The sequence below is a fragment of the Kocuria palustris genome (genome assembly GCF_016907795.1).
Lineage (GTDB): Bacteria > Actinomycetota > Actinomycetes > Actinomycetales > Micrococcaceae > Kocuria > Kocuria palustris.
Genome location: NZ_JAFBCR010000001.1, coordinates 2,512,412 through 2,741,428, shown reverse-complemented (window position 1 = coordinate 2,741,428; position 229,017 = coordinate 2,512,412). Strand labels below are relative to the sequence as shown.

Genomic DNA, 229,017 nt, shown 5'->3' with positions numbered 1-229,017 from the left:
CACTCGGGGAGACCCGCAGGAAAGTGCCACAGAGAGCAGACCGCCCACGGCACGCCGTGCGGTGAGGGTGAAAGGGTGGTGTAAGAGACCACCAGCGCACCGGGCGACCGGTGCGGCTAGGCAAACCCCGTTCGGAGCAAGGTCAGACAGGGTGCAACAGGGCTGCTCGTCCTGCATCCGGGTAGGCCGCTCGAGCCCATCGGCAACGATGGGCCTAGATGGATGATCACCGCCGTGCCCCGGGCGACCGGGCACGTGCACAGAACCCGGCTCACAGGCCGTCCTGTCCCTCGACATCCCCGCTCCGGCACCTCCGCAAGCGCTCTCAGGGCACCAGGATCGCGCCGCAGTCGGCGCAGGCGGCCACCGTCTGCGGATCGGCTTCCAGGGCCGAGACCTCCGCGGGGCTCATGGGGCTGCCGCAGGCTCCGCAGGCCGAGGCCTGACGACGCGCCGCCGCGATCTTCTCCCGTCCCGTGCCGCCGCCGCGGATCCGCTCGTAGCGCGCCACCAGCTGATCGTTGCCCACGGCGAGCACTGCGTCCTGCCGGCCCTGATCCAGCCCGGCCAGCTCCTCCCGCAGCTGCTTGCCGGACTCCTGAGCCGCACCCACGCGCGCGCGGGCATCGGCATCTGCGGCCTTGAGCCGCGGCATCAGCTCGTCGCGCTGGGATTGGAAGGCGGCCAGCTCCTGATCGGCGCGCTCGGCCCCGGCACGGGCCTTCTCGACCTGCCCGGTCAGCGATTCGATCTGCCGGGTCTGGGCCGAGACCTGCTTGGCGGATCCGCCGGCATCGCGCCGGGCACGCTCCGTCTCGAGCCGGGCGAGGAGGCCATCGACCTTCTGATGGGCGGCGTCCCGGGCGCCCACCAGCTCAGCGCCCCGGGCCTGCAGCTCCTTGGCCCTGGCGACGGCGGCGCGCTGGCGCTTGAGGGACTCCACGAGCTCGGGCTCCTTCTGAAGCACCGTGAGCTGCTCGCGCAGGGTCGCAGCGCGAGAATCGCGGGACTGCAGCGCCAGCAGCGCCTCGAACTGCTCGGGGGCGGCGGTGGTCATGATGCGACTCCTGTCGATCGGCTCGGCTCCCACACGTCCTGCGGGGGCTCGTGCGGGCTGGGCACCCGGAAGTCCCAGGGGTCGCTGCGACGCCCCGAGACCCGGACCTCGGCCCGGAACCCGCGCGCGGAGAGCTCCTCCTGCAGCGCGGCCGCGCCCACGGGCAGCCACAACCACTCGCTGGCCGCGTGCGAGAGGTCGATCAGCGCCGGTGAGCCGTCGCCGGTCAGTGCGGTCTCACGCGCCTCCGAAGCCGGGTGATGGCGCAGATCGGCGGTGACGTAGACATCCGCCTCGGCACGCCGCACGGTCTCGAACAGAGAGTCCCCCGAGCCGCCGCACACCGCCACGCGGCGGATCATCCGGTCGGGATCCCCTGCCACGCGCACGCCCTGGGCGGTCGGCGGGATCACGGCGGCCAGCCGCTGGGAGAGCTCGACGAGGCGCACGGGCTCGTCCAGGTCGCCCACACGGCCGATCCCGATCTCCGGATCCTCCGACGACGGCTCGAGGGGCTGCATCCGCTCCACGCCACAGGCGCGCAGCAGGACATCGGAGACGCCGTCGCGCGCGGCGTCGGCATTGGTGTGGCAGGCCAGCAGCCCGATCCGGCGCTCGATCAGCTCGTGGAGCACCCGTCCCTTGTAGGTGTCAGCGGCCACCGTGGACACCCCGCGCATCAGCAGCGGATGGTGCGTCAGCAGCAGATCTGCCTCCGTCTCCACGGCCTCCTGGACGGTGGGCGTCACCGCGTCCACGGCCATCAGGATCCGGCGCACGGGGGCCTCCGGTCGCCCCGCGATCAGCCCCGAGGCATCCCAGGACTGCTGCGTGCGCAGCGGCCACAGCCGATCCGCGGCGTCGACGACCTCTGCCAGCGTGGGGATCTCGCTCATGGCACCGAGTCTAGGAGGAGACGACGACAGCGCGCCCGGCCGGTCGGGACCTCACCGCTGGGACCCTCCCGAGGCCGGATCGGCAGGAGGTCGAGCGCAGGAATACCGAGGCCGCGAGGAAGGTTCCACCGACCATGACCACCACGACCTACGTCCTGGGCGCCGGCTGCTTCTGGTGCCTCGACGCCATCTACCGCAAGACCCGCGGCGTGAGCGACGTCGTCTCCGTCTACACCGGCGGCCATGTGAGCCACCCGACCTACGAGCAGGTCTGCTCCGGTCAGACCGGCCATGCCGAGGCGGTGGCGGTGAGCTTCGACCAGGAGGTCGTCTCCCCCGAGATCATCCTGGATCTGTTCTTCACCTCGCACGATCCCACGAGCCTGAACCGCCAGGGAGCGGATGAGGGTCCGCAGTACCGCTCGTCGATGTTCTACGCCGACGAGCAGCAGCAGCAGCTCTTCCAGGAGGCCATCGAGCGGATGGCCCCGAACTTCGAGCGCCCGATCGTGACCACGCTCGAGCCGTTGGGCACCGTATGGGAGGCCGAGCCGGTCCACCAGGACTTCTACGCCCGCCAGCCCTACAACGGGTACTGCCAGTTCGTCATCAATCCCAAGCTGGCCAAGGTCCGGCAAGGTTACGCAGAGTTTCTGACCACCTCGTGACTCGCAGGCGCCGCGGCCTCGGCCGTTAGGCTCGAGCAGAGTCCGATCGCCCCGCACACGGATGCCGTCTCACCGCGGCTGCCAGGGCACCGCAGATCCCCTTCGGAAGGAATCATCATGGGCAAGATCCACGACAACGTCACCCAGCTCATCGGCGGCACCCCGCTGGTGCGCCTCAACGAGCTCGACAAGGACCTCCCCGGCAACGTCGCCGTGAAGCTCGAGTTCTACTCCCCCGCACACTCCGTCAAGGACCGCATCGGCCGCGCGATCGTCGACGCCGCCGAGGCCTCCGGCGAGCTGCGCCCCGGCGGCACCATCGTGGAGGGCACTTCCGGCAACACCGGCATCGCCCTGGCCATGGTCGGGGCGGCCCGCGGCTACAAGGTCATCCTGACCATGCCGGAGACCATGTCCACCGAGCGCCGCGCCATGCTGCGCGCCTACGGTGCCGAGATCGTCCTGACCCCGGGTGCCGACGGCATGCGCGGGGCGGTCGAGAAGGCCCGCGAGCTCGTCGAGTCCTCGGACAACGCCATCCTGGCCCGCCAGTTCGAGAACGAGGCCAACCCCAAGGTCCACCGCGAGACCACCGGCCCGGAGATCTGGGAGGACACCGACGGCCAGGTCGCCGTCTTCGTCGCCGGCATCGGCACCGGCGGCACCATCACGGGCGCCGGCTCCTACCTCAAGTCGCAGAACTCGGATGTGCGCGTGGTCGCCGTCGAGCCAGCCGACTCCCCGATCCTCACGCAGGGCAAGGCCGGCCCGCACAAGATCCAGGGCCTGGGCGCCAACTTCGTCCCGGACGTCCTGGACCGCGAGGTCTACGACGACGTCTACGACGTCGAGGTCGACGACGCCGTCCGCGTGGCTCGTGAGCTCGGCACCAAGGAGGGCATCCTCGGCGGCATCTCCACCGGCGCGAACGTCTTCGCGGCGCTGGAGGAGGCCAAGAAGGAGGAGAACCGCGACAAGCTGATCGTCACGGTGGTCTGCGACTTCGGCGAGCGCTACATCTCCACCGTCCTGTACGAGGACATCCGGGGCTGATCCCCGCAGCGACCTCGGACCGCGCCGAGCACCGGCGCGGTACGGTCCCGACGGACCCGCGTGCTCCCCTCCCTGCCTTCGACGGGGTCGACGAGCGGCGGGTCCGTCGCCTTCCCCGACCTCCTGCGATCTCCCCTCGGTCCCTGCCGGCCGGGACGGATGCCGCTGGACCCACCGCCCCGCCGGGCTCCGCCCGCCCGGTGACGCTTCGATGAGGAGATCCGTGAGCTTTCTCAGCAGACTGCGCGAGGACATCGACACCGCGCGCGCCTTCGACCCCGCCGCCCGCTCGGACGTCGAGATCGTCGTGAACTACTCGGGGCTGCATGCCATCTGGCTGCATCGCCTCTCGCATCGGCTCTGGGAGCGGGAGCAGACCAAGGGCGCGGCCCGCACGGTCTCCCAGATCGGGCGCTTCCTGACCGGCGTGGAGATCCACCCGGGCGCCACCATCGGGCACCGGTTCTTCATCGACCACGGCATGGGGATCGTGATCGGCGAGACCGCAGAGATCGGCGATGACGTCATGCTGTATCAGGGCGTGACCCTGGGCGGCACGTCGCTGGCCAAGGTCAAGCGCCACCCCACGATCGGCGACGGCGTGACCGTGGGCGCCGGCGCCAAGGTCCTGGGCGACATCGAGATCGGCAGCGGCTCGGCCGTGGGCGCCAACTCGGTGGTCGTCAAGGACGTCCCGAAGGACTCGGTGGTCACCGGCATTCCCGGCAAGGCCCGCGCCCGCACCCCGGACAAGCAGGAGCCGCTGGTGGATCCAGCCGCCTACATCGATCCGGCCATGTGGATCTGAAGTCTTCCGGTTCACGACGACGGCCCCGGGCTCTCGCTCACGAGAGTCCGGGGCCGTCGTCGATCCGACTGCCGGAGCCCGAGGGCCCCGGCGGCTCGGGTCAGCTGTCGATCTCGGAGCGGTCGCCGCTCCACAGCGTGTGGAAGGCACCTTCGGAGTCGGTGCGCAGGTAGGTGTGCGCACCGAAGTAGTCTCGCAGTCCCTGGGTCAGGGCGGCGTTGGAGCGGGGGCGGCGCAGGCCGTCGTAGTACGACAGCGACGAGGCGAAGACCGGGGCCGGGATGCCGCGGTTGGTGGCCTCCACGACCACGCGGCGCCACGACGGCAGGTACTCGGCGATGACGTCGCGGAAGGCCGGTGCGAACAGGAGGTTGCGCGGGGCGGTCTCCTTGTCCTTGTAGGCGGCCATGATGTCCTCGAGCAGCTCGGCGCGGATGATGCAGCCAGCGCGCCACAGCGAGGCGATGACGTCGAGCTGCAGGTCCCAGTCGTGCTCGGCCGAGGCCGCATCCAGCATCTCCAGGCCCTGGGCGTAGGCCACGAGCTTGGAGCAGTACAGAGCGCGGCGGACGTCCTCGATGAAGGCTGCGTCATCCACGGTGCCGGGCTCGGGAACGCCTGCGGCCAGGACCTTCTGGGCCTCCAGGCGGGTCTCGCGAGCGGTGGAGGACAGGGCGCGGGCGAAGACGGACTCGGCGATGCCGGTGACCGGCGAGCCCAGCTCGAGGGCGGCCTGTACGGTCCAGGTGCCGGTGCCCTTCATGGCTGCGGCATCCACGATGACGTCGACCAGGGGCTCGCCGGTGCGGGAGTCCACCTGCTTGAGGACCTCGGCGGTGATCTCGATCAGGTAGGAGGACAGCTCGGTGCTGTTCCACTGCGTGAAGATCTCGGCCTGCTGAGCCGGCTCGATGCCGCCGACCTGGCGCAGCAGCTCATAGGCCTCGCCAATGACCTGCATGTCGGCGTACTCGATGCCGTTGTGGACCATCTTCACGAAGTGCCCGGCGCCGTCGGTGCCGATCCAGGCGCAGCAGGGCTTGCCGTCCCCGGGGGCGTCCGCGGCGATGGACTCGAGCATGGGGCCCAGGGAGTCGTAGGACTTTCGCGAGCCGCCCGGCATGATCGACGGGCCGTTGAGCGCGCCCTCCTCGCCGCCGGAGACACCGACGCCCACGAAGTGCAGGCCCTTCTCCGCAAGCGCCTGCTCGCGGCGGATGGTGTCCGGGTAGTGCGAGTTGCCGCCGTCGATGATGATGTCGTCTTCGTCCAGCAGCGGGACGAGCTGCTCGATCACGGAGTCCACAGGGGCGCCGGCCTTGACCATGATGAGGATGCGGCGCGGCTTCTCGAGCGAGTCCACGAGCTCCTGCATGGTCTCGGTGCGGATGAACTCGCCCTCGTCGCCGTGCTCGGCGATCAGGGCATCGGTCTTGCCGACCGAGCGGTTGTGCAGGGCCACCGTGTAGCCGTGGTGCGCGAAGTTGCGGGCGAGGTTGGCGCCCATCACCGCGAGTCCAGTGACGCCGATCTGAGCTTTCTTCTCTGAAGTCATGGGCCTCAGCCTAGTCCGGGGGCCGGACAGCCCTCCATGGGTACTGCATGTTGCCCTGGCAGTGCTCGAGCAGGCCATGGTCGGGCCGGTGGCATGGGAGAATATGCTCGTGGAGCAGACCATCGTGATGACGGGCGCGAGCCGCGGAATCGGCTGGATCGCGGCGCAGCGGTTGCTGGCCGAACGGCCCGGAGCGCATCTGGTGATCTTCAGCCGCGGCCCTTCCCGTGAGCTCGTCGACCAACCAGCGGTGCTCGATGGAAGGCTGTCGAGCATCGGCTGCGACCTGTCCTCGCTGCCCAACACGCGCGATGCCGCGGACGCCGTGCTCCAGAAGCTGAGCGCGGGCGGCCTCCCGCCGCTGGGAGCCCTGGTCTGCAACGCCGGCGTCCAGCACACGAACGCGTGCACGCAGACCGACGACGGCTTCGAATCGACCTTCGCGGTCAACGTGCTGGCGCACCACGTCCTCATCCGGCGGCTGCAGAGCGCCCTTTCCCCGCAGGGCAGGATCGTGGTGACCGTCAGCGACACCCACTTCGGCGATCTGCGGCACAACCTCGGCATGGTGCCGGGCCCGCGCTGGCAGCCGGTCGAGGCTCTGGCCCGCCCGGGGGCCTTCGACAGGCCGAGCAGCACGACTGCTGGTCGCAGGGCCTACTCGACCAGCAAGCTCGCGTCGATCCACCTCATCCATGAGTTCGCGCGTCGCTTCCCCTCCGGGCCGACCATCGTGGGGTTCAACCCTGGCTTCGTCCCCGGCACCGACCTTGCCCGCGAGGCCGATGTCGCATCTCGCCTCGTCATGCGACGAATCATGCCGCTGCTGGCTGTCACCCCGCTGGCGAGCACTCCGGAGCAGGCCGGCAGCTGGCTCGCCTCCGTCGTCACCGGAGACCTGGAGGCGCCCACGGGCGCCTACATCGACCGCGACACCGTGCAGAGGTCCTCGGCGCAGTCGTACGACGCCCGGCGCGAGCTCGAGGCCTGGGACGCCGTGGAACGGCTGACTCAGAGCCGACTCTGATCCCTTCTCGTCGCAGCATGTTCGCCGCGCATGGGCGGATGGATGAGACGCAGGCCCTGCGAGTGCTGGAAGGCGCTTGCGTTCGATGCCTGAGCATGGAGCTTGTCAGAGAGCTGTCCGAGGAGCCGAGACCGCAGACTTGGGAGCTGGCCTCCGAGCATGACCTGCATCGCGGGGACAAGCTCGCGGCAGCCCCTGTCGACCGGACCGGTCTCCTTGCCTGGGACCAGCGGACGCGGGCGGCGGAAACCCGCAAGCGACGTCGCCGGCACCGGCCGTGGAAGCCCTGGTCCTCCGGCACCTGGTGGTCCAGCTCGGAGGAGTATCGGCGATGGACCACGGGTCGCGTACCGGAGGGCTTCGACCTCGGCGAGGACAGCGTTGGTCCAGAGGTCCAGTTCGCCGCTGCGGTCGCCGTACCCGTAGACGTCCTGGAGATCCGCAGGGCGCTGAACTGGGCGCGGCTGTGCCACGAGCATCCCCTGTAGGTCTGGTCCTCCGAGCGCGGCGACTTGTCCGCGTGCACCGCGCGACGGCGCGTGGGTCATCCCGGGCGGGAGCGCTGAGGGGCGCGGGGGCGGCTGCATGCAGCTGCCGGTGCTCACCTACCTGGAACCGGCCGGCCGTGCGCTGGCCGTGGACAGCACCACATCCACGGAGATCGCCGGCTGGCGCCCCGACACCACGTACAGGCTGCGCGAGGTCCCAGTGCCCGCAGCCCCCGCCCCGCGCAGTGTCCAGCATCCGCAGGACGACCACTGGAGTCGGGCTGAGGCGAACCGCGGGGCACACGAAGTGCTCGGCGACTCAGCAGCCGTCGTCCACGCACCGAGGTCGGCCAGGATCTGCCGCGGATGACGGCCTGGGGCTGCTCGCGCGCTGGAATCGCCGGACGCACAGGCGCAGGCTCCGGCGGTTCTCAGATCCGGCCCGGAGCGGTGAGACGGGCCAGCACGGCAGCGGCCAGGTACCGCATGCGTCCGGTGACGGTGCGCGGGTCGTAGCCCAGCAGATCGCACAGCGCCTCGTGGCGGGTCTGCACCGTCGAGTGGTGCATGCCCAGGGTGCTCGCCGCCGCGCGGATGCTCTCGGAGCTGACGAGCGCCTGCAGCACCTCGAGCTGCCGGTCGTCGAGCCGGAGGAGGGTCGTGATGTCGCGCGAAGGGTCCTGCGGGTCACAGCTCTGCGCCAGCAGCAGCATCGACCCCAGATCGGCCGCATCCACGACCGGCTGCACGTCGGGCTCGGTGAGGCGCATGGCGATCACCGCAGGGCTCCAGGACGACGGCGCCTCGGCGGGATCCGTTCAGATGCCGATCCCGCCGCGCGGCGGGAGCTCGGTCGTCGTGCCGCTGAGAGACGCAGCAGTCAGCGTCGCGCGCAGGATCCCGAACTGGGAGGGCATGATCGCCGAAGGCCCCGGCGGCGAGGGATCCTGTCGAGACCGTGGCATCGCGGTCATCGATCATGGGGCAGTCCAGGAGCTGGCCGGTCAGCTGGGGGCCTCGGCGGTCGCGCGCGATCAGGGTGGTCCCGGCCGCCAGGCCGCCGCCGGCGTTGGCACCGGCGATCATCAGCCGCTGCGGATCGATGCCGAGCTGGGCCGCGTTGGCCGCGGTCCACACCAGCCCGGCATGGCAGTCCTCGACGGGGCAGGGATCGGGGAATTCCGGGGCCAGGCGATATTCGACGCTCACGGCCACGGCGTCGTGCTCGGCGAGCAGCTCCTCGGAGAAGGACACCGGCAGCGGCACCCCGCGCAGCGAAGCGATCATCCCCGGGGTGATCACCGGCAGCTGCTCGGCGATCGCGTTCATCGAGGCCTCGGTCTCGGCGTCGAAGGGCGGACGGTGCGTGATGCTGGGCATCAGGGTTCCTCATTCCTCGCCGCGGCGTCGGAATCACGCTCCCACCAGCCGGGGATGGTGCGGAGCCGCCGGATGCGGCAGGTTGAGGGCAATCGCTCCGCCATGCGCGCACCATGGGGCGCATGATCTGCGCCAGCACCCAGGTTGTCGCTGATAGTTTCTCGGATGTGATCGATCCGATCTGGACCCTGCGCCACCCGACGCCGTCCGATGCCCACGAGCTCGCCCGGGTGCACACCCAGTGCTGGCGCGAGACCTATGGGATGTGCCTTCCCACCGACCCCACTGAGGCCTCGGCGCTGGAGCGACGGCAGGAGCTGTGGTCCGGCCTGCTGAGAGACGAACCAGATGGTCAGCGGCTCGTGCTGGCCGAGGCGGGCGACGAGGTCATCGGCTTCGCCATGGCAGTCCCGACGGATCACGACAACCCACCGAGCACGCAGCTGCGCATGCTCTATGTGCTGCGCAGACACCACGGTTCGGGAGCGGGACAGGCGCTCCTGGACGCCGTCGTCGGCTCCGAGCCCTGTCAGCTGTGGGTCGCCCGGGAGAATCCGCGCGCCCACCGCTTCTATCGGCGCAACGGCTTCGTGCCCGATGGGACCGAGAAGCAGGACGAGCGTGCTGGCGGCCTGTGGGTGATGCACTGGGTCCGACAGCAGATGCCCGCTGTGGTGGGCCCTGCCGGGATCGAACCGACGACACCTGCGGTGTAAACGCAGTGCTCTGCCAGCTGAGCTAAAGGCCCTGGATGTGGCGGCATCGGGTGGACGACTTCCGCAGCCGTCAGCACCCGATGCTGACGCAGATGTTACCCCCGAGTCGGCTCTTATGTGACGCTCCGACAACGATTCCTGATGCGGAAGCTGGTGTCTTCCATCACGTCGGCTGTGAAGACGTCCTCCTGGCCCTGGGCCCCTCAGGGTCGACGGCCGCGTGCGCCCTCGCTCAGCGGGGCTTCGGCTGCGGCCAGGAACTCCGCGACCTGCGCGTCGATCTTGACCGAGGCATCGGCATCCGAGCGGGTCTGGCCGTGGTTGACGATCACCACGGGGATGCCCGCTCGCACAGCCCGGCGCACGAATCGCCGCGCCGAGTGCACGGTCAGCGAGGTCCCCAGCACCAGCAGGGCCTGAGCGAGCTCGGTCTGATGCCAGGCGGCGGCGACGTCGTCGGGATCAGCGCTCTCGCCGAAGAACACCACGTCCGGCTTGACCACGCCCCCGCAGACCGGGCAGTCCGGCACGCGGTAGGCGTCGCCGGCATAGGCGACCTCGGCATCGGCGTCCGGGGCGAAGTCGATCTCGGCGGGATCCGCCGAGGCCGCTGCGGCCTCGGGGTTCAGCGCGTCGAGCCGATCCGACCAGACAGTCCGTGGGATGAGCGTTGCGCAGTCCATGCAGCGCACGCGGTCGTAGCGCCCGTGCAGGTCGATCACGCAGCGCGAGCCGGCGCGCTCGTGCAGCCGGTCGATGTTCTGGGTGATGACCGCCCGCACTGCTCCGGCGGCTTCGAGCCGGGCAAGGCTCCGGTGCGCGGCGTTCGGCTCGGCGCGCTGCAGGTTCCGCCACCCGATCTGGTTGCGCGACCAGTAGTGCGCTCGGCGCTCGGGCGAGCCCGTGAACTCCTGGAAGCTCATGGGCTGGCGCGGCTGGGCGTCAGGTCCGCGGTAGTCCGGGATCCCGGAGGCCGTGGACATGCCCGCGCCCGAGATGACGAGGGCCTCCCGCCCGGCCAGCTGCTCGAGGGCGGCCGGAAGCCCGGCTTCAAGGCTCAGAGCCTGCGGATCGGGGAACAGGTCCGGCTCATCGCGGGGGCCGTATCCGGCCCGCAGGATGCGGACAGGAGGGCTCACGCGGTGGGTGCCGGCAGCTTGGCCAGCGCCTCGCGATAGCGCTCGACGGGCCTCTGCGAGGTGATCTCCGAGGTGAAGCGGTCGAGCACGATGCCGTCGGCATCGATCAGGAAAGTCGTGCGGCTGGCCATGCCGGTGGTCTCGTCGAACACGCCGAAGGCGCGTGCGGTCTCGCCGTGGGGCCAGAAGTCGGAGAGGAGGTCGAACTCCAGGGACTCCTCGCGACTGAAGGCCTTGAGGACGTACTGGGAGTCCGTGGAGACCGCCAGCAGGAGGGCATCGGCCTCCTGAACCTCATCCATCATGTCCTGCAGCTGGCACATCTCCCCCGTGCACACTGAGGAGAAGGCGAACGGATAGAAGACCAGCGCCACGGGCCGGCCGAGGTGCTCAGCGAGCGTCACGGCCTCCCCGTACTGGTTGTTCAGCGTGAAGTCGGGCGCGAACTGTCCGATCTCGATCATGGGTCTCACCTCGCCGCATCCGGGATCGGCCGAGACGGCCGACTCCGGTGCAGATCATCGTGGGTCTGGGGGTCCGTGCAGCGGCGCGGAGGCCGCCTGCTCGTCAGTGATTGCGCTTGGGCGCCAAGCGCAGCGCGGTCCAGTCCTCGCTCACGCCTGCACGCGAGGTGGTGTGCAGTCCGGCCGTGGAGCTCGAGGACTCGACGTCCGCGGGGCTGACATGGCCGTCGCGACCGGGCTTGGGCGTGAGGAGCCAGACGGCTCCACCGGTGTCGAGCTGCGTCTGAGCGTCGACCAGCGCGTCGATGAGGTCGCCGTCTCCGTCGCGCCACCACAGCAGCACGGCATCCACGACATCCTGATCGTCCTCGTCGAGCATCTGCGACCCGATCAGGTCCTCGATGCGATCCCGCAGATCGAAGTCGACGTCGTCGTCGTAGCCGAACTCCTGCACGATGGCGTCCACAGGCAGCTTGAGCTCGCTCATCGCGTCGTCTGCGGCGGCCTTGGCCTCGCCCACGTCACTCTCCTTCACCGGGCCCTCCCGCCGGGAGGTGCACCGAAAGACATGCCGCTCAGTCGCGGCCAGTTGTGCTGCCGGATCGCAGGACGCGGTCCGGCCCTCGACGCAACACAACACCTGTTGGCCGCTGCGTGCAAGGCGACTGGCAACCAGAGCCCGTCATTGGCGCTGCCAGCGAACCCGTGACGACGGCTGCGAGCCCACCCGGCCCGACTGTGACCAGAGACGCATGGCAAGTCCCATGACAGGAGGTCAAGGCGTGGACGCACGAGACGGCAGAATGTTGGATGATGGTCTGAGGACTTCCGGCGGGGCGCGCCCCACCATCCGGCGCAGCTGCCGCCAGGACCGCCGCCGCACTCGACGAAGAGAGGTTGATCGTGGCATCCGAGAGCAACAATCACATCCTGAGCGGGCTCACCAGCCAGCTGACCGACTCCAACACGGAGGAGACGGAGGAGTGGGTCGAGTCCCTGAGGGACCTCGTGAAGACCCAGGGCACCGAGCGCGCGCAGTACATCATGCGCGCCCTCCTGCAGGATGCGGGCGCCCAGGGCGTCGGCGTCCCCATGGTCACCACCACCGACTACATCAACACGGTGCCCGTCGACCAGGAGCCGGACTACCCCGGCGACGAGGAGATCGAGCGCCGCTACCGCGCCTACATGCGCTGGAACGCCGCGATGATGGTCCAGCGCGCCCAGAAGCCGGAGATCGGCGTGGGCGGGCACATCTCGTCCTTCGCCGGCGTGGCCACGCTCTACGAGGTCGGCCAGAACCACTTCTTCCGCGGCCCGGATCATCCCGGCGGCGGCGACCAGATCTTCTGGCAGGGCCACTCCTCCCCCGGCAACTACGCCCGCTCCTACCTCGAGGGCCGTCTCAGCGAGGAGGACCTGGACGGCTTCCGCCAGGAGAAGACCAAGGAGGGCCATGCGCTGTCCTCCTACCCGCACCCGCGCATGATGCCGGACTACTGGCAGTTCCCGACCGTCTCCATGGGCAACGGCCCCATGGACGCGATCTACCAGGCCCAGTTCAACCGGTACCTCGAGAACCGCGGCATCAAGGACACCTCCGAACAGCACGTCTGGGCCTTCCTGGGCGACGGCGAGATGGACGAGCCCGAGTCGCGCGGCGTGCTGCAGGCCGCCGCCAACGACAAGCTCGACAACCTGACCTTCGTGGTGAACTGCAACCTGCAGCGCCTGGACGGCCCGGTGCGCGGCAATGGCAAGATCATCCAGGAGCTCGAGGCGTTCTTCCGCGGTGCCGGCTGGAACGTCATCAAGGTCATCTGGGGCCGCGAGTGGGATGAGCTGCTGAAGAAGGACAAGACCGGCAAGCTCGTCCAGATCATGAACCAGACCCTGGACGGCGACTACCAGACCTACAAGGGCGAGTCGGGCGCGTTCATCCGCGACCACTTCTTCGGCCAGACCCCGGAGACCAAGGAGCTCGTCGCGGACCTGTCCGACGACGACCTCTGGAACCTCAAGCGCGGCGCGCACGACTACTTCAAGATCCATGCCGCCTACAAGGCCGCCATGGAGTTCAAGGGCCAGCCGACCGTCATCCTGGCGCAGGGCGTCAAGGGCTACGGCCTGGGCCCGCACTTCGAGGCCCGCAACGCCACGCACCAGATGAAGAAGCTGACCGTGGAGGACCTCAAGGCCTTCCGCGATCACCTGCGCATCCCCATCGAGGACGAGCAGCTCGAGGACCCGTACGACGCCCCGTACTACCACCCGGGCATGGACTCCCCCGAGATCCAGTACATGCTGGAGCGCCGCAAGGAGCTCGGCGGGTTCCTGCCCGAGCGCCGCCACGAGCAGAAGGAGATCACCCTTCCCTCGGACAAGGCCTACGCCTCGGCCAAGAAGGGCTCCGGCAAGCAGCTGGCCGCCACCACCATGGCGCTGGTCCGCACGCTTAAGGACCTCATGCGCGAGAAGGACTTCGGGCACCGCATCGTGCCGATCGTCCCGGATGAGGCCCGTACGTTCGGCATGGACTCGTTCTTCCCCACGGCCAAGATCTACAACCCCAACGGGCAGAACTACATGCCGGTGGACCGCGAGCTGATGCTGTCCTACAAGGAGTCCGCACAGGGCGTGATCCTGCACCCGGGCATCAACGAGGACGGCGCCACGTCGCAGTTCCTGAACGCGGGCACCTCCTACGCCACTCACGGCGAGGCGATGATCCCGTTCTACCTCTTCTACTCGATGTTCGGCTTCCAGCGCTCCGGCGACGTCTTCTGGGCGGCCGCCGACCAGCGGGCGCGCGGATTCATCATCGGCGCGACCGCCGGGCGCACCACGCTGACCGGCGAGGGCACCCAGCACGCGGACGGCCACTCCCCGATCCTGGCGAACACCAACCCGGCCGTGATCACCTACGACCCGGCCTACGGCTACGAGATCGCCCACATCGTCAAGCGCGGCATCGAGCAGATGTACGGCACCGCCGATGAGGATCACGACGTCATGTACTACCTCACGGTGTACAACGAGCCGATCCAGCAGCCGGCCGAGCCGGAGGACGTCGATGTCGAGGGCATCCTCAAGGGCATCTACCACCTGAAGGCCTCCGAGCAGGAGGGCCCCCGCGCCCAGCTGCTGGCCTCCGGCGTGGCCGTGCCCTGGGCGCTCGAGGCCCAGAAGCTGCTGGCCGAAGACTGGGGCGTGTCCGCCGACGTCTGGTCGGTGACCTCCTGGACCGAGCTGCGCCGCGATGCCATGGCCGCGGAGAAGGACGCGTTCCTGAACCCGTCGGAGGGCGTGCGCACGCCGTACGTCACCCAGGCGCTGGCCGGTGCCGAGGGCCCGATCATCGCCTCGACGGACTACGCCTCCGAGGTCCCGGACATGATCCGCCAGTACGTCCCGAACGATTTCGCCACGCTGGGCGCGGACGACTTCGGCTTCGCGGACACGCGTGCCGGTGCCCGTCGCTGGTTCCACATCGACTCGCACTCGATGGTGGTGCGCGCTCTGCAGATGCTGGCCAAGCAGGGCGAGGTCGACTCGGACGCCCCGCAGAAGGCGATCGAGAAGTACGACCTGCTCAACCCGAACGCCGGAACCTCCGGCAACGCGGGCGGCGACGCCTGATCAGCTCAGGCGACGGCAGTCGGCAGGAGGCCCGGGGCGCTCGCCCCGGGCCTCCTGTCGTATCCTGGCCGTCATGGCGAAGGACACCTCGACGGACTCCGATTCCCGCTCCGGCGGCGCGCTGCTCGGCGGGAGCCGGTGGATCCGCGGCGCCAAGTCGACCGGCGGCAGGTCTGCGCGCTCGTCCCGACGCAGCGCGTGGCGCGCTGAGCCCATGCCGGGACGCAAGACCCTCGACCGGGTCCGCGCCAACGTGGCGCCGCTGTCGGATGTGGCGATCGACCGGCTGGGCGAGGACCTGCCCTGGTTCGCCGAGCTGCAGCCCAAGGACCGCTCCGAGCTCGGGCTGATGGCCCAGCGCGGCATCGCCGGCTTCGTGACCTGGTGCGAGGATCCGGAGGACGAGAAGTTCCTCCTCACGATGTTCCGCGAAGCGCCCACGGATCTCACCACCGCGATCTCCCTGCACCAGGCCCTGCAGGTGCTGCGCGTAGTGGTCGACGTCGTCGAGGACCGGGTCCCCGAGCTGGCCACGGGAAGCGACGCCGCCGTCCTGCGCGACGGCGTCCTGCGCTTCTCCCGCGACATCGCCTTCGCCGCCGCCGACATCTACGCCCGTGCCGCCGAGAACCGCGGCTCCTGGGATGCCCGCATGGAGTCCGTCGTCGTCGACGGCCTGCTCAGCGGCGAGCGCAGCGAGACCCTGCGCTCCCGCGTGGCCGCCCTGGGCTGGGACTCCAAGGGCCCGGTCACGGCTGTGGTCGGCAGCAGCCCAGAGCAGACCAGCCCGGCCGTGGTGGCCCGCATCCGACGCGTGGCCACCCGGCACGCCTCGGATGCGCTCGTGTCCATCCAGGGCGATCGCCTCCTGCTGATGCTCGCGGACATGCAGCGCACCGACCGCGCCCTGGCCCGGCTCGCCGCCCTGTTCGGCCCCGGCCCGGTCGTCTACGGGCCGGAGGCCGACTCGCTGTTCTCGGTGGTCGCCTCCTCCGAGCCGGCTTCCGCCGGGCTCGAGGCAGCCCATGCCTGGCCCGCCGCCCCGCGCCCGGTGCACTCCGAGGAGCTGTGGCCAGAGCGCCTGATGACCGGGGACCTGCTGGCCCGCGCGGCGATCGTGGAGCAGATCCACGCGCCGCTGGCGGCCTCGACCACCGGGCTCGAGGAGACCCTGTCGACCTACATCTCCGTGGGCCACTCCCTCGAGGCCACCTCGCGCGAGCTCTACGTCCACGCCAACACCGTGCGCTACCGCCTGCGGCGGATCACTGACCTCACCGGCTGGGATCCGCTCGTGCCCCGCGACGCGTTCGTGCTGCACTGCGCGCTGGTGGCCGGCCGGCTCGCCTCCAGCTCCGCCGCGCGCAGCGGCCCCGGCGCAGCTGGAGGCCCCGCACAACCGTCCCGACCGGCGCGCCGGAGCCCGGGCGAGGCGCCGTCGCAGGCCTTGTAGGGAGTCGACAAAGCTCCGACGGGGCCTTCGTGCGAGCCGCAGGTCGCTGCGCGTTCCCCGATCTGGTGGAATTCACGGGTGATTGCGATCCTCTGCCCAGGACAGGGCGCCCAGAAGCCAGGAATGCTCGCCGAGTGGCTGCCGTTGCCCGGCGTGCGGGAGCACCTCGAGCGGCTCTCCCGCGGTGCCGACCTCGACCTCATCCACTACGGGACCGAGGCCGATGCCGAGACCATCAAGGACACTGCGGTCGCCCAGCCGCTGATCGTGGCGGCCGGGCTGGTGGCCGCGCGCCTGCTGCGCAGCGAGCTCGACGGCCGCGACGACCTCCTGTTCGCCGGCCACTCTGTCGGCGAGATCACCGCCTCCGCCCTGGCCGGCGCGTTGAGCGAGGACGACGCCATGAGCTTCGTGCGCACCCGAGCCACCGCCATGGCCCAGGCCGCCGCCGCCACGCCCACCGGCATGTCCGCGGTCCTCTCCCCGCAGGAGGACGTCATCCGCGGGGCCATCGAGGCCGCCGGACTGACCCCGGCCAATGCCAACGGCTCCGGGCAGATCGTCGCCGCCGGCTCGCTCGAGGCCCTCGAGGCCTTCGCCGCGAACCCGCCGGAGCGCTCGCGCGTGGTCCCGCTGAAGGTCGCCGGCGCCTTCCACACCGACTACATGGCTCCTGCCCTGGAGCCGCTGCGCGAGCTCGCCGGGTCGCTGTCTCCGCAGGACCCCGCCTCGGACCTGCTCTCCAACCGCGACGGCCGGGCCGTCGCCTCCGGGCAGGCGAACCTGGAGTCCCTCATCGAGCAGGTCTGCCGCCCCGTGCGCTGGGACCTGTGCATGGAGGAGATGAAGCGCCGCGAGGTCACCCAGCTCATCGAGCTGCCGCCCGCGGGTACGCTCGTCGGACTGGCCAAGCGCGCCATGCGCGGCGTGCCGGCCGTGGCCGTGACCTCGGCCGAGGCCCTCGAGGACGCGCGCAGTGCGCTGTCCTGAGCCTGCGGCCGCGCATCGGTCCACCCACTACTTCCAGGAGACGCCCGCATGGTGACGCTGAACCAGTACACCCCGACCGCCCATTCCCGCATCCTGGGCCTGGGCGCCTCCCGACCGGATGTCACCGTCACGAACGACGACATCTGCCAGTGGATCGAGTCCTCGGACGAGTGGATCCGACAGCGCACCGGCATCGTCACCCGCCACCGCGCCGATGAGTCCACCAGCGCGCTGGACATGGCCCTGGAGGCCTCGCGCGAGGCGCTCGAGGCGGCCGGGATCCAGGGCTCGCACCTCTCCGCGGTGATCGTCGCCTCGATCTCGCATCCGTACCAGACCCCGTCCATGGCCGCCGTGCTCGCCGATCAGCTGGGCGCCACGCCCGCTGCGGCGTTCGACGTCTCGGCGGCCTGCGCCGGATACTGCTACGGCATCGCCCAGGCCGACGCCCTGATCCGCTCGGGCATGTCCGAGCACGTGCTGGTCGTGGGCGTGGAGAAGCTCTCCGACGTCATCGACAACGGCGAGCGCTCGATCAGCTTCCTGCTCGGCGACGGCGCCGGCGCGGCCGTCGTGGGCCCCTCGCAGACGCCCGGGATCGCCCCCACCGTGTGGGGCTCGGACGGCTCCAAGGCCGAGGCCATCCGCATGACGCACCCGCTGACGGATCTGCGCCTGATCGATCAGGGGCAGCCGCGGCCCTTCCGCGCCGATCTGGCGGACAAGGAGACCGGCGAGATGCCGGCCGACGCCCCGCTGTCGCCGACCCTGCGCCAGGACGGGCAGACCGTGTTCCGCTGGGCCTCCTTCGAGGTCGCCAAGCGGGTCACCCAGGCGCTCGAAGCTGCCGGGATCGGACCCGAGGATCTGGGCGCCTTCATCCCGCACCAGGCCAACATGCGGATCATCGACCAGATGGCCAAGGTGCTGAAGCTGCCCGAGTCGGTCGTCATCGCCCGCGACATCGCCGATGCCGGCAACACGTCGGCGGCCTCCGTGCCGCTGGCCGCCCACCGCCTGCTCAAGGAGCACCCGGAGCTGTCCGGCAAGCCCGCCCTGCAGGTCGGATTCGGCGCCGGACTCGTGTTCGCCGCCCAGGTGGTGATCCTGCCCTGAGCCCTCCGCTGCAGGCCTCGTGCCTGCAGCCAGCGGCTCCCCCGCCTTCCGATCCGCAAGCGGCCGACGACCTCCTCCCGATGAGGCAGTTCGTTCGAGGATCGGGCTCCACGCTCAGCGGCCAGCCCGCCCGTAGAGTTGAGACCGCAGTGACAACGTAGATCGCCGGGTTCGCACCGCGAGCCGGAGATCACCGGTCGGCGACCGCCGACCGACGCGATTGGGAACGGCCCTCTCGAGGGCCAGACGAAAGGAAGACAGCATGGCGAGCAAGGAAGAGATCCTGGCAGGTCTGGCCGAGATCGTGAACGAGGAGACCGGCCTGGAGACCGAGGCCGTCCAGCTCGACAAGAACTTCACCGAGGACCTGGACATCGACTCCATCTCGATGATGACCATCGTCGTGAACTGCGAGGAGAAGTTCGAGGTGACCATCCCGGACGAGGAGGTCAAGAACCTCAAGACCGTTCAGGACGCCGTCGACTTCATCGACAACGCCCAGGGCTGATCGGCCCACCGGAACCGCAGGCCGAGCGCGCCGCCGCCCCGTCGTGCCACGGCACGGCGCAGGCGGCGCGCCGGCCGCGGACTCCCGGCCCCTCCACCCCTGAGATCAGGAAGCAGCAGCGCACATGACCCGTAAAGCAGTAGTCACCGGACTCGGAGCCACCACGCCCATCGGCGGCACCGTCCCCGAGCTGTGGCGCAACGCCCTGGCCGGAGTCTCCGGTGTCTCCGCGATCGACGCCGAGTGGCTCGAGCTCTACCCCACGAGCTCGCGCATCGCCGCCTCCGTCTCGACCCCCGCCTCCGAGGTGCTCTCCCGCGTGGAGGCCAAGCGCCTGGATCCGTCGGGGCAGCTGTCCCTGATCTCCGCCCGCGAGGCCTGGGCCGACGCCGGCTTCTCCGGCGCCGACGCCGAGCTCTCCGATGAGGTCGATCCCGAGCGCCTGGCCGTCGTGTTCGGCACGGGCATCGGCGGCGCCTGGACCCTGCTCGATGCCTGGGACACCATGCGCGAGCGCGGTGTCCGACGCGTCATGCCCATGACCGTCCCCATGCTCATGCCCAACGGCAACTCCGCCACGATCGGCATGGCTCTGAAGGCCCGCGCCGCCGCCATCACCAGCGTCTCCGCCTGCGCCTCCGGCACCGAGTCCTTCTACCAGGGGCTCATGCTCATCCAGACCGGCAAGGCCGACGTCGTCGTGGTCGGCGGCGCCGAGTCTGCCAACCACCCCGTGAACTTCGCGGCTTTCGGCGCCATGCAGGCTCTGTCCACCCGAAACGACGAGCCCGAGCGGGCCTCCCGTCCGTACGACATCGACCGCGACGGCTTCGTCATGGCCGAGGGCGCCGGTGCGGTGGTCATCGAGTCCGAGGAGTTCGCCAAGGCCCGCGGCGCCCGCATCTACTGCGAGCTCGCAGGCGCTGGCCTCAGCGCCGATGCCCACCACATCACGGCCCCCGATGACACCGGAGCCGGTGCGGCCCGCGCTGTGCGAGAGGCGCTGCGCGAGGGGGATATCGCCCCCGAGGACGTCATCCACGTCAACGCGCACGCGACCTCCACCCCCAAGGGCGACCTCCCGGAGGCCACCGCCATGCGGGCGGCGCTGGGCGATGCGATCGACGGCATCCCCGTCTCGGCGACCAAGTCCATGACCGGGCACATGCTCGGCGGCTCCGGCGCCGTGGAGGCGATCCTCACGATCAAGGCGCTCACCGAGCGCACCGCGCCGCGGACCATCAACCTGGACAACCAGGATCCCGCGATCGATCTCGACGTCGTGACCGAGCCGCGTGAGCTGCGCTCCGGCGACGCGGCGGCCCTGTCCAACTCGTTCGGCTTCGGCGGTCACAACGCCGTGGTGGCCTTCCGCTCCGTCTGAGTCGGCTTCTGCTGCCGGGACGATGCCCGGAAAGCATCGACGGCCCCGCACCTCGAGGTGCGGGGCCGCAGTCGTCGAGTGGCCTTGCAGCGTGATTCAGCGGTGCTCACTCATTCAAGTGGTGCGGCAGTGTGCGTCCGACGCCCCGAACGCACATTCCGACGCCACTCGATTCGGCTGCTCACGCGCAGGAGCCACTCGATAGTGGGGAGGCGGAGGGGCTGTTCGTTCCGGGTGAGGGATCAGCGGCCAGGCGTCAGGTCCCGCAGAACAGGCCCGCGAGGCCCGGGAGTCTCAGGAGACCCGGTGGAGCCAGCGGACGGGGGCGCCCTCGGCGGCGAGGCGGAACGGCTCGAGCTCCTCGTCCCAGGCCTCGCCCAGAGCCAGCGAGAGCTCGTTGACCACCAGGGCGGGGTTGCCGTGGGAGTTCTCGAAGGCGTAGCGGATGCGGTCCTCGCAGACCACCACGTTGCCGGCGGCGTCGGTGGTGGCGTGGAAGACGCCCAGGTCAGGGGTGAAGGACCAGCGGGATCCGTCGGCTCCGGGCGAGGGCTCCTCGGTGATTTCGAAGCGGATCTTCCCCAGCGTGCGCAGGGCAGAGGCCATCAGCGCGCCGGTCCCGGCCGGTCCGGCCCAGGTGAGTTCGGCGCGCAGAGTACCGGGCTCCGCCTCCTGGGCGGTCCAGTCCAGTGCGGTGCGTCCCCGCGCGAGCGCCTCGAGCGCCCACTGGATATGAGGGCACAGCGCCTGCGGGGCGGAGTGGATGTGAAGCACTCCCCGCGTGATCGTGGTCGACATGACGTGTCCCTCCGACGTGTAGGTGCGTCTTCCCCAACGACCTTCACGAGTTCCAGAAGCGACAAGGACCCTTCAGCCCGCGTCTGCCGATGCGGTCCGATCGGGGAGGATTCGAGGCCTCCGGGATCGTCCCGCGATGAAATTCTCTGTCCTGCGGCGCCCCACCGTGCTGATGGATTCGAGGTCATCAGACATAGGAGCAGTCTCATCCTTCTCGATCGATGACTCTGCCGTCAACTCGGCGGCGAAGTGTACGACGGACTCCGACGTCATAAGGACGTCGATGACACCGCGCTTCGGCTCCGCGAGGGGCTCAGGCCCGGGGATGAGCCTGCTGGAAGGCGGCCCCCAGCCGGTCGACCGAGACGTGCGTGTAGATCTGGGTGGTCGACACGGACTCGTGGCCGAGCAGCTCCTGGACGCTGCGCAGGTCGGCGCCGCCGTCGAGCAGGTGGGTGGCCGCTGAGTGCCGCAGCGCGTGGGGGCCCCGGGCGGCAACGTCCGGGCGGGCCGCGAGCTCCCGATCGACGATCTCGCGGATCTGCCGGGTGCCCAGACGACCTCCTCGGGAGCCGAGCAGCAGAGCCGGGCCGCTGGCCGGGGAGCTCAGCTCAGCGCGCCGGCTCAGCCATTGCTCGAGCGCGGCATCGGCCGGCGCGCCGTACGGGACGACGCGCTGCTTGTCGCCCTTGCCGGTCACTCGCAGGGTCCGGCGCTGCCGATCCAGGTCATCGACATCCAGGCCGGACAGTTCCGCGACGCGGACGCCGGTGGCCCACAGCAGCTCGACGATCACCAGGTCGCGGGAGGCCAGCGCCCGGTCCCGCTCCGAGGACTTCGCGTCCTGGGCTCGGGCGGCGAGATCGTCGAGGATCGCCTGCAGGTCGCCGGCGCCCACGACCTCGGGCAGGTGGGAGCCGCGCCGAGGCGCCTTCAGGCGCAGGGTCGGGTCTGAAGGCGTGCGCCCGGTCGCGGTGGTCCACCCGAAGAAGGTGCGCAGGGCGGAGGTGCGACGAGCCAGCGTCGACGCCGAGGCCCCGCGCGCATGCAGCTCGGCCAGCCAGCCGCGCAGCACGCTCAGGTCGATCTGCTCCACCGCAGCTTCCCGACGACGGGCCCACGCCAGCAGGAGCTCGAGATCGGCCGTGTACGCCGTGATGGTGGCCTCGCTGCGCGAGCGCTCGAGGCGCAGGTGCTCGCCGAACTGCGCGAGCAGCCGGGACTCGGCCTCGGTGGAGTCGTCAGCCGCTGAGTCGTGCGGTGCGGCGGGGGGCGGACCGGCGTGGGACATGCCTCCGATCCTATGACGGTGCAGGCCGGCCTATCGGATCCTCGGCCTGCGCCACAGGCCGTCGCGCTCCAGGGCCAGGCCGTCGCGCTCGAGGCGGCGCAGGGCACCGAGCAGGAGGCGCACCGGCAGCCCGGTGGCGGAGACCAGGGCGTCGATGCTCGCACCGCTGCGCACGGGCAGGGCATCGGCGAGCATGCGGTCCTGCTGGCTGAGCCCGTCGAAGATCTGCAGCTGCTCGGCCGGTGCGGACTCGGCGACTGCTCCCAGGGGTTCCAGCAGGGACAGGACCTCCTCGACGTCGCTGACCAGGACCGCCGCGCCCTCTCGGATGAGGCGATGGCACCCGGCCGAGGCGGCCGAGTGGATGCTTCCGGGCACGGCACCGACCGGTTTGGAGAGCTGGTCCGCGTGATGCGCGGTGTTCTGCGCCCCGGAGCGCCATCGCGACTCCGTCAGCACGGTCGCCGCCGACAGCGCCGCGATCAGCCTATTGCGGTCCAGGAACCGGTAGCGCGCCGGCATGGTCCCCGGTGGCGACTCGGAGACCACCGTGCCCTCCGCGCACACCCGCTCGAGCAGCTCCTGGTTCCCGCGCGGGTACAGCCGGTCGACGCCGCCGGCCATCACGGCGACCGTGGGGACGGGACCGACCCCTGTGGCCAGAGCAGCTCGGTGCGCCGCCTCATCCACCCCATAGGCTCCGCCGGAGACGATCGTGCGACCGCGCGCGGCCAGGGCCCCCGCCAGATCGAAGGTGATGCTGCGCCCGTAGCTGGTGACGTCGCGGGAGCCGACGATGGCCACAGCATCGCGCGGCCATCGGCCCAGCGCGGTGCGTCGCCCGCGGCCCCACAGAGCCACCGGCGACTGCAGGCCGAGCTGGTCGAGCTGCGCCGGCCAGTCGTCGTCCTCGGGAACGCACAGCCACCCGCCGACGTCCTCCAGGGCGCGCCGATCGGCATCCGTGTCCACGACCGAGGCCCGTGCCTTCCAGCGCTGCGCTGCCGTGGCCATGCTCCCGCCCACCGCTTCCGGGGCGCGCTGCATCGCCTGAGTCAGGGCGAGGCTCTCCTCGGCGCTCAGGCGGCGTCCGCTGGACATGATCGCCCAGGAGACGACGGGTCCCAGGGCCTTGATCAGCACATGGCCGATCGCATCCCGCGGCTCGATCACGCGGGACAGGCCCGCCCGCGCTCGGCGGATGAGCTGCTGGTCCTCGAGGGTCATGGCGATCTCCTGATCCGGTGCATGGAGGGGCGGTTCACGCCAGAGAGCTGGCGCGGAAGTGCAGGGCGGTGTCGACGTCGTCGGCGGTGGGGCCGTCGCGAGCCTCCAGGTCGGCCAGCGTCCAGGCCACGCGCAGCACCCGGTGCATGCCGCGGGCGGTCAGCGCACCGCGCTCCATCTCCCGCTCGAGACCCGCCATCACGGACGCGGCGCTGCGCAGGGGCCCGCTGAGCAGGGAGGACGTGAGCTCCGCATTGGTGCGCAGCCCGTGAGGTCGCAGCCGCTCGGCCTGGACGGCACGAGCTGCGGCCACTCGGCGCGCCACGTCTGCGCTGGACTCCCCCGTCTGCCCGGCCGTGAGCTCGGCATAGCTGAGCGCCGGAACCTGCAGCCGCAGATCCACCCGGTCCAGCAGCGGACCCGACAGCTTCCCGAAGTACGCCCGGCGCTGGGCCGGCGTGCACCGGCAGTCCTCGCCCTTGCCGCTCGAGCGTCCGCACGGACACGGGTTGGCCGCCAGGACGAGCTGGAAGCGCGCGGGATAGGTGGCGCTGGCGCTCGAGCGGTCGATCCGCACGTCACCGGTCTCCAGGGGCTGGCGCAGGGCGTCGAGCACGCCGCGGTCGAACTCGGGCGCCTCGTCCAGGAACAGCACCCCGCGATGCGCCCGGGACACCGCCCCGGGCCGGGGAATGCCGGAGCCTCCGCCCAGCAGTGCTGCGGCCGAGGTCGAGTGGTGCGGAGCCTCGAACGGCGGGCGGCGGATCAGCCGCCGCCTGGGCCCGACCAGCGTCTCCAGCGACCGCACGGCGGTCACCTCGGTGGCCGCCTCATCGTCCAGCTCCGGCAGGATGCTCGGCAGACGGGAGGCCAGCATGGACTTGCCCGCCCCCGGCGGTCCGGTCAGCAGCAGGTGCAGGGATCCGGCCGCTGCGATCTCCAGTGCCATGCGTGCTTCCGCCTGACCGGCCACATCGCACAGGTCGGGAAGCGGTGCCTCCTCCTCGTCTGCGACGCCGACCGAGGTGGCGGCCTGGCTGGCTGGCCTGCGAAGCGGCCGCGGATCCGCGCCGAACTCGGCGGCGGCATCGGCCAGGCAGTCATAGGCGCGCACCTGGGCCCCGGTCACGAGCGCGGCCTCCTCCGCGTTGGCCGTGGCGACGACGATCCGGTCATAGCCGGCGCGCACCGCTGCCAGCACGGCGGGAAGCACCCCGCGCACGGGTCGCAGCGCTCCGTCCAGGGAGACCTCCGCCAGATACACCACACCGGGCGGGGCTGCGAGCTGTCCGTCGGCCTGCAGCGCGGCCATGGCGATCGCCAGGTCGAAGCCGCTGCCGCGCTTGGGCAGCGTGGCAGGGGAGAGGTTCACGGTGATGCGCCGCGGGCTCAGGGGGATCCCGGCATTCCGGGCGGCCGAGCGCACGCGGTCGCGGGATTCCTGGACCGAGGCATCCGGCAGTCCCAGGATGGTGAACGCCGGGATCTGCGAGCCGATGTCCGCCTCGACCTCCACGACCGTGCCCTCCAGCCCGATCAGCGCCACCGACAGGCTGCGCGCGTAGCCCGGACCGCTCATGCTGACCCCCTCCGATGCCCCGGACCTCCCGGGTGGCCTCAGGATGGGTCACTGACCGGCTCGTCGGATCTCGACCGAGCCGATGCAGGAGGGCTCGTCCCGGAGGCGGCAAAAGCATCAACCTGTGGAGCCGCGACGCCCGCGCGGTTCCACCTCCCGGCATCCGGCCGGGTCTCCGGCCTCCGGTCGCCGGCATCCGGTGCCCGGCCGCGGCGGCGAGGCTCCTCCCCGGCTCGTCGCCGGCAGCTCGGGCTCCGCAGATGCTGGTCGCGCCCGAGTGCCGCGGCTCAGTGCAGCCCCGCGCGGTGCTCCAGCCGGACCCGCTCGTGTTCCGGGCCGCCGAGCAGCAGCACGGCGATCACATCCACTCGCCGAGCGGCCGTCCAGCCCCGCTCGCCCGCCCAAGCCGCAAGCAGCAGGTGCAGCCGCCGCAGCTTGATCTCATCGACCGCCTCGAACGGATGGCCGTAGTAGGTGCCGCGCCGTGTCTTGACCTCCACGCCCACGAGCACGGCCTCACACTGCACGATCAGGTCCAGCTCCCCGCGCACGCCGTGGTGCGTCGGCCGGGCACGCCAATTGCGCTCCAGCACCTGGGCCCCGCGACGCACCAGGAAAGCCTCGGCCAGCCGCTCCCCCTGCTCCCCCAGCTGCAGCCTCGATCCGCTGCCCTCCTTCGGCATGAGCTCCCCCGTCCGTCGTCGTCCGTTGGGGCCCAGGATGACGACACCCGCACGGGCGGACCAGAGCCGCCCTGCGGCTGTGGAAGAGGTTCAGCTCGGAAGACCGAGCTTCCAGCTGCGCCGGTGGTGCTCGGTGACCCCGCGCTCGAGCAGGGCCGCTCGGTGCGCGGCGGCGCCGTAGCCCTTGTTGCGCGCCCATCCGTAGGCCGGGTGCTCGGCATCCAGAGCCTGCATCAGGGCGTCCCGCTCCACCTTGGCCAGCACGGAGGCACCGGCGATCGAGGCGCAGGTCATATCGCCCTTGACCTGTGTGCGCACCGGACCGTCCCATGCAGCGGCCGCATCCGAGTCTGCGGCCAGCGCCAGCAGGTCGCTCGGCGCGCTGAGCCAGTCATGGGAGCCGTCGAGCAGCACGAGGTCCGGCTGCGCCGTCGGGTCCAGGTCCTCCAGCGCCCGTCGTCCGGCCAGGCGAAGAGCCCCGACGATCCCCAGCGCGTCGATCTCCGACGGCGAGGCCATGCCCACCGCCGAGCCGACGGCCCACGAGCGGATCTGCGGCACCAGCTCCTGGCGCACGGCCGGGCGCAGCAGCTTGGAGTCGCGCACGGCGCTCGGCGCCCCGGGCGTCGAAGCGGAGACGACCGCCACGCCGACGGCCACCGGACCGGCCAGCGCCCCGCGACCCACCTCGTCCATGCCCGCGATCAGTGCGCCGGCGGGAAGAGCCTCGAGCAGGGAGCGCTCGAGCTCGAGTGTGGGGGCCGCGCTCACCGCCACGGCGGCTGGGGGCCGAGAGCTGCGGCCCGGGACTCGTCGTAGACCCAGGTGCCGTCCGGCAGCGGCCCCATGCGATCCAGCGGCCAGCCGACGACGAACGCGGTTCCCTCGACCCGGTCGTGGCTCACGAAACCCTGATCGGTGTTGAGCACATCGCGGGAGTCGTGCGAGACGGAGCGGTAGTCGCCCAGCACGAAGTACTGATCATCCGGGACGATAACGTCGAACTCGATGTCGGAGGCGATCTCACCGGGGTGCAGGTAGGCCTCGGCCTCGTCGATCGGGACCTCGTTGACCACGATCCGCCCCTGGGCGTCGCAGCAGGAGACCCGGTCGCCGCCGACCCCGACCACCCGCTTGACGTCGTGGTCCAGCGAGCGATCTGGGGACAGCCCGAAGAAGGACAGGGTCTGCTGCACGGGATTGGCCTCGCGTCGGTCCACGGGGCTCGCCGGGTCGCCGTCGAGGCGCCGGAACACGATGACCTCACCGCGATCAGCACCGGAGACCGTCAGATCCAGCACGTTGGCGAACACCCGGTCCCCTGGCCGCAGCGTCGGCTCCATGGCCTCATCGGTGACCAGATATCCGCTGACCAGCACGTGCTGGGACACGAACGTCATCAGCAGGCCGGCCATCACCACAGTCGCGACATCGCGGGCCGACTGCATGCCGCGGCTGCGCTCGGGCTGCGACGCATCCGCGCCTCGCACGCGGCGACCGGTGCGCCTGCGGTACATGGGCACGCCGTCCGAGCGCACCGCAGGAGCGTCCCTCAGGCCCTCCCACTGGGCGGGCGCCGAGACCTCCGCCCTCTCCTGCTCGGGAGGCGATGAATGCGACGACGGCGAGCCGGTCATCAGGACGGGTCGGGGACGTCGGCGAAGGTGTCGGAGGGGTTCGATAACCAGGTCCACCGATCGATAGGCCACAGGATCGAGAAGGCCGAGCCCACCACGTCGTCGTGGCTGACGAACTCGGTGCCCTGCTCGATGTGGTACCGGGAATCGGCGGAGGCCGAGCGATGATCGCCGAGCACGAAGTAGCTGTCCTCCGGGACGGTGACCTCGAACGGGATCTCCGAGGGCTCGTCGCCCTCGTACAGGTAGGGCTCGTCCAGCTCCTGCCCGTTGACCGTGATCCTGCCATCTGCGGAGCAGCAGGTGACGGTGTCGCCCTCGGTGCCGATGACGCGCTTGATCAGGTACTGCTTGGAACGATCGGGCGCCAGCCCCACGAACTCGAGGCCCTGGCGCACGGGGTTCGAGGAGGTCTCGGCGGCCGGCAGCCAGCCCTGGGTGTCCTCGAAGACGGCGATGTCCCCGCGCTCGAGCGGTCCCGCCCACGGCTCGGCGACGTTCACGCCGATCTTGTCCTGCAGCTGCAGCGTGTTCTCCATGGACCCGGAGGGGATGTAGAAGAGCCGGAACAGGAACGTCTTGAGCAGGAAGGAGATGATCAGGACCACCAGGATCGTGATCAGGACCTCCTTGAGCATGCCACTCGACGAGCCGCTCTTCTGCGTCTTCTCGGGGGTGCTCGACGCTGGCTGATCGCTCACAGGCAGTGCTTCCTTCCGGACAGGGGGCCGCAGCGCGGTTCGCCGCGCGTCGGTCGATGGATCAGGGGAGGTCCCGACCGGGGGGCCAGACGACGGCCACCGGTGTACCGAGCACTCTATCCGCCCGGACCAGGCCTCCGCCCGGTGCGCCGAGCAGTGACCGGGAATCCACGGAGACCGATCGGTGATCGCCCAGCAGCCACAGGCGTCCGTCCGGCACGACGACCTCGAACTCGGTCTCGCTGGGGGCATCGCCCGGGAACAGGTAGGGCTCCTCGAGCGGCTCCCCGTTGACCGTGAGGCGGCCGTCGGCAGCGCAGCAGGCCACGGTGTCGCCAGGCACCCCGATCACGCGCTTGACGAAGATGTCGTCGGTCGGGCGGATCCCCGCCCAGCTGGCCAGTCGCTGACCCGCCTCCACCAGGGGCGGGTCAGCGTCGACGGGGGCGAACGAGCCGCGACCGTCGAAGATCACGAGGTCCCCGCGCTGCAGCTGCGAGGCGTCGATCATCTGATCGGAGAGGATCCGGTCCCCCGGCTCGATCGTGGGCTGCATGGACTGCGAGCCGACGTAGTAGATGTCGAGCACCCATGTGCGCACGCCGATCAGCACGACGAGCGCGGCGATCACGGCCACCAGCACCAGCCGCCAGCCGCGGCTCCAGCGCTCGAGCAGGGACGTCCGCTGCGGATCGGAGGGACCCTGAGACGACGAGGACCCGGCCGGAGCCGGGTCCTCGTGCGTGCTGCGCTCAGCCAATCGATCGGCTCCCCGCGACGGCCCCGCCCCGAGGGGCGCGGCATGCCATGGGGAGGGTGATCAACGCTTCTCGCGGATGCGAGCAGCCTTGCCGTGGCGATCGCGCATGTAGTACAGCTTGGCCCGGCGGACGTCGCCGCGGGTCAGGACCTCGATCTTGTCGATCACCGGCGAGTGCACCGGGAAGGTGCGCTCCACGCCGACGCCGAAGGAGACCTTGCGGACCGTGAAGGTCTCGCGGACGCCCTGGCCCTGACGGCCCACGACGAAGCCCTTGAACACCTGCACACGAGAGCGATTGCCCTCGATGATGTTGACGTGCACGTTCAGGGTGTCGCCCGGCCAGAACTCGGGGATGTCGCTGCGCAGCGACTTGGCATCGAGATCATCAAGGATGTTCATGGTGCTTCTCCTGGCGGACACCGCAGGTCGCCCGCGTGAGGTCTTCGGCACAGCGCTGGCCCTGGCGGATGTCCCGTGGGCTTCGCGTGCCGCGAGTCGTGTGCTTGCCGCCGATCTCCATGGAGGGATCAGGCGGTGCGTGCGCTGTTGAGGTCGCTCTTCCCCCTGCGGCAGGGGCGTGCCCAGCGCACACGCGAGCGACCATTATGCCACAGCGGGCCGCCGAACTCACGCTGCGCGGCCCGGGGATTCACTGCGCGGCTCCCGGCTCCCAGCCCAGCTCCTGGAGCACCGCGCGGTCGTGCTTGTCGAGGGTCTCCGGGTCCAGCTGCTCGAGAAGGTCGGGACGCCGAGCGGCCGTGCGCCGCAGCTGCTCGTCCCGTCGCCAGCGCGAGATCTTGGCGTGATGGCCCGAGAGCAGGACCTCGGGGATGGGCCGATCCCGCCACAGGGCGGGCTTGGTGTAGACGGGGTACTCGAGCAGCCCGTCCGAGTGCGACTCCTCCACGAGGGACTCCGGGTTGCCGATCACCCCGGGCACCAGGCGGGCGATGGCCTCGACCATGGCCAGCACGGCGACCTCTCCCCCGTTCAGGACGTAGTCGCCCAGGGACATCGGCCGGACCTCGAAGCGCTCGTGCGCCCAGTCGAGCACGCGCTCGTCGATCCCCTCGTAGCGTCCGCACGCGAAGACCAGGTGCTCGCGTCCGGCCAGCTCGTAGGCGGTCGGCTGTCGGAAGACCTCCCCCGCCGGAGACGGCACGACCAGCACGGGACGCGGCCGCTCGACCTCGCCCGCGTCCGATGACTCCAGGACGCCCTCGAGCGCGCGCGCCCACGGCTCGGGCTGCATGACCATGCCCGCCCCGCCGCCGTAGGGCGTGTCATCGACGGTGCGGTGCCGGTCGGTGGTGACCTCCCGCAGGTCGGTGACCGTCAGGTCCAGGAGGCCGTCGCGCCGGGCCTTGCCGATCAGCGACAGGTCGAGCGCGGCCAGGTACTCCGGGAAGATGCTGATGACGTCGAGCTTCACGGGCGCTGTTCCTGGGTCTGCCCGGGAAGCTCGACACCGCTGAGATCGGCCGGCTCGCCGGTCTCGGCAGCGCGTTCGGCGACCTCGCCCTCGGTGCCCTGCGATGCCTCCAGATCCAGCAGACCGGGCGGCGGGTCGATGACCACGCGCGCCGCGTCGGGGTCGACCTCGAGCACGATCTGCTCGACGAACGGCACCATGCCCTCCTGCCCGTCCGCCAGCTCGAGCTCGAGCAGGTCCTGGGCCGGCAGAGTCCGCAGCCCGGTGACCCTGCCGACCGCGGCGGGCTCGCGCCCCTCGGCCTCGGCGCGCTCCAGCTCGGCGGCCAGCACGACGTCCAGTCCGAGCAGCTCGTGCTCGTACCAGGCGTCGTCGTCCTGGTCGTCGTCCTCGGACTCGGCCCACAGGCGGGACTCGCGCAGCAGCTCCGCGGCATTGCGGTCCTTCACGGAGGTGAAGCCGAGCACCATGACCGACTTGTTCCACCGGGCCGAGGAGATCTCGAGGGTCCCGGTCGGCGCGAGTCGGGCCGCCTGGTCGGTGGCGGCCTCGAGCTGCAGGACGGCGCCGGGCGCGCAGCGCCCCTGAGGATCGTCGGTGAACAGCTGGACGGTGACTTCGCCGCGGATGCCGTGCGGCTTGCCGATGCGGGCGACCTGGACCTTCACGCAGTGCTCCTTGCGCACGGGATGCCCGTGCCGATGGTTCGTGGCCCCTCGCTGAGGAGGGGGCGGGATGACGACGGCCCCCGCGCCCTTGCGGGACACGGGGGCCGTGTTCGGTGCACGATCGCTCGTGCCGGATCCGTGCGGACCCTCTCGCCTCAGCGTCGGCGGTCGGTGTCGACCACGTCGACCCGCACGCCCTCGGACTCGGACAGGGCGCTGATCACGGTGCGCAGCGAATCCGCCGTGCGGCCGTGGCGCCCGATCACGCGACCGAGGTCATCCGGATGCACGCGCACCTCGAGGGACTCGCCGCGTCGACCGTTCTTGGCGGTGACGTCGACGTCCTCGGGGTTGTCCACGATGCCGCGGACCAGGTGCTCCAACGCGTCGGCGAGCATGATCACTCGGCCTTCTCGGCCTCAGCCTCGGCGGTCTCAGCCGGAGCATCCTCGGACTCGGCGGAGTCCTCGGTCTTCTCGGCCTTGGGGGTGATCGCCTCGGGGATGATCACGGAGCCCTTGTCCTCGGCCACGAAGGCGGCCTTGGACTCCGGCTGCTGCAGGGTGCCCTCGGCGCCCGGCAGGCCCTTGAACTTCTGCCAGTCGCCGGTGACCTTGAGCAGGGCCAGGACGGTCTCCGACGGCTGAGCGCCGACGCCGAGCCAGTACTGCACGCGCTCAGAGGTGATGCGGATGATCGAGGGGTTCTCGGTCGGCTGGTAGATGCCGACCTCCTCGATCACGCGACCATCGCGCTTCTTGCGGGAATCCACGACGACCACGCGGTAGCGGGGATCGCGGATCTTGCCCATGCGCTTCAGACGAATCTTGACTGCCACTTGTGCAATCTCTCCTTGGTATTCAGGTACGGATGCACCGGTCACGCTCCCGTGGGGCGGGCCGATCTTGAGGTGCACCCTGTGGACGCGAATCCGGGCGGAGAGAGGGTCCGCTCGTTTCGGGTACCCGGCTATTGTGCCAGATCTGTCAAGGCTGCAGGCGATGACGCCCCGGTCCCCGGTGCGAGTCCGCTCACGCTTGCCGGAGGCGCCGTCTCAGTCCTCGAGCCGCATCGCCTGGCGCCAGGACAGCGAGCGCCCGCCCTGGAACACCGCGCGCTGGTAGACCCGCTCTCCGATCCGCAGCATGGCCCAGCCGAAGGCGCCGCACACGGCCAGGGCCGCGAAGGGCTCCCACACGGCCGCCTCGCCCTCCAGGAGGCGCACCGGCATGGCGATCGACGAGATGATCGGGACGTAGGAGGCGACCGTCAGCCAGGTGCCGGTGCCCATGAGCCCCGCCAGCATGGCGACGACGAGCACTGTCATGATCGGCGTCATGGACGTGTTCAGGTCCTCGCTGCGCGAGGCCAGTGCGCCGAGGGCCGCCCAGATCGTCGCCTGCGCGGCGAAGCCCACGACGAAGAACGCGATGAACCAGCCGGAGGCCGACAGCGCCCAGCCGAGGTCGTCCGTGAGCCCGAGCAGCGAGGCCGTGAGGAGACCGGCGCCTGCGAACAGGCCCATCTGCGCGAACGCCATCACGCAGTTGCCGAGCACCTTGCCGTAGAGGATCTGGCGCACCGGGATGGCCGTGGCCAGGATCTCGACCACGCGGTTCTGCTTCTCCTCCAGGACGGAGTTGGCGATCGCCGTCCCGAACATGATCGCCGCCATGTAGAACAGCATCGCGAAGACGTAGCGCAGCACGAACGAGGCCGCGGTATCCCTGCTGTCCGACCCCTCGCCGATCTGCTCGACCCGCACCTCGGAGCCCTGCGCGAGCTGATCCATCGAGGTGCCCGCGCTGGCCGCGTTCGCGGCGATGGTCGCGCTGGAGACCGACTGCGTCACGGCCTGCTCGAGGACCGGATCGAGGGAGCCGTCGCCGAGCAGCACCCACGAGCCGTCCTCGTGGACCAGGGCCGCGTCCACGTCGCCGTCGTCGAGCAGCTGCTCGGCCTCCTGACGCGTCGCCTCCCGCGGACTCGCCGAGTCGTCGTCCGACAGGCTGTCATCGACGGCCTCGACCATCTCGACCGAGCCGGCGCCCACCGCCGCGATCTCGTGCTCGCTGCCCGAATCCGTGTCGGAGAGCAGCGAGGAGGCCACGAGGCCTCCGACGATCAGCACGAGCGTGACCGCCGTGGAGATCAGCACGGAGCGGTTGCGGACCTTCACGGCCAGCTCCCGCATCATCACGGTCAGCCACGGGCGCTCGACCGTGCGACCGGGGCCGCCGGCCTCCTCGGAAGCACCGGGTGCGGAGGCATCAGGTCCGTCGGATCGGGTCGCAGAGCTCATCGGGTCACCTCGCGGTAGATCTCGGAGAGGGTGGGCGCCAGGTCGGTGAACTCCTGCAGGCCGCGCTCCAGCGCTCGGCGCAGCAGCTCGGCGCGTGCGGCGTCGTCGTCCAGGCGCACGACGGCCCGGCAGCCGTCGAGGTCCTCGACCTGCACGCCGTGGACATCGCGCACCCATCCGACGTCCTCGCTGCATCGCAGGCGATGTGACAGCGGGCGGGCGGCGCGCAGCTCGTCGGCGGTGCCGTGCTCCAGCACGCGGCCGCCGGAGAGGATCACCATGGAGTCGCACAGCCGGTCCACGAGGTCGAGCTGGTGGGACGAGAAGAGGACGGGGACGCCGCGGGCCATGTGCTCGCGCAGCAGCTCGACCATCGAGTCCACGGCCACCGGGTCCAGCCCGGAGAAGGGCTCGTCGAGGATCAGGGCGGACGGGCTGTGCAGCAGGGAAGCCGCCACCTGGACGCGCTGCTGATTGCCGAGCGAGAGGGTCTCGAGCTTGTCCTTGGGCCGATCGGCCAGATCGAAGCGCTCGAGCAGGCGCTGGGCCTCGCGCAGAGCCTGGGCGCGCTCCATGCCGTGCAGCTGACCGAGGTAGCCGAGCTGGTCCAGGATCCCCTGCTTGGGATACAGCCCGCGCTCCTCCGGCATGTACCCGAACCCCGCGCGGTCGGCGGCGGTGATCGGGCGGCCGTCCCAGAGCACCTGCCCGGAATGGATCCGCAGCACGCCCATCATCATGCGCATGGTCGTGGTCTTCCCGGCGCCGTTGGCCCCGATGAACCCGGTCATGCCCCCGGGCTCCACGGTGAAGGAGACGTCGTCGACGGCGGTCTTCTCGCCGAACGTGCGGGTCAGGCCTCGGACCTCCAGCCGATGGCCCCGGCTGGGCGGCGAGTAGGTGGTGCTGCGGCTCGCGGCGCCGTCGGAGGGCGTCTCCTGCGCTGTCTGCGTGCTGCTCACGTGGGCTCCTGAGCTCTCGGCCTCAGCGCCGGGGCAGCTCCCCCAGCGCAACTGGGACCAGCCTAGGGACGGGCCTCGCCGCGGTCCTCCGCCGTGCGACGGAATCTCCGGGACAGCCCAGCGGCTGGCCACGGACGACGCCTCCGCCGCGAGGCGGAGCGGCCCGAGATCGTGCGCTTCAGGACCCGACGACGCCGGCCCGGTGCGCCAGCACGACGGCCTGGACCCGATCGCGACTGCCGGTCTTGGCCAGCACGTTCGACACATGGGTCTTCACGGTGGCCGAGCCCACGAACAGGCGCTGGGCGATCTCGGCGTTGGACAGCCCCTCGGCCATGAGCCGAAGGATCTCGGACTCCCGCTCGGTCAGGCCCTCCAGCAGACGGCGATGCTCCTCGGACGGACGCCCCGGGCCCGATGCGCCGACTTCGGTGGTTGGGCCGGCGGAGGGATTGGTCGCGGTCGTCCCGGTCGTGCGCTGCGCAGCGGCTGCCGACGTCGGCGCGGCTGCGCCGTGGGGGCCGGAAGCGCCCGGAGCCGCTGCGTCCGCGGCGACCCACCGCTGGATCACCCGCACCGTGGCCTCCGGAGCCAGCAGCGCGTGACCGTCGGCCACCGAGCGCACGGCGTCGACCAGATCGTCCGGGTCGGCGTTCTTGAGCAGGAAGCCCGAAGCCCCGGCGCGCAGCGCCTCGAACAGGTAGTCCTCCCGGTCGAAGGTCGTGAGGATGATGACCTTGGCTCCGCCTGCGGCCACGATGCGCCGGGTGGCCTCGAGCCCGTCCATGTCAGGCATCTGCACGTCCATCAGCACGACGTCGACACCGCCCTCGGCGACCCTCTCCACGGCCTGGCGACCATCGGCGGCCTGGCCCACGACCTCGAGGTCGTCCTCGACGGAGAGCACCATGGCGAAACCTGAGCGCACGAGAGCATGGTCATCGGCCAGCAGCACAGAGGTCATGGCTGTGATCCTCTCATCCCGAGTCGGGCGCCTCGGGACCGAGCCTCTCGAGCGGGAACCTCGCCCGCACGCGCCAGCCGGGCCCGGGATCCCGGCTGCCGATCTCCACTGTCCCGCCGTGGAGCTGGACCCGTTCGCGCAGTCCTCGCAGTCCGAAGCCGGTGCCGGCGCTGCCCGCACGGGGCCTTCCCCCGTCCAGCACCTCGAGCTCGATCGCCTGCGCTGCCCCGGAGCCGTGGTCGTCACGGCGGATGCTGCGGATCACGACCTCGGCGCTGGTGGCGGTGGAATGGCGCACCACGTTCGACAGCGCCTCCTGGACGCAGCGGTACATGGACAGCCCGAGGGCCGGCGGCAGCTCAGCGACCTCTGCCCCGCCGACCCAGGTCACCGTCACCGACAGGCCGCGCTGGGCGTGCTCGCGTGCGAGCTGCTCGATCTCCTCCAGCCGGGGCCCGGGGCTCGTCGCCGGCGCCGTCTCCGCTCGCGGCTGTCCATCGGCGGCCTCCGCGTCCGAGTCCGCTCGCAGGACGCCCAGCAGCTGCCGGGTCTCGCTCACGGCCTGGCGGCTGGATCCCTCGATTGAGCGCAGCGCCTCGGCCGCCAGCTCGGAATCTCGGTGCAGGACCTTCCGGGCGGCCCCGGCCTGGATCCCGATGGCCGAGACGTGGTGGGCGATCACGTCGTGCAGCTCGCGGGCGATCCGCAGGCGCTCTTCGACGACCGCCTGACGGGCCAGGCGCTGCGACTGGCTGCGCAGCTGCTCGGCCTGCGCGCGGTTCTGATGGTCGCGCAGCGCCGAGCGCCACGAGGTCCACCCCAGGAAGATCGTGATGCCGAAGCCCAGGATGTTGAGCAGGAAGGAGTAGGCCGAATAGGCGGACATGGGCTCGAAGGGCCCGGCCTGGGAGTCGAGCTCCTCGACCATCTCCGCGTACGAGCCCGTGATGGCCAGGTCGATGCCCACCCACAGCAGCAGAAGGACCAGGAACAGGGCCACGATGATGCGCACGACCTGCCGCGACGGCCCCCAGGCCACGAGCGTGTAGACCGCGACGTACAGCCCGAGCACCGTCCCCGACTGACCCGCCGCCATGGGTGTCAGGTAGTAGCCGATCACGTAGACCGCCGTGGAGACCACCATGACCGCAGCGGGCCAGCGGCGGCGCCCGGCCAGCGGCAGGATCTGCAGCGCGACCATGAGATAGCCCAGCCAGCGGGGTCGGTTCTCGCTCGTGCCGGCGAAGCTCTCGAGCAGGGCCAGGATGAGGGCGGCCACCCCGAACAGGGCCAGGGCCCCCAGGACATCGCGGCGCAGCCCCGTGGCACCGGGCCCGGGACGGCGCCAGTCCGGATCCGAGGGGTCGGAGAGGACCCCGATCAGGCGCTCGGCGGTCGTGGGCCGGGACTCGGGTCGCGGAGCCGGCCGGGCGGGAGCAGACGGGGCGACATCCTGGCGGGGGTCCTGGCTGAGCTGCGACACCCCAGCACGCTATCGCCTGCCGCGTCCTGGCGGATCCGTCGCGCGACGGATCTGCCGGCAGCGGCCGCTCAGTCGTGCGATCGGCCGGGCCGCCTGCCGTCTCGACGGCGGCGCTGCCTGCGCAGCACGGCGTAGAGCCCCGACAGCGAGGCCGCATCCGTGAACGCGAGTCCGGACAGCGTGCCGAGCACCAGGCTGCCGCGTCCCCCGCGACGACCCAGGGCGGCGAGCCCGATGCCCACGGCGGTCTGCGCCCCGGCGGCGGCCAGCAGGATCTCCGGGCGCTCGGCCAGCCTGGCCTGCAGGCGGGAGAAGGTGCTGTCGTCCGTGGGCTCCATCCCCAGGCCCTGCATGACGGCCTCACGCATGCTGGTGGGCTCGAACCGCTCCAGCCCCTCGATCTCCGACAGCGGCTTCTGCCCCTCGACGATCTTGGCGGCCAGCACCGGCAGCTCGAGCAGCTGCAGCACGGACTCGAGCACCAGCGAGGAGGTCTCCCCGTCGACGTAGTTGCGCAGGCGCACGGTCTGCACCGGGTCCAGGTCGAAGACCGAGGCCACCGACTCGACGTGCATCTGGGTGGTCTCGCCATCGCACAGCTCGAGGACCTCGCGGGTCAGCCGTGCGGCGGGGGTTCCGTCGTCGTCGATCGAGACCGCAGACCAGGCCGGGCCCCAGGACAGCCCGCAGGCGGCTCGGTCGCCGGAGGACTCGGCCGAGATCCGCGTGGGGTCGGGCCGGGCAGTCTCCGGATGGCGGCCCACGCCGTCAGCGCCGTCGAGCAGGACCTCCAGGGAGCGGGCGGCGCCGTCCGAGGCCAGCGCCACGGCCGTGCCGGTGACTCCGGTGCGCAGAGCCCACCACGAGGCGTCGTCGTCGGGCACGAGCACGGACCAGCCGTCGCGGCTGACCGCGCGGAAGGTGGCGCCGGCGCTGCTGGCCAGCAGGGGCAGCTCGGGAGCATCCAGGTGCAGGATCAGCGCCCGCTGCAGGCGGGGGTGCTGCGGCTCGAGGGTCTGACCGGTGATGCGGTGGACGGAGGCGGCGATCTCCTCGACGCCCTGGCCCGGCACGACCGCTCCGTGCTCGCCCACGGTGGCCGTGCGGCCCTGGTCGTCGACGAGGACCGCGATCTGCAGGTAGTCGGAGCCCTCGGCGGCGGCGGCCACGGCGCGGTGGTGGCCCAGGACCTTGCGGATGCCCTGCGCGGTGGGCACGAAGCCCACGATCTCGGCGGCATCTGCGGTGTCCGGGCCGAGCAGGTCGGAGCCTTCGACGTCCGGCACGGAGCTGCGGCTGCTGATCCGCACCGCCAGAGGCAGCACCGACCAGCCGTCCAGGGCGGAGGTCTTGCGATCCACCGGGGATTCCGCGCGTCGGCGGCCGTGCCGGGCGCCGTCTGCTCCGCCTGCGCCGGCCGCGCCGGAGGACGACGGATGCTGGGGTCCGGAAGAGGGGGTGGTCATGCGCGCCATGCTACCCGCGGGCACTGGACGACCCCGGGGTGCGGGCAGCAGATTCCGCTGAGAGCCTGCGCCGGGGCGTCCTTCAGCCTCCGATCACGAACTCGGACACGCCGCCGGTCTCGAGCTGCTCGAGGCCGCTGAGGATCATCCGTCCCATGCGATCGCCCACGTACCCCAGGATCTCGCCGGGCTCCGCCCAGCGGTGGCTGTCCAGCTCCTCCTCCTGCAGGGTGATCTCGGTGTCCTCGGGGATCACGCCGCCGTCGTAGAGGAACGCGACCGAATCGCCCCAGATGCCGGCGGCGAGCCCGTGGGCCACCACGAGAAGCCGTCCCTCCGGCAGCTGCAGCCCGACCTCCTCGAGCACCTCGCGGAAGCATCCGGTGCGGGGATCCTCCCCGGCCTCGACCGTTCCGCCGGGCAGGGTCCAGCCGTCGCGGTAGTTCGGCTCGACGATCAGCACCCGGCCGTGCGGGTCGCGGATCAGCGCCGAGGACGCCAGGCGGCGGGTCGGCAGCGAGGCGATGAATTCCTTGAGCTCGTCCTCGGGGAGGTACGACGACATGGTGGCGCCTTTCGCGCAGCGGCGCGGGGGCCGCTGCGGGGTCACTTGAGGAACTTCTCGAAGCCCTTGGGGAGGTCCTTCAGGTTCTGCTCGGGCTGCTGGGGCTGGCCGAACGACGAGCCCGTGGGTGCCTTGGAGCGGTTCTGCGCGGCGGCGGCCTCCTGCGCGCGCTTGGCCGGATTGCCGGAGCGCGAGCCCTTCTTCTTGGCCTTGGACTTGGAGGACTTGCCGCCGCCCGCGCCGGGCAGCCCCTGCATGCCCTGCATGCCCTGCATGCCGGCCATGGGGTTGCCGCCCTGCGGTCCCATGCCCGGAGCGCCGCCGCCCATGCCCGGGAGGTTCGGCATGCCCTTGCCCTGGGACATCTTGCGCATCATCTTCTGCGCCTGCCCGAAGCGCTCCATGAGCTGGTTGACCTCCTGCACCGTGGCCCCGGAGCCCTTGGCGATGCGCGCTCGGCGCGAGCCGTTCATGATCTTGGGCGCCACCCGCTCGTGCGGGGTCATGGACTGGATGATGGCCTCGATGCGGGTCAGCGCGGACTCGTCGAAGTTCTCGAGCTGCTCGCGCATTCCGGCCATGCCCGGCATCATGCCGAGCAGCTTCTTCATGGAGCCCATCTTCTTGAGCTGCTGCATCTGGACCAGGAAGTCCTCGAAGGTGAAGTCCTCCTGATCGGCGAACTTCTTGGCCATCTTCTGGGCCTCGGCCTGATCCCAGGTCTTCTCGGCCTGCTCGATCAGGGTCATGACATCGCCCATGTCGAGGATGCGCGAGGCCATGCGATCCGGGTGGAACTGCTCGAAGTCCTTCACGCCCTCGCCGGTGGAGGCGAACATGATGGGCTTGCCGGTCACCGAGGCCACCGACAGGGCGGCGCCGCCGCGGGCGTCGCCGTCGAGCTTGGAGAGCACCACGCCGGTGAAGTCCACGCCCTCGTTGAAGGCCTGGGCGGTCTGGACGGCGTCCTGGCCGATCATGGCGTCGATGACGAACAGGACCTCGTCCGGCTGGACGGCGTCGCGGATGTCGCGGGCCTGGCGCATGAGGGGCTGGTCGACGCCCAGGCGGCCGGCGGTGTCCACGATGACGACGTCGTAGAGCTTGGAGCGGGCGTGCTCCACGCCCTCGCGGGCCACCTCGACCGGATCGCCGGTGGGGTCGTCGAACTCGGAGGTGGTGCCCGGGTGCGGAGCCCACACCGGCACGCCCGCGCGCTCTCCCACGACCTTCAGCTGGGTCACGGCGTTGGGGCGCTGGAGGTCGGAGGCCACGAGCAGCGGGCGGTGGCCCTGGCTCTTGAGCCAGTACGAGAGCTTGCCGGCCAGCGTGGTCTTGCCGGCGCCCTGCAGGCCCGCGAGCATGATGATCGTGGGCCCGGTCTTGGCCATGCGGATGCGCCGGGTCTGACCGCCCAGGATCTCCTGGAGCTGGTCGTTGACGATCTTCACGACCTGCTGACCCGGGTTCAGCGCCTCGTTGACCTCGGCCGACAGCGCGCGCTCCTTGACGGCGGCGGTGAACTCGCGGACCACGGGCACGGCGACGTCGGCGTCGAGCAGCGCGCGGCGGATCTCGCGCACGGTGGCATCGACATCCGCCTCGGAGAGCTTGCCCTTCCCACGCAGGTTCTTGAACGTCGCGGTCAAGCGGTCGGAGAGGGAGTTGAACACGTGGTCCTCGCTGTGGATCTTCGATGGTCTGGGGCGGCGGGCCGGCCTGGACGCGCGTCGACGGCGCGACCAGGTGGCCGCGCCGTCGTCGCCCCTGGGGGTGCGCAGTGCGCACCGGATCAGTGCTCCAGGGTAGCAATGCCCGCCGTCAGCACATGCTCGGCTCCTGACGCCGTGCGCTGAAGCGCCTGCGGGACGTGTTCAGACAGCGGACTCGCCGCCCTCCCCCGTGCGCAGCCGCACGACCTCCTCCACGGGGGTGACCCAGACCTTGCCGTCGCCCGCCCGGCCCGTGGTGGCGGCAGCGGCGATCGCGTCGACGACCTCGTGGGCCTGCTGGTCCGTGACAACCAGCTCCAGGCGGGTCTTCTCGATGAGGTCCACCGAGTACTCCGCACCGCGGTAGACCTCGGAGTGCCCTCGCTGGCGGCCGTAGCCGTGGACGTTGGTGACGGTCATGCCCTGGATCCCGAACGCGGCCAGCGCGTCCTTGACGTCGGCGAACTTCTCCTGCCGGATGACGGCGACGACGAGCTTCATGCGCGCTGCTCCTTCTTCTGACGCTCGATGACGTCCTCGAGGCTGCCCGGGACCGGGCGACGGGGGCGGAACGAGCCGGAGGCATCGCCCGCGAGGTTGTAGCCGGACTCCGCGTGCTCGGTGATGTCGATGCCCTCGATCTCCGCATCCGCCGTGATCCGCAGGCCGACGAACGCGCGGATGACCAGGGCGATGACGAGAGTCACGACGGCGCAGTAGATGACCGAGACGACCGTGGCGATGACCTGCGTGCCCAGCAGCGCCAGCCCGCCGCCGTAGAACAGCCCTCCTGCCGACTCCGCGCTCGGGATCGCGATGAAGCCCAGGGCCACGGTCCCCACGATGCCGGAGACCAGGTGCACGCCGATGACATCCAGCGAGTCGTCCATGCCCATGCGGTACTTCAGCGCCACAGCCACCGCCGAGCACATGCCGGCGACGAGTCCCAGGACCATGGCCCAGAACGGGGAGACATCGGCGCAGGCGGGCGTGATGGCGACCAGCCCGGCCACCGCGCCGGAGGCCGCGCCCAGGGAGGTCGGGTGGCCGTCGCGGACCCGCTCGACCAGCAGCCAGCCCAGCATGGCCGTGGCCGGAGCACCCATGGTGTTGATCAGGATCAGCCCTGCCTGCTCGGGGGTGGCCGCAGCACCGACGTTGAAGCCGAACCAGCCGAACCACAGCAGGGCCGCACCGAGCATGACCAGGGGGAGGTTGTGCGGGCGCTGGCCCGAGTCCTTCCCGAATCCCTGTCGCGGGCCGATCAGCAGGATCAGGATCAGCGCCGCCACGCCGGCGTTGATGTGCACCACCAGCCCGCCCGCGAAGTCGATCGCCTCGCCGAATCGGGAGCCGATCGCCCCATCGGCGCCCAGCAGGCCCCCGCCCCAGACCATGAACGCCAGCGGCGCGTAGACCAGGGTGGTCCACACCGGCACGAACAGCAGCCAGGCGCTGAAGCGCATGCGGTCTGCCACGGCTCCGGAGATCAGCGCGACCGAGATGATCGCGAACGTGCAGGAGAACGCGACGCCCAGCAGGTCGCTCGTGCCGATCAGGTCCTCCAGCCCCGGCGCCTGCAGAGGGCTGCCCGCCAGGCCTCCCAGGATGGGCTCGCCGCCGGAGATCGACCACCCCCACAGGATCCACACCGGGATCACCAGACCCAGGGCGGCGAAGGACATCATCATCATGTTCAGCACGCCCTTGGCACGGGTCATGCCCCCGTAGAACAGGGCCAGTCCGGGCGTCATCAGCAGCACCATGGCGCTGGCGACCACGGTCCACACATCGACCGCGCTCAGCGTCGTCTCGTCCATCGTCAGTCTCTCCTCGCATCTCGGGCCCTCTCGGGCGCTGCGCACGAGTCAAGCGAGGTCATGAGTCACCGGCGTCGCACCGTCGTTTCCGGCGTGTGACAACACGCGCTCGTTCGTGTCGGGCATGTGAACGGGGCTGCGGTCATCGAGCAGCGTCCGCGTGTCCTGAGTACGGCGGAGACAAGACGAGTGGCCCCGCAGTGTGGGTCTGAGCTGGACGGACACTGCGAGGCCACTCGATCTGTGGGATCACACCAGGGGGCCTACTCGAGCAGGGCGTCCACGAACTGCTCGGCGTCGAAGGGGGCGAGGTCGTCCGCACCTTCGCCCAGGCCGATGAGCTTGACCGGGGCGCCCAGCTCCCGCTGGATCGCCACGACGATGCCACCCTTGGCCGTGCCGTCGAGCTTGGTGAGCACGATGCCGGTCACGTTCACGGCCTCGGAGAAGACCTTGGCCTGCGTCATGCCGTTCTGCCCGGTCGTGGCGTCGATGACCAGCAGCACCTCGTCGACCTCGGCGGCCTTCTCGACCACGCGCTTGATCTTGCCGAGCTGGTCCATGAGCCCGGCCTTGTTCTGCAGGCGCCCGGCCGTGTCGATCATGACGACGTCGACCTCCGAGTCGATGCCGGTCTTCACGGCATCGAAGGCCACGGAGGCGGGATCTGCGCCCTCCACCTCCGAGCGCACGGTCGGCACGCCCACGCGGTTGCCCCAGGTCTGCAGCTGATCGGCGGCCGCGGCACGGAAGGTGTCGGCCGCGCCGAGCATGACGTCCTTGTCCTCGGCCACGAGCACGCGGGCCAGCTTGCCCACGGTGGTGGTCTTGCCTACGCCGTTGACGCCCACCACGAGCATCACGGCCGGGGTGTCGCCCTTGCGGGTCACGGCCAGGGAGCGGTCCATGGACGGGTCGACGAGCTTGAGCAGCTCCTCGCGCAGCATGGCCTTCACGTGGTTCGGGTCCTGGGTGCCCTCCGCCTTGACGCGCACCTGGAGGTTCTCGACGAGCTCCATGGAGGCGTCGGTGCCGAGGTCCGCCATGAGCAGCGTCTCCTCGATCTCGTCCCAGACGTCCTGGTCGATGTGATCGCGGGACAGCAGCGCCAGCAGGCCGCGGCCGAACACGTTGTTGGACTTGGCCAGGCGGCCGCGCAGCCGGGCCATGCGGGAGCCGGCCGATTCGGGGGTGTCCAGCGACGGCGCCTTGGTCTCGGTCGCGGTTCCTCCCCCGGCCCGGGCATGCTCGTCGGAGCCATCGCCGGAGGCTCCCGGGGCCGGGTCATCGGCGTCGCGGGTCGAGTCGTAGCCGCCGGGAGGCGCCTTGGGCCCGCGCAGCAGCACGAAGCCCAGCAGCGCCAGCACCACCACGGCGATCAGCACGTACACGAAGACAGGGATCTGAGCGAGTATCTGGTCCACGTCCCCCATTGCACCACGATTCGGCGGGGGCCGCCGAGGGGCGGTGCCCGCACGCGCCTGCGGCGTCAGCGCCCTCTCCTAGACTGCGCTGGTGATGGCCTCCTCCTCTTCCTCCCCGGACCCCGCTGCGCGCAGGTCCTCCGACCGGTCGTCGCGATCGAAGTCTCCTGCCCGGACCCCGGTGCCGCGGGAGATCCTGGTGCTGATCGCCGCGGCCTTCGCGATCGCGGTCGGCTACGGCCTGGTGGCCCCGGTGCTGCCCCAGTACGCGTCGAGCTTCGGAGTGGGGGTGGCCGCCGCCTCAGCCGTCGTCTCGGCCTTCGCATTCTGCAGACTGATGTTCGCCCCGGCCGGCGGTCGCATCCTGGATGCCATCGGCGAGCGCCGGACCTATCTCATCGGCCTGGTGATCGTGGCGCTGTCGTCGTTCGCCACGGCGTTCGCCGGCTCCTACTGGCAGCTGCTGCTCTTCCGCGGCCTGGGCGGACTCGGCTCCACCATGTTCACCATCTCCGCCATGGGCCTGATCGTGCGCCTGGCGCCGCCGAATTCGCGCGGGCGGATCTCGGGCATGTACGCCTCGACCTTCCTGATCGGCGGGATCCTGGGGCCGGTGATCGGCGGGCTGCTGGCGGGATTCGGCATGCAGGCGCCGTTCCTCATCTACGGCGCCGCGATCCTGCTGGCCGCGGCCGTCGTCTTCTGGCAGATCCCGCCGCAGTCGCTGCAGGACCGTGCGGCGGCCAAGGCCCAGGTACGGATGAGCTTCCGCGAGGCCTGGCAGTTCGGGGCGTATCGGGCTTCGCTGGTCTCGGGCTTCGCCAACGGATGGACCTCCATGGGGATCCGCGTGGCGCTGATCCCGCTGATCGCCTCCGCCGTCTTCGGAGCCGGACCTGCCCTGTCCGGCGTCGCACTGACGGTGTTCGCCGCCGGCTCCGCCGTGGCGCTGTCGTTCTCCGGCCGCATCTCCGATTCGGTGGGCCGCAAGCCGCTGGTGATCAGCGGTCTGGTGCTGGCCGGCGTGATGACAGCGGTGATCGGGTTCACGGACAGCGTGTGGGTCTTCGCGGTGGCCTCGTTCCTGTCCGGCGTGGGCTCGGGCACCCTCAACCCGGGGCAGCAGGCGGCCGTGGCCGACGTCATCGGCCCGCAGCGCTCGGGCGGCACTGTGCTCTCCCGTTTCCAGATGAGCCAGGACGCCGGACAGATCCTGGGCCCGATCCTGGCCGGGGCCCTCGTGGATGCCGCCGGCTTCGGCCCGGCCTTCCTGGTCTCCGGCGTGCTGATGGGTGTGGCCGCGCTGGCCTGGACCCCCGTGATGGACACCCTCAAGCGCCCCGACGTCGACGCCGTCCCCACCGGCTCCGTCCCCCGTGTGCCCGACGAAGACCGCGATGACTCCTGAGAGCCGCTGCCAGCCGATTCCGGCCCGTCGCGCCATCGAGCGGCCGAATCCGGACTGATCCGTCATCGACAGGCCGAGTCGTCACCGGTTCCTCGCTGGAACGGTGAGGGTTCTGCCAGTCAATTGGGGGTGGCGTGAGGATTCAGCCACTCGATGGGGCGGAAGGCCACCGCCCAGCTTGCTCTGGTCGGCGCAAGTCGCCACCGCTGGTGAGCACCCCGTCAGATCAGATCGCCTAGCGCATCTCCTTGAGGCGCTGACCCAGCACGGTGGTGATGCCGTCGCGCATGGTCACGCCGTAGACGGCGTCGGCGATCTCCATGGTGCGCTTCTGGTGGGTGATCACGATCAGCTGCGAGGTCTCCTGCAGCTGCTGGAAGATCGTCAGCAGCCGGCCCAGGTTGCGGTCATCCAGGGCGGCCTCGACCTCGTCCATGATGTAGAACGGCGAGGGCCGGGCGCGGAAGATCGCCACGAGCATCGCGATCGCCGTCAGCGACCGTTCGCCGCCTGACAGCAGCGACAGCCTCTTGATCTTCTTGCCCGCCGGGCGCGCCTCCACGTCGATGCCCGTGTTGAGCATGTCCGCAGGATCGGTCAGCCGCAGCCGCCCCTCACCGCCGGGGAACAGCGTCCCGAACACGGTGATGAACTCGCGCTCGACGTCGTGCCAGGCCTCGGTGAAGACCTGCTCCACGTGCTCGTCCACGTCGCGGATGATCTGCCGCAGATCGGCCCGGGAGCGGTGCAGGTCCTCGAGCTGCTCGGAGAGGAACGCGTGGCGCTCCTCCAGGGCCGCGAACTCCTCGAGCGCCAGCGGATTGACCTTGCCGAGCTTGGCCAGATCGCGCTCCGCCGACGCCAGCCTCTTCTCCTGCTGCTCGCGCACGAACGGGATGCCCACCGGTTCGTCGTAGAGATCCTCCTCCGGCTCCTCCCCGTCCGAAGTGTCCGGGGTTCCCGACGACGGCACCGACTCCCCCTGCTTCTCCGCCAGCTCCTCGGGGGTGATCCCGTGCTGCTCGGCCTCGAGCTCGCGACGCGCAGCTGCGGCGGCGGCGCGCTCATCGCGGCGCTGCGAGGCCTCCAGGATGGCGTCGGCATCAGGGATGGGCAGGTGCGGGCCGTAGTTGTCGATCAGGGCGTCGGGGGTCAGCCCGAGCTCATCCAGCGAGCGCTGCTCGAGGGTCTCGATGCGGGCGCGCTTCTGGGTGCGGGCGACCTCGTCGCGGTGGACCTCGTCGGTGAGCTGGGCCAGCCGGTAGGCAAGGCCGTCGTTGGCGGTGCGCACCTCCTGCAGCTCGGCGTCCAGGGCCTGGCGGACCTGCTCGGCCTGCTGCCGCTCGGCCTCGGCCCGCTCCACGGAGGCGTCGATGCGCACCAGGATCTGGCGCACCGCGGCCAGCACGGCCTCGGCGCTGCGCGCCTGCTGCCGCCGCCTCTCGGCACGGCGGGCCGCCTCCTCCCGGGCGCGGCGCTCGGCCGCGGCGGCCCGCTCCTGCGAATGCGCGCGGTTGCCCAGTGCTCGGGCCTGCTCCTCGAGCGACCGCAGCGCCAGCCGGGCTTCCGTCTCTGCCTGCCGTGCCTGGGTCGCCTCGCGCTGCGAGGAGTCGCGGCGCGCCACGGCCTCCAGGTGGGCGCGCTCGGACTCGTCGTCGTCGTGGTCCTCCTGGGCGGCCTCCAGGCGCGAAAGCGCCTCGTCCAGAGCGCGCTGATGCGCGGCCACCTGGTCCTGGGTCTCGGCGACCTGGCGCTGGAAGCGATCCGACTCAGCCTGAGCGGAGTCCAGCACGGCCTCGGTCCGCGAGGACGCTCCGGCGGCATCCCGCTCGGTCTTCTCGGCCTCCTGCGCCGCCTTGCGCGCAGCTTCGGCCTGCGGGCGCAGGCGGTCCCGCTCCGCAGCAGCCGACTGGGCGGCCTCCGTCGCCTGATCCAGCGTCTGCCGCAGTTGAGCCAGCTCGGCCTCCGCGGCCTCGGCCTGCGCGCGGATCTCCAGGGAGCCGGCCGCCTCCCGCGCTCCGCCCCAGGCGCTGTGCGGGGCGAAGACGTCGCCGTCGCGGGTCACGGCGCGCACCTGCGGATGATCGCCGGTCAGGCGCACCGCGGTGGCCGCGTCCGAGACCAGCACGGTCCCGGCCAGCACCGCGCGCACGCGCTGCACGACGGCCTCCGCAGCATCCCCCGCTCCCGACGCCGCCTCGACGGCCTCGGCCGCCGGCACGACACCCGCGTAGCCCCGGATCTCGTCCGGCAGCTCTGAGACGGGCGCCGCAGATCCGCCCGCCACGAGCACGTGCACGCGCCCGGCATCCGCCTGGCGCAGAGATTCGAAGATGCCCGCCGCCGCCGCGTGCGAGCGCACCGCGAGCGCCTCGGCCAGCGGACCCAGGGCCGCCGTCAGCGCACGCTCCCAGCCGGCGGAGATCGTCAGGACCTCGGCCACTGCAGCCACCACAGCATCGGCGGACTGCGCCTTGACGGCCTCGGTGCCGTCGGGCTGGCGGACCGAGGCCCGCAGCGTCTCGGCGCGAGCGGCCTGGGCGTCGTGCGCGCGCACCGCCTCGGTGCGAGCGGCCTCGGCCTGGCGGTGCAGCTCCCGGGCGGCGTCGAAGGCCTCGACCGCCTCGTCGCGCTCGGAGGCCGCGCGGCGCGAGGCCTCGGCGGCGTCCTCGGCGGCTGCGCGCAGCGTCTCGACCTGGCTCAGGGCGCCCAAGCGGCGCTGGGCGGCCTGCTGCTCGGTGCCGCGCAGGCGCTCGAGCTCGTTCTCGGCGGCCTCGACCCGCGAGCGCGCAGCCCCCACACCGCCGGAGAGCTTGGCGACGCCCTCGCGGCGATCGGCGGCCGCCTGCAGGATCGCGGTGACCGCCTTGTCGGCCTCGCGCGCCTGCGCCTCGCTGTCCTCGCGGTCCTGGATGGCCCCGGCAAGGGTGTCCACGGCTTCTTCGACCTGCTCCAGCGCCGCCTTCTCCTCCTCGCGGGTGCGGGCAGCCTGCTCGGCCAGCCGGTCAGGATCGCGGTCCGACGACGGCTGCTCCTCGGTCGCCCCCAGCAGGCGCCGCCGCTCCCCCGCCAGCTGCTCGAGCGAGCGGTGCCGCTCGCGCACCGAGGTCAGCTCGTACCAGGTCTCGCGCGCCGCCGTCACCGCCGGTGTGGCCTGCGCGGCGCGAGTCTCCAGCTCGTTCTGGCGGGTGCGACCCGCCCCCAGACGCCGTTCGGCGTCCTCCTTCTCCTCGCGCAGCCGCTGCTCGGTCTCGACGTCGACGGCCAGCGCGGACTGCGCCTGCACCAGGTCATCGGCCAGCAGGCGCGAGCGGGCGTCGCGGACGTCGAACTGGATGCGCTGGGCGCGGCGGGCGACCTTGGCCTGGCGGCCCAGCGGGGTGAGCTGGCGGCGGATCTCGGAGAGCAGGTCATCCAGGCGGTCCAGGTTGGCCTGCATGCCCTCGAGCTTGCGGATCGTGCGCTCCTTGCGCCGCCGGTGCTTGAGGATCCCGGAGGCCTCCTCGATGAAGCCGCGGCGCTCCTCCGGCGTGGCGTGCAGGATCCGGTCGAGCTGGCCCTGCCCGACGACCACGTGCATCTCCCGGCCCAGACCCGAGTCCGAGAGCAGCTCCTGGATGTCCAGCAGGCGGCAGGACTGGCCGTTGATCGCGTACTCGGAGCCGCCGGTGCGGAACAGGGTGCGCGAGATCGTGACCTCGGTGTACTCGATCGGCAGGGCGCCGTCGGTGTTGTCGATCGTCAGGGCCACGTGCGCCCGCCCCAGGGCCGCCCGGCCCGAGGTGCCGGCGAAGATCACGTCCTCCATCTTCCCGCCGCGGAGCGACTTGGCGCCCTGCTCGCCCATGACCCAGGACAGGGCATCGACCACGTTCGACTTGCCCGACCCGTTCGGGCCGACGACGCAGGTCACCCCGGGCTCGAACTCGAAGCTCGTGGCCGAGGCGAACGACTTGAAGCCGCGCACGGAGAGGGTCTTGAGATGCACCCGGCGAGCCTACCGGGAGGGGGCCGACGACGCCGTCAGCCCGCCCCCGGGTGAGGTCGGCAATGAGATCGCCGGTCAGGAGCCGACCGAGCACACCCTCTGAACCTGCCTCACTCGGAGTTCTGCCTCACTCGGCTGGGCGCCCCTCCGGTCGGGTGCTGTCGCCGACGACCGGCGTGGAGCCGGTGGTCGGCGTGCGGCTGGCCTCCGGTCGGCCGATCGGCTCGTCGCCGTCGCTGCGCACCGGCTGCTGGCCCTGCTCCTGCTCACCTGAGCGAGTGCCAGAGGCGGTGTGCGCCTCGGAGTGCCGCTCCCCCGACGGCCCGCCCGGAGCATGGCTGCCGCCCGAGGAGGCCAGCGAGCTGCCGGCGCCGACAGTGACCATCATCCCGGTCTGCGTGGCCATCTCGTCGTTCCAGTGGGGCCCGTCCTCGTCCAGGAAGCCGAGCGGGGCGTGCTCGCCGAAGTGATCGGCGTCGGCCTCGGCCCAGTCCGCGGCCCAGCCGCGCGGGGGCTGCTCGAGCAGCTCGCCCTCCCGCAGCCAGTTGTAGATCGAGGCGTAGGAGCGGGTGTTGAGGTGATCCACCCGACGGCGCAGCATCCGCGCGTTGAGCTGCGACGGGGCCTCCACGCCCATGGAGGCCATGATCTGCACGGCCTCGCGGACGGTGAGCTTCTGGTAGTTGTGCACCCGCTTGGCCTTGTCCTCCACGTCCAGTGCGCGCATGAGGCGGGCGTCCTGGGTGGCCACGCCCACGGGGCAGTGGTTCGTGTGGCACTTCTGCGCCTGGATGCAGCCGGTGGCCATCATCATCCCGCGGGCGGACATGGTGAAGTCCGCGCCCTGGATCATGCGCTTGACGATGTCCGAGCCGGAGACCACCTTGCCTGCGGCGCCGATGCGGATCATGTGCCGCAGCCCGGTGCCCACCAGGGCGTTGTGCACGAGCATGAGCCCCTCGGTCAGCGGGGTGCCCACGTGATCGGAGTACTCGAGCGGGGCGGCGCCGGTTCCGCCCTCGGAGCCGTCCACGATGATGTAGTCGGGCGCGATCCGCTCCTCCCACATGGCCTTGCACATGGCCAGGACGTCGGTGCGCGAGCCCACGCAGAACTTGATGCCGATCGGCTTGCCGCCCGAGAGCTCGCGCAGCTGCCCGATGAACCGGACCATCTCGCGCGGGGTCGTGAACGCCGAGTGCGACGCCGGGGAGATGCAGTCCACGCCCTCGGGGACCTCGCGGGCCTCAGCAATCTCGGCGGTGACCTTGGAGCCCGGCAGCACGCCGCCCAGGCCGGGCTTGGCGCCCTGGGACAGCTTGATCGTGATGCCCTTGACCTCGTCGTAGCGGGCCTTCTCGGCGAAGCGCTCGGGGTTGAAGCGCCCGTCGTCGTACCGGCAGCCGAAGTACCCGGAGCCGATCTCCCAGAACAGGTCGGCGCCGCTGCCGAGGTGGTACTCGGTCAGCCCGCCCTCGCCGGTCTCGTGCACGAACCCGCCCATGGCCGCGCCCTTGTTCATGGCCAGCACGGCGTTCTTGGACAGCGAGCCGAAGGACATCGAGGAGATGCTCATCAGGGGCATCTCGTAGGGCTGAGCGCAGTCCGGCCCGCCCACGCGCACCGTCGGCGGCTCCGCGGCCGGGGCTACCGGGGCGGTGGTGTGCAGCAGGAACTCGTAGCCGATCTCGTCGGTGGCCTTCTCCGTGCCGAAGGCCTTGTGATCGTCCTGGCCCTTGGCGCGGGCGTAGACGATCGAGCGCTGGTCGCGGCTGAACGGCTTGCCCTCGGTGTTCTTCTCGATGAAGTACTGCTGGATCTCGGGGCGGATGGACTCCAGCAGGTAGCGGGCGTGCCCGAGCACGGGGAAGTTGCGCAGGATCGCATGGCGCGGCTGGACCAGGTCCCAGATGCCCAGCCCCAGCAGCAGCAGGGCCACCACGCCCAAGAAGATCCAGGCCCACATGCCCACGAGATAGGCGACGAGGAGGACGAGGGCCAGGGTGACGACGGCCCCGGCCATGAGGAAGCGATTGTTCATGCGCCCATCGTCTCGCATCGGCCCCGGGACGACGAAGCGGCGGACATGGACGCGCTGCCGTCAGGCGATGTCCAGGCACGTCGATAGACTTCTGGACAGACTCCTCACACCTTCGTCGAAAGCAGTGCCTTGTCAGGGAACTCCATCATCCGCCACAGCAGCGCCTCGCTGCTGTCGATCCAGAAGGTCGAAGCCGACGTCGTCGTCTCCTCCGCGCGCGCCGATGAGCAGCTGGGGGCGACGTTCGAGCGGCTCAAGCTGCCCAAGGGCCTGCTGGAGCGCTTGGCCGGCGTCAAGGAGCACCGCGAGTGGTCCCCTGGCCGCCACTACACCGACGGCGCGATCGAGGCTGCGCAGGCCGCCATGGACCAGGCCGGCATCAGCCCGGACCAGGTGGGCCTGCTGGTCAACTGCTCGGTGACCCGCGACGGCTACGAGCCGGCCCTGGCCTCCGGCGAGCACGCCAGGCTGGGCCTTCCGAGCTCCGCGCTGAGCTTCGACATCACCAATGCCTGCCTGGGCTTCATCAACGGGATGACCGTGGCCTCGTCCATGATCGACTCCGGGGCCATCGACTACGCCCTGGTCGTGGCCGGCGAGGATCCCACCCGCTGGCACCGCGAGGCCTTCCGCCGCCTCAGCGAGCCGGACGTCACCCGCGCCGAGGTCATCCGGGAGTTCGCCACGCTCACGCTGGGCTGCGGCGCCGCGGCTGCCGTCGTGGGACGGGCGGACAACCACCCCGACGGCCATCGGATCCGCACCTCCGTGACGCGCTCGGCCACTGAGCACTTCGAGCTGTGCGTGGGCGGCTTCGACGGCATGTTCACGGATGCGGGCGGGCTGCTCAAGCACGGCGTCGGCCTGCTCACGGACACGTGGGAGGAGGCCCGCACCCAGGGCTTCGAGTGGGATGACTTCGACTGGGTGGTCGCCCACCAGGTCTCCACCTCCCACACGGACAAGACGGAGGCGGACATCGGGATCCCCGCGCACAAGCTGCCGCGCACCTTCCCGTTCTGGGGCAACGTGGCCTCAGCCGCCCTGCCGATGACCCTGGCGCTGCAGGCCGAGAACGGCTCGTTCCAGAAGGGCCAGCGCGTGCTGGCCATGGGCGTGGGATCCGGACTGAACGCGACCTTCATGGAGATCGACTGGTGAGCATCCCCGAGACCACCGAGCCTGTCACGCCTCCCAGCAGCTGGGAGGCCTACCCCGGCGTGGACCCCCGCTGGTCCCGCACCGTGGAGGCCACCTCCCACGCGGCCTGCGAGCCGGTCCCCGGCACGACCCGGCGCTGGCACCTGCTCGACAACCAGGCGGTGCTCCAGGAGCAGGGGAAGACCCCGGCCGGCACCATCCTGGCCGTGCACGGCAACCCCACCTGGTCGTACCTGTGGCGCTCGGTCCTGAAGGCCGCGACCGAGGCCGAGACCCCCTGGCGCGTGGTGGCCGTGGATCAGCTCGACATGGGCTTCTCCGAGCGCACCGGCCTGTTCCGCCGCTACGACGACCGCATCCAGGACCTCAGCGACCTCACCGCCGAGATCGGCCTGGACGACGAGCGCGTGGTCACCCTGGCCCACGACTGGGGCGGTCTCGTGTCCATGGGCTGGGCCGAGCTGCACCCGAAGGCGCACGCGGCCACGATCATGACCAACACGGCGATCTACCACGATCCCGAGTCCGGTCCCATCCCGGATCCGCTGCGTCTAGCGCTGGCGCCGAAGGTCCACGGAGCCGTCACCTCCCGGACCACCGCGTTCCTGGACATCTCCCTGTCGCTGGTCTCCCCCTCGCTGGCTCCCGAGATCAAGGCGGCGTTCAAGGCGCCCTACGACACCCCCGAGCATCGAGCCGGCATCGAGCACTTCGTGGCGGACATCCCGGCGTTCGCGGATCATCCGTCGAACCACCGCTACGAGCGCACGGCGTCCTGGATGGCCACCTCGACCGTTCCCGCTCTGTTCCTGTGGGGCCCCAAGGACCCGGTGTTCCTGGAGCGCTACCTCCAGGACCTTCGCAAGCGCATGCCGCAGGCGGACGTCCACCGCTTCGAGGGCGCCAACCACCTGCTGCCCGAGGACCGGGACATCGCCACGCCGGTCATGCAGTGGCTGCAGCAGAACCTGGTCGATCCGCACCCCCGCCGCTTCCAGCACCTCGAGGCCCGTCCGCAGGCCGAGGAGCCGTTCGTGGCCTTCACGGCCGGGCTGTCCCACCGGGCCGGCCTGGGTGAGGCCACGACCGCGGTCGCCACCGTGGACATGGGCAAGGCCGAGAACGACAGCGCTCCGGCCGTCGAGCGCAGCCTCACCTGGGCGCAGCTCGACGAGCGCGTGGAGCGCATCGCCGCCGGGCTGATCGGGCTCGGGGTGAAGCCCGGAGACCGCATCAACCTCATGGTGCCCCCGGGGGCCGACCTCACCACGCTGATCTACGCCTCACTGCGTGTGGGAGCCGTGATCGTCGTGGCGGACACCGGACTGGGCCTGCCGGGGCTGCGCCGCGCGCTCAAGGGCGCCTCCCCGCAGTGGCTCATCGGCATCCCCGCGGCTCTGACCGCCGCCCGCACGCTGGGCTGGCCGGGGCGGCGCATCAGCGTCGAGACCCTGGATCCGGTGCGCCGTCGGCTGCTGGGCATCGAGTCCTCAATGGCCGAGCTCGAGCGCACCGCGCCGGGCCCGCTGCCGCAGATCGACCCGGATGCGGACGCCGCCGTGCTGTTCACCTCGGGCTCCACCGGCCCGGCCAAGGGCGTCGTCTACACCCAGCGGCAGATGGCCGCCATGCGCGATGCCGTGGCCGCCGTGTGCGACCTGCGCCCCGGCACCGGGCTGGTCGCCGCCTTCGCGCCGTTCGCGCTGCTGGCCCCGGCCATGGGCGCCGCCTCGGTGACCCCGGACATGGACGTCACCAAACCGCGCACCCTCACCGCCCGGGCGCTGGCCGATGCTGCGGCGGCGATCGAGGCCACCACCGTGTTCGCCTCGCCCGCTGCGATCGTCAACGTGCTGGCCACCCAGAACGACCTGGCACCGCATCAGCGCCAGGCGCTGGGCCGCGTGCGGCTCATGCTCTCGGCCGGGGCCCCGCTGCCGCCGCCGCTGCTGGAGCAGCTGCAGAAGCTGCTGCCCGCGGCCGAGCTGCACACCCCGTACGGCATGACCGAGGCCCTGCCCATGACGGACGTCCGCCTGGAGACCATCCGCGAGGCGGCCGTCGACTCCCAGCCGCTGCACCCCGAGCAGGGCTTCCGCTCGCAGGCCCGCGTGCGCGGGGCCGGCGAGGGCGTCTGCGTGGGCGCCCCTGTCCCCGGTGCGGCCGTGCGGATCGCGCCGGTCGATCACGACGGCGTCCCGTCCGATCAGCTCGTGGATCTGCCGGACGTGCTGGGCGAGATCGTGCTGCAGGCCCCGCACGTCAAGGACCGCTACGACTCCCTGTGGATCACCGAGAACGAGTCCACGCGGATCCCCGGCTGGCACGCCACCGGAGACGTCGGGCAGCTCGACGACAAGGGCCGCCTGTGGGTCTCCGGACGCCTCCATCACCTGTTGCTGACCAGCGACGGACCGGTCGCTCCCGTGGCCGGCGAGCACGCCGCGCAGACGGTCTCGGGAGTCAGCCGCGCCGCGCTCGTGGGTGTCGGACCCAAGGGTGCTCAGGTGCCCGTCGTCGTGTGCGAGACTGAGCCTCCGGCACGCCGATCCGGCCCCGCGCGAGCGGGTCTGGCCGGGAGCGTGCGCAGTGCAGTCCACGACGCCACCGGCCTGGATGTCGCGGCCGTCCTGGTGGTGCCCCGGCACCCCACGGACATCCGCCACAACTCCAAGGTCGACCGCACGCGCCTCGCCGCCTGGGCCGATGATGCCCTGAGCGGGGGAAGGATCAGGAACCCGTGAGCACCACTCCAGGCATTCCCCGCGCCGCCGGAGCACCCCGGAAAGCGCACCGCGCCACTGCGGACGAGCTGAAAGACGTGCAGGAGCTGCGGGGGAAGGGCCGCACCGTCCTGGTGACTGGCGCCTCCGGGATGCTCGGCGAGTCCGTGGCCCGCAGGCTGATGAGCCAGGGCTGGACCGTGCGCGTGCTGCAGCGCGGCCAGGCCCCCATCGCCCTGGAGCACGGCGTGGAGCAGGTCCTCGGCTCCATCACGGACATGGACACCGTCAAGCGCGCCCTGGACGGCGTCGACGACGTCATCCACCTCGCGGCCAAGGTCTCCTTCGCCGGCGACTGGGAGGACTTCGTCTTCACCAACATCACCGGAACGCGCATCCTGCTGGAATCGGCGCGCAAGGCCGGGGCGAAGAACTTCGTCTTCGTCTCGAGCCCGTCCGTGGCGCACACGGGCGTGTCCATCACGGGCGACTGCGCCGGACCGGCCAATCCGTACAAGGCGCGCGGCAACTACGCCCGCTCCAAGGCGGCCGCCGAGCTGCTCGCCCTGGAGGCCGATTCGGATGCGCTGCGCGTGACCGCCGTGCGTCCGCATATCGTGTGGGGCCCCGGCGACACCCAGCTCGTGGAGCGCATCGTGGATCGTGCGGCGCGCGGTCGCATGCCCCTGCTCGACGATGGCGCCGCCCTGATCGACACCACCTATGTCGACAATGCGTCCGAGGCCATCGTCCGCGCCCTGGAGCGCATCGAGGTCGCCCACGGCGAGGCCTTCGTGGTCACCAACGGGCAGCCTCGTCCGGTCGGCGAGCTGATCGGCATGATGTGCCGCGCCGGCTCGGTGCCCGCCCCCAAGCGCAAGGTCCCCGCCGGTGTGGCCCGCTTCGCCGGTCGCACGATCGAGAAGGTCTGGGCCCGCTTCCCCGGTCAGGACGAGCCGCCCATGACCGAGTTCCTGGCCGAGCAGCTCTCGACCGCGCACTGGTTCTCGCAGAAGCGCACCCACGAGGTCCTGGGCTGGGAGCCGTCCGTCTCCATCGAGGAGGGCATGCGCCGGCTCAAGCAGCACTACGACCACCATCCGCTTCCGGTCGTGGTCGAGCAACGCGAGAAGCGCGAGAAGCGCGTCGAGTCCACGACCTACAAGGCGAAGGACTGAGCCCACTCCCCCGCTGATCGACGGCGGCCCCGCTTCCTGTCTTTGCAGGGAGCGGGGCCGTCGCCTTCTTCGGGGCGCGCGTCAGCTGCGGGTCACGGCAGCTCGATCGTGCGCCCGGTGCCCGCGCCCTCGATGGCCTTCTGGAAGCCGCCAGAGCGACTGACGACGACGCCGGAGGCGTGGTCGGGTCTTCGTACAGGGTGCCATCCCGCAGCATCGCGTAGAGCACGTCAGTGCGGCGGCGCGCCAGGGCGATCAGCGCTTGGTTGTGGCGCTTGCCCTGGGCTCGTTTTCGGTCGTAGTAGGCCCTCGAGGGGCCGTGGTGCAGTGAGGCGAAGGCCGAGAGGAACAGGGCGCGCTTCAGGCGCTTGTTGCCTCCGCGGGGTGCGTGCTCGCCGCGGATCGAGGTCCCTGAGCGGCGGGTGACGGGGGCGATGCCGGCGTAGGAGGCCAGGTGCCCGGCATCGGCGAAGTCCTTGCCCACGACTTCGGTGAGAATCCGTGCTGCGGTCCTGACCCCGATACCGGGCATCGAGATCAGGACCGGATGAAGAGGGTGGGCCTCCACGACAGCCTCCACCTGGGTGGCCAGCCTGGCCCGCTGCTGGAGCAGCCCGGCGAGCTGCTCGGCCAGAATCGGCACGACGGTGGCTGCGGCCTCGGTGCCAGCGACCACGACGGTCTGCTGGGCCAGGGCTTCGAAGATCTCCTCCGTCAGAGTGTTCGCCAGTCGGGGTGCGTGCTTGCGCAGCCGGGCGCGCACGTGCCCGGGCCCGGCGGTCTTGAGCTTGCCCGGGGTCGGGTACCGGCCTAGCAGATCCGCTACTGCCGGGTGCGTGATCCTCGGTCCCAGCACGCGCTCCAGGGCGGGGTGGATCTGGGTCAGCAGCCCGCGCAGCCGGTTGGAGGAAGCGGTGATCTGAGCGGCGAGATCATCATCGGCGCCAGCGAGCATGGCCAGCTCAGCGATCTGCTCATCATCCACACGGATAGCCCGCAGGGTGTGGGGCATGGTGCGTGCTGCTTCGGCGATGATCGCGGCATCACGGGCATCGGTCTTGGCCGAGCCCGGGTGCAGGTCTGCGATCCGGCGCATCGCCAGCCCGGGCAGGTAGGCCACTTCCACGTCTTCGCAGGACTGCGCCACGGCCACGGGCAGGGCACCGATCGTGGCCGGCTGGTCGACCACGAGCAGCACGGGCCCGTGGGCTGCGGCGAGGTCGTCGAGGATGGCCCGCAGCCGGGTTTCGTCGTTGGGCAGTGCCTTGTCGTAGACCCTTTCGCCAGCGGTGGTGAGGGCGACGGCGTGGTGGTCGGATTTGCCGACGTCGAGGCCGATGTACACGGCCGGGGTTGGGGTGGTCATGGCGGTTGCTCCTGGGCTGGTCGGGCCATGGGTGTGCTGGCCAGCCCTGTGGTGATCACGCTCGGCATCCACGTTACAAAGACCCTCGTGAGGGGGACCCCGCCTCTATCAGCGATCCGTGATCACCAGACCGGTCCTCGGTGACAACACCCCCCGGATCATGGACGACTGGGGGCAACGATCATGCCGAGGACCGGCTGGCCGGCACCTGCTCATCCTGGACGATCCAGGCGCCGCCGAAAAGGTAACGGGGGCGATCTCAACGGCAGCCGCGCGCACGAACGCCTTGATCACCCCATTGGCCGCTGCTGCAGCGGTCCCCGAGACCACCGGGTCGTGCAAGGGGATGCCGCTGATCAGGGTGAACGAGCCCGTGGTCGAGACATGCTCGAGCCCCGTGCGCACCAGATTGATCTGCGCCAGCGCCTTCTGCCGCAGAGACGACTCCAAATCCTCGCTGCTCAGCTCGTCCAGCGTCGTGTAGACCACGGCGTCGACCTGCCCGGCCTGCTCCCAGAGCTGGGCGAGCTGCGTGTCATCGGCGATGTCGCAGTGGGTGTCACCGCTGCTCCTGCCGACCGTCACGACCTCGTGCCCGCGGTCTCGCATCAGCGCCTCGACCGCGCGCGACCGAGCTCCCCCGCTGCACGCACGATGAGAATCTTCATGCTCGTCACCATAGTGACGCCTGGGACGCAGAGAAGAGTGAACATTCCACCCCCGCAGCACGCTGAGCGGATGAACGGGCTCTGTGCCGCCGTCACCGAGTGGTCCGCTGCGGCGCCCGCAGGACTCTGACGCCGCACCAGCTCAACCCATCGGTTCTGATTACCTGTAGATGTGCGGCCTCTGCACGACAGAGGTCCCGGACGGCGTTGACGCCGCAGTCGTGCAGCCGATCAGGGCTGATGGACTGCAGAAGTGCGGTCTCAGCGGGCCGGGCGGGGCGGAGCGGGGCGGGGCGGAGGGAGCCCAGTACCGCGCGCGACGGGGGCGGCGCTGGCACACGGAACACCGGTACGACGACCAGTTTATGAACTGCTCGCGCACGATTACACCGTCGCGACCCTTCGCCTGGCAGCGCAGGCACGACTGTCCGACGCGTCCGTAGCCGTTCACAGAGGGGACGAAATTTCCCAACTCCACACAATCCATACGTTCACGTATAACCCGGTGAGCTGTCAGTTAACACGGCACTCAATGCCGAGTCTACCCCAAAGGGATCAGCGCTCAGATTCGAATAGCCCCTCGCAGACTTGACGCTACGCGACCACTGGAGCGAAACCACCAGGTGCACTAAAGTCAGGAGCCCCGACGCGCCCCCCTAGGATTTCGAACTCTCAATTCATTTTTACTCGCCTCTTGAATGCTTTGATTCGTTTCATGCAATCAGGAAACAATTACATGCGACAAATATTCCATCGACAAAAAATATCCGCTCGCCCGAATCGTGACGTTTTCATCAAGCTCGCTAACGGTCCCGCAATGAAATCAGCGAAATTCCTCCAGTCGATTTAGTGACTTGCACCCGGCCACTCCATAGAACAGTCGAACGCCTACCTACGCGAGCACCTTGGGATCCACTTTGACCGCCTCACACATTCTCACGAAATGATCGTTGTCGACGGATCGCAAAAACTCCATGCAACGCCGGATATGACCATGCACAGCTCTGGCGTCAAGCATCCCCACCGTCTCACCGCCCTCTCCGTGAGAGAATCGATTGCAAAAGTCGTACACATCCCGATATCGCTCGTTCGGGTCGACCTGCACGAGCGCTTCCAACTGCTGAAGGAAGTTCGGCCGATGCGGCGCCTTGTAGCTCGCAAAGGTCTCTATCACGCGCCGAGCCGCGTTGGGCAGCAAGAACAGCCGTTCGTGATCGTCCGCGTCTTGCACACCCATCATGACCATGGAGAAGAGGTAAGCGTACTCCGAGGTGCTGCTGCGCAACAGGTCCGGAAGTTGGCCAACCTTCGTTGTGCGCTTTCCGTCGTTCGTAGTACCGAAGATCTCACGAAACGCGACACGCGGAAATCGGATTTCATCCGCGTCACCTTTTTCGATCGCCTTAGCAGACGCATTCCACTTACTCTTATGAGACAAGATGAACAGGCGAAGTAGACTGAAATCGTGAGTCAGGATTATGTATTGTCCGAAATCTTTGAGGGCGCTAACTAGCCACTGGTGGGTAGCGAAGAGGGATTCACGGTCGAGGGAACTTGACGGATCGTCGATGACGACAATGCGTTGACTGGGATCAACGCCACGCTCCTGCTGATCCTCGAGATTCCGCAGAAAGTACAGCAGAGACAGCGTGGTCCGCTCACCCTCGCTGAGATGCGTCCCATCCGCGTCCCCACGACGACATCTGTACGACCTGCCATCATCACTCACGGCGATGTTAAGGTGGTTCTTCCCGTAGACGCGCGCTAGGTCACGGGTGAGAGTTTCAGCCATCTCTATCGTAGTGAACCGTTCCTGGCGCACTCTCTCTAACCCGCGCTCGGCCATCCTGGCAGCCTCCAGGGCGCCATCGTGCGCTTCTTCAGCATCCGCTGATTGTTTCTCCAATTCACGGAAAGTTTGGCTTTGCGATCCGACGATGTGATCCAGCACAATCGCCTTCCTTAATTCCGTAAGCTCTTCGTGCCTACGAGCCTGGTCATTATGGTCCTTGACCACTTCTGAGAGGGCAGCCACCTCGAGCACAGTGTCAAGCGCCGAGAGATCTGGCTCGACAGGGGTCGCACCAGGATCAGCGACTTTCGAGATAAGCGCCTTCTCGATCTGCTTGACGCAGGCCACTCGAGCTTCCACTTCACGTCTAGCCAGGTCTGCTTCCGGGTTGTAAGCGGCCTGTAGATCACTGGAAAGGTCCGAAGGGTCGGGCAGCGAGTCCAGCCATTCGGACAAACTCTTCTTGTACTCCTCTGCTCTATCCAGAACCTGCTGTGCATCGTGGCGGATCTGCAACCAGCTTTCGTCGAAATGTCGAGCAAGTTGCTCTCGTCGCTCAACAGACAAGACGCCGTCGCAGAAAAGGCAGTGTTCCTCCGCCTCGTGGAGCGAGAGACCCTGTTCCACCCACTCCTGAGCACGACGGCTGGCCTCAAGAGTTTCGATCGCGATGCGCGTCGGAGTGCGGGACAGGATAGATCCGAGTTCGTGCAGTCGTTCCAGCCCGGCCGGTGGACCCGCAACTTCCGGGACGGGCGAAGGCACGCCCTCGCCGAGCAGGATGAGTGCGTCGGTGTGCGTGCTGTCGTCAGGGAAGTCGCCTTGCGCCGAACGGAGCATCTCGCTGACCTTGTTCACCGAATAGCGGTTTTTGGTGTAGTGGTTGTAGTCGAAACGCCGGAGCTCTTCGACGATCCGGCTCTGAACGCGACGAGCGAGTTTGTCGACCTCTTGCTGAGCCTCCCGGCGCTGCTCTTCACTCTTTCCAACGAGATCTTGTGCCCGTTCGAACTCAGCTAAGAGGCCCTCTTCCTCCTGCTTCGAGTTGATGGCCCCGCGACCGAGTGTGACAATCGCGTCAGCGTTTTCCCCTGCCAAGAATTCTGACAAATTTTCATTAACCCACGCGCGAGTGAATACGTCGATTGATGTTGGGGCACTCCCACCCGAGGAGACCCTCAGCTCGCGCTGGTCGTCGCATTCCCACACAACGTTGGTTGCTGCCTGTCCCTCGCCGAGGCTGAGAAGTAGTTCAGCCAGCGTTGACTTACCACTGCCGTTGTGGCCGTATACGACTGTCGCGTGCCCCAAGGGAACATTTTCGGGCCAGAATCCCTGGTCAAGGGATCGCCATCGGTCATTCAGATCAAGTCGACGAAGCATGAGCTGATCGTAGCCGTCGGGTCTCAGATTCTCGAACAATCGAGCCACCCGGCAACTGCTCCGTTACTCTGAGAGGGCCTCCATGTATGGTCTGGGCATGGTTCCCGAGGCGCAAACGACCCGGCCCCCGTCGCATCCTCTGGACCAACGACGCGTTCGGCGCGGGAAAGACCACGACCGCGCAGCTGATGCGGACCAGGCACCCCGGGTCCGTCCTGATCGACCCGGAGGAGGTCGGGTCGATGCTGCGGCCCTTCCTCCGCCCCGTCGCACCGGTGTGTGACTTCCAGAAATGGAGCGCATGGCGGGAATCGTCGCCGGGAGGGTTATTGCAGTGGTCCGAGAGCTACCCGGGGACGGTCCGCGCCTGGCGATCGTTCCGCAGACCATCGCGGATGAAGATCACTGGTCCCAGATCACCGCCGCGCTCCACTGCCCAATCGTGGAGACGGCGCAGATTGGCTGAATTCCGCAGCGCCGAGTGGATCCCTGCACGACCTTCACCGGAATAGATACGACTCGGCTCAGCCCGGCGGCCACCACAACAACTGTGCAGACTCTCCTGGATCAGGGGCCTAGCTCGCAGTCCCCCAGCTGACGACACACCAGCACAGTCCATCGAAGCTTATCGCCTGCGTTGGTGGCCTCGAGAATTGGTCGGATCAGCTCACCAGCTGCATTTCCACTTCCGGGTCGTCAAGGTAACTTGGAATCCATGGACGATCCGATCATCGTCCAGTCCCCATTGAAGTATGGACTCACCGAGGATGAGATCCTCTACGCGTATAGCAATCCGTTGCGCGCGTGGGATCTCGAAGACGCCTTCACCACGCTGATCGGTGCGAAATGGACCGCGATCATCCTCAAGATCGGCTGGGTCCAGGGCTCTGCCACCGTCGTGATCGTCCACGCCATGCGAGCCCGCGACAAGTTCCTGAGGTGATGACCATGCCCCCCCACCGTCGACGTGATCCTCGCTCACGCAGATGAACTCGCTGCCCGCTTCGAGGGCTATGAGCCCTAAGCTGACGAAGAACTCGACGTTGCGGCGATGAACGAGCTCCGAGCCGCCGTCGCCGAGCAGTCAGCCGCGGAGCGCCACGTGGTCGATGCCATCCGCTCAGCGCGCCGGGCCGGCATGTCGTGGAAGGCGATCGGTTCATTCGTCGGAACGACAGGCGAGTCTGCTCGCCAGCGTTACGCGAGGTTCGCTGCGTGAGCTGCAGCGCTGCAGATTTCTGAGGCCGCACTAGCGCAGCCCATCGGTGCTGATCACCTGCGGATCTGCGGCCTCAGCGGGAAAGGTGTCCTCGCCAGCGTCGGTGCCGCACTCGTGCGGCCGATCAGGGCTGATGGGCTGCAGAAGTACGGTCTCAGCGCGCCGGGCGGGGCGGGGCGGCGGGAGCTCAGTACCGCGCGCGGCGGGGGCGGCGCTGGCACACCGCGCACCGGTACGACGACCGGTTCATGAACTGCTCGCGCACGATCACGCCATCGCGGCCCTCGGCCTCGCAGCGCGGGCACGCCTCACCGGCGCGGCCGTAGGCATTGAGGGAGCGGGAGAAGTAGCCGGATTCCCCGTTGATGTTCACGTACAGGGAGTCGAAGCTCGTCCCGCCGGCCTCCAGGGCCCGGGCCATGACGTCCTGCACGGCCTCGACCAGGCGCTGCGTCTCCGGACGCGTCATGGTCTCGGTGGGGCGGGCGTAGTGCAGCTGGGCAGACCAGAGGGCCTCGTCGGCGTAGATGTTGCCGATCCCGGAGATCAGGCCCTGATCCAGCAGAGCCCGCTTGATGCCGGTCTTCCGGCGACGCAGGGCGGCGTGGAACGCCGAGGGGTCGAAGTCCGGATCCAGCGGATCTCGCGCGATATGCGCGGCGTGCTCCGGAATGAGCGGCAGTCCCAGGGCGCCCCGTCCGCCGGGATGGCCGTCGGCGGTGGGCTCCAGGGGATCCAGGAACATGCCGCCGAAGATGCGCTGGTCCACGAAGCGCAGCTGCCCGGGCAGCCCGACGGGAGTCTCGGAGAGCCCCAGGCGGACCTTGAGGTGGCGCTCGTCGGGCTGGTCATCTCCCTGGATCAGCGCCTGGCCGGACATCCCCAGGTGCATCATCAGCGCGAGCTCGTCGCCGGAGGCCAGCGCTACGGGCAGCCAGAGGAACTTGCCGCGGCGCACCGCATCCAGGATGGACGCGCCCTGCAGCCGCTGCACGAAGTCGCCCGGACCGCCTATGTGGCGGCGCAGGGAGCGCGGGTCCAGGACCTCGACGGTCTCGACCCGGCGCCCGACCGTCCAGCGCTCGAGGCCGCGGCGCACGACCTCGGCCTCGGGCAGCTCGGGCATCTCAGCGCCCGTCGGCCAGCGGCCGGCCGTGGCCGTCGGTGCGAGTGGTGCCGGTGATCGCCGAGTAGGCGGACTCCGCCGCCCGGCGCTCGGCCTCCTTCTTGGAGGTGCCGGGGCCGGTGCCGTGCACGGTTCCGCCCAGCAGGCAGGAGGCCGTGAAGGAGCGGTTGTGGTCCGGGCCCGTGCCCTCGACCTCGTAGGTCACCGCGCCCATCCCCCGCATGGCCGCGAGTTCCTGGATCTCGGTCTTCCAATCGCGGCCCTCGCGGATCACGAAGTCGTCCTCGAGCAGCGGCACGATCATCCGCAGCACGAAGGCCCGCGCGGCATCCAGGCCCTGCGACAGGTACAGCGCACCGATCACGGCCTCCATGGTGTCGGCCAGGATCGAGGACTTGTCGTGCCCGTCGGTGCGGATCTCGCCGCGGCCCAGGCGGATGAACTCCCCCAGCCCGCGCTCGCGCGCCAGCTGCGCCAGGGTGCGCGTGGAGACCACGGAGGCACGGATCTTGGCGAGGTCGCCCTCGCTGCGCTCGGGGTAGCGCGTGAAGATCTCGTCGGTGACCGTCAGCCCCAGCACGGAGTCGCCCAGGAACTCGAGGCGCTCGTTGTGCTTCTGACCGGCATGCTCGTAGGCGTACGAGCGATGCGTCAGCGCAATGAGCAGCGTCTCGGCGTCGATATCGACGCCGAGACGCTGCAGAAGATCCTGATGATCAGACGCCAACTCAGGCGTCCGCCACCTTGCGGCCCTTGTACTCGTAGTACAGGGCGGTGCCGGCGGAGTCGGTGACCAGCTTGGCCTGGTGCGGCAGGGAGTACACGGTCTTGCCGTTCTCCACGGTGCGGACCAGCTTGGGGGCCTTCGCCTTCCACTGCGAACGACGGGCGTGCGTGTTGGCTCGCGAGAGCTTCCTCTTCGGAACAGCCACTGCTATCTCTCTTCTCTCGGGGACTCGTCCCCCTGCTCGAGCAGGCCTGCGAGGGCGCTCCAGCGGGGGTCGAGCACTTCATGTACATGATCGGGGTCGTCCTCCAGCCGCGCGCCGCACTGGGCGCACAGACCGGGGCAGTCCTCCCGACACACTGGCTGGAACGGCAGCTTGGTGATCGCTGCGTCCCGGAGCATCGGCTCCAGATCGATGTGATCGTCCTGGACGGTGTACATCTCGTCGGCGTCGTCGTCCTCTTCCGGAGTCTCGGAAGGGGCGTCGAACAGGAAGAGCTCCTGCACCTCTACGGTCATGTCCTCTTCGACCGGATCGAGGCACCGACTGCACTCGCCGTGAAGGCGGGCTGTCACCATGCCGGAGACCAGGATACCGTCCACGACGGATTCCAGCCTCAGGTCGGCTGCCATGTCGGAGCCCTCAGGGGCCCCGATGATCGCATTGCCGAAATCCTTCGGCGCAGGCAAGGTCTCCTGGAAGAGACGCATCGTCCCGGGACGGTGTTCCAGGTCCCTGACGTCCAGCGCCAGCGGTGAAACGTTGTCTCGACTGATGATGATCTCCTGTGGGTTCAATGCCAGCACGTCATTCTAGACGGCAGGACGAGGATGCTCAACCGATGGCGTCGCGGGTCCCGTCCAGGGCGGCCAGCACCTCTGGCGTCACGAACGCGGAGACGTCCCCTCCGAAGCCGTGGACCTCCTTCACGAGCGACGACGACACGTGCGCGAGCTCCGGCGCAGCGGCCAGGAACACCGTCTCCATGCGCGTGAGGCTGCGGTTCATCCCGGCCATGGGCAGCTCGTAGTCGAAGTCCTGCCCAGAGCGCAGGCCCTTCACGACCGCCACGGCGCCGCGGCCCGTCACGTACTGCGCCAGCAGCCCGCCTCCCAGCGGCTCGACCGTCACCCGCCCCGACGACGAGCCCAGCGACTGCTCCACCAGCTGCACGCGCTGCCCGATTGGGAAGCGATGGGTCTTGTTCGGGTTGTCCGCCACCGCCACGATCACCTCGTCGAACAGCCGCGCGGCGCGTTCGATGATGCCCACGTGGCCCAGGTGGATCGGGTCGAAGGACCCGACGCAGACGGCTCGGCGCCCACTGCTCGGAGTCTGCTCGGGCGCGGCCGTCGCGGGTGCAGGGTTCTCAGTCATGCCGGACACGCTATCGCGGCGGCCGCCTCCCTAGACTCGAGCCCATGAGCCTTCCGCAGACCGACTCCCCCGACCTCCCCTGGCACGACCTGGCACGCGGTGCGGGTCTCATGCAGGACTCCGGGGCGCTGCGCTCCACGATCTTCGACGAGACCTCCGTCCTGGCCCGCGCCCACGGCGCCGTGAACCTGGGTCAGGGCTTCCCGGACGCCGACGGCCCCACCGCCATGATCGAGGCCGCGGCGGAGGCCCTGCGCTCGGGGCTCAACCAGTACTCGCCCGAGCGCGGGCTGCCCGAACTGCGCGAGGCGATCGCGGCCCAGCAGCTCGCCACGCAGTCCCGCGAGCTCGACCCCCATACCCAGGTGGTCGTCACGGCCGGCGCCGCTGAGGCCCTGGCCGCCTCGCTGCTGTCGATCCTGCGCCCGGGCGACGAGGTGGTGGTGCTCGAGCCGCACTACGACCTGTACGCCGCGATCGTGGCCTTCGCCGGGGGCGTCCTGCGCCCCGTGGCGCTGCGGCCCCCGCACTTCACGGTGGATCCCGACGAGCTGCGCGCGGCCTTCAGCGAGCGCACCGCCGTCGTGCTCGTCAACGACCCCCACAACCCCACCGGCACGGTGCTCAGCCCGCAGACCGCCGCCGAGATCGGACGCCTGGCGCTCGAACACGACGCCGTGATCCTCACCGACGAGGTCTACGAGCACCTGCGCTACGACGGCGATCACGTGAGCCTGGCCGCCGGCGCCCGCTCGTCCCTGCTCGAGGAGCCGCTGGCCCAGCAGGTCCGCGAGCGCACGCTCGTGGTGTCCTCGGCCTCCAAGTCCCTGCAGGTCACGGGCTGGCGGATCGGCTGGGTGAGCGGGCCGGCCGATCTGATGAGCGGGGTCAGCGCCGTGAAGACCTACCTGAGCCACTCCGCGGCCGCTCCCCTGCAGAAGGCCGTGGCGGCAGGCCTGCGCGACCTGCAGACCTGGGGACAGACGCTGGCCGCCGAGCAGGCGCAGCGCAGCGCACTGGTCGGGCAGGCGCTGCGGGATCTGGGGCTGCAGGTCGCCCAGCCGTCCGGTTCCTACTACGTGGTGGCCGACTTCTCGCCGCTGTTCGACCGCTACGGCGCCACGACGTCGGCTGAGATGTCGCGCGCGCTGATCGAGCGGGCCGGGCTCGCCCTGCTGCCACTGTCGGCCTTCGCAGCCCCGGAGAACCAGGAGCTCTACGCGGGTTGGATGCGAGTGGCCGCATGCAAGCGGGAGTCCACGCTCCAGGAGGGCATGGACCGGCTGGCCGCAGCCCTGCGCTGAGGCTCAGCCCTTGCGCCCCAGCGCGCGGTAGGTCCAGTCCGCATCGATCCACTGCTGCGGATCGAGCACGTTGCGCCCGTCGAGGATCTGGCGGCGCCGCACCAGCGGAGCCAGGTCCTGCGGCGTCATCCGCCGGAACTCATCCCACTCGGTGAGCAGCACGACCACCTCGGCACGGGCCACCGCCTGGATCAGCGAGCTCGCGTAGTCCACACGCGGGTAGCGCTTGGCGGCGTTCTCATTGGCCTTGGGGTCGTAGACGTGGACGTCGGCGCCGATCGAGTGCAGGCGCGCGGCGATGTCCAGGGCCGGCGAGTCGCGGACGTCGTCGGACTCGGGCTTGAAGGCGGCGCCGAGCACGGCGATCTCCCGGCCCATGACGGAGCCGTCGAGCATGTCGGTGATGACCCCGACCGTGTGCTCGCGGCGTCGGGTGTTGATGTCGTCGACCTCGGCCAGGAAGCGCACGGACTGATCCAGCCCGAGCTCGGAGGCCCGGGCGCGCAGGGCGCGGATGTCCTTGGGGAGGCATCCGCCGCCGAAGCCCACACCGGCGTTGAGGAACTTGCGCCCGATCCGCTCGTCCATCCCGATCGCATCGGCCAGCGTGCGGATGTCTCCGCCCACGGCCTCGGTGAGCTCGGACAGCGAGTTGATGAAGCTGATCTTGGTGGCCAGGAACGAGTTCGCCGCGACCTTCACGAGCTCCGAGGTCTCGTAGTCGGTGACGATCAGCGGGATGCCCTCCGCCAGCTGCGGGGCGTAGACCTCGCGCATGAGCGACTCCAGGCGCTGGGCCTGCTCGCGCTCCTGCGGATCCGCGCTGCCGTGGCCGGGCAGGCCGATGACCATGCGATCGGGGTGCAGCGTGTCCTCGACCGAGTGGCCCTCGCGCAGGAACTCGGGGTTCCACACCAGGTCCACCTCGATCCCCTCCGGAGCGTTCTCGCGCGCCAGCTCGCGCAGCCTCCGGGCGGTGCCCACCGGGACGGTGGACTTGCCTGCGATCACGGCATCGCGGGTCAGGTGCCGGGAGATCTGCTCCACGGCGGAATCCACGAAGCTCATGTCCGCGGCGAATGCTCCGGGGCGCTGCGGGGTGCCCACCCCGATGAAGTGCACGTCCCCGAAGGCCCCGGCCTCCTCGTAGTCGGAGGTGAAGCGCAGGCGCCCGGACTCGACGTGCTTGCGCAGCAGCTGCGGCAGCTCCGGCTCGTGGAAGGGCAGGACGCCGGCCGACAGCGACTCGAGCTTGGCCGGGTCGATGTCCACCCCCAGCACCTCGTAGCCCATCTCCGCCAGCGACGCCGCGTGCGTGGCGCCCAGGTATCCGGTCCCCAGAACAGTGATGCGCATCCGGTGCGTGCTCCTCGGTCTCGTGTGCGTGCCCAACGCACGCCGTTCCGCAGTGCGGGCCGCACGGACGGCAACCCATACCAGCAGACTAGCTATCCGCTTCCTCCCCGGAGCGGGGGGCCGCGGCGTGCCAGGTGAACTTCAGATGATGCCGGCGTCGACGTCCCCGCCCGCACCCCGGATCCGCTCGGGCGACGAGCGAGTCAGGAGGGGTCGTCGGCCTCGGCGAACCAGAGCATGGTCTCGCCGTGCCTGCTGCTCTCGAGCCGACGCAGGCCCTGGGGCCAGGCGGGCTCCGGGCTGCGCGAGGATCGCTCGATCACCACGACGCCGCCGGGGCCGAGCTTGCCGCTCAGCAGGGACAGCACCTCGCTCAGCTCGGCCTCCCCCAGCGGGTAGGGCGGATCTGCGAGCACGAGATCCCAGGGACCCTCGTGGGCCGAGGCGTATCCGTGCACGGAGCCGCGCTCGCAGCGCACCCGCTGCGAGCCGAGGGCACGATTGACCGTCTCGGCATTGACCCTGCACACCGAGACGGCCCGCGGATGCTTCTCCACGAGCACGACCTCGCGCGCGCCGCGGCTGGCGCACTCGCAGCCCAGGGCCCCGGAGCCGGCGAAGAGGTCCAGGACGCGGGCGTCGTCGAGCATGCCCCAGGCGTCCAGGCGGGAGAACAGCGACTCCTTGACACGATCGGTCGTGGGCCGGGTACCGGTGCCGGGCACGGAGGCCAGTCGGGTGCCGCCGGCCGCTCCGGCGATGATGCGGGTCACGAGCGGATCAGCCCCTCTCCAGGTACTTCTCGGTGTCCTCGTCGAGCGCGGCGCGGATGGCCGCGAGCAGCTGCGGGTGCTGCTCGAGCCCGGGATCGGCCGTCAGCACGGCCTGGGCCTCGCGGCGGGCGCGCTCGATGACGCCGGCGTCATCGACGGCGCGCAGCAGCCGCAGGGTGGAGCGCCCGCCGGACTGGGCATCGCCCAGGATGTCGCCCTCGCGGCGCTGAGCCAGATCGGCCTGGGCGAGCTCGAAGCCGTCGGTCGTGGCCGCCACGGCCGCGATCCGCTCCCGCGAGGGATGCTCGGGATCGCGGCGGGTGACCAGCAGGCAGGTGGAGCGGTGCGCCCCGCGACCGATCCGCCCGCGCAGCTGGTGCAGCTGGGAGATGCCGAAGCGATCGGCGTCCACGATCACCATGAGCGTGGCATTGGGGACGTCGACGCCGACCTCGACCACGGTGGTGCAGATCAGCAGATCGATCTCCCCGGCGGCGAAGGCCTCCATGGTCTCGGTCTTCTGCGCGGCGTCCAGGCGCCCGTGCAGCACCGCGACCCTCGCCTGCTCCAGCTCGGGCGCCCGCTGCACGAGCAGCTCGAGCCAGGTGGTCGAGACCATGGCCTCGGCGGCCTTCTCATCGGCGGCCGAGCCGGCCAGGGAGAACGGCGGGACCTCGTCGTCCGCCCCGATCTTGGGCGCGACCATGTAGACCTGCCGTCCTGCGGCGATCTCCTCTGCGGCCCGGGCCATGATCCGCCGCTCCCAGGCCGGGTGCTCGAGCAGCCCGACCACGTGCGTGTCGATCGGCTGGCGTCCCGCGGGCAGCCCTTCGAGCACCGAGACGTCGAGGTCGCCGAAGACCGTCATGGCCACGGTGCGCGGGATGGGCGTGGCCGTCATGACGAGAAGGTGCGGGACCTCGTCGGCGCCGGTCTCGCGCAGGCGGTCGCGCTGCTGCACGCCGAAACGATGCTGCTCATCGACCACCACCAGGCCCAGGCGCAGGAACTGCACCGTCTCCGAGAGCAGCGCGTGGGTGCCGATCACGATCCCGGCCTCGCCGGTGACGATCTCGAGCAGCGCCTGCTTGCGCGCGGCGGCGGGCATGGAGCCGGTCAGCAGCACCACACGGGTTCCCTGCGGATCGCCCTCCAGCGTCCCGGCCGCACCCAGCGGCCCCAGTGCGCGCACGATCGAGGCGTGGTGCTGGGCGGCCAGGACCTCGGTGGGCGCGAGCAGTGCGGCCTGCGCCCCGGAGTCCACAGCCTGCAGCATGGCCCGCAGCGCCACGACGGTCTTGCCGGAGCCCACATCGCCCTGCAGCAGCCGGTTCATGGGGTGGACCTGCCCCAGATCCGCGGCGATCTGCTGCCCGACCTCCTGCTGCGAGGCGGTCAGCTCGAAGCCCAGCCGTCGTGCGAAGCCCTCCTGCAGCACGCCCTCCGCGCCGGTGAGCTCCGGAGCGCGGCGCTGGGCGACCGCCTGGCGCCGACGCAGCAGCGCAGCCTGGAGCACGAGCGCCTCGGTGTGGCGGAAGCGGGCCTTGGCGCGGTGCCACTCCTGCTCATCCGCCGGACGGTGCATGGCCTGATAGGCGCTGGCCAGATCCGAGTATCGGTGCTCCCGGGCGACCTCGAGCGGCAGCGGATCCGGGACGGTGGACCAGTCCACGGCGGCCAGGCACAGCTGCACGGCCTGAGCGATCCGATCGCTTGTGAGCTTGGCGACGGCCGGGTACACCGGCACGGGGCGACCAGCGCTGTCCAACGCGTCGGCGGCATCGACGTCGTCGTCGGGATCCAGCGGCGCATAGTGCGGGTTGGCCATCGTCAGCTCGCCGCGATACTGCGAGACCTTGCCCGAGAACAGCGCGTGGGTCCCGCTGGTGAGGTCGCGCGAGGCGGTCCAGGCGTTGAAGAAGCTCAGCGTCATGGTGGCCCCGGTGGACTCCGCGAGCAGATCCGGCCCGGAGTCCGAGGAGCGATCGGTGATCACGACCTCGGTGATCGAGCCGCTGCGCGAGCGCATCCGCCGGGTGGACACGCGCAGCACCTCGGCCACGAGCGTGGCGTGCTCATCCAGGCGCAGCTCGCTGAAGGACGTCAGCTCCCCGCGGGGCACCAGCCGGCGCGGGAAGTGCTCGAGCAGCTGCCCGATCGAGACGATGCCCAGGTGCTTCTCGAAGGCCTTCGCCGAGCTGGCCCCGAGGACCTCGGCCAGCGAGCGGTCCAGATCCCCGCGGTCCACGGACGACGCTGGGGCCTCCGGTCCGGATGCCGAGCCCCGGCTCCCCTTCCGGGGGCTCATCAGTCCAGATCCGAGGGGTTGACGCGGCTCTGACGCCCCGAGCCCTCCGGGTCCAGCCCGGTGACGGCCACATTGCGCGGCGTGCCGTGGGCGCACAGGACATCCAGGGCGGCCTGCCGATCATCCACGTGGACGTGGACCCGCCAGCGCCACAGCTCTCCCTCGATCTGGGAGATCGGCGAGGTGATCACGGAGCGGCCGATCTCGGTGAGCTCGAAGCGCACGGAGGCGGCCTCCAGGGCGGTGAGCTCGACCGTGGCCACGACCTCCACACCGGTCTCGGCCGGGCCGGACAGCAGGTCCGTCCCCTCCGCTGCGCAGGCCGCCGCGGCCTCCCGCATGCGATCGAGAAGCTGCTGGACCTGCACCCCGGTCTCCTGACCGGTCGGCTCGGCGCTGTCCTCCGGGGCGCCGGCCCACAGCACGGGCCGCCCGGATCCCTCGCCGGCGGCGGTGCGGCGCAGGGCGTCCAGGATGATGAGCATCCCCAGGGCGCCGGCGTCCACGCGCCCCGAGCCCTGCAGGGCCCCGAGCTCCTCGGTGGAGCCGAGCACGGCCTCCCGGGCCGCGGCGACCACGCGCTCCATGTGGTGCAGCAGCGTGCGCTTGGAGCCGGGCTCCTCGGCCTCCGGGACCTGCACCGCGGCGATGTCCCGGATCACCGAGAGCATGGTGCCCGGCACGGGATCGGTCAGGGCGGACCAGGAGCGCACCTCGCCCGAGGACAGGGCCTGGGCGAAGGCGTCTGCGGTGAGGCCGCGGCCCTCGAGCGAGGCGCCCACGGCGCACAGCCACACGGCGAACAGGGAACCGGAGTTGCCGCGGGCGTCATCCAGCGCGGCCTGGCCGGCGAGCGAGATGAGCTCGCCGACATCCGGGGTCTCGAGCACCTGAACGGCCTGAGCGGCGGTGCCGACGGTGGTCACGAGGTTGGCGCCGGTGTCCGAGTCGGCCACCGGGAAGACGTTGATCGCGTCCAGGATGTCGGCGCTGGCGCGCAGCTCACGGACGGCGAGGTCGAACCACCGCCGAACGGCCTCCGTGCTCGCTGTGCTGCGCTCGTTCAAAGTGGTCCCATCCTCCGCTGCGGCTCCCGCCGATCAGCTGGTTCGCGTCATCGCCCGCCACGCTCACGCCCCAGCCGCCGACGGGCTCCTGGGGCTGCGCGCGTCCGGGAGGACCGGCTGCTGGTCCGCCGGAGGGAGCTCCCGGAAGGCGCACAGAGCCTATCGCACGGACTCCCTCGGGCACCTGGGCATCCGCCGGGAGACAGGCGAGCAGACCGTGGTCCTCCCCGCCTGCGAGCACCCACTCCAGGGGGTCTGCACCCAGCAGCTCGGCCGCCGGCCGCAGGGGCTCGACAAGCTCCTGCAGGGACTGGGGATCCAGCTCCAGGTGCACACCGGAGGCCGAGGCGATCCGTCCGCCGTCGCGCACGAGGCCGTCGGAGACGTCGATCATGGCGGTGGCCCCTGCCTGCGCCAGCCGCGCGCCTGCCGGGACGGGGCTCACGGGCCGCAGCTGCCAGCCGGCGATCTCATCCAGGACGGCATCCTCCCCGGGGCGGTAGTCGCTCGAGAGCAGCAGCGCCAAGCCGGCCGCCGCGCGCCCGACTGTCCCGGCCAGCACAAGACGCTGCCCCGGCGCGGCTCCCGAGCGGCGCACGGGCTCGCGGCCCTGCAGATCCCCGGTCACCGTCACGGTCACGGAGATCTGCTCGCCCCCGCCCAGATCACCTCCAGCCACCGACAGCTGCGGTGCCCCGCAGGCCTGGATCCCGCCGCGCAGCCCGCGGGCGAAGTCCAGGACCCACTGGCACGGAGTCTGCGCCGGGAGGGTCAGGGACACGACCATGGATGACGGCGCCGCCCCCATGGCCGCGGCATCCGCCAGGTTCTGCGCGGCTGCCTTGGCACCGGTGTCCGCACCGCCGGTCCGTGCGCCGCTGGGCCACACCGAGAGGAAGTCCTGGCCCTCGACCTGGGTGTCCGTGGTGATCACGAAGCGCCCGTCCGGGGCGGCGATCACCGCGCAGTCATCACCAGGGCCCAGCTGCAGGTACGGCGAGTCCTCGCCCTGCAGCAGCGGCAGGAAGGCGGAGAGCAGCTCCGATTCGGAGGTCTCCCCCACGCTGCGGCCGGCGAGAGCCTCCGCAGCCGTGGACGGCTCGGCGGAAGCCTCCGACGAGCCGTCCACGGCCGCTGCGCGAGCAGTCCCAGGCCCCTGGCCTCGCAGCGTCGAGCCGCCCGTGCTGTCCTGCCTGGTCATCTGCGCCGCCTCTCGGTTCATCGGGGCTCACGCTAGCCACCTGGGCGGACAGCACAGCCGCTCGCTGCGCCCTGAGGGCGTGCGTGCCGGCGGTCCCGTGCGGCGGTTCTGCGCGATTCGAGGCCCGCTGGAGCCGGGCGATAGGATCCGGGCCATGCGCTCCGGTCCGAATCCCCTGCTCCCCCTCCGCGCTGCGGCTCTGACGGCCGCCGGCCTGGTCCTGCTCACGGGCTGCGGCTCGAGCACCGCGCAGGTCGAGGCTGCCGAGGACGCCGCGAATCCGGAGTGCGCGCCCGCCATGCTCGCCATGCCGGAGCAGATCAGCGGGCAGGACCAGCGCCAGACCTCGAGCCAGGGCACCACGGCCTACGGGGATCCCTCGGCGGCCGTCGTGCGCTGCGGGGTGACTCCCCCGGAGCCCACGACCGATCTGTGCACGCGCGTGAACGGTGTGGACTGGCTGATCCGCGATCTCGAGTCCGACAACCAGTGGCAGGCCACGACCTACGGGCGCGATCCCGCCTTCGAGATCACCTTCGACACCACGGTCGTGCCGTCCTCGACCGCTCTGGTCGATCTGGGCAGCGCGGTCTCGACCGTGCCGCAGGACTCCGAGTGCCTCTCCGTGGACGAGGTCCCGCAGACCTGAGCCGGGCTCAGCGCAGCCCGACCGGCCGCTCGAGGGCCAGGCGCAGCAGCTCGTCGAGCAGGGCGTCGTAGGGCAGGCCGGAGGCCTCCCACAGCCGCGGGTACATGGAGATCGAGGTGAATCCCGGCATGGTGTTGACCTCGTTGATGAGGGCGCGGCCGTCGTCGGCCAGGAAGAAGTCGGCGCGCGAGAGCCCCTCGCCGTCGACGGCCTCGAAGGCCCGGGCGGCGTCCGCGCGGATGCGCTCGGCGGTCGCCTCCGGGACCTCGGCCGGGCAGCTGAGCTGCGCGGAGTCCTGCGCGACGTACTTGGCCTCGAAGTCGTAGAACGAATGCTCGTCCACCACGACGATCTCCCCGAGCAGCGAGACGCGCGGAGCGTCCTGCCCGTGGCCCTGCAGCACGGCGCACTCGATCTCGCGCCCGGAGATCCCGGCCTCCACGACCACCTTGCGGTCGAAGGACCGGGCCTCCTCCACCGCGGCGGTGACAGCCGAACGATCGCTCGGGTCATCCACCCGGGTGATGCCGAACGACGATCCGGCTCGGGCGGGCTTCACGAAGACGGGCGCCGCCAGCTGAGCGATCTCGTCCAGGACCGCCTCCGGCTCGCTGCGCCAGCGCCGGTCCTTGGCCACGATGTACGGCCCGACCTCCAGCCCGGCCGACTCGAAGGCGACCTTCATGAAGTGCTTGTCCATGCCCACGGCCGAGGACGTCACCCCGCAGCCGACGTAGCGCATGTCGGCGAGCTCGAGCATCCCCTGAAGGGTGCCGTCCTCGCCGTAGGGGCCGTGCAGCAGCGGCAGCACGACGTCGATGTGCTCGCGGCGCTCCTGGGCCGGGCCCTCGCCGGAGATGTCGCGGATCAGCAGCTCGGTGTCGCCGGAGCCCATGGGCAGCGAGACCATCTGCTCGCCGACCGGCAGCTCGGTGATGGGGTTCTCGTCGAGCAGCGCCTCGAGCTCGTCCTGCGAGAAGAGGAACCACTCGCCCGTGCGCGCGATCCCCACGGTCACCACGTCCCAGTGCTCGCGGTCGATCGCCCCGAGCACGCCCCGGGCGGTGACCAGCGAGATGCTGTGCTCGGAGGAGCGCCCGCCGAACAGGATCGCCACACGGGGGCGGGACGACGGGGCTGCGGTCTGCGGTTCAGCGGCTGCGGGATCGATGGTGCTCATGCGGTGGTTGCCTCCGCTTTCAGTTCGCGGCCCAGCAGCAGCGGGGCGAGGTGTTCGACGGTGATGCGACCGTCCAGGATAGCCACGACGGCCTCGGTGATCGGCATGTCGACCCCGTGCGCCCGCGCGAGCTGCAGCACAGCAGGCGCGGACTTCAGGCCCTCGGCGGTCTGCGTCATCTCGCGGTCGATCTGCTCGAGCGTGCGGCCCTGTCCCAGCAGGCGCCCGGCCGTCCGGTTGCGCGACAGCGGCGATGAGCAGGTGGCCACCAGATCGCCGATCCCGGCCAGCCCAGCCATGGTCTCGCTGCGAGCCCCGAGCGCCAGGGCCAGCCGGGTGGACTCCGCCAGCCCGCGGGTGATCACGGAGGCCTTGGAGTTGTCGCCGTAGTGGCGGCCGTCGCAGATGCCCACGGACAAAGCGATCACGTTCTTGGTCAGTCCGGCGATCTCCGTGCCCACGGCATCGGTGTTCGTGTACGGGCGGAAGTAGGGCGCGGCCACGGCGCGGGCCACATCGGCGGCCAGCTGCGGATCGGCTGCCGCCACCACCGAGGCGGTGGGCTGCTCGTCGGCGATCTCCATGGCCAGATTCGGGCCCGAGACGATGCACAGCCGCCGGCTCCAGCCCTCGCGGTCGCGCCCGCCCAGCGGGTGGCCCTCCGGGCGCTGCTCGGCCAGGACCTCGGCCGCGACCTCGCTCATGCGCAGCCCCGTGCCCCGCTCGAGGCCCTTGGCCAGCGAGACCAGCACGGCCTCGTGCTCGAGGTGCTGCGCCACGGCAGCCATCTGCGCGCGCAGGGCCTGAGCGGGAACAGCCAGCACGACCAGGTCCGCCCCCTCCAAGGCCTGGGCCAGGTCCGCGGTGACCTGCAGCGGATCGGGCAGGTGCGTGCCGGGGACGTAGCGCTCGTTGACTCGGGTGCGGGCGATGCGGGACATCGCCTCTGCGTCCCGGCCCCACAGCACGACCTCGGGGGCCGGGCCCTCGCCGCTGAGCCCGGCGTCAGTGAGGATCTTGGCGAAGGTCGTTCCCCAGGATCCGGCGCCCAGCACGGCGGCCCGGCGCGGGCTCCACCTCGGCTCGGGAGCGCCCAGATCCTGCGCGGCGTCGCCGTCGCGGGTCAGCTGCTCGGAATGCTGCGTCATCGTCGTCCCCTGAGGCGTCGGTCCCATCGGGTGGGCGGAACGGGTTCGTCGCGCAGGACGGACAGCTCAGCGGCGATCGCGTCCAGGATGGCCTCGGTGGCCTCAGCGGCCGCGGCGCGCGGCACGGCCGCGACCCTCTCGGCATCCGTGCGCCCAGTCTGCCCGGGCGCACGCGTGCTGCGGAAGCGGCTCAGGTCCACGGGCTCGCCCACGCGCACCCGCACCGGCCGCCGGGGACGGAGGCTCACGTGCACCCGCCACCGGCTGCCGCGGCCCAGGATCTGCTGGTCTCCCCAGTGGGCGATCGGGATCACGGGGACGTCGAGGCCCAGAGCCAGCCGCGCCGCACCGGGGTAGGCGTGCATGGGCCAGCGCAGCGGATCCCGGGTCAGCGTGCCCTCCGGATAGATCACGACGACCCCGCCGCGAGCCAGGTGGTCCTGGGCGTCGCTGAGGGCCTGGGCGGTGTCGCGAGTGCCCCGGTGCACGGGCACCTGCCCGATCCGATGCAGCAGGAAGCCGAGCACGGGGATGCGGAACAGCGACTCCTTGGCCAGGAACCGGGGCGTGCGCCCGGCATCGACGACGCTGAGCCCCACCGTGATCGGGTCGATCTCGGTGACGTGGTTGGCCACGATCAGGCACGGGCCGTCGGACGGGATCCGCTCCAGATGCTCGACGCGGCGCCGGGCCAGCAGCCCGTAGGGCAGCCGCACGAGCCGCTGGAGAATCTGCAGCTCGAGATTGAGCTCGCTGCGTCGACCGGAGCGGCGGGTGCGGGCCATGTGCAGCTCCCTGCGGTTCGAGCGGATCAGCTGTTCGCGACGTCGAACGTGGCGCCCAGGGCCTCGAGCTTCGTGGTGAAGTGCTCGTAGCCGCGCTCGATCAGCTCGACGCCGGTCACATGGGAGACGCCCTCGGCGGACAGGGCCGCGATCAGGTGCGAGAAGCCGCCGCGCAGGTCCGGGACGTGGATGTCCTGGGCCCGCAGCTCGGTGCGTCCGGAGATGATCGCGGAGTGCACGTAGTTGGACTGGCCGAAGCGGCAGGGCGTGGAGCCCAGGCAGTCGCGGTGCAGCTGGATGTTGGCTCCCATGCGCTGCAGCGCGTGGGTGAAGCCGAAGCGGTTCTCGTAGACGGTCTCGTGCACGATCGACACGCCCTCGGCCTGCGTCAGCGCCACGACGAGCGGCTGCTGCCAGTCGGTCATGAAGCCGGGGTGGACATCCGTCTCCACGACGATCGGCTTGAGCGCCGCTCCCGGATGGGAGAAGCGGATGCCGTCCTCGCGGATGTCGAGATCGCCGCCGACCTTCCGGAAGGTGTTGAGGAACGTCATCATGTCCGCCTGCGTGGCGCCCTCGACGAAGATGTCTCCGCCGGTGGCCAGTGCGGCCGAGCCCCAGGAGGCCGCCTCGATGCGATCGGACATGGCGCTGTGGTTGTAGCCGGACAGCGATTCGACGCCCTCGATGTGGATCACGCGATCGGTCTGCACCGTGATGATCGCGCCCATCTTCTGCAGGATCGCGATCAGGTCCATGATCTCGGGCTCGGTCGCGGCACCGCGCAGCTCGGTGCGCCCGCGAGCGCGCGTGGCGGAGAGCAGCACCTGCTCGGTGGCCCCCACCGACGGGTACGGCAGCTCGACCTTGGCGCCGTGCAGCCCGTTGGGGGCGGACATGCGGATGCCGGAGTCGAGCTTCTCGACCTTGGCGCCGAAGTGGCGCAGGACATCGAGGTGGTAGTTGATGGGGCGATCGCCGATCTTGCAGCCGCCCAGGTCGGGGATGAAGGCCTCGCCCAGGGTGTGCAGCAGCGGGCCGCACAGCAGGATCGGGATGCGGGAGTCGCCGGCGTGGGCATCGATGTCCGCGTGCTGGGCCCGGACCACGTTCGACGGGTCGAGGTGCAGCTTGCCCTGGCCGTCGTTGTCGACCGCCACTCCGTGCAGGGACAGCAGATCGGTGACGACCTGGACGTCCTTGATGTGCGGGACGTTGCGCAGCGTCGAGGGGGTGGCGCCCAGCAGCGCGGCCACCATGGCTTTGGGTACGAGGTTCTTGGCTCCCCGGACCTTGATCGTGCCCTGGAGCGGAACCCCGCCCGTGATGGTCAGTGCGCTGGACATGGTCTCCCGATCTGCCGTGAGCCCACGGCAATTGCTCGATGCGCGCAGCGATCGCGCTGCTTCGAGGGACCATCTTACGAGAGGACGGCCCCGCGTGTTCGCACTGCCCTCATGGGCGGTTCATCCGCCCAGGTCACGATCCGCCTCCTCGAGGGCCTCAGGTCCGAGCGGGGAGGGTCGTGGGCAGCCAGGCCGGGCGCTGGGCCTCGAATTCGCGGATCCGATCCTCGTGCTGCAGGGTCAGGCCGATGTCGTCGAGCCCCTCGGACAGCCGCCATGCGGTGTAGTCGTCGATCTGGAACGGCACGGTGACGCTGCCCACCGAGACGGTGCGCGCTGTGAGATCCACCGTGGTGGGGACCTCCGGCTCGGCCTCGATCTGCTTCCACAGCAGCTCCACGTCCGACTGCTCGACCTGGGCCGCCAGCAGCCCCTGCTTTCCCGAGTTGCCGCGGAAGATATCGGCGAAGCGCGGCGAGATCACGACCTTGAAGCCGTAGTCGCGCAGCGCCCACACGGCGTGCTCGCGCGAGGAGCCGGTGCCGAAGTCCGGACCGGCCACCAGGATGCTCGCGTCGCGGTAGGCGTCCTGGTTGAGCACGAAGTCGTCCTGGGTGCGCCACTGGGCGAACAGGGCGTCCTCGAAGCCCGTCTTGGTGATCCGCTTGAGGTAGACGGCGGGGATGATCTGGTCGGTGTCGACATTCGACTGGCGCAGCGGCGCTGCGATGCCGGTGTGGGTGCTGAACTTCTCCACGGGGTCCTCCTGGAGTGCTGCCGGGCTCGGCCCGGGCGGGTGCTGGACGTGTGCGAGGCGGGCGCTGGGCCCGATCAGACCGAGACGGGCTCGAGGTCGGACGGGGCCGAGAGCGTGCCGCGCACGGCCGTGGCGGCGGCGACGACGGGCGAGACCAGATGCGTGCGACCGCCCTTGCCCTGTCGACCCTCGAAGTTGCGGTTCGAGGTGGAGGCGCAGCGCTGCCCCGGGGCCAGCTGGTCCGGGTTCATTCCCAGGCACATGGAGCAGCCGGCGAAGCGCCAGTCCGCGCCGAAGTCCTTGAAGATCTGATCGAGGCCCTCCTCCTGGGCCTGCAGCCGGACCTTCTGGGAGCCGGGGACGACCATCATGTCGACGTTCGGGGCCTTGGTGCGGCCCCTGACGACCTCGGCCGCCAGGCGCAGGTCCTCGATGCGCGAGTTCGTGCACGAGCCCAGGAAGACCACATCCACGGGAACCTCCTTGAGCGGGGTGCCGGGAGTGAGGTCCATGTAGGTCAGGGCGCGCTGCGCCGCGGCCTTGGCGCTGTCGTCGGTGAAGTCCTCGGGATCCGGGACCTCCCCCGACAGCGAGACGCCCTGGCCCGGGTTGGTCCCCCAGGTCACGAACGGCTCGAGGGTGTCGGCATCGATCACGACCTCGACGTCGAAGACGGCGTCGTCATCCGTGCGCAGGCTGCGCCAGTGCTCGACCGCCTGGTCCCACAGCTCGCCCTCGGGGGCGTGCGGGCGGCCCTTGACGTAGTCGAACGTGGTCTCGTCCGGGGCGATCATCCCGGCGCGCGCGCCCGCCTCGATCGACATGTTGCAGATCGTCATGCGGGCCTCCATCGACAGCTCCTCGATGGCGGTGCCGCGGTACTCCAGGACATAGCCCTGTCCGCCGCCGGTGCCGATCTCGGCGATGACCGCCAGGATGATGTCCTTGGAGGAGACCCCCGGGCGCAGGTGGCCGTCGATCCGGATGGACATCGTCTTGAACGGTGCCAGCGGCAGGGTCTGCGTGGCCATGACGTGCTCGACCTCGGAGGTGCCGATGCCCATGGCCAGCGAGCCGAAGGCCCCGTGGGTGGAGGTGTGGGAGTCGCCGCACACGACGGTCATGCCCGGCATGGTCAGCCCCAGCTGGGGGCCCACCACATGGACGATGCCCTGCTCGTCATCGCCCAGAGGGTGCAGTCGGACGCCGAACTCCTCGGTGTTCGAGCGCAGGGCCTCGATCTGCTTGCGGGAGGTCTGATCGGCGATCGTCGAGAAGATGTCCTCGGTGGGCGTGTTGTGGTCCTCGGTGCCGATGGTGAGGTCCACGCGCCGCAGCGGCCGATCCGCCAGGCGCAGGCCCTCGAAGGCCTGCGGCGAGGTGACCTCGTGGATCAGGTGGAGGTCGATGTAGAGCAGGTCCGGCTGCCCGTCCTCGCCGCGGCGCACGAGGTGCTGCTGCCAGACCTTCTCGGCCAGGGTGAGAGGCGCTGACTGGGTCTCAGTCGACATGGTGGTCCTTCCGCTGAAGAGCTCCGCGCCCGCCCGATCGGGGCGAGGCGGAAGAGGGCGGCCATGCGGCCGCCGGAGTCATGCACACAGGATCAGCCCGCCGCGCGGATTCCGCCACATGATGGGAAGACATCTCGCATCCTGAGACGTAGTATCGCAACATGGACACTCCGCGGGCCTCCGACCCCCTCCGCAGCACCTCCGCCGAGGCGGAGACCTCCTTCTCCCCCAGCGGAGTCGGGGTGATCGACAAGGCCTCCGGGATCCTCGATGCCCTCGAGGCCGGCCCCGCCTCACTGGCCCAGCTGGTCTCGGCCACCGGCTACTCGCGGCCCACCGTCCACCGGCTGGCCTCCGCCCTGGCGCATCACCGGCTGCTCGGCAAGGACATCCAGGGCAGGTTCGTGCTGGGCCCGCGCCTGGTCGAGCTCTCCTCGGCCGCCGGCGAGGACCGCCTGATCGCCGCGGCAGGCCCCACGCTCGTGCAGCTGCGCGATGCCACCGGCGAGTCCGCGCAGATCTTCAGGCGCCAGGGAGAATGGCGCGTCTGCGTGGCCTCCTCGGAGCGCCCGATCGGCCTGCGCGACACCATCCCGGTCGGCACCCAGCTGTCCATGAAGGCGGGCTCGGCGGCCCAGGTGCTCACCGCCTGGGAGGATCACAGCCGCCTGCTCGAGGGCCTGCAGGGCGCCCGCTTCACGGCCACCATGCTCTCCGGAGTCCGACGCCGCGGCTGGTCCCAGTCCATCGGCGAGCGCGAGGCGGGCATCGCCTCGGTCTCCGCTCCGGTGCGCGGACCGTCCGGGCGCGTCATCGCCGCCGCGTCGATCTCGGGACCGATCGAGCGCCTGACCCGCCAGCCCGGACGGCTGCACGCCGAGACGGTCGTGGCGGCGGCGCGTCAGCTCACCCAGGCCATCCGCCCGGGACTCTGAGCCGACGGTCCGCGGGCTGCCGGCGCTGGGCCCTCAGCCCCTGGTGCGCACCAGGGCCTCGGTGAGGCGCTCCTGCCGGGACAGCTCCGCCTCGACCGGATCGATCACATGGGTCTGGGCCGCGTCGGCGATCTGCTCGCGCAGCCTGCGCCGTACGCGCGCCCGTCGTCGGGAGGCCGACAGCCGCGCCAGGGCGGCCGAGAGCACCCCGAAGACCAGCCCGGCCACCAGGCCGGTGACCACCAGCAGCGTGGGCACCGGGATGCCGGTGTCCCGGACCTCGGGTGCGCCCGGCACCGGGATCTGCAGGTAGTCCAGGGCGAACAGCCCGGTGAGCCAGAGCAGACCCGCCACGGCCATGAGCAGCAGCAGCCACTGCACGATGCCCATGGGAACCCACCACCAGGACCGCGCGCCGCGGCGCAGGTCCGTGCGGGCGAGAGCCTGGTCCAGGGCGTCGGGCAGCTGCTCGTCGTGCGATCGGGCCGCCTCGCGGATCGAGCGCTCCCAGGCAGGTGACGCGCCATGGGCGGCCTCCTGCGCGAAGCGGCGCACCGCGGTGTCCCCTGCGGCGCGCTGGGCGGCGCCCAGGGGAGGCAGAGAGCTGCGGTGCAGCGACGGATCGGTCCCCTCTGCGGAACCCTGCTCAGCCCCCTGCAGGTGCAGGCGCTTGAGCGGATCCTTGCGGAAGGCTCCGAGCCACCGCACCGGCATCCATCCGGTGCGCCGTGAGGCGTGCAGGACATAGCTGCGGGAGGCCGCAGCGGCGATCCCGTCGGCCTGCGCCGCGGTCGCCAGGCCGTCCACGAGGGACTCGCGGGCGAACGGAGTGACGCCGTCGGGCCGTCCCGCGCCGTGGGAGGCCTCGAGCGCCTCGGCGGCGGATTCGACATCCCCGGACAGGCGCTCCGAGGAGGCGGCCTTGGCCTCGACGACCTCGGCGATCGCCTCCCGCAGCTGCCCGATGCCCGTGCCCCGGGCCGCCGAGGCTGCGATCGGCGCGGCGCGGCCGTCCATGCGCAGCCCGTCCTGGGCCAGGACCTCGCGCAGCGACTCCAGCACGCGCGGCACCTCTCCGGTCGGGAGGCGGTCGGCCTGGTTGAGCACCACCAGGGTGGACGAGGCGTGGCGCGACAGCGGAGCGATGAAGTGGTCGTGCAGCACCGCATCCGCGTACTTCTGGGGGTCCACGACCCACACGACGACGTCGACCATTCCCGCAAGACGCGAGGCGATCTCCCGGTGCTCGCGGGCCACGGAGTCCACGTCCGGCAGATCGAGCAGGATCAGCCCCTCGGGCACGGGCGTCCACAGCCCCGCCGGTCCCTGGGACCACGGCTCGGCCGCCAGCTCCTCGAGGACGCGCCGGTCGCGGACCTCCAGCCAGTCCAGCAGCGGATCGGCTCCCGACAGCCCGCCCAGCACGGCCATCGGCTCGGAGGTCGTGGGCCGCTGGACCGCGGCTCGAGCCACCTGACGGCCCAGCAGGGTGTTCAGCAGCGACGACTTCCCCGAGCCCGTGGCTCCGAAGAAGCCCACCACGGTGTGCTCGGCAGACAGAGCGCGCCGTCCTGCCGCCCGAGCCAGGGCGTCCTCGCCGAGCTGCAGCGCCTCCTCGTCCAGGCGCCCGCGGCCCAGGTCGACGGCCTCGCGCAGGGCGCTCAGACGCTGATCCAGATCGGCGTGCGGATCGCGGCGGGTGCGCCGCCCCGGGAGCCTCACAGCGCCTCCCCCGCCGCGCGGACGGCAGCAGCCGCCTCCTTCAGCCGCGCGGGCTCCGGATCGGCGACCGCCTCCAGGCGCTGCCTCCACGGCTGCTCGAGCTGCTCCACGAACTCCTCCATCCTGCGCTCCAGGTCCTCACGTGCCTGCTGGGCCATCCGGCGCACGGCGTCCTCGCCGAACACCGCCTCCAGCAGCTTGGTGCCCACCACTCCGGAGGCTCCGGCGATGCCGACCTCCGCTCCCGTCAGCCCCGCCGACATGGAGAACACGACCACCATCAGCCCGACCGTGACGATGTTCAGCCCGATCGACATCAGCCGAGCCTGTGTGCGCTTGCCCGCGCCCTCGCTCTGGATCATCGCCATGATCTCGCCCTGCCAGGCCCGGATCACCTCGGCGGAGCGCTCGGGGACGTCGTCGGGCAGTCGCCCCAGGTCATCTCCGCCGAGCAGCCCGCGCCCGGCGGCGTCCGCGCGCCACCGGCGCTGGGACTGCTCGCCGGCCTTGGCCAGCTCCTCGATGATCACGGCCTGCAGCCCGGTCTCCAGGGCCTGCTCGACCTGGACCTCCGGCGCAGGCCTGCCGCGCAGTGCCGCTCCGGCTCGATCGCGCCAGCGCCCGATCCTGGCCTCCAGCGAGCGGAAGAACTCGCCGGTGCCCACGTAGTCCTGCCAGCGCGAGAGCACCTCATCGCGCAGCAGGGAGCCGTCGCGCGTGGCGTCGTCGATCGCCTCCAGGGCCCGGCGGTAGGCCTCCTCGACGTCCGAGCGAAGCTGGTCGGCGACCTCCTTCTGCGCGGCCACCGCGTCGGCGACGTCGTCGGTGCGCTCAGCCAGCTGCTCGAGCGCACCTCCGAGCGTCCGACGGGCGACCTCGGAGCGGGCCTGGGCGTCGGCGGCCAGGTCGCTGAGCCACATGCGCAGCGGATCCACGGCCGCGACCGGCAGCATCTGGGCGGCGTTGAGCGGGGACTCGGGGATCACGAAGATCGGCGCCTCCCCCAGGCCCTTCTCCGTGAGCATGCGCCGCAGGTCCGGCTCGATCTCCTCGGCCGCCCCTGTCGGCACGCGGTCCAGGATCACGGCGACGGTGATCTGGCGGCGGCCGGCCTCGATGAGCAGGTCCCAGGCGGCTGCGTCGGCGTAGCGGTTGGCGGTCGTGGTGAACAGCCAGAGGTCGGCGGCTGCCAGCAGCTGCCCGGCCAGCTTCCGGTTCGCTTCAGAGACCGAGTCGATGTCCGGGGCGTCCAGCAGGGCGATGCCGCGATCCGCGCCCTCGTCGGCGAGCAGCACGAGACTCGTCCCCGCTGCTGCGGTCTCGGGCGCACCGAGCTCCCCGCCGGAGTCCTCCGTGCGCGCCAGCCAGCCTCGTACGCGAGCCAGGTGCGGCAGCACACGGGTGCCCTCGAAGGCCGCGGCGTCGTCGGGGTGGTGGATCAGCATGGGCTGGCGGGTCGTCGGGCGCACCACGCCCGCCCGGGTGACGGGGCGGCCGATCAGGGCATTGACCACGGTCGACTTCCCTGCCCCGGTCGAGCCGCCCACGACCGCCAGCAGCGGGGCGTCGAGGTGGCGCACGCGGGGCAGGACGTAGTCGTCGATCTGGTCGAGGCTGCGTCGGGCGGCGTCGCGTCCGGGCCGCGCGTCCGGAGTGTCCAAGGGCAGGCTGACCTGGGACAGGACCGTGCGCAGCTCGTCGACGGCCTCGGCGGGGGTGCGGCCGTTCGCGGAAGGATCTGGGGCGGTGCTCACGGTGGACCATCATGCCGCACCCTCCCCCGGCAGCGCTTCAGCCCCGCGCCGAAGCCGCCCGGCGCAGGCCGGCCGCCGATTGGTGACATATGCGCACCCCATCAGCGCTGATCGGATGCGCATCTGCCACGAACCCGCAGTGCACGGGTTCAGGAGCCCGCAGCGGCGTCAGCGGCCCGTGGACAGGAAGTCGTGTGCAGGATGGACCCGGAGTCCCGGCGCGCGAGAGCGCGACGCAGACATGGAAGAAGCCCCGGACCAGATGGTCCGGGGCTTCGCCTCGGTGTGACCCCAACCGGATTCGAACCGGTGTTGCCGCCGTGAGAGGGCGGAGTACTAGGCCGCTATACGATGGGGCCGAGGTGCTCGCAGTGCGAGCGGATTCCCGATCCGAGGATCGGGGCGCGCGACCGACGACGTGCGCCGGTGGTCTCGTGAACAGCTGCGCCGCACCCGAAGATGCGACGCAGCTGTCAGCGGAAGTGACCCCAACCGGATTCGAACCGGTGTTGCCGCCGTGAGAGGGCGGAGTACTAGGCCGCTATACGATGGGGCCGCTGGGGTACCAGGACTCGAACCTAGAATGACGGTACCAGAAACCGTAGTGTTGCCGATTACACCATACCCCACTGTCAGCGCAAGTCCTCGACGTGAACCTCTCGGTCCGCCTCGCATTCCTGCGCGCAACAGGCTGAAACTATACCCAAGGCCGACCGCCTCAGCAAATCCATCCGACGGCCGGGCCTCGGGTGATCTCAGCCCAGTCGAGCGGCCAGTGCGTCGATACGTGCCAGCGCCGCGTCCTTCCCCAGGATCTCCAGCGACTCGAACAGCGGCGGCGAGACCTGGCGCCCGGAGACGGCCACTCGCACCGGGCCGAAGGCCAGCCGCGGCTTGATCTCCAGCCCGTCCACGATCGCCTCGCGCAGGGCGGTCTCGATCGGCTCGGCCGTGAAGTCGTCCAGATCGGCCAGCGCCGTGCGGGCCGCGGCCAGCACCTGCGGCGCCGACTCCTTGAGCTTGGACACGGCGGTCTCGTCATGGACGAGCTCGGCGTCGTCGACGAACAGGAAGCCCAGCAGGGCGACCGACTCGCCCAGCAGGTCCATGCGGGTCTGCACGAGCGGAGCGGCCTCGTTCAGGATCTGCTCCTGGCGCTGCGTCAGGGTCTCGCCGAGCACTCCCCCGGCCTGCAGGTACGGCACCAGGCGGTCGCGGAAGTCCTGCGGCTCCAGCATGCGGATGTGATCCGCATTGATCGCCGTGGCCTTCTTGACGTCGAAGCGCGCGGGATTGGCCAGGACGTCGTGGATGTCGAAGGCCTCGATGAACTGCTGCGTGGTGAACACGTCCTCATCCGCGGACAGCGACCAGCCCAGCAGCCCCAGGTAGTTCAGCAGCCCCTCCGGGATGAAGCCGGCGTCGCGGTGAAGGAAGAGGTTGGACTCCGGATCGCGCTTCGACAGCTTCTTGTTGCCCTCTCCCATCACGTAGGGGAGGTGGCCGAACTCGGGGATCCGCTCGGCGACGCCCACGCGCACCAGGGCGTCGTACAGCGCGATCTGGCGCGGGGTCGACGAGAGCAGATCCTCTCCGCGCAGCACGTGGGTGATGCCCATGAGGGCGTCGTCGACCGGGTTGACCAGGGTGTACAGCGGCTGGCCGTTGGCGCGCACCACCACGAAGTCCGGCACTGAGCCGGCGCCGAAGGTGATCTCGCCGCGGACCAGGTCGGTGAAGGTGATGTCCTCGTCCGGCATGCGCAGGCGCAGCACGGGCTCGCGGCCCTCGGCGCGGAAGGCTGCGATCTGCTCGTCGGTGAGATCGCGGTCGAAGCCGTCGTAGCCGAGCTTGGGGTCGCGCCCGGCCTCCCGGTGGCGGGCCTCGACCTCCTCCGGAGTGGAGAAGGACTCGTAGATCGCCCCGGCGTCCTTCAGCTTGGCGATCACGTCCTGGTACAGCTCGCCGCGCTGGGACTGGCGGTACGGCTCGTGGGGCCCGCCCACGCCGTAGCCCTCGTCCCAGTCGATGCCCAGCCACTGCAGGGCCTCGACGAGCCGGTCCAGGGACTCCTGCGAGTCGCGGCTGGCGTCGGTGTCCTCGATGCGGAAGATCAGCTTGCCGCCGGTGTGCCGGGCCCACGCCCAGTTGAACAGGGCGGTGCGCACCAGGCCCACGTGCGGGGTTCCTGTGGGCGACGGGCAGAACCGGACGCGGATGTCCGAGCCGGTCGCGGCTGCGCTGGGGGTGATCTGTGCTTCGCCCTGGGGGGCGTCCGTGGATGCGTCAGTCATGATGAACCCAGTCTAGGCGCCGACGCCGCCTGGCTCAGCCCCGGGTCAGCGGCGCAGCACGGTGGCCAGGGTGCCGATGCCCTCGACCTCGACCTCGATCCGATCCCCCTCATCCACCTGGCCCACGCCCGCCGGGGTTCCGGTGAGGATGACGTCGCCGGGCAGCAGCGTGAACGCCGCGGAGGCGTAGGCGATGATCTCGGCGACCGAGAAGACCATCTGGGCGGTCGAGGAGTCCTGCTTGGTCTGCCCGTCCACGCGCGAGGCGATGCGCAGGTCAGAGGGGTCCAGCTCGGTCTCGATCCACGGGCCCAGCGGGCACGAGCCGTCGAAGCCCTTGGCGCGGGCCCACTGGCCGTCGGTCTCCTGGGCGTCGCGGGCGGTGAGGTCGTTGGCGGCGGTGTAGCCGAAGATGACCTCATCGGCCTTCTCCGCCGGGACGTCCTTGCAGATCCGGCCGATGACCACGGCCAGCTCGGCCTCGTAGGACACGCGCTCGGTCCACGACGGCAGCGTGACGGGGTCGCCGGGGCCCACCACGGAGGTGTTCGGCTTGAAGAACAGCATGGGGCTGGTGGGCAGCTCGTTGCCCATCTCCGCGGCGTGGTCGGCGTAGTTGCGCCCCACGCACACGATCTTGGAGCGCGGGATCACGGGAGCCAGCAGGCGGACGTCCTGCGCCTTCCACGACGCGCCCTCGATCGGCTGGATGCCGTTGTAGAAGGGGTCGCCGGCGATGGGGACCACGACCTGGTCCTCCCCCTCGCCCTGGACGACGCCGTAGTGGATCTCGTTCTCGACGGTGAATCGGCTGATGCGCATGCTCTCAGCCTAAGCCCCGCCCCCGACGCAGCAGCGCCCCGGGACCGCCCGCTCGCGCGGGGGCTTCCGGGGCGCTGCGGCCGCCGTCGGCTCAGGCCAGCCGGGACGTCCAGCCGCGGGTGTCCTCCACAGCGCCGGTCTGGATGCCGAGCAGCTGCTCGCGCAGGGCCATGGTGACCTCTCCGGGCCGGGCGTCGTCCGGGCCGATGGCCTCCTGGGGCGAGATCAGCCGACCGACCGGGGAGATGACCGCGGCGGTGCCGCAGGCGAAGACCTCCGTGAGGTGCCCGCTGCGCACGCCCTCGCGCCACTCGTCGAGCGTGAATCGTCGCTGCTCGACCGTCATCCCGCGGGCCTCGGCCAGCTCGATGATCGACGAGCGGGTCACGCCCTCCAGGATGGTCCCGGTCAGCTCGGGGGTCACCAGGCGGTCGTCGTCGAAGACGAAGAACACGTTCATGCCGCCGAGCTCCTCGACCGCGTGATCGCGGTTCGGATCGGTGAACAGCACCTGGGCGCAGCCGTGGGCCTCGCCCTCCATCTGGGCGATCAGCGAGGCCGCGTAGTTGCCGCCGCACTTGGCCGAGCCGGTCCCGCCCACGCCCGCGCGGGCGTAGTCCTGGGACAGCCAGATGTCGACGGTGTCGACCGTGCCGAAGTAGGAGCCCGCCGGAGAGGCGATCACGCAGAACAGGTAGCGGCGCGCGGGCCGGACCCCCAGGTAGGACTCCGTGGCGATCATGAACGGGCGCAGGTACAGCGACTGCCCGTCCCCCGAGGGCACCCAGTCCTGATCGGCGCTCACGAGCTCGCGCAGGGAGGCCAGGAAGAGCTCCTCGGGCAGCTCGGGCATGACCAGCCGCTGGGCGGAGCGGCGCAGCCGGCTCGCGTTGGACTCGGGGCGGAAGGTCCATACGGAGCCGTCGTCGTGCCGGTAGGCCTTCAGCCCCTCGAAGATCTCCTGCCCGTAGTGCAGCACGGCGGCCGCCGGGTCGAGCTGGAGCGGCCCGTAGGGCTGCAGGTGCGGGGTGCCCCACGAGCCCTCGCCCGACTCGACGTCGCCGGTCCACTCGATCGTGACCATGTGATCGGTGAAGTGCTGCCCGAAGCCGGGCGCGGCCAGGATCTCCTCGCGCTGCTGGGCGGTGGCCGGATTCGGGTTCGGGGTGCGCTGGAAGTCGATGCTCATGTCGGTTCCGTCGATTCTGCCGCGGCTGCGCGCGCGGCCTGCGCCCGGCTCGGGAGCCGGAGAGCCTGTGTGCTGGTGGTGCGGGAGCCCTGGCCCGATCAGGCCAGGGCGGCGACGACCGCGTCGCCGATCTGCTCGGTGCTGCGGCGCTGCGAGCCGGAGGCCTCCAGGTCGCGGCGCACGGCGTCGCGGATCTGCTGGGCCTGCTGGGGGTGTCCCAGGTGATCCAGCATCATGGCCCCCGCCAGGATCGAGGCGGTGGGGTCGGCGATGCCCTGTCCGGCGATATCCGGGGCCGAGCCGTGGACGGGCTCGAACATGGACGGCGCGGTGCGAGCGGCATTGATGTTGCCGCAGGGAGCCAGGCCGATGCCGCCGGAGACGGCGCCGGCGAGGTCGGTGATGATGTCGCCGAAGAGGTTGTCCGTGACGATGACGTCGAATCGAGCCGGATCCACGGTCATGTGGATGGTCGCGGCGTCGATGTGCATGTAGTCGACCTCGACCGCCGGGAACTCCTGGGCGATCGCATCCACCGTGCGCTGGTAGAGGCGCCCGGAGTGGACCAGGACGTTGTGCTTGTGCACGAGCGTCAGCTTGTGCCGGGGCCGCTCGGCCGCCAGCTCGAAGGCGTAGCGCACCAGGCGCTGCACGCCGTGGGCGGTGTTGATCGAGACCTCCGTGGCGATCTCCTGATCGGTGCCCTCGCGCAGCGCACCGCCGTTGCCGGTGTACGGGCCCTCGGTGCCCTCCCGGACCACGACGAAGTCGATGTTCCCGGGGTCGCTCAGCGGAGAGACCGCGCCGGGGAACAGCTCCGACGGGCGCAGGTTGATGTAGTGGTCCAGGCTGAAGCGCATCTTCAGCAGCATCTCGCGCTCGATGATCCCCGACGGGATCCGCTTGTCGCCAGGAGCCGCGCCCACAGCGCCGAAGAGGATGGCGTCATAGCCGCGCAGCTGCTCGAGCGTCTCATCCGGCAGGGTCTCCCCCGTGGCCAGCCAGTGCTCGGCGCCCAGCGGGAAGCTGGTCTCCTGCAGCTCGATCCCTGCCGGGGCGCACACCGCCGCCAGCACCTTCTGCGACTGGGCGACGACCTCCGGGCCGATTCCGTCCCCGGGGATCACGGCGATGCGGTGGGAGGCGGATGAGGCGGTGACGGTGTTCTGCGCGGTCATGCCCCTCACGATACGACGGCGCGGGCCCGCCGTCCCCGGCCCGCGACGTCATCTCATGATGTGAGACGAACGTCCACGTTGCGGGCAGGCAGGGCGCTCACTCCTTCGAGGGCTCCTCGTAGCGCGGGAAGACCGGCGTGGGCTTGGGCAGCGGTGCGCCGGGCACGAGCTCGCGCGACAGCGCGGTGAACTCGCGGTCCTGCGCTTCCTGCCCGAGCGCGTCGAGCAGGCGTGCGGCCGATCCGGGCATGACGGGCTGGACCAGCACCGCGACCGTGCGCACGACCTCGAGCGTGGACCACAGCACCGTGGCCATGCGCTCGGGATCGGTCTTGCGCAGCACCCACGGCTCCTGCGAGCTGAAGTAGCGGTTGCACTGCGCCACGACCTTCCAGATCTGCTCCAGACCGCGATGGAACTGGAGCGCGTCGAAGGCCTCGCGGACCTGCGGCAGCAGGGCGTGGGCGTCGTCGAGGATCTGGCGGTCCTCGGCCGTGAGCTCGCCCGGCTGCGGGGCGCGACCCTCGAGATTCTTGGCCACCATGGACAGCGAGCGCTGAGCCAGGTTGCCGAGGTCATTCGACAGGTCCGAATCGATGCGCGAGACGATCGCCTCGTGCGAGTACGAGCCGTCCTGTCCGAAGGGGACCTCGCGCATGAGGAAGAAGCGCAGGGCGTCGAGGCCGTAGGCGCTGACCAGCGACTGCGGGTCGATCACGTTGCCCACGGACTTGGACATCTTCTCGCCCTGGTTGAACAGGAAGCCGTGCCCGAAGACCTTCCGCGGGACCGGCAGTCCGGCCGACATCAGGAAGGCCGGCCAGTAGACCGAGTGGAAGCGGATGATGTCCTTGCCGATGATGTGCACGTCCGCCGGCCAGAACTTCTGGAAGAGCTCGCCGTCGACATCCGGGTAGCCCACACCCGTCAGGTAGTTGGTCAGGGCGTCCACCCACACGTACATGACGTGATCCGGGTCCCCGGGCACGGGGACGCCCCAGTCGAAGGTGGTCCGCGAGATCGACAGGTCGCGCAGTCCGCCGCGCACGAATTCAGCGACCTCGTTGCTGCGCGACTGCGGGCCCACCAGCCCGTCCTCGTAGAGGGCCAGCAGACGGTCCTGATAGGCGGAGAGCCGGAAGAAGTAGGAGGACTCCTCGGTCCAGGTCAGCTCCGTGCCAGTGCCCTTGGACAGGCGCACGCCGTCGACGACCTCGGTCTCGTCCTCGGCGTAGTAGGCCTCGTCGCGCACCGAGTACCACCCCGAGTACGAGTCCAGGTAGATGTCCCCGTTGGCCTCCATGCGCCGCCAGATCTCCTGCGAGGCCTCGTAGTGATCCGCATCCGTGGTGCGGATGAAGCGGTCGTAGGAGACCTGGAGCATGTCGTCCATGGACCGGAACGCGGCCGCGTTGCGATCGGCGAGCTGCTTGGGCGCGATGCCCTCGCGGTCGGCGGTCTGCTGCATCTTCTGGCCGTGCTCGTCGGTGCCGGTCAGGAAGCGGACGTCATAGCCGTCCAGGCGCTTGAACCGGGCCAGGACATCCGCGGCGATGGCCTCGTAGGCGTGCCCGATGTGCGGCGCCCCATTGGGGTACGAGATGGCGGTCGTGAGGTAGAACGCCGGTCGCGCGCTGGTCACGGTCTCGGGCTCGGGGGTCTCGGCGCTCACGTCGGCAGTCTGCTCAGAAGTCACGCGGACCATCGTAGCGGCGACGACCGCGCCCGCCCCACCGCCGGCGCCGTGCCCGCCCCGACACGGAGCGGCCACGATCCCGTCAAGTATTCACTTAAGCAATTTCATGTGAGACGCTGATCAGGCCCGCGACCGTCGGGCGTCTCCCAGCACGAAAGGCACGCGATGCGCAGCGAACTGTTCGCCCCGGATCACATGGAGCGCGAGACGCAGGACCAGTGGGCCCTGCAGTCCTCCAAGATGCTCCGGGTCAACATGTCCCAGGACATCATCGCCACCAAGGGCGCCATGGTGGCCTATCAGGGGCAGATGACCTTCACCCACGAGGGCTCCGGCTCCCTGGGCAAGTTCCTCAAGAAGGCCATGACCAGCGAGGGCGGGGCCATGATGCGCGTCTCCGGCCAGGGCGAGGTCTTCTTCGCGCGCCAGGCGCGCAACATCTTCCTGATCCAGCTCGAGGGCGAGGCCATCACGGTCGACTCCGACTCCCTGCTGGCCTTCGACGGCTCCCTGAACTGGGACATCAAGCGCATCCAGGGCGCGGGCTTCATGGCCGGCGGCCTGTTCAACCTCGAGCTGTCCGGTCACGGCTTCATCGCCGTGTGCTGCGACGGCGAGCCCATGGTCCTGGATGCCTCGACGCAGCCCACCTTCGTGGATCCCCAGGCCGCGGTGTGCTGGTCCACCAACCTGGCGCCGTCCATCAAGAACGACTTCAACTTCTCGGGCATGTTCCGCGGCGGATCCGGGGAGGCCTTCCAGCTGGCCTTCCACGGCCCCGGCTTCGTGGTCGTCCAGCCCTCCGAGGGCGTTCCGGTGATCACCACCGGCAGCTGATCGGCTGCGCACAGCGCGACGGCGGCCTCCCCTCCTGATGGAGGGGAGGCCGCCGTCGTGATGAGGTGCTGCGCGGATCAGCGAGCGGCGGAGCCCTCGTTGTAGTCGGCGTCCGAGTCCGACCAGACGAACAGCTTGCGCAGCTCGCGGCCGACCGACTCGATCTTGTGGCCCTGGCCCTTCTCGCGCAGCTCCAGGAACTCCTTGACCCCGTTGTCCTGGTCCTCGATGAACCGGCGGGCGAAGGTGCCGTCCTGGATGTCGGCGAGCACGGCCTGCATGTTCTCCTTGACCGACGGGTCGATCACACGCGGGCCGGAGACGTAGTCGCCGTACTCGGCGGTGTCCGAGATCGACCAGCGCTGCTTGGAGATGCCGCCCTCGACCATCAGGTCGACGATCAGCTTGAGCTCGTGCAGGACCTCGAAGTAGGCGATCTCCGGCTGGTAGCCGGCCTCGGTCAGGGTCTCGAAGCCGTACTGGACCAGCTGGGACATGCCGCCGCACAGCACGGCCTGCTCGCCGAACAGGTCCGACTCGGTCTCCTCGGCGAAGGTCGTCTTGATGACGCCGGCGCGGGCGCCGCCGATGGCCTTCGCGTAGGACAGGGCGAGCTCGAGGGCATTGCCGGAGGCGTCGACCTCCACGGCGACCAGGTCCGGGACGCCGCGGCCGGCCTCGAACTCGCGGCGCACGGTGTGGCCCGGGCCCTTGGGGGCGACCATGGCGACGTCGACGCCCTGGGGGGCCTCGATGTAGCCGTAGCGGATGTTGAAGCCGTGGGCGAAGAAGATCGCGTCGCCGTCCTTGAGGTTCGGCTGGATCGACTCGGCGTACACGGTGCGCTGGACCTGATCCGGGGTCAGGATCATGATGACGTCGGCCTCGGCGGCGGCCTCGGCCACCGTCAGGACGCGCAGCCCCTCGGCCTCGGCCTTGGCGCGCGAGCGGGAGCCCTCGGCCAGGCCGATGCGGACGTCGACGCCCGAGTCGCGCAGGTTCAGCGCGTGGGCGTGGCCCTGGGAGCCGTAGCCGATGACCGCGACCTTGCGGCCCTGGATGATCGAGAGGTCGGCGTCATCCTCGTAGAAGATCTCTGCTGCCATGTTCGTGTGCATCTCCTTGGGTGGGTGACCCGCAGCGGGTGCGGGCGTTTCGGTGCCGGCCCTGCGCCTGCGACGATGCCCCGTTCCGTGCTCGACGGCCCGGGGCGGGGCCGCATCAGTGGCGCAGCGCGCGATCGGTGATGGACTTCGATCCGCGACCGAGCGCCAGCGTACCGGCACGGGCGATCTCGCGGATTCCGAAGGGCTGGAGGACCTCGAGCAGCGCTTCGAGCTTGTTCGAGGAGCCGGTGGCCTCGATGACGACCGAGTCCGGGGACACGTCGATGATCGAGGCGCGGAAGAGGTCGGCGGCCTGGGTGACCTGCAGCCGCGTGGCCGCATCAGCCCGGACCTTGATCATGACGTGCTCCCGGGAGACCGAGGCCTCCGGGGCGAGCTCCACGATCTTGATCACGTTCACCAGCTTGTTCAGCTGCTTGGTGACCTGCTCGAGGGAGTGCGGGTCCGCGTTCACGACGACCGTGATGCGGGAGAGCCCCTCCTGGTCCGTGCCGCCCACGGCGAGCTGGTCGATGTTGAACGCGCGCCGGGCGAACAGGGCGGCCACACGGGTCAGGACGCCCGGCTTGTCCTCCACGAGGACCGAGAGGGTGTGTCGGGACTGCTCAGGCATCGTCCTGGTTCCAATCTGGCGTCATGTTCTGGGCGATCTGGATCAGGTCGTTCGCCACGCCGGAGGGCACCATGGGCCACACCATGGCGTCGGCGGAGACCACGAAATCGACGACGACCGGGCGGTCGTTCACCTCCATGGCCGCGCGGATGGTCTCCTCGACGTCCTCCTCCCGCTCGCAGCGGAAGACGGCGCAGCCGTAGGCCTCGCCGAGCTTGAGGAAGTCGGGGACCCGCCGGGAGTCATGGCCCGTGTTCAGGTGGGTGTTCGAGTAGCGGCCGTCGTAGAACAGGGTCTGCCACTGCCGCACCATGCCCAGCGAGCCGTTGTTGATGACCGCGACCTTGATGTTGATCCCGTTGAGCGTGCACGTGGCCAGCTCCTGGTTGGTCATCTGGAAGCAGCCGTCGCCGTCGATGGCCCACACCGTGCGCTCGGGCTCGGCGACCTTGGCGCCCATGGCCGCCGGCACGGCGAAGCCCATGGTGCCCAGTCCGGCCGAGTTCAGCCACTGGCGCGGGCGCTCGTGGCGGATGAACTGCGAGGACCACATCTGGTGCTGGCCCACGCCCGCGGCGTAGACCGACTCCGGTCCGCTGAGCTCCGAGATCTTCTGGATCACGAGCTGCGGGCTGAGGTGGCCGTCCTCGGTGGGGGTCCAGCCGAGCGGGTAGGTCTCGCGCACGCCGTCGAGGATCTTCCACCAGTCGGCGAGGTCCGGCAGCTGCTGCGTGCCGGAGCGCAGCGCCTCGGAGAGATCCGGGATCACCGTGGCCAGATCGCCCACGATCGGGACGTCGGCGACGCGGTTCTTGGAGATCTCCGCGGGGTCGACGTCGGCATGGATGACCTTGGCGTTCGGGGCGAAGGAGGCGAGGACACCGGTCACGCGGTCGTCGAACCGAGCGCCCAGGGCGATCAGCAGGTCCGCCTGCTGCATGGCGTAGACGGCCGGCACCGTGCCGTGCATGCCCGGCATGCCCAGGTTCTGGGGGTGGGAGTCCGGGAAGACGCCGCGGGCGGTGAGGGTCGTGACGACCGGGGCGCCGGTGAGCTCGGCCAGCTCGGCCAGCTGCTCGGAGGCCTCCGCCTTGATCGTGCCGCCGCCGGCGTAGATCACCGGACGACGGGCCTCGCGGATCAGGCGCGCGGCCTCGCGGATCTGCTTGGCGTGGCCCCGGGCGATCGGGCGATAGCCGACCAGGTCCAGGGTGGGCGGCCAGGAGAAGGTCGTGGACGCGACCTGCGCATCCTTGGCGATGTCCACCAGCACGGGGCCGGGACGGCCGGTCGAGGCGAGGTGGAAGGCCTCGGCCATGATGCGAGGGATCTCGTCGGCGTCGGTCACGAGGTAGGAGTGCTTGGTGACCGGCATGGTCATGCCCACGATGTCCGCCTCCTGGAAGGCGTCCGAGCCGATCAGGTTCGAGGCGACCTGACCGGTGATCGCGACCATGGGGATCGAGTCCATGTTGGCATCGGCCAGGGCGGTGACCAGGTTGGTGGCACCCGGGCCGGAGGTCGCGATGCACACGCCCACGCGCCCGGAGGCCATGGCGTAGCCCTCGGCCGCGTGCCCGGCGCCCTGCTCGTGGCGGACCAGGATGTGATTGATGCCCTCGGCGTCCATCAGGGGGTCGTAGGTGGGCAGGATGGCCCCGCCCGGCAGGCCGAAGACGTCCGTGACGCCCAGCGCCTGCAGGGACTTGATGACCGCCCCCGACCCGGTGGTCGCCTCCGGAGCGATCGTGGGGTTCGGCCCCATGACCCGCGGCATGACGACGCCCGAGTCGGAGGCCGCCTTCTGGTGCCCCGCACCCGTGCGCCGACTGGCCATCAGCGCGGGGCTGATCTCTGTTCCACTGCTCATGTCATCGTCCTTCGTGCCGAATCCTCGGCGCTGCGGTCCTCGGCCCAGCGGCCGTTGCAGACATTGTCCCCGATCCGAAGGCCTCCCGCGGCCCCCTGGCGCACGACGGCGCCGGGAGGTCTCGGGCATCTCGCCATCCTCCGGAAGCGGCCGCTCGCCGGCGCCCCGGGTGCCAAGGCGATCGTGCGGGCGGGCTGAACGAGCGAAGGCCCCGATCCATCCTGGTGCGGACGGGCGACGGGGCCTTCAGCTCGCGGGATGCTCAGCGCGCGTCAGACCGGTCGCCCGACTGGGACGACCAGCCCGGTCAGGATGACCGAGTGACGGCGCGCTGTGATCCACTGCATGTCGGCCATGCTCCGATGCCCCGCAAGGGCGTGTCAATCCTCGGGACGACCGTCCCGCATAGTGAGACAGGCCACGTCCGGGAGCACCAAGTGGACAGCGCCGGGAACCTCCGGTACATTTTTTCTTCGTCGTTCGACGGAGCACAGCTTCGCGAAACGGATTCCCCGCACCTCTCCTGGAGGTCCAGCGAGTCCGAGTCTCGCCCTGTGGTAATGTCTTGCGGCGCAGATCGAGGGAGGCGGCAGCGTTCCGCTCCCCCAGATCGCATCCCGCGCCTCTAGCTCAATTGGCAGAGCAGCTGACTCTTAATCAGCGGGTTCTCGGTTCGAGTCCGAGGGGGCGCACAGGAAAGGCAAAGGGCCCGACTCCAGCTGGAGTCGGGCCCTTATGCGTGAGCACCGTCATGAACGCCGCATGCCGCGCTCGCCGGGGCGCAGAGCCGGCCGGGCGCCGCGGCCTCAGACCGCCTCCGACCCCCCCGGCGCTGGAGCAGACTCGGCAGGGCGCTCACCCTGGTCCTCGGAGAGCTCGTGGACCGCGCCCTGGGCATCGACGTCGAGCTTCCAGCGGGAGGCGCCGAGAGTGGAGATGATGTGCGCCAGGCTGCGGCGCAGCTGCTCGTCGCTCAGGGTGCCGTCGTCGATCAGCTCGCCCTCCAGGCGCGAGGCCTCGTCCAGGACGTTCCGGCCCGCCTCGGTGATCGAGACCAGGTGGCTGCGCCGATCCTTGAGATTGGGGCTGCGGCTGATGTGCCCGTGGCTCTCCAGCCGGTGCAGGGTCTTGCCCATGGTCTGCGCCTGGACCCGGACCTCCTGGGCGAGCCGGGCCTGGCTCAGCGTGCCGTGCTCGTGGAGCACGTCCAGCGCCATGTACCCGGCGTGGGTCACGCCCAGGGCCGCCAGCCGCTCGTTCCACGAGTGCTCGACGAGCCGGGCCGCCGTGGACAGGAGGCGATTGGTCGACCACTCGGAGTTCTCGGACATGACACGATTGTAACCATGACGAGGGAAGCAATCCTCACTGCCGCATGGGTCCCGCCCCGACTGCCGGATCAGGCCGATCTGCGACCATGTCAGCAGCACCCGACAGCGACGAAGGAGTCCGAACATGTCCCAGCGACTGACCCCCGGAGAGAAGGCCCCTGACTTCACCCTCACCGATGCCGCAGGCGAGGAGGTCACCCTGTCCGGGCTGCGCGGCAGGCGGGTCATCGTCTACTTCTACCCGAAGGCCTCCACCCCGGGCTGCACCACCCAGGCCTGCGACTTCCAGGACCGCCTGGAGCGCTTCCGCGCCGACGGCTTCGAGGTCCTGGGCATCTCCCCCGATGCCCCCGCCGCTCTCGAGCGCTTCGCGCAGAAGGAGTCGCTCGGCTTCCCCCTGCTCTCGGACCCCGATCACGAGGTCGCCGAGCGCTGGGGCGCCTGGGGCGAGAAGAAGAACTACGGCAAGGTCTACGAGGGACTGATCCGCTCCACGATCGTCGTCGACGCCGACGGCGTCGTCGAGCTCGCCCAGTACAACGTGCGCGCCAAGGGCCACGTGGCCAAGCTGCGCCGGGACCTCGGCCTGGAGGACTGAGGCGCTGCGGCCGTCGTCGTCGGCTCCGTCGACGGTATGATCGGGCGGCCCCCGCAGTGCGGGGCGAGCGCGAGTGGTGGAACTGGCAGACACGCAGGATTTAGGTTCCTGTGCTCCGGCGTGCGGGTTCGAGTCCCGCCTCGCGCACTCCCGCAGTGCGCCTGCTCATCGCCCGCGCGCTCCCGCACCGCCGTCCCCGACCGAGACCAGCCCCAGGAGGAATCGTGAGCGCCCAGCCGACCCGCCGAGCGCTGCTGCTCGGCGCCTCCGCCCTGGCGCTGGCCGGCTGCTCACGGGGATCGGAAGCCGACTCCGCCTCCGAGGAGCAGAGCGCATCGCAGCGGCCGTACGTGTTCGCCAATGCGGCCACGGCCCCCACGCTGGACCCCACGCTCACGGACAACGTGGAGACCAATCGCGTGGCCCGCCAGGTGCTCGACGGCCTCGTGGCCCCGGATTCCCTGACCGGCGAGGCCGTGCCCGCGCTCGCGGTGAGCTGGGCCGCCTCCGACGACGGACGCACCCTCGACTTCGCTCTGCGCCGCGACGTCGTCTTCCACGACGGCGAGAAGCTCACCGCCCAGAGCGTCTGCCGCAACTTCGAGCGCTGGGCGGCGGCCTCCGTGCGAGACACCGCGACCGGGCGGCACAGCCTGTTCGATGCCATCTTCCGCCGCGGCACCCCCCAGGGAAGCCTCTACGACGGCTGCGAGGCGGTCGACGAGCACACCTTCCGCCTGCTGCTGACCCGCCGCTTCCCCGCCCTGGTCACGTGCCTGACGCACCCGGCCTTCGGGATCGCCTCGAGCGCCTCGATCGACGACGACACCGTCGGCACCGCGCCCGTGGGCACTGGGCCGTTCCGCGTGGTGCGCGGACTCGACCCGGGCGCAGGCCAGCTCCCGGACGATCCCATCGAGCTCGAGTCCTTTCCCGAGCACTGGAACGGCACCGGAGACATCGGCCGCCTGTCGTTCGTGGCGATCCTCGACCCCCGCATGCGCTACATCGCCCTGGAGACCGGACGCGTGGACGGCTACGACCTGGTCGGGCTCTCGGACTTCGCGCCGCTGGCCCGCGACGGCGTCCAGGTCCTGCAGCGCGACCCCTATGCCCTGTCCTACCTGGGCATCCACACCTCGTCGAAGTGGCTGGACTCCCTCGAGGTCCGCGGCGCGGTGATGTCCGCGATCGATCGGCAGGCGCTGGTGCGCGAGCACTACCCCGAGGGCACCGGGGTGGCCCAGGACTTCATGCCAGCCCGCTTCAACATCCCCGACGGCACCTCCGGATACCCCGACTACAACCCGCAGGACGCGCGCCGGGCCCTCGAGGACGCCGGCTACGACGGCACGCCCCTGCGCTTCGCCTACCCCACCGGAGCCTCCCGCTCCTGGGCGCTGGAGCCGGAGCGGCTCTACGCCGACATCTCGGAGCAGCTGGTGCGCTGCGGGTTCGAGATCGAGCCGGTGCCGCTGCCCTGGAGCACCTACGCGCAGAGCCTGCGCACCCGCTCCGCCGATCACGACCTCTTCCTCAGCGGCCTCAGCGGCGGGCTGCGCGATCAGGACTTCTTCACGGCCGTGCTCTTCTCCGCGACCACCCCGGAGCTCGACCTGCGATCCGAGAGCCTCCACGAGCTCATCGAGGAGGCCGCGGAGGTCCCGGACGGCGAGCAGCGCCAGGAGCTCTACAGCAGAGTCGGCGACCAGGTCGCCCAGCACCGCGCCGCGCTGCCCCTGGCCTTCCCCATCACTGCCGTGGCCGTGAATCAGCGCACGGCGTCCTTCCCCCTGTCCTCCACGGGCTTCGAGCCCTTCCGCGAGGTCGAGCTCACCCAGTCGTGACCGCAGGCACGGCCCACGACGGAGTAGCCTGGGGGCGACCACGCGCGCGGAGGCCCGGGTCCAGGGCAGCTGATCTCCGCGCCCGAGCAGACGGAGGCCTCTTCACGTGACCAAGACCATGGAATCCACCGACGTCGTCCTGGTGGGCGGCGGCATCATGTCCGCGACCCTGGGCGCCATGCTCACGGAACTCGAGCCGAGCTGGAGCATCACCCTGCTCGAGCGCCTCGACCACGTGGGCCAGGAGAGCTCGGCGGTGTGGAACAACGCCGGCACCGGGCACTCCGCCCTGTGCGAGCTCAACTACGCCCCGCGCGCCGCGGACGGCACGGTCGATGCCACCAAGGCCGTGAAGATCAACGAGCAGTTCCAGGTCTCGCGCCAGTTCTGGTCCACGCTCGTCAGCGAGGGCAAGCTCGGCGAGCCGGGCTCGTTCATCAACCCGGTCCCGCACATCTCCATGGTCTTCAACGCGGACCACGTGGAGTACCTGCGGGCCCGCCACGAGTCCTTCTCGCAGCACAAGCTCTTCGAGCGCCTCGAGCTCTCCGAGGACCGCGACCAGATCGCCCAGTGGGCCCCGCTGACCCAGGAGGGCCGCGGCGCCGGCCCCGTGGCCGCTTCCTTCGCCCCGGAAGGCACCGACGTCAACTTCGGCGAGCTGACCCGCCAGCTGATCCGGCACATGGAGGCCAACGGCGCCGAGATCCGCACCGGCGTCCAGGTGCAGAACCTGGACCGCCAGCCGGACGGCACCTGGATCGTGCGCACCCAGAACCGCCTGAACTCGGAGGACTCCCGCGAGATCCGCGCCAAGTTCGTGTTCGTCGGCGCCGGCGGCGGAGCCCTGCCGCTGCTGCAGAAGTCGGGGATCCCGGAGATCAAGGGCTTCGGCGGCTTCCCGGTCTCCGGGCTGTGGCTGCGCAATTCCAACCCCAGCACCGCCGAGCGCCACGACGCCAAGGTCTACGGCCAGGCGGCCGTCGGCGCCCCGCCCATGTCGGTGCCGCACCTGGACACCCGCTACGAGAACGGGAAGAAGTCGCTGCTGTTCGGCCCCTACGGCGGCTTCAAGCCGAACTTCCTCAAGCAGGGCTCCCTGCTGGACCTGCCCAAGTCCGTGCGCCCCGACAACATCTACCCCATGGCCCGCGCAGGCCTGGCCAACCTGGACCTGGTCAAGTACCTGCTCTCCGAGCTGGCCAAGAACAAGGACCAGCGCATGGAGGCCCTGCGCGAGTTCTACCCGCAGGCCCAGGCCGAGGAGTGGGAGCTCGTCCACGCCGGCCAGCGCGTGCAGGTCATGCGCAAGGACAAGAAGAAGGGCGGCGTGCTGCAGTTCGGCACGGAGCTGATCACCGCCGACGACGGCTCGATCGCAGGCCTCCTGGGCGCCTCCCCGGGCGCCTCGACCGCGGTCCCGATCATGATCGACCTGCTGGGACGCTGCTTCCCGAACCACTCCGCGGCCTGGAAGTCCCGCCTCACCGACCTGATCCCCTCGCTGGGTCAGCAGCTCGATGAGAACCCGGCGCTGGCCGACGAGATCATGGGCCACACCGCAAAGACCCTCGGAATCCGATGAGCAGATAGCCTGCGAGCGCTTTCATGACGCACGCCTGAACGACGGCCTCCCATGCATATGCATGGGAGGCCGTCGTCGTCCCGGCCCGTCCTTCCGTGACGTTGCAGGCCACAGACACGGACGGAGACCGCCGTCGGAACTGTCCCCGACCTTTTCTCCGGACACAGGCGCCTTTCGGTGGACACGGAAGAATCATGCATTCGACTTGGATGACATATGATCTGGCTCGTGCCCACCAGAGAATCTGACAACGACCCCGTAGAGACCTCCACCACTGCATGGGAGGCCCTGTACCGAGCCCAGGTCACCGTCATGCGCAAGCTCCAGCGACAGGAGGAGTTCGCGGATCTGTCCATGCGCGAATACGACGTCCTGTTCAACCTGGCCCGCTCCGACGCCCGCGGCATCCGCCTGAACGAGCTCAACGAGTATGTCCTCCTCACGCAGTCCAGCCTCTCCCGCATGCTCGAGAGGCTCGAGGCCAAGGGCCTCGTCCACCGCTGGCAGGATCCCCAGGACCTGCGCGGCCTGCGCATCAGGCTCACCGAGGACGGCAAGGACCTGCAGCAGCGCATCGCGGAGCACTTCGACCGCCACGTGCACGAGCTCATGGTCGCCGGGCTGGACTCGGAGGAGCTGCGCATCCTGACCCGGCTCTCCGATCGGCTGCGCCACAGCCTGACCGACTGATCCCCGCACGGACCTCCCCGGTCCGCGCCCTGCACCATGCGGACCCTGCCGCCTCGACCCGCCCTGCCCGGCGCGTCGGAGCGACGGGGGGGGGCGCCGGCTCCCGGGTCCGCGGGCCGGATCTCAGTACACTGAACTTCCGGATCGCGACGGCCGCCCGAGCTCACGAGCGATCCTAGTTCCCCCTCGACCCTCAGCAAGGAGCCCCACGTGGCGAAGAACAACCTTCGCGAGACCCTGGAGCGCGCCAAGGCCCCCGCGGCCGAGAGCAGCTCGAAGCCGGACTCGCCGACCAAGATAAAGTGGGGCTATGTCCTCAAGCGGTCGTTCGCGGAGTTCACGCAGGACGGCTGCACGGACCTGGCCGCAGCGCTGACCTACTTCACGGTCTCGGCGATCTTCCCCGGCCTGCTGGCCGTCGTCTCCCTGCTGGGCGTGTTCGGCCAGGGCGAGCAGACCACGCAGGCGATCACCGGCTTCCTGGACGGACGCGTCCCGCCGGAGCTCAACGAGCTGCTCTCCGAGCCGATCAACAACCTCACCAGCTCGACCGGCGGCGGCATCATCGCCCTGATCATCGGTGTGGCCACCGGACTGTGGACGGCCTCCGGCTACGTCGGTGCGTTCTCCCGGGCCATGAACCGGATCTACGAGGTCGAGGAGGGCCGCGGCTTCGTCAAGCTCAAGCTGTCCATGCTGCTGACCACGCTGACGGTCGTGATCACCGTGGTGCTGATCTTCCTGATGATCCTGCTCTCCGGCGGCATCGCGGAGACCCTGGGCGATGCCATCGGCCTGGGCTCGACCGCCGTGACCGTGTGGAACATCGCCAAGTGGCCCGTCATCCTCGTGCTGCTCATGCTGCTCGTGGCCGTCCTGTACTACCGGACCCCCAACGTCCGCCAGCCCAAGATGCGCTGGATCTCCCCCGGTGCGGTCTTCGCAATCCTGGGCGCGATCCTGGCCGCCGGCGCTTTCTCCGTCTACGCCACGCAGTTCGCCACGCAGACCGCCACCTACGGCGTCATCGGCGCCGTGATCCTGGGCCTGCTGGGCGTGTGGATCATCAACAACGTGCTCCTGCTGGGTGCCGAGATCGACGCCGAGGTCGAGCGGGTGCGCGAGCTGCAGGCCGGCATCCCCGCCGAGGACACGCTGCAGCTGCCCCCGCGCGACGTCAGAACCGTCGTGACGAAGATCGAGAAGCAGGACAAGCTCATCGACCAGGGCCGCCAGCTGCGTCTGGAGTCGAACTCCGGCATGGACTACTCCCGGCGCGGTAAGGACTCCGGCGCGGAGGACGGCGACGAGGTCGCCCACTTCGACGACGAGGCCCGCTCCGTGCTCGACGAGCAGCGCCAGCGCGAGGTCTGAGACAGGCGGGCCAGGCACGACGTCTGTGCTGTTCGCTACAGTGGCGGGAGGCGCCGCGGCCCTGGTGCCGCGGCGCCTCCCGCCGTCTTGTCCAGGGTCGGCGGCGAGCATCTGTCCCGAACACGCACGAGGAGCGATCCAGCATGCATGAAGTCAAGGCCGTCGTCGTCAAGGCCAAGGACGAGGCCCCCGTCGTGGAGACCATCCTGGTCCCGGATCCGGGCCCCGGGGAGGCCCTGGTGGACATCCTGACCTGCGGGGTCTGCCAGACCGACATGCACTACCAGGTCGGCGGCGTCTCGGACGACTTCCCGTTCCTGCTCGGACACGAGGCCACCGGCCGCGTGGCCGCCATCGGCGAGGGCGTCACGGACATCGCCGTCGGCGACGAGGTCATCCTCAACTGGCGCGCCGTGTGCGGCCAGTGCCGCGCCTGCCACCGCGGCGAGCCCTGGTACTGCTTCGACACCCTCAACGCCACACAGAAGATGACCCTGCAGGACGGCACCCCGCTCGAGCCCGCCCTGGGCATCGGCGCCTTCGCGGAGAAGACCCTGGTCGCAGCCGGTCAGTGCACTCGAATCCCGGGCGGTGCCCTCGAGCCGCAGCAGCGCGCGGCCGTCGGGCTGCTCGGCTGCGGCGTGACCGCCGGCCTGGGCGCGGTGCTCAACACCGGTGCCGTGAAGCGCGGCGAGTCCGTGGCCGTGATCGGCTGCGGCGGCGTGGGCACCGCGGCGATCGCCGGCGCTCAGCTGGGTGGAGCCACGCGGATCATCGCCGTGGACCTCGACGACGAGAAGCTGGCCACCGCCGAGTCCTTCGGCGCCACGCACAAGGTCAACTCCAAGGAGAAGGACCCCGTCGAGGCCATCCGCGAGATCACCGGCGGCCACGGCGCAGACCTGGTGATCGATGCCGTGGGCATCGCTCCCACCTTCCGCCAGGCCTTCGAGGCCCGTGACCTGGCCGGTCGCATGGTGCTGGTGGGCGTCCCGAACCCGGGCACGGTCACCGACATCGACCTGGCCGAGGTCTTCAGCCACGGCGGCTCCATCAAGTCCGCCTGGTACGGCGACACCCTGCCCGAGCGCGACTTCCCCATGTTCGTGGACCAGTACCGCCTGGGTCGACTGGACCTTGACAGCTTCGTCTCCGAGCGCATCACCATGGATGACGTCCAGTCCGCTTTCGAGAAGATGAAGCAGGGCCGCGTCCTGCGCTCGGTCGTGGAGGTGGGCGAATGAGCACCGCGCCACTGACCGTCGCCGCCGCCGCCGACGGCTCCGTGCGCGTCGAGCGCGTGGTGACCAGCGGGACCTTCTCCCTCGACGGAGGCACGTGGGAGGTGGAGAACAACGTCTGGATCGTCGGGGACGGCCAGCGCTGCCTGGTGATCGATCCCGCGCACTCCCCGGAGGCCGTGCGGGAGGCGGTGGCTGGCCGAGAGGTCGTAGCGGTCGTGCTGACCCACGGCCACGACGACCACGTGGGCGTGGCCCCGCAGGTGGCCCAGATGCTCGGGGCGCAGACCTGGCTGCATCCGGAGGATCGCGTGCTGTGGGACCAGACCCACCCGCAGACCGCCCCCGATCACGAGATCGCCGAGGGCACGCAGTTCCAGATCGGCTCCCTGAGCCTGCGCGCGCTGCACACTCCGGGCCACGCGCCCGGCTCGGTGTGCCTCTACGCCCCGGAGCTGGGCGTCGTGGACGACCAGGGCTCCCCCGTCGAGCCCCTGAGCGGCGTGGTGTTCTCCGGAGACACCCTCTTCCAGGGCGGTCCCGGAGCCACGGGGCGCTCGTACTCGGATTTCCCCACCATCGTCGAGTCCATCCGCGAGCGCCTGCTCACCCTGCCCGATTCCACGGCGGTGCTCACCGGGCATGGGGACTCCACCACGATCGGGGCCGAGGCCCCGCATGTCCAGGAGTGGCTCGACCGCGGCCACTGATCCGCGGACGCTGATCGATCGCGCCGATCCCGGGCCTCAGTCCTCCGAGAGCATCCTCGGAACGGACTCGGTGCCCGGGATCGGCCGTTCCCCCACCAGGTCCAGGGGCACGCGGCTGCGTCGCGCCATGAGCACGAAAACGGTCGCCAGAAGCGCCGCCGCCGCCAGGACGGGCAGCAGGGCGGCCGTCTCATAGCCGGCCAGGTCGCCCATGACACCGGCAAGGCCCACGCCCAGGCCCATCCCCACCTGGATGAGGACGCTCGTGGCAGCAGTGAGACCCCTGACCTCGCTCAGCGGGGTGATCAGCGGGACCGTGGAGAACACGGCCACCAGCGTGGGACCGATCGCAGCGCCCAGGACCGCCAGGATGAGGACCATTCCCAGCGGCCGCGACGGCAGAGACATCAGCAGCGTGGCGAGCACCGTCACCGCCCCGAAGAGCACCCACAGGTTCCAGGGACGACGCGGGCGCGCGCCTGCGGTGATCACCGCCGCCGCCCCAGCGGTGAGGCCCAGGGCCGCGAACTGGGCCCCGATCGTCTCGATGGCCTCGACCGAGGCCGTGAAGTAGACCAAGCACATCTGGATCGAGCCCAGCATCAGCCCGATGCACCCGACGCCCACCACCGGCAGGAAGCGCATGCGCCGCTGCGTGCGCAGCCTGCGTCGCATGGCGGAGTTGAGCGGCTGATGAGTCGGATCAACCAGATGGTTCTGGGCATCCTCGCCCAGGATGTCGGCGGTGGGGTGCAGCAGCAGGGCGGTCGTGCACAGCACGAGCAGCCCGGCGGCGGCCATGATCCCCAGCAGCGGCCCCAGCGTGATCGCCAGGACGCCCACGATCAGCGCGCCGAGCACCAGGGAAACGGCGTCCATGACAGCGTCATGGCGCATGCTCGGCAGGATCAGGTCGAGGCTGCGGCGCTGCTCCAGGATGGTGCGCCAGCGCAGCCGGGTCGCGTTGCCCAGCTGCGGTGCGGACAGCCCCGCCAGCAGGCACAGCAGCCACGGCCAGGGCGCGGTGGGCGCGTCCTGCGCCTGCTCCGAGAAGCGGAAGACGAGCCAGCAGATCACACCCACGTGCAGCAGCGTGTGCAGCAGCAGGATCCACTGCCGGCGGCGGATCCGGTCGCCGCGCACCAGGGCCAGAACCGAGACCGCCTGACCCAAGTGCACCGCGCCCGCGCAGGCGGCACCCCACAGCTCCTGCCCGGACACGGCGGTGACGTAGGTCAGCACCGTCAGCGGCAGGATGACCGACGGAAGCCGCACGATCAGGGTCAGTAGGAGGTACCAGTTGGAGACCACGCCTCGCAGGGCGGGGTAGTCACCCACCATCAGGGTGCGCAGCTGCGCCCGTCGGGTGCGCCGATCGCGGCCGCTTCCCTCCTGCGGGGCAGAGCCGTCCTCGGCCGTCGTGTCCGAGGTGAGATCGCCGGCCTGGACGTCGGCTTCCGACGAGGCGCCGGGAGAAGGATCCGCAGGCGCGGCGCCGTCCCCTGCGACGGCGCCGCTGTACCCCGCAGCACCGAGCTCCGGGCCGCGTCCCGCCGTGCCCGCGCTGGCGATGCCGCCGATCGCCAGCGCGCGGTGGCCCCGGTCCGGCAGCGGCGTGGCCAGCTCTCCCGCACCGGACTCGCCGGAGCCCGCGGCGGCACCGCTAGGCCCGGAGCCGGTCGGCGCGTCTGCCCGTCCCTCGCCGGTGCTGCTGCGGGATCCCGACCACGAGCCGCCGGCGGCATGGTCGGCTGCGGGTTCGCGGCCGGTGCCGAGCCTGGCCCTGTCGCTCATGGCGCTCCTGGCTGTCGTGCGGACGGATTCACGGCACCGGCTCTGCGCGGTGCTCGGCGCCCAGCCTAGCGCCGAGCGTCGGGGCGGCCCCGCGGGCCTCGTGCCGGGGCGCGTCCCAGCGCTTCTAGGATGGGGCCATGACCGCATCCTCGTCCTCGCCCGCGCTCTCGCCCGATCAGGGCACCCCGGCAGATCTCCCCGGGATCGCCGATCGGGTCCGCGCGATCATGCTCGCAGGGGCACTGGGGGACGCCCTGACGGCGCAGCCCGAGCCCGCGCAGGCCCCTGCGGCCCCGCCCGAGGGCGTCAGCACCGCAGCAGGAGGCCAGGTCCTCGGCATCCCGTCGCCCGGCGTCGCGCAGGGCGGCTCGCCCGGTGCGGGTGCGGCCTCTGGAGGAGCGGCGGCGACCATCGCGGACGCCGCAGCCGTCTCCGGTCCCACGACGCTCCAGCTTCAGCCGCTGCGGATCAGCGCCGACACCCAGCTGAGCCTCTACACGATGGACGGGCTGCTCGAGTCGATCGAATGGGCCTCGGCCGGTGAGGCCGCCGATGAAACCGCCTGCCAGTGGTTGGCGCAGCTGCGCTGGCTGCGCACCCAGGACGTCGAATGGCCGGAGTCCGCACCCTCCCCGCTGCCGCGCTGGATCGACGCCCACCAGGTGCTTCACGCAGATCACGGCCACCAGGGCCAGACGCTGGAAGCGCTGCTCACCGGCAGCATGGGCCTGGTCGAGCGCCCCGTGCTCCCAGAGGCCCAGGACCGGACTGCGGTGATCCGCTCGATCCCTTACGGCCTGCTTCCCGTGGGCTGGCGCTCGATCGCCCCGCTGAGCATCGATGCCGCCGCGATCACCCACGGACGGGCCGAGGCGCAGACGGCCGCGACCGCGCTGGCGCTCATGCTCCAAGCCGCGCAGGTCGAGGGCTGCCGGGGCTCGGAGGAGCCCGTGCGCACTGCCGCCGAGTCCGCCCTGGACGTGCTGGGCCGGCTCACCCGTCCCACCCGCGGCACCTCCGAGCTGCTCCGGGCCGTCCTCGACGGAGGCGATCCGGACACCGCCGCGGGCGTGGCACAGGACGTCGACACCCCGCAGGGGCAGGCAGACTCCGGCGCCGCTGGCAGCAGCGCCGGGCCGGACCGGGACACGTCGTCCAGAACGCTGGCCATCGGCCTGCGCTGCGCCCTGGAGGCCGAGCAGACAGGTGCCTCGGCGCCTGAGCTCTGGAAGACGGCCGTGGCCGCGGCCCAGCGGGAGCAGGGCTCGGACGCCCGCGGCAGCGCACCGCTGGCGGCGGCCTTGATCGCCGCCGCGCATGGCGGTGCGTCGCTGGAGGCTCAGCAGATCGGGCGGCTGGAGGCCCGGGAGGTCATCGAAGAGGCCTGCCAGCGGTGGGTGCAGCTGCTCGGCCTGACCGGCTGAGCGATCGCCGCTGGGCTCGCAACCCGGCTCAGCGGCGCAGCAGGGCTCGCAGACGAGTGTCGATCCATTCATCGGCCCGAGCCACGGCCTGATTGACCTGCGCCGTGTCCAGATCCTGGACCAGCGTGTAGGCCACCGACTGCATGGGCATGATCCGTGCGTGCAGTCGGGCTCGGTGCAGGATCTCGGGCGGCAGGGCGCCGTCGAGGGTGGGCCAGCCGTACGAGCAGGCCAGTGCGGCCACGTCCTGCGCCGGATCGCCCAGGCTCGCGTGATCCCAGTCGATCACCCCGGCCAGCGCGTCACCGGACCAGATCATGTTCTGGCCCATCAGGTCCGAGTGCACGAGGTGAGGAGTCACCGTCTCCAGCTCGGCCAGATCCCGGATCGCGTGCCGGGCCAGCTCGCGGTTGCGCGGCAGCAGCCGCGGCACGACGTCGTCGAGCATGATCCGACGCCGACGATGACCGCCCCAATGCTGACCAGGGCGGTCCAGATAGGCCTCCAGCGGTGCGGTGTCGGTGGCCCACAGCTGCTCGAGCAGCGAGATCAGCTCCGCGGTGTCCACCCTGCCCCAGCGGTGCTCGCCGTGCACCCAGGATAGGGCGACCGCGCCGTGGCCTCGGCTGCCGTGCACGCGGCTCAGCGGCCGCGGCGTGGCGAAGGAGTACTCGGGCAGCCTGGAGAGGACCTCGGTGCGCCGTGCCAGGCTGCGCTTGGCGGCCGGGTTCTTGGCGATGCGCACGCACAGCCGGTCGTCGATCCCGACGACCACGTGCGCGGACCCGCTCGTGATGATCCGCCACGTGCTCGGATCCGGGTGCTCTCCGATCTCGCGCAGCGCGGCATCCACCACATCGGCGTACGGGAGCATGCGCTTCATGCTCAGGGCGACCACCTCAGCGCTCCTCTCCGGGCTCCGCTGCGGGAGCGCCCTGGGAGAGCAGGGCGACCAGGTGCGGCGCCAGGGCGGCCATGGCCTGTCCCCGGTGGCTGATCCGGTTCTTGTGCTCCGGATCGAGCTGGGCGCACGAGACGTCCAGGCCGTCGGGGCGCAGGACGGGGTCGTAGCCGAAGCCGCCGTCGCCGACCGGCTCGTGCAGCAGCGTGCCGCGCAGGTGCCCGAACTCGAGGTGCTCGGCTCCCTCCGGGGTCACCAGAGCTGCGGCGCACACGAAGCCCGCGGCACGGTGCTCATCGGGGATATCGCCCAGCTGGGCCAGCAGGAGCTCGAGATTGGCGGTGTCGTCGCCGTGGCGCCCCGCCCAGCGTGCCGAGAAGATGCCCGGGGCGCCGTGCAGGACGTCGACGGCCAGTCCGGAGTCATCGGCCACGGCAGGCAGGCCGGAGGCCTCGGCGGCCGCGTGCGCCTTGAGCAGCGCGTTGGCCTGGAAGGTCGTGCCGGTCTCACGGACGTCGGGCAGGCCCAGGGAGCCTGCGTCCACCACGGCGCGCTCGACGTCCAGACCGGGCAGCTCGGCTGCGATCATGGCCCGCAGCTCAGCGAGCTTGCCGGCGTTGTGCGTGGCCAGGACCAGGCGGGCGCCCGATGGGATGGATACCGCGGACGCGTCCGGATCTGGCTCGGGGTCCTCCGATGCGGATTCCACGGCCGCACTGGGGGCGGTCGATGCGGTGGCCTGGGAGGGGTCGTGCTGCTCAGGCATCGCGGCCCTCCGCGAGCGTGGCCGTCTGGATCCTCGCCAGATCGGCGCATCCGGCAACCGCCAGGTCCAGGAGGCCGTCGAGCTCGCTGCGATCGAACGGGGCGCCCTCGGCAGTGCCCTGGACCTCCACGAAGGTCCCGGAGCCGGTGACGACCACGTTCATGTCGGTCTCGGCGCGGACGTCCTCGACATAGGGCAGATCCAGCATGGGGACGCCGTCGATGATGCCGACCGAGACCGCGGCCACGGAGTCGGTGAGCGGATCGCCGGTGACCAGGCCCTGGCGCCGGGCCCACCCCATGGCCTCGCTCAGCGCCACATAGGCACCGGTGATCGATGCCGTGCGGGTGCCGCCGTCCGCCTGGAGGACATCGCAGTCCAGGACCACGGTGTTCTCGCCGAGCGCCTTCAGGTCGATCACGGAGCGCAGCGACCGGCCGATGAGCCGGGAGATCTCGTGGGTGCGGCCGCCGATCCTGCCCTTGACCGACTCGCGCTGCGAGCGCGTGCCGGTGGCCCGGGGAAGCATCGCGTACTCGGCGGTGACCCAGCCGCGGCCCTCGCCGCGCAGCCAGCGCGGAACGCCCTCGGTGACCGAGGCGGTGCACAGCACGCGAGTCTGCCCGAACTCGATCAGCGCCGAGCCCTCGGCCTGCGCGGACCAGCCGCGCGTGATGGTGATGGGACGCAGCTCGTCGACGGCGCGTCCGTCCGCTCGGGGTCCGCTCGGGGACGAGGATGCGGCGGGGGTCTCAGCCTCGGAAGTCATGGCGCCCAGCCTAGCCGCGCGCGGGCGGCGGCGGCCAACGGCTCGGCGGGCGAGCCGTGGCGGAGCTCAGCGCGTGTTGGGGTCGATCACGCGCATGGTGGTCGTGGTGCTCGGCACCGAGCGGCCCCTGGCCAGGACGCGACCGGCGGTGCGGTCCATGTCGGCCACGATCCGGTACGAGGTCGACGGCTGAGCCAGCGAGATCGGACCCGTGAAGGCCTCGGCAGCCTCCCTGACGGCACGGGTCGGCGAGTTCCACACGGGCAGGTGCGTGAGCATCAGCTCATCGGCATCGGCGTCGTCGGCGGTCTGCCCGGCGCGCAGGCCCGTGAGGTGGATCCCCCGGTAGGCGTCGCGGCCCTCGTGGTAGGCGGCCTCGCACAGGAAGAGATCGGCATTGCGGGCAGCCTCGGTGAGGCCCTCGCAGGCGTCGCTGTCCCCGGAGTAGGTCAGCACGCTGTTGCCGTCGGCTCCGTCGTACTCGATGCGCAGCGCGAACGGATCCTCGACCGGGTGCTCGACCCGGTGCGGGGTGACGCGGAACGGGCCGATCTCCACGGCCCGGCCGTCCTCCCACTGCCCGATCGTGAACTCGTTCTCGATCGTCTCCGCGGAGTCCAGGACGTGGGCGGCCTCCATGTAGTCCATCATCCCGGCCGGGCCCCAGACCGGGACCGGGCCGGCCTCCCAGCCGCGCGGATCCCACTTCACCGCCACGTGCAGCCCCGCCAGGTCGACGCAGTGATCCGGGTGAAGGTGGCTGATCAGGACGGCATCGATCTCCGAGAGCTCGATGTGGCGCTGCAGCGCGCCCAGCGACCCGTTGCCGAGGTCCATGAGCACCCGCCAGGTCCGACCCTCATGATCGGTTCCGGTGAGCAGGTAACAGGAGGCAGGGGAATCGGGGCCGGCGAACGAGCCGGTGCAGCCGATCACGGTCAGGATCATGAGACGGGGCCTTCATCGTCGGAGGCGCGGACAGGGGACGGACCGGCGGAGGCGCGGTCCTTCATGGCGGCGTGCTCGGCGAGCATCTGCGAGCTCACCTGGGACAGCGAGCCCGTGGGGAACTGCTCGGCCACCGAGCCCACGTGGCGCACGGCCGTGACCTCCGGGCCCAGGAAGCGCCGGGCCAGGATCTGGAAGGGCTCCGGATCTCCCGTGGCCAGGAACTCGTGGGGCTCCTGCGGCGGCTGGACGCGCGCCAGGTCATGGCGCACCAGTGCGCGGTAGACGTCCTTGGCGGTCTCCTCCGCAGAGGAGACCAGCGTGACCGCCTCCCCCATGACGTAGGAGATCACACCGGTGAGCAGCGGGTAGTGCGTGCAGCCGAGCACGAGGGTGTCCACCCCGGAGTCCTGCAGCGGACGCAGGTACTCCTGAGCGGTCTCGAGGACCTCGGGACCGGTGGTCACCCCGGCCTCGACGAACGGCACGAACCGGGGGCAGGCCACGGAGCGCACCTCAAGCTGCGGAGCGGCCGCGAAGGTGTCCTCGTAGGCCCGCGAGCCCACGGTGGCCTGGGTGGCGATCACGCCGATGCGGCCGTTGCGCGTGGAGGACACGGCCCGGCGCACGGCCGGCTGGATGACCTCCACCACGGGGATGCCGTAGGCGCGCGTGTAGCGCTCCCGGGCATCGCGCAGGACGGCCGCCGAGGCGGTGTTGCAGGCGATCACCAGCACCTTGACCCCGGAGTCCACCAGCTCGTCCATGATCCGCAGCGCGTGGGCGCGGACCTCGGCGATCGGCAGCGGACCGTAGGGGCCGTTGAGGGTGTCGCCCACGTAGACGATCCGCTCATCCGGCAGCTGGTCGATGATCGCCCGGGCGACCGTCAGCCCGCCCACGCCGGAATCGAACACGCCGATGGGAGCATCGGGCGACGGACCCTCGACGGGTCCGTCTGCCGCTTCTGTGCTCCCCGGAATCTCGCGCATAGGGCACCCAGGGTAGACCGGTGCCGCTCAGCAGCCTGAACCGCGCGCCGACGAGGTCACGCAGATCACTTCACACGATGACTCATGCGGGGTCCTCACCCTGGTCAGAGGCCCTGCGGCGGCTGATCGTCCGTCCCGTCATCCTCCGGCAGCTCCACCAGCATGGCCTGGATCAGCGAGTCCTGCAGCCACGAGACGAAGCCGTAGACGACGGCCATGTAGGTCTCGGTGTCCTTGGGCTTCTTCCCGGAGGCCTTCTCCACCCGACGGGCGTCCGCCTCCGAGTCGATCCCCAGCCGGGTCGAGAGCACCAGACGGATGTCGTTGAGCGCCCGGGAGACGTCGCTGGCCGCCGCGGGGCTCAGGCGCACGGGATCGGACTCGAAGGCGAGTGCCGCAGCGCGCAGCGAGGCGACCTTCTGCTCGCGCAGGGACCGGTCGGTGAAGCGGCGGAACTCCTCCGCCTGCTCCGGATCCTGGCTGCCGGCAGGCAGCAGGCGCGCCACCGCCGGATCCTGCGGCGCCTCGACGGGACCGTCGCCGCCGAGCAGGGCCTCCAGCGGATCTGCCTCCGGAGCGGCCTGCTCGAGCTCGAGCAGGCCGATGATGTCCTGGCACAGCCTGACCAGCAGCCCTCGCTCATCCGCGGAGAGCCGGGCGGAGAGGCCGTGGGCCCCCGAGCGGAATCCGTGCGCCATCAGCTGCGCACCCCATCCGCGTCCTGGCCTCCGCCTGCGCGCTCGTAGGTGGCCATCAGGCCATAGCCGTGCAGGGCGGCGACATGGCGCTCGGCCTCCTCCAGAGTGCCCTCGGCCACGATCGCCCGGCCCCGCTCGTGGACCTCGAGCATCAGCGCGTGGGACTTGGCCTGCGAGAAGCCGAAGTGCGTGCGGAAGACCCAGGTCACCCACGACATGAGATTCACGGGATCGTCCCAGACCACCACGTGCCACGGGATCTCCAGGGCGGTGCGCTGGGCGGTGTCGACCTCCGGGCGCTCGTCCAGATCCGGTCCGAGGCTGGTCAGAGGCGTGCGGGTTCTCGTGCTGAGCTCCATGATGTGCCCCATCGTAGGCACCGGTCCCGACAGCGCATCATGAGGACCATGCCCGGGGACGGGACCGCACGGCGGGCGGCCAGTACAGTGGGCTGCGTGGAATCGAGCAACCGGACCTGGTCCCCCGCCCCGACGTCGCTGATGACGGATCACTACGAGCTGACCATGCTGCAGGCCGCCCTGCGCGACGGCACCGCGCAGCGGCGCAGCGTCTTCGAGGTCTTCTCCCGCCGCCTGCCCGCCGGACGCCGCTACGGCGTCGTGGCCGGCACGGGGCGCTTCCTCGAGGGACTGGCGAGCTTCCGCTTCGACGAGGACCGCCTGGCCTTCCTGGAGCGCACCGGCGTGGTGGATGCCGCCACTCTCGAGTGGCTCGCGGACTTCCGCTTCACCGGCGACATCAGCGGCTATGCCGAGGGCGACCTCTGGTTCCCGCACTCGCCGATCCTGCGCGTGGAGTCCACGTTCGCCGAGGCCTGCATCCTGGAGACCTACCTGCTCTCGGTGCTCAACTACGACTCCGCCGTGGCCTCCGCCGCCTCCCGCATGGTCACCGCCGCGGGCGAGCGCCCGTGCCTGGAGATGGGCTCGCGCCGCGCCTCCGAGGAGTCCGCCGTGGCCGCCGCCCGTGCGGCCGTGATCGCGGGCTTCGCAGGGACCTCCAACCTCGAGGCCGGCTACCGCTATGACCTGAAGACCGTCGGCACCTCGGCGCATGCGTTCACGCTGCTGCACGACGACGAGGAGGCGGCCTTCCGCTCCCAGCTCGAGACCATGGGCGTGGGGACCACGCTGCTGGTGGACACCTACGACGTCGAGAAGGCGGTGCGCCTGGCCGTCGAGCTCGCCGGTCCGCAGCTAGGGGCCGTGCGCGTGGACTCCGGGGACCTGGTGGGTCAGGCCGGTCGCGTGCGCGCCCTGCTCGACAGCTTGGGAAACCGCGACACGCGCATCACCGTGACCTCCGATCTCGATGAGTACGCGATCGCCGCGCTGGCCGCTGCCCCCGTGGACTCCTACGGCGTGGGCACCAGACTGGTCACCGGCTCCGGGGCCCCCACGTCCTCCATGGTCTACAAGCTCGTGGCCCGCGAGGGCACCGATGGGCAGCTCGTCTCCGTGGCCAAGGCCTCGTCCGGCAAAACCTCCGTCGGCGGGCGCAAGTCGGCGCTGCGCCGCCTGGATCCGCGCGGCACCGCGACCCACGAGATCGTGGGGGTGGGCCACGATCCCGCCGACGACGGCGACGACCGCCCCCTGATGCAGGACTTCGTGCGCGGAGGCGAGCTGGTCGACGGCTGGACCGGCCCCCAGGGCGTCCAGCGCGCCCGGCAGCGCCACGCCGACTCCGTGCGGGAGCTCCCGCGCTCGGCCACCCGCCTCTCCGAGGGCGAGGCCGCGATCCCCACCGTGCTCGAGAACTGAAGGGAACCCTCCTCATGCGCACTGCACTGATCGTCGTGGACGTCCAGAACGACTTCTGCGAGGGCGGCTCCCTGGCCGTCGACGGCGGCTCGGACGTCGCGGCGGCGATCTCCGAGCACATCGAGCAGCACCACGGGGACTACGAGGCGATCGTGGGGACCCTGGACTGGCACATCTCGCCGGGCTCGCACTTCTCCGAGGACCCTGATTTCCGGACCTCGTGGCCCGTGCACTGCGTGGCCGAGACCGAGGGCGCCGACACCCACGACGAGTTCGAGACCGACCGCATCGAGGCCTGGTTCCGCAAGGGCGAATACGAAGCCGCCTACTCGGGCTTCGAGGGCGTCCTGGCCCCGGAGACCTCCACGCCCCTGGGGGCGGTGGAGGAGGACGACGAGGCCGAGGACGAGGAGCCGATCGGCCTGGACGACTGGCTGCGCGATCGGGAGATCGAGGCCGTGGACATCGTGGGCCTGGCCGCCGATCACTGCGTGCGCGCCACCGCCCTGGACGCCGCCGACGCCGGCTACGAGACCCGGGTGCTGCTGAGCCTGAGCGCCGCCGTCTCCCCCGATTCCCTCGAGGACGTCATCGACGAGCTCGACGACGCAGGCGTGGAGGTCGTGCGCGGCTGACGGGGCCCGCCTCGCACCGACGCGCTGCGCCTGCTGCGGCGGGACTTTCCGCATCGAAGCGTCTCGCCCCGGTGCCTCCTACTTCCGCCCCACGAACCAGTTCTGCATCTTGGCGATCCGCGCCTCGATCTGCTCCTCGGTGGCCTGGGCCACGGCCGGTCCCCCGCACTCGCGGCGCAGGTCGTTGTGGATCACGCCGTGCGGCGTGCCCGTACGCGCGGACCAGGCCGAGACGTTCTGCGACAGCTTCTTGCGCAGCTCCTTGAGCCGGCGGTGATCCGGAACGGACGACGCCTGCTGCGACTGATCGGCTGTCGACTGCGAGCGCCGACGGGCGTGCTCGGACTGCCGCTCGCGCAGCAGCGTGGTGACCTGCTCGGCATCCAGCAGACCCGGGATGCCGAGGTAGTCGGCCTCCTCGTCGGTGCCGGCGGCCACGCCGCCGCCGAACTCGCCGCCGTCGAAGAGCACGCCATGGAACGACGCGTCCGATTCCAGGGCCTTGAACTCGCCGCCGGCCAGCTGCGAGGAGGCCTTCTCCTCGCGATTGGCGGCCGCGAGCTCGTCGTCGTCCCACCCCTGTTCCGAGAGGTCCACGAAGTCCGGGCCCTGCGCCACGGGACGGTCCAGGGCGTGATCGCGCTCGAGCTCCATCTCGTTGGCGTGCGCCATCAGCAGCGGCACCGAGGGCAGGAAGATCGAGGCGGTCTCCCCGCGCTTGCGCGAGCGCACGAAGCGCCCGACCGCCTGGGCGAAGAACAGCGGGGTGGACGTGGAGGTGGCGTACACGCCCACGGCCAGGCGGGGGACGTCGACGCCCTCGGAGACCATGCGCACGGCCACCATCCAGCGCTGATCCCCCTCCGCGAAGGCCTCGATCCGCTCGGAGGCGCCCTTGTCGTCCGAGAGCACGACGGTGGGCTTCTCGCCCGTGATCCGCTCGAGCAGAGCGGCGTAGGCCTTGGCGTCCTGGTGATCCGTGGCGATCACCAGCGCCCCGGCATCGGGGACCGTGCGCCGGACCTCGGTCAGGCGGCGGTCGGCGCCCTGGAGCACGGAGGGGATCCAGGCGCCGTCGGGAGCCAGGGCCGTGCGCCAGGCATGAGCGGTGATCGACTTGGTGAAGCCCTCGCCGAGCTCGGCGGCCATCTCCTCGCCTGCCGAGGTGCGCCAGCGCATCTGTCCCGAGTACGCCATGAAGATCACGGGCCTGACCACGTGGTCCTTGAGGGCGTCGCCGTAGCCGTAGGTGTAGTCGGCCTTCGAGCGGCGGATGCCGTCCTTGTCCTCCTGGTACGTGACGAACGGGATCGGCGAGGTGTCCGAGCGGAAGGGCGTGCCGGTCAGAGCCAGACGGCGCGCGGCGGGCTCGAAGGCCTCCTTGAGGCCGTCGCCCCAGGAGCGGGAGTCGCCGGCGTGGTGGATCTCGTCCATGATCACCAGCGTGCGGCCCTGCTCGGTGCGCGCCCGGTGCAGCAGCGGCTTCATGCCGACCTGCGCGTAGGTCAGCGCGACTCCGATGAACCCGCGGGCATGGCTGCCGTCGGCGTTCTTGAAATTGGGGTCGATCGCCAGGTTCACGCGCGCGGCGGCATCCGCCCACTGCCGCTTGAGGTGCTCGGTGGGGCACACCACGGTGATCCGGTTGATGGTCCCGCGGTCCACGAGCTCCCGGGCCAGGCGCAGCGCGAACGTCGTCTTGCCGGCGCCGGGCGTGGCCACGGCCATGAAGTCGCGCGGCTCGGCGGCGAAGTACTTCTCCAGGGCCTCTGCCTGCCAGGCGCGCAGCTTCCCCGCTGTGCCCCAGGCGGCGCGCTCGGGGTAGGCGGGAGGCATCTCGGCGGCCGGGCCGCCGAACAGTGAGGGCTGGGAGTCATCGGACACGGGCTGGGCAGGTCCTTTCGCGGATCGCGTGGCGGGCGTCGTGCGGACGCGCCGCGGGGGGCGCCCCGCAATCGCTGCGGGGGCGGGGGTGGCGCGGGCCGAGCTGAGGGCGCGCGGGGGCGCACGAGCAAGGCCCCGTCGATCCCGACGGGGCCGAGCGCACGCGGTCTCAGATCACTTGCCGCCGTCCTGCGGAGCGCGCAGGCCGTCGTAGATCTCCTTGCAGGTGGGGCAGACCGGGAACTTCTCCGGATCGCGGCCCGGGACCCAGACCTTGCCGCACAGTGCGATCACGGGATCGCCGGTGACGGCCGACTCCGTGATCTTCTCCTTGCGGACGTAGTGGGCGAAGCGCTCGTGATCGCCAGGCTCCTCGAAGGTGCGGGTCTCCTCCCGCTCGAGGGTCGAGGTGCCGCCGACGGGCTCGTTCGAGGTTCCCCCGCCGAAGGGCCAGGGACCCGCCACGGGGAGGGTTTCGTCGTGGAAGCTCATGACGGCCAGTGTACTCCGCGCGCCCGACGCCTCTCCCCAGCTCAGGGCCTTGCGGGCCTGTGCGTCCGGCCACCCTCACGGCGCGGCTCAGGAGCGGTAGGACGAGACCTGCTGGTACAGCTCCGGCGCCCGGGCCTCGAGCCACCTGCCGCCGAGGACGACGCCGCCCCAGGCCAGGCCCAGCCCGCCGATGACACCGACGGCGAGGCCGAGCCAGCCCCACAGATCCTGTCCGGTGATCATCTGGACCACCAGCGGGATGCCGGCCAGCATCGTCACGGCTCCGATCAGGACCATGACGGCCATCTGCACCAGCACGTTGAGGAAGGTGAAGCCCGGCGGCGTCTTCAGGGGCGAATCGCCCGGCAGCGGCACGGGATAGGTGTAGCGCGCCGAGAGCACGGAGCTGATGCCGCCCCCGCCGAGAAGCCCGAGCAGGCTCATGCCGATCACACCGGGAAGCAGGTGCCAGGTCTGGGTCATCGCCGCGCCGAACAGCAGGGCCGCGATGCTCAGCGCCCCTCCCACGACGCACAGCGAGATCAGCCTGCCCAGGCGGTCGTCGCGGCCTCGGATCCCGCTGAGCACGTGCAGGCTGAACGCCGAGTGGTCGTAGGCCACATCGGCCGAGATCGTGAAGCCCATCATGGCGGCCACGAGCGGTCCCGCGAACAGCAGAGGCCCGCCCTCCCCTGGGCCCGAGTTGAACCACAGCAGGCCCAGCATCACGGGGATCAGCACGATCGAGGCCGCGTAGCGCGGGTCCTTGAGCCAGTAGATGATGCTGCGCGCCGCCACGGCGGCCCACGGGGTCGCGGGCACTCGGCCCAGCAGCCCGGCGCCGCGCACGCGAGAGGCCGTGCCCCGCACCGGTGCCGTCGAATGCTCCAGCGAGCGCTCGAGCAGACGAGCCCAGAGCAGCCACACGACGATGCCCGTCGCAGCGACCACGGCGAGCCGACCCGCAGCGTGCAGCAGGAAGCCTTCGGCCATGTCGGCGGGGATCGCCCACAGTGCTCCCCAGGGGGTCCACGACACCCCCGCGGCGATCCGCTCGAGGTCGAGCCCGCCACCTGCCAGCAGACCGGTCAGACCGCCGATCACCGGCCCCATCAGGACCAGCAAGGCCAGTCCCAGCACGGAGGCGGCATCGCCGAGCAGCCGGCTGCGCTGCAGGCCCTCCAGCCCGGCAGCCAGGCACCGGTTGCCCAGGACCATGAGCCCCCAGGCGACGGGGATCAGCACGAGGGAGCTGATCAGTGCGATCGGGGTGGCGCGCCAGGCCAGGCTCAGCGCCAGGAGCCCCAGCAGCGTGAACGGCCCCGCCAGCCCCACGGCCGCGCTGAGCAGCTGGCCCAGGGCCAGTCCGGAGCGCGGGACGGGATACAGGGCGAAGCGACCGGCGTGCACCGTGGCATCGGCCCGCCCGGTGACCAGGGAGGCGACCCACCAGCCGACCGTGGCGGCCGCACCGACCAGCACGACCGGCACCGCGACCGCTCGGGGCTCGGCGCCGCTTCCGCCGACCCAGGCCATGCCGCCCCAGAAGACCACGAGGCCGAGCAGGTAGAGCCCGCCCAGGATCGTGCCCACCAGGGTCCAGGTGCTGCGGCGCATGGCCGCCGCGGTCAGTCGCGCCTTGAGGCCGACGACCAGCCGCGCCGTGGCTGCGGCCGACGGGCCCTTCACGCTCGCGCTCCCGCCAGGGGCGGGCAGGGAAGTCGCCGCCTGCCGAGCGGTCAGATCCTGCGGTGCGGCTTCCCCGGTCCCGGCATCTTGCACGGAGGTCTCGGAGGCGGGTCCCTGCGGGGTCATCGGGGCTTCAGCCACGTCAGCTCCTCCCCTGCGCCCTGGACGCCGCCGACGGTGTCCACGAAGACCTCCTCGAGGGAGCGCTCGCCGCGGACCTCGTCGACGGTCCCGGCGGCCTTCAGCACGCCGCCGTCCATGATCGCCACGTGGTCGCACATCCGCTGGACCAGGTCCATCACGTGGCTGGAGACGATCACCGTGCCGCCAGCCTGGGCGAAGCCGTGCAGCAGCTCGCGGATCCGCGCCGCCGAGACGGGGTCGACGGCCTCGAACGGCTCGTCGAGCACCAGCAGATCAGGTGCGTGGATCATGGCCGCCGCCAGGGCGATCTTCTTGGTCATGCCCGCCGAGTAGTCCTGCACAGCGGTGCCCGCGGCCTCCACGAGATCCATGGCCCGCAGCAGATCCTCGGTGCGCTGGGCGACCGTCTCCCGATCCATGCCGCGCAGCAGGCCCGAGTAGGTCACGAGCTGGCGACCGGCCAGGCGGTCGAACTGCCGCACCCCGTCCGGAAGCACCCCCATCCTGGCCTTCGCGGCTCGAGGATCCGCCCAGACGTCGATCCCGGAGACGAAGGCCTGTCCCTCCGTGGGGCGCAGCAGCCCCGTGAGCATGGACAGCGCAGTGGTCTTGCCGGCGCCGTTGCGGCCCACCAGGCCGTAGAAGGCCCCGCGCGGAACGTCCAGGCTCAGCCGGTCGACGGCCACGGACGGGCTCTTCGAGGACCCGAAGACCTTCGTGAGCCCGCGCAGGCTCACCGCGGATTCGGAGGGCGGGATGGGGATCTGCGTCATGGATCCACGATAGGCACGACAGCGCCCCGGTCGCCTCCCCCGCTGGGAGGAGGATCGCCGGGGCGCGCACCGCCCCCCCCCCCCCCCCCCGAGGAGAGGAGGGGCCGGCGGAGAGGCTCTGCTCAGAAGAGGGCGCGCATCAGCTGCCCCCGTGCCGCCACGACGCGGGGGTCCTCCGAGCCCACCACATCGAAGAGCTCGACGAGCCGCTGTCGGACGGTCTCCCGCTCCTCTCCGGCCGTGCGCCGCACGAGCTGCAGCAGTCGAGTGAAGGCGTCCTCCACGTGACCGCCCGAGACATCCAGATCCGCCACGTCCAGCTGGGCGGGGATGTCCTGCGGGTCCTGTGCCGCGGCCTGGCGCACCGCGGCGGCATCCATGGCGGTGACGCGGCGCAGCAGCTCGACCTGGGCCAGGGCGAGCTTGGCCTCGTGATCGCCCGGGTTCTCCTTCAGGGCCTGCTCGTAGCTGGCCTTGGCGCCGTCGAGGTCGCCGGCCTCCATGCGGTCCATGGCCTCCTGGTGCAGCGGCGGGAGCGGCTTCTGCTCCTCCTGCCCCGCGGTCGGCTCGGCGGTGCCGGAGACGCCGTTCTGCTCGGCCAGCTGCAGCAGCTCGTCGAACAGCGAGCTCAGCTGGTCCATGGGGATCGCCGACTGTCCGATCGGCACGGGGCGCCCGCCGATCATGGCAACGGTGGTGGGCACCGACTGGGCCTGCAGCGCCTCGGCGATCTGCGGCAGCTTCTCGATGTCCACCGCGCCCAGCACCAGGCGACCGGCGCGACGGTCGATCTGCGCGGCGACCTCGTCCACGAACGTGCGGGAGCCCTCGGAGTACGCGGCCCACAGCACGAGCACGACCGGCACCGTGGCCGAGAGCTCGGCGACGTCCTGGAACTGCTCGACGGTCTCGATGTCCCGGCGGTAGCCGCCGCCCTGCGTCTGGCCCTGCTCGCCGCCTGCCGACGGGGCGGCTGCCTCCTGGCCCAGGTCGACGGCTCCGCGCACCGAGGCCGGCAGCTGCTGGGCCTGGTCGTCCTGCGGCGCGGACTCGGCCGCGCCGGCGCCTGCGGGGATACGGGGATCGCTAGGAATGCTCATGCCTGCGAGTCTAGCGACGGCATCGCCGCCTCTGCCCATCGTTGCTGCGGCGCTCGCTGTCAGCGCACGGGCGCGTCGTCCGCGCAGACGGAGGCCCGGCGCGAGAGCCTCCGCAGCAGCGCGGGACAGGGCTGGCGACCCTCGCTGAGGGATGGCCGTGTCCGCTCGAGCGGGGCCGCTGTGGGAGACTGTCGGCCGTGCGCTGTGTGATCGCTGACTGCTCCGTCGACTACGAGGGCCGCCTCAAGGCCCACCTGCCCCTGGCCCGTCGCCTCCTCCTGGTGAAGGCCGACGGCTCCGTGCTCGTGCACTCCGACGGCGGCAGCTACAAGCCCCTGAACTGGATGTCCCCTCCGGCTCGGCTGGTCGAGACCGCCCCGGATGAGGACCAGGTTGCCGCCGGCGTCACCGAGGTGTGGACCGTCAGCGCCGCCAAGTCCGACGATGTCCTGCGCGTGCTGATCCACGCCCGCCATGAGGAGCTCTCCCACGACCTGGGTGTCGACCCGGGGCTGATCAAGGACGGCGTGGAAGCCGACCTGCAGCGCCTTCTTGCCGAGCAGCTGGACCTGGTGTCCACGGGCACCACGCTGGTGCGCCGAGAGTTCCCCACGGCCATCGGACCGGTGGACATCCTGGCCCGAGATACCTCCGGCGCCACGATCGCGATCGAGCTCAAGCGCCGCGGTGACATCGACGGCGTGGAGCAGCTGACCCGCTACCTCGAGCTGCTCAACCGCGACCCCCGCCTGGCCCCGGTGCGCGGCATCTTCGCCGCGCAGCAGATCAAGCCGCAGGCGCGGACCCTGGCCGCCGATCGCGGCATCGACTGCCTCACCCTCGACTACGACGCCATGCGCGGCGTGGACGACGTCGACTCGCGGCTCTTCTGATGGATCGGGGGCAGGCGGCACCCGTCGGTGCTGCCGACGCCCGATCCGTCCGCGATCTCTCGGCTCAGAAGCCGCCCTGCAGTCGGCGATCCACGGCTGCGCCCGCTGCCGTCAGGTTCTCCACGAAGTGCTCGTAGCCGCGGTCGATGTGCTCCACTCCGCCCACGATCGTCTCGCCGTCGGCGCGCATGCCGGCGATGACCAGTGCGGCGCCGGCGCGGATGTCCATGGCCTCGACGGGCGCACCGGAGAGCTCGTCCACACCGTTGAGCCAGGCGTGGTGACCGTCCAGGCGCACGACCGCGCCCAGCCGCTCGAGCTCGGCGGTGAAGCCCCAGCGCGCCTCGAAGACGTTCTCGGTGATCATGCCGGGCCCGTCGGCCACCGCGTTGAGGGCGACGGCGAACGGCTGCAGGTCCGTGGGGAAGCCCGGGTACGGGAAGGTCGAGAAGTTCACCGGGCTGGGTCGCTGCGGCCCGCGGACGCGGAAGCCGTCGTCGAGCACCTCGATCTCGCAGCCGGCGTCGCGCAGCTTGTCGAGCACGACCTCCATGTGCTCGGCCTCGGCGCCCTGCACAACGACCTCTCCCCCGGTGATCGCCGCGGCGAAGGCCCAGGTGCCGGCCACGATCCGATCCGGAACGGTGCGGTGGATGACCGGTTGCAGCCGCTCCACGCCTGTGATCGTGAGCGTGCCGGTGCCGATCCCCTCGATCTGAGCGCCCATGTCCACCAGCATGCGGCAGATGTCCACGATCTCCGGCTCGCGGGCCACGTTGTCCAGCACCGTGACGCCGTCGGCCAGGGTCGCTGCGGTCATGAGGTTCTCGGTGGCCCCCACCGAGGGGTACGGCAGGCGGTAGTGGGCGCCGTGCAGCCGCCCGTCGACCGAGGTCTTGAGGTAGCCGCCCTCGGTGCGCAGGTGCGCGCCCATGGCCTCCAGCCCGGCGCGGTGCATGTCCAGGCCGCGGGTGCCGATGGCGTCGCCTCCGGGCACGGCCACCTCGGCCGCGCCGCTGCGCACCGTCAGCGGGCCCAGCACCGAGATCGAGGCGCGCATGGCCCGGACCAGGTCGTAGTCGGCCTGGTGGTGCAGGGCCTCAGGAACGTCGATGGCCACGGTGTGCCCGGCGCGGTCGTAGTCGACCTGGCAGCCCAGGCGCCGCAGCAGCTCCGCCATGATCGAGACGTCCTGGATCTCCGGGACGTTGGTGATCGTGGAGCGGCCCTCGGCCAGCAGCGTGGCCGCCATCAGCTTGAGGACGCTGTTCTTGGCGCCGTGCACCGGCAGCGTCCCGTTCACGGACGTGCGGCCGCGGACGACGATCTTGTCTTCCATGTTCTGGCTCTTCCTGGTCTGCTGGCCCGCATCCCTCGGGGCGGCGGCGATGCGCCGACACGACGACGGCATGAAGCCGCCCGCCCCCGCAGGCGCTGCTGCGCGCGGGGACGGGCGGTCCGGCCGATCACTTCTGCGCGGCTGCGCCTTCGCGGAAGTGATCGGCGACGATGGTCACGCGGTTGTTGTCGACGGTGACGATTCCGCCGTCGACGCGGCCCTCCACGCGCGAGCCGCTGGTCGGGTCGATGATCACACGACCCTCCTGCAGCACACCCGCGACCGGGACGTGTCCCGCGAGGATGCCGATCTCGCCCTCCATGGTGTTGACGATGACCTGACGGGCCTCGCCGTTCCACACGGACTGGTCGACCTCGACGACTTCGACGATCAGCGGATCAGCCATGTCACTTCTCTCCGGTGGAGCGCTTGATCTCGTCCCACTGCTCCATGACATCGTCCAGGCCGCCGACGTTGTAGAACGCCTGCTCCGGAACGTGGTCGAGCTCGCCGTCGCAGATCTTCTTGAAGGACTCGATGGTCTCCTTGAGCGGGACCGTGGAGCCCTCCACGCCGGTGAACTGCTTGGCGGTGTAGGTGTTCTGCGACAGGAACTGCTCGATGCGACGGGCGCGCGAGACGACGACCTTCTGCTCCTCGGACAGCTCGTCCACACCGAGGATCGCGATGATGTCCTGCAGCTCCTTGTTCTCCTGCAGGATCGACTTCACGCGGGTCGCGACGTCGTAGTGCTCCTGGCCCACGTACTGCGGGTCGAGGATGCGCGAGGTCGAGGCCAGCGGGTCGATCGCCGGGTAGAGACCGCGGGATGCGATCTCACGAGACAGGTTCGTGGTCGCGTCCAGGTGGGCGAACGTGGTCGCCGGAGCCGGGTCCGTGTAGTCATCGGCGGGGACGTAGATCGCCTGCATGGAGGTGATCGAGTGTCCGCGCGTGGAGGTGATGCGCTCCTGCAGGACGCCCATCTCATCGGCCAGCGTGGGCTGGTAGCCCACGGCCGAGGGGATGCGGCCCAGCAGGGTCGAGACCTCCATGCCCGCCTGCGTGAAGCGGAAGATGTTGTCGATGAACAGCAGCACGTCCTGGTTCTGCACGTCGCGGAAGTACTCGGCCATGGTCAGGCCGGTCAGCGCGATGCGCAGACGCGTTCCGGGCGGCTCATCCATCTGGCCGAACACCAGGGCGGTGTCCTTGAGCACCCCGGCCTCGTCCATCTCGACCCAGAGGTCGTTGCCCTCACGGGTGCGCTCGCCCACGCCGGCGAACACCGAGGTGCCGCCGAAGTTGCGGGCCACACGGGTGATCATCTCCTGGATGAGCACGGTCTTGCCCACGCCGGCGCCGCCGAACAGGCCGATCTTGCCGCCCTGGATGTAGGGGGTCAGCAGGTCGATCGACTTGATGCCGGTCTCCAGCATCTCGGTCGCGCCCTCGAGCTCGGAGAAGGGGGGCGGGTCGCGGTGGATCGACCAGCGGTCCTTGATCTCGAGCTGGTCCGAGGCGACGTCCAGCGAGTCGCCGACCACGTTGAAGATGTGGCCCTTGACCACATCGCCGACCGGGACGGAGATGGGGGCGCCGGTGTCATGCACCTCGGTGCCGCGGACCAGACCGTCGGTGAGCTGCAGCGAGATCGCGCGGACCATGTTGCCGCCCAGGTGCTGAGCGGTCTCGAGGTTGATCGTCTTGGTCTCGCCCTCGAACACCAGCTCGGTGGTCAGCGCGTTGTAGATCGCCGGCATCTGGTTCTCGGGGAACTCGATGTCGACGACCGAGCCCTTGACGCGGGCGACGCGACCGACGGCGCCAGCGACAGGCGTGGTGTCCTGCTCGTTGATGGTGGAAGTCATGTCTCTCACTTCACTGTTCGTGGGTGGCGTGGGGAAATGCGGCGGCGCCGAGGCGCCGATGGATCACAGGGCCTCGGTGGCCGAGACGATCTCCGTGAGCTCCGTGGTGACCTCGGCCTGGCGGGCGTTGTTCATCTGGCGCGTGTACTTGTTGATCAGCTCGCCGGCGTTGTCCCCGGCCGACTTCATGGCGCGCTGGCGCGAAGCCAGCTCAGAAGCGGCCGAATGGCACATGCTCGAGTAGATGCGCGCCCGGATGTAGCGCGGCAGCGCGATGTCCAGGAAGTCCTCCGGAGAGGGCTCGAAATCGAAGCCGGTGTCCGCCGTGGAGACCTCGCCGTAGCTATCGGCGACGTCGTCATGGATCTCGTTGGCGTCCACGACCTCCAGCGGCAGCAGGCGGAGGACCGACGGCTCCTGCTTCACCAGCGACTCGAAGCGCGTGTACACCAGGTGGATCTCGTCGATGCCGCCCTCGTCGTACTCCGTCGTGTAGAGATCGACCAGCAGCTCGGCCAGCTCCTCGGCCCGCTCCGCCTTGGGGCTGTCGGTGTCCCCCTCGAAGGCCTGCTCGTAGGCACGGCCCCGGAAGTCGAAGTTCTGCTTGGCCTTGCGCCCGATCAGGTAGACCTTCGCCTCGGTGCCCTGCTCGTCGAAGCGAGCCAGCAGCTTGTCGGTCTTCTTCAGGACGTTGGCCGAGTAGGAACCGGCGAGGCCGCGGTCCGAGCTGAACACGACGACGGCCGAGCGGCGCGAGGTCTCCGTGCGCTGGTTGAGCATCGGGTGGCTCGAGGTCCCGGACTGGGACAGCACCTGCGACAGAGCACGGGTCAGCGCATTGGCGTACGGCGAGGCCGCGGCCAGGCGCTGACGCGACTTGCTGATGCGCGAAGTCGCGATCATCTCCATCGCCTTGAAGATCTTCTTCATGGACTGCGTGGAGGAGATCTTCTGGCGGTAGACCCGGATCTGGGCTCCCATGAAGCTTCCTTTCTGTGCCGCTGCGGTGCGCCGCCCTCAAGCGCGGCGCACCGCAGCGGAGGGCGTCAGTTGGCGCGGGTGCTGCCGCTGGCGGAGATCTGCTCCTGGCCGACCTCGTCGTCGGACAGCGGCTGGCTCTCCTCGTGGCCCGGGGCGTGGTTGTCCCTGTTCGTGCCGCGGAAGTCGCGCTTGACCTCGGCCACGGCGGTCTCCAGCGCCTCGACGGCGTCGCTTTCGAGCTTGCCGCTCGAGACGATCGAGTCGGTGACGTTGGTGGTGCGGCGGACCTGATCGATCAGAGCGCGCTCGAAGTCCAGGACGTCGGCGACCTCGATGTCGTCCAGGTGGCCGTTGGCACCGGCCCAGATCGAGACGACCTGGTCCTCGACGCGGTACGGCGAGTACTGCTTCTGGCGCAGCAGCTCCATCAGGCGGGCGCCGCGGGTCAGCTGCTGGCGCGAAGCCGCATCCAGGTCCGAGGCGAACATGGCGAAGGCCTGCATGGAGCGGTAGGCCGCCAGGTCCAGCTTCAGCGTTCCGGAGACCTTCTTCATGGCCTTGATCTGCGCGGCGCCGCCGACGCGCGACACCGAGATGCCGACGTCGACCGCGGGACGCTGATCCGCGTTGAACAGGTCCGACTGCAGGAAGATCTGGCCGTCGGTGATGGAGATGACGTTGGTGGGGATGAAAGCCGAGACGTCGTTCGCCTTGGTCTCCACGATCGGCAGGCCGGTCATGGAGCCTGCGCCCAGCTCGTCCGAGAGCTTGGCGCAGCGCTCGAGCAGGCGGGAGTGCAGGTAGAAGACGTCGCCGGGGTAGGCCTCGCGTCCCGGCGGGCGGCGCAGCAGCAGCGACGTGGCGCGATAGGCCTCGGCCTGCTTGGAGAGGTCATCGAAGATGATCAGGACGTGCTTGCCGCCGTACATCCAGTGCTGGCCGATGGCCGAGCCGGCGTACGGAGCGAGGTACTTGAGACCGGCCGAGTCCGAGGCCGAGGCCGTCACGATGGTCGTGTACTCGAGCGCGTTGTTGTCCTCGAGGGTCTTGCGGATGCCCGCGACCGTCGAGGCCTTCTGGCCGATGGCGACGTAGATGCAGCGGACCTGCTTGTCCGGATCGCCGGTCTCCCAGTTCTCGCGCTGGTTCAGGATCGTGTCGATGCCGATCACGGTCTTGCCCGTCTGGCGGTCGCCGATGATCAGCTGGCGCTGACCGCGCCCGATCGGGACCATGGCGTCGATGGCCTTCAGGCCGGTCTGCATGGGCTCGTGGACCGACTTGCGCATGGTCACGCCCGGGGCCTGCAGCTCGAGGGCGCGACGGCCCTCGGCCTCGATGGGGCCCAGATCGTCGAGCGGGTTGCCCAGGGTGTCGACCACGCGGCCGAGGAAGGCGTCGCCGACCGGAACGGAGAGGATCTCCCCGGTGCGCTCGACGGTCTGGCCCTCCTCGATCTCGCGGAAGTCGCCCAGGACGACCACACCGAGATCGCGCACGTCCAGGTCCTGGGCCAGGCCCAGCTCGCCGTTCTCGAAGCGCAGCAGCTCGTTGGCCATGACCGAGGGCAGGCCCTCGACTCGGGCGATGCCGTCGGCGGCGCTGGTGACGCGGCCGGTCTCGGTGCGTTCGGTGGTGCCGGGCTCGTAGGACGCCGCGAACTCCTGGAGCGCGCTGCGGACCTCATCGGCATTGATGGTCACTTCGGCCATCTCGTGTCCCTGCTTCCTCGTTCGTGATCATCGTGTCGATGACCAGCTGTTTCGTCTGTGCGGTCGGATCTTCCCGACCGGCGGGCGCGGTGCGGCGTCCGGTGGCGGCCTCAGGCGCGGATGCGCTCCTGCAGCTCGTTCAGCCGTGCTGCCACGGAGCCCTCGATCACCTCGTCGCCGACGGTGATCCGCAGACCTCCGACCAGCGTGCGGTCCTCGTCGAGCACGATCTTCAGCTCGCGGCCGTAGAGCCGCGAGAGGGCGCCGCGCAGGCGCTCGACCTGTGCGTCGTCGAGAGCTCCGGCGTAGCGGACGCGGGCGATGCCGCCCTCTCGGACCTCGGAGAGCAGCTCGGCCCAGTCGGCCAGCACCCGGTGCGGGCGGTGGGCCCGCGGGGTCAGGATGGCCTGCTCGGCGAGCAGGCGACCCTCCTCGCGCAGCGACGGGGCCACGCGATCCAGCAGACGCAGCTTGGCCTCGCGCGGAGCTCGTGCGTCCGTCAGCGCCTGCTGCAGCTCGGGCTCCTCCTCGAGGACCGCCTGCATGCCCAGGGCGTCGTCGACGACCGCGTCCAGGCCCTCGGGGCCCATGCGCCGCTCTGCCGCGAACCCCGCCAGGACGACGGCCGAGGACTCGAGGCCCTCAGTGAACGCCTCCTCGGTGGCCCACGTGCGGCTGCTCAGCAGTTCGAGGATCCCGGTGGCCGCATCCCCCAGCGCCGTGGAGAAGATGCGCCGCGCCAGGGCGCCGCGCTCCTCGCCGGAGCGAGAGGGGTCGGTCAGCGAGCGCCGCAGCAGATCATTGCCCTGCACGGCCTCGAGCGCGTCGAACAGCTCGCGCGAGATGGTCGAGTGCGCCTGCTCCGCCCACGGGCGCAGCAGCGACGCGACATCCACGCGTCCGAGCTCAGACCGTGCGGCGCTCACTGCTGGGCACCCTGATCGGCCGGCGCGCTCTCGAGCTCGGAGATGAACCGATCGATGACGCGACGCGAGCGATCATCGTCGGAAAGGGACTCCCCGACGACCTTGGACGCCAGCTGCGTGGCCAGCGAGCCGACCTCGGTGCGCAGCGACAGCGCCGCGGAGGAGCGCTCGGCGGCGATGGCCTTGTGCGCGTTCTCGGTGATCCGAGCGGACTCGCTGTTCGCGCGGTCCTTGAAGTCAGCCAGGATCTTCTCGCCTTCGAGGCGAGCCTCCTCGCGGATCTTCTGGGCCTCGAGACGGGCGCTCTCCAGCTGCTGGTTGTACTCGTCGCGAGCGCGGTCGGCCTCGGCCTGGGCCTGCTCGGCCTTGGCGAGCCCGCCCTCGATCGCCTCGCTGCGCTCGGCGTAGGTGCGCTCGAACATCGGGACGATCCACTTGATCGCGACGAACAGCAGGATGAAGAACCCCACGGCGGTGACCAGCATCTCCCAGCCATTGGGGATCAGCGGATTGGCCGCCTCGGCAGCCATGATGTCAGTGGTCATGGACGTCGTTCCTGTTCTCTTCGGCTCCTGTCAGATCTCCACTACCGCGGAGGATCACAGGAAGAACATGACGAAGCCCAGGATGGCCAGGGCCTCGACCACGGCGAAGCCCATGAACAGCATGGGCTGCAGGACGCGCTGGGCCTCCGGCTGGCGGGAGACGGCCTGCATGTAGGCGGCGAAGATCAGACCCACGCCGATGCCGCCGCCGATGGCAGCGAGACCGTAGCCGATGGCGGAGAGCGAACCAGTGATATCCATTCTTGGAGATTCCTTTCAGACTGCCCGCGCAGTGCGAGCGGTGTGCCACGAATGGCGATTGACAGGTCGGAGCGGTACTCCGCGTGTGGCTCGGTCGCTGCCGAACCAAGACTGTGGGGTCAGTGCCCTTCCTTCAGTGCGCCGTCGACGTAGACCGCGAACAGCAGCACGAAGATGTAGGCCTGGAGCACCTGGATCAGCACCTCCAGGAAGAAGATGAAGATGCCGAGCACGAGGGCGCCCAGTCCGCCGAGGAACCCGAAGCCGCCCACGTTCACGAAGAGGTGGGACATGAGGCCGGCCGAGACCATGATGGCCATGTGGCCGGCGAACATGGTGGCGAACACACGCAGAGCGTGGGTCACGGGGCGGATGATCAGGTTCGAGAGGAACTCGATCGGGATCAGGATGACGTAGAGGATCTTGGGGACGCCCTCCGGCATGGTCATCTTGGCCATGAACTTCCCGAAGCCGTGGCGCTTGATCCCCACGCCCACCCAGGCGACGTAGGCGATGATCGCCAGCACGTAGGCCGAGCCGGCGTGCGACATGGTCGGCAGCTGGAGGACGGGGATGGACCCGAAGAAGTTGTTCACCAGGATGAAGAAGAAGAAGGTGAACAGCCACGGCAGCCAGGGGCGCAGCTCCTTCTCGCCGATCAGATCGCGGCCCAGCGAGTTGCGGACGAAGCCGTAGGCGACCTCACCGAGGTACTGGCCCTTGGACGGCACGAGCGACTGGCGCCGGATGGCCCAGAGGAAGAAGAAGGAGATCAGTGCCACCGACAGCAGGATCAGAAGCATCTGCTTGCCGAAGGCGAAGGACCCGATCTCGAACAGCGGCGGGAGGTGCATGTCCTCCACGCCGGGGACCTCTAGGCCTGTTCCCTCGAGGGGCGGCGCGACAATCACTGGCGGTCCTTTCTGCTGCCGCCGTCCCAGCTCCGGTGAGTCTCGGAGTGATACGGGGCGTCTCGGCGTTTCCGGGCGGCACCATGATCCTGCGGGTCCTCGCTGATCCGCAGCCCGGCCTGCAGGCGGAGGTAGGAGAGAGCGAGGCCTGCCGCGAGCCCGAGGCCCGCACCGGCATAGACCATCCACTGTGTTCCCACCAGGTAATCCAGCAGGAATCCTATCAGACCCCAGAAGGCCGTCCCAATCACGAGATAGGTCATGATCCCCAGTGCGGCGCGGTTCCCACCGGCCTGCACGAGCTCCCCCGCGGTGCTCAGCGGGCTCTTCTCAGCGGCTGATCCAGCCTCCGGGGAGTCCTTGCCCGCGGATGCTCTCGGCGTATCGTCTGGGTGCTGTACGGGGTCCATCGTCAGGTCCTCTCGGAATCGCCGTCCGGCACGGCGACGTCGTAGATCGGCATGCGGGCTCGGCGCAGGCCGGTGGCCATCCCGCCCAGCCACGCCCCCACGGCCACAGCGGCCGCTGCCATCAGCCAGTGGGGCCTCAGCCAGCCCGGGGCCTCGACCGAGGCCATCAGCATGGCCCCGACGAGCACCAGCACGAGGTAGGCGAAGAGCATGACCAGCGGAGGGGCGTAGGCCGACAGCCCGCTGGCCCACCACAGCGCCAGGCCGGACAGCGCAAACGGGACGGCGACGACCGCCGAGGCCGTCGCCGCCGAGGCGGCAGCACCTCCCCCGGAGATGATCGCGGCCGCGACCACGAGCGCCAGGCAGGCCGCGGCACCGGCGATCAGGCCGTGGCGCAGCATCACTGCCCAGGGGCTTCCCCCGACGGTGCTCAGGCGCCGGCGAGGGTCTCGACGGACGCTCATGCGCGCGCCTCCTGGGCCTCGGCGGTGCGTCGTGCGCCGAGCAGGTGCGGCAGGCTCAGGTACAGCGCGAGCACGGCCAGCACGGCCAGGCCCGGCACGACGGCCGGCAGCCCGCTCAGCCACAGGCCGGTGAGCCCCACCAGGGAGACGACCACGGTGAAGACCGCGACCGTCAGGGACGAAGCCGCATGCGAGAACCCGATGTCCGTGAGCCGCTGGTAGACGTGCTCGCGGTGCGGGCGCCACCATGGATCGCCGCGGCGGATGCGCCGCAGCAGGGTCCAGCCCGTGTCCGCCAGGTACACGGACAGCGCGGGCAGCAGGTACTCGACGTACACCCCGGACAGGAAGGCCGCGATCGCGATCATGATCAGCGATCCGCCCAGCAGGTAGGAGCCGACGTCGCCCAGGAAGACGGAGTCGCGCGAGAAGTTCCAGGGGAGGAAGCCCAGGAAGGCGAAGGCGACCACGAGCCCGGCCACGATCATCCACACCAGGTCGTTGGAGGCCCCCGCCCAGGCGTAGACCAGGCCGACCACGAAGCCGTGCATCCCGGAGATGCCGTTGAGGCCGTCCATGAAGTTCGCGACATTGATGTAGGCGACTACGGCGATCGCGCACACCGGCCACCACCAGATCCCGGTGCCCAGGATGAGGGTCAGCGCCCCGGCGCACACCAGGCCGATCAGCAGCTGCCCGGCCAGGCGCCAGCGCACCGACAGCCCGCGGATGTCCTCGCACCACCCGAGCCCGGCGGCCAGGGCCGTGCCGAGCAGCACGACCAGGGCGATCGAGCGGTCGACCTCGACGGCCCCGAGAAGCAGGGCCAGCAGCTGCACGACCACCACGGCGGCCGCCACCGCCAGGCCCATGCCGCGGATCACGGTGCGTGTGTGAGAGGAGCGCTCATTGGGGATGTCCACCACGCCCAGTCGGCGCAGCACGGGCTTGACCACCAGCGGCATGGCCAGGCTCAGCACCAGAGCCGCGGAGCCGAAGATCAGGCCCAGGTGCAGCAGGGACTGCAGCTCCTCGGCGGTCGGCCAGGCGCCGGGATCGGTGGCGAGCACCGAGATGTCCTTGTTCTCGGCACTGAGCTGCAGAGCGGGGATCGCGGCGGTGCTCATGAGGCGCTGTCCTGATCCTGGTCGTACGGCAGCTCGTCGTCGCCGCGGCGCGCACCACCGGCAGCGGTCCCGTGCTCGGGCTCTTCCGCGTGAGCGGAGAGGGAGGCCCGGCGTGCGGCGCGGAACTCCGTGGGCGCAGGCTGGGAGTGCGTTCGCACCACGGGGATCATGCCGGTCGTGGGCATGTTGCCGCGCAGCTTCCAGGTGTGCCGGTCCAGGCCCTCCGGGGACAGCGCCGTCGCCTTGGCATGCGAGATCTTGGGGTGGAAGGGGCGCTCGTCCGACTCGCCGAGACCGATCAGCTCCTCGTGCAGCTTCTCCCCCGGGCGCAGCCCGGTGATCACGATCTCGATCGACTCGCGCCCCGACAGGGTCCGCAGCCGCTCGGCGATGTCGATGATGCGGATCGGCTCGCCCATGTCCAGGATGAGCACCTCGCCGCCGCGGGCGATCGCCCCGGCCTGGACCACCAGCTGGCAGGCCTCCGGGATGGTCATGAAGTAGCGGGTCGCCTGTGCGTCGGTGACCGTGATGGGCCCGCCCTGGCGGATCTGCTCCGTGAACAGCGGGAGCATGGATCCGCGCGAGCCGAACACGTTGCCGAAGCGCACCGAGGCATACCGCTTGCCGGTCTCCTGGGCCATCCAGGCGGTGAGCTTCTCGGCCACGCGCTTGGAGTGCCCCAGTGCGGTCGTGGGGTTGGCGGCCTTGTCGGTCGAGACGTTGACGAACACGCCCACGTCCGCCTTCCGTGCGGCCTCCAGCACGTTGAGGGTGCCGAGCACGTTGGTCTTCCATGCCTCGTCGGGATAGGTCTCCAGCAGCGAGACGTGCTTCAGCGCCGCCGCGTGGAAGACGACCTCCGGTCGGCGCTCGAGGAACAGCTGCTCGAGCGCCTCGGCATCGCGGATATCGGCCAGGACGGTGTCCCGGCCGTCGAGCAGGCCGCGGCCCGTGATGGAGATCTGCGTGGACTGCAGGTTGGTCTCGTCGCGGTCGAGCATCATCAGCTCGCCGGGCTCGAAGGCCAGCAGCTGGCGGCACAGCTCCGAGCCGATGGAGCCGCCGGCACCCGTGACCAGCACCCGCCGACCCGTGATGTAGCCGGAGATCTCCTTGGAGTCGATGTCCACGGGGCTGCGCCCGATCAGGTCCTCGAGGTTGACGTCGCGGATGTCCACGCTGGTGCCGGGGCCGGTGAGCATGGACGACAGCGGCGGCACGGTCATCACGCGCGTGCCGGTGCCGGCGACCGTGTCCGCCACCCGCTGCAGCTTCTTGGAGTCGACCCCCGACAGGGCCACGAGCAGGATCTGCGAGCGCGTCTGCTCGAGCACCTGGGTGGCGTCGTCGAGCGTGCCGAGCACCGGGACCGAGGAGATGCGCAGGTGCTTCTTGGCGGGGTCGTCGTCGATGATCCCGACGGGCACGTACTCCGAGTCCGGGTCCTGCATCATGCGCTGGATGATGAACGTGCCGGACTGCCCCGCGCCGTAGACGACCACGTGCTGGGCCGCCTCGCCGGGCTTGGACGCGGACTCCTGGTACATGCGCTTGAGGTAGCGGAAGGCGGCCATCAGCAGGCACGCGAACGGGAAGGCGATCAGCGCGACTGAGCGCGGCACCCCGATCGACGGGCCGGTGATCAGCAGCAGGATCTGCAGGATCGCCGCCACGATCACGGTGACGACCACGAGCAGCTTGGCCTCGTCGAAGCTGCCGAAGGAGTAGCGGCCCCGATAGAGGGCGAAGGAATAGCCGACGGCCAGCTGCGAGACGACAGCGACGACGCACACGGCGAACATCCCGATCGGGCTGATGAAGTCCAGGTTGAGCTCGTAGCGCAGCGCGAGGGCGACGGTCATGGCCACGATCCAGGACAGCGAGTCCAGGATCATCTGGATCCACAGCCACGCGGTGGGCTTCTCATCGGCCGCGGCTCGGCTCAGCGCGAGCGAGGCGGAGCCGGTCAGACCGGTGGAGGATGCGGCTCCGTCGCCGTCCTGCGGTGGCTGCATCGGGGTCGGTCCCTCCTGGAGACGTACGGGAGCGCTGTGCCGGCCGCCCGAGCAGAGCCCTCGCGGGGGCTGCGACGGAGCGCCCGAAGGTGCGCGGGCCCGGCAGTCGGTCCGTCCAGCTTAGAGGCAGGCGGACGCGCGACCCGGTAGGCCGCCCCTGTGCGGGAGGCGGATCACACGCGGCGCGAGCTCACCAACGCGCGGAAGCTGCGCTCGCGCAGTCGCCGCGGGATGAACCGATAGCCGCCGCGCACCACCACGTTGCGCGCCAGCTCGAGCCGGCCCACGTGACCCAGGCCGAAGAGCCGGGACTGCAGCTGCATCTCGGCGGCGAAGACCCGGAGGCCGCCGCGGCGGGTGTAGGCGCCGTCGGAGACGCGGTAGCCCACGAGCGGCTGCGCGACGTTGCGAACCCGGGCCCCGGCGCGCATCATCCGCACCCACAGCCAGTAGTCCTCGGCCAGAGGCAGCTCCTGGTAGCCGCCGACGGCCTCGACCGCGCCGCGGCGGAAGACGGCTGCGGGATGGGATATGGGATTGCGCAGCCTGGAGATCCGCGCGATGCGCGCCGGATCCGTGGGCGCCTGGCGCAGGGCCAGGACCTCCTCCCGATCCCCGATCTCGTTCATGGACGCCCCCACCAGGTCGGCGCCGTCGCGGATCAGGGGCAGCTGCTCCTCGAAGCGCTGCGGGTAGGAGATGTCGTCGGCGTCCGCGCGGGCGATGATCTCGTGCGTGCACAGCCGCAGCCCGTGGCGCAGCACGGCCGTCAGCCCTCGGTTCTCGGGCAGGTCGGCGCGCACCACGTCGATCGGCGGCTCGGCCGAGCGCAGCTGCTCGGTGATCTCCTCGAGCGCTGCGGCCATCTCGGGGGCCACGGGGCCGTCGCGCACGATCACGACCTGGCTCGGGCGCACGGTCTGCTCGAGGGTGGAGGAGGCCACCGCACGGCGGAAGCGCTCCGGGGTGTCCCCGGCGTAGACCGGCAGGAGCACGGAGAACTCGGGCAGGGCCTGCTCGGAGGCGGGCTCCTCCGACTGCGACTGCGCTCCTTCGAGCCGCCACACGCCGTCCAGGACCTCGGCATTGCTGCGGGGGGCGCTCAGGGAGTCCCGAACGCCTGCGGCCAACCGCCGCAGGACCTGTCCGCGCTCCTGCGATCCGCGCAGGGTCCGCAGCCACAGCCGCGCGGTCGCCCCGCCGTAGAGCACCTTCTCCCACGGGGCCAGCGAGGTCGAGCGGGTGAAGACCCACAGCTTGTTGCGGACGTCGTAGTAGAAGCGCGGGCCCGGATCCGAGTCCGTGGTCACCGGCCGGGCCGTGTGATGCACGACCTGGGAGGCCGGCACCTGGAGGGCATCGCTCCATCGAGCCAGCCGTGTGGAGAACTCGAAGTCGTCATTCCAGATGAAGAAGTCGGCGATGGGCGCAGCGGTCGCGCGCACGGCATCGCCGTCGAGCAGCAGCGCGACGAACGAGCCCGAGCGGATCGTGCGGGCGCCCACGGCCTCGGCCCGCCGACGGCGCCCGGCACCGGCTCCGATGCGCTCGATCATCGAGTTCATGGGGTGCTCGGTGCCGTCGGTCCACAGCACGCGGCTGGCCACGAAGGCGGGACGGCGGCCGCCGCGGGGGTCGTAGGCCCGCCAGGCGCCCACGGCCGCGGACAGCGCCTGCGGAAGGGGCTCGGTGTCGTCGTCCATGACCCAGATCAGGTCCGCGCCGTGGTGATGGGCCGCTCGATCGATCCCCACGGCGAAGCCTCCGGCTCCCCCGACGTTGCGCGGCAGGCGGATCAGGTCCACGCCGATCTCGCTGCGGCGGGCGAAGTCCTCCACGACGCTCACGGAGTCGTCGTCCGAGGCGTTGTCCACGACCACGATGGTCTCCGGTGCGCGTTCGCCGGAGGCCAGGCCCTGCAGCGTGGTCGTCAGCAGGCGAGCTCGATTGAAGCTCACGACGACGGCGACCACTACGGGCTCGCTCGCAGAGACGGGCACAGCTTCAGCTCCAGACGGGAATCGAGGATTCGGGTCCGAGGACCGGTGCGCGGGGCTCGGGGGCTGCGCAGCCTGTCTCGGGTTCCGGAACATTAGCACCGGTGCCTTCGCCCGTTCTGTGATCCTCCAGGAGCCTGCCTGAGGCTCCCCTGGACGGTTCCTGCATCCACTTGCCGGATCCGCGGCCTCTGTACGATGAGCAGCGATGGACCGCGGCGCCGCGGTCCGCGGGTCTGCAGACAGGAGAGTTCTCATGACGGCGAGGAACTGGCGGGTCGTGGGTGCGACCGGCTTCGCAGGATCGGCGATCACCGCCCGACTGCATGCCGAAGGCCACACCGTCCAGGCCGTCTCCGCTCCGCGGCTCTCCAGCAGCGCGCGCACCGTCCACCACCTGATGGGTCGCGCCCGGGACCTGGAATCCGTCATCGACTACCTGGCCGACTCGTTCGCCGGTGCAGATGTGGTCGTCAACGCCGCGGGACTCGCCCGCCCCGATGGCACCGATCAGGACGCCCTGGTGGGCGCCAACGCCCTCCTGCCGCTGCTGATCCTCGCCGCGGCCGAGCGCACGAGCGTCACCCGCGTGATCCACCTGTCCACCGCGGCGGTCCAGGGCAGCACGCCGTGCCTCGACGAGACCACGCAGACGGATCCCTTCTCCCCCTACTCGTTCTCCAAGGCCCTGGCCGAGCGCGCCCTGCTGCGCGTGCTGGACCGCGAGGCCGATACCCGCGAGGGCCTGCCCGAGCTCGTGCTGCTGCGCGCGACCTCCGTCCAGGGCCGAGGACGCTCGACCACCCAGCGCCTGGCCAGGTTCGCCGCGACCCCGCTGAGCTCCGTGGCCGGCGACGGCACCGCGCACACCCCGGTGACCTCCTCGGAGGCCCTGGCGGAGCTCGTGGCCAGTCTCGGCACCTTCAAGGGCGAGCTGCCCCGGATCGTGCTGCAGCCGTGGGAGGGGGCCACGACCGCCTCGATCCTGCGCGATGCCGGCCGTCGGGAGCCTCTGCACCTGCCCACCGTCCTGTGCCGGGCGGCAGTGCGCCTGGGCTATCTGATCTCCTCGGCCGCCGGGTCCCGCTGGCATGGCCCGCTGCGCCGGATCGAGGTCACGTGGTTCGGCCAGCAGCAGGTGCCCGGCTGGGTCCAGGAGCACGACATGCTCCCCGCCCCCGCCATCACGCCCGTGCTGCGCGCCGTGCACACGGCCCAGGGCCACTGAGCCCCGGCACGCATCCGGCACCTGCGCCGCTGGGCGCTCGCCGCTGAGCGCGGAAGGGCCCGTCGGGCTGAGGATCGGCTCCTCTGCCCGACGGGCCCTTCGCGCTGCAGTCCCTGTGCCTCAGCGCTGCTGGTCCACCCCGGCCTGCGGCAGGGAGGCCTCCGCCTGGTCCTCCGGCACGGCGCGGGCCACGAGCGCGCTGGCCTGCGCCACCCCGAGCGGGCGAGTGCTCTCGGGATCCCTGCGCTGCGGACGGGTGCGGTTCTGGTCGGGTGCACCGTGCCTCCCGCCTCCTCCGCCGGCAGCCACGACGGCGGCTGCGGCCGAGACCCCTGTGGCGGCGCTGGCCCCTGCGAAGTCCTCGGGCCCAGGTGCCGCGGAATCCTGCTCGGCGCGAGCCTGCTCCACGATCCCGATCTCCGGGTCGGCGACGGTGCTGCCGCCCGAGCCCTCGGGTCTGCCCTGCGGCCCGGACGGCTCGTCGGCTCCGGCGGGGTCCTGATCGGGACCGGTCTGCTCGCCGGAGGCATCCTGGCTGCGCTGACCGGGGCCCTGCACCGACGACTCGTCGGCGGCTTCCCCGTCCGCGGAGGAGACGGCGTCGGGCTGCGCCGTCTCCTCCTCGGCATCGCTCGGGGCGCTGCTGCCGTCGCGGGCGATCACCGAGGGGACGACCTCGCGCAGGCGGGTCAGGGAGATGCGGCCGTCACGCACGACGACCGGAACGCCGCCGGTGCAGTCGACGATAGTCGAGGCCACGGGCTGTGCGTCGGCCGTGTCCTCCCCAGCGGGGTCCATGCCCTCGGTGCGCGGGCCGTCCTCCAGGTAGACGCGCACCGAGTCGCCGAGCATCTCGCGGGCCTGCTCGGCGGTCACGGCGGCTGTCATGCCGGTGCGGTTGGCCGAGGACACGGCCAGCGGCCCGGTCTCCTGCAGCAGCTGCTGGGCCACGGGATCGTCGGGCACGCGCAGCGCGACCGTGCCGCGGGTCTCGCCCAGATCCCACTGCAGGGACGCCTGCGCGTGGCAGATGAGCGTCAGTCCGCCAGGCCAGAAGGCTCCGGCCAGGGCGCGGGCCTCCTCCGACACGGAGTCCGCGAGCCCGTCGAGCACGCCGCTGTGGGCGATGAGCACGGGCGGGGGCATGGTGCGATCGCGGCCCTTGGCCTCGAGCAGGCGCTGCACGGCCTCGGCCGAGAACGCGTTGGCCGCGATGCCGTAGACGGTGTCGGTGGGCATCACGACGACCTGGTGGCGGGCCAGCTCGCGGCGGGCGGCATCGACAGCGGCGCCGCGCGAGCGCTCGTCCTTGATGCGGAAGAACTCCGCGGGCACAGGCGCCTCCGCCTGCTCCTCGGCCTCCTGCTCGGGCTCGACGTTCTCGGGGGCCTCCTCCAGGGACTGCTCGGCGTCCTCGGCCGGGATGGCGTCCCGGGGTTGCGCTGCGAGGTCGTCGGGGTTCTGGGGGCGATCGCTGGAAGTGTCGTTCACGCCGTTCATTGTTGCACTCCGCCGCCCCTCTCCACCCCCGACGGCCCCTGCGGTCCCGATCACGCGAGGACCCCGCTGGTGGCCCTGGGCCGACCCGTCAGGTCCTGATGCAGCTGCACCTGCTCGAATCCCGAGCTGCGCATCTGCTCCTGCATGTCCTCAGCCTGCGACTCGGCGTGCTCGAGCACGCACCAGCCGGCGGGGCGCAGGAGCTGGGCCGCCGCGGCGATGATCCGACGCGGCATCTCCATCCCGTCGTCTCCACCGCCCCACAGCGCTGCCGCGGGATCGTGCTCGAGCACCTCCGGCTGGGTGATGGGCTCGCGGGCCGGAACATAGGGGGGATTGCTCACCACGGCCGCGCAGCGCCCCCGCAGATCCTCGGGAGCATGCGTGGCGTCGCCCTCGCGCAGGTCCACCCGGGTGCCCTCGAGATTGCGCTGTGCCCAGTGCAGGGCCTGCGGGTCGAGCTCGATCGCGTGCACCCGGGCGTGGGGCACCTCGTCGGCGACGGCGGCGGCGATCGCCCCCGAACCGGTGCACAGGTCGACGACTACCGGGCGCGCCTCCCCGTCCGCCTGGTCCTCGCGCAGGCGCTCGACGAGCAGCTCGACGAGCAGCTCGGTCTCCGGGCGCGGGATGAAGACCCCCGGCCCCACCTGGATCGCCAGGCGGCGGAAGGGGGCCGTGCCCACGATGTGCTGCAGCGGCTCGCGGGCCGCGCGCCTCTCGACCAGCTCGTCGAGGCCCTTGGGCGCGTCCGCGCCGATGATGGCGCGCGCGGCGACCTCCCCGCGCTGCAGTCCCAGCAGGTGCCCGGCCAGCTGCACGGCATCGGCCTCCGCAGCGGGCACCCCCGCCCGCTCGAGCCGTGCCGTGGCCCGGCGCAGCGCCTGGGCGAGCGTCTCGGCCATCAGCCGAGGTCCTGGGCGCCGGCGCCCTGGCCGATCTGCTGGAGCCGGTGCTGCTCGTCCAGCTCGATCGCGGATTCGATCACGGGCCCGAGCGCTCCGTCCAGGACGGCGTCGAGGTTGTAGGCCTTGTAGCCGGTGCGGTGATCGGCGATGCGGTTCTCGGGGAAGTTGTACGTGCGCACCCGCTCGGAGCGGTCCATCGTGCGCACCTGGCTGCGCCGGGCCTGGGAGGCCTCGGCGTCGAGCTGCTCCTGCTGGTGGGCCAGGATGCGCGCGCGCAGCACGCGCATGGCCGCCTCCTTGTTCTGCAGCTGGGACTTCTCGTTCTGCATGGCCACGACGATCCCCGTGGGCAGATGGGTGATCCGCACCGCCGAGTCGGTCGTGTTCACGGACTGCCCGCCGGGGCCCGAGGAGCGGTAGACGTCGATCTTCAGGTCGTTCTGGGTGATCTCGACCTCCTCCGGGGCATCGACCTCGGGGAAGGCCAGCACGCCGGCGGCGGAGGTGTGGATCCTGCCCTGCGACTCGGTGGCCGGGACCCGCTGGACGCGGTGCACGCCGCCCTCGTACTTGAGCTTGGCCCACACGCCCTCGGCCGGGTCCTGGGAGCGTCCCTTGACCGCGATCTGGACGTCCTTGTGCCCGCCCAGGTCAGCGGGGGTGTCGCTGAGGACCTCGGTCTTCCAGCCCTGGGACTCCGCGAAGCGCAGGTACATGCGCAGCAGATCGCCGGCGAACAGCGCGGCCTCCGCACCGCCCTCCCCCGCCTTGATCTCCAGGATGGCGTCACGGGCGTCGTCCGGGTCCCGCGGGATCAGCAGCCGGCGCAGCCGCTCGCGGGCCGGGTCGATCCGGCCCTGCAGCTGCTCGGCCTCCGCGGCGAATTCGGGGGCCTCAGGTGCCAGCTCGCGGGCCGCCTCCAGGCCCTCGCGCAGGGCCTGCAGGTCCCGATGGGCGCCCACCACCCGGTCCAGCTCCGCATAGCGGCGATTGAGCCGACGGGCCAGCAGCTGGTCGGCATGCACGGACGGATCCGCAAGGCGCTTTTGCAGCTGCTCGTGCTCCTGGAGGATCGCCTCCAAGGGCCCGGTACCCTCACGGGCTTCGATCTCGGTCACGGGTTCGCGCTCTCCTGAGGGGCTGCGGGCCGGGCGACGGCGGTCGCCGGGCGGGGATGGCATGCGACCGGTCGACGGACGCAGGACGACTCAACCCCGAGGACCGCTCGTCGAGCGGACCCCGGGGCTGGTCGCGAGGGACCTCAGCGGTCGTCGTCCGCCTTGACGTTCAGCGTGGTCTTCTGGACCTGCATGAGGAACTCGGCGTTCGACTGGGTGTCGCGCAGCTTGGAGGTCAGCAGCTCGAGGGCCTGCTGCTGATCCAGGCTCGAGAGCACTCGACGCAGCTTCCACATGATCTTCAGCTCATCGGCGCCCATGAGGTTCTCCTCGCGACGGGTGCCCGAGGAGTTGACGTCCACGGCGGGGAAGATGCGCTTGTCCGCCAGCTGACGGGACAGGCGCAGCTCCATGTTTCCGGTGCCCTTGAACTCCTCGAAGATGACCTCGTCCATCTTGGACCCGGTCTCCACCAGCGCGGTGGCGAGGATGGTCAGTGAGCCGCCGTTCTCGATGTTGCGCGCGGCGCCGAAGAAGCGCTTGGGCGGGTACAGCGCCGCCGAGTCCACGCCGCCGGAGAGGATGCGCCCGGAGGCCGGAGCCGACAGGTTGTACGCACGGCCCAGGCGGGTCATGGAATCCAGCAGCACCACCACGTCCATGCCCAGCTCCACGAGGCGCTTGGCGCGCTCGATGGCCAGCTCGGCCACGGTGGTGTGGTCGTCCGCGGGACGGTCGAAGGTCGAGGCGATGACCTCGCCCTTCACCGTGCGCTGCATGTCTGTGACCTCCTCGGGGCGCTCGTCCACGAGCACCATCATGAGGTGGACCTCGGGGTTGTTCGTGGTGATCGCGTTGGCGATCGACTGCAGCATCAGCGTCTTGCCCGCCTTGGGCGGGGAGACGATCAGGCCGCGCTGGCCCTTGCCGATCGGCGAGACCAGATCGACCACTCGCGGGCCGACCTTCTTGGGCTCGGTCTCCAGGCGCAGGCGCTCCTGCGGGTAGAGCGGCACGAGCTTGGAGAACTCGGTGCGATCGCCCTGATCCTCCGGCTTCTTGCCGTTGACGCTGGTCAGCTGCACCAGGGCGTTGAACTTCTGGCGCTGGCCGCGCTGGTTCTCCTCGCCCTCGCGCGGGGCGCGGATGGCGCCGACGACGGCGTCGCCCTTGCGCAGGTTGTTCTTCTTGACCTGGGCCAGCGAGACGTAGACGTCGTTCGGGCCGGGCAGGTAGCCGGAGGTCCGCACGAAGGCGTAGTTGTCCAGCACATCCAGGATGCCGGCCACGGGCAGCAGGACGTCGTCCTCGGTCAGCTCCGTGTCATCGACCTCGGGGCCGTTGCCGCCGCGGTTGCGACGGTTGTTCCGGCGCTCGTTGCGGTCGTTGCGATCATTGCGGCCGCGGTTGCGACGGCTGCGGCGCGAGCCGCCATCGTCGTCGCCGTTCTGGTCGCTGCCGCCCTGGCGCTTGGACTGCTGCTTGCCGCCCTGGCCGTTCTGGCCCTTGCCGCCGTCGTTCTGGCTGTTCTGGCCCTTGCCGCCCTGCTGGCCGCCGTCGTTCTGGCCGCCCTGGCCCTTGCCGCGGCCCCTGCCGCGGCCGCCGCCGTCGTTCTGGCCGTTGTGACGGCGCCCGCCCTCGTCCGAGGACTCGGAGTCGTCGTGGCCGCCGCCGTGACCGCCGTTGCTCTGGCCGGCGCTGTTCTGAGCGCCCTGATCGTCCGAGTCGGATTGACGCCCCCGGCCGCGTCGCTGGGAGCGGGAGGGGCGCCCGCCCTCGGAGCGCTGCTGGGAGTCATCGCCCGACGGGGTGTCCTGCCCGGACTCCGAGCCGGACTGGCTCTCGCGGTCCTGGCCCTGTTGCTCGCCCTGCGAGCCTTCGGAGCCCGAGGAGCGGCGGCCGCGGCCGGTGCGCGCGGAGACCTTCGGCAGATCGCCCGCCTCGGGCTCCACCTCCGGCTCCCCCGCCTGGGCCGAGGAGGCGTCATCGCCCTGGGCCTTGGCGGCGGCGCGCTGCGCGGTCTTCTCGATCTTCTCGGCCACCTCGACATCGCGCTCGGCGACGGCGCCGCCGCGCTGATGCGCTTGGATGGCGTCGACCAGCAGCGACTTGCGCATGCGGCGAGCCCCGGTGATGCCCAGCTGCGCGGCGAGGGCCTGCAGCTGAGCCAGCTTGAGGCCCGAGAGGCCGGTGCCCTGGTTCTGCTCGGAGTTCTGATCCGTACCTGAGGTCAGGTCGGTGGATTCGGTCACGAAGGTTTCCTTCTCCCTCGGTGGAAGGCCTCGGCACTCAGACGCCGGACCTCTTGTGCATGGTGGCGGGCCGCTAGCTGCGGGCCTGATCGCGCTGCAGATGGCGACGATCTCGCCGACGGAGCCCCCATCCGATGAGATGCCCGCCCGACGGCATGCACGCAGGCCGTGCCGAGGGCGATATCGCGATGGAGACTGGACGAGCCTTCCTGCCGGAGCAGGCGGGGCTTGCGTCGGGTCGGGCGGAGACTACGAGCACCCCCGGCGGACCTCGGTCTGCTGGAGCGGGCTCGAACGCCCGTGCGCATCCTAGATGCTGTATGGATGCTCGCTCACCTTAGCACCCTGCTGAGGCACGGACAGGCGCAGAACACGCCAGGTGACGTGCTCGCTGCCCGGGCCCTGGTGCGCGGCGAGCTCGCCGATGGCCTTCTCCGCGGCATCAGCGGAAGGCGCGGAATCGGAGAGCACCAGAACGGTGGGTCCGGCTCCCGAGATCAGCGCGGCGTGCCCCTGCTCCCGCAGCGCGGCCACCAGGGCCGCGCTGGGCTCCATGGCCGGTGCGCGGAAGGGCTGGTGCAGGCTGTCGGCGGTGGCGGGCATCAGGTGCTCGGGGCGATGCGACATGGCGTCGATCAGCAGGGCGCAGCGCCCGGCGTTGCGGGCCGCCTCGCGGTGGTCGACCGTCTGGGGCAGCAGCGAGCGCGCCAGCGCCGTGGAGACCTCGTAGTTGGGGATCGCCACGATCGGCACGATCTCCGGCAGCACGTCCACGGGGGCCGTCCGCCAGGCCCCGGGCTCGCCCCACGAGATCGTCAGGCCGCCGTAGAGGGCCGGAGCCACGTTGTCCGGATGACCCTCCATGCCGGCGCAGACCTGGAAGACGGCGTCCTCGTCGAGGCGCTGCTGCTCGGCGAGCAGGGCGTTGCCGGCCACCACTCCCGCCACCGCGCAGGCGGCCGAGGAGCCCATGCCGCGGCCGTGGGGGACGCGGTTGCGCGCCACGATCCGCATGCCGGGCTGCTCCTGAAGGCCTGCCGCGCGCCAGGCGGCGCGGACGGCGCGCACCAGGAGGTGGTCCTCCGTGCGGGGCACGGACTCGGAGCCCTCCCCCTGCAGCTCGAACTCCAGGCCCGATTCCAGGACGGTGAGCTCGATCTCGTCGCGGTGCTCCAGGGCCAGGCCCAGGGTGTCGAAGCCGGGGCCCACGTTGCCGGTCGAGGCCGGGACGCTCACGGCCACGGAGCGCCCCGGGACCAGGACCTCGCGCCAGTCGCGACGCGCCACGGGGCTCACTCGAGGCCCAGAGCGGAGGCGACGGACACGACGTCGAAGTCCACGCGCACCGGCTCGGCGGCATGCGGGTCCTCGGCCTCAGCGCCCTTCACGGCCCACTGCGGGTCCTTGAGACCGTGGCCCGTCACCGTGATGACGATCCGCGCACCGGCAGGGACCTGGCCCTGCTCGTGCTTCATGATCAGGCCCGCCACGCCGGCGGCGGAGCCGGGCTCCACGAACACGCCATCGCGCGAGGACAGGAAGCGCTGAGCGGCGATGATCTCGGTATCCGAGACGGCCTCGATCAGTCCTCCGGAGTCGTCGCGCGCGGCGATCGCGGTGTCCCACGAGGCGGGGTTGCCGATGCGGATCGCGGTGGCCACGGTGTCCGGGTCATCGATCGGATGCCCGGCCACCAGCGGCGCCGAGCCCTCGGCCTGGAAGCCCCACATGGTGGGGGTCTTCGTGGCCACGGCCGGCAGGACGTCGCCCTGGTCGTTGGTGAACTCGGCGGCGTACTCCTGGTAGCCCTTCCAGTACGCGGTGATGTTGCCCGCGTTGCCGACCGGCAGGATGTGCAGGTCCGGAGCATCGCCCAGGGCGTCGACGACCTCGAAGGCGCCGGTCTTCTGCCCCTGAATCCGGTACGGGTTCACGGAATTGACCAGGAAGACCGGGTAGGACTCAGAGAGCTTGCGCGCGACCTCGAGGCAGTTGTCGAAGTTGCCGTTGATCTGGATGATGTCGGCGCCGTGGGCAACGGCCTGGGCCATCTTGCCCATGGAGATCTTGCCCTCGGGCACCAGCACGGCGCAGCGCATGCCGGCCTGCTTGGCGTAGGCCGCGGCGGAGGCGGAGGTGTTGCCGGTCGAGGCGCACACGACCGCCTTGGCGCCTTCCTCCTTGGCCTTGGTGATGGCCATGGTCATGCCGCGGTCCTTGAAGGAGCCGGTGGGGTTCATGCCCTCGAACTTGACCCAGACCTCGCAGCCGGTCAGCTCGGACAGCGCGCGGGCGCGGATCAGCGGGGTGCCGCCCTCGCCCATCGAGACGACGGGGGTGGAATCGGTGACCGGAAGGCGGTCGCGGTACTCGTTGATGACGCCCTGCCACTGATGTGCCATTGCTGCTCCTCGCTTCGCTGCGGCTGCCTCGCCCGGTGGGCGGTGCCGCGGGGTTGTCACTGCGTTGTCGTGCCGGGGCCGCTGGGGCCCGTCGGACTCGCGGGTCCGCCGGCCCGTGCGGCTGCGGACGAATCCGTGCTCAGTCGTCGGCCTCGACCCGGATGAGCCCGGAGAGGTCGTAGACCACGTCCAGGCCGCGCACGGCCTCGACGGTGCGCACGAGGTCCGCGTTGCGGGCCCGGTGCGTCACGATGCGGATCTCGGCCAGGTCCTCCCCGGGGCGGCGGGGATCGTCGCGGACGTCGTCCTGGCGCATGGTCGAGACCGAGACGCCGTGCTCGGCGAACACCCCGGCCACCGCCGCGAGCACCCCGGTCTGATCGGGGCACAGCAGGGTCAGGGAGAAGCTGGTCTGGACGTCGTCGACGCCGGTGGCCGGCAGGCCCGCGTGCACGACCGGGCCGATGCCCGGTCCTCCGGCCACGACGCGGCGCAGGGCCGAGACCAGATCCCCGAGCACGGCAGAGGCGGTGGGCCCGCCGCCGGCACCGGGGCCGTAGAACATGAGCTCCTCGGCGCCGTCGGCCTCCACGAACACCGCGTTGTAACCGCCGTGGACGCTGGCCAGGGGGTGGGTGCGCGGGATCATGGTCGGCACCACGCGCAGGTTCACGCCCGAGGAGACCCGCTCGGCCACGCCGAGCAGCTTGATCACGAAGCCCGCGGAGCGCGCGGCCTCGACGTCCTCTGCGGTGATCCCGCGGATGCCCCGGCAGTAGACGTCGTCGATCGTGTACCACGAGTGGAAGGCCAGCCCGCCCAGGATCGCGACCTTGGCGGCGGCGTCATGGCCCTCCACATCAGCTGTGGGATCGGCCTCCGCGAAGCCCAGGCGCTGGGCCTCGGCCAGGGCGTCGTCGAACGAGGCCCCGGTGGTGTCCATCTGGTCGAGGATGTAGTTGGTCGTGCCGTTCATGATGCCGAGCACGCGGCGGATGCGGTCCCCGGACAGCGACTCGAGCACCGGGCGCACGATCGGGATGGCCCCGGCCACGGCGGCCTCGTAGTTCAGGGTGGTCCCGGAGGCCTCGGCCGCCTCGTGCAGCTCCTGTCCGTGCCGGGCCAGCAGCGCCTTGTTGCCGCTGACCACGGGCTTGCCCGCATTCAGCGCGCGCAGGATCCGGGTGCGGGCCGGTTCGATGCCGCCGGTCAGCTCGACGACCGCGTCGGCGGTGTCGATCAGCGACTCGGCGTCGGTGGTCAGCAGCTGCTGCGGCAGCTCGACGGTGCGCTGGGCGGAGGTGTCGCGCACGGCGATGCCGATCAGCTCGGGTCGGGCACCGATGCGACGGGCCAGCTCCTCGGGCTGCTCGAGCAGGACGCGGGCTACCTCGGCGCCGACATTGCCGGCGCCGAGCAGGGCGATCCGGACGACGTCAGGACGGGTGTCGGGTGCGTGGGTCACGTGGAGGCTCCAGACGGGTGGGGTCGGGGCGTTCGGGTGGTCGGGTGCTGCGGGACTTCAGCGCTCGCCGAGGCGCAGCGGGCGGGAGGCCTCGGGGTCCTGGGAGACGTCGCGGACGAAGAGGTCCTCCTCCGTCTCGCCGCGCACGATCAGCCGGGCCTCGGGGATGCCGTCGACAGTGCGCACCGCGACCACGCCCGGACGCGGCAGCCAGTTGTAGTTGCTGGACAGCGCCCAGCAGTACGCGCCGGTGGCGGGAACGGCCAGCAGGTCGCCGGCGCGCACGCCCTCGGGCAGGTAGGCGCTGTGCACCAGGATGTCGCCGGACTCGCAGTGCTTGCCGACCACGCGGGACAGCGCGGGGGCCTGCCCGCGATGCTCCTCGGCACGGTCGGCCACGACCACCGAGTAGTCCGCGCCGTAGAGCACGGGGCGGGCATTGTCCGACATGCCGCCGTCGACCGAGAGGTACCGGCGGCGCAGTCCGTCCCGGACCGTGACGGACTTGCAGGTCCCCACGGTGTAGAGGCTGATCCCGGCGGGACCGGTGATCGAGCGGCCCGGCTCGACGGAAAGGTGCGGGATCTGCAGGCCCAGCCGCCGGCAGGACTCCTGGACGGCCCGGGCGATGTCCTGGGCGACGGCCGCGGCCGGGCGGGGAGCATCTGCGGCGGTGTAGCCGATGCCGTAGCCGCCGCCGAGATCCAGCTGCGGCAGCGTGACGCCGAAGCGGCGCTCGACCTCTCCCATGAGCCCGAGCACGCGATCGGCGGCCTGGGCGAAGCCGCCGGCGGCGAAGATCTGCGAGCCGATGTGGCAGTGCAGGCCCATCAGCTCGATGTCCGGGTGCGCCACGCAGCCGCTGATGGCGTGCAGCGCCGGGGACTCTCCGTCCTCTGCGGCCATGGAGAGCCCGAACTTCTGGTCCTCGTGCGCGGTCGCGATGAACTCGTGGGTCTCGGCATGGATGCCCGGGGTCACCCGGATCATCACCGGCGCCTTCACCCCGAGCGTGCGGGCCAGTCGCCCGACGAGCTCGATCTCCTGCAGGGAGTCCACGACGATGCGGCCCACGCCGGCGTCCAGCGCCATGGTGATCTCCGCGGCGGACTTGTTGTTGCCGTGCAGCGCCATGCGCTCGGGCGGCATGCCGCCGCGCAGCCCTGCGGCCATCTCGCCGCCGGAGGCCGTGTCGAGGTTGAGGCCCTCCTCCTGCACCCAGCGTGCGATCTCCGGGGTCAGGAAGGCCTTGCCGGCGTAGTAGACGGAGGCCTCCGCGCCGATCGCGGCGAAGGCGTCCTGGAAGGCCGTGCGGAACTGTGCTGCTCGCTGGCGGAAGGCGTCCTCGGAGACCACGTAGAGCGCGGTGCCGTAGTGCTCGGCCAGTGCGGTGGTGGGGATGCCCGAGACGGTGAGCGTGCCCTCGTCATCGCGGCCGAACTGCTCCGGCCAGATCTTGGGATCCAGGCTGGTCCAGTCCTGCGGGACCTCGAGCCACTCGGGCGCCAGCGGACTGGGGCCAGTGTGGATCTGCTCCCCCCGGGCGGGCTCCAGCAGCGGGACCGGCTGCAGCCGGAACCCGGTGGTCACGACGTCCTCGGCCGGCTCCTGCGCCGGATCGCTGTCCAGGGGCATGCTCACATCCTCTCCGGTGCGCTCACGCCCAGCAGCTCGAGGCCGTTGGCCAGGACCTGGCGCGTGGCGTCGTTGAGCCACAGGCGGGTGCGGTGGGTGTCGGTGATCTGCTCGTCGCCCTGCGGGGTCACGCGGCAGGCGCCGTACCAGCGGTGGTAGGACCCGGCCAGCGCCTCCAGGTGGCGGGCCACGCGGTGCGGCTCGCGCAGCTGCGCGGCCTCGGCGACGATCCGCGGGTACTGCCCCAGCCCTGCCAGCAGCTCGGTCTCGGTCTCGTGGGAGAGCAGGGAGGCGTCGAAGGCGGCCGCGCCGTCCTCAGCGGTGCGGCGGACCCCGATCTCGGCGGCATTGCGCCCCACCGCGCAGGTGCGGGCGTGGGCGTACTGGACGTAGAAGACCGGGTTCTCGTTGGAGCGCTTGGTCAGCAGGTCCAGGTCGATGTCGATGTTGGAGTCGATCGAGTACCGGGTCAGCGAGTAGCGCGCGGCATCCACGCCGACGGCCTCGACCAGGTCCTCCATGGTCACCACGGTTCCGGCGCGCTTGGACATCCGCACCGCCGCCCCGTTGCGCACCAGGTTGACCATCTGCCCGATCATGACCTCGACCCGATCCGGGGAGTCGCCCAGCGAGGCGGCCACTGCCTTCAGGCGCGCCACGTATCCGTGGTGATCCGCGCCCAGAAGGTAGAGGCACAGGTCCGCTCCGCGGTCGCGCTTGTCCTTGTAGTAGGCGATGTCGCCGGCGATGTAGGCGGCCTTGCCGTCCGACTTCACGACCACGCGGTCCTTGTCGTCGCCGTGATCGGTGGAGCGCAGCCACCACGCGCCGTCGGCGAAGTAGAGGGCTCCCTGCTCCTTCAGCTGTTCGAGCAGGGCCTCCACGGAGCCGTCGCGGAACAGCGAGTCCTCGTGGAACCAGACGTCGAAGTCCACGCCGAACTCGTGCAGCGACTGCTTGATGTCGCCGAACATGAACTCGACGCCGGCAGCGCGGAAGGCCTCCTGCGGGTCCTCGGACTCGAGCGCTCCGGGCTCTGCCTCCAGCACGCGCTGGGCGATGTCCGAGATGTACTCGCCGCCGTAGCCGTCCTCCGGGGCGGGCTGGCCCTGGGCCCGGGCCAGCAGGGAGCGTGCGAAGCGGTCGATCTGGGCGCCGTGGTCGTTGAAGTAGTACTCGCGGGTGACGTCTGCGCCCTGAGCCTGGAACACGCGAGCCAGGGAGTCGCCGACGGCGGCCCAGCGGGTGCCGCCCAGGTGGATGGGGCCGGTGGGATTGGCCGAGACGAACTCGAGGTTGATGCTGCGGCCCTGCATGGCGGTGCCACGGCCGAACTCCCGGCCCGCCTCCACGATGGAGCGGGCGAGCTCGCCTGCTGCGGCGGCGTCCAGGACGATGTTGAGGAACCCGGGCCCGGCGATGTCGACGGAGGCCACGCCCTCGATCTGCTCGAAGCGGGCCTTCAGCACTGCGGCGACCTCGCGCGGGGGCATCCCGACCTTCTTGGTCAGCTGCATGGCCACGTTCGTGGCCCAGTCCCCGTGCTCTCGGCTCTTGGGACGCTCAACCTTCAGCTCGGGCAGCTGCGCATCCTCTGCGAGAGCGAGCTCCCCCGAGGCGACGGCCTGCTCGAGGCTGGCGGACAGGGCTGCGGAGAGTTCTTCGGGAGTCACCGGGACAGTGTACCTGCGGGCCTCCGCCGACCGGATCGTCCGACGGGGCCGCGACGGGCTGCCCGCCGATGCGACCCGGGGCGGCCGTGGTGATAGAGTCGTCGGGTCGATCACGGCATCCGTGCCGGAGCACCGACCCCCGCCCGAGTAGCTCAGGGGATAGAGCGCCTGCCTCCGGAGCAGGAAGTCGTAGGTTCGAATCCTATCTCGGGCACCAAGAAAGGCCCCTGATCGACGGAAACGTTGATCAGGGGCCTTCTTCACGCCTTCATAGAGTGGGCATGTACGCACTGAGGTACGCAATACGTTACGCGTCGACGCCCGGTTGTGGGTTGTCCAAGCGAGGATGGACTCATGCGCATCGACGACTTCTTCCAGGAGTCGCCCGGCACGGGGAACCCCTGGGACTCACAAGAAACCGAGCTCAACGCTGAGCTGCTGACCCAACTGGCACAGGGCACGGCCCCTGACCCCAAGCCTCTCGAGACAGCCCTGTCGCTCACGCGGTTCGTGAGGGAAGAGTTCGAGGCGTTCGGCACCGAGCCGGCTGGCCTACGTATCTCCGAGGAGGAAGCGAGAGCGGCCCTCAGGACGCTCCGTCTCGTCCTCCAGAGGCAAGGGATCGAGTTCAAGCCTCCGTGGCGCGATTTCTCCTCCTTCAAGGGCTACTGGCTCTCCGAGGGTGCATACGGCAGCTGGCAGGCTCGTCGGGACATCCTGGAGCAGTGGTTCCGTCCCGTGCAAAACCAGCTCGACGAGGCCGACGAGCAGCAGTTCATCGGCGAGCTAACCGAGGGGATCTCACCGCACAGAGACCTGGGCTGGTCTGACGTAGACGACCACATCGCACAGCTCCGACAGCGCTTCCGATCGGCTTCCACGGTCATGGACTACAAGGACGTGGGCAACCGTTGCGTCGGCGTCCTTGAGGCTCTCAGCGCCCACGTCTACGAGCCTGCAGTCCACTGCCCACCTGGGCACTCAGAGCCTCCCGTCGACAAGACTGACATTCGCATCGGCGCGTACATCGATCACCGCCTGCCCGGCGGGTCCAACGAGGAGCTGCGGGGGCTGACCAAGAAGGCGTCGGCCCTCGCCCACAAGATGAAGCACTCACCGAAGGCCAACCGGACCACGACCGGCATCACCGCGGATGCCGTGATCCTGCTGGCAAACATCCTGCGTCGGCTTGAGGAGGGCTGAGGGGCCCAAGGGGTGCGCTTCGGTAGACAGAACCGCTGGGCTCGTGAAGGATCTGCTTACTTGCGCACAAACCCCTAGTAGACGGCTCCTTAGATATCGTGCTACCGACGAGGATTCTCGAAGGCGAGGATCTACAACAAGGTAAGGTGTCAATATATGTACATTCGGCGTGTGATTCTCGAGAACGTAAAGAGCTTCAAAGGTGAACATAGGTTCACCCTTAAGCCCGGAGTTAACTTCTTCGTTGGCGATAATAACAGCGGCAAATCAACGTTACTCGAAGCTTTGTTGTTCGCTTTTCAAGGCCCCTCTCAAACGAGGTGGACGCCAGACTCTTTCTATTGCAAGAACGGAACTGGACGAACGCGCGTGGAGGTTGATATAGCCGGTGGTGTCGAAGAGCTCGTCAAGCGAGAGAAGTTCCGTGTCCTGGGGGATTTTGTCTTCGAAGCCGATGGGGAAAAAGTTCTTCGTCTGGATCGATCAAGTGAGGATCGGGAGGTTCTGCAGGGTAAAAAGTGGCGTAGCGTCGACGTCAAAGGTGTTTGTTTCTGGCATCCGCGGAGTGAGCAATTCGAAAACGTAACCGGCATAGACGCGAGGGTTAAAGCGCTCTTCGACTTTGAGGAAGTGTGGGCTGACGCTCATCCTGCTGACCATATCGACTTTGCAAACAACAAGACTCTCGGTCGACTCCTGGACTCATCATTCCAGCGGTTCGTGCAGACTGAACTTTGGAGCAATCTCTCGGATGCACACAAGAGAGCTTTCGGCCCAGAAGAAGCCGAATCCTTTACCGCCGAGACAACACGCCTCGCCGGCGACCTGAAAAATCTTGTGGATGAGCAGTATGGCGAAGCGAACTACCGCTTCGACTTCGGTCTACCTGATGCGAACGTGTTCATGAAGCAGGGGAGTCTCCATGTCGACGATGGGGCGGGCGAGACTCCGATCGGCGGCAAGGGGACCGGGATGCAGCGGGCCGTCGCGCTGGGCCTCATCCAGCTTTACGCGCGCTCAGCGGCACTTGGGGGTGCGGAGAATGCCACCCCGTTGATCCTGATGCTGGATGAGCCCGAGACGTGGCTCCACCCCAGTGCTCAACTAAGGCTCGGCGATGCTCTAAGTAAAATTGGAGAGAAAGAGCAGGTGTTCATTGTCACGCACTCTCCGTATCTGATTAGAAAATTCAGCTCCGACGTTCATTTGCTTACGGTTCTGACTGGAAAAGGCGGTAGTCGCCGCATTGACTCGTCGACCACGTTCGGACTTTTCGACGAAGGTGAGCCAACCTGGGGCGAGATCAACTATCGCGCCTTCGGTGTGTATAGTGTGGAGTTTCATAATGAGCTCTTCGGCTGGGTTCAGCGACACCTTGAAGCTCTCAAGTCTAATGGTAGGGCCGCTAGCAATAAGGAAATCGACGAGTTCTTCAAGAAGAACGGCATACCTGTCGACAGGGTATGGATCCGAACGCCGAGTCCAGAGAAGTTGGATGCTACTTTGCCGATGTATGTTCGCAACAGCATTCACCATCCTGAAAACCGCAATAATGCGCCGGTTTCAGATGAGGATCTCCATAAATCGATTGAGTATCTGGTCGGGGTTGTCGAGTCGATCAACGCATTGCCGTAGTGCGCACCGGGCCGCCGCGGCGGCCCGGGAGACCTCCTGAGGAGTAGGTGATCAACCTGCTCATGAGCGAGGAGGACCTCTTGACGAACAGTGCCCGCATCATCCGTCACACCGAGCCCCGTCCGTGGGTTGGCTGTCTCGCGTGCTACTCAGAAGCCAGTCTCGTCGGTAGGTGGTACGACGCCGAAGACTGCGACGAGGTCACGCCGGCCCAGCTGCACGGTCACGCGACCGACCACCAGGAACTCTGGGTGATGGACCACGAGGGCATCCCGGTCACGAGCGAGATGGACCCCATGACCGCGGCCCAGTGGGGCCGCGTCCTCACCTCGGTGCCCGAGCACCAGCAGGAAGCCCTCTTCACCTGGGTGCGCTCCGGCAGCTACGTCGCCGAGGGCGAGGGCGACTTCCCATCGCTCGAGGCGTTCGAGGACGTGTACGAGGGCGAGTGGTGCTCATGGCGCGAGTACGCCGACCACATGCTCGAGGAGGGAGGCCTGCTCGAGGGTGAATCGGCCCGGGTTTGATGCCGCTGCTGTTTCAGTCCGGAAGGATAGACAGCATGCCGAAGAAGATCGATCCCCAGCTGCGAGCGAGGTGCGTGCGCCTCCTCAGGGAGCACCAGAAGGAGTACCCGCCCTGACCGCCGCAGTCACCGCAGTCGCTCGCCAGGAAGGCGTCTCGCGCGAGTCCGTGCGGCGCTGGCTCGCAGGCCGAGGTCGATGACGGAACCCGTCCCGGTGTCACGAGCGAAGAGTCCGCCGAGGTCAAGCGCCTGAAAGCAGAGAACAAGCGGCTGCGCGAGGACAACGAGATCCTCCGCCGGGCCTCAATTTTCTTCGCGGGGGAGTTCGACCCCCGAAACCGCTGATCTGCGCGTTCATCGACGAGATGCGCGCCGAGGGCTATGCAGCCGAGTCGATCCTGAGCGTCCTGCGCCAGCAGGGCCTGAGCATCGCTGCACGCACCTACCGGTCCTGGAAGCAGCCGGCCCGCATCGCCGAGCGCACCATCACTGACGCCCTGGTCGAGGACAAGATCCCCGACCTCGCCTGGACTCTCAACCCCGCCACCGGGCAGGCCCCGATGAGCCCGAGGGCCTCTACGGACGCAGGAAGTGGGTCGCGCTGCTCCGCCGCCGGAAGGCCTCGCCGGCACCTCCCGCGCGGCGGTGGACCGGGCGATGCGGACCCTCGGCCTCGAGGGCACCCGGCGGGCGAAGAAGATCCGCACCACGATCCCTGGCCCGGACGGGAAACGTGCCGGTGACCTGCTGAATCGTGACTTCACCGCCCCCGCTCCGAACCGGGTCTGGGCCACCGACTTCACCTACGTCCGCACCTGGGCGGGGTTCGTCTACGTCGCGTTCGTCGTGGACGTCTTCGCTCAGCGGATCGTGGGCTGGCACGCGTCCTCGAGCATGCGCACCGATCTCGTCATGACGCCACTGCGGATCGCGCTCTGGCAATGCGCACGGGAAGGAAACCCAGTTTCACCAGGGAATTTGATCCACCACAGCGACGCCGGGTCCCACTACACCGCGACCCGCCTGACCGAGCATCTCACCCTCGAGGGCATCGCTGCCTCGATCGGCACCGTCGGCGACGCGCTCGACAATGCCCTCACGGAGAGCTGCAACGGCCTGTTCAAGACCGGGTGCATCCGCACCACCGTCTTCCACACAGGGCCTTACCGGAGCTTCGCGGACGTCAAGTTCGCGACTGCCGGCTGGGTCGACTGGTACAAAAACCGGCGCCTCCACGGCTCGCTGGGGATGCTCACCCCGGTAGAGTTCGAGACGCTGCACAACGAGGCCCTCACCCGAGAGCCCGCACCCACAAAGTAGCGGCAGAGAACCCGGGCCGATTCACACGGCCGAGGAGCCGACGACCGAGCCCGTACCGGACCCGATCTCCGAGCCGACCTCGACCGGCGATGACCAGGGCAGCCAGGGCAACCCCTGGACGATCCGGTACGCGCATCTGGCCCCGGACACCGAGTACGCGGTGGTCGTCACGGGCCCTGACGGACAGGTCACGACCGCGACCTTCCGCACGGATGCCGACGGCACGAACACTGTGGAGCTGACATGGCCCGGCGGCTCCGTCCCTGCCGGCACCGAGCTCACCGCGACCGCCTCCGGACCGGACGGCCAGCCGATCACCGCGATAGATCAGACCCTGACGACTGCGGCCGGTGAGCCGACGCCGCCCCCCACCGAGACCCCGACTGCTGATCCCACAGAGGAGCCGACCGAGGATCCCACGACCGACCCCACCGAAGAGCCGACGGAGGAGCCCGCACCGGCCCCGACTCAGGCACCCACGCAGCAGCCGTCGGAGGAGCCTGTCGTCCCGCAGCCGACGGCCACGTCGAGCCCGAGCGCCGCGGTCCCGGGCGACGGCTCAGACGGCGCGGGCCCAGACGCCGGCCCCGCGCCAGAGCCGACCCCGGCCGCACCGGAGCAGGCCGCACCGGAGCAGGCCGCTCCTGCGCAGGAGGCCGAGCAGTCCCCCGCTGAGCAGTGGCGGGGCGAGCAGCTGCCGCACACCGGTGTCTCGAACGGATCGGTGGTGATCGCCGGCGGCGTCCTGCTGATGGCCGGAGCTGGCCTGGTGGGAGCGACCGCGCTGCGGCGCCGCCGGTCCTGAGAGCTGAACCGCCGAGGCGGCTGTGAGCGCTGAAGGGGCGCAGCACGGGGAGGATTCCCCGGTGCTGCGCCCCATCGGCGCCTTCTTGATGCCTCAGCCGATCCGGATCAGCTCCAGCGATCGCGCTCCCGCTGGCGAGCCGAGCGATGGCCGCTGTTGAACTCGGTCGGATCGAAGTCGATCATGGCGTCGTCGCCCCACTGCTCATCGAGCTCGCGGTCCTCCTCGGTGCGCGGCTCGCGGTGGGCGCGAGTGATCTGGAAGGCCGCGATGCTCAGGATGCCCCCGAGCACAAGGGAGACAGGTCCGGCGATGATCGTGAGCAGCGCACCGTCGGTGAGCGGGACCGGGGCCTCCTCCGAGGTGGCCCGGGCCCAGTAGATGATGCCCATGGGCACGGCATAGGTGGAGACCAGCAGCAGGACGATGCCCACGAGGGCCAGCAGGCCGGCGATCCGGCGTCGTCGGGCCCGCTGCTGCGGGGACAGGCTGGTCATCTCTGCGGCCTCCTCGGCCAGGGGCTCGGCGGTCGGTTGGGCGAATGTTTCGCCCGGGCGTGCGGATCCACCCTAATGGCGTCAGACTCGTGGCATGACACGTGATCGCAAGCCTGCTGAGCACCAGATCCACCGCAAGTCCTCCGACGGCTCTTCCCCCGGCGTCTTCGCCCTGGAGGCAGCCGGACTGCTGTGGCTCGATGAGGGTCCGGTGCGCTGCGCTCCCGTCCACAACGTCGGCGCGGACTTCCTGGAGCTGGGCCGCATCGGCTCCGAGCAGCCCACCCCTGAGGCGGCGCGGAGCTTCGGCCGGGCCCTGGCGCAGACGCATGACCTGGGCGCGGAGGCCTTCGGCGCGGCACCGCCGGTGCCTGCGGCCAGCTCGCAGTGGACGCGTCCCGCCCCGGAAGAGGGCTGGCGCAGCGGCTGGTTCGGCCCGCTCGAGCAGCCGATCGAGGTCTCGCTCGAGCCGACGGATTCCTGGGGCGCCTTCTACGGCGGTCAGCGGCTGCGCCCCATGCTCGAGCGGCTGCGCTCCCGCGGCGTCACGGACTCGGAGCTCGAGGACATCGAGCGGGCGACCGAGGCCATCGAAGCGGGGAGGTTCGACGACGGCGACCGTCCCGCACGCATCCACGGCGACCTGTGGGCGGGCAATCTGATGTGGGACGACCAGGGCGCGGTGCTGATCGACCCCGCCGCCCATGGCGACCACCGGGAGCAGGACCTGGCCTTCCTCTCGATCTTCGGCGCCCCGCACCTGGAGGAGATCCTGGAGGGCTATCAGGAGGCGCATCCGCTGCGCGACGGGTGGCACGAGCGCACGGGGCTGCATCAGCTCTTCGTGCTGATCGCCCACGCGGTGCTCTTCGACCCTCCGCGCGGCGGGTCCTACCTGGGGGCCACCGACCGCGCCGCTCGCAGCGCGCTCGAGCTGCTCTGAGGCGCCGCGCTGCCCCACGAGGGCGCCGCCAGGGGGACGGCGGCCGCGGGGCCGTCGTCCCCGCCCCGTAGAATGGCCGGGATATGACCACCACCGCGCACGAGGGCACCGGACCTCGGATCGTCTACCCCGAGCAGCTGCCGGTCTCGGGCCGGCGCCAGGACATCCAGGACGCGATCCGCGACCATCAGGTCGTCGTGATCGCCGGCGAGACCGGCTCCGGCAAGACCACCCAGATCCCCAAGATGTGCCTCGAGCTGGGTCTCGGGGACTCCGGCATGATCGGGCACACCCAGCCCCGGCGCATCGCCGCCCGGTCCGTGGCCGAGCGCATCGCCGAGGAGATGGGCGAGAAGATCGGCCAGACGGTCGGCTACCAGGTCCGCTTCACCTCGGAGGTGGGCCGGGACTCGCGGATCAAGCTGATGACCGACGGCATCCTGCTGGCCGAGATCCAGCACGATCGCCTGCTCTCGCGCTACTCCGCGATCATCGTGGACGAGGCCCACGAGCGGTCGCTGAACATCGACTTCCTGCTCGGCTACCTCAAGACGCTCCTGCCCCAGCGCCCGGATCTGAAGCTGATCATCACCTCGGCCACGATCGACCCGGAGCGCTTCGCCGAGCACTTCCACGAGCCCCTGCCGGCCGATGCACCGCAGGATGCGCAGCCCGAGCCCGCGCCGATCATCGAGGTCTCCGGGCGCACGTATCCCGTCGAGATCCGCTACCGGCCGCTGGAGGGCCAGCAGGATGTCGACGAGGACACCGACGACGGCCTGGAGGAGGAGGACCGCGATCCGCTCGAGGCCGTGTGCCAGGCCGTCGAGGAGCTGTCCCACGAGGACCGCGGCGACATCCTGATCTTCTTCTCCGGCGAGCGCGAGATCCGCGATGCCCAGGACGCGCTCGAGTCCCTGGTGGCGGATCGTCCGCGGCTGCGCGGCACCGAGGTCCTTCCGCTGTTCGGCCGGCTGTCCATGGCCGAGCAGCACCGCGTGTTCTCCCGCGGCTCCTCGCGGCGCATCGTGCTGGCCACCAACGTGGCCGAGACCTCGCTGACCGTGCCCGGCATCAAATACGTGATCGACACCGGCACGGCGCGCATCTCCCGGTACTCCACCCGCACCAAGGTCCAGCGCCTGCCGATCGAGCGGATCTCGCAGGCCTCGGCGAATCAGCGCGCAGGCCGCTGCGGCCGCGTCTCCGACGGCATCTGCATCCGGCTGTACTCACAGGAGGACTTCGAGTCCCGTCCCGAGTTCACGGATCCGGAGATCCTGCGCACCAACCTGGCCTCTGTCATCCTGCAGATGACCTCTGCCGGGGTGGTCCACTCCCCCGAGGACATCGGCCGGTTCCCGTTCGTGGAGCCGCCCGAGTCCCGCGCCGTGAAGGACGGCGTGATGCTGCTGCGCGAGCTCGGCGCCCTGCGTCCCGCCGAGTCCTCCCGCGGCCGTCGGGCAGAGCAGGACGGCGAGCGCTCCGGGCGCGGCTCGCGCGGACGCCGCGGGCGCGGTCGCGGCGACAGGGACGACGAGCGCTCTCCGCTGACCCGCACCGGTCGCACTCTGGCCGCGCTGCCCGTGGATCCCCGGCTGGGCCGCATGATCGTGGAGGGCCAGCGCCGCGGCTGCGCCCGCGAGGTCATGATCCTGGCCGCCGCGCTGACCATCCAGGACCCCCGCGAGCGCCCGCTGGAGAAGCGGGCTCAGGCCGATGAGCTGCATGCCCGCTTCAAGGACACGAGCTCCGACTTCCTGGGCTTCCTGCTGCTGTGGCAGCACCTCCAGCAGCAGCAGGAGCAGCTGTCCAGCTCGCAGTTCCGCAAGACCGTGCAGCGCGAGTTCCTGAATTTCCTGCGCATCCGCGAGTGGCAGGACCTTTACACGCAGCTGCGGCAGATGGGCCGCTCGGTAGGCATCGAGGTCGGCCGCGACCGGGAGATCGATCCGGCCGCCAAGGCCGATGACGTCCACAAGTCTCTGCTGGCCGGGCTGCTCAGCCATATCGGCCTGCGCGATGAGCGCACCCGCGACTACCAGGGCGCCCGCGGCACGCGCTTCGCGATCTTCCCGGGCTCGGCGCTGTTCAAGAAGAAGCCGGACTTCGTGGTCTCTGCCGAGCTCGTGGAGACCTCCCGCCTGTGGGCGCGCGTGAACGCCGCGGTCGAACCGCAGTGGATCGAGGAGGTCGCCGGCGATCTGGTCAAGCGCACCTACGCCGAGCCGCACTGGTCCCGCAGCCAGGGCGCGGTGATGGCCAAGGAGCGGGCCACCCTCTACGGCGTCCCGCTGGCGGCGGATCGGCCCGTGGGCTACTGGAGGATCGACCCGGTCGCCTCCCGCGAGATCTTCCTGCAGAAGGCCCTCGTGGAGGGCGACTGGCAGACCCGCCACCGCTTCGTGCAGCGAAACCGCAGGAAGCTCGCCGAGGTCGAGCAGCTCGAGTCACGGCTGCGCCGCAAGGACCTGCGGGTCGACGACCAGGCGCTCTACGAGTTCTTCGATGCCCGGGTCCCCGCCGAGGTCGTCTCCCAGACCCACTTCGACACGTGGTGGAAGAAGGCCTCGCGCCAGGACGAGCACCTGCTCGACTTCGACCCCGAGCAGCTGATCGACGACCAGGCCGAGACCTGGGACGACTCCGCCTTCCCGCGCCGCTGGATCGCCCGCACCGACGGCGGTGAGCTGAGCCTGGATCTGGACTACACGTTCGCCCCCGGCTCCGGCACCGGACCCTCCGAGCGGAAGGGGTCCGGGCGCGGGCGCCAGGCCGACGGCGTCACAGTGCGCGTGCCGATCCTCTTCCTGCACCAGCTGCGCCCGGGGCCCTTCCGCTGGCTGATCCCGGGTCTGCGCACGGAGCTGGTGACCGCCCTGATCCGCTCGCTGCCCAAGCAGGTGCGCAAGAGCGTGGTCCCGGCCCCGGATGTGGCCCGTCGGGCCGTCGAGCTGCTCGACGCTCAAGCCGATCCGGAGCAGGACGCCCTGGAGCAGTCTCTGGAGCGCGCTCTGCGCCAGCTCAAGGGCGTCGTCATCCCACCGGGGTCGTGGGACTGGTCCGCTGTGCCCGAGCACCTGCGCATGCACTTCCAGGTCCGCGACTCCCGCAACCGGGTCCTCGGCGAGGGCGAGGACCTCGAGCACCTGCAGGTCGCGCTGCGGGATCAGGTCCGCGCCGCGCTGGCCGAATCGCTGGGCACCTCGGCCTCGGCGCTGCCGGTGCCCGGCCCCGGTGCCGTCCCCGGCCCGGGAGGCGGCTCCGGCTCGCAGGGGAAGAGCGGGCGGAAGAAGAAGGGCCCTGCCTCCGGTGGCGGCAAGGAAACGGCCGGACCTGCGCTGGAGCGCGACGGGCTCACCGAGTGGCCCGAGCGGGACCTGCCGCGCAAGGTCGACACCGTGGTCTCCGGTCAGCGCATCACCGGCTGGCCGGCGCTCGTGGCCTCCCCCGGCGCCCAGGCCTCCGAGCCCACCGCCGACGTCCGCATCTTCTCCTCCGAGCAGGACCAGCGGGCGGCCCAGCGCTCGGGCACCATCTCGCTGCTGCAGCGCCGCCTGCCGAACACCCAGCGGTTCATCTCGGACCATCTGGACAACCGGGAGAAGATCGTCTTCACCCAGAATCCCCACGGGTCGGTCGACGCCCTCATCCAGGACTGCACCCGCGCCGCCGTGGACAAGCTCGTGCCTGCCGAGCCGCCGTGGACCCGCCAGGAGTTCGACCGGCTCTTCGACGACGTCCGCGCCGAGCAGATCGAGACCGTCTTCCAGGTCACCGCGCTGGTGGCCGAGGTCCTCACGCTGGCCAACTCCGTGCGCAAGCGGATCAAGCGACCGTCGTCCATGGCAGCCGTCAGCGCGTTCGCCGACATCCGAGAGCAGCTCGACCGCCTGGTCAAGCCGGGCTTCGTGACCCGTATCGGGTGGGCGCACCTGCAGCACCTGCCGCGCTACCTCAAGGCCATGGAGCTGCGCATCGACAAGCTCGTGGGCACCGCCAACATCCAGCGCGACGGCGTGAACATGAGCGAGATCCAGTCCCTCGAGGACGAGTTCGACAAGGCCGTGGCCGCCGTGCCGAAGGGCCTGCCGGTGCCCGAGGCGCTGGCAGTGATCGAGTGGGAGCTCGAGGAGCTGCGCGTCTCGCTGTTCGCCCAGGAGCTCGGCACCGCCCACACCGTCTCGGCCAAGCGCGTGCGCAAGGCGCTGCGAGACGCCGCTGCTCGCTGATCCGGGAAGGCACCGGGAGACGACGCTCCGGGCCCGACCCGCGCCGTGCCCCGCCGCCTCTGCCGCTGGATGTCAGCAGGCCCCGACGATCCGGGAATCGTCGGGGCCTGCTGACAAGGCGCCGTGGCGGCCGGGGACCTGCGGGCCCCATCCGGTTCAGTCCTGAGGCACCTGGACCTCGTGGCCGGCCGAGCGCAGTCCCTCGCGGATGCGCTGAGCGGCGTCGTCCATCACGGCCGGATCCGGATCGTGATCCGCATTGGCGAAGTCGAAGTCCGCGGTCGAGGACACGGGCCACACGTGGATGTGGACATGCGGCACCTCGAAGCCCTGGATCATCTGGCCCACGCGCTGGGGCTCGAAGATCTCTCGCTGGGCTCGGCCGATGACCTGGCTGACGCGCATGAGGTGTCCGGCCAGCGCCGGGTCGAGATCCAGCCAGTGGTCGATCTCCTGGCGGGGCACCACCAGGGTGTGCCCGGTGGACAGGGGATCCGCCGAGAGGAAGGCGACGCACTCGTCGTCCGTCCAGACGAATCGGCCGGGGATCTCGCCGTCGATGATGCGGGTGAAGATGGTCGTCACTGCGTCCTCCTGGGTGTGCGGGTGTCTCCGGGTGTGCTGTGCGAGCGGTGCGCTCAGGCCTCGACGGTCGTGCTGGGGTCCAGGTGCTCGTAGTCGGTGCCGTACTTGGCGGCGAAGGCCGTGACCTGCTTCTCCACGATGCCGAAGCCGTTGTCCGAGAGCAGGGCGTCGTGGATGGGGTAGGCCTTCTCGGCCCGGACCGCGATGAGGAAGTCGATGACCTCCGCCATCTTGGACCACGGCGCGTGCAGCGGGACCAGCACGGTGGACGGGGTGATGCCGTCCGGGACGATCAGCGAGTCCCCGGGATGGTAGACGCGCTCCTCGATGAGGTAGCCGACGTTGTCGACCGTGCGGATCAGCGGGTGGATCATCGCGTGCTGCCCGCCGAAGGTGCGCACCCGCACGCCCGACAGATCGAGCTCGGTCTCGGCGTCGACGTCGTGGATGCGCTCGCCTCCCTTCGAGTCGGTCGCGTCCGCGCCGAGCTGCTCGCGCAGATCGGCGGCCACCGAGCCCGGGGCCCAGACCTGCAGATCGCGCATCTGCCGCAGCTGCGCCGGAACGCGCTCGGGATCCAGGTGATCGGGATGCGTGTGAGTGATCAGCAGATGATCGGCCCCGTCCATGGCCTGCTCGACCTCGGAGAAGCTGCCAGGATCCAGCACCAGCACGGTGCCGTCGATCTCCAGGCGGACGCAGGAATGGGTGTACTTGGTCAGCTTCACGTGGGACTCCTCAGCGATGCCTGCACCGTGCGGTTCCGCCGCTAGCTGCGCGGCGCGGCCGGTGCTGTGCTCCCAGCCTACTGATCCGCTGCGACCTCGCGAGGGCCCCGTCCCCCGCGTCCACCGCACCGGGCCCGGGGCCGCGCCCGAGTAGCATGGAGGATCCCCCGGCCGCCGTCCCCCAGGCACGGGTGCGATCGTGTTCAGGAGGTCCTTCGTTGTCCACGCCGTCAGCTCAGCAGCCGCACGCCGCCGTGCGCGTGACCCGCCAGCGCCGCGCGGTCCAGGCCGCCATGAGCGCGCAGTCCGACTTCATCTCCACCCAGGACCTGCACGCAGCTCTGCGCGAGAGCGGCGAGTCCGTCTCCCTGCCCACGACCTACCGGATCCTGCAGTCCATGGCCGAGGCCGGGGAGGTCGACGTCCTGCGCAGCCAGGACGGCGAGTCCATCTACCGCCAGTGCGCCGCCGAGCAGCATCACCACCATCTGGTCTGCCGCCGGTGCGGAGCGACCGTGGAGCTGCAGGCGCCGGAGATCGAGCGCTGGACCTCGCAGACCGCGCAGGATCACGGCTTCACGCAGGTCGACCACACCGTCGAGATCGTCGGGCTGTGCGCCCGATGCTCCGCTCAGGCCCCGGCCGAGGACTCGAGCGATGACGAGGGCGACGACGCCCCGGGTGCGGCATGAGCCGGTCCTCGGCGCGGACCGCGCCGCTGATCCTCCTGGTGGTCAATCCGCGGAGGCGCCGCGGCCCGGACACGGCCCGGCGCGCGGCGGCCATCCTGCGCACCGGAGGCTTCCGCACCGAGACCGTCCGCACCGCCCCGGAGGACGCGACCGACCGCTCTGGCGTGGTGTGGGGAGCATCCCTGCAGCGCAGGCTGTCCCGGGCCGACGCCGAGGGCGATGCCGTGGCCGCCGTCGTGGCCGTGGGCGGGGACGGCATGGTCCACACCGTGGTCAACGTCCTCAGGCAGCGCAGCGACCGGGGCCTGGAGCCGGTCCCGTTCGGGCTGGTGCCGGCAGGCACCGGCAACGACCTGGCTCGGCACATGGGCGTTCCGCAGAACGACCCGGAGCGAGCCGCCGGCCGGGTGCTGCGCGGTCTCGACGAGGGCCCGCGGTCCATGGATCTGGGGCGCATCGAGCTCGCCGACGGCAACCGGCGCTGGTACGCGACCGCCGCCTGCTGCGGCATCGACGCCGCGGTCGCTCAGCGGGCGAACTCCTGGCGCTGGCCGCGCGGCGAGTCCCGCTATCTGGCCGCTCTTCCGGTGGAGGTGCTGCGCTACCCGTCTCCGTTCACGTCCCTGGAGATCGAGCAGCCGGGAGGGCGGACCGTGCTGTCGGCGCGGCGCCTGCTCATGCTCTCCGTGGCCAACACGTCCTCGATCGGAGGCGGTCTGCGGATCGTCCCGCATGCGGAGGCCTTCGACGGCGTCTTGGAGATCTTCCAGGTCCGGGCCATGCCGCGCACCCGCGTCGCTCGCCTGTTCCCGCTCCTGATGCGCGCCGCGCACACCGAGCTGCCCGAGGTCAGCATGGATGCGGCCCTGTCCGCGCGGATCGACGCCACCGGCCCGATCTACGCGGACGGCGAGCCCGTGGGCTCCGGCCCTGCCGTCATCTCGATCGAACCCGCGGCGCTGCCCGTCCTGCTCTGAGCCTGCGGCTGCCCCGCGGGGCGGCCGCTGCGCGGAAGCCGTCCGCTTGCCCGGCGGCGCCGCCCCAGCAGCCGGGCGATGCCCCACAGCAGGAACGAGATCGTAGTGACGTACGGGCTGATCGGCAGCGATCCGCCCAGCGCCAGAAGCGTCCCCCCGAGCATCGCCGCCTCGGCGAAGACCACGGACAGCACCACCACGCGTCCTGGGGAGGCCGTGAGGCTCATGGCCGCTGCGGCCGGGGTCACCAGCAGGGCCAGCACCAGCAGGGCGCCGATGATCTGCACCGACAGCGCCACGGCCACGCCCAGCAGGAGCATGAACACGATCGACAGCCCCCGGATCGGCAGCCCCCGCGCCTGGGCCACCGCGGGATCCAGGCTGGCGAAGCTCAGCGGCCGCCACAGCAGCCCCAGCCCCGCCAGGACCACGATCGACAGGATCGCGATCGAGACCAGCTGGATCTCGGAGACCGAGACGATCTGGCCCGTCAGCAGCGCGAACTGGTTCGCGCTGCGCCCCTGGTAGAGCGACAGCGCCAGGATGCCCAGGCCCAGCCCGAACGGCATGAGCACTCCCACCACCGAGTTGGCCGCCCGGGATCGGGCACCCAGCAGACCGATCAGCAGCGCTGCGATCACCGAGCCCAGCAGCGAGCCGGTCACGATCGAGGTCCCGGCCAGCAGGGCGATCGCCCCGCCGGCGAAGGACAGCTCCGAGACGCCGTGGACGGCGAAGGCCAGGTCGCGCATCATCACGAACGTGCCGATGATGCCGCCGACCAGGCCCACAAGGGCTCCGGCGTACAGGGAGTTCTGCAGCAGGACCAGGACCTCGCCGTAGCGCTCGAAGACGAAGACCTGCTCCAGCAGCGTGCTCAGCGAGATGGCGTCGTCCACGGACGGCTCCCTTCGTCGTGGGGCGGTCGGACCGCAGCGCCCTCGTGGGCTGAAGGGTCCGAATCGAGATGGTGGGCGTGCTCGCGCTCGGCGCCGACCACGATGATCCGCCCGCCGGCGCGCACGACCTCGATCGGGGTCCCGTAGAGCTCGGAGAGCACGTCGGTGCGCAGCACCTCGTCCGGAGTGCCGATGCGGAAGGAGCCGTTCGCCAGGTACAGCACGCGGTCGACGTCGTCGATGATCGGGTTCACGTCATGGGTGACGAACACGACGGCCGCCCCGGTGCGCCGGCTCTGCTGCGCCACCAGTCCAGCGACGTCGCGCTGCCTGCTCAGGTCCAGCGACAGCAGGGCCTCGTCGAACAGCAGCAGGTCCGGGTCGGTGATCATGGCCTGGGCGATGCGCAGGCGCTGCTGCTCGCCTCCGGAGAGCAGCCCGACCGGGGCATCCGCGAAGTCCAGGGCGCCCACGCGCTGCAGGGCCTCGTCGATCCGGCGCCGGGCGGACGCGCGGCCGCGCAGGCGCGGCCCCCAGCGGTGCCCGTCCAGGCCCATGCCCACCAGGTCGCGGCCGCGCATGGGCACCTCGCGGGCGAAGGCCCTCTGCTGGGGCACATAGCCGATGCCGGTGGAGCCGCGGCGCGGGGCCTGGCCCTGCACCCGGACCTCTCCGCCGCTCAGCGGCTGCAGGCCGAGCAGGACCCGCAGCAGCGAGGTCTTGCCCGTGCCGTTGCCGCCGAGCACGGCGATGTACTCCCCCGGCGAGATCTGCAGGTCCAGCCCGGACCACAGGGTGCGCCGCCCCATGGACAGGCTCGCCCGGCGGAACTCCACCACGGGTGCCGCCTCGGTGCTGCCGGCGCTCATCGGATCTCCTCCAGCTGGTCGACGTTCGCGCTCATCCACTCCAGATAGGTGACGCCTTCCGGGACGGTCTCGGTGAAGGACACGACGTCCGCCCCGGTCTCCTCAGCGGTGTCCTGCAGCCGCTGGGTCTGCCCGCTGGCGGTGTGCTCGTTGTAGGCGAGCACGTCCGCCTCCCCGGATTCCAGGGCCTCCTCGGCCTCCAGGTACAGCAGCGGCGGGATGTCCAGCCCGTTCTCTACCGCGGCCGTGAGCTGCTCGGGAGTGGCGTCGTGGAGACCGGCGCGCTCGAGCAGGTGATCGGCGACGGGCTCGGTGGCCAGGAAGGAGCCCTCGAGGTGCAGGTCCTCGGCGCGCACGCCCAGCTCGTGGAGGCTGTGCGCGTACTGCTGCCCGCGCTCGGTCACCTCGGGGGCCTCCTCCGGCGCCAGCTCGCCGATGCCGTCGGCGAGGGCCCCGCTGAGGCGCTCCATGGACGGCAGGTCGTACCAGACGTGCTCGTTGAAGGCGGCGTGATCGTGGCCGTCGTGGGAGTGCGCCTCATGCGCGCTCTCGTCCTCGCTGTGCTCCTCGTGGTCGTGGCCGTCGTGGTCGTGCTCGTCGTCAGCCTCCTCCGACGCCTCCAGGCCGGAGACCTCGACGGCGTCGATCACCCGGGCCTCGGAGCCCTCGAGCAGGCCGTCCATGAAGCTGTCGTAGCCTCCGCCGTTGACGATCACCAGGTCGGCGTCGCGCACGGTGAGGGCATCCAGCGGCGTGGCCTCGTAGGAGTGGGGGTCCTGGGCCGGGGAGTCGATGATGGCCGTGACCTCGACGTCATCCCCGCCGATCTCCCGGGCCATGTCGGCATAGACGGAGGTCGAGGCGACGACGCGCAGCGTCTCGTCGTCCGCCGCTGCCCGAGCCTGATGGCCGGAGGTGCACCCGGTCATCGCCAGGGCCCCGACGGCGGCCAGAGCCAGGAGGCCGGTCGCTGAGCAGCGGCTTCCGCGGCGAGGCCGCCCCGCGGGCCGCCCTGCGCGGGCCGCGGCGGGAAGCTCGTCGGCCGCCCCGCCGGGCCGGCTCTTATTGATAATCGTTTTCATCTAGGCGCCGACAGTAGCAGATGCTGCCGCCCGGACCCAGCCCGAGCGCGATTCGACCGCTCGCGCACTCAGCTCCAGCTCTCGGAGCGCGCGCGGCCCTCCTCATATCCCGAGCGGCTCTGGATGCCGAGCACAGCGCGATCTGCGAACTCCGGCAGATCCGAGGCTCCGGCGTAGGTCATGGAGCTGCGCACCCCGGCGGTGAGGTGATCGATCAGGTCCTCCACCCCCGGGCGACGCGGGTCCAGGTACATCCTGGAGCTCGAGATGCCCTCCTCGAACATGGCCCGGCGCGAGCGCTCGAAGGCCTCCAGCCCCTCGGTCCGAGCCAGCACGGCGCGCGTGGAGGCCATGCCGAAGCTCTCCTTGTAGAGGCGGCCGTCGGCGGCTCGCCGCAGCTCCCCGGGGCTCTCGTGGGTTCCGGCGAACCAGGAGCCCACCATGACCTGGCTGGCGCCCGCGGCCAGCGCCAGGGCGGCATCCCGGGGATGCTTCACGCCGCCGTCCGCCCACACGGACCCGCCCAGCTCGGCGGCGGCCTCGGCGCACTCGAGCACGGCCGACAGCTGGGGACGCCCCACGGCGGTCATCATGCGGGTCGTGCACATGGCCCCCGGGCCCACACCGACCTTCACGATGTCCGCCCCGGCCCCCAGCAGGTCGCGCACGCCGCCCGCCGTGACCACGTTGCCCGCCACGATCGGGCGGGAGGCGGCCACCGTCCGCACGGTCTCCAGCGCCTGCAGCATCTTCCGCTGGTGCCCGTGAGCGGTGTCGACCACCAGCACGTCGACGCCGGCCTCGACGAGCGCTCGGGCCCGACCCTCCACATCGCCGTTGATGCCGATGGCCGCGGCGACCCTCAGCCGTCCGTCGGCATCCGTGCTCGGCGCGTAGATCGTGGCGCGCACAGCCGCCTGGGAGGTGATCACGCCGAGCGCGATGCCCTCGGCGGAGACCACCGGGGCCACCTCGGTGCCGGACTGCGCCAGGCGCTGGCTGACGGCTGCCATGGTCGGCACCAGCGACGACGGGGCCGCACCGATGCCCTCGACGGCCAGGTCCTGCTCCGGGATCGCCGGCAGGTCCGTGCGCATGACCGAGCGCAGCGAGGCGCCGCTGTCCGCCTCCTGGCAGTCCGGCTCCTGGACGAGCCCGAGCAGTCGACCGTCGTCGTCGACGACCAGCACGCTGCCGTGGGCGTACTCGCCCAGTCGCGTCCGGGCGTCGTGGACGGTGTCCTCAGCGCGGAAGGTGCGCGCCGAGAGGAAGCGCAGGGGACGCGCCTTGACCCAGTCGGTCTCCCGGGCCACGACCTCCATCGGGAGGTCCTGCGGCAGCACTGCCAGGCCGCCGCGCCGGGCCATGGACTCGACCATCCGCTTGCCGGTCACCGCGGTCATGTTCGCGGCCACCAGCGGGATCGTGGAGCCGGTCGGATCGGGCGCCGCCAGGTCCACGTCGAAGCGCGAGGAGGTCGCGGAGGACGACGGGACCAGGAAGGCGTCGTCGTAGGTCAGATCCGTGACAGGGGTGTTGAGGAATCGCACGCACCGAAGTCTAGGACCGCCGTTCAGCCGCGCGGGCCACGGGCGCGGCCCCTGCTGGCCCTGGCCGACTCGCCCTACTAGACTCTGGATGCATATGACCGCACCCGGGAGCAGCGCCTCCAGCCGCGTCCCGGGCTGAGTCGGAACGGGCGGATTCGACGACGAGCCGCCCTTCAGGGTCCGGACCCGGCAGGGCGGTCCTCAGGCGCGGCCGACGGCGGCCGCGGCGATACTGACGACAGAATGAGGCGTAGGCACGTGCCAAGCACACCACGAGATCTGATCCCGGAAGAGTTCGCGGGCAACGAGTGGCTGGTCGAGGACCTCTACGAGCGCTACCGGAAGGATCGCGACTCGGTCGATCGTGACTGGTGGCCGGTGTTCGAGGCCATGGACCGCGCCGCATCCTCCGGCAGCGAGAGCGCGGCAGCTTCCCCGGAGCCCCCGGCAGAGGCCACGACGAACGAGTCCGCAGCAGAGGCGGAGGCACCGGCGAAGAAGCCGGCGCCGTCCTCCGCCGCGCAGCAGAAGGGTCCGAGCGCCGCCGCCTCGAAGCCCGCCCCCCAGAAGACCACGAACAAGAGCACCCAGGAGAGCACCCCAGTGGAGTCCACCTCGGCAGGATCCGCAGAGCAGCCGCAGGACGAGCCGCAGGACAAGGTGGTGAAGCTGCGCGGGCCGGCCAAGGCCGTGGCCGCCAACATGGAGGCCTCCCTGTCGGTCCCCACCGCCACGACCGTGCGCGCGGTGCCGGCCAAGCTGCTGATCGACAACCGCATCGTCATCAACTCCCACCTGGCCCGCAACCGCGGCGGCAAGGTCTCCTTCACGCACCTGATCGGCTACGCCGTCATCAAGGCGCTGAAGAAGATGCCGTCCATGAACGTCACCTATGAGGAGCAGGACGGCAAGCCGGTGGCCATCCACCCGGCGCACGTCAACTTCGGCCTGGCGATCGACCTGCCCAACAAGGACGGCTCGCGCAACCTGGTGGTGCCCAACATCAAGGGCGCCGAGGACCTCACCTTCCGCGAGTTCTGGGATGCCTACGAGGACATGGTCGGCCGTGCCCGCAAGGGCGAGCTGACCATGGACGACTACGCCGGCACCACGGTCTCGCTGACCAACCCCGGCGGCATCGGCACCGTGCACTCCGTGCCCCGCCTGTCCAAGGGCCAGGCCACGATCGTGGGCGTCGGCGCGCTGGACTACCCCGCCGAGTTCCGCGGCTCCTCCCCCCGCACCTTGGCGCGCAATGCGATCTCCAAGGTCATCACCCTGACCTCGACCTACGACCACCGCGTCATCCAGGGCGCCGGCTCCGGCGAGTTCCTGAAACTGATCGAGTCCTACCTGCTCGGCGACGAGTTCTGGGACGAGGTCTTCCACGGGCTGAGGATCCCCTACGAGCCCGTGCGCTGGGTCACCGACAACCAGGTGAACCCGGAGACCGAGGTCAACAAGGTCGCCCGGATCCAGCAGCTGATCCACGCCTACCGCGTCCGGGGCCACCTGATGGCCGCCATCAACCCGCTGGGCTACGAACAGCGCGCCCACCCGGATCTGGACATCCGCACCTACGGCCTGTCGCTGTGGGACCTGGACCGCGAGTGGCCCACCGGCGGCTTCGGCGGGGCGCGCATGCTGACCCTGCGCACCATCCTGGGCCTGCTGCGCGATGCCTACTGCCGCACGATCGGCGTCGAGTACATGCACCTGGACGCCCCCCAGGAGCGCGAGTTCTTCCAGGAGCGCCTGGAGAAGGGCTACACCAAGCCCTCGCGCGAGGAGCAGTTCCGCATCCTCAGCCGCCTCAACGCGGCCGAGGCCTTCGAGACCTTCCTGCAGACCAAGTACGTCGGCCAGAAGCGCTTCTCGCTGGAGGGCGGCGAGTCGCTGATCCCGCTGCTCGACGCCGTGATCTCCGATGCCGCCGATCAGAACCTCGCCGGCGTGGCCATCGCCATGGCCCACCGCGGGCGCCTCAACGTGCTGACGAACATCGCCGGCAAGTCCTACGCCCAGGTCTTCCGCGAGTTCGACGGCGGCCAGGATCCCCGCGCCGAGGGCTCCGGCGACGTCAAGTACCACCTGGGCACCGAGGGCACCTTCACCTCGGATGCCGGCAACCAGACCCAGGTCTACCTGGGTGCCAACCCGTCGCACCTCGAGGCCGCCGATCCGGTGATCGAGGGCGTCGCCCGCGCCAAGACCGATGTCCTGGGCGCAGGCCCCGAGGGCGACGGCACCTTCCCGGTGCTGCCCATCCAGGTCCACGGCGATGCCGCCATGGCCGGTCAGGGCGTGGTCTACGAGGTCATGCAGATGGCCGAGCTGCCCGCCTACGCCACGGGCGGCACGGTGCACGTCGTGGTGAACAACCAGATCGGGTTCACCACCGGTCCGGAGGCCGGTCGCACCTCGACCTACGCCACGGACGTCGCCCGCGCCGTGCAGGTGCCGACCTTCCACGTCAACGCCGATGACCCCGAGGCCGTCACCCACGTGGGCCAGATGGCCTTCGAGTACCGCGAGCGCTTCCACAAGGACGTCGTGATCGACCTGATCTGCTACCGCCGCCGCGGTCACAACGAGGGCGATGACCCCTCGATGACCCAGCCGGTGATGTACGACATGGTCGATCAGAAGCGCTCCACGCGCCGGGTCTACACCGAGAACCTCGTGGGCCGCGGCGACATCAGCCAGGACGAGGCCGATCGCGCGCTCAAGGACTACCAGGAGCGCCTGGAGCGGGTGTTCACCGAGACCCACGAGGCCCAGACCTCCGAGGCCCCGCTGGTCACCGGCGATGCCGCCGCGATCTCGAACATCGAGCGCCCCTCAGCCCAGCAGGCCGATTCCGGGATCTCCATCCCCCGCTCGACCGCCATCTCCGTGGACACCGCCCGTCGTATCGGCCAGGCCCACCTCGAGTCGCCGGAGGACTTCACGGTCCACCGCAAGCTCACCAAGCTGCTCGAGCGCCGCGCAAAGATGACCGTCGACGGCGGCATCGACTGGGGCATGGGCGAGATCATGGCCTTCGGCTCCCTGCTGATGGAGGGCATCCCGGTGCGGATGTCGGGCCAGGACGTCCAGCGCGGCACGTTCACCCAGCGCCACGCGGTGCTCTTCGACAACGAGACCGGCAAGCCGTGGATCCCGATCAACGGCCTGGTCGATGACCAGGAGACGCTGGCGATCTACAACTCGCTGCTCTCCGAGTACGGCGTGCTCGGCTTCGAGTACGGCTACTCCGTCGAGCGCCCGGACGCCCTGACCGTGTGGGAGGCGCAGTTCGGCGACTTCATCAACGGCGCCCAGACGATCGTGGACGAGTTCGTCTCCTCGGCCGAGCAGAAGTGGGGCCAGCGCTCGTCGCTGGTCATGCTGCTGCCGCACGGCTACGAGGGTCAGGGCCCGGACCACTCCTCGGCCCGCATCGAGCGCTTCCTCGCGCTGTGCGCCGAGCGCAACATGATCGTGGCGCAGCCGTCGACCCCGGCGAACCACTTCCACATGCTGCGTCGTCAGGCCTACGCCCGTCCTCGCAAGCCGCTGATCGTGGCCGCCCCCAAGCAGCTGCTGCGGCTGAAGGCCGCCAGCTCGCAGGTCGAGGACTTCACCTCGGGCACGTTCCGCCCGGTGATCGAGGACCAGGCCGGTCTGGATGCCGAGAAGGTCACCCGCGTGGTGCTCGTCTCCGGCCGCCTGTACTACGACCTCGCCGCGCACCGCGAGAAGAGCGACGATCGCAGCACCGCCATCGTGCGCGTCGAGCAGCTCTACCCGCTGCCGAGCGAGGAGATCCGCGCGGAGCTGGCCAAGTACCCGAACGCCGAGGTCGTGTGGGCGCAGGACGAGCCGGCCAACCAGGGCCCGTGGCCCTTCATGGCCGTCAACCTGGTCCCGGAGCTCGACCGCCGCGTCTCGCTGGTCTCGCGCCCGGCCTCGGCCTCCCCGGCAGCCGGCTCGGCCAAGCGCCACTCCCTCGAGCTCGAGACCCTCATCGAGGAGCTCTTCGAGGGCCGCTGAGCCGATCGCCGCGCCCCAGGGCGCACCTGACGACGGCGCCCGGTCCGCCTCCCGCTGCGGCGGCAGGAGGGCCGGGCGCCGTCGTCACGACCAGGCGTCACCCGTCGTCCCATGTCCCGCGCGGTGCCCGTGCGCGGCCCCGCAGGATGTACCGTTGCCACAGCGGCGGCACAGGCTGCATGAGACGGGTGCCTGAGTCACCGGCGGCCCGATCGAGGCCCTCCCCCGAGGCCCGGACCGCACCGCCCACCATCCGTGCTGAACATCAAGAAGAGGAACCCCGTGGAGCAACGCAGGATCAGAATGGTCGCGGTCGGCGACGAGCTGCTGGCCGGCGCCGGAGACCCCCGGGCGCTTGGCTGGTACGGCCGCGTGCTGGCCCGCACGCCCCATGACGTGGTCCCGATCTCCTCCTACGTCCTCGCCGCCCCCGGCGAGGGCAGCGAGGCGCTCAACGACCGCTGGTTCGGCGAGGCCTCCCTCCGCTTCGCCGCCGGTGCGGACAACCGCCTGGTGATCGCTCCGTCCACGCGCGACGTCGACCTGGCCATCACCACGGCGCGCTCGCGCCTGCACATGGCCAACATGGTCGACACCGCGGCGCAGTCCAACGTGAAGGTGCTCGTGTTGGGCCCCCCGCCCACCCTGGACCCGGATCGCAACCGGCGCATCGCCGATCTCTCGGCCGCCTTCGCGGACGTCGTCACTCGGCGCAACCACATCTACGTCGACACCTTCAATCCGCTGCAGCACCACGAGCAGTGGCGCAAGGACCTCTCGGCGAACGACGGCAGCCCCGGCCAGGCCGGCTACGGCCTCATCGCCTGGCTCGTGCTGCACCGCGGCTGGTACTCCTGGCTGGATCTGCCCGAGCCGCAGTGATCCGCGCGATCGGCGCCGCCTCGTTCCCTCCGCATGCGCGGATGTGGAACAATGGGCGGATGTCCGCGGAAGGCTGCGGGCGGTCCCACGCCGTCCGCCCCCGTCGGATCCCCGACCACTCGACCGAGGAGGCACGCATGAGCAAGCGTGGACGCAAGCGCAAGGACCGCCGCAAGAACAAGGCGAACCACGGCAAGCGCCCCAACTCCTGAGCCCGTTCCCGGGCCGGACTGGGACAGCAGTGAGCGAAGGCCCCGACCAGGGCGGCTCGAGATCCTCGAGCTCCTCCGGTCGGGGCCTTCGTCATGCGCGCGGGGACAGCTCTCCCGCGACTGTGCTCACTGGGTGCTCTGGCGGACGGACTCCGACTCCGCCTGGGCTCCGGCCTCGGTGCGGCCGCAGGCCTCGTTGATGCGGGACATGATCGAGGCCCGCAGGGTCTCCGGGGCGGTCTCCGCGCAGGATCGCCGCACCGCGGTGCGGATCTCCCGCTCGAGGTCGTGCTCGTGCGTGCAGTCCGGGCAGTCGTCCAGGTGCTCCGCGATGGCGCGGACGTCGTCCACGGTCAGGGCGCCGTCAAGGTACTCGTGGATCCGCTCGAGCTGGGCCTGCGAGCAGCCGCAGGGAGCGCCGTCGTCGTGAGCATCGCGCTGGGAATCGGTCATGGTCAGTCCTTCTGCTTCTCGTCGGTGGTGCGCTGGGCGGCCCGGGCCCTGGCGGCGGACTTGGTGTCGGCGGCCGCGCTCTGCGTGGCGGAGGACTTGCGGCGACCGCCCTTGGTGGTGTCGATCCCGCGGTCGGCCGCGTAATCGCTGAGCATCTCGCGCAGGAGCCGACGGCCACGATGCAGCCGCGACATCACGGTGCCGATCGGCGTGCCCATGATCTCGGCGATCTCCTTGTAGGCGAAGCCCTCCACATCGGAGAGGTAGACCGCCATGCGGAAGTCCTCCGGCAGCTCCTGAAGGGCGCGCTTGACGTCCGAGTCGGGCAGGTGGTCGAGGGCCTCGACCTCCGCCGAGCGCAGGCCGGAGGAGGTGTGCTGCTCCGCGCGGTGCAGCTGCCAGTCCTCGACCGTCTCGGTGTCCGCCTGCTTGGGCTCGCGCTGGCGCTTGCGGTACAGGTTGATGTAGGTGTTCGTCAGGATCCGGTACAGCCAGGCCTTGAGGTTCGTGCCGGGGCGGTACTGGTGGAAGGACGAGAACGCCTTGGTGTAGGCCTCCTGGACGAGATCCTCGGCATCGGCGGCATTGCGCGCCATGCGCAGCGCCGCCGCGTAGAGCTGGTCGACGTAGACCATGGCCTCGCGCTCGAAGCGCTCGGCACGCTGCTCCGGGGTCTCGGTCTCGAGGTCCACGGGCTGCTCCTCAGGGGCAGCCGGGCCGGACTCGGCCATCAGGTCGTCATCGGGCGCGGTCTCGACGGGGCCGTCCTGCGCGCTCGGCTTGGTCCGGTCCGCGGTGTCATCTGCTTCGCTCATCGCGGACAAGTCTAGGCGGGCCGGAGCAGTCGCGGCCGTGCGGGTCGCTGTCAGCACCATGTCCCTCCTCTCCTGTCCTGTCGGGTCCGGCAGGGTCTGTCTGCCTCCCGGTGCGTCGACAACGCGCAACGGTCGGCGGGGCCTGTCTATTCCGCCGGGTCGCGGCCGCGACCTCCCGGACCTCCGCGCGGCGCAGGTGAAGCGCTGTGCAGGCAGCCCCTTCCGGCCGCCGGATCGTGACGCCGTCCCGACACCTCGGGCCAGCGCCGGTGCGGTGACCGACAGCCTGGTTAGGATGGCCGGTAACAAGGGCCACCGGTCCGCGCACGCCGGACCGCCAGTACATACAGGAGGACCCCTTATGAGCATCATCCGCATCATCGCCCGTCCGCTGCTGGCCACCGGCTTCGTGGTCAACGGCGTCGACGCCTTCCGCAACTCGTCGCGCTCGGCCGAGCACCTGGCCCCGGTCCTGACCGGCGTCGAGCGCGCCGTCCCGCAGGCCAAGTCGGCCGTGTCCAACAGCGCCGTCGTGGCGCAGGGACTGGCCGCCGCGCAGGTCACCGCCGGTGTCGCCTACGGCCTGGGCAAGTTCCCCCGCACCGCAGCCTCCGTGCTGGTCGTGACCACCAGCCTCAACGCGTACCTGGACTTCCAGGCGGCCGAGCACGGCTCCAAGGAGCAGAAGGCCGCTCGCCGCAACTCCGGTCTGAAGAACGTGTCGCTGATCGGCGCCACCATGCTGGCCACCGTGGACACCAACGGCCGTCCGTCGCTGGCCTGGCGCGCCAAGCACTTCGTGGATGCGGCCACCAAGTCCTCCAGCAGCTTCGCCGCCGATGCCTCCAAGCGCCTCGAGCAGGCCCAGAAGTCCGCTGAGAAGTCCACCCGCGGCTCCCGCAAGGCGGCCAAGAAGGCTGCCGAGCAGGCGCAGAAGCGCTCGGCCGAGCGCATCAAGCAGGCGCAGAAGGCCGCCAAGAAGGCACAGAAGAAGCGCTGAGCGCCCTTCGCCGAACCACCTCGTCGAACCCCGAACGGAGCACTGCGTGACCCGCGATCTCCCGGAGGAGCCCGAGCACCAGGAGCCGGTCGCAGCCACGTCGCTGTGGCCGGCTCCTTTCCTCGGCTCCCGTCCCGTCCAGGCCTCCCTCACCGTCCCCGGGTCCAAGTCGCTGACCAACCGCTGGCTGCTGCTGGCCGCCGTGGCCGATGCCCCGTCGCGCCTGAGGGCTCCGCTGCGCTCCCGGGACACCGAGCTCATGGCCCAGGCCCTGCGCGAGCTCGGCGCCCGGGTGGAGGACGTCCCGGGCCACGGAGATTTCGGCGACGACTGGCTCATCACCCCCATCCCGTTCGAGCACCTGCGGACGCAGGCGGCCGCTGAGGATGCCGCCGGAACGGCGACCGAGCGGCGGATCGAGTGCGGGCTGGCCGGCACCGTCATGCGCTTCGTGCCGGCCCTGGCGGCCCTGGTGCCCGGTCGCACCGAGTTCCACGGGGACGCCGCCGCCGAGCGCCGACCCATGGGGCCGGTCATCGAGGCCCTGCGCGGGCTCGGCGTGGAGGTCCAGGAGCTCGGCGAGCCCGGGCGCCTGCCCTTCGCCGTCATCGGCCGTGGTGCCCTGCCCGGCGGGCAGCTGAGCATCGACGCCTCCGAGTCGTCCCAGTTCGTCTCGGCGCTGCTGCTGGTGGCCGCCCGCTTCGAGCACGGCCTGCAGCTGCGCCACGTGGGCGCTGACGGCGCAGGCGTGCCGTCCCTGCCCCACGTGGAGATGACGCTGCAGACCCTGCGGGAGGCCGGTGTGCGCGTCGAGGGCTCCGAGCCCGCCGCCTGGTCGGTGTCCCCCGGGACCGTGCAGGCCGTCGATCTGAGCATCGAGCAGGACCTGTCCAATGCCGGGCCGTTCCTGGCGGCGGCCGTCGTCTCGGGCGGCACCGTCTCGATCCCCCGCTGGCCGTTGCGCACCACTCAGGGCGGAGCCCACTGGCAGCAGATCCTCCCCGCCTTCGGGGCGCAGGTGAGCCTGGAGCCGGAGGCCGACGGCCAGCACGGGACCTTCACCGTCAGCGCGTCCAAGCCGCCGCACGGCGTGGACCTCGATCTCAGCCAGGCCGGGGAGCTCGCACCGACCGTCGCGGCGATCTGCGCGGTGGCGGACTCGCCATCGGTGCTTCGCGGGATCGCCCACCTCCGCGGGCATGAGACCGACCGTCTGGCCGCCCTGGTCACGGAGATCCGTCGGATCGGCGGCCGCGCCGAGGAGACCGCCGACGGCCTGCGGATCGAGCCGGGGCAGCTGCACCCGGCCGTCATGCGCTCCTACGAGGACCACCGCATGGCCACGGCCGCCGCCGTGATCGGACTGGTCCTGGACGGGGTGCAGGTCGAGGACATCGCCACGACCGCCAAGACCCTGCCGCAGTTCCCGCAGCTGTGGAATCAGATGGTCACCGGCTCCGTGCTGGACACCGGTGCCGTGCCCGTCCAGCCCGGGTCCTCCCCCGTTCCCCAGCGCTCAGACAGCCATGGCGCGCGCTGATCGCAGGGCATCGTCCTGGGACGAGCTGGACGAGTCGGACGTTCGCGTCCGGGCCAACAAGAAGGGCTCCCGGCCGCGCACCAAGGAGCGGCCCGCCTACGAGGACGCCGTGATCGGGCGGATCGTCGCGGTGGACCGCGGTCGGTTCACCGCTGTCGTCGACGAGTCCTCGGACGACGAGCGCCTGGTCACCGCGGTGCGCGCCAAGCAGCTGCGCCGCACCCCCATCGTGGCCGGTGACAGGGTCGGCCTCGTCGGGGACGTCTCCGGACGCCCGGACACCCTGGCCCGGCTGGTGCGCCTCGAGCCGCGCACCACGCTGCTGCGCCGCAGCGCCGATGACACCGATCCCGTCGAGCGTGTGGTCGTGGCCAATGCCGACCGTCTGGTGATCGTGGTGGCGGCCGCGGATCCGGAGCCGCGCACGGGCTTCATCGACCGCTCCCTGGTCGCCGCCTACGACGCCGGCATCGAGCCGCTGCTGATCATCACCAAGACGGATCTGCAGGACCCGTCGTGGCTCATCGAGCACTACCGGGCGCTCGAGCTGTCCGTGCTGACCTCCGGAGCCGCCGGCGATGGCGCGGCAGCGGCCGAGGAGGACTCGCTGCCGCTGGATCAGCAGCTGGTCGACGCGCTGCGCGAGAGGCTGCTGGGCAGCGTCTCCGTGATGCTCGGCCACTCCGGCGTCGGCAAGTCGACGCTCGTCAACGCCCTGACCGGCGCACAGCGGGCCACGGGCGGCGTCAACGCCGTGACCGGTCGCGGTCGGCACACCTCGTCCTCGGCGCTGGCGCTGCGGGTCCCCGACTCCCCCGCCGGCACGTGGATCATCGACACCCCCGGTGTGCGCTCGTTCGGCCTGGCGCATGTGGAGCCCGATCGGATCGTCGAGGCCTTCGACGAGCTGGGCCCGGCCATCGCCGAGTGCCCCAAGGGCTGCACGCACCTGGCCGAGGCGCCCGGCTGCGCCCTCGACGCATGGGTAATGCAGGGACGCGCAGGTCAGGCGGGCCCCGAGCGCCTGGAGTCGCTGCGGCGCCTGCTGAGCTCCGGACACGAGCAGGAGGCCGAGTCCAAGACCCTGGGGGCCTGAGCCTCCGCTAGCCTGGAGCGCATGCGCCCTCACGGTTCCTACACGGACGACCTCCGCCTCGCCCACGTGCTCGCCGACACCGTCGACTCGCTCACCATGGCCAGGTTCCGCTCCCAGGAGCTTCAGGTCGAGACCAAGCCCGATCTCACCCCGGTGACCGATGCCGATCGCGATGCCGAGCAGCTCATCCGCGCGCAGCTGGCCCGGGTCCGCAACCGGGACTCCGTGCTCGGCGAGGAGTTCGGCACCACCGGCTCCGGATCCCGGCAGTGGGTCGTGGACCCGATCGACGGCACCAAGAACTTCGTGCGCGGCGTGCCCGTGTGGGCCACGCTGATCGCCCTGATCGACGACGGCGTCCCCGTGGTGGGGCTGGTCTCCGCCCCCGCCCTGCAGCGGCGCTGGTGGGCCGGAGCCGGCACCGGGGCCTGGGCAGGACGATCCCTGGCCAAGGCCGAGCGGCTGAGCGTCTCGTCCGTGGATCGGCTCGAAGACGCCTCGCTGTCCTACTCGTCGCTGAGCGGGTGGAGGCAGCGCGGGCGGCGCGAGGACTTCCTGGAGCTCACGGACCGCGTCTGGCGCACCCGCGCCTACGGCGATTTCTGGTCCTACTGCCTGGTGGCCGAGGGCACCGTGGACCTGGCCGCCGAGCCGGAGCTGAACCTGTACGACATGGCCGCGCTGGTCCCCATCGTGGAGGAGGCCGGCGGGCGCTTCACCGGCCTCGACGGAGCCCCCGGCCCGTTCAGCGGCAATGCGGTGGCCAGCAACGGGCTGCTGCACGACCAGGCGCTCGAGCTGATCGGGGACTGATCCCCTGCGCCTTCCAGGAGGGCATGCAGGAGGGGCCGAGGCATGATGCCTCGGCCCCCTCGTCTGCGTGCGCGAGCAGGTCCTTGCCGCTGGGCTGGAGCACCGCGGCGCGGATCGCTCAGCTGGCGGTCGCAGGCTCCTCGTCGAGCTGCTGGTCGACGGTGTCGTTGACACACTGCTCGAAGTCCGCCTGGTCCTGCGTGGTCATCTCGGTGCCCATGTAGGTGTCCCAGCAGCTGCGGACGTCCGGGTCGTTGAAGACCTGGATCATGGCCGCGCCGAAGATCAGCGAGAGCACCAGGATCAGGCCGTTGAGGATCAGGCCCAGGCCGTTGAGGATCACGCCCGCGATCCCGAACCCCTTGCCCGCACGCGCCTTGGAGGCCCGCACGAGGGAGACGATGCCCAGGATCAGGCCGATCACGGCGGCGATGATGAACAGGCCCAGGAGCCAGAACAGCAGGACGCTGACGATGCCGAGCACCAGGGACGCGATGCCCATGCCCTTGCCGTCCTTGACCTTGCGGCCGGGCTGGTAGCCGCCCTGGGCGTAGGGGTCCTGGTTCGGGTAGCCGCTGTAGGACTGCTGCGCCGGGGCGCTCGCGCCCGCGCCGTAGCCGGCGGTCTGCACCGGCTGACCGGCGCTGTACGAGCTCTGGCCGTCGTCGTAGCGGCCGTACTGCGGGACGCCCTGCTGGGACGGGGCGGGCTCCTGCGGGGCGCGCACGCCGTAGCGGGGCGCCTCCTCCTGGCCGGGATCGTGCGCGGGGCCCTTGGGGCCGCCGTCGCGGGCCGCGCCGTCTGCCCGTGCGCCGCCGTCCGACCACGGGGACGACTGGTCTGCGTTGTGCGGGGGCTGGTAGCTCAAGTCCGTCTCCTGAGGGAGGTCCGATGTTCGTGGGTCGCCTCCGATTCTCCCACAGCCGCACCGGAGGAGGCGCCGTGCACAGAGGCGTGAGAAGGGCCGCCGAGCGCGATGCTCGACGGCCCTCCTGGGTTCCGATCGCCGGTCACAGCCCCTCGGGGCGCTGACCGACGTCGGGGATCACTTCTTGTCGCTGCTCCTGAGTCGGCGCAGCGTGCCCGTGACCGGGCCCGTGGTGCGCGAGAGCCGGTAGTCGATCCGGTTGTCCACGCGCGAATCCACCTGGGAGCCGAACCGCGAGTCGAAGTCGTCCTGGAGCATCTCGGAGACGCGCCGGTAGCGCTGCTCCAGCTCCCGGTCCTGCATCTGCTCCAGGTCCGTGCGCATGGCCTTGACCGTGGCGATGGCCATGAGGATCAGGATCACGGAGAACGGCAGCGCCGTGATCAGTCCCGCGGCCTGGATGACGGTGAGCCCGCCGGCCAGCAGCAGAGCTGCCGCGATCAGGCCCTCGAGCACGGCGAACGTCACACGCGACCACGTGGGCGGGTTCGGGTGGCCGCCGGAGGCGAGCATGTCCACCACGAGCGAGCCCGAGTCCGAGGACGTGATGAAGAAGATCGCGATGACCACGATCGCCACGACGGAGAGGATTCCGCCGATCGGCATGCCCGCCAGCAGATCGAACAGAGCGGACTCGGCGATCACGCCCTCCTCAGGGTCGACCAGGCCGCCCTCACCGAAGAGCTGGCGGAACAGGCCCGCGCCGCCCATCACGGAGAACCAGAAGAACCCGACCGTGGTGGGCACCAGCAGCACGCCGGCGACGAACTGGCGCACGGTGCGCCCGCGGGAGATGCGGGCGATGAACACGCCCACGAAGGGCGCCCAGGAGACCCACCAGCCCCAGTAGAAGATGGTCCAGGCAGCGCCCCAGGCCGCGCCTTCCTCGCCCTGGTAGGCGCCGACGTCGAAGCTCATGTTCAGCACGTTGGCCAGGTACACGCCCAGGGACTGGATGAAGTTCTGGAACATGAACAGCGTGGGACCCAGCAGCAGCACCGAGATCAGCAGCAGGCCCGCCAGCGACAGATTGATGTTCGACAGCCACTTGATGCCTCGACCGAGGCCCGTGACCACAGAGGCCGTGGCCAGGAACGTGATCACGACGATCAGGATGATCAGCAGCGTCATATCCGCCGACTCGACGACGCCCATGGCGGCCAGTCCCGCGCCGATCTGCTGGACGCCCAGGCCCAGCGAGGTCGCCACACCGGCGATGGTGCCGAAGACGGCCAGGATGTCGATCACGTCGCCCATCCAGCCCTGGACGCGCTTCTCGCCGAGCAGCGGCTCCAGCGCCCAGCGGATGGACACCGGACGGCCCCGACGGTGGATCGCGTAGGCCAGGGCCAGGCCGATCACGGCGTAGATGGCCCAGGGGTGCAGGCCCCAGTGGACGAAGGTCTGGGCCATGCCCAGCTGGGCAAGCTCCACCTCGTCGCCGGTCCAGCCCGGCTTGGGGGAAGAGGTCGCGTAGGTCAGAGGCTCGGCCACGCCGTAGAAGACCAGACCGACGCCCATGCCGGCGGAGAAGAGCATGGCGAACCAGCTCAGCCAGGAGAACTCCGGCTCCTCGCCGTCGCGCCCCAGCTTGATGCGGCCGAAGCGCGAGAAGCACATGTACAGGGCGAACACGATGAAGGCCGCGATGACCGTCATGTAGTACCAGCCCAGGTTGGTCACCAGCCAGGTCTGAGCACCGATCAGCACATCCGAGGTGAAGTCCGGGAAGATCAGCGCCGAGGCCGTGACCACGACGATCGCGATCAGCGACGGCCAGAACACCGCCGGGGCGATGCTGCCGCCGCGCAGGCGGACGCCCTGGGCCTTGAGCTTCTCGGTGATCTGGGCATCGGTGTCGTCATCGCCGATCTGGTGCTGGGGACGCAGATCGGAGTCCAGCGGGTCCTCGGGAGGCGGCCCGCCCGGGCTCGAGGTGGGGGATGTGGATTCGTCCGTGATCTCGGACATGCATTCCTTCCGCGCCGCCGCGGGATCTGCGGATCCGACGCGGACCCGCCCGGGCAGCGACTATCAGGCTTCTTTGAGATGTTGTGCTCCACCAGGTAAACACCTGGGAGCGCACTTGTCAGCTTCATGCGCTGTGAATCGCGCCGCAGGGGTCGCTCCACTGCCGCTCCCCCGCCGAATCGACGCCTCCCTGCTCGATCTCGGCGTTTGCGCGCAGGGAGGCGTCGATTCGGCGTTCTCCGAGCGGTCGCGGGGCGAACTGACGCAGAGTCGGCAAGGACATGGGGGCACAACGACAAGCGCCCCGGACCGCATGGTCCGGGGCGCTTGGTCGATGCCCTGGGGCATCACAAGTGGAGATGGGGGTGTTGAGTCTCAATACCTCGTCACCACATGTCTCAATACCCCAGCAACACCACCGGACCCACGATGAGACATGACCCGTCGCCGCCAGATCATCACCGCCGTGACCACCGGAACCCTCACCCAAGCCCAAGCAGCACGGGCCTACGGCGTCTCACCCTCGATGGTTTCCAAGCTATTGAGACAGTGGGCCCGCGAAGGCACAGCCGCCTACTACACCAAGCCCTCCACACCCCACGGACACCCCGCAGCCACCCCACCAGCCACGATCCGCGCGATCACCGCCCTGCGCACCGAGCTCACCACCCAAGGCCTCGACGCCGGCCCGGCCACCATCGCCGCGACCCTGGCCACCACCCGACCCGAGCTGCCCATCCCCTCCCGAGCCACGATCGCCCGGATCCTGCAGCGCGAAGGACTCATCACCGCCGAACCCCGCAAGCGTCCCAAGTCCTCGCTGCACCGCTTCGAAGCCGACCTGCCCAACTCCTGCTGGCAATCCGACTTCACCCACACCGCCCTGACCCCACCAGCGCCCCCAGCTCCGGCAACACCACCTCGACCCTCAGCGCAGGCCTGGCGCGAGCACGACGTGGAGATCATCACCTGGCTGGATGACTACTCCCGCATGGCCTTGCACATCTCGGCTCACCAGCGCATCACCGGCGCGATCGTGGTCGAGACCTTCACCGCCACCACCAAGATCTACGGGCCCCCGGCCTCGACCCTGACCGACAACGGGCTGGTCTACACTGCCCGCTACCGCGGCGGAGTCAACGCCTTCGAGAAGCTGCTGCGCTCCCGCAGCATCGAACAGCGCAACGGCCGCGGAGGCCACCCGCAGACCCAGGGCAAAGTCGAGCGCTTCCAGCAGACCCTGAAGAAGTGGCTGGCAGCCCAGCCCCCACCAGCAGACCTGCCGGGCCTGCAGGCCCTGCTCGATCAGTTCCGCGAGATCTACAACACTCAGCGGATCCACTCAGCGAAGAAGACCACCCCGTACGCCGCCTACATCGCCGCACCGAAGGACACCCCAGGGCCCCTGGCACCGGCCACGACCCGGTTCCGCACCGACAAGATCGACGCCACGGGCAAAGTCACGCTGCGCTACGACGGCCAGCTCTTCCACATCGGCATCGGCCGAGCCCACGCCCGAACCCACGTCGTTCTGATCGTTGAGGACCGCGAGATCACCATCGTGGCCAAGGCCACCGGAGAGATCCTCCGCGAGCTCACCCTGGACCCCACGCGGAAGTACCAGCCACAACGAAAAACACCCCGAACCTGAGGGTTCGGGGTGTTTCCGATGTACTGAGACATCACAACAAGTGGAGATGGGGGGAATTGAACCCCCGTCCGGTGCAGCTTCTTCCGGGCTTCTCCGGGCGCAGTGTGCTGTGGATTTTCTCAACCCTGGTCCTTGTAGCACACGTCTCGACCAACAGGCTCAGTCGCGTAAGTGTTCACCAGCCGTCCGCGACGTACGGCTGAAGCAGTGGCCTTCTAGCTGATGCCAGACACCGGGGCGAAGGCGACCCCGGGCTGACAGACTGCTGTCGCTAGCTCAATCAGGCAGCGAGAGCGAAGTCAGTGCGCTTGGATTCGGCACTTATTGGTTTGCACAGGACGTTTACGAGATGACTGTGCTTTCTCGGCCCGCTTCACCAGAATCGACTCACACCGTCGAAACCGATCATCCCCATATGCTGTTGTCAACCAGCTCCGACGACTGCCCCTGAGGGCCGTTGCCGGACACATGAGTCTACTGCTCGACGCCCGGGACGACAACACCCCGCCGACCGCAGCCGTCGGGGTGAGCGGTGCTGGAGAGCGCTTCAGCGCATGTTGCGGTAGCGCATGGCGCGCTGGGCCTCGCGGTTGTCCTGGGCCTCGCGCAGTGCCTGACGCTTGTCGAACTCGCGCTTGCCGCGGGCCACGCCGATCTCCACCTTCACGCGCTTGCCGTCGCGGAAGTACATGCTCAGCGGCACGATCGTGAAGCCGGACTCGCGGGTCTTCTGCGCGATCTTGTCCAGCTCCGAGGCGTGCAGCAGCAGCTTGCGACGGCGCTTGGCGGAGTGGTTGGTCCAGGAGCCCTGCAGGTACTCCGGGATGTTCACGTTCTCCAGCCACAGCTCGCCGCGGCGGTCGAAGGCGCAGTAGCCGTCCACCAGCGTGGCGCGGCCCATGCGCAGCGACTTCACCTCGGTGCCCATCAGGGCGATCCCGGCCTCGTAGGTGTCGAGGATCTCGTAGTCGTGCCGGGCCTTCTTGTTGTTGGCGACGACATCACGGCCGTCGTCGTTCTGCTTCTTCTTCTTGGTCGCCATGCGGCCTTATCACCCCTCGGACGGATCGGGCGTCGCGCCGGCGCGCCAGCGGATGCCCGCGTCCACGAAATCGTCGATCTGGCCGTCGAACACGGAGGAGGGGTTGCCCTCCTCATGGTTCGTGCGCAGGTCCTTGACCATCTGGTACGGATTCAGCACGTAGGAGCGCATCTGATCGCCCCACGACGCCTTGACGTCTCCGGCCATCTCCTTCTTCTTCGCGTCCTCCTCGGCCTTGCGCTGCAGGAGGATGCGCGACTGCAGCACGCGCAGGGCGGCGGCGCGGTTCTGGATCTGCGACTTCTCGTTCTGCATGGACACGACGATCCCCGTGGGGATGTGGGTCATGCGCACCGCCGAGTCCGTGGTGTTCACGGACTGACCGCCCGGGCCCGAGGAGCGGAAGACATCGACCTTGAGCTCCGATTCCGGGATCTCGATCGTGTCGTCCGACTCGATCAGCGGGATGACCTCCACCGCCGCGAACGACGTCTGGCGGCGGCCCTGGTTGTCGAACGGCGAGATGCGCACCAGGCGGTGGGTGCCGGCCTCGACCGATAGCGTGCCGAAGGCGTACGGGGTCTTGACCTCGAAGGTCGCCGACTTCAGCCCCGCCTCCTCCGCGTAGGAGGTGTCCAGGACCTTGGTCGGGTAGCCGTGGCGCTCGGCCCAGCGCAGGTACATGCGCATGAGGATCTCGGCGAAGTCCGCGGCATCGACGCCGCCGGCGCCGGCGCGGATGGTCACGACGGCGTCGCGCTCGTCGTACTCGCCCGACAGCAGCGTGGTGATCTCGAGCTGCGCCAGATCCTTGCGCACGGAGACGAGCTCCTCCTCGGCGAGCGCGAGGGTGTCGGCGTCGTCCTCCTCCTCGGCCAGCTGGACCATGACCTCGATGTCCTCGATCCGCTCGCCGAGAGCGTCCAGGCGCTTGAGCTGCGACTGCTTGTGCGAGAGCTGCGAGGTCAGCTTCTGGGCGTTCTCGACGTCGTCCCAGAGGTCGGGGGCCGCCGCCTGCTCGTTGAGCTGCGCCACCTCTGCGCGCAGAGCGTCGATGTCGACGACCTCGGTGATGGACGAGTAGGTGGAGCGCAGAGAGCTGATCTCGGCGGGAAAGTCTGTGGTGGCCATAGGGACACAGCCTAGTTCATGCGCACAGGCCGCTCCCCTGCCCCGACCCCTGCGATCACGACGGTCGCAGGAAGTCGTCGCAGCAGCGGCTGACGCGGGCACGCCCGAGCCGTCACAATGGGGACGATCACCCCAGCGGACCCGGCCGTCGGTCCGCCGGCCCGAGGAGCATCCGTGCCGTCCCTGTCGCTGAACCCGTTCAAGACCCTCGAGAACCTGCTGGACCGCGATGGCAGGCACCTGGGCCGCAAGGGCGAGGTGGTCGACGACATGATCGAGCTGCGGCGGAAGATCGACGCCTACGAGTCCGGCCAGGACACCTGGGACATCTGGTCGCAGGTCACCCGCGAGAAGATCCAGTGGGCGCGCGTGGACATCGTCCCGACCTACATCGTGGACCGCATCGACGAGGTGCTCGAGGTCATCGATCCGCGCCGCGGCGAGGACTGGCGGGACCGCGACATCGCCCTGTCCACCCTGGACCGGCTGGTCACGGATCAGATCCGGATCAACACGTGCCCCGACGCCGGGCTGCGCCAGCTCAAGCAGCTGAAGTACTGGCGCGACGGGCAGTGGAAGCGCTACCCGCTCCGAGCGGAGTCCTCGCGGCTGCCGGAGCGCTGAGCACCGTCCGTCCCGGGCCCGGCGGGCTGCTTGGCGCCGGGCTGCGGGTAGCGTCCGCGCACGAACCGGCGGAGGTCGCGGGCGAGCTCGGCCAGAGCGCCGGCGGCATGGTGGTCGGGGTCCCAGGCCGCGTGCAGTCGGAGGGTGAGGGGGCTGCCGTCGTCGGCGAGGATCGCCAGCGGCACGAGCTCGAAGCGCGGATCGTCGCTGAGCACCGTCAGACCGCGGCCCGAGGCGGCCAGCGCCTGGGCGATCACGGGCGAGCCGACCTCGACCGCCGGCTCCACGCCCAGCCCGGCGGCCTCGAAGGCGGCGTCCAGGCTGCGACGGGCGTGGAACGACCGCTCGAGCAGCAGCAGGTCGGTGTCGGCGAGCTCGCGCACCGTGATCGCCCCCGTCCCGGCCAGCGGGTGCCTGGGGGCCGCATAGGCCCACAGCCCCAGCTGCGCGACCTCGATGGACTCGAGGCCGGCGGTGGGGGCGATCGGAGCCACCGCCAGGTCCGCGCCGCGGCGCAGCGCCGGATAGAGGGAGTCCACGGGCGCCTCCAGGACCGAGGCCAGCGGGGCCTCGGGCGACCACTCGGCAAGCCAGGGGGCCACGACGTCATCGCGCGTGGTGCCGGCCGATGCGATCCGCACGCGCTGCAGGGATCCGGCGGCGGCGTCGGCGGCCGTTGCCTCGAAGGCGGCCGCGCCGCGCAGCAGCTCCCGCGCCTCGGGCAGCAGCTGCTGGCCGGCCGCGCTCAGGCGCATCCGAGCGCCCTCCCGGTCGAACAGGCGCACGCGCAGCTGCCGCTCGAGCTGGAGCAGCTGGCGGCTGACGGCCGGCTGACCCAGGCCGAGCCGGGCTGCCCCGGCCGTGACGGTGCCCTCCTCGGCCACGGCGACCAGGCTGCGCAGCGCACGCAGGTCCATCCCCACCCCTATTCCTGATCGGCATGGCGATCATCGAGAACCGATATTGGACAGCATAGGCAGGCGCAGACGACAGTGGTGGCCATCACCGTCGTCGCGGTGCCCGCACCGGCTCGCAGCCGGCGCAGCCCGCGGCGAGCATCGCATCGATACGAGCACCAGGGAGCCGTCATGTCCGTCCCGCAGAAGCGCGAGCTGCGCACCGCCATCCCCGGCCCCCGCAGCCAGGAGCTGCACCAGCGCACCAAGCAGGCCGTCTCCTCCGGCGTGGGCGTGGGGCTGCCGGTCTACGTGGAGAAGGCCGGCGGCGGGATCGTCGTCGACGTCGACGGCAACCAGCTGATCGACATGGGCTCGGGCATCGCCGTGACCTCGGTGGGCGCCTCCGCCCAGCGCGTGATCGACCGCGCCCAGGCCCAGCTCGAGGACTTCACGCACACCTGCTTCATGGTCACCCCGTACGAGGAGTACACGCAGGTCGCCGAGAAGCTCAACGAGCTGACCCCCGGCGATCACGAGAAGCGCACCGCGCTGTTCAACTCGGGCGCTGAGGCCGTCGAGAACGCGATCAAGATCGCCCGCCACCACACCGGGCGCACCGCCGTGATCGCGTTCGACCACGCCTACCACGGCCGCACGAACCTCACGATGGCGCTGACGGCCAAGAACATGCCGTACAAGCACGGCTTCGGCCCGTTCGCCTCGGACGTCTACCGCATGCCGATGGCCTACCCGTACCGCTGGACCGGCGATGCCGCCTCGATCGCCGACGACGCCTTCGAGGCCTTCACCTCGGCCGTCTCCGCGCAGGTCGGCGCCCAGAACGTGGCCGCCGTGATCATCGAGCCGATCCAGGGCGAGGGCGGCTTCATCGTCCCGCCGTCGGGCTGGCTGGCGAAGATCGCCCAGTGGTGCCGCGACAACGGCATCGTCTTCATCGCCGACGAGGTCCAGACCGGCTTCTGCCGCACCGGCGACTGGTTCGCCTGCGATCACGAGGGCGTGGTCCCGGATCTGATCACGACCGCCAAGGGCATCGCCGGCGGACTGCCGCTGTCCGCGGTGACCGGCCGCGCCGAGATCATGGACGCGGTGCACGCCTCCGGGCTGGGCGGCACCTACGGCGGCAACCCCGTGGCCTGCGCCGCCGCCCTGGGCTCGATCGAGGCCATGGAGCAGGAGGACCTCCCGGGCCGCGCCCGCGAGATCGAGGCGATCTTCCGCGAGCGCCTGGGGCAGCTGGCCGAGAAGCACGAAGCCATCGGCGAGATCCGCGGCCGCGGCGCCATGATGGCCGTGGAGATCGTGAAGCCCGGCACCACCACCCCGGATCCCGATCTGACCAAGGCCGTCAACGCCGCCTGCCACGCCGCAGGCGTCATCACGCTGACGGCGGGCACCTACGGCAACGTGCTGCGCTTCCTCCCGCCCCTGGTGATCAGCGATGATCTGCTGGGCGAGGCCCTGGACGTCCTCGAGGAGGCCTTCGCGACCCAGGCCTGAGCCGCGGGCCGGGCGCGCTCGGGAATCCCCGGGCGCGGCCGGCGCCGCACGGATGAGGAGGAGCCCATGAGGCTGGCAGTTCTGCAGGAGCTCGCGGTCGTGAACGATCTCGAGGCCAATCTGGCCACGGTGGTGGACGGCATGCGCGCAGCCGCCGACCGCGGGGCCGACGTGCTCGTCACCCCGGAGCTGTTCCTGACCGGCTACGCCCCGGCCGCGGTGCGCGCCGCAGAGGCCTCCGAGGCCATCTCAGCGGCCCTGGAGCAGGTGGCGCAGGCGGCCCGGGAGATCGGGATCGCGGTGGTGGTCAGCTTCCCCGCCCGGGAGCCGGGCTCGGGCCCGGACGGCCCATGGCAGATCCGCGCCGCGCTCTTCGACGCCGACGGCAGCCGGCTGCTCGACTACGGCAAGGTCCATCTCTTCGGCGGGGACGAGGCGGCCGCCTTCTCCCCTTCCGAGCAGGCTCCAGCCGTCGTCGACCTGCTGGGCGTGCCCGTCTCGATCGTGATCTGCTTCGACGTGGAGTTCCCGGAGATCGTGCGAGCCGCGGCGGTCGCGGGTGCGGAGCTGATCCTGGCTCCCACGGCGATGTCCGAGGGCTTCCCGGAGGTCTCGGAGGTGCTGCTGCGGGCGCGCGCTCTCGAGAACCACGCGATCGTGGCCTACTCCAATCACGCCGGCGTGGAGGACGGGATCCGCTACGACGGGCGGAGCGTGATCGTGGGACCGCACGGCCGAGACCTTGCCCGAGCGGGCCAGGAGCCGGAGCTGATCATCGCGGACCTGGACTTCGAGGAGGTGCGCCGGGCCCGCGCCGAGATCCCCTACCTGGACCAGCGCCGCCCCGATCTCTACTCCCGCTGGGAGCGCGGCTGAGCAGCGACGCACACCAGGCGGCGCACGGCGGGGACCGACCGAGCCTTCAGCGGCTCGCTCGGTCCCCGTCGTCGTCCGTCCGGTCCTCCTGAGCCTCCGCGGCGAAGCGCAGCGCGACCCACAGGTCGGCGCGCACGCCCATGTCGCCCAGATCCGCCCCGAGCTCCCGCTGCAGAGTCTCGATCTGGCGACGCACCGTGTTGCGATGCAGGTCCAGCTCGCGGGCCGCCGCCTCCCAGGAGCCGCCGCAGGCCAGCCATGCGGTGAGCACGCGGCGCTGCTCGACCGCCTCCGCGGTGGGCTCGAGCAGGGGCCCGAGCACTCCACGGGCCAGTGCGGCCCCCGCCTTGGGGCCCAGCAGCGAGGCCACGCTCGGCGGCTGCTCCCCCTGACGCAGGCTGCGGTCGCTGCTGCGCAGCTGATCGCGCACCGCTGTCACCTCCACGGCCGCCGTCCGCAGGGCGTCGGCCGCGACCGGATCGCCGATGGCCAGGAGCCATCCGCAGCGCCGGGCCTCGGAGACCGCCTGGGCGCTCGGATCGCGGCGCGTGATCGCCGTGAATCCCCAGTCCTCCGGGATCACCAGATCCGTGTCGAGCAGATGGCCCCAGAAGCGAGCACCGGCCGATGTCCCGCCCGGATCCCTGGGCACGCCCATGACGACCCGCAGCCGCCTGCGCTCCGAGGACCCCGCGCTGCGGCTGATCAACGCCTCCGTGGCCGGTGAGGCCGCGCTGCCCCGCAGCAGTAACCGAGCCGCCAGCTCCCCGACGGCCTCCCTCCTGCCGTCGCGGCGATGCTGCAGGACCTCCAGCACGGTCACCGCCGCGCGGACGGTGCCGGCGGCCGAGGGCTCCAGCGGGCGGCGGGAGCCAGCCACCAGGACCGCCACGGCGTCGTCGCCGCGGGGGCGCAGCGGGTGCGCCTCCACGACCGGCTCCTCGATCTCGGGGAACCGGGCGATCTCCAGGCGTGATCCCGACCGGTCCATCACCCGCTCGACGAGCTGCTCGAGCTGCTGCGCGGAGGCCGGGCTGACCCCGGCGCGCACCCGTCCGTCCGTGCCCAGCAGCACCGCCCACCCCACGCCGCCTCGCGTGAGCACCGACAGCACGTCCTGCTCGGGACTCGAGCCCATGGCCGCACCGAGCAGGCGCCGGGTGCCGTCGTGCAGATCGCGCAGCACCCGGGCCCGAGCCGTCTCCATGAGCTGAGCGAAGGCCAGCCCGATCGCGGCGAACGAGACCTCGGGCGGGATCTCGAACAGCCCCAGCCCGTGCTGCCGGCAGGCCTCGAGCACCGCCTCGGGGGTGCGATCGTGATGCGGAGCCAGCCCCACGCCCAGCGCGCGGACCTCGGCCCGCACCAGCGACGCCACGTAGCGCTCGGCCTCGCCGCTGCCGTCGGCGGCGAGGAAGGGCATGCCCGAGGTGAGCAGGACCTCCCCCGGAACCAGGAACGGGACGGGGTCATCGAGCTCGCTCGAGCCGACCCACCGCACCGCGCTGTCCCCGCGTCCCGGGTGCAGCACGCGCACCGAACCGGGAAGCGCCTGCAGCAGCCTGTCCAGGGTCACGGTCACGAGCGGTGTCTCGAGCGACGGGTCCACGATCTCCTCCTGATCCGAGCGCGGGAGGCCCCGACGTCGGTCGGTGCTCCTGCGCTGGTCTGCGCCGATGCCCCCGCCGCGCCGGGCCGGGCCCGAGGGCCCCGTCCTCGACGGCAGCGGCTATGGTGCGTTCCGCACCTCATTGACGAATCTCAGGGCATATCATCCCACGATGAGATGCGGATCACGTCCCTAGAGTGGCACTCGATCCGCCGGAGAAGGGAACCCCCATGGCCGAGGCACCCGCCGAGCGACTCTCGCTCGGAGCCCAGCTGTCCAGGCGCAAGCCCCTGCCCATGTTCCGCCGCGAGAGCGGCGCCGATGAGGAGGGCAACGAGCTCAGCCGCAGCTTCGGCGTGGTCCAGCTGACCATGATCAGCATCGGCGCGACCCTCGGAACCGGCATCCTCGTGATCCTCGGCGAGTCCGTGCCCCTGGCCGGTCCCGCCGTGTGGATCTCGTTCGTCATCGCAGGCATCGCTGCGCTGCTGTCGGCCTTGTCCTATGCCGAGCTCGCCGGACGCGTCCCCGTCTCCGGATCGAGCTACTCCTACTCCTTCGCCACCATGGGCGAGGGCATGGCCTGGATCTGCGGCTGGTGCCTGGTGCTCGAGTACGGGGTCTCCGTGGCCGCCGTGGCCGTGGGCGCGAGCCAGTACGTCAACGAGACCCTGTCGGTCTTCGGGCTGAGCCTGCCCGAGGCCCTCACGGCCGCTCCGTCGGAGGGCGGGCTGATCAACCTGCCGGCCGTCCTGGTCGTCATCTTCGCCACGATCCTGCTGGTGCGCGGAGCCCGCGAGTCCTCGCTGACCAACGTCGTGATGGTGCTCATCAAGATCGCGATCCTGATCTTCTTCATCATCGTGGCCTTCACGGCCTTCGACTCGGGCAACTTCGAACCCCTGCTGCCCATGGGCGTCAGCGGCGTGACCGGCGCGGCCGCCGTCGTGTTCTTCTCCTACATCGGCTTCGACGCCGCCTCGACGGCCGGCGAAGAGGCCAAGAACCCCAAGCGGGACCTCCCCCGCTCCATCGTGATCTCCATGGTCGTCATCACGGCCCTCTACGTGCTGGTCGCCGTCAGCGCGGTCGGCGTTCGGCCCTGGGACTGGTTCGAGGGCTCCGAGGCCCCGCTCGTGCACATCCTCGACTCGATCACCGGATCCCGTGTTCCCGGCCTGATCTTCGCCGTGTCCTCTGTGGTCGCGATCGTCTCGGTCGTGCTCACGGTGCTCTACGGCCAGACCCGCATCCTGATGTCCATGTCCCGCGACGGCATGGTCCCGGCGATCTTCCAGAAGGTCTCCCCGCGCACCGCCACCCCGGTGGCCAACACGGTGATCGTCGGAGCCATCATCACGCTGACCGCCGGTCTGATCCCGCTGGGCGAACTCGCCAACGCCACGAGCATCGGCACGCTGTTCGCCTTCATGCTGGTTAACATCGCCGTGATCCTGCTGCGCCGCCGCGAGCCCATGAGCCGCGACAGCTTCCGCCTGCCGCTGTTCCCCATCACCCCGATCCTCGGCGCCCTGATCTGCGCGGCGCTGATGACCCAGCTCGGCGGCGTGACCTGGATCGTGTTCCTGATCTGGATGGCGGTCGGAGCGGTCATCTACCTGGCCTACAGCCGCCGGCACTCCCTCGTGGGCAACCTCTCCGCCGACGAGTACGGCGTCCTCATGGCCGAGCCGTACCCCGCCACCGGCCCCATCGACTACGCGGCCGCTGACGGCCCCTCCCCCATCGGCGCGCCGAGGCGCCGCGACCAGGAAGGCGAATCACGATGACCACTGCCACCGAGCACCCCATGGACGGCGGCCAGAACCGCCCGCTGACCATGCTGAACCCCGACTTCCCGTTCAGCTACGACCACTACCTGCAGCACCCCGCGGGCTTGGGCCAGGTGCCCGAGTCCATGCACGGCACCGAGGTCGCCGTGATCGGCGCGGGGCTCTCCGGGCTCATCACGGCCTACGAGCTGATGAAGCTCGGCCTGCGCCCGGTGGTCTACGAGGCCGGCCAGATCGGCGGTCGCCTGAAGACCGCGAGCTTCGACGCCGCTCCCGAGGTCGTCGCCGATCTGGGCGGCATGCGCTTCCCGGTCTCCGGACGCGCCCTCTACCACTACATCGACCTGGTGGGCCTAGAGACCGAGGCCTTCCCGAACCCGCTCTCGGACGTCACTCCCTCCACGGTGATCGAGCTGGGCGGTCAGTCGCACTACGCCCGCACGGCCGATGAGCTGCCCGAGTTCTTCAACGAGGTGGCCCGCGCGTGGCAGGCGGCGATCGACGACGACGCCGAGGCCGAGCAGATGAAGGACGCCATCCGCGACCGCGACACCGCCCGGATCAAGGAGATCTGGAACCGGCTGCTGCCGCGCATGGACGAGCAGACCTTCTACGGCTTCATTGCCGAGTCCCAGGCCTTCCGCGAGGCCGGCTTCGCCCACCGCGAGGCCTTCGGCCAGGTCGGCTTCGGCACCGGCGGCTGGGACACCGACTTCCCGAACTCGATCCTCGAGATCCTGCGCGTGGTCTACACCGATGCCGACGACGGCCACCGCCGCATCCTGGGCGGAGCCCAGCAGCTTCCGGAGCGGCTGTGGCGCCATGTCCCCGATCAGCTCGAGCACTGGCCCGCCGGCACCAGCCTGCAGTCGCTGCACGGCGGCGCCCCTGCCGGCGCCGTCAGCGCGATCCGCCGCGACGAGACCACCGGCGAGCTCGAGATCACCGAGCGCTGGGGCCGCACCCGCCGCTACTCCGCCGTCGTGACCGCCTGCCAGTCCTGGCTGCTCTCGACCCGGATCGATACCCAGGAGTCGCTGTTCCCCGCCCCCATGTGGACGGCCCTGGAGCGCTCGCACTACATGCAGTCCTCCAAGACCTTCGTGATGGTGGACCGGCCCTTCTGGAAGGACGTCGATCCGGAGACCGGCCGCGACACCCTGTCCATGACGCTGACGGACCGCCTCAACCGCGCGACCTACCTGCTCGATGACGGCGACGACAAGCCCGCCGTGATCCTGCTGTCCTACACCTGGAACGACGACGCCATGAAGTGGCTGTCACTGGATGCGGACCAGCGCGTGGAGCTGATGCTGCACTCGCTGAAGCAGATCTACCCGGACGTCGACATCGCCAGCCACATCGTGGGCCAGCCGATCACCGTCTCGTGGGAGTCCGACCCGAACTTCATGGGCGCCTTCAAGGCCAACCTGCCGGGGCACTACCGCTACCAGCAGCGCCTGTTCACCCACTTCCAGCAGGACGACCTGCCCGAGCACCAGCGCGGCATCTTCCTGGCCGGCGACGACATCTCCTGGACCGCTGGCTGGGCCGAGGGCGCCGTGCAGACCGCGCTGAACGCGGCCTGGGGCGTCGTGCGCCATCTGGGCGGCTCCAGCGCCGCCGAGAACCCGGGCCCGGGCGAGCTGCTCGACGAGTACGGCCCCATCTCCCTGGACTGAACCGCCCCACACCCACCACCGGAAGGACCCGTCATGGATCACCCCCGCGTCAACGAGAACGGGCACGTCGGCCCCGTCAACGCAGCCCTCACCCCGCGCTACGCCGGGCTGGGCACCTTCGCCCGCCTGCCCCGGATCGAGGACGTCGACCACGCCGACGTGGCCGTGGTCGGCATGCCCTTCGACACCGGCGTCTCCTACCGGCCCGGCGCTCGCTTCGGAGCCACGCACGTGCGCGAATCCTCGCGCCTGCTGCGCCCGTTCAACCCCGCCCAGTCGGTCTCGCCCTTCGCCGCCAAGCAGGTGGCCGATGCCGGCGACGTGGCCATCAACGCCTTCGACATCGAGGACGGACTGCGCGCCGCCCAGGAGGCCGCGGCCTCCTTCCTGGCCCAGGACACCTCGATCATCACGATCGGCGGCGACCACACCCTGGCCCTGCCGCTGCTGCGCGCCCACGCCGCCAAGCACGGGCCCATCGCCCTGCTGCACTTCGATGCCCACCTGGACACCTGGGACACGTACTTCGGCGCCGAGTACACGCACGGCACGCCGTTCCGCCGGGCCTTCGAGGAGGGTCTGCTGGACACGGACGCGCTGTGCCACGTGGGCACCCGCGGCCCGCTCTACGGCACGCAGGACCTCGACGACGACGCCCGCTTCGGCTTCGGGATCGTGACCAGCAACGACGTCATGCGCATGGGCCCCGATGCCGTGGTCGAGCTGCTGCGCAAGCGCGTGGGCGATCGCCCGCTGTACATCTCCCTGGACATCGACGTCCTGGACCCGGCGCACGCCCCGGGCACCGGAACCCCCGAGCCCGGCGGCATGACCTCGCGCGAGCTGCTCGAGATCCTGCGCGGGCTGCGCGGGACGAACCTGGTGGGCGCGGACGTCGTGGAGGTCTCCCCTCCCTACGATCACGCCGAGCTCACCGGCCTGGCCGCCGCGCACGTGGTCTACGAGTTCATGTCCCTGCTCGCACTCGGCGCCGGTGCCGAGAAGGGCGGACCGGCCTACGGCGAGTCCGGCACGGTCTACGGCGCCTGAGCCCCCCCCCAGGCGCAAGTCCCGGGAACCGGGCCCGCCTCCGGGCGGGCCCGTCATACGCTCGGAAGCAGCGGCTGGAGCAGCCGCCAGAGCAGAGCCCAACGGAAGTGGTGTGCGATGTCCGTCGTGAAGATCAATGTCCTCAGCGTCCCCGAGGGCGCAGGTGCCGAGCTCGAGAAGCGCTTCGCCGCCCGGAAGCACTCGGTGGACGGCGCGGACGGGTTCGAGGGCTTCGAGCTGCTGCGCCCCACCGGCGGTGAATCCCGCTACTTCGTGGTGACCCGCTGGCGCGATGAGGCCTCCTTCGAGGCGTGGCGCTCCCAGCGCCAGCCCTCGCACGAGTCCACCGGCCGCCAGCCGGTGAGCTCGCAGGCCGAGCTGCTGGAGTTCGAGGTCGTCGACCTCGAGGTCTGAACCCCCGCACCGGAGCAGCCGCCGCGACGGGCCCGCTTCTCGAGCGGGTCCGTCGTCGTCTGTCCACATCTGTCCCTCTTCCCTGCTCACGAACGGCGCGGAAGACTCGGGTGCGGCTCGCAGCACCGGATCGGGAGGAACTCCATGGGCATCGCCGAGAGGCTCGTCGCACGCAGGAACTGGCGCCTGGCACGGCTGGCGGCCATGCCGCTGAACCTCTCCGTGCCCGCCGAGGTGCGCATCGGGGACGGACTGCAGCTGGTGCACTACGGCTTCGGGACCGTGATCTATCCGGAGGTCACGATCGGCGAGCGCGTGCGGATCTATCAGCAGGTCACCATCGGGCGGAAGGACGCCCACATCCCGCGGGCCGACTCCCCGTTCGAGCACCTGGAGATCGGCGACGACGTCGTGCTCTTCCCCGGGTGCAAGGTGCTCGGCGGTGCCGGGGTCACCCGCATCGGCCGAGGCACGATCGTGGGTGCGAACGCCGTGGTGCTGGGCTCCACCGGTGAGGACGAGATCTGGGCCGGCAATCCGGCGCGCTGCGTGGGACGGCGCACCGACCGCTGAGCGCCCGTCGCCGGCTCAGACGAACGCGGAGACCCCGGTCAGCGCGCGTCCGACGATCAGGGTGTTGACCTCCGCGGTGCCCTCGTAGGTGAAGATCGCCTCCACGTCGCTGAAGATCTTGCCCATCTCCCGATCCGCCAAGATGCCGTTGCCGCCCATGAGCTGACGTCCGAGCGCTGCGGACTCGCGGGCCATCTGGGAGGTCTTCAGCTTGGCCATCGCGGCCTGGCCCATGGTGGCCTGGCCCTGCGCGCGCAGCTGGCTCATCCGGTGGGCGATCCCGACCGAGGCGGTCGTGTTGGCCGCGATGCGCACCAGGTGATCCTGCGTGAGCTGGAAGCCGGCCAGCGGTCGGCCGAACTGCTGGCGCTCCAGGGCGTACCGGCGGGCGACGTCGAAGATCGCCATCTGCGCGCCCACCGACTGCCAGGCCAGCCCCGCACGGGACTGCTCCAGGATCACGTTGGTGTCCTTGAACGAGGCGGTCCCCGGCAGGTGGTTCGACGCCGGGATGCGGACGTCCTCGAGGGTGATGTCCGCGTTCTGCACGATCTTCACCGCGATCTTGTGCTCGATCTTGGTGGCCGTGAACCCGGGGGTGTCCGTCTCCACGATGAAGCCCTTGACCTGGCCGTCGGCCTCGTCGCGGGCCCACACGATCGCGATGCGGGCGATCGTCCCGTTGCCGATCCAACGCTTGGTGCCGTTGAGCACCCAGTGATCGCCGTCGCGGCGCGCCGTGGTGGCCAGCCCACCTGCCACGTCCGAGCCGTGGTCGGGCTCGGTCAGGGCGAAGCAGCCGGTGAACTCCATGCGGCGCATGGGCGGCAGCCACTGCTGCTTCTGCTCCTCGGAGCCCAGCTCGTCGAGGGTGGCCATCACGAGGTCGCTGTGCAGCGCCAGGTAGACGCTGATGGAGATGTCCGCCCGCGCCAGCTCGGCTGCCACGAAGCCGCGGAAGACCGAGTCGGTGTCCGGCGAGCGCAGATCGCCCAGCCCGAACTCGCCGCATTTGGCGGCCAGCTCGGGGGCGAACTCGTCGCGCGACCAGTGCTCGGCCGTATGCGGGCGGATCTCCGCGTCCAGGAACTCCCGCAGCTCGCGCAGCCTGCGCTGCTGGTCCTGTGGCAGCGCGCTGCGGTGATCCAGCAGGTCCGCCTCCGGCAGATCCGCGATGTCGATGTGCTCTGCGCTCATGATGGCTCTCCTTCTGCGATGCGACCGGGACGTCGCTGCTGCGGGCCCGGACGCACGGGTTCAGCCAGGGCGGTGAGCGGGGCTCCGGTCCGATCCGCCCAGTCCTCCCACTCCTGCGCGGTGCGCTCGGCCAGGATCCGGGTGAGCTGGTCCTGGACGTCGCCCTGCGGGTCGAGGCCCAGGCCGACCAGCGCCTGCACGAAGTGCGGCTCCAGGGCCGCCAGCGCCACGTGGCCCTGGGCGGCCGGGTAGATGCGGTAGTACGGGCTCGCTCCCCCGAGCGGCGACTCCGGGCCGGTCATCCCCCAGCGCACCGGCAGGGCCAGATCCAGGGCGGCCTCGCTCAGCGCCGTCTGCTCATGGCCGCCGCCGCTGGCCCAGCGGCCGTCGGGCCCGCGGGTTCCGTGGCGCTCGCGGGACAGCAGCAGGGTCAGGGCTGCGCTCACGGCCTGCTCGGCGCCGTGCATGTCCGCGCTCAGCGTGCGGGGCAGACGGTCCGGGTCGAGCAGCCCCGCCCCGGCCTGGAAGCTCAGATCGTGCCCGGGACGATCGGCGTGGTCGCCGGGGAAGCCCACCAGGTCGACCTGGCACAGCCCCGGGTGCCGGGGATGCACCGAGGCGAAGTCCAGGCCCAGCCGTCGCAGCGCCCCGGCCCGCGAAGAGCTCAGCAGCAGGTCCGCGCCCTCCAGCAGGCCCTCGAGGCGGTCTCGGCCCTCGTCCGACTTGAGGTCCAGGCTCAGGACCTCCTGGCCCCGGTGGAGGTGCTCGAACAGCTCGGGCAGCTGGTGGCGCAGAGGATCTCCGGACGGCGGCTGGATCGTCACGACCCGCGCGCCCAGGCCCTGCAGGCGCGCCGCGGCCACCGGTCCCGGGAGGTTCTGGGCGATCGACACCACCACGAGGCCCTCGAGCGCCCCGGACGGCACCGCCCCTCCGCGCGCGGCGGGCTGGGCTGGGCCGGGCTCGGGGCGCCCGCTCACGCCAGCGTCCCCTCGTCGGCCCGTGCCCGCAGCCAGTCCGAGGGCGCGAAGCGCGGCCCGTAGGCCTCCGCCAGCTCGTCCGCGCGGGCGATGAAGCCGGCCAGGCCGCCCTCGTAGTTCGTCATGAAGGTGGCCGGTCCTCCGGTGGCCGGAGGGAAGCCGATGCCGAAGATCCCGCCGATGTTCGCCGAGGCCGTGTCGGTGAGGATGCCCTCCTCGAAGCAGGCCGCCGTCTCCAGGGCCATGCGGAACAGCAGCCGGTCCTTCATGTCCTGGGCCGGGATCTCGGTGCCGCGGGCGAAGTGCTCCCGCAACCCCGGCCACAGGTGCTTGCCGCCGCCGTCCGGGTAGTCGTAGAAGCCGGCTCCGGCGGCGCGGCCGGGGCGCTCGAACTCCTCCACCATGCGATCCACTAGAGCCTCGCCGGGAGCGACAGGGCGATCGCGGCCCTCAGCCCGGGCGGCCTGGATCTCGGTGTCGCGGATGTGGCGCATCAGGTTCAGGGAGATCTCGTCGAACATCGCCAGCGGCGTACCCGGGAACCCCGCCTGCGAGGCGCGGCGCTCGATCACCTGCGGGTCCGCGCCCTCGTCGAGCATGGCCACGGCTTCGAGCAGCAGGGTGCCGAACACGCGCGAGGTGTAGAAGCCCCGGCCGTCGCCCACGCTGATCGCGATCTTGCGGATCTGCTGCGAGAGGTCATAGGCCCGCTCGAGCGTGCGCTGGGAGGTCTGCTCGCCGCTGATGATCTCGACCAGCTTCATCTTCTCGACCGGCGAGAAGAAGTGCAGGCCGATGAAATCCGCCGGCCGCTCACGACGGGACTGCAGCGAGGTGATCGGCAGGGTGGAGGTGTTCGAGCACATCAGCGTGTCCGGCCCGACGACAGCCTCCACCTCGGCGAACACGGATGCCTTCAGATCGGGGTCCTCGAAGACCGCCTCGATCACGGCCTCGACGCCCGCCAGATCCGACGCCTGATCGGTCGGCAGGATGCGGCCCAGGACCTCATCGGCCTCCTCCTGCGTCATCCGACCGCGATGCACGGCCTTGGCCAGCAGCGACTCGCTGTGCTGACGGCCCTTCTCCGCCTTGTCCACGGAGACGTCCTTGAGGTGCACGGTCATCCCGGCGCGGGCGCACTCGTAGGCGATGCCCGCGCCCATCATCCCGGCGCCCAGCACGGCCACCGAGGAGACCTTCTGCGGTTGCGTGGTCCGCTCGCCCAGGAACCGGCCCGCTCGGGCGGCCTGCAGGTCGAAGTGGAAGGCCTGGATCATGGCGGTCGAGACCCGGCCGGTGACCAGCTGTGTGAAGTACCGCGACTCGATCCGGCAGGCGGTGTCGAAGTCGACCTGCGCACCCTCGATCGCGGTGCTCAGCGCCGCCAGCGGAGCGGGCAGGTCCGCTCCCTTCAGCTGCTTGCGCAGGTTGGCGGGGAAGGCGGGCAGGTTCTGGGCAAACGACGGCTGCGAGGGGCCGCCGCCCGGGATGCGGTAGCCCTTGACGTCCCAGGCCTTGACCGCGGCGTCCTCGCCCTGGGCGTGCCCGCGCAGCCAGGCCTTCGCCGCGGGCAGCAGCTCCTCCGGCGACTCGACGACCTCGTCGATGACTCCTGTCTCGAGGGCCTGTGCCGGGGACTTCGGGGCCCCGGGCAGGATCCAGCCCATCAGAGCGGCCTGGATCCCCAGCATGCGGGTCAGGCGCGAGATGCCGCCGGCGCCGGGCAGCAGGCCCAGGCTCACTTCCGGCAGGCCGAGCTTGACCCGGGAGCCGCCGACGCAGATCCGGTGGTGGCAGGCCAGCGCGATCTCCAGCCCGCCGCCGAGCGCTGAGCCGTTGAGCGCAGCCACGACCGGGATGCCCAGGGTCTCCAGGCGGCGCAGCTGCCCCTTGATCGACTGGGTGAGGGCGAAGATCTCCTCCTCGTCGCCCGGCCCGGCCGCCCGCAGCGCCTTGAGGTCGCCTCCGGCGAAGAAGTCCTTCTTGGCGCTGGTCAGCACCACGCCGTGGATCGAGTCTCGCTCGGCCTCGAGCCGCTCGAGCGCCTTCTCCAGGGCGTCCTGGTAGGCGTCGTTCATGGTGTTCACGGGGGCGCCGGGGTCATCCATGGTGAGGATGACCAGGTCGTCGTCGCGCTGCCAGGAGATCATGGTCGGCTCGGTGGTCGTGGCGTCGCTGTCGTGCTGCGTCATCGGTGGGGGTCCCTTCGGATGGCTCATGCGAACCGGGGCTGGCTGCTGTGTGCGGGGTGCAGAAGGCGGTGTCAGATCCGCTGGACGACGGTGGCGATGCCCATGCCGCCGCCGATGCACAGGGTCGCGATCCCGTGCCCCAGGTCCCGGCGCTCGAGCTCGTCCACCAGCGTGCCCAGGATCATGGCGCCGGTGGCTCCCAGCGGGTGGCCCATGGCGATCGCGCCGCCGTTGACGTTGGTCTGCTCCTGGGACCAGCCCATGTCGCGCAGCAGCTTCAGCGGGATCGCGGCGAAGGCCTCGTTGATCTCGACCAGATCGATGTCCGAGGCGCTGAGCCCGGCGACGTCCAGGGCCTTGCGGCAGGCCGGAGTGGGCCCGGTGAGCATGATCGTGGGCTCCGAGCCCACGACGGCGGTCGAGACGATCCGCGCCCGGGGCCGCAGCCCGTGGCGCTGCCCGGCCTCCTGGCTGCCCACGAGCACCAGGGCCGCGCCGTCGACGATCCCCGACGAGCTGCCTGCGTGGTGCAGGTGCTCGACCCGCTCGATCTCGGGGTAGCGGTTGGCCGCGATGAAGTCGAAGCCGCCGGCCTCCCCCACCTTGGCGAAGGCCGGGTTGAGCTCGGCAAGCGATTCGACGGTGGCCTCCGGTCGGATGGTCTCGTCCCGGTCCAGGACCTGCAGTCCGTTCTGGTCCTTCACCGGGATCACCGACCCGGCGAAGCGGCCGTCCTCCCAAGCCCGAGCCGCGCGCTGGTGGCTCTGGACGGCGAACTCGTCGAGCTCCCTGCGCGTGAAGCCCTCGCGGGTTGCGATCAGGTCGGCGGAGATGCCCTGCGGGATGAAGTCCGTGGCGATCGCCGTGGCCGGGTCCATGGCCCACGCGCCGCCGTCGGAGGCCATGGGCACCCGGGACATCGACTCCACGCCGCCGCCGATCAGCAGCGACTCCCAGCCCGAGCGCACGCGGGCGGCAACCTGGTTCACGGCCTCCAGCCCGGAGCCGCAGAAGCGGTTGAGCTGCACGCCGGCCACTCCCTCGGGCATGCCCGCCTTGATCGCGGCGGTGCGGGCGATGTCCGCGCCCTGATCCCCCACCGGGGTCACGCAGCCCAGGACGATGTCCTCGATGCCCGCCGGGTCCATCTCCGGGTGGCGCTCGCGCAGGGAATCCAGCAGTCCGCCGAGCAGGTCGACCGGTTTGATCTCATGCAGGCTGCCGCGGGGCTTGCCCAGCCCGCGCGGGGTGCGGATGGCGTCGAAGATGAGTGCTTCGGCAGGTGCCGTCATGAAAGGGGGCCTTCCTGGGGAATGGGGGTGGTCGGGCTGCGCGGTCCGTCAGGACTCGGGCTGAAAGGCGTCGGAGTACTCGTCGCGCAGCTTCTTCTTGTTGATCTTGCCGACGGAGGTGCGGGCGATCTCGTCGATGAAGCGGATCTCATCCGGCAGCTGCCACTCGGCGAAGGCGCCGCAGAGGTGCTCGCGCACCGAGGCCTCCGTGACGTCAGAGCCCTCCGAGCGCACCACCAGAGCCAGCGGCCGCTCCTCCCACTTGGGGTGCGGGACGCCGATCACCGTGGCCTCCACGACCCCGTCGAGGGCCATCAGGCGGTTCTCCATGTCGATCGAGGAGATCCACTCGCCGCCGGACTTGATGACGTCCTTGAGCCGATCGGTGATCTTCAGGTAGCCGTGCTCGTTGAGGTAGCCGACGTCGCCGCTGCGCCAGTAGCCCTCCTCGTCGAAGCCGGCCTCCGTGGCCTCGGGATTATCGGCGTAGGAGGCGACGATCCACGGTCCGCGCAGGCGCACCTCGCCGGCCGTGCTGCCGTCGTTCGGGACCTCCTCGCCTGCGGGGTCCACGATCTTCACGTCCACGCCGGCGACCACCAGGCCCTGGTACTTGCGCATCTCCCAGGCCTCCTCCTCGGAGACCCTCGCGGCCACGGACGGCTTCATGCGGTTCATCGTCACGACGGGCGAGGTCTCCGTGGCTCCGTAGGCGTGGATCACCTCGGCGCCGGTGAGCTCATGGAAGGCCCGCATCATGGACACCGGCGGCTCGCTGGCCCCGCACAGGAAGCGCAGGTCGTCCAGGCGCGGGGGCGTGTCCATGCGCTTGAGGCTGCGCAGCATGGGCATGAGGATCGCCGGCGCCGCCGGGGCCAGCGTGACGTCCTGCTCCAGGATGGCCTCGGTGAGCATGTCCATGTCATCGAGCGTGAAGCGCCCCGGCAGCACCATCTGCGCGCCCACGGCAGTGGCCGCGAAGGGCAGGCCCCAGCACTGCACGTGGAACATGGGCGTGAGCATCATGACCTTGTCCGCGCCCGTCAGACCGCTGTTCGTGCTCACGGCCATGGCGTGCAGCCACACCGAGCGGTGGGACAGGAAGACGCCCTTGGGCCGACCCGTGGTGCCCGTGGTGTAGCAGGCCGCAGACGCCGTGGTCTCGGCCATGTTCGGGATCTGCGCCAGCGGCTGGTAGCCGGCGATCAGCTGCTCGTAGGAGGAGACTCCCGGGAAGCCGTCGAACTGCTCCAGGGAGGAGTCCGGGCCCACGACGATCCACTGGGTGACCTGCGGGATGTGCTCCTTGAGCCCCTGGGCCAGGCGCAGCAGGGTGTGATCGACGATCAGGGTCGTGGCCCCGCTGTGCCCGATCACGTACGCCAGATCCGCCGGCGCCAAGCGCATGTTCAGCTGGATCATGGTGGCGCCCACAAGCGGGATCGAGAAGTACGACTCGTAGTGCTCCAGGCTGTTCCACAGCAGCACGCCCACGCGGGAGTCCGGGCCGATGCCCATCCCCTCCAGCGCCGAGCCCATGCGCAGGACGCGGTCCCAGGTGGCGGCGTAGTCCGTGGACTGCCACTGCCCGGAGTCGTCCCGGTAGGAGATCTGCTGATCCCCGAAGCTGCGGGCCGCGTCGCGCAGCATCCGGGTGGTGGTCAGCTGCTCGTGATCGCCCATGGTGGACGGTGCTCCGTGGACCAGCGGCGGCTCTGCGGCCATGGTGGGACTCCTGTGGTCTGAATCACATCGTTGGTGCCCGCAGTCAAGCACGAGATTGCACAGTCGTGCAATACTCCGGCTCAGGACGACGGCCGCGCGGGGCGGCGCGCCTAGTCGGAGGGAGCACGGGGATGGATGCGACGACGAGCGGCGCTGCCCCGGAGCTTCCCGCCGCAGCGCAGCGCCTGCGCGCCAGTGCGCTGAGGCTCTACGCACGGCAGGGGCCGACCGGAACCGGCGTGCGGGAGATCGCCGCCGATGCAGGGGCAGCCCCCGGACTGATCCGCCATCACTTCGGCTCCAAGGCGGGACTCACCCGCGCTGTGGATGACCTGGTGCTCTCGGTCATCGCTCAGACGCTGGAGACGGCCACCGCGCAGGCTGGGCCCTCGGACACGGCAGCAGCCGTGGGGGCGGCGCGCGACGAGGCCTTCGCGCGCATGCTGCGCGAGTACCCAGAGATCGCCGGCTACCTGCGCTGGTGCCTGATCGCCCCGGTCTGGAACGACCCCACGGGGTCCGAGCCCGCAGCCCACGACGACGAGCACAGGCCTTCCGCGCGCACCCACTTCGCACGCGAGGCCGCACCCGCGGAGGACGGTCTGGCCGAGCGGCTGGTCGACTTCACCCTGAGCGAGGCCCGGCGCCTGCGCCGTGCAGGCACCAGCAGCCGGGATCTTCGGACCTCGGTGCTGTCCACGCTGCTGCGCCAGATCGGCTCCATGGTGGTCCAGCCGCTCACCGACCGGCTCTGGCAGCGGTTGGAGCCGGCGGCCGATCACGCCGCGCACGATGCCCCGGCACCGCAGGTCAGGATCGCGATGCCCTCCGAGGAGCCGACCGCGCAGGGCTGAGGCTCGCGCAGCCCCGCCCGGTGGAGCGCCCCTCAGGACTGCTCGGTGTAGGCGTCCTCGAACTCGGCCCGCAGCTTCTTCTTGTTGATCTTGCCCACCGAGGTCCGTGCGATCTCGTCCACGAAGCGGATCTCATCCGGCAGCTGCCAGGAGGCGAAGCTCGAGGACAGGTGCTCGCGCACCGACTCGTCCGTGACCGCCGAGCCCTCCGAGCGCACCACGAGCGCCAGCGGCCGCTCCTCCCACTTGGGATGCGGCACCCCGATCACGGTCGCCTCGACCACTCCGTCCAGGGCGACCACCGCGTTCTCCATGTCGATCGAGGAGATCCACTCGCCCCCGGACTTGATGACGTCCTTGAGCCTGTCGGTGATCTTCAGATAGCCGTGCTCGGTCAGGTACCCCATGTCGCCGCTGCGCCAGAAGCCGTCCTCGTCGAAGCCGTTCTCCGTGGCCTCCGGGTTGTCCGCGTAGGAGCGGGTGATCCAGGGGCCGCGGTAGCGGAACTCGCCCACGGTCTCGCCGTCCCAGGGCAGCTGCTCCCCCGCCGGATCCACGAGACGGACCTCCACGCCTGCAGGCACCAGCCCCTGGTACTTGCGCATCTGCCAGGCCTCCTCCTCGGAGACCTTGGCGGCCACGGCCGGCTTCATGCGGTTGATCGTCACGAGCGGAGAGGTCTCGGAGGCGCCGTACAGGTGCATGACCTGCGCGCCCGTGAGCTCGTGGAAGGACCGGACCATGGACACCGGGGGCTCGCTGCCGCCGCTGATGAAGCGCAGTCGATCCAAGCGCGGCGGGTCCTCGCGGCGCTTCAGGGCGCGCAGCATGGGCATGAGGATGGCCGGGGCCGCCGGGGAGAACGTGACGCCGCACTCGACGATCGAGTCGATCAGCCCGTCGACGTCATTGAGATCGAAGCGCCCGGGCAGCACCACTCGCGCCCCGACCATGGTCGCCGCGTACGGCAGGCCCCAGCACTGGACGTGGAACATGGGCGTGAGCATCATGACGCCGTCGTCCAGGGTGATCCCGGCGTTGCAGGCCATGGACGCGGCGTGCAGCCAGACAGAGCGGTGCGAGTAGTAGACGCCCTTGGGCCGGCCCGTGGTCCCGGTCGTGTAGCAGGCGCCCGAGGCGCTGCGCTCGGACATGTCCGGGATGTCCGCGAGCGGCTCGGATCCCGCCACGAGCTGCTCGTACGTGTCGCCGTCGGCGATCTCCTCCCACCCCTCCTCCAGCTCGTCGTAGGAGGCGACGATCCAGCGGATGGCCTCGGAGACATGGCGGCGCAGCGTGCGGGCCAGATCCAGCAGGGAGTGATCGATCACGATCACGGACACGCCGCTGTGCTCGATCACGTAGGCCAGATCCGCCGGGGCCAGGCGCAGGTTGAGCTGGACCATGGTGGCCCCGGTCAGCGGCACGGAGTAGTAGGACTCGAAGTGGTGCAGCCCGTTCCACAGCAGCAGGCCCACCTTGGAGCCGGGACCCATGCCCATCCCGCTCAGCGCCGAGCCCATGCGCAGGACGCGGTCCCAGGTGGCGGCGTAGTCGGTGCGCTGCCAGGCGCCGTCGTCCGTGCGGTACAGGATCTCCTGGTCGCCGAAGCTGCGCGCGGCATCGCGCAGCAGGCGCGTGGTGGTCAGCTGCTCGTCGTCGCCCATGGTCGACGGCGTTCCCATGATGTGCCCGCCCTGCGATGGCATGGTCTCCCACTTCCTCTGTGATCCAGATCATGTCCTGATGCTCCGCTCAGTAGATCACAGCTCGCCGACGGCACAGGCACGGCCTGGACCCCGCCCCGACGACCCATGGCATAGTGGCGCGCATCACTGCGCGGCGTCGTCGTGCACCATCCGGCGGGAGGACACTCACATGGCCCAGAGCATCAGCGTCAGCCTTCAGGACCGCGTCCTCACCGTGACGCTCGATCGGGCGGACAAGCGCAATGCGCTGACCCACGAGATGTACACCGGGCTGACTGAGGCTCTCGAGCGCGCCGATGCGGATCCCGACGTGCGCGTGGTCGTCCTGCGCGCCGAGGGCGGGCTGTTCACCGCCGGCAACGACCTGGCGGACTTCGCGGATCTCGCCGGCGACGACCGCCCGGCCGAGCAGTGGCCTGTCACCCAGTTCCTGCGAGCGCTGATCTCCTGCGGCGCCCCCGTGATCGCCGCGGTCCAAGGCCGTGCCGTGGGCGTGGGGACCACGATGCTGCTGCACTGCGATCTGGTGGTGCTGGCCGACGACGCCTCGCTGACCGTCCCGTTCGTCGATCTGGCGCTGGTGCCGGAGGCGTGCTCGACCCTGCTGCTGCCGCAGCGCATCGGCCACGCCCGAGCCTTCGCGATGTTCGCCCTGGGGCAGCCGATGGACGCCCAGGAGGCCCTGTCCACGGGGATCGCCACCTCCGTGGTCGGCACCGATCAGCTCGACGACGAGGCCCGCCGCCTGGCCGCAGAGCTGCTCGCGCGCCCCGCCACGTCGCTGGCCGAGACCAAGGCCCTGATGCGCGATGTCCCCGCGCTGCTGGAGCACATGCAGCGCGAGATCGAGGTCTTCGCCGACCGCCTGCGCAGCCCCGAGTCAGCGGAAGCGCTGGCTGCCTTCCGGGAGAAGCGACGGCCGGACTTCGCGCAGTTCGAGTGAGGCCGACACGCTCAGGATCACGGGGGCGTGCGTCAGCTGTTGAGTCCGGGGCGGTACCCCAATGCGACGTGCACGAACAACTCTGAGCGATGGATCTGCCGAGGTCGAATGCGATCAGGATCGCCAGAGGTCCAGCGATTCCCACGCCTGAGGGGCGCCGAGCGATTCGACGCTCAGACAGTCAGAAGCCGGAAAGCTCTGCAGCAGGTCAGCCAGCCTTTCTGCCCAGTCGGAGTAGGGATCGATGACAGAGAGCAGATAGGCGATGACCGCCAAGACGCTGTACGTCCCGAAGACACGATTGGCATCCTCCGATTCGCGGAGGTGGTCCAGCACGGGAATCTGCCCGATCCCAGGGCGGCCCGGAGCGTTCTGCAGCTTGCGGTTGAACAGCCGGGCGTGGTGAGCCGACACGTTCCGCACGTAGTTGAGGCTGCCCAGCCAGCTCGTCATCAGCTTCTTCGTCGGCACTCCGAAAGCATGCGCGATCTCTTCCGCATCGGCCTGATTGAGACCCCGGTACAAGGTCGACAGGTGGCCGAGCTCCATGATCTCTGTCAGGGCCCAGATCGGCATGCGACCGTCGTAGGCATCGTGGAAGTGCTGAACGAATTGCTCATCAGACTTCTGCTGGCGCTCCCTGACCCGCGTGACCCATTGCTCATGCTTGCTCGTCGAGCGACTCCCGTCTTCTGCCAGCTCACTGGTGAATGACGATGTGAAGTTGGTCGGATCCTCATGAGTGAAAGGAGACCTCCGTCCGAGGACATATCCCGTACGCATACGAAAGGCGACCTCCACCCGTTCCAGCCCATCGAGGGCGAGCATCCTCAGGTGACGGTCGAAGACGATGATCTCTTCGGCGTGGGTCAGGTGCGTACCGGGTCGATAGTCGCTGAGGACTCGGATCCGACGCCTGCCGGTCTCGTCGTCGAACGGCTCCGAGACTCGGAACGGGTACAGATACCCAGTGAGTCTGTAGTAGCCGATGGACGAGAGGACCTGAGCCGCACGGGCGTCGTCGTCGATCACCAGACCATGCGACCTGAGGCGACTGATCTGGTCCTCGACCGACAGCCATGGCTTGTCATAAGCGACCATGGGCCCTCTCCCAGGAAGAAAATCAGCCCGCGCCTTTCGGCAACGGGCTGATCATGATGGTGGCAGTTTAGCACCGTCCTGCGAAGCAGTCGTGCTCTGGCGTCACGCTTTGCTGTCCTGCTGGCGTTCGTCCGGCTCCACACCTGCGTGTTCCCCCATTCACCGACTGAACTCGGCCCTGGCCTCCCCGCTGGCTTCGACGGGAACGCCTGCCGGGATGAACCACGCGACCACCGGCGGGCGAGCCACCGCGGTCAGATGCACCCGGGCGGTGCGACCGTCGGCGGAGCCCGTTCCCGATCCGACCGCGAGGCTGTCCAGGTCATGCTCGGCATCGACCGTCACCAGGTAGGACGTCGCTGCACCGGAGACGGAGGCGTCATCGAGCACCGCGGTGGGGGCCGATCCCGCTCCCTCGGTGCCCTGCAGCTCGGTGAAGGTGTCGGCGGCCGCGAGCGCGGCGTGGTCGGCGTGCGCCTGCAGCTTCCGCTCGGCCAGCTGCACGGAGGTCACCGCCATCACCACGATCACCGCCATCAGCAGGATGAGCATCATCCCGATCACCAGGATCGAGATCTGTCCGTCGTCCTCCTCCCCTGGGTGACCCGGCTGCATCTCCTCTGGCCTCATGAGTACCGCCCGACCACGACTGTCGAGGAGTGCTCCATCTGGACGATCTCGGCCGTGCCCACGAACGGAATCCGGGGCAGTCGCACGGTGGCCACGGCAGTGACCGTGGCCGTGGCACCGGCCTCCTCGCACGTCCCGTCGGAGCAGGTCACCGAGACCTCGATCTCGCCGTCGTCGAAGCCCTGATCCGCAGCCGGAAGCGCCGCGGCGGACTGGACCTGCCCCGTCGAGACTTCACCGGCAGGCTGGGAGGCCAGCACCTGCGCGCCCTGCTGGGCAGCCGCCACGGCGGCGAAGGCCGCGGCCTGCGCCTGGGCCAGGACGCCCACGAAGATCAGGATCGGAACCAGCAGGACCACACCCACGAGCAGGAACTCGACGACGGCCGAGCCCTCGTCGTCCTCGTGCCCGGAGCGTGCAGCCTCAGGACCAGTCGACGGCATGGCCGCTCACCTCGATCGCCCCGGGTGGCCCGAAGGGACCGACGATCGGCAGCGGCGCGACCACTCGGACCTCGAGCGTGGGAGTTCCCTGCACCTCGGCGGGCACCGCGGTGACATCGCCGGCGAATCGCGCGCCCACTGAGCCGGTGATCAGCTCGCGCGTGCGCTCCTGCGCATCGGCGGGACCGCGGTCCGCCAGCGTCCCGTAGCGCGCCCCGTGGGAGGCCGCATCGATCAGCACGTTGCGCACGTGCAGGGCGAAGACGAGCTGCAGCGTGAGAGCGAAGAGGATCGCGCTGAGCCCGGCGACCATGGCCCACTCGGCGACCACGGAGCCGTCGTCCCCCTCCCTCTGCGGGCCGCGAGTCGCAGGCTCAGCCACCGGTCACCCGGGAGATGGCGTCATTGAACAGGCCCTCCAGGGCAGGCTGTGCGATCAGCAGGAGTCCGGCCACCAGCACCGCCGACATGAGAGTCAGCATGACCCAGCCGGGGACGTCCCCGCGGTCGGGATCATCGAGCGGCCGGAGAGCCGCCGGCTCAACTGGTCTGTGCGCATGGACAGCCGCAGCGGGGACATCGGTGACGGCGTCGGGAAGGGAGTAGTGCTCGCGGTTCATGGTGCTGCCTTTCGGGAGAGGGTGACGCGGATGGGAAGTCATCACAGATCGAGCTGCAGGACGGCGATGCCGGGGAACACCGCGAAGAGCACGGACAGCGGGAGCACCATGAACACGAGGGGCACCATCATGGCGATCTCCTTGCGCCCGGCCATCTCCATGAGCTCGCGCTTGTCCTGGTCGCGGACGTCCTGGGCCTGTGAGCGCAGGACCTCGGCGAGCGGCGTGCCGCGCTCCATGGCCACGGCGATGCCCGCGACGAAGCGGGAGATGTGCGTGACCTCGACCCGGTCGGCGAACTCCTGCAGCGACTCGGTCAGCGGGATACCGGAGCGGGTGCGATCGAGCACGGAGCGGAACTGCTCTGCCAGCACTCCATCGGCGATCCGGCTCACGCGCTCGAGGGCGCCCAGGGTGGACTCGCCTGCGCCGACGGACAGGGCCAGAAGCTCGGCGATCGCGGGGAACTCGGCGAGCATGCGGGTCTCGCGGCCGGAGATCCGGTTCCCGAGCCACCAGCTGCGGGCCCAGGCCCCGCTGAGCGCACCGCCGATGAGCAGCAGCAGGACCGCAGGCCCCGGCGCACCGAGTCGCAGGACAGCCGCCGCGCCCCAGACGCCGCCGATGACCGCACCGGCCAAGGCGCAGAGGACCTGCTCCGTCCGGTAGTCGGCGAGGCTGCGGCCCGCCCCCTCGCGCTCCAGCCTGCGCAGGAGCTGACGCTGGGCATCCCCGCCGAGGCGCCGCCCCAGCCCCAGTCCTACCGGAGAGGCCAGTGCCATGCCGATGGCCAGCAGTCCGCGCTGGTCGCGGGTGCGCACGTGCTCGGCATGGCGCACCGCTGGATCCGTGGCGCGCATCTGCATCACCACTCGACGCGTGAAGCGACGACGGGAGCTGGACGGCGCGGGCACGAGCATCAGCCACAGCCCGAGCCCCAGCACGGTGCCGATGATCAGCGGGATGGCGAAAGGCAGGCTCATTGGAGCACCCGCTCCGGTTCGGGCAGAGCACCGAGGCGCAGCATGAGGCGATAGGCGATCGCGGAGATCGCCAGACCGCCGAGCAGCACGACCGCGCCAGCCGGGCTGTCATAGGCGCTCACGGCCGCCGGCTGGCTGGCCATGAGCAGCAGGATGAGCCAGGGCGCGGCCACGGACAGCCGCGCCGCATTGACCGTCCACGACTGCCGGGCCTCCAGCTCGCTGCGGGTCCGCGAGTTCTCGCGCAGGAACTCGGAGAGCGTGCCGAGCAGCCGACCCAGGTCCGTGCCGCCCACCTCCCGGGTGACGCGCAGGGATTCGATGATGTTGTCGGCCACCGGATCGGCGAGCTCCTCCTTGAGGGCGTCCAGCGCCGGGAGGAACTGCCCAGTGGCCCGGTAGTCGCCGGCGAAGCGCTCGAAGGCCGGCTGCACGATCTCCGGGCCCCGGTGCTGCAGCTGGGCCAGGGCCTCGGGCAGCGAGAGCCCCGCGCGGATCGCCGAGTGCAGCATGTCCACCACGTCCGGCCACACGGTGCGCAGCTGGTGCGAGCGACGGCGCATGCGCCGCCCCAGCAGGGACCACGGGACGAACAGCGACACGATGCCCGCGCACAGGCCGAACACCGCACCCCCGGACACGGCCCACACGATCACCGCGGCCAGGGCCGCCACGACGACGGACAGCAGCACGAACGAGCCGGGGCGCACCGCATGCATCCCGGCACGATCCAGGCGCCGGCGCAGAAGTCCCTCACGACGCCGTCGCTGCGCACGCGGCGTGACCTGGGTCCAGAACGACCACCAGATCAGGCACAGTCCGGCCCCGAGCAGCAGCCCGAGCAGGACACCGGTGATCATCGTCCCGACCCGTCGTCACGGCTGCGGCCCAGGCACTCGCGCACCTGCTCGGTGGAGATGCCCGCAAGAGCGAACTTCCCCGGGGCCGGAACCTCGGCACCGGCTGCGACCAGATCGCCGCCGACCCGATGGAACAGAGTCGACGTCTCGATGATCCCGTTCTCGACCCGGGTGCCGACGGCCAGGATCTCCTCCACCTCTCGGTGCCCGTCGGGGCGACGACGGCAGTGGACCACCAGATCGAAGCACGCGGCCACGGTGGGCACCACGAACGCCGAGGAGATGTTCTCGCCCGCGAGCAGCGGCAGGGTGCAGATCTTGGTGACGGCGTCCCGGGCCGAGTTCGCATGCAGGCTGGCCATCCCCGGGAGGCCGGCGTTCAGCGCGATGAGCATGTCCAGGGACTCGGCCTCGCGGACCTCCCCCACGATCAGCCGATCAGGTCGCATCCGAAGTGCCTCCTTCACGAGCCGGCGCATGGGGATCTCGCCGGTGCCCTCGAGGTTCGCCTGCCGGCACTGCATCCCGACCACGTCGCGCAGCGGGATCTGCAGCTCGAAGATCTCCTCGACCGTGACCACGCGCTGCCGCGGGTCGATCTGCGCGCACAGGCAGTTGAGCATGGTGGTCTTGCCCGCCTGCGTGGCTCCGGAGACCAGGATGTTCAGCCCCGCCCGCGTGGCCTCCGAGAGGAACGTCCCCGCCTCCGGGCTCATGGAGCCCAGTCGGACCATGTCCGCGATCCGTCGTGCCGCCACCACGAACTTGCGGATGTTCACCGACCAGTGCTCACGGGTGACATCCGGAATGACCACGTGCAGGCGCGAGCCGTCGGGAAGGGAGGCGTCCACGAACGGCGAGCTGAGATCCAGGCGTCGGCCGGAGCGTCGCAGCATCCGCTCCACCAGTTGCCGGACCTCCTCCGGCTCCACGTGCAGCCCCGTCAGCTCGGACTCTCCGCTGCGGGCCACGAACACCTCATCGGGGCCGTTGATCCACACTTCCTCGATCGAGTCGTCGTCGAGCAGCGGCTGCAGCACCCCGAAGCCGGCGACAGCGTCCAGGATCCGATGGCGGACCTCCTCCAGGTCCTCGAACGACGCGGAGCCCGTGCGCGCCGAGATCTGATCGTGCTCATTCAGGACGGCGTCGACGATCGAGGCCACCTCGGTGGGCGCATCGAACGGATCCAGACCCCGACGACGCACCTGCTCGCGGACCTCGGCGATCACCCGTGAGCTGAGCTGCGACTCCTCGACCTGTCCGGCTCGACGACGCCCACGCACCGCAGACACGCCCCGTGGGCGCGTCTGCCCCTGCAGCACTGCAGCCATCACGGACCCCCATCCGCTCGACAACCCCGATTGCCGAGGAATCTAGAGCTCAGGGGGCAGGCGGTACATGGACCTTGGTCCAGGGTGTGGATAACACTTCTCCGACCTGGGGGAACACACCCGTGCAAGCCGGGAAGTGACCGCAAAGTAGCGACGCAGAATGATCATTCGTGCAGTTTTGACCCGCTTAACGCATCCGCTGATCCTCTCAGGGGGCCCTCCCTTCGACGTCGCTGCCGACCCTTTTGCTTCCTCGCAGGCTGCGACCTTCCCCGCGACCGGTCGAAGATTCACTGCAAGGGCGTTGGAGCGGTGGAGAGACGCTCGGTCATAGTGACGGACGGGAAGAATCGGCCTCTCGCGATGGGACAGGGCGGGATGTCGATCGTGTGTCGTCATCTCGGGGAACACTGAGTGGCACGTCAGGTGAGGAGGGACTGCCGCATGGATAGGTCAGGTCATCTTGACCTGACCTGATCGTGCGGCAGTCCCTATCGACGGCTCTTCGAGCGCTGACGTTGCGTGCCATCCTCCCGTCCCGCGGCACCGCTAGCCAGCATGTTCAGGCAGAATCTAGCTGTGTCTCACTCAAGCTCATCCCCCCCGGGGCATGGTCGGAAGACTCCGCACGGAGTCGGGATCGGCCATGCTGCTCATCATTGTCACGGCCTTCGCTCTCCTCTGGGCGAACTCGCCGCTGTCCTCTTCCTACTTCGAGTTGTGGCACCAGAGCGTAGGGATCGACGTCGGCCCGTTCGGGTTGCACCTGGATCTGCACCACTGGATCAACGACGGGCTCATGGTCGTGTTCTTCTTCGTCGTGGGTCTCGAGGTGCGCCAGGAGTTTGCGTATGGGGCCCTGCGGGACAGCAGTCGCGCACGCCTGGCAGCGATCGCCGGTGTCGCGGGCGTGGCGTTGCCCGCGCTGGTGTATGTCCTGGTCGTCGGAGCGTCCGGTGGTGAGGGGCTTCGCGGGTGGGGGGCGGTCGTCGGAACGGACACGGCGTTCATGCTCGGTGCTCTCGCGATCGTCGGCCCCCGGCTTTCCGGGCAGCTTCGCGTCTTCCTTCTGACTCTCACGGTGGTCGACGACTTCCTTGCGGTGTCGATCATCGGGGTGTTCTACAGCGAGGAGATCCGGCCCGTCCCGCTGCTGGTCGCTCTCGGCTGCCTCGTCGCCCTGTGGCTGCTGGGCCGTTCCCGGCAGTGGAGTGCTGCTCCGTATGTGGGGATCGTCATCGTGCTGTGGCTGGCGACTCTGTCCTCCGGCATCCACGCCTCGCTGACGGGCATGATCGCCGGCCTTCTGATCCCCGCCTACCCGACGCAACGGCACGAGGTGGTCGCCGCCCGGCAGCTGTTCCGCGACTTCTGGCAATCCCCGAGCGCTTCCTCGGCGCGTGCCGTCGGACGGGGGCTGTCCAAGGGCGTGTCGGTCAACGAGCGGTTGCACGAGTACCTCCGTCTCCCCACGGCGTTGCTGGTCGTGCCGATCTTCGCTCTGGCCAATGCCGGGGTCGACCTGGGCGGCGGGGTGGTGGCCGACTCGCTGGGCTCGCCTGTGACGTGGGGCGTCATCGCGGGGCTCGTGCTCGGCAAGCTCCTCGGAATCGGGATCGCGACGCTCCTCGCCGTTCGGATGGGCGCAGGCCGACTGCCGGAGGGAGTCGGAATGGGCAGCGTGTTCGGCGGGGCAGCACTTTCGGGCATCGGTTTCACCGTGTCGCTGCTGGTCATCAGCCTCGCTTTCGACTCCTCCTCTGATCTGGGGCGCCAGGCGACGCTGGGCGTGCTCGTGGCGATGGTGCTCGCTACTGTTCTGGGCTGGTCGATCTTCAAGGTCGCGGCCCGTCGGTGGGGAGAGGAGACGGCGGATCTCCCGATGACGCTCGACTCCCCGGTGGACCCCGAGGTGGATCACATCCGCGGACCGGAGGACGCCCGGCTCACCCTCGTGGAGTTCGTGGACTTCGAGTGCCCGTACTGCGCGCACGCCACTGGCTCCTGGGAAGACCTGCACGGGCGCTTCGGTGACGATCTGCGCTACGTCGTGCGGCATCTGCCTCACCATCCGCACGGCCCCCTCGCCGCACGGGCCGCCGAGGCGGCCGCGAAGCAGGAGATGTTCTGGCCGTGGCTCGACTTCGTCTTCACTCGGCAGAACGCGCTGGAGAGGGAGGATCTCATCGGCTACGCGGCTGAGCTGGGCCTCGATGTCGAGGCGTTCATCGAGGATCTCGACAGCGACGAGGTTGCTGCGAGGGTGCAGCGGGACATCGCGAGCGCGGAGGCGAGCGGCGCCAAGATGACCCCGACGTTCTTCATCGATGGTTGTCGGATGGTGGGCAGCTATGACGCGCGCTCACTGACCGAGATGCTGGAATCCAGCCGTCGCGGGAGCCGCACCCAGGCGGCGAAGGCCTGAGGCCGATCCGCGAACCCGGAACACGGTGGGACGCGGGCGACCCTGCCGGCGAGGAACCCGTTCCACGCAGCTCCGGTCTCGCTGGTCGCAACCCGCATGCCGAGCACTTCGCGGTGCCCGTCCCCGTTCATGCCTATCGCGAGGGGGACGACGGCGAGATCACGCCCCCGCCCTCCCGGACTTTCGGCGCCAGCGCGTCGGCGCGTGGGCAGAGTCCTCCGGTGGGTGCAGACCCCGGCGAGATAGCAGTCCGCGACGACCGGGATCAGGGCTGCTCCGGCGCGCTTACACCGCTCGACCAGCCACGGGGGAGGCAGGGGCCCGGGCGGAGATGGGGGACGGCCACGCCGATCGTGCCGATGAGAGCGTGGAGGTCGCTGAGGTAGCAGCCGTCGCGCTCCACCGCTTTCGGAGTCTCCTCTCATCGAGACCCCGAGAACCCGCTGGGCTCCTTCTGGAAAGCCCGGCGCACCGCCTCGCGGCGGTACACGCGCCCTGCACGTCACACAGAGGGCGTGCTCGTCAAAGCATCGGTCCCCGTGATGGCGGTGTCGATGGGGACGGCTTGCCTGTCACCGCGAGGCGATCGCCCCTGCCACCACGAGATCGATGAGCCGACGCAGAGCCGCATCGACGTTCTCGCTCTCATTGCGCCCCTGCCGGGAGCGGTTGAGCTCGGCCAGCACCCCGGTGACGATGAGCCGGGCGGCGGTTGCCTCGACCGCTCCGGGGGCCCCGCCGGCAGCTCCGGCCGCGCCGTCCTGCGTCACTCCGACCGCACCTGACGCGTGGGCCCGACTGTCCTGCAAGCGCGAGGCGATCTGCTCCTCGAGGCTCTCGACATGGTCGAGGACCCGCCGGCGGTGCGGCATCTCTGCACCGAAGAGGATCTCGCGGGCGACCCATGTCGCGGGCTCGGGCCAGCGGCACATCGCGGCGACGAGCGGCGAGATGAGCGCCGCGATCTGGTCCGCGATCTCCCCTGCCGGCGGTGGTGTATCGGACCCGCCGGGCGCGGCGAACGCAGAGAGCGGAGGACTGGCCGTCGCGCGCTCGTGGGCTCCCCAGAGCGCATCGACGACCATCATGAGCAGCTCCGTCTTCGTCGCGGCGTACTGGAAGACGGTCCCCTCGGCCACATCCGCCGCGCGCGCGACCTCGCTCATCGAGGTCCGCTGGAATCCGCCCTCCTCGAACAGCGCGCGCGCCGCGGCGAGGATGCGGGCGTGCTTCTCCGCCTTCGCCCGCTCGCGCCTGCCCAGCGTCGCCGACAGCCCCAGCCCCGTGCCATTCCGAGTTTCCATACAACCATTGTAGTCGACTCAATCTTGAGTACGCTCAAAATGCAGGCCGGGTGATCGGCATCCGGCACGCGTCGGGAAGGATGGACCATGCAGCACACAGCAGGTAACTACGAGGCGTTCGCGCGTCCCCGCCCCGCACAGCACGCCCAGGAGACGAAGGCCTACATCGTCGGCAGCGGGCTGGCCGGGCTCGCGGCTGCCGTCTTCCTGATCCGCGACGCCGGGGTCCCCGGTGCCAACGTCACGATCCTCGAGAAGGGCGACGTCGCCGGCGGTGCGCTCGACGGCCTTGACGTGCCGGACAAGGGCTTCGTCATCCGCGGCGGCCGGGAGCTGGAGGACCACATGGAGTGCCTGTGGGACATGATGCGCTCCATCCCCTCCCTCGAGCTCGAGGACGCCTCCGTGCTCGACGAGTTCTACTGGCTCAACAAGGACGACCCCAACTACTCGCTGCGCCGGGCCACCGTGCGTCAGGGCGAGGACGCGGGCCACGAGGGCCGCTTCAGCCTGCCGAAGCGGGCGCAGAAGGACCTGCTCAGGGTCTTTCTCGCCGAGCGCGCGGAGATGGAGGGCAAGCGCATCGACGAGGTGATGGGCCGTGAGTTCCTCGACTCGCCGTTCTGGATGTACTGGCGGACGATGTTCGCCTTCGAGGAGTGGCACTCCGCGCTCGAGTTCAAGCTCTATCTCCACAGGTTCGTCCACCACATCGGCGGACTGCCCGATTTCACGGCGCTGAAATTCACGAAGTACAACCAGTACGAGTCCTTCGTCCTGCCGCTCATGCACTACCTCACCGAACACGGCGTCGTCTTCCAGTCCGGCACCGAGGTCCTCGATGTGGACTTCGCCCACCGCAACGGCGAGATCCGCGCCACCGCGATCCACTGCCGCCGCGACGGCGCCGAGGAGACCATCGAGCTCGGTGAGCACGACCTCGCGCTGATGACGATCGGATCGCTCGTGGACAACTCCGCTGACGGTGACCACCACACCCCCGCTGTGCTCCATGAGGGCCCGGCCCCGGCCTGGGACCTGTGGAAGCGCATCGCGAAGAAGGACCCGTCGTTCGGGCGCCCGGAGGTCTTCTGCTCCTCGATCGAGGAGACGAAGTGGGAATCGGCCACGGTCACGACGCTCGATCAGCGCATCCCGGCCTACATCGAGCGCATCGCCCAGCGCGATCCGTTCAGCGGCCGCGTGGTCACCGGCGGCATCGTCACCGCCGAGGACTCCTCCTGGCTGCTGAGCTGGACGGTCAATCGCCAGCCGCACTTCAAGAAGCAGCCGAAGGATCAGATCGTCGTCTGGGTCTACGGCCTGTTCGTCGACGTCGAGGGCGACTACGTGAAGAAGCCCCTGTCGCAGTGCACCGGTGAGGAGATCACCCAGGAGTGGCTCTACCACCTGGGTGTGCCCGTGGAGGGGATCCCTGAGCTCGCGGCGACCGGCGCCCGGTGCGTGCCGGTGATGATGCCCTACGTGACGAGCTTCTTCATGCCCCGCCGCGCTGGGGATCGCCCTCGGGTCGTCCCGGAGGGTGCCGAGAACTTCGCGTTCCTCGGGCAGTTCGCGGAGACCGGCCGCGACACGATCTTCACCACCGAGTACTCGGTGCGCACCGGCATGGAGGCCGTCTACGAGCTCCTCGACGTGGAGCGCGGCGTGCCGGAGACCTGGGGCTCCACGTACGACGTGCGCGACCTCCTCGAGGCCTCGGCGCGCATGCGCGACGGCAAGAAGGTGGAGATCCCCGGCCCAGCCGCGCTGCGCAGCTACCTGCGTGACCGGCTCGAGCACGGAGAGATCGGTCAGCTCCTCGAGGAGCACGGCCTGATCTGAGCCTCGTGCCCGCCCACCCGGAGTGCGCCTCGGCCCGCCCCGAGGCGCGCCCAGGGGTTGGTCGGCAGAATGTCGGTGCCGCGTGCTCAAGGCCTGAGAAGGGGGACCGCCGCAAGGATAGGTGACTCTTCTGGCGTGGCCGATGGGCGGCCCAGAAGGATGCGCACCATGTCCGCTGGTGGTCACCATCGCTCGACAGCCCGGACCCACGCCCATGCTGCGGGTACGCCGCCGCTCGCAGTGCTGGCCGACCGGTGATGGTGGGATCTTCCGCGCCGGGTGCCAGGTCGGGGCACCGCAGTCACCGTCCGGACCGAGGCCCGCTATCGAGTCCGGGAGCTCGGATGGTGCGCATCATGGGAGTGAGTGATGCTTGCGAGCTCGGCGCGCGTGCGGGCGCCGTATTTCCGCAGCAAGTTGGCCACGTGGTACTTCACGGTGTTCGCCGTGATCCCGAGCTGGTCGCCGATGCGCTGGTTCGAGATCCCGGTCGCGACCAGGCGCAGCACCTGCTTCTCGCGATCGGTGAGCTCCTCGGCGCCCTCCACGGTGAGCGCTGCGCTGGGTGGGTCCAGCGGGATCTCGATCCGCAGCGTCGTCCCCCAGCCCGGGGTCGTCTCCACGTCCATGGTTCCGTCGAGCGCCGCCACCCGCTCCACGATCGGACGCAGTGTGTCGTTGTCCGCCGTCACCGCGGTTCCCCCGTCGTCACGGACCTCCATCAGCAGGTTGCGGCCATCGCAGTCCCAGCCGATCCGGGCGCGTGCAGCGTCCGCGCGGTCCATGAGCGAGAGCACTGCTGTGCGGGAGATGGCGCGGGCTTCCCGAGCGACCGGGCCCGGCAGCGCCCGTCCTCGCGCAGGAGGCTCGGCGAACTGGACCTGCAGTGGCCCGGAGCGGATCAGAGGACGCAGTTCGGTGCGCAGGCGCGAGAATGCCTCGGCCACCGGCTCGAGCACGCTCTCCTGCTGCGCATGGACCGAACGAGCACGGATGAGTGCGGAGGAGGCGATCTCCGTGGCCTCCCTGCGCGCGGCAGCATCCGCGAGTCGGCCGGAGCGGAGCACGGCGAGGATCGATTCGAGGGTGATCGCATGCTGATCGGCCTGCTCGGTCAGGGCACGGTCCCGCGACAGGGAGCGGGCACGTTCCAGCGGGGTCGGGAGGTCGCTCACCCCGCTACTCTAGCCCGACCTGGGAGACCTACCCGATTGAACGGGGCGCCCCGCTCATCGGGCAGCAGTGAACCGCCGCGGACCGGCCCAAGATGGTCGACATGGAAGAACGAGGCATTCAGGATTCGCTGACGCGGATCGTCAACGAGATCGAGGGGGCAGCTGCCCTTCCCGACGCGCCCGCGCTCGCGGCCGCCGTCGAGCTGACAGCGGACGCCCGGCGGGTCTTCGTCCACGGCGCTGGACGCTCCGGGCTCGCGCTGCGGATGACGGCCATGCGCCTCATGCACCTCGGACTGGAGGTCCACGTCGTCGGTGAGACGACGACCCCGGCGATCGGAGAGGGCGATCTGCTCCTGACCGCCAGCGGTTCCGGCACGACCTCGGGGGTGGTGAGCGCGGCTGAGACGGCGCGATCCGTCGGTGCCCGCGTCATCGGGATCACGACCGACCCCGAGTCACCGCTTGCTCAGCTGTCCCACGCCGTCCTGGTCATCCGTGCGGCGACGAAGACAGACCGGTCCGAGCAGCAGTCGGCCCAGTACGCCGGCAGCCTCTTCGAGCAGCTCCTCGTCCTCGTCGGCGACGCTCTCTTCGACGTCCTGTGGCAGAAGAGCGGACAGAGTGCGGATGCGCTCTGGCCCCGTCATGCCAACCTCGAATGACCTTTCTTCCCCGTTCCATCATCGACACCACCACGAGAAAGAGACACCCTGACATGCGACTGCAGTTCGCCATGGACACCCTGACCACCGAATCCGCCCTCGACCTCGCCGCGAAGGCCGCCCCCTACGTCGACATCCTCGAGCTCGGCACCCCTCTGATCAAGAGCGAGGGCCTCGCGGCGATCACGGCGGTCAAGGCCGCCCACCCCGACAAGACCGTCTTCGCCGATCTCAAGACCATGGATGCCGGCGAGCTGGAAGCTGACATCGCCTTCTCCGCCGGAGCCGATCTGGTCACCGTGCTCGGCGTCGCCGGTGACAGCACGATCGCCGGCGCGGTCGCCGCGGCGACCAAGCACGGCAAGGGCGTCGTCGTCGATCTGATCGGCGTGTCCGACAAGGCCGCACGGGCCCGAGAGGTCGTCGCCCTCGGCGCCGTCTTCGTGGAGATGCACGCCGGCCTCGACGAGCAGGCGGAGGACGGCTACAGCCTCGACGCCCTGCTCTCCGCCGGCAAGGCCGCCGAGGTCCCGTTCTCCGTCGCCGGCGGCGTCAGTGCGGACTCTGTCGAGGCCGTCCAGCAGGCGGGAGCAGACGTGGCCGTCGCGGGCAGCGCCATCTACAGCGCATCGGACGTCGCCGCCGCGGCCGCCGCCATCCGCTCCGCCATCCGGTGACCACCGCCCACCGCATCCCGTGGTGAGGGGGCAGGTGACGGCACGCCCGGACCCTGTCCCCTCCCACCGGATGCGGTGGACTGATGCCGCAGACGATCCCCGCGTGGCGCAGAGCGCCACGCGACCCTCCTCCCCGCAGGACGTGCCCGGCATCGGCGCCGGTCGGAGGTCCGCTCGATCCCGGCGATGGCTGCTGTCATGACGCGCATACGCCGGACTCCCCGCAACGGCTCGATCGACAGCAGCGGACTCCGGCTCATCGACCGCCGTCCGGGCCTCGGAGCACACGATCTCGCCGAGCTCCCGGCGCGGGCGGCGACGGTGCTCTCGCAGAAGCGCTCGATCCGCGTCATGATGATCGTGACGTTCTGGACGGCGCGGTGGCACGTCCCGACGGCCCCGCCATGGGCGATGTCGCTGCAGCCGCGTCAAACCTTCTCAGTGCCGGTCCCCTCGGTGGACCGGCACTCGTCCGCGTGACACCCCCCCCCGCTGGAGCTCCCCGCCAGGACCGGCGCCGGGTGACACCGGTCCCTCCGCGGCGTGCGCGCGCCGGCGGCCCTGGCACCAGTGATCGTCCCCCCTCGCCCCGCGAGGCGATCCGGAGCGGGAGGTGAGGGGCGTCAGGAGCGTCGCAGCGACCTGCCCCGTCTCCCCCGATCACGCCCCTGCGCACTCGTCACCACCGCTGAGCTCCGGCATGCCGGCCCCACCGGCGCCAGGCCCGCCCCGGGCATCGTCCAGGACCGGATCGTCGAAGGATCCGTGCAAAGAACCGGCCCGCGACCGCCGCTGGAGCGACGATCGCGGGCCGGGTGTATGACATCCCTGAATCAGGCGGGGATCATGCCATGCGGGTCGATGATGAACTTCTCCGAGGCACCGGCGTCGAACGTCGCGTAGGCGTCGGGGGCCTCGTCGAGGCTGATGACCTTGGTGTTGAGCATGTCGCTGAGGTAGGGCATGCGGTCCCACAGGATCGACATCATCAGCTCACGGTTGTAGTGCATGATCGGGGCCTGGCCGCCGGAGATCCGAGGCGACTTGATCCACGCCTTGCCGAAGTCGAGCGAGAAGGTGCCCTCCTGCTCGGCCTTGGAGGAGGCCAACGGGTCGGGACCGTAGACGCCGACGATGCCGGTGGCACCGCCTGCGCGGGTGGCGTCCATGACCTGGTTGATGGCGTGGGCCGGGTTCATGTCCTCGGCCTCGCGGCCGATCCCGTGGGCTTCGTTGCCGACGTAGTCGACGGCGCAGTCCACCATGGGTTCGCCGAGGATGGCCTCGATCTGATCGGTCAGCGGCACGTCCTGGTTGAGATCGATGGTCTCGCAGCCGTTGTTCTTCATCAGCTCCAGCCGGTCCTGATGGTAGTCACCGACGATGATGCAGGAAGCGCCCAGGAGACGGGCCGCCGCGGCGCCGCAGCGTCCCACAGGTCCGGCGCCGGCGATGTAGACGGTCGAGCCGGGCTTCGCCCCGGCCTCCATGAGGCCGTGGAACGCGGTGGGCAGGATGTCCGAGAGAAGGGCGAGGTCACGGATCTTCTCCATGGCCTGGTCCTTGTCCGGGAAGCGGAGCAGCTGGAAGTCGGCGTAGGGGACGAACATGTACTCCGCCTGTCCGCCCTGGAAATCACCCAGGTTGAACCCGTAGGCGCCGCAGGACACGTCGGGGTTCACGGTCTCGCACACCTCGGTGTGGCGGGCGCGGCAGTTGCGGCATCGGCCGCAGGCGACGTTGAAGGGGACCGAGACCAGGTCGCCCTCGGAGAGGAACTCGACGTCGGAGCCGACCTCGACGACCTCGCCGGTCATCTCGTGCCCCATCACCATGCCCTGGGGTACGGGGAAGGAACCGCGGTAGATGTGCAGGTCGGAACCGCAGATGTTGGTGGCGACGATCTTGAGGATGACGCCGTGCGGGGCGCTCTTGCCGTTCGGCATCTCGAGCTTCGGGAAGTCGAGGGTCTCGACGCGCATGTCCTTGACGTTCTGGAAAACGACGGCGCGGTTGCTGCTTGCCATGACGATCTCCTCCAGTTGTGGATGGCCCCGTCGCGGAAGTGCCACGGTCATGTGGATGCCCGTCGCCCGCGACCTCGGCTCTCGTCGAGCATAGCCGAGGAGGAATCTCGTCCTCCACCGAGGTGCCCGCCGCCGCTGCGGCGACAGGCGCCACGGGCAGGTGGGCCGTGGAGGACCGGGCCATGCTCCGACCGATCGGTGGAACGCGTTGAAGCGTCCTGGGTTTGGTTCCGATCCAACTGAAGGAGAATCGGAACATGCCCAAGAAGTTCAGTCCCGAGCTGCGTGAGCGTGCTGTGAGGATGGTCCTGGAGCGCCAGGCCGCTGAGGGCGGGCCTCGCTCGCACTCGATCCGGGTGATCGGCCCGCAGGTCGGTGTCGGAGAGGAGACACTGCGGATGTGGTGCAACCGCCACGGCCACGAGATCGCACCCGCCGCGGCAGGCGAGACCCCGGAGCAGGAGATCCGCCGCCTGCGACGCGAACTGGCCGAGGCCAGACGCGCTAACGAGATGGCGGATTCAAGCGGTCAGCGCAACATCTCCTGTGAGATGGGACAGTCACTGATCACAGGAGGATCCGGATGCAGGGCAAGCACGGTCATCTCAGCCGGGAGCAGAAGCAGCTGGCGCTCAGGCTGCACGCGAGGGGCTGGCGGCTGGTCGATATCGCCAAGGAGATCAGCTGCAGCGCGCCGCTGGTCGGCATCATGGCCCGCGCCGGCAGGCACCTTGACGCCAGGCCGTTCGGGTGGGAGCCACGTCAGGGCTGTCTGACGATCGACGAGCGCGAGCAGATCCTGCTCGGGATCAATCGCGGCGATACCTTCACCGCGATCGCCGAGCAGCTGGGGCGTGCGGTGTCGACCGTCAGCCGTGAGGTGAAGCGCGGTGGGGGTCGCTGCGGCTACTCGGCGTGGCGTGGTCATGAACGTGCCCGCGAGCAGGCGCGTCGACCGAAGCCGTTCAAGCTTGCGTCGGGCCGGCTGCTCGAGGAGGTCGCCAGCCGGCTGGAGCAACTGTGGTCACCTGAGGAGATCGCAGCGCGCCTACGGTTGGATCACGCCGACGACCCGGAGATGCGCGTGAGCCACGAGACGATCTACCAGTCGCTGTTCGTGCAGGGCCGAGGCGAACTGCGCCGTGAGCTGGCGCGGTGCCTGCGGTCCGGAAGAGCGGCCCGCAAGCCCCGCGGAACCACGGACGGTCGCGGCCGCATCCCCGGCATGATCATGCTCAGCAAGCGCCCCGCAGAAGCCGACGACCGCGCCGTGCCAGGCCACTGGGAAGGAGATCTCATCCTCGGCGAGGGCAGCCGCAGCGCCATCGGCACGCTCGTTGAGCGCTCGACGCGAATGACACTGCTGCTGCACCTGCCCGACGGCAAGAGCGCCGAGCAGGTCGAGGCCGCGATGCGCGCCGCAATCAGCAAGCTGCCGTCCTCGTTGATTCGAACGATCACCTGGGACCAAGGCGCGGAGATGTCCAAGCACGCCGCGTTCACCATCGCCACAGGAATCCCGATCTACTTCTGCGATCCCCACTCGCCCTGGCAGCGGGGGAGCAACGAGAACACCAACGGCCTGCTGCGCCAGTACCTGCCCAAAGGCACCGACCTGAGCGTCGTCAGCCGCGAGGAGTTGGACGCGATCCAGGACAGCCTCAACGGACGCCC

197 protein-coding genes, 7 tRNA genes, 2 other RNA genes and 3 pseudogenes (2 of these 209 only partly in view) are annotated in these 229,017 nt (G+C 70.4%); 70 read left to right on the top strand and 139 right to left on the bottom strand.

All coding sequences use genetic code 11. From position 1 onward, the window contains the following. An RNA gene (gene rnpB / locus JOE55_RS12255) (RNase P RNA component class A) lies at positions 1-290 on the top strand; it begins 82 nt to the left of the window's first position. 35 nt (positions 291-325) lie between these two features. On the opposite strand, the gene JOE55_RS12250 is transcribed toward rnpB, so the two are convergent. Together JOE55_RS12250 and JOE55_RS12245 are read right to left on the bottom strand one after the other, a co-directional pair. Next, the gene (locus JOE55_RS12250) at positions 326-1,057 is read right to left on the bottom strand and encodes a zinc ribbon domain-containing protein (protein ID WP_053447207.1); all 732 of its coding nucleotides are present in this window, start codon (positions 1,055-1,057) and stop codon (positions 326-328) included. Further along, positions 1,054-1,953 carry a Nif3-like dinuclear metal center hexameric protein gene (locus JOE55_RS12245; protein WP_006215113.1) on the bottom strand — a complete coding sequence of 300 codons (900 nt, stop codon included), beginning with the start codon at positions 1,951-1,953 and terminating at the stop codon, positions 1,054-1,056. The genes JOE55_RS12250 and JOE55_RS12245 overlap by 4 nt, the downstream gene beginning before the upstream one ends. A gap of 134 nt (positions 1,954-2,087) precedes the next feature. On the opposite strand from JOE55_RS12245, the gene msrA reads away from it, so the two are divergent. The 3 genes from msrA (at position 2,088) to epsC (ending at position 4,482) form a co-directional block, all read left to right on the top strand. After that, entirely contained in the window at positions 2,088-2,621 is a 534-nt protein-coding gene (gene msrA / locus JOE55_RS12240; RefSeq protein ID WP_053447206.1) for a peptide-methionine (S)-S-oxide reductase MsrA, read from the top strand. A 117-nt stretch (positions 2,622-2,738) separates the two neighbouring features. Beyond that, positions 2,739-3,674 carry a cysteine synthase A gene (cysK, locus tag JOE55_RS12235; RefSeq protein ID WP_006215111.1) on the top strand — a complete coding sequence of 312 codons (936 nt, stop codon included), beginning with the start codon at positions 2,739-2,741 and terminating at the stop codon, positions 3,672-3,674. 223 nt (positions 3,675-3,897) lie between these two features. Beyond that, entirely contained in the window at positions 3,898-4,482 is a 585-nt protein-coding gene (epsC, locus tag JOE55_RS12230; RefSeq protein WP_204783061.1) for a serine O-acetyltransferase EpsC, read from the top strand. Between the two features lie 100 nt (positions 4,483-4,582). Here the strand turns inward: epsC and gndA are convergent, their stop codons facing one another. Further along, the gene (gene gndA, locus JOE55_RS12225; RefSeq protein ID WP_204783060.1) at positions 4,583-6,037 is read right to left on the bottom strand and encodes an NADP-dependent phosphogluconate dehydrogenase; all 1,455 of its coding nucleotides are present in this window, start codon (positions 6,035-6,037) and stop codon (positions 4,583-4,585) included. A 103-nt stretch (positions 6,038-6,140) separates the two neighbouring features. On the opposite strand from gndA, the gene JOE55_RS12220 reads away from it, so the two are divergent. Continuing rightward, positions 6,141-7,064, top strand: coding sequence for an SDR family NAD(P)-dependent oxidoreductase (locus JOE55_RS12220; protein WP_204783305.1), 924 nt, complete (start codon positions 6,141-6,143; stop codon positions 7,062-7,064). Between the two features lie 95 nt (positions 7,065-7,159). Beyond that, positions 7,160-7,552 carry a hypothetical protein gene (locus JOE55_RS12215; RefSeq protein WP_204783059.1) on the top strand — a complete coding sequence of 131 codons (393 nt, stop codon included), beginning with the start codon at positions 7,160-7,162 and terminating at the stop codon, positions 7,550-7,552. A 431-nt stretch (positions 7,553-7,983) separates the two neighbouring features. On the opposite strand, the gene JOE55_RS12210 is transcribed toward JOE55_RS12215, so the two are convergent. Both JOE55_RS12210 and JOE55_RS12205 read right to left on the bottom strand, forming a co-directional pair. Continuing rightward, a complete protein-coding gene (locus JOE55_RS12210; RefSeq protein ID WP_204783058.1) occupies positions 7,984-8,322 on the bottom strand; it encodes a helix-turn-helix domain-containing protein in 339 nt (112 codons plus the stop codon). Continuing rightward, positions 8,240-8,932: an alpha/beta hydrolase gene (locus JOE55_RS12205; protein WP_204783057.1), complete on the bottom strand. Its 693-nt coding sequence runs from the start codon at positions 8,930-8,932 to the stop codon at positions 8,240-8,242. The genes JOE55_RS12210 and JOE55_RS12205 overlap by 83 nt, the downstream gene beginning before the upstream one ends. Positions 8,933-9,045: 113 nt before the next feature. Between JOE55_RS12205 and JOE55_RS12200 the strand changes: the two genes are divergently transcribed. Next, entirely contained in the window at positions 9,046-9,648 is a 603-nt protein-coding gene (locus JOE55_RS12200; RefSeq protein ID WP_338125494.1) for a GNAT family N-acetyltransferase, read from the top strand. On the opposite strand, the gene JOE55_RS12195 is transcribed toward JOE55_RS12200, so the two are convergent. The 4 genes from JOE55_RS12195 to JOE55_RS12180 all read right to left on the bottom strand — a co-directional run bounded on the left by JOE55_RS12195 (position 9,605) and on the right by JOE55_RS12180 (position 11,771). Beyond that, positions 9,605-9,680 (bottom strand) — tRNA-Val (locus JOE55_RS12195). The genes JOE55_RS12200 and JOE55_RS12195 overlap by 44 nt on opposite strands. A gap of 171 nt (positions 9,681-9,851) precedes the next feature. Then, positions 9,852-10,787 carry a Sir2 family NAD-dependent protein deacetylase gene (locus JOE55_RS12190; RefSeq protein ID WP_204783056.1) on the bottom strand — a complete coding sequence of 312 codons (936 nt, stop codon included), beginning with the start codon at positions 10,785-10,787 and terminating at the stop codon, positions 9,852-9,854. Beyond that, on the bottom strand, positions 10,784-11,251 hold the full coding sequence (locus JOE55_RS12185) for a peroxiredoxin (protein WP_006215105.1): 468 nt from the start codon (positions 11,249-11,251) through the stop codon (positions 10,784-10,786). Before JOE55_RS12185 ends, JOE55_RS12190 begins: the two co-directional genes overlap by 4 nt. A gap of 103 nt (positions 11,252-11,354) precedes the next feature. Continuing rightward, positions 11,355-11,771, bottom strand: a complete 417-nt coding sequence (locus tag JOE55_RS12180) for a DUF3052 domain-containing protein (protein WP_204783303.1) — start codon at positions 11,769-11,771, stop codon at positions 11,355-11,357. 383 nt (positions 11,772-12,154) lie between these two features. On the opposite strand from JOE55_RS12180, the gene aceE reads away from it, so the two are divergent. The 6 genes from aceE (at position 12,155) to JOE55_RS12150 (ending at position 20,341) form a co-directional block, all read left to right on the top strand. Further along, entirely contained in the window at positions 12,155-14,890 is a 2,736-nt protein-coding gene (gene aceE / locus JOE55_RS12175; protein WP_204783055.1) for a pyruvate dehydrogenase (acetyl-transferring), homodimeric type, read from the top strand. Positions 14,891-14,963: 73 nt separating this feature from the next. Further along, positions 14,964-16,343 carry a PucR family transcriptional regulator gene (locus JOE55_RS12170; protein WP_024290701.1) on the top strand — a complete coding sequence of 460 codons (1,380 nt, stop codon included), beginning with the start codon at positions 14,964-14,966 and terminating at the stop codon, positions 16,341-16,343. A 78-nt stretch (positions 16,344-16,421) separates the two neighbouring features. After that, complete coding sequence (locus JOE55_RS12165) at positions 16,422-17,333, top strand: ACP S-malonyltransferase (protein ID WP_204783054.1); 912 nt, start codon at positions 16,422-16,424, stop codon at positions 17,331-17,333. A gap of 48 nt (positions 17,334-17,381) precedes the next feature. Further along, complete coding sequence (locus tag JOE55_RS12160; RefSeq protein ID WP_053447202.1) at positions 17,382-18,449, top strand: beta-ketoacyl-ACP synthase III; 1,068 nt, start codon at positions 17,382-17,384, stop codon at positions 18,447-18,449. A 262-nt stretch (positions 18,450-18,711) separates the two neighbouring features. Beyond that, positions 18,712-18,957 carry an acyl carrier protein gene (locus JOE55_RS12155; RefSeq protein WP_006215098.1) on the top strand — a complete coding sequence of 82 codons (246 nt, stop codon included), beginning with the start codon at positions 18,712-18,714 and terminating at the stop codon, positions 18,955-18,957. 124 nt (positions 18,958-19,081) lie between these two features. Then, positions 19,082-20,341 (top strand): beta-ketoacyl-[acyl-carrier-protein] synthase family protein, encoded by a 1,260-nt coding sequence (locus JOE55_RS12150; RefSeq protein WP_024290704.1) that lies wholly within the window; start codon positions 19,082-19,084, stop codon positions 20,339-20,341. Positions 20,342-20,635: 294 nt separating this feature from the next. On the opposite strand, the gene JOE55_RS12145 is transcribed toward JOE55_RS12150, so the two are convergent. From JOE55_RS12145 to ftsY, 24 genes are all read right to left on the bottom strand, one after another. Then, the gene (locus JOE55_RS12145; RefSeq protein ID WP_053447201.1) at positions 20,636-21,139 is read right to left on the bottom strand and encodes a DUF3145 domain-containing protein; all 504 of its coding nucleotides are present in this window, start codon (positions 21,137-21,139) and stop codon (positions 20,636-20,638) included. Positions 21,140-21,452: 313 nt separating this feature from the next. Next, positions 21,453-22,430: a tyrosine recombinase XerC gene (locus JOE55_RS12140; RefSeq protein ID WP_082330900.1), complete on the bottom strand. Its 978-nt coding sequence runs from the start codon at positions 22,428-22,430 to the stop codon at positions 21,453-21,455. Between the two features lie 30 nt (positions 22,431-22,460). Beyond that, on the bottom strand, positions 22,461-23,657 hold the full coding sequence (gene dprA / locus JOE55_RS12135; protein ID WP_204783053.1) for a DNA-processing protein DprA: 1,197 nt from the start codon (positions 23,655-23,657) through the stop codon (positions 22,461-22,463). Positions 23,658-23,691: 34 nt separating this feature from the next. After that, positions 23,692-25,236: a YifB family Mg chelatase-like AAA ATPase gene (locus JOE55_RS12130; protein ID WP_204783052.1), complete on the bottom strand. Its 1,545-nt coding sequence runs from the start codon at positions 25,234-25,236 to the stop codon at positions 23,692-23,694. A 287-nt stretch (positions 25,237-25,523) separates the two neighbouring features. Continuing rightward, positions 25,524-25,919, bottom strand: coding sequence for a YraN family protein (locus JOE55_RS12125; RefSeq protein WP_024290708.1), 396 nt, complete (start codon positions 25,917-25,919; stop codon positions 25,524-25,526). Positions 25,920-26,009: 90 nt separating this feature from the next. Then, the gene (locus JOE55_RS12120) at positions 26,010-26,690 is read right to left on the bottom strand and encodes a ribonuclease HII (RefSeq protein ID WP_314301479.1); all 681 of its coding nucleotides are present in this window, start codon (positions 26,688-26,690) and stop codon (positions 26,010-26,012) included. Next, positions 26,687-27,556, bottom strand: a complete 870-nt coding sequence (gene lepB, locus JOE55_RS12115; protein ID WP_204783051.1) for a signal peptidase I — start codon at positions 27,554-27,556, stop codon at positions 26,687-26,689. Before lepB (JOE55_RS12115) ends, JOE55_RS12120 begins: the two co-directional genes overlap by 4 nt. Beyond that, positions 27,556-28,257 (bottom strand): signal peptidase I, encoded by a 702-nt coding sequence (gene lepB, locus JOE55_RS12110; RefSeq protein WP_204783050.1) that lies wholly within the window; start codon positions 28,255-28,257, stop codon positions 27,556-27,558. Before lepB (JOE55_RS12110) ends, lepB (JOE55_RS12115) begins: the two co-directional genes overlap by 1 nt. 61 nt (positions 28,258-28,318) lie before the next feature. Then, a complete protein-coding gene (gene lepB, locus JOE55_RS12105; protein ID WP_204783049.1) occupies positions 28,319-29,017 on the bottom strand; it encodes a signal peptidase I in 699 nt (232 codons plus the stop codon). Between the two features lie 60 nt (positions 29,018-29,077). Beyond that, positions 29,078-29,419: a 50S ribosomal protein L19 gene (gene rplS, locus JOE55_RS12100; RefSeq protein ID WP_006215087.1), complete on the bottom strand. Its 342-nt coding sequence runs from the start codon at positions 29,417-29,419 to the stop codon at positions 29,078-29,080. Positions 29,420-29,669: 250 nt separating this feature from the next. Further along, entirely contained in the window at positions 29,670-30,452 is a 783-nt protein-coding gene (gene trmD / locus JOE55_RS12095) for a tRNA (guanosine(37)-N1)-methyltransferase TrmD (RefSeq protein ID WP_204783048.1), read from the bottom strand. Further along, positions 30,449-31,120, bottom strand: coding sequence for a ribosome maturation factor RimM (rimM, locus tag JOE55_RS12090; RefSeq protein WP_204783047.1), 672 nt, complete (start codon positions 31,118-31,120; stop codon positions 30,449-30,451). Before rimM ends, trmD begins: the two co-directional genes overlap by 4 nt. Positions 31,121-31,275: 155 nt before the next feature. Then, a complete protein-coding gene (locus tag JOE55_RS12085; protein WP_204783046.1) occupies positions 31,276-31,518 on the bottom strand; it encodes an RNA-binding protein in 243 nt (80 codons plus the stop codon). A 2-nt stretch (positions 31,519-31,520) separates the two neighbouring features. Continuing rightward, the gene (gene rpsP, locus JOE55_RS12080) at positions 31,521-31,958 is read right to left on the bottom strand and encodes a 30S ribosomal protein S16 (RefSeq protein ID WP_204783045.1); all 438 of its coding nucleotides are present in this window, start codon (positions 31,956-31,958) and stop codon (positions 31,521-31,523) included. Positions 31,959-32,174: 216 nt separating this feature from the next. Further along, positions 32,175-33,422, bottom strand: a complete 1,248-nt coding sequence (locus JOE55_RS12075; RefSeq protein ID WP_204783044.1) for an ABC transporter permease — start codon at positions 33,420-33,422, stop codon at positions 32,175-32,177. Further along, the gene (locus JOE55_RS12070) at positions 33,419-34,384 is read right to left on the bottom strand and encodes an ABC transporter ATP-binding protein (protein WP_006215081.1); all 966 of its coding nucleotides are present in this window, start codon (positions 34,382-34,384) and stop codon (positions 33,419-33,421) included. The genes JOE55_RS12075 and JOE55_RS12070 overlap by 4 nt, the downstream gene beginning before the upstream one ends. Positions 34,385-34,562: 178 nt before the next feature. Continuing rightward, positions 34,563-35,348 (bottom strand): response regulator transcription factor, encoded by a 786-nt coding sequence (locus JOE55_RS12065; protein ID WP_204783042.1) that lies wholly within the window; start codon positions 35,346-35,348, stop codon positions 34,563-34,565. Between the two features lie 13 nt (positions 35,349-35,361). Then, positions 35,362-36,831, bottom strand: coding sequence for a histidine kinase (locus JOE55_RS13475; protein WP_204783041.1), 1,470 nt, complete (start codon positions 36,829-36,831; stop codon positions 35,362-35,364). A gap of 68 nt (positions 36,832-36,899) precedes the next feature. Then, positions 36,900-38,297: a hypothetical protein gene (locus JOE55_RS12055; RefSeq protein ID WP_204783040.1), complete on the bottom strand. Its 1,398-nt coding sequence runs from the start codon at positions 38,295-38,297 to the stop codon at positions 36,900-36,902. Positions 38,298-38,379: 82 nt separating this feature from the next. Beyond that, positions 38,380-38,862 (bottom strand): NUDIX domain-containing protein, encoded by a 483-nt coding sequence (locus JOE55_RS12050; protein ID WP_204783039.1) that lies wholly within the window; start codon positions 38,860-38,862, stop codon positions 38,380-38,382. 41 nt (positions 38,863-38,903) lie between these two features. Further along, a complete protein-coding gene (ffh, locus tag JOE55_RS12045; RefSeq protein WP_204783038.1) occupies positions 38,904-40,535 on the bottom strand; it encodes a signal recognition particle protein in 1,632 nt (543 codons plus the stop codon). A gap of 201 nt (positions 40,536-40,736) precedes the next feature. Continuing rightward, positions 40,737-41,075: a P-II family nitrogen regulator gene (locus tag JOE55_RS12040; protein ID WP_024290723.1), complete on the bottom strand. Its 339-nt coding sequence runs from the start codon at positions 41,073-41,075 to the stop codon at positions 40,737-40,739. Further along, positions 41,072-42,394, bottom strand: coding sequence for an ammonium transporter (locus JOE55_RS12035; RefSeq protein WP_204783037.1), 1,323 nt, complete (start codon positions 42,392-42,394; stop codon positions 41,072-41,074). Before JOE55_RS12035 ends, JOE55_RS12040 begins: the two co-directional genes overlap by 4 nt. Positions 42,395-42,657: 263 nt before the next feature. Continuing rightward, positions 42,658-43,827, bottom strand: a complete 1,170-nt coding sequence (ftsY, locus tag JOE55_RS12030) for a signal recognition particle-docking protein FtsY (RefSeq protein ID WP_204783036.1) — start codon at positions 43,825-43,827, stop codon at positions 42,658-42,660. Positions 43,828-43,999: 172 nt separating this feature from the next. Here ftsY and JOE55_RS12025 point away from each other — a divergent pair, with 172 nt between their 5' ends. Beyond that, on the top strand, positions 44,000-45,226 hold the full coding sequence (locus JOE55_RS12025; protein WP_204783035.1) for an MFS transporter: 1,227 nt from the start codon (positions 44,000-44,002) through the stop codon (positions 45,224-45,226). A gap of 235 nt (positions 45,227-45,461) precedes the next feature. On the opposite strand, the gene smc is transcribed toward JOE55_RS12025, so the two are convergent. Together smc and JOE55_RS12015 are read right to left on the bottom strand one after the other, a co-directional pair. Then, positions 45,462-49,214: a chromosome segregation protein SMC gene (gene smc, locus JOE55_RS12020; protein WP_204783034.1), complete on the bottom strand. Its 3,753-nt coding sequence runs from the start codon at positions 49,212-49,214 to the stop codon at positions 45,462-45,464. Between the two features lie 127 nt (positions 49,215-49,341). Then, entirely contained in the window at positions 49,342-51,255 is a 1,914-nt protein-coding gene (locus tag JOE55_RS12015) for an FMN-binding glutamate synthase family protein (RefSeq protein WP_204783033.1), read from the bottom strand. Between the two features lie 129 nt (positions 51,256-51,384). Between JOE55_RS12015 and JOE55_RS12010 the strand changes: the two genes are divergently transcribed. From JOE55_RS12010 to JOE55_RS12000, 3 genes are read left to right on the top strand one after another with little or no spacing between them, the layout of a single operon-like run. After that, on the top strand, positions 51,385-52,416 hold the full coding sequence (locus JOE55_RS12010; protein WP_006215067.1) for a 3-oxoacyl-ACP synthase III: 1,032 nt from the start codon (positions 51,385-51,387) through the stop codon (positions 52,414-52,416). After that, complete coding sequence (locus tag JOE55_RS12005; RefSeq protein WP_204783032.1) at positions 52,413-55,160, top strand: alpha/beta fold hydrolase; 2,748 nt, start codon at positions 52,413-52,415, stop codon at positions 55,158-55,160. The genes JOE55_RS12010 and JOE55_RS12005 overlap by 4 nt, the downstream gene beginning before the upstream one ends. Continuing rightward, positions 55,157-56,317, top strand: coding sequence for an NAD-dependent epimerase/dehydratase family protein (locus JOE55_RS12000; RefSeq protein WP_204783031.1), 1,161 nt, complete (start codon positions 55,157-55,159; stop codon positions 56,315-56,317). Before JOE55_RS12005 ends, JOE55_RS12000 begins: the two co-directional genes overlap by 4 nt. A gap of 169 nt (positions 56,318-56,486) precedes the next feature. Here the strand turns inward: JOE55_RS12000 and JOE55_RS11995 are convergent. The 3 genes and pseudogenes from JOE55_RS11995 to JOE55_RS11985 all read right to left on the bottom strand — a co-directional run. Beyond that, positions 56,487-57,683 (bottom strand): annotated as a pseudogene (locus tag JOE55_RS11995) (IS110 family RNA-guided transposase); the annotation flags it as partial. A gap of 108 nt (positions 57,684-57,791) precedes the next feature. After that, positions 57,792-58,268, bottom strand: coding sequence for a Rossmann-fold NAD(P)-binding domain-containing protein (locus JOE55_RS11990; RefSeq protein WP_204783030.1), 477 nt, complete (start codon positions 58,266-58,268; stop codon positions 57,792-57,794). Positions 58,269-59,243: 975 nt separating this feature from the next. Next, positions 59,244-61,565, bottom strand: a complete 2,322-nt coding sequence (locus JOE55_RS11985; RefSeq protein WP_239546654.1) for an AAA family ATPase — start codon at positions 61,563-61,565, stop codon at positions 59,244-59,246. Between the two features lie 676 nt (positions 61,566-62,241). Between JOE55_RS11985 and JOE55_RS11980 the strand changes: the two genes are divergently transcribed. Further along, a complete protein-coding gene (locus JOE55_RS11980; RefSeq protein WP_204783029.1) occupies positions 62,242-62,469 on the top strand; it encodes a hypothetical protein in 228 nt (75 codons plus the stop codon). Positions 62,470-62,932: 463 nt separating this feature from the next. Here the strand turns inward: JOE55_RS11980 and mutM are convergent, their stop codons facing one another. The 5 genes from mutM to coaD are packed head-to-tail and all read right to left on the bottom strand — an operon-like array spanning position 62,933 to position 65,976. Further along, positions 62,933-63,871, bottom strand: coding sequence for a bifunctional DNA-formamidopyrimidine glycosylase/DNA-(apurinic or apyrimidinic site) lyase (gene mutM, locus JOE55_RS11975; protein WP_204783028.1), 939 nt, complete (start codon positions 63,869-63,871; stop codon positions 62,933-62,935). Between the two features lies 1 nt (position 63,872). Continuing rightward, positions 63,873-64,598, bottom strand: coding sequence for a ribonuclease III (rnc, locus tag JOE55_RS11970; RefSeq protein ID WP_024290732.1), 726 nt, complete (start codon positions 64,596-64,598; stop codon positions 63,873-63,875). Position 64,599: 1 nt separating this feature from the next. After that, complete coding sequence (rpmF, locus tag JOE55_RS11965) at positions 64,600-64,803, bottom strand: 50S ribosomal protein L32 (protein ID WP_006215062.1); 204 nt, start codon at positions 64,801-64,803, stop codon at positions 64,600-64,602. 2 nt (positions 64,804-64,805) lie between these two features. After that, positions 64,806-65,405 carry a YceD family protein gene (locus JOE55_RS11960; RefSeq protein ID WP_314302177.1) on the bottom strand — a complete coding sequence of 200 codons (600 nt, stop codon included), beginning with the start codon at positions 65,403-65,405 and terminating at the stop codon, positions 64,806-64,808. 28 nt (positions 65,406-65,433) lie between these two features. Then, the gene (coaD, locus tag JOE55_RS11955; protein WP_204783027.1) at positions 65,434-65,976 is read right to left on the bottom strand and encodes a pantetheine-phosphate adenylyltransferase; all 543 of its coding nucleotides are present in this window, start codon (positions 65,974-65,976) and stop codon (positions 65,434-65,436) included. Positions 65,977-66,020: 44 nt separating this feature from the next. Between coaD and JOE55_RS11950 the strand changes: the two genes are divergently transcribed. Next, positions 66,021-67,280 (top strand): aminotransferase class I/II-fold pyridoxal phosphate-dependent enzyme, encoded by a 1,260-nt coding sequence (locus JOE55_RS11950; protein ID WP_204783026.1) that lies wholly within the window; start codon positions 66,021-66,023, stop codon positions 67,278-67,280. A 3-nt stretch (positions 67,281-67,283) separates the two neighbouring features. On the opposite strand, the gene JOE55_RS11945 is transcribed toward JOE55_RS11950, so the two are convergent. The 5 genes from JOE55_RS11945 to thiL form a co-directional block, all read right to left on the bottom strand. Continuing rightward, positions 67,284-68,636: a UDP-glucose dehydrogenase family protein gene (locus tag JOE55_RS11945; protein ID WP_204783025.1), complete on the bottom strand. Its 1,353-nt coding sequence runs from the start codon at positions 68,634-68,636 to the stop codon at positions 67,284-67,286. Positions 68,637-68,839: 203 nt separating this feature from the next. Continuing rightward, positions 68,840-69,409, bottom strand: a complete 570-nt coding sequence (gene rsmD, locus JOE55_RS11940) for a 16S rRNA (guanine(966)-N(2))-methyltransferase RsmD (RefSeq protein ID WP_006215057.1) — start codon at positions 69,407-69,409, stop codon at positions 68,840-68,842. A 7-nt stretch (positions 69,410-69,416) separates the two neighbouring features. Next, positions 69,417-71,717: an ATP-dependent DNA helicase RecG gene (locus JOE55_RS11935; protein WP_239546652.1), complete on the bottom strand. Its 2,301-nt coding sequence runs from the start codon at positions 71,715-71,717 to the stop codon at positions 69,417-69,419. After that, a complete protein-coding gene (locus JOE55_RS11930) occupies positions 71,717-72,784 on the bottom strand; it encodes a DAK2 domain-containing protein (RefSeq protein WP_204783024.1) in 1,068 nt (355 codons plus the stop codon). Before JOE55_RS11930 ends, JOE55_RS11935 begins: the two co-directional genes overlap by 1 nt. Beyond that, positions 72,720-73,985, bottom strand: a complete 1,266-nt coding sequence (gene thiL / locus JOE55_RS11925) for a thiamine-phosphate kinase (RefSeq protein ID WP_239546650.1) — start codon at positions 73,983-73,985, stop codon at positions 72,720-72,722. Before thiL ends, JOE55_RS11930 begins: the two co-directional genes overlap by 65 nt. A gap of 154 nt (positions 73,986-74,139) precedes the next feature. Between thiL and JOE55_RS11920 the strand changes: the two genes are divergently transcribed. Then, the gene (locus tag JOE55_RS11920; protein WP_006215053.1) at positions 74,140-74,634 is read left to right on the top strand and encodes a DUF3515 family protein; all 495 of its coding nucleotides are present in this window, start codon (positions 74,140-74,142) and stop codon (positions 74,632-74,634) included. Positions 74,635-74,641: 7 nt separating this feature from the next. On the opposite strand, the gene JOE55_RS11915 is transcribed toward JOE55_RS11920, so the two are convergent. The 6 genes from JOE55_RS11915 to leuC form a co-directional block, all read right to left on the bottom strand. Next, on the bottom strand, positions 74,642-75,814 hold the full coding sequence (locus JOE55_RS11915; protein ID WP_204783022.1) for a D-alanine--D-alanine ligase family protein: 1,173 nt from the start codon (positions 75,812-75,814) through the stop codon (positions 74,642-74,644). Next, the gene (locus JOE55_RS11910; protein ID WP_239546647.1) at positions 75,811-76,962 is read right to left on the bottom strand and encodes an NAD(P)H-dependent glycerol-3-phosphate dehydrogenase; all 1,152 of its coding nucleotides are present in this window, start codon (positions 76,960-76,962) and stop codon (positions 75,811-75,813) included. The genes JOE55_RS11915 and JOE55_RS11910 overlap by 4 nt, the downstream gene beginning before the upstream one ends. Next, positions 76,959-77,747 carry a lysophospholipid acyltransferase family protein gene (locus JOE55_RS11905; RefSeq protein ID WP_204783021.1) on the bottom strand — a complete coding sequence of 263 codons (789 nt, stop codon included), beginning with the start codon at positions 77,745-77,747 and terminating at the stop codon, positions 76,959-76,961. The genes JOE55_RS11910 and JOE55_RS11905 overlap by 4 nt, the downstream gene beginning before the upstream one ends. Before the next feature lie 26 nt (positions 77,748-77,773). Further along, positions 77,774-79,093 (bottom strand): UDP-N-acetylglucosamine 1-carboxyvinyltransferase, encoded by a 1,320-nt coding sequence (murA, locus tag JOE55_RS11900; protein WP_204783020.1) that lies wholly within the window; start codon positions 79,091-79,093, stop codon positions 77,774-77,776. A 157-nt stretch (positions 79,094-79,250) separates the two neighbouring features. After that, positions 79,251-79,850, bottom strand: coding sequence for a 3-isopropylmalate dehydratase small subunit (gene leuD / locus JOE55_RS11895; protein ID WP_006215048.1), 600 nt, complete (start codon positions 79,848-79,850; stop codon positions 79,251-79,253). Between the two features lie 74 nt (positions 79,851-79,924). Beyond that, the gene (gene leuC, locus JOE55_RS11890) at positions 79,925-81,361 is read right to left on the bottom strand and encodes a 3-isopropylmalate dehydratase large subunit (RefSeq protein ID WP_204783019.1); all 1,437 of its coding nucleotides are present in this window, start codon (positions 81,359-81,361) and stop codon (positions 79,925-79,927) included. Between the two features lie 161 nt (positions 81,362-81,522). Here leuC and JOE55_RS11885 point away from each other — a divergent pair, with 161 nt between their 5' ends. Continuing rightward, on the top strand, positions 81,523-82,296 hold the full coding sequence (locus tag JOE55_RS11885; protein WP_024290745.1) for an IclR family transcriptional regulator: 774 nt from the start codon (positions 81,523-81,525) through the stop codon (positions 82,294-82,296). Between the two features lie 33 nt (positions 82,297-82,329). On the opposite strand, the gene JOE55_RS11880 is transcribed toward JOE55_RS11885, so the two are convergent. The 10 genes from JOE55_RS11880 to metG form a co-directional block, all read right to left on the bottom strand. After that, a complete protein-coding gene (locus JOE55_RS11880) occupies positions 82,330-84,018 on the bottom strand; it encodes a GTPase (RefSeq protein WP_204783018.1) in 1,689 nt (562 codons plus the stop codon). After that, positions 84,015-85,772 carry a dynamin family protein gene (locus tag JOE55_RS11875; protein WP_204783017.1) on the bottom strand — a complete coding sequence of 586 codons (1,758 nt, stop codon included), beginning with the start codon at positions 85,770-85,772 and terminating at the stop codon, positions 84,015-84,017. Before JOE55_RS11875 ends, JOE55_RS11880 begins: the two co-directional genes overlap by 4 nt. 286 nt (positions 85,773-86,058) lie before the next feature. Next, a tRNA-Glu gene (locus JOE55_RS11870) sits at positions 86,059-86,131 on the bottom strand. Between the two features lie 124 nt (positions 86,132-86,255). Further along, positions 86,256-86,328 (bottom strand) — tRNA-Glu (locus JOE55_RS11865). Between the two features lies 1 nt (position 86,329). Continuing rightward, a tRNA-Gln gene (locus JOE55_RS11860) sits at positions 86,330-86,401 on the bottom strand. A gap of 126 nt (positions 86,402-86,527) precedes the next feature. After that, complete coding sequence (gene gltX, locus JOE55_RS11855; protein ID WP_239546645.1) at positions 86,528-88,066, bottom strand: glutamate--tRNA ligase; 1,539 nt, start codon at positions 88,064-88,066, stop codon at positions 86,528-86,530. Positions 88,067-88,111: 45 nt separating this feature from the next. Then, on the bottom strand, positions 88,112-88,888 hold the full coding sequence (locus JOE55_RS11850; RefSeq protein ID WP_024290749.1) for a fumarylacetoacetate hydrolase family protein: 777 nt from the start codon (positions 88,886-88,888) through the stop codon (positions 88,112-88,114). 91 nt (positions 88,889-88,979) lie between these two features. Then, on the bottom strand, positions 88,980-90,077 hold the full coding sequence (locus tag JOE55_RS11845) for a branched-chain amino acid aminotransferase (protein ID WP_061712041.1): 1,098 nt from the start codon (positions 90,075-90,077) through the stop codon (positions 88,980-88,982). A 98-nt stretch (positions 90,078-90,175) separates the two neighbouring features. Beyond that, on the bottom strand, positions 90,176-91,255 hold the full coding sequence (locus tag JOE55_RS11840) for a 3-isopropylmalate dehydrogenase (protein WP_204783016.1): 1,080 nt from the start codon (positions 91,253-91,255) through the stop codon (positions 90,176-90,178). 97 nt (positions 91,256-91,352) lie between these two features. Beyond that, positions 91,353-92,960, bottom strand: coding sequence for a methionine--tRNA ligase (gene metG / locus JOE55_RS11835; RefSeq protein WP_239547509.1), 1,608 nt, complete (start codon positions 92,958-92,960; stop codon positions 91,353-91,355). A 156-nt stretch (positions 92,961-93,116) separates the two neighbouring features. Here metG and JOE55_RS11830 point away from each other — a divergent pair, with 156 nt between their 5' ends. Beyond that, the gene (locus JOE55_RS11830; RefSeq protein WP_006215175.1) at positions 93,117-93,788 is read left to right on the top strand and encodes an AIM24 family protein; all 672 of its coding nucleotides are present in this window, start codon (positions 93,117-93,119) and stop codon (positions 93,786-93,788) included. A 77-nt stretch (positions 93,789-93,865) separates the two neighbouring features. Here the strand turns inward: JOE55_RS11830 and ilvC are convergent, their stop codons facing one another. The 3 genes from ilvC to JOE55_RS11815 all read right to left on the bottom strand — a co-directional run bounded on the left by ilvC (position 93,866) and on the right by JOE55_RS11815 (position 97,398). Further along, positions 93,866-94,906 (bottom strand): ketol-acid reductoisomerase, encoded by a 1,041-nt coding sequence (gene ilvC, locus JOE55_RS11825; protein ID WP_477218301.1) that lies wholly within the window; start codon positions 94,904-94,906, stop codon positions 93,866-93,868. 103 nt (positions 94,907-95,009) lie between these two features. After that, the gene (ilvN, locus tag JOE55_RS11820) at positions 95,010-95,528 is read right to left on the bottom strand and encodes an acetolactate synthase small subunit (protein WP_024290754.1); all 519 of its coding nucleotides are present in this window, start codon (positions 95,526-95,528) and stop codon (positions 95,010-95,012) included. Continuing rightward, entirely contained in the window at positions 95,521-97,398 is a 1,878-nt protein-coding gene (locus JOE55_RS11815) for an acetolactate synthase large subunit (protein WP_204783014.1), read from the bottom strand. The genes ilvN and JOE55_RS11815 overlap by 8 nt, the downstream gene beginning before the upstream one ends. A 619-nt stretch (positions 97,399-98,017) precedes the next feature. On the opposite strand from JOE55_RS11815, the gene JOE55_RS11810 reads away from it, so the two are divergent. Continuing rightward, positions 98,018-98,090 (top strand) — tRNA-Lys (locus JOE55_RS11810). 114 nt (positions 98,091-98,204) lie between these two features. Here JOE55_RS11810 and JOE55_RS11805 read toward each other — a convergent pair. Further along, positions 98,205-98,729, bottom strand: coding sequence for a MarR family winged helix-turn-helix transcriptional regulator (locus tag JOE55_RS11805; RefSeq protein ID WP_204783013.1), 525 nt, complete (start codon positions 98,727-98,729; stop codon positions 98,205-98,207). A 124-nt stretch (positions 98,730-98,853) separates the two neighbouring features. On the opposite strand from JOE55_RS11805, the gene bcp reads away from it, so the two are divergent. The 8 genes from bcp (at position 98,854) to JOE55_RS11765 (ending at position 106,774) form a co-directional block, all read left to right on the top strand. Next, positions 98,854-99,327 carry a thioredoxin-dependent thiol peroxidase gene (gene bcp / locus JOE55_RS11800; protein ID WP_204783012.1) on the top strand — a complete coding sequence of 158 codons (474 nt, stop codon included), beginning with the start codon at positions 98,854-98,856 and terminating at the stop codon, positions 99,325-99,327. A gap of 67 nt (positions 99,328-99,394) precedes the next feature. Then, positions 99,395-99,474: transfer RNA gene (locus JOE55_RS11795), tRNA-Leu, on the top strand. Positions 99,475-99,551: 77 nt separating this feature from the next. Then, entirely contained in the window at positions 99,552-101,174 is a 1,623-nt protein-coding gene (locus JOE55_RS11790; RefSeq protein ID WP_338125481.1) for an ABC transporter substrate-binding protein, read from the top strand. Positions 101,175-101,280: 106 nt separating this feature from the next. Further along, positions 101,281-102,759, top strand: coding sequence for a malate:quinone oxidoreductase (locus JOE55_RS11785; protein WP_420870995.1), 1,479 nt, complete (start codon positions 101,281-101,283; stop codon positions 102,757-102,759). Between the two features lie 228 nt (positions 102,760-102,987). Further along, entirely contained in the window at positions 102,988-103,449 is a 462-nt protein-coding gene (locus JOE55_RS11780) for a MarR family winged helix-turn-helix transcriptional regulator (RefSeq protein WP_024290760.1), read from the top strand. 210 nt (positions 103,450-103,659) lie between these two features. Beyond that, entirely contained in the window at positions 103,660-104,823 is a 1,164-nt protein-coding gene (locus tag JOE55_RS11775; RefSeq protein ID WP_204783011.1) for a YihY/virulence factor BrkB family protein, read from the top strand. A 143-nt stretch (positions 104,824-104,966) separates the two neighbouring features. After that, entirely contained in the window at positions 104,967-106,067 is a 1,101-nt protein-coding gene (locus JOE55_RS11770) for an S-(hydroxymethyl)mycothiol dehydrogenase (RefSeq protein WP_024290762.1), read from the top strand. Further along, positions 106,064-106,774 carry an MBL fold metallo-hydrolase gene (locus JOE55_RS11765; RefSeq protein ID WP_204783010.1) on the top strand — a complete coding sequence of 237 codons (711 nt, stop codon included), beginning with the start codon at positions 106,064-106,066 and terminating at the stop codon, positions 106,772-106,774. The genes JOE55_RS11770 and JOE55_RS11765 overlap by 4 nt, the downstream gene beginning before the upstream one ends. Positions 106,775-106,810: 36 nt before the next feature. Here the strand turns inward: JOE55_RS11765 and JOE55_RS11760 are convergent, their stop codons facing one another. Beyond that, positions 106,811-108,568: a hypothetical protein gene (locus tag JOE55_RS11760; protein WP_204783009.1), complete on the bottom strand. Its 1,758-nt coding sequence runs from the start codon at positions 108,566-108,568 to the stop codon at positions 106,811-106,813. Between the two features lie 137 nt (positions 108,569-108,705). On the opposite strand from JOE55_RS11760, the gene JOE55_RS11755 reads away from it, so the two are divergent. Beyond that, the gene (locus JOE55_RS11755) at positions 108,706-109,992 is read left to right on the top strand and encodes a hypothetical protein (protein WP_204783008.1); all 1,287 of its coding nucleotides are present in this window, start codon (positions 108,706-108,708) and stop codon (positions 109,990-109,992) included. Between the two features lie 28 nt (positions 109,993-110,020). On the opposite strand, the gene JOE55_RS11750 is transcribed toward JOE55_RS11755, so the two are convergent. The 7 genes from JOE55_RS11750 to clpS form a co-directional block, all read right to left on the bottom strand. Next, positions 110,021-110,890, bottom strand: a complete 870-nt coding sequence (locus JOE55_RS11750; RefSeq protein ID WP_204783007.1) for a phosphotransferase family protein — start codon at positions 110,888-110,890, stop codon at positions 110,021-110,023. Position 110,891: 1 nt separating this feature from the next. Further along, on the bottom strand, positions 110,892-111,659 hold the full coding sequence (gene rdgB, locus JOE55_RS11745) for an RdgB/HAM1 family non-canonical purine NTP pyrophosphatase (protein WP_235586751.1): 768 nt from the start codon (positions 111,657-111,659) through the stop codon (positions 110,892-110,894). After that, positions 111,652-112,428 carry a ribonuclease PH gene (gene rph, locus JOE55_RS11740; RefSeq protein ID WP_024290768.1) on the bottom strand — a complete coding sequence of 259 codons (777 nt, stop codon included), beginning with the start codon at positions 112,426-112,428 and terminating at the stop codon, positions 111,652-111,654. Before rph ends, rdgB begins: the two co-directional genes overlap by 8 nt. Before the next feature lie 66 nt (positions 112,429-112,494). Continuing rightward, complete coding sequence (locus tag JOE55_RS11735; protein WP_058871250.1) at positions 112,495-113,376, bottom strand: MBL fold metallo-hydrolase; 882 nt, start codon at positions 113,374-113,376, stop codon at positions 112,495-112,497. Continuing rightward, positions 113,373-114,368, bottom strand: a complete 996-nt coding sequence (gene murI, locus JOE55_RS11730; RefSeq protein ID WP_053447160.1) for a glutamate racemase — start codon at positions 114,366-114,368, stop codon at positions 113,373-113,375. Before murI ends, JOE55_RS11735 begins: the two co-directional genes overlap by 4 nt. A 104-nt stretch (positions 114,369-114,472) precedes the next feature. Continuing rightward, the gene (locus JOE55_RS11725; RefSeq protein WP_024290771.1) at positions 114,473-115,066 is read right to left on the bottom strand and encodes a DUF2017 domain-containing protein; all 594 of its coding nucleotides are present in this window, start codon (positions 115,064-115,066) and stop codon (positions 114,473-114,475) included. Next, entirely contained in the window at positions 115,066-115,425 is a 360-nt protein-coding gene (gene clpS / locus JOE55_RS11720) for an ATP-dependent Clp protease adapter ClpS (RefSeq protein ID WP_029643887.1), read from the bottom strand. Before clpS ends, JOE55_RS11725 begins: the two co-directional genes overlap by 1 nt. Before the next feature lie 87 nt (positions 115,426-115,512). On the opposite strand from clpS, the gene JOE55_RS11715 reads away from it, so the two are divergent. Both JOE55_RS11715 and JOE55_RS11710 read left to right on the top strand, forming a co-directional pair. Then, positions 115,513-116,850 carry a nicotinate phosphoribosyltransferase gene (locus JOE55_RS11715; RefSeq protein WP_204783294.1) on the top strand — a complete coding sequence of 446 codons (1,338 nt, stop codon included), beginning with the start codon at positions 115,513-115,515 and terminating at the stop codon, positions 116,848-116,850. Positions 116,851-116,864: 14 nt separating this feature from the next. After that, positions 116,865-117,485 (top strand): isochorismatase family protein, encoded by a 621-nt coding sequence (locus JOE55_RS11710; RefSeq protein WP_204783006.1) that lies wholly within the window; start codon positions 116,865-116,867, stop codon positions 117,483-117,485. Between the two features lie 78 nt (positions 117,486-117,563). On the opposite strand, the gene JOE55_RS11705 is transcribed toward JOE55_RS11710, so the two are convergent. The 5 genes from JOE55_RS11705 to JOE55_RS11685 form a co-directional block, all read right to left on the bottom strand. Next, on the bottom strand, positions 117,564-119,321 hold the full coding sequence (locus tag JOE55_RS11705) for a DEAD/DEAH box helicase (protein ID WP_204783293.1): 1,758 nt from the start codon (positions 119,319-119,321) through the stop codon (positions 117,564-117,566). 222 nt (positions 119,322-119,543) lie between these two features. Then, positions 119,544-119,861: a DUF3039 domain-containing protein gene (locus JOE55_RS11700; protein WP_239546643.1), complete on the bottom strand. Its 318-nt coding sequence runs from the start codon at positions 119,859-119,861 to the stop codon at positions 119,544-119,546. Between the two features lie 87 nt (positions 119,862-119,948). Further along, positions 119,949-121,691, bottom strand: a complete 1,743-nt coding sequence (locus JOE55_RS11695) for a hypothetical protein (RefSeq protein ID WP_204783005.1) — start codon at positions 121,689-121,691, stop codon at positions 119,949-119,951. Continuing rightward, positions 121,673-122,467 carry an ABC transporter ATP-binding protein gene (locus JOE55_RS11690; RefSeq protein WP_006215203.1) on the bottom strand — a complete coding sequence of 265 codons (795 nt, stop codon included), beginning with the start codon at positions 122,465-122,467 and terminating at the stop codon, positions 121,673-121,675. Before JOE55_RS11690 ends, JOE55_RS11695 begins: the two co-directional genes overlap by 19 nt. Positions 122,468-122,589: 122 nt before the next feature. After that, positions 122,590-123,567, bottom strand: a complete 978-nt coding sequence (locus tag JOE55_RS11685) for a tetratricopeptide repeat protein (RefSeq protein WP_204783004.1) — start codon at positions 123,565-123,567, stop codon at positions 122,590-122,592. Positions 123,568-123,764: 197 nt separating this feature from the next. Here JOE55_RS11685 and nucS point away from each other — a divergent pair, with 197 nt between their 5' ends. After that, positions 123,765-124,460, top strand: coding sequence for an endonuclease NucS (nucS, locus tag JOE55_RS11680; RefSeq protein ID WP_204783003.1), 696 nt, complete (start codon positions 123,765-123,767; stop codon positions 124,458-124,460). A gap of 64 nt (positions 124,461-124,524) precedes the next feature. Here the strand turns inward: nucS and murA (JOE55_RS11675) are convergent, their stop codons facing one another. The 14 genes from murA (JOE55_RS11675) to JOE55_RS11610 form a co-directional block, all read right to left on the bottom strand. Next, the gene (gene murA / locus JOE55_RS11675; RefSeq protein ID WP_204783002.1) at positions 124,525-125,799 is read right to left on the bottom strand and encodes a UDP-N-acetylglucosamine 1-carboxyvinyltransferase; all 1,275 of its coding nucleotides are present in this window, start codon (positions 125,797-125,799) and stop codon (positions 124,525-124,527) included. A 127-nt stretch (positions 125,800-125,926) separates the two neighbouring features. Then, on the bottom strand, positions 125,927-126,205 hold the full coding sequence (locus JOE55_RS11670; RefSeq protein WP_006215207.1) for a F0F1 ATP synthase subunit epsilon: 279 nt from the start codon (positions 126,203-126,205) through the stop codon (positions 125,927-125,929). Between the two features lies 1 nt (position 126,206). Further along, positions 126,207-127,670 carry a F0F1 ATP synthase subunit beta gene (gene atpD, locus JOE55_RS11665; RefSeq protein WP_006215208.1) on the bottom strand — a complete coding sequence of 488 codons (1,464 nt, stop codon included), beginning with the start codon at positions 127,668-127,670 and terminating at the stop codon, positions 126,207-126,209. Positions 127,671-127,733: 63 nt separating this feature from the next. Next, positions 127,734-128,651, bottom strand: coding sequence for a F0F1 ATP synthase subunit gamma (locus JOE55_RS11660; protein ID WP_204783001.1), 918 nt, complete (start codon positions 128,649-128,651; stop codon positions 127,734-127,736). 65 nt (positions 128,652-128,716) lie between these two features. Beyond that, entirely contained in the window at positions 128,717-130,363 is a 1,647-nt protein-coding gene (atpA, locus tag JOE55_RS11655; RefSeq protein WP_024290779.1) for a F0F1 ATP synthase subunit alpha, read from the bottom strand. Positions 130,364-130,473: 110 nt separating this feature from the next. After that, complete coding sequence (locus tag JOE55_RS13470; protein WP_204783000.1) at positions 130,474-131,289, bottom strand: F0F1 ATP synthase subunit delta; 816 nt, start codon at positions 131,287-131,289, stop codon at positions 130,474-130,476. Further along, on the bottom strand, positions 131,286-131,834 hold the full coding sequence (locus JOE55_RS11645; RefSeq protein ID WP_006215212.1) for a F0F1 ATP synthase subunit B: 549 nt from the start codon (positions 131,832-131,834) through the stop codon (positions 131,286-131,288). The genes JOE55_RS13470 and JOE55_RS11645 overlap by 4 nt, the downstream gene beginning before the upstream one ends. 54 nt (positions 131,835-131,888) lie before the next feature. Further along, positions 131,889-132,095, bottom strand: coding sequence for an ATP synthase F0 subunit C (locus tag JOE55_RS11640; protein ID WP_006215213.1), 207 nt, complete (start codon positions 132,093-132,095; stop codon positions 131,889-131,891). Between the two features lie 119 nt (positions 132,096-132,214). Beyond that, a complete protein-coding gene (gene atpB / locus JOE55_RS11635) occupies positions 132,215-132,949 on the bottom strand; it encodes a F0F1 ATP synthase subunit A (protein ID WP_051452724.1) in 735 nt (244 codons plus the stop codon). A 53-nt stretch (positions 132,950-133,002) separates the two neighbouring features. Continuing rightward, entirely contained in the window at positions 133,003-133,269 is a 267-nt protein-coding gene (locus tag JOE55_RS11630; protein ID WP_204782999.1) for a hypothetical protein, read from the bottom strand. A gap of 149 nt (positions 133,270-133,418) precedes the next feature. After that, positions 133,419-133,883 carry a hypothetical protein gene (locus JOE55_RS11625; protein ID WP_024290784.1) on the bottom strand — a complete coding sequence of 155 codons (465 nt, stop codon included), beginning with the start codon at positions 133,881-133,883 and terminating at the stop codon, positions 133,419-133,421. After that, positions 133,880-135,010, bottom strand: coding sequence for an MraY family glycosyltransferase (locus tag JOE55_RS11620; RefSeq protein WP_081749281.1), 1,131 nt, complete (start codon positions 135,008-135,010; stop codon positions 133,880-133,882). Before JOE55_RS11620 ends, JOE55_RS11625 begins: the two co-directional genes overlap by 4 nt. Next, positions 135,007-137,028, bottom strand: coding sequence for a polysaccharide biosynthesis protein (locus JOE55_RS11615; protein ID WP_024290786.1), 2,022 nt, complete (start codon positions 137,026-137,028; stop codon positions 135,007-135,009). The genes JOE55_RS11620 and JOE55_RS11615 overlap by 4 nt, the downstream gene beginning before the upstream one ends. A gap of 173 nt (positions 137,029-137,201) precedes the next feature. Continuing rightward, positions 137,202-139,028: a glycosyltransferase gene (locus JOE55_RS11610; protein WP_029643890.1), complete on the bottom strand. Its 1,827-nt coding sequence runs from the start codon at positions 139,026-139,028 to the stop codon at positions 137,202-137,204. Between the two features lie 253 nt (positions 139,029-139,281). Between JOE55_RS11610 and JOE55_RS11605 the strand changes: the two genes are divergently transcribed. Continuing rightward, positions 139,282-140,253, top strand: a complete 972-nt coding sequence (locus tag JOE55_RS11605) for an NAD-dependent epimerase/dehydratase family protein (RefSeq protein WP_024290788.1) — start codon at positions 139,282-139,284, stop codon at positions 140,251-140,253. A gap of 120 nt (positions 140,254-140,373) precedes the next feature. Here JOE55_RS11605 and JOE55_RS11600 read toward each other — a convergent pair whose 3' ends face one another. The 9 genes from JOE55_RS11600 to argS form a co-directional block, all read right to left on the bottom strand. Beyond that, positions 140,374-141,744 (bottom strand): L-threonylcarbamoyladenylate synthase, encoded by a 1,371-nt coding sequence (locus JOE55_RS11600; RefSeq protein ID WP_338125480.1) that lies wholly within the window; start codon positions 141,742-141,744, stop codon positions 140,374-140,376. Between the two features lie 59 nt (positions 141,745-141,803). Continuing rightward, positions 141,804-142,658: a peptide chain release factor N(5)-glutamine methyltransferase gene (prmC, locus tag JOE55_RS11595; protein WP_024290790.1), complete on the bottom strand. Its 855-nt coding sequence runs from the start codon at positions 142,656-142,658 to the stop codon at positions 141,804-141,806. Next, positions 142,658-143,779, bottom strand: coding sequence for a peptide chain release factor 1 (gene prfA / locus JOE55_RS11590; protein ID WP_204782998.1), 1,122 nt, complete (start codon positions 143,777-143,779; stop codon positions 142,658-142,660). The genes prmC and prfA overlap by 1 nt, the downstream gene beginning before the upstream one ends. Before the next feature lie 143 nt (positions 143,780-143,922). Beyond that, positions 143,923-146,031 carry a transcription termination factor Rho gene (gene rho, locus JOE55_RS11585; RefSeq protein ID WP_204782997.1) on the bottom strand — a complete coding sequence of 703 codons (2,109 nt, stop codon included), beginning with the start codon at positions 146,029-146,031 and terminating at the stop codon, positions 143,923-143,925. 309 nt (positions 146,032-146,340) lie between these two features. Then, positions 146,341-147,318 (bottom strand): homoserine kinase, encoded by a 978-nt coding sequence (gene thrB, locus JOE55_RS11580; protein ID WP_024290793.1) that lies wholly within the window; start codon positions 147,316-147,318, stop codon positions 146,341-146,343. 5 nt (positions 147,319-147,323) lie between these two features. Beyond that, positions 147,324-148,433 carry a threonine synthase gene (gene thrC, locus JOE55_RS11575; RefSeq protein ID WP_204782996.1) on the bottom strand — a complete coding sequence of 370 codons (1,110 nt, stop codon included), beginning with the start codon at positions 148,431-148,433 and terminating at the stop codon, positions 147,324-147,326. Between the two features lie 139 nt (positions 148,434-148,572). Beyond that, positions 148,573-149,898 carry a homoserine dehydrogenase gene (locus tag JOE55_RS11570; protein WP_204782995.1) on the bottom strand — a complete coding sequence of 442 codons (1,326 nt, stop codon included), beginning with the start codon at positions 149,896-149,898 and terminating at the stop codon, positions 148,573-148,575. A 57-nt stretch (positions 149,899-149,955) separates the two neighbouring features. Beyond that, positions 149,956-151,533, bottom strand: a complete 1,578-nt coding sequence (gene lysA, locus JOE55_RS11565) for a diaminopimelate decarboxylase (RefSeq protein WP_239546641.1) — start codon at positions 151,531-151,533, stop codon at positions 149,956-149,958. 2 nt (positions 151,534-151,535) lie between these two features. Further along, positions 151,536-153,206 (bottom strand): arginine--tRNA ligase, encoded by a 1,671-nt coding sequence (gene argS / locus JOE55_RS11560; RefSeq protein ID WP_058871265.1) that lies wholly within the window; start codon positions 153,204-153,206, stop codon positions 151,536-151,538. Positions 153,207-153,347: 141 nt separating this feature from the next. Here argS and JOE55_RS11555 point away from each other — a divergent pair. From JOE55_RS11555 to JOE55_RS11535, 5 genes and pseudogenes are all read left to right on the top strand, one after another. After that, positions 153,348-153,423: transfer RNA gene (locus tag JOE55_RS11555), tRNA-Arg, on the top strand. A gap of 137 nt (positions 153,424-153,560) precedes the next feature. Beyond that, positions 153,561-154,409, top strand: coding sequence for a hypothetical protein (locus JOE55_RS11550; RefSeq protein WP_204782994.1), 849 nt, complete (start codon positions 153,561-153,563; stop codon positions 154,407-154,409). A 156-nt stretch (positions 154,410-154,565) separates the two neighbouring features. Next, a complete protein-coding gene (locus tag JOE55_RS11545; RefSeq protein ID WP_239546639.1) occupies positions 154,566-156,044 on the top strand; it encodes an AAA family ATPase in 1,479 nt (492 codons plus the stop codon). Positions 156,045-156,124: 80 nt separating this feature from the next. Continuing rightward, entirely contained in the window at positions 156,125-156,571 is a 447-nt protein-coding gene (locus tag JOE55_RS11540; RefSeq protein ID WP_204782992.1) for an antirestriction protein ArdA, read from the top strand. Between the two features lie 35 nt (positions 156,572-156,606). Beyond that, positions 156,607-157,890, top strand: a pseudogene (locus tag JOE55_RS11535) (IS3 family transposase). A gap of 21 nt (positions 157,891-157,911) precedes the next feature. Here JOE55_RS11535 and JOE55_RS11530 read toward each other — a convergent pair. Continuing rightward, a complete protein-coding gene (locus JOE55_RS11530) occupies positions 157,912-158,061 on the bottom strand; it encodes a hypothetical protein (RefSeq protein ID WP_204782991.1) in 150 nt (49 codons plus the stop codon). On the opposite strand from JOE55_RS11530, the gene JOE55_RS13465 reads away from it, so the two are divergent. Then, complete coding sequence (locus JOE55_RS13465; protein WP_204782990.1) at positions 158,051-158,695, top strand: LPXTG cell wall anchor domain-containing protein; 645 nt, start codon at positions 158,051-158,053, stop codon at positions 158,693-158,695. The two genes, JOE55_RS11530 and JOE55_RS13465, sit on opposite strands and share 11 nt — an antisense overlap. A gap of 107 nt (positions 158,696-158,802) precedes the next feature. Here JOE55_RS13465 and JOE55_RS11520 read toward each other — a convergent pair whose 3' ends face one another. Then, the gene (locus JOE55_RS11520; protein WP_204782989.1) at positions 158,803-159,192 is read right to left on the bottom strand and encodes a hypothetical protein; all 390 of its coding nucleotides are present in this window, start codon (positions 159,190-159,192) and stop codon (positions 158,803-158,805) included. A 94-nt stretch (positions 159,193-159,286) separates the two neighbouring features. On the opposite strand from JOE55_RS11520, the gene JOE55_RS11515 reads away from it, so the two are divergent. Together JOE55_RS11515 and hrpA are read left to right on the top strand one after the other, a co-directional pair. Next, complete coding sequence (locus JOE55_RS11515) at positions 159,287-160,135, top strand: fructosamine kinase family protein (protein WP_081749284.1); 849 nt, start codon at positions 159,287-159,289, stop codon at positions 160,133-160,135. 83 nt (positions 160,136-160,218) lie between these two features. Beyond that, entirely contained in the window at positions 160,219-164,367 is a 4,149-nt protein-coding gene (gene hrpA / locus JOE55_RS11510; protein ID WP_204782988.1) for an ATP-dependent RNA helicase HrpA, read from the top strand. 156 nt (positions 164,368-164,523) lie between these two features. Here hrpA and JOE55_RS11505 read toward each other — a convergent pair whose 3' ends face one another. Further along, the gene (locus JOE55_RS11505) at positions 164,524-164,952 is read right to left on the bottom strand and encodes an HIT family protein (protein WP_061712077.1); all 429 of its coding nucleotides are present in this window, start codon (positions 164,950-164,952) and stop codon (positions 164,524-164,526) included. Positions 164,953-165,005: 53 nt separating this feature from the next. Further along, positions 165,006-165,680, bottom strand: coding sequence for an MBL fold metallo-hydrolase (locus JOE55_RS11500; RefSeq protein ID WP_204782987.1), 675 nt, complete (start codon positions 165,678-165,680; stop codon positions 165,006-165,008). Positions 165,681-165,898: 218 nt separating this feature from the next. Here JOE55_RS11500 and JOE55_RS11495 point away from each other — a divergent pair, with 218 nt between their 5' ends. Both JOE55_RS11495 and JOE55_RS11490 read left to right on the top strand, forming a co-directional pair. Beyond that, entirely contained in the window at positions 165,899-166,372 is a 474-nt protein-coding gene (locus JOE55_RS11495; RefSeq protein ID WP_053447142.1) for a Fur family transcriptional regulator, read from the top strand. Next, on the top strand, positions 166,369-167,349 hold the full coding sequence (locus tag JOE55_RS11490; protein WP_040561234.1) for a diacylglycerol/lipid kinase family protein: 981 nt from the start codon (positions 166,369-166,371) through the stop codon (positions 167,347-167,349). The genes JOE55_RS11495 and JOE55_RS11490 overlap by 4 nt, the downstream gene beginning before the upstream one ends. Here JOE55_RS11490 and JOE55_RS11485 read toward each other — a convergent pair. From JOE55_RS11485 to guaB1, 4 genes are all read right to left on the bottom strand, one after another. Further along, a complete protein-coding gene (locus JOE55_RS11485; protein ID WP_024290803.1) occupies positions 167,271-168,236 on the bottom strand; it encodes a metal ABC transporter permease in 966 nt (321 codons plus the stop codon). The two genes, JOE55_RS11490 and JOE55_RS11485, sit on opposite strands and share 79 nt — an antisense overlap. Continuing rightward, complete coding sequence (locus tag JOE55_RS11480; protein ID WP_006215237.1) at positions 168,227-169,117, bottom strand: metal ABC transporter ATP-binding protein; 891 nt, start codon at positions 169,115-169,117, stop codon at positions 168,227-168,229. The genes JOE55_RS11485 and JOE55_RS11480 overlap by 10 nt, the downstream gene beginning before the upstream one ends. Further along, on the bottom strand, positions 169,114-170,046 hold the full coding sequence (locus JOE55_RS11475) for a metal ABC transporter solute-binding protein, Zn/Mn family (protein WP_204782986.1): 933 nt from the start codon (positions 170,044-170,046) through the stop codon (positions 169,114-169,116). Before JOE55_RS11475 ends, JOE55_RS11480 begins: the two co-directional genes overlap by 4 nt. A 221-nt stretch (positions 170,047-170,267) precedes the next feature. Continuing rightward, complete coding sequence (guaB1, locus tag JOE55_RS11470; RefSeq protein WP_204782985.1) at positions 170,268-171,749, bottom strand: GMP reductase; 1,482 nt, start codon at positions 171,747-171,749, stop codon at positions 170,268-170,270. A gap of 258 nt (positions 171,750-172,007) precedes the next feature. Here guaB1 and JOE55_RS11465 point away from each other — a divergent pair, with 258 nt between their 5' ends. From JOE55_RS11465 to JOE55_RS13625, 3 genes are all read left to right on the top strand, one after another. After that, positions 172,008-175,784, top strand: coding sequence for a multifunctional oxoglutarate decarboxylase/oxoglutarate dehydrogenase thiamine pyrophosphate-binding subunit/dihydrolipoyllysine-residue succinyltransferase subunit (locus tag JOE55_RS11465; RefSeq protein ID WP_338125479.1), 3,777 nt, complete (start codon positions 172,008-172,010; stop codon positions 175,782-175,784). A 282-nt stretch (positions 175,785-176,066) separates the two neighbouring features. Further along, the gene (locus tag JOE55_RS11460) at positions 176,067-176,666 is read left to right on the top strand and encodes a GDSL-type esterase/lipase family protein (protein ID WP_204782983.1); all 600 of its coding nucleotides are present in this window, start codon (positions 176,067-176,069) and stop codon (positions 176,664-176,666) included. Between the two features lie 137 nt (positions 176,667-176,803). Continuing rightward, the gene (locus JOE55_RS13625; protein WP_014300525.1) at positions 176,804-176,878 is read left to right on the top strand and encodes a 50S ribosomal protein bL37; all 75 of its coding nucleotides are present in this window, start codon (positions 176,804-176,806) and stop codon (positions 176,876-176,878) included. A gap of 126 nt (positions 176,879-177,004) precedes the next feature. Here the strand turns inward: JOE55_RS13625 and rsrA are convergent, their stop codons facing one another. Both rsrA and JOE55_RS11445 read right to left on the bottom strand, forming a co-directional pair. Beyond that, complete coding sequence (gene rsrA, locus JOE55_RS11450) at positions 177,005-177,331, bottom strand: mycothiol system anti-sigma-R factor (RefSeq protein ID WP_006215243.1); 327 nt, start codon at positions 177,329-177,331, stop codon at positions 177,005-177,007. Positions 177,332-177,333: 2 nt separating this feature from the next. After that, positions 177,334-178,146 (bottom strand): sigma-70 family RNA polymerase sigma factor, encoded by an 813-nt coding sequence (locus JOE55_RS11445; protein ID WP_006215244.1) that lies wholly within the window; start codon positions 178,144-178,146, stop codon positions 177,334-177,336. Positions 178,147-178,507: 361 nt separating this feature from the next. Between JOE55_RS11445 and JOE55_RS11440 the strand changes: the two genes are divergently transcribed. The 4 genes from JOE55_RS11440 to hisN are packed head-to-tail and all read left to right on the top strand — an operon-like array spanning position 178,508 to position 182,595. Further along, positions 178,508-179,146, top strand: coding sequence for a DoxX family membrane protein (locus JOE55_RS11440; protein WP_006215246.1), 639 nt, complete (start codon positions 178,508-178,510; stop codon positions 179,144-179,146). Positions 179,147-179,192: 46 nt separating this feature from the next. Then, positions 179,193-180,686 (top strand): 3-phosphoshikimate 1-carboxyvinyltransferase, encoded by a 1,494-nt coding sequence (aroA, locus tag JOE55_RS11435; protein ID WP_006215247.1) that lies wholly within the window; start codon positions 179,193-179,195, stop codon positions 180,684-180,686. Next, positions 180,673-181,782 (top strand): ribosome small subunit-dependent GTPase A, encoded by a 1,110-nt coding sequence (rsgA, locus tag JOE55_RS11430; RefSeq protein ID WP_058871273.1) that lies wholly within the window; start codon positions 180,673-180,675, stop codon positions 181,780-181,782. Before aroA ends, rsgA begins: the two co-directional genes overlap by 14 nt. Positions 181,783-181,803: 21 nt before the next feature. After that, positions 181,804-182,595: a histidinol-phosphatase gene (gene hisN, locus JOE55_RS11425; RefSeq protein WP_204782982.1), complete on the top strand. Its 792-nt coding sequence runs from the start codon at positions 181,804-181,806 to the stop codon at positions 182,593-182,595. A gap of 118 nt (positions 182,596-182,713) precedes the next feature. On the opposite strand, the gene JOE55_RS11420 is transcribed toward hisN, so the two are convergent. After that, entirely contained in the window at positions 182,714-183,463 is a 750-nt protein-coding gene (locus JOE55_RS11420; protein WP_204782981.1) for a DUF4190 domain-containing protein, read from the bottom strand. 177 nt (positions 183,464-183,640) lie between these two features. Further along, complete coding sequence (locus JOE55_RS11415) at positions 183,641-185,494, bottom strand: BCCT family transporter (protein WP_204782980.1); 1,854 nt, start codon at positions 185,492-185,494, stop codon at positions 183,641-183,643. 436 nt (positions 185,495-185,930) lie between these two features. Here JOE55_RS11415 and JOE55_RS11410 point away from each other — a divergent pair, with 436 nt between their 5' ends. Further along, positions 185,931-187,145 carry an integrase core domain-containing protein gene (locus JOE55_RS11410; RefSeq protein ID WP_204781793.1) on the top strand — a complete coding sequence of 405 codons (1,215 nt, stop codon included), beginning with the start codon at positions 185,931-185,933 and terminating at the stop codon, positions 187,143-187,145. 38 nt (positions 187,146-187,183) lie between these two features. Here JOE55_RS11410 and ssrA read toward each other — a convergent pair. The 3 genes from ssrA to prfB all read right to left on the bottom strand — a co-directional run bounded on the left by ssrA (position 187,184) and on the right by prfB (position 189,318). Further along, positions 187,184-187,558, bottom strand: a transfer-messenger RNA (tmRNA) gene (ssrA, locus tag JOE55_RS11405). A 134-nt stretch (positions 187,559-187,692) separates the two neighbouring features. Next, the gene (gene smpB / locus JOE55_RS11400; protein ID WP_006215252.1) at positions 187,693-188,187 is read right to left on the bottom strand and encodes an SsrA-binding protein SmpB; all 495 of its coding nucleotides are present in this window, start codon (positions 188,185-188,187) and stop codon (positions 187,693-187,695) included. A 9-nt stretch (positions 188,188-188,196) separates the two neighbouring features. Continuing rightward, positions 188,197-189,318 (bottom strand): peptide chain release factor 2, encoded by a 1,122-nt coding sequence (gene prfB / locus JOE55_RS11395; RefSeq protein WP_024290816.1) that lies wholly within the window; start codon positions 189,316-189,318, stop codon positions 188,197-188,199. A gap of 174 nt (positions 189,319-189,492) precedes the next feature. Between prfB and JOE55_RS11390 the strand changes: the two genes are divergently transcribed. Beyond that, positions 189,493-189,942 (top strand): hypothetical protein, encoded by a 450-nt coding sequence (locus JOE55_RS11390; protein ID WP_006215254.1) that lies wholly within the window; start codon positions 189,493-189,495, stop codon positions 189,940-189,942. Here JOE55_RS11390 and JOE55_RS11385 read toward each other — a convergent pair. Further along, positions 189,900-190,859 (bottom strand): LysR family transcriptional regulator, encoded by a 960-nt coding sequence (locus JOE55_RS11385; RefSeq protein ID WP_239547465.1) that lies wholly within the window; start codon positions 190,857-190,859, stop codon positions 189,900-189,902. The genes JOE55_RS11390 and JOE55_RS11385 overlap by 43 nt on opposite strands. A gap of 171 nt (positions 190,860-191,030) precedes the next feature. On the opposite strand from JOE55_RS11385, the gene gabT reads away from it, so the two are divergent. Continuing rightward, entirely contained in the window at positions 191,031-192,362 is a 1,332-nt protein-coding gene (gene gabT, locus JOE55_RS11380) for a 4-aminobutyrate--2-oxoglutarate transaminase (protein ID WP_204782978.1), read from the top strand. Between the two features lie 66 nt (positions 192,363-192,428). Next, positions 192,429-193,238 (top strand): carbon-nitrogen hydrolase family protein, encoded by an 810-nt coding sequence (locus JOE55_RS11375; RefSeq protein ID WP_204782977.1) that lies wholly within the window; start codon positions 192,429-192,431, stop codon positions 193,236-193,238. 46 nt (positions 193,239-193,284) lie between these two features. Here JOE55_RS11375 and JOE55_RS11370 read toward each other — a convergent pair whose 3' ends face one another. Further along, on the bottom strand, positions 193,285-194,847 hold the full coding sequence (locus tag JOE55_RS11370) for a PucR family transcriptional regulator ligand-binding domain-containing protein (protein ID WP_204782976.1): 1,563 nt from the start codon (positions 194,845-194,847) through the stop codon (positions 193,285-193,287). Positions 194,848-195,077: 230 nt separating this feature from the next. Between JOE55_RS11370 and JOE55_RS11365 the strand changes: the two genes are divergently transcribed. The 5 genes from JOE55_RS11365 to JOE55_RS11345 all read left to right on the top strand — a co-directional run bounded on the left by JOE55_RS11365 (position 195,078) and on the right by JOE55_RS11345 (position 200,359). Beyond that, entirely contained in the window at positions 195,078-196,637 is a 1,560-nt protein-coding gene (locus JOE55_RS11365) for an amino acid permease (protein ID WP_204782975.1), read from the top strand. Then, a complete protein-coding gene (locus JOE55_RS11360) occupies positions 196,634-198,322 on the top strand; it encodes a flavin monoamine oxidase family protein (protein ID WP_239546637.1) in 1,689 nt (562 codons plus the stop codon). Before JOE55_RS11365 ends, JOE55_RS11360 begins: the two co-directional genes overlap by 4 nt. Before the next feature lie 33 nt (positions 198,323-198,355). Beyond that, the gene (gene speB, locus JOE55_RS11355) at positions 198,356-199,372 is read left to right on the top strand and encodes an agmatinase (RefSeq protein WP_024290824.1); all 1,017 of its coding nucleotides are present in this window, start codon (positions 198,356-198,358) and stop codon (positions 199,370-199,372) included. A 117-nt stretch (positions 199,373-199,489) separates the two neighbouring features. Continuing rightward, complete coding sequence (locus tag JOE55_RS11350; RefSeq protein WP_204782974.1) at positions 199,490-199,786, top strand: antibiotic biosynthesis monooxygenase family protein; 297 nt, start codon at positions 199,490-199,492, stop codon at positions 199,784-199,786. 144 nt (positions 199,787-199,930) lie between these two features. Further along, positions 199,931-200,359, top strand: a complete 429-nt coding sequence (locus JOE55_RS11345; RefSeq protein WP_204782973.1) for an LbetaH domain-containing protein — start codon at positions 199,931-199,933, stop codon at positions 200,357-200,359. A gap of 15 nt (positions 200,360-200,374) precedes the next feature. Here the strand turns inward: JOE55_RS11345 and JOE55_RS11340 are convergent, their stop codons facing one another. From JOE55_RS11340 to JOE55_RS11320, 5 genes are all read right to left on the bottom strand, one after another. Next, on the bottom strand, positions 200,375-201,556 hold the full coding sequence (locus JOE55_RS11340; protein ID WP_204782972.1) for an acyl-CoA dehydrogenase family protein: 1,182 nt from the start codon (positions 201,554-201,556) through the stop codon (positions 200,375-200,377). After that, on the bottom strand, positions 201,553-202,536 hold the full coding sequence (locus JOE55_RS11335) for a CoA transferase (protein WP_338125478.1): 984 nt from the start codon (positions 202,534-202,536) through the stop codon (positions 201,553-201,555). Before JOE55_RS11335 ends, JOE55_RS11340 begins: the two co-directional genes overlap by 4 nt. Further along, positions 202,533-204,731 carry a 3-hydroxyacyl-CoA dehydrogenase NAD-binding domain-containing protein gene (locus JOE55_RS11330; protein WP_239546635.1) on the bottom strand — a complete coding sequence of 733 codons (2,199 nt, stop codon included), beginning with the start codon at positions 204,729-204,731 and terminating at the stop codon, positions 202,533-202,535. Before JOE55_RS11330 ends, JOE55_RS11335 begins: the two co-directional genes overlap by 4 nt. 71 nt (positions 204,732-204,802) lie before the next feature. Further along, on the bottom strand, positions 204,803-206,023 hold the full coding sequence (locus tag JOE55_RS11325) for an acetyl-CoA C-acetyltransferase (protein WP_204782971.1): 1,221 nt from the start codon (positions 206,021-206,023) through the stop codon (positions 204,803-204,805). Between the two features lie 48 nt (positions 206,024-206,071). Then, a complete protein-coding gene (locus JOE55_RS11320; RefSeq protein WP_204782970.1) occupies positions 206,072-207,748 on the bottom strand; it encodes a long-chain-fatty-acid--CoA ligase in 1,677 nt (558 codons plus the stop codon). A 131-nt stretch (positions 207,749-207,879) separates the two neighbouring features. Here JOE55_RS11320 and JOE55_RS11315 point away from each other — a divergent pair, with 131 nt between their 5' ends. Continuing rightward, positions 207,880-208,602: a TetR/AcrR family transcriptional regulator gene (locus JOE55_RS11315; RefSeq protein ID WP_204782969.1), complete on the top strand. Its 723-nt coding sequence runs from the start codon at positions 207,880-207,882 to the stop codon at positions 208,600-208,602. Between the two features lie 32 nt (positions 208,603-208,634). On the opposite strand, the gene JOE55_RS11310 is transcribed toward JOE55_RS11315, so the two are convergent. Then, the gene (locus tag JOE55_RS11310; protein WP_204782968.1) at positions 208,635-210,311 is read right to left on the bottom strand and encodes a long-chain-fatty-acid--CoA ligase; all 1,677 of its coding nucleotides are present in this window, start codon (positions 210,309-210,311) and stop codon (positions 208,635-208,637) included. Positions 210,312-210,480: 169 nt separating this feature from the next. Here JOE55_RS11310 and JOE55_RS11305 point away from each other — a divergent pair, with 169 nt between their 5' ends. Continuing rightward, positions 210,481-211,254, top strand: coding sequence for an enoyl-CoA hydratase (locus JOE55_RS11305; RefSeq protein WP_204782967.1), 774 nt, complete (start codon positions 210,481-210,483; stop codon positions 211,252-211,254). Between the two features lie 114 nt (positions 211,255-211,368). Here the strand turns inward: JOE55_RS11305 and JOE55_RS11300 are convergent, their stop codons facing one another. From JOE55_RS11300 to JOE55_RS11265, 8 genes are all read right to left on the bottom strand, one after another. Beyond that, positions 211,369-212,355, bottom strand: coding sequence for an Abi family protein (locus tag JOE55_RS11300; RefSeq protein WP_204782966.1), 987 nt, complete (start codon positions 212,353-212,355; stop codon positions 211,369-211,371). Between the two features lie 159 nt (positions 212,356-212,514). Next, positions 212,515-212,970: a pilus assembly protein TadG-related protein gene (locus tag JOE55_RS11295; RefSeq protein ID WP_204782965.1), complete on the bottom strand. Its 456-nt coding sequence runs from the start codon at positions 212,968-212,970 to the stop codon at positions 212,515-212,517. Positions 212,971-212,981: 11 nt separating this feature from the next. Then, positions 212,982-213,428, bottom strand: coding sequence for a hypothetical protein (locus JOE55_RS11290; protein WP_204782964.1), 447 nt, complete (start codon positions 213,426-213,428; stop codon positions 212,982-212,984). Beyond that, on the bottom strand, positions 213,409-213,810 hold the full coding sequence (locus JOE55_RS11285; RefSeq protein WP_024290839.1) for a TadE/TadG family type IV pilus assembly protein: 402 nt from the start codon (positions 213,808-213,810) through the stop codon (positions 213,409-213,411). The genes JOE55_RS11290 and JOE55_RS11285 overlap by 20 nt, the downstream gene beginning before the upstream one ends. Further along, entirely contained in the window at positions 213,803-214,048 is a 246-nt protein-coding gene (locus JOE55_RS11280) for a hypothetical protein (RefSeq protein ID WP_204783314.1), read from the bottom strand. Before JOE55_RS11280 ends, JOE55_RS11285 begins: the two co-directional genes overlap by 8 nt. Before the next feature lie 41 nt (positions 214,049-214,089). Continuing rightward, a complete protein-coding gene (locus tag JOE55_RS11275) occupies positions 214,090-215,031 on the bottom strand; it encodes a type II secretion system F family protein (RefSeq protein ID WP_204782963.1) in 942 nt (313 codons plus the stop codon). Then, entirely contained in the window at positions 215,028-215,891 is an 864-nt protein-coding gene (locus tag JOE55_RS11270) for a type II secretion system F family protein (RefSeq protein ID WP_204782962.1), read from the bottom strand. The genes JOE55_RS11275 and JOE55_RS11270 overlap by 4 nt, the downstream gene beginning before the upstream one ends. After that, positions 215,888-217,123, bottom strand: a complete 1,236-nt coding sequence (locus JOE55_RS11265; RefSeq protein WP_204783288.1) for a TadA family conjugal transfer-associated ATPase — start codon at positions 217,121-217,123, stop codon at positions 215,888-215,890. The genes JOE55_RS11270 and JOE55_RS11265 overlap by 4 nt, the downstream gene beginning before the upstream one ends. A gap of 712 nt (positions 217,124-217,835) precedes the next feature. Here JOE55_RS11265 and nhaA point away from each other — a divergent pair. Then, a complete protein-coding gene (gene nhaA, locus JOE55_RS11260; RefSeq protein ID WP_204782961.1) occupies positions 217,836-219,650 on the top strand; it encodes a Na+/H+ antiporter NhaA in 1,815 nt (604 codons plus the stop codon). A 32-nt stretch (positions 219,651-219,682) separates the two neighbouring features. On the opposite strand, the pseudogene JOE55_RS11255 reads toward nhaA, so the two are convergent. After that, a pseudogene (locus JOE55_RS11255) lies at positions 219,683-220,059 on the bottom strand (transposase); the annotation flags it as partial. A 163-nt stretch (positions 220,060-220,222) separates the two neighbouring features. Continuing rightward, a complete protein-coding gene (locus tag JOE55_RS11250) occupies positions 220,223-220,954 on the bottom strand; it encodes a TetR/AcrR family transcriptional regulator (RefSeq protein ID WP_204782960.1) in 732 nt (243 codons plus the stop codon). A gap of 87 nt (positions 220,955-221,041) precedes the next feature. Between JOE55_RS11250 and JOE55_RS11245 the strand changes: the two genes are divergently transcribed. Beyond that, entirely contained in the window at positions 221,042-222,799 is a 1,758-nt protein-coding gene (locus tag JOE55_RS11245; protein ID WP_204782959.1) for an oleate hydratase, read from the top strand. A gap of 323 nt (positions 222,800-223,122) precedes the next feature. Here the strand turns inward: JOE55_RS11245 and JOE55_RS11240 are convergent, their stop codons facing one another. Continuing rightward, positions 223,123-223,974 (bottom strand): LuxR C-terminal-related transcriptional regulator, encoded by an 852-nt coding sequence (locus JOE55_RS11240; RefSeq protein ID WP_024290844.1) that lies wholly within the window; start codon positions 223,972-223,974, stop codon positions 223,123-223,125. Positions 223,975-224,066: 92 nt separating this feature from the next. Here JOE55_RS11240 and hxlB point away from each other — a divergent pair, with 92 nt between their 5' ends. From hxlB to JOE55_RS11225, 3 genes are all read left to right on the top strand, one after another. Then, entirely contained in the window at positions 224,067-224,639 is a 573-nt protein-coding gene (gene hxlB / locus JOE55_RS11235) for a 6-phospho-3-hexuloisomerase (protein ID WP_006215287.1), read from the top strand. A 53-nt stretch (positions 224,640-224,692) separates the two neighbouring features. After that, positions 224,693-225,316 carry a 3-hexulose-6-phosphate synthase gene (gene hxlA / locus JOE55_RS11230; protein WP_024290845.1) on the top strand — a complete coding sequence of 208 codons (624 nt, stop codon included), beginning with the start codon at positions 224,693-224,695 and terminating at the stop codon, positions 225,314-225,316. 186 nt (positions 225,317-225,502) lie between these two features. After that, positions 225,503-225,796 (top strand): hypothetical protein, encoded by a 294-nt coding sequence (locus JOE55_RS11225; RefSeq protein ID WP_204782958.1) that lies wholly within the window; start codon positions 225,503-225,505, stop codon positions 225,794-225,796. Between the two features lie 353 nt (positions 225,797-226,149). Here the strand turns inward: JOE55_RS11225 and JOE55_RS11220 are convergent, their stop codons facing one another. Beyond that, entirely contained in the window at positions 226,150-227,343 is a 1,194-nt protein-coding gene (locus JOE55_RS11220) for an alcohol dehydrogenase catalytic domain-containing protein (RefSeq protein WP_204782957.1), read from the bottom strand. A 583-nt stretch (positions 227,344-227,926) separates the two neighbouring features. Between JOE55_RS11220 and JOE55_RS11215 the strand changes: the two genes are divergently transcribed. After that, positions 227,927-229,017: the 5' portion of an IS30 family transposase gene (locus JOE55_RS11215; RefSeq protein WP_204781924.1), read on the top strand. The gene runs 67 nt beyond the window's last position; the window shows 1,091 of its 1,158 coding nt (coding positions 1-1,091); its start codon is at positions 227,927-227,929; its stop codon lies beyond the right edge, outside the window.

What these genes read in the sequence shown, in the direction of transcription:
- JOE55_RS12250 (WP_053447207.1), bottom strand. Translation starts at nt 1,057, where the DNA reads ATGACCACCGCCGCCCCCGAGCAGTTCGAGGCGCTGCTGGCGCTGCAG.
- JOE55_RS12245 (WP_006215113.1), bottom strand. Translation starts at nt 1,953, where the DNA reads ATGAGCGAGATCCCCACGCTGGCAGAGGTCGTCGACGCCGCGGATCGG.
- msrA (WP_053447206.1), top strand. Translation starts at nt 2,088, where the DNA reads ATGACCACCACGACCTACGTCCTGGGCGCCGGCTGCTTCTGGTGCCTC.
- cysK (WP_006215111.1), top strand. Translation starts at nt 2,739, where the DNA reads ATGGGCAAGATCCACGACAACGTCACCCAGCTCATCGGCGGCACCCCG.
- gndA (WP_204783060.1), bottom strand. Translation starts at nt 6,037, where the DNA reads ATGACTTCAGAGAAGAAAGCTCAGATCGGCGTCACTGGACTCGCGGTG.
- JOE55_RS12220 (WP_204783305.1), top strand. Translation starts at nt 6,141, where the DNA reads ATGCTCGTGGAGCAGACCATCGTGATGACGGGCGCGAGCCGCGGAATC.
- JOE55_RS12215 (WP_204783059.1), top strand. Translation starts at nt 7,160, where the DNA reads ATGGAGCTTGTCAGAGAGCTGTCCGAGGAGCCGAGACCGCAGACTTGG.
- JOE55_RS12210 (WP_204783058.1), bottom strand. Translation starts at nt 8,322, where the DNA reads ATGCGCCTCACCGAGCCCGACGTGCAGCCGGTCGTGGATGCGGCCGAT.
- JOE55_RS12205 (WP_204783057.1), bottom strand. Translation starts at nt 8,932, where the DNA reads ATGCCCAGCATCACGCACCGTCCGCCCTTCGACGCCGAGACCGAGGCC.
- JOE55_RS12200 (WP_338125494.1), top strand. Translation starts at nt 9,046, where the DNA reads ATGGGGCGCATGATCTGCGCCAGCACCCAGGTTGTCGCTGATAGTTTC.
- JOE55_RS12185 (WP_006215105.1), bottom strand. Translation starts at nt 11,251, where the DNA reads ATGATCGAGATCGGACAGTTCGCGCCCGACTTCACGCTGAACAACCAG.
- JOE55_RS12170 (WP_024290701.1), top strand. Translation starts at nt 14,964, where the DNA reads ATGGCGAAGGACACCTCGACGGACTCCGATTCCCGCTCCGGCGGCGCG.
- JOE55_RS12160 (WP_053447202.1), top strand. Translation starts at nt 17,382, where the DNA reads ATGGTGACGCTGAACCAGTACACCCCGACCGCCCATTCCCGCATCCTG.
- JOE55_RS12155 (WP_006215098.1), top strand. Translation starts at nt 18,712, where the DNA reads ATGGCGAGCAAGGAAGAGATCCTGGCAGGTCTGGCCGAGATCGTGAAC.
- JOE55_RS12150 (WP_024290704.1), top strand. Translation starts at nt 19,082, where the DNA reads ATGACCCGTAAAGCAGTAGTCACCGGACTCGGAGCCACCACGCCCATC.
- JOE55_RS12145 (WP_053447201.1), bottom strand. Translation starts at nt 21,139, where the DNA reads ATGTCGACCACGATCACGCGGGGAGTGCTTCACATCCACTCCGCCCCG.
- JOE55_RS12140 (WP_082330900.1), bottom strand. Translation starts at nt 22,430, where the DNA reads ATGTCCCACGCCGGTCCGCCCCCCGCCGCACCGCACGACTCAGCGGCT.
- dprA (WP_204783053.1), bottom strand. Translation starts at nt 23,657, where the DNA reads ATGACCCTCGAGGACCAGCAGCTCATCCGCCGAGCGCGGGCGGGCCTG.
- JOE55_RS12130 (WP_204783052.1), bottom strand. Translation starts at nt 25,236, where the DNA reads ATGAGCGGTCCGGGCTACGCGCGCAGCCTGTCGGTGGCGCTGATCGGG.
- JOE55_RS12125 (WP_024290708.1), bottom strand. Translation starts at nt 25,919, where the DNA reads ATGCCGAAGGAGGGCAGCGGATCGAGGCTGCAGCTGGGGGAGCAGGGG.
- lepB (WP_204783051.1), bottom strand. Translation starts at nt 27,556, where the DNA reads ATGACCGGCTCGCCGTCGTCGCATTCATCGCCTCCCGAGCAGGAGAGG.
- rplS (WP_006215087.1), bottom strand. Translation starts at nt 29,419, where the DNA reads ATGAACATCCTTGATGATCTCGATGCCAAGTCGCTGCGCAGCGACATC.
- JOE55_RS12085 (WP_204783046.1), bottom strand. Translation starts at nt 31,518, where the DNA reads ATGCTCGCCGACGCGTTGGAGCACCTGGTCCGCGGCATCGTGGACAAC.
- JOE55_RS12075 (WP_204783044.1), bottom strand. Translation starts at nt 33,422, where the DNA reads ATGAGCTCTGCGACCCGATCCGACGGACCTGATGCCTCCGCACCCGGT.
- JOE55_RS12065 (WP_204783042.1), bottom strand. Translation starts at nt 35,348, where the DNA reads ATGACCTCTGTGCTGCTGGCCGATGACCATGCTCTCGTGCGCTCAGGT.
- JOE55_RS12055 (WP_204783040.1), bottom strand. Translation starts at nt 38,297, where the DNA reads ATGACCACCCCCTCTTCCGGACCCCAGCATCCGTCGTCCTCCGGCGCG.
- JOE55_RS12050 (WP_204783039.1), bottom strand. Translation starts at nt 38,862, where the DNA reads ATGTCGTCGTACCTCCCCGAGGACGAGCTCAAGGAATTCATCGCCTCG.
- JOE55_RS12040 (WP_024290723.1), bottom strand. Translation starts at nt 41,075, where the DNA reads ATGAAGCTCGTCGTCGCCGTCATCCGGCAGGAGAAGTTCGCCGACGTC.
- JOE55_RS12035 (WP_204783037.1), bottom strand. Translation starts at nt 42,394, where the DNA reads ATGGACGAGACGACGCTGAGCGCGGTCGATGTGTGGACCGTGGTCGCC.
- ftsY (WP_204783036.1), bottom strand. Translation starts at nt 43,827, where the DNA reads ATGGGGGACGTGGACCAGATACTCGCTCAGATCCCTGTCTTCGTGTAC.
- JOE55_RS12015 (WP_204783033.1), bottom strand. Translation starts at nt 51,255, where the DNA reads ATGAACAATCGCTTCCTCATGGCCGGGGCCGTCGTCACCCTGGCCCTC.
- JOE55_RS11980 (WP_204783029.1), top strand. Translation starts at nt 62,242, where the DNA reads ATGGACGATCCGATCATCGTCCAGTCCCCATTGAAGTATGGACTCACC.
- mutM (WP_204783028.1), bottom strand. Translation starts at nt 63,871, where the DNA reads ATGCCCGAGCTGCCCGAGGCCGAGGTCGTGCGCCGCGGCCTCGAGCGC.
- coaD (WP_204783027.1), bottom strand. Translation starts at nt 65,976, where the DNA reads ATGACTGAGAACCCTGCACCCGCGACGGCCGCGCCCGAGCAGACTCCG.
- JOE55_RS11950 (WP_204783026.1), top strand. Translation starts at nt 66,021, where the DNA reads ATGAGCCTTCCGCAGACCGACTCCCCCGACCTCCCCTGGCACGACCTG.
- JOE55_RS11945 (WP_204783025.1), bottom strand. Translation starts at nt 68,636, where the DNA reads ATGCGCATCACTGTTCTGGGGACCGGATACCTGGGCGCCACGCACGCG.
- JOE55_RS11935 (WP_239546652.1), bottom strand. Translation starts at nt 71,717, where the DNA reads ATGAGCCCCCGGAAGGGGAGCCGGGGCTCGGCATCCGGACCGGAGGCC.
- thiL (WP_239546650.1), bottom strand. Translation starts at nt 73,985, where the DNA reads ATGACCAGGCAGGACAGCACGGGCGGCTCGACGCTGCGAGGCCAGGGG.
- JOE55_RS11920 (WP_006215053.1), top strand. Translation starts at nt 74,140, where the DNA reads ATGCGCTCCGGTCCGAATCCCCTGCTCCCCCTCCGCGCTGCGGCTCTG.
- JOE55_RS11915 (WP_204783022.1), bottom strand. Translation starts at nt 75,814, where the DNA reads ATGAGCACCATCGATCCCGCAGCCGCTGAACCGCAGACCGCAGCCCCG.
- JOE55_RS11910 (WP_239546647.1), bottom strand. Translation starts at nt 76,962, where the DNA reads ATGACGCAGCATTCCGAGCAGCTGACCCGCGACGGCGACGCCGCGCAG.
- JOE55_RS11905 (WP_204783021.1), bottom strand. Translation starts at nt 77,747, where the DNA reads ATGGCCCGCACCCGCCGCTCCGGTCGACGCAGCGAGCTCAATCTCGAG.
- murA (WP_204783020.1), bottom strand. Translation starts at nt 79,093, where the DNA reads ATGTCCAGCGCACTGACCATCACGGGCGGGGTTCCGCTCCAGGGCACG.
- leuC (WP_204783019.1), bottom strand. Translation starts at nt 81,361, where the DNA reads ATGTCGACTGAGACCCAGTCAGCGCCTCTCACCCTGGCCGAGAAGGTC.
- JOE55_RS11885 (WP_024290745.1), top strand. Translation starts at nt 81,523, where the DNA reads ATGGACACTCCGCGGGCCTCCGACCCCCTCCGCAGCACCTCCGCCGAG.
- gltX (WP_239546645.1), bottom strand. Translation starts at nt 88,066, where the DNA reads ATGACTGACGCATCCACGGACGCCCCCCAGGGCGAAGCACAGATCACC.
- JOE55_RS11850 (WP_024290749.1), bottom strand. Translation starts at nt 88,888, where the DNA reads ATGCGCATCAGCCGATTCACCGTCGAGAACGAGATCCACTACGGCGTC.
- JOE55_RS11845 (WP_061712041.1), bottom strand. Translation starts at nt 90,077, where the DNA reads ATGAGCATCGACTTCCAGCGCACCCCGAACCCGAATCCGGCCACCGCC.
- JOE55_RS11840 (WP_204783016.1), bottom strand. Translation starts at nt 91,255, where the DNA reads ATGACCGCGCAGAACACCGTCACCGCCTCATCCGCCTCCCACCGCATC.
- metG (WP_239547509.1), bottom strand. Translation starts at nt 92,960, where the DNA reads ATGGTCCGCGTGACTTCTGAGCAGACTGCCGACGTGAGCGCCGAGACC.
- JOE55_RS11830 (WP_006215175.1), top strand. Translation starts at nt 93,117, where the DNA reads ATGCGCAGCGAACTGTTCGCCCCGGATCACATGGAGCGCGAGACGCAG.
- ilvC (WP_477218301.1), bottom strand. Translation starts at nt 94,906, where the DNA reads ATGCACACGAACATGGCAGCAGAGATCTTCTACGAGGATGACGCCGAC.
- ilvN (WP_024290754.1), bottom strand. Translation starts at nt 95,528, where the DNA reads ATGCCTGAGCAGTCCCGACACACCCTCTCGGTCCTCGTGGAGGACAAG.
- JOE55_RS11815 (WP_204783014.1), bottom strand. Translation starts at nt 97,398, where the DNA reads ATGAGCAGTGGAACAGAGATCAGCCCCGCGCTGATGGCCAGTCGGCGC.
- JOE55_RS11805 (WP_204783013.1), bottom strand. Translation starts at nt 98,729, where the DNA reads ATGTCCGAGAACTCCGAGTGGTCGACCAATCGCCTCCTGTCCACGGCG.
- bcp (WP_204783012.1), top strand. Translation starts at nt 98,854, where the DNA reads ATGTCCCAGCGACTGACCCCCGGAGAGAAGGCCCCTGACTTCACCCTC.
- JOE55_RS11770 (WP_024290762.1), top strand. Translation starts at nt 104,967, where the DNA reads ATGCATGAAGTCAAGGCCGTCGTCGTCAAGGCCAAGGACGAGGCCCCC.
- JOE55_RS11765 (WP_204783010.1), top strand. Translation starts at nt 106,064, where the DNA reads ATGAGCACCGCGCCACTGACCGTCGCCGCCGCCGCCGACGGCTCCGTG.
- JOE55_RS11760 (WP_204783009.1), bottom strand. Translation starts at nt 108,568, where the DNA reads ATGAGCGACAGGGCCAGGCTCGGCACCGGCCGCGAACCCGCAGCCGAC.
- JOE55_RS11755 (WP_204783008.1), top strand. Translation starts at nt 108,706, where the DNA reads ATGACCGCATCCTCGTCCTCGCCCGCGCTCTCGCCCGATCAGGGCACC.
- rdgB (WP_235586751.1), bottom strand. Translation starts at nt 111,659, where the DNA reads ATGCCTGAGCAGCACGACCCCTCCCAGGCCACCGCATCGACCGCCCCC.
- rph (WP_024290768.1), bottom strand. Translation starts at nt 112,428, where the DNA reads ATGACTTCCGAGGCTGAGACCCCCGCCGCATCCTCGTCCCCGAGCGGA.
- JOE55_RS11735 (WP_058871250.1), bottom strand. Translation starts at nt 113,376, where the DNA reads ATGATCCTGACCGTGATCGGCTGCACCGGCTCGTTCGCCGGCCCCGAT.
- murI (WP_053447160.1), bottom strand. Translation starts at nt 114,368, where the DNA reads ATGCGCGAGATTCCGGGGAGCACAGAAGCGGCAGACGGACCCGTCGAG.
- JOE55_RS11725 (WP_024290771.1), bottom strand. Translation starts at nt 115,066, where the DNA reads ATGGCGCACGGATTCCGCTCGGGGGCCCACGGCCTCTCCGCCCGGCTC.
- clpS (WP_029643887.1), bottom strand. Translation starts at nt 115,425, where the DNA reads ATGGAGCTCAGCACGAGAACCCGCACGCCTCTGACCAGCCTCGGACCG.
- JOE55_RS11710 (WP_204783006.1), top strand. Translation starts at nt 116,865, where the DNA reads ATGCGCACTGCACTGATCGTCGTGGACGTCCAGAACGACTTCTGCGAG.
- JOE55_RS11705 (WP_204783293.1), bottom strand. Translation starts at nt 119,321, where the DNA reads ATGCCTCCCGCCTACCCCGAGCGCGCCGCCTGGGGCACAGCGGGGAAG.
- JOE55_RS11700 (WP_239546643.1), bottom strand. Translation starts at nt 119,861, where the DNA reads ATGAGCTTCCACGACGAAACCCTCCCCGTGGCGGGTCCCTGGCCCTTC.
- JOE55_RS11690 (WP_006215203.1), bottom strand. Translation starts at nt 122,467, where the DNA reads ATGACGCAGATCCCCATCCCGCCCTCCGAATCCGCGGTGAGCCTGCGC.
- JOE55_RS11685 (WP_204783004.1), bottom strand. Translation starts at nt 123,567, where the DNA reads ATGAGCATTCCTAGCGATCCCCGTATCCCCGCAGGCGCCGGCGCGGCC.
- murA (WP_204783002.1), bottom strand. Translation starts at nt 125,799, where the DNA reads ATGGAAGACAAGATCGTCGTCCGCGGCCGCACGTCCGTGAACGGGACG.
- JOE55_RS11670 (WP_006215207.1), bottom strand. Translation starts at nt 126,205, where the DNA reads ATGGCTGATCCGCTGATCGTCGAAGTCGTCGAGGTCGACCAGTCCGTG.
- atpD (WP_006215208.1), bottom strand. Translation starts at nt 127,670, where the DNA reads ATGACTTCCACCATCAACGAGCAGGACACCACGCCTGTCGCTGGCGCC.
- JOE55_RS11660 (WP_204783001.1), bottom strand. Translation starts at nt 128,651, where the DNA reads ATGGGAGCCCAGATCCGGGTCTACCGCCAGAAGATCTCCTCCACGCAG.
- atpA (WP_024290779.1), bottom strand. Translation starts at nt 130,363, where the DNA reads ATGGCCGAAGTGACCATCAATGCCGATGAGGTCCGCAGCGCGCTCCAG.
- JOE55_RS11645 (WP_006215212.1), bottom strand. Translation starts at nt 131,834, where the DNA reads ATGACCACTGACATCATGGCTGCCGAGGCGGCCAATCCGCTGATCCCC.
- JOE55_RS11640 (WP_006215213.1), bottom strand. Translation starts at nt 132,095, where the DNA reads ATGGATATCACTGGTTCGCTCTCCGCCATCGGCTACGGTCTCGCTGCC.
- atpB (WP_051452724.1), bottom strand. Translation starts at nt 132,949, where the DNA reads ATGCACCTCCCGCCGCTGTTCGAGATCGGGTCCTTCGCCTTCGGCAAG.
- JOE55_RS11630 (WP_204782999.1), bottom strand. Translation starts at nt 133,269, where the DNA reads ATGACCTATCTCGTGATTGGGACGGCCTTCTGGGGTCTGATAGGATTC.
- JOE55_RS11625 (WP_024290784.1), bottom strand. Translation starts at nt 133,883, where the DNA reads ATGAGCGTCCGTCGAGACCCTCGCCGGCGCCTGAGCACCGTCGGGGGA.
- JOE55_RS11620 (WP_081749281.1), bottom strand. Translation starts at nt 135,010, where the DNA reads ATGAGCACCGCCGCGATCCCCGCTCTGCAGCTCAGTGCCGAGAACAAG.
- JOE55_RS11615 (WP_024290786.1), bottom strand. Translation starts at nt 137,028, where the DNA reads ATGCAGCCACCGCAGGACGGCGACGGAGCCGCATCCTCCACCGGTCTG.
- JOE55_RS11605 (WP_024290788.1), top strand. Translation starts at nt 139,282, where the DNA reads ATGACGGCGAGGAACTGGCGGGTCGTGGGTGCGACCGGCTTCGCAGGA.
- prmC (WP_024290790.1), bottom strand. Translation starts at nt 142,658, where the DNA reads ATGGCCGAGACGCTCGCCCAGGCGCTGCGCCGGGCCACGGCACGGCTC.
- thrC (WP_204782996.1), bottom strand. Translation starts at nt 148,433, where the DNA reads ATGGCACATCAGTGGCAGGGCGTCATCAACGAGTACCGCGACCGCCTT.
- lysA (WP_239546641.1), bottom strand. Translation starts at nt 151,533, where the DNA reads ATGCCCCTGGACAGCGATCCGGCGCAGGAGCCGGCCGAGGACGTCGTG.
- JOE55_RS11550 (WP_204782994.1), top strand. Translation starts at nt 153,561, where the DNA reads ATGCGCATCGACGACTTCTTCCAGGAGTCGCCCGGCACGGGGAACCCC.
- JOE55_RS11545 (WP_239546639.1), top strand. Translation starts at nt 154,566, where the DNA reads ATGTACATTCGGCGTGTGATTCTCGAGAACGTAAAGAGCTTCAAAGGT.
- JOE55_RS11520 (WP_204782989.1), bottom strand. Translation starts at nt 159,192, where the DNA reads ATGACCAGCCTGTCCCCGCAGCAGCGGGCCCGACGACGCCGGATCGCC.
- JOE55_RS11515 (WP_081749284.1), top strand. Translation starts at nt 159,287, where the DNA reads ATGACACGTGATCGCAAGCCTGCTGAGCACCAGATCCACCGCAAGTCC.
- hrpA (WP_204782988.1), top strand. Translation starts at nt 160,219, where the DNA reads ATGACCACCACCGCGCACGAGGGCACCGGACCTCGGATCGTCTACCCC.
- JOE55_RS11490 (WP_040561234.1), top strand. Translation starts at nt 166,369, where the DNA reads ATGAGCCGGTCCTCGGCGCGGACCGCGCCGCTGATCCTCCTGGTGGTC.
- JOE55_RS11480 (WP_006215237.1), bottom strand. Translation starts at nt 169,117, where the DNA reads ATGAGCGCCGGCAGCACCGAGGCGGCACCCGTGGTGGAGTTCCGCCGG.
- JOE55_RS11475 (WP_204782986.1), bottom strand. Translation starts at nt 170,046, where the DNA reads ATGACCGGGTGCACCTCCGGCCATCAGGCTCGGGCAGCGGCGGACGAC.
- rsrA (WP_006215243.1), bottom strand. Translation starts at nt 177,331, where the DNA reads ATGACCGATTCCCAGCGCGATGCTCACGACGACGGCGCTCCCTGCGGC.
- JOE55_RS11445 (WP_006215244.1), bottom strand. Translation starts at nt 178,146, where the DNA reads ATGAGCGAAGCAGATGACACCGCGGACCGGACCAAGCCGAGCGCGCAG.
- JOE55_RS11440 (WP_006215246.1), top strand. Translation starts at nt 178,508, where the DNA reads ATGAGCATCATCCGCATCATCGCCCGTCCGCTGCTGGCCACCGGCTTC.
- rsgA (WP_058871273.1), top strand. Translation starts at nt 180,673, where the DNA reads ATGGCGCGCGCTGATCGCAGGGCATCGTCCTGGGACGAGCTGGACGAG.
- hisN (WP_204782982.1), top strand. Translation starts at nt 181,804, where the DNA reads ATGCGCCCTCACGGTTCCTACACGGACGACCTCCGCCTCGCCCACGTG.
- JOE55_RS11415 (WP_204782980.1), bottom strand. Translation starts at nt 185,494, where the DNA reads ATGTCCGAGATCACGGACGAATCCACATCCCCCACCTCGAGCCCGGGC.
- JOE55_RS11410 (WP_204781793.1), top strand. Translation starts at nt 185,931, where the DNA reads ATGACCCGTCGCCGCCAGATCATCACCGCCGTGACCACCGGAACCCTC.
- smpB (WP_006215252.1), bottom strand. Translation starts at nt 188,187, where the DNA reads ATGGCGACCAAGAAGAAGAAGCAGAACGACGACGGCCGTGATGTCGTC.
- prfB (WP_024290816.1), bottom strand. Translation starts at nt 189,318, where the DNA reads ATGGCCACCACAGACTTTCCCGCCGAGATCAGCTCTCTGCGCTCCACC.
- JOE55_RS11385 (WP_239547465.1), bottom strand. Translation starts at nt 190,859, where the DNA reads ATGGACCTGCGTGCGCTGCGCAGCCTGGTCGCCGTGGCCGAGGAGGGC.
- gabT (WP_204782978.1), top strand. Translation starts at nt 191,031, where the DNA reads ATGTCCGTCCCGCAGAAGCGCGAGCTGCGCACCGCCATCCCCGGCCCC.
- JOE55_RS11375 (WP_204782977.1), top strand. Translation starts at nt 192,429, where the DNA reads ATGAGGCTGGCAGTTCTGCAGGAGCTCGCGGTCGTGAACGATCTCGAG.
- JOE55_RS11365 (WP_204782975.1), top strand. Translation starts at nt 195,078, where the DNA reads ATGGCCGAGGCACCCGCCGAGCGACTCTCGCTCGGAGCCCAGCTGTCC.
- JOE55_RS11360 (WP_239546637.1), top strand. Translation starts at nt 196,634, where the DNA reads ATGACCACTGCCACCGAGCACCCCATGGACGGCGGCCAGAACCGCCCG.
- speB (WP_024290824.1), top strand. Translation starts at nt 198,356, where the DNA reads ATGGATCACCCCCGCGTCAACGAGAACGGGCACGTCGGCCCCGTCAAC.
- JOE55_RS11350 (WP_204782974.1), top strand. Translation starts at nt 199,490, where the DNA reads ATGTCCGTCGTGAAGATCAATGTCCTCAGCGTCCCCGAGGGCGCAGGT.
- JOE55_RS11345 (WP_204782973.1), top strand. Translation starts at nt 199,931, where the DNA reads ATGGGCATCGCCGAGAGGCTCGTCGCACGCAGGAACTGGCGCCTGGCA.
- JOE55_RS11340 (WP_204782972.1), bottom strand. Translation starts at nt 201,556, where the DNA reads ATGAGCGCAGAGCACATCGACATCGCGGATCTGCCGGAGGCGGACCTG.
- JOE55_RS11330 (WP_239546635.1), bottom strand. Translation starts at nt 204,731, where the DNA reads ATGACGCAGCACGACAGCGACGCCACGACCACCGAGCCGACCATGATC.
- JOE55_RS11325 (WP_204782971.1), bottom strand. Translation starts at nt 206,023, where the DNA reads ATGACGGCACCTGCCGAAGCACTCATCTTCGACGCCATCCGCACCCCG.
- JOE55_RS11320 (WP_204782970.1), bottom strand. Translation starts at nt 207,748, where the DNA reads ATGGCCGCAGAGCCGCCGCTGGTCCACGGAGCACCGTCCACCATGGGC.
- JOE55_RS11315 (WP_204782969.1), top strand. Translation starts at nt 207,880, where the DNA reads ATGGATGCGACGACGAGCGGCGCTGCCCCGGAGCTTCCCGCCGCAGCG.
- JOE55_RS11310 (WP_204782968.1), bottom strand. Translation starts at nt 210,311, where the DNA reads ATGCCATCGCAGGGCGGGCACATCATGGGAACGCCGTCGACCATGGGC.
- JOE55_RS11305 (WP_204782967.1), top strand. Translation starts at nt 210,481, where the DNA reads ATGGCCCAGAGCATCAGCGTCAGCCTTCAGGACCGCGTCCTCACCGTG.
- JOE55_RS11300 (WP_204782966.1), bottom strand. Translation starts at nt 212,355, where the DNA reads ATGGTCGCTTATGACAAGCCATGGCTGTCGGTCGAGGACCAGATCAGT.
- JOE55_RS11295 (WP_204782965.1), bottom strand. Translation starts at nt 212,970, where the DNA reads ATGCAGCCGGGTCACCCAGGGGAGGAGGACGACGGACAGATCTCGATC.
- JOE55_RS11290 (WP_204782964.1), bottom strand. Translation starts at nt 213,428, where the DNA reads ATGCCGTCGACTGGTCCTGAGGCTGCACGCTCCGGGCACGAGGACGAC.
- JOE55_RS11280 (WP_204783314.1), bottom strand. Translation starts at nt 214,048, where the DNA reads ATGAACCGCGAGCACTACTCCCTTCCCGACGCCGTCACCGATGTCCCC.
- JOE55_RS11275 (WP_204782963.1), bottom strand. Translation starts at nt 215,031, where the DNA reads ATGAGCCTGCCTTTCGCCATCCCGCTGATCATCGGCACCGTGCTGGGG.
- JOE55_RS11270 (WP_204782962.1), bottom strand. Translation starts at nt 215,891, where the DNA reads ATGATCACCGGTGTCCTGCTCGGGCTGCTGCTCGGGGCCGGACTGTGC.
- nhaA (WP_204782961.1), top strand. Translation starts at nt 217,836, where the DNA reads ATGGTCGGAAGACTCCGCACGGAGTCGGGATCGGCCATGCTGCTCATC.
- JOE55_RS11250 (WP_204782960.1), bottom strand. Translation starts at nt 220,954, where the DNA reads ATGGAAACTCGGAATGGCACGGGGCTGGGGCTGTCGGCGACGCTGGGC.
- JOE55_RS11245 (WP_204782959.1), top strand. Translation starts at nt 221,042, where the DNA reads ATGCAGCACACAGCAGGTAACTACGAGGCGTTCGCGCGTCCCCGCCCC.
- hxlB (WP_006215287.1), top strand. Translation starts at nt 224,067, where the DNA reads ATGGTCGACATGGAAGAACGAGGCATTCAGGATTCGCTGACGCGGATC.
- hxlA (WP_024290845.1), top strand. Translation starts at nt 224,693, where the DNA reads ATGCGACTGCAGTTCGCCATGGACACCCTGACCACCGAATCCGCCCTC.
- JOE55_RS11225 (WP_204782958.1), top strand. Translation starts at nt 225,503, where the DNA reads ATGGCTGCTGTCATGACGCGCATACGCCGGACTCCCCGCAACGGCTCG.
- JOE55_RS11220 (WP_204782957.1), bottom strand. Translation starts at nt 227,343, where the DNA reads ATGGCAAGCAGCAACCGCGCCGTCGTTTTCCAGAACGTCAAGGACATG.